Origin of the sequence: Oceanobacillus sp. FSL K6-0251 (assembly GCF_038004725.1) — a bacterium.
GTDB classification, from domain to species: Bacteria; Bacillota; Bacilli; order Bacillales; family Amphibacillaceae; genus Oceanobacillus; species Oceanobacillus oncorhynchi.
In genome coordinates this window covers 1,463,571-1,694,256 of record NZ_JBBORS010000001.1, presented here as the reverse complement: position 1 = coordinate 1,694,256, position 230,686 = coordinate 1,463,571, and the positions used below count along the sequence as shown (strand labels likewise).

At 39.5% G+C, this 230,686-nt stretch carries 221 protein-coding genes, 7 pseudogenes and 2 riboswitches (2 of these 230 only partly in view); of the genes and pseudogenes, 56 read left to right on the top strand and 172 right to left on the bottom strand.

The features are described 5' to 3' along the window. Window positions 1-399: the final stretch of a Ger(x)C family spore germination protein gene (locus MKY45_RS08665; RefSeq protein ID WP_256706009.1), read on the top strand. The gene continues 714 nt to the left of window position 1, outside the view; 399 of the gene's 1,113 nt are visible here — the last part of the coding sequence; the start codon falls outside the window, past its left edge; the stop codon is at window positions 397-399. Window positions 400-844: 445 nt separating this feature from the next. Here MKY45_RS08665 and MKY45_RS08660 read toward each other — a convergent pair. The 60 genes and pseudogenes from MKY45_RS08660 to MKY45_RS08365 all read right to left on the bottom strand — a co-directional run. Further along, window positions 845-2,427: pseudogene (locus MKY45_RS08660) on the bottom strand (FAD-dependent oxidoreductase); the annotation flags it as partial. A gap of 17 nt (window positions 2,428-2,444) precedes the next feature. Beyond that, window positions 2,445-2,756, bottom strand: a complete 312-nt coding sequence (locus tag MKY45_RS08655) for a rhodanese-like domain-containing protein (RefSeq protein ID WP_306432742.1) — start codon at window positions 2,754-2,756, stop codon at window positions 2,445-2,447. A 92-nt stretch (window positions 2,757-2,848) separates the two neighbouring features. Further along, window positions 2,849-3,211: a rhodanese-like domain-containing protein gene (locus tag MKY45_RS08650; RefSeq protein WP_052485023.1), complete on the bottom strand. Its 363-nt coding sequence runs from the start codon at window positions 3,209-3,211 to the stop codon at window positions 2,849-2,851. A 194-nt stretch (window positions 3,212-3,405) separates the two neighbouring features. Further along, complete coding sequence (locus tag MKY45_RS08645) at window positions 3,406-3,666, bottom strand: metal-sensitive transcriptional regulator (RefSeq protein ID WP_042536145.1); 261 nt, start codon at window positions 3,664-3,666, stop codon at window positions 3,406-3,408. 71 nt (window positions 3,667-3,737) lie between these two features. After that, window positions 3,738-4,337 carry a class I SAM-dependent methyltransferase gene (locus MKY45_RS08640; protein WP_212928297.1) on the bottom strand — a complete coding sequence of 200 codons (600 nt, stop codon included), beginning with the start codon at window positions 4,335-4,337 and terminating at the stop codon, window positions 3,738-3,740. A 232-nt stretch (window positions 4,338-4,569) separates the two neighbouring features. Beyond that, complete coding sequence (gene cstB / locus MKY45_RS08635; RefSeq protein WP_256706008.1) at window positions 4,570-5,901, bottom strand: persulfide dioxygenase-sulfurtransferase CstB; 1,332 nt, start codon at window positions 5,899-5,901, stop codon at window positions 4,570-4,572. 21 nt (window positions 5,902-5,922) lie between these two features. After that, window positions 5,923-6,990 (bottom strand): DsrE/DsrF/DrsH-like family protein, encoded by a 1,068-nt coding sequence (locus MKY45_RS08630; protein ID WP_042533224.1) that lies wholly within the window; start codon window positions 6,988-6,990, stop codon window positions 5,923-5,925. A 233-nt stretch (window positions 6,991-7,223) separates the two neighbouring features. Continuing rightward, window positions 7,224-7,481 (bottom strand): glutaredoxin family protein, encoded by a 258-nt coding sequence (locus tag MKY45_RS08625; RefSeq protein ID WP_042533222.1) that lies wholly within the window; start codon window positions 7,479-7,481, stop codon window positions 7,224-7,226. Between the two features lie 52 nt (window positions 7,482-7,533). Next, a complete protein-coding gene (locus tag MKY45_RS08620; RefSeq protein ID WP_042533220.1) occupies window positions 7,534-8,310 on the bottom strand; it encodes a sulfite exporter TauE/SafE family protein in 777 nt (258 codons plus the stop codon). A 99-nt stretch (window positions 8,311-8,409) separates the two neighbouring features. Continuing rightward, a complete protein-coding gene (locus MKY45_RS08615) occupies window positions 8,410-8,598 on the bottom strand; it encodes a rhodanese-like domain-containing protein (RefSeq protein WP_256706007.1) in 189 nt (62 codons plus the stop codon). Window positions 8,599-8,738: 140 nt separating this feature from the next. Continuing rightward, complete coding sequence (locus MKY45_RS08610; protein ID WP_256706006.1) at window positions 8,739-9,299, bottom strand: hypothetical protein; 561 nt, start codon at window positions 9,297-9,299, stop codon at window positions 8,739-8,741. Window positions 9,300-9,354: 55 nt separating this feature from the next. Beyond that, a complete protein-coding gene (locus MKY45_RS08605; protein WP_042533217.1) occupies window positions 9,355-10,554 on the bottom strand; it encodes an FAD/NAD(P)-binding oxidoreductase in 1,200 nt (399 codons plus the stop codon). 834 nt (window positions 10,555-11,388) lie between these two features. Next, window positions 11,389-12,285, bottom strand: coding sequence for a LysR family transcriptional regulator (locus tag MKY45_RS08600; protein WP_341172832.1), 897 nt, complete (start codon window positions 12,283-12,285; stop codon window positions 11,389-11,391). A 384-nt stretch (window positions 12,286-12,669) separates the two neighbouring features. Next, on the bottom strand, window positions 12,670-13,755 hold the full coding sequence (locus MKY45_RS08595) for a sensor histidine kinase (RefSeq protein WP_341172831.1): 1,086 nt from the start codon (window positions 13,753-13,755) through the stop codon (window positions 12,670-12,672). Next, window positions 13,742-14,425: a response regulator transcription factor gene (locus MKY45_RS08590; protein WP_256706003.1), complete on the bottom strand. Its 684-nt coding sequence runs from the start codon at window positions 14,423-14,425 to the stop codon at window positions 13,742-13,744. Before MKY45_RS08590 ends, MKY45_RS08595 begins: the two co-directional genes overlap by 14 nt. 33 nt (window positions 14,426-14,458) lie before the next feature. After that, window positions 14,459-15,079, bottom strand: a complete 621-nt coding sequence (locus tag MKY45_RS08585; RefSeq protein WP_042533206.1) for a peroxiredoxin family protein — start codon at window positions 15,077-15,079, stop codon at window positions 14,459-14,461. A gap of 16 nt (window positions 15,080-15,095) precedes the next feature. Then, window positions 15,096-15,854, bottom strand: a complete 759-nt coding sequence (locus MKY45_RS08580; protein WP_042533204.1) for a cytochrome c biogenesis CcdA family protein — start codon at window positions 15,852-15,854, stop codon at window positions 15,096-15,098. Continuing rightward, window positions 15,851-16,507, bottom strand: a complete 657-nt coding sequence (locus MKY45_RS08575; RefSeq protein WP_042533201.1) for a hypothetical protein — start codon at window positions 16,505-16,507, stop codon at window positions 15,851-15,853. Before MKY45_RS08575 ends, MKY45_RS08580 begins: the two co-directional genes overlap by 4 nt. Window positions 16,508-16,891: 384 nt before the next feature. Continuing rightward, on the bottom strand, window positions 16,892-17,851 hold the full coding sequence (trxB, locus tag MKY45_RS08570) for a thioredoxin-disulfide reductase (RefSeq protein ID WP_256706002.1): 960 nt from the start codon (window positions 17,849-17,851) through the stop codon (window positions 16,892-16,894). A gap of 282 nt (window positions 17,852-18,133) precedes the next feature. Further along, a complete protein-coding gene (locus tag MKY45_RS08565; RefSeq protein ID WP_042533197.1) occupies window positions 18,134-18,805 on the bottom strand; it encodes an ArsR/SmtB family transcription factor in 672 nt (223 codons plus the stop codon). A 378-nt stretch (window positions 18,806-19,183) separates the two neighbouring features. Beyond that, window positions 19,184-20,143: a cation diffusion facilitator family transporter gene (locus MKY45_RS08560; RefSeq protein ID WP_042533195.1), complete on the bottom strand. Its 960-nt coding sequence runs from the start codon at window positions 20,141-20,143 to the stop codon at window positions 19,184-19,186. Between the two features lie 185 nt (window positions 20,144-20,328). Then, a complete protein-coding gene (locus MKY45_RS08555) occupies window positions 20,329-20,652 on the bottom strand; it encodes an ArsR/SmtB family transcription factor (protein WP_042533193.1) in 324 nt (107 codons plus the stop codon). 144 nt (window positions 20,653-20,796) lie between these two features. Next, window positions 20,797-21,699 (bottom strand): ROK family protein, encoded by a 903-nt coding sequence (locus tag MKY45_RS08550; RefSeq protein WP_256706001.1) that lies wholly within the window; start codon window positions 21,697-21,699, stop codon window positions 20,797-20,799. Between the two features lie 181 nt (window positions 21,700-21,880). Next, window positions 21,881-22,207, bottom strand: coding sequence for a hypothetical protein (locus MKY45_RS08545; protein ID WP_042536142.1), 327 nt, complete (start codon window positions 22,205-22,207; stop codon window positions 21,881-21,883). Window positions 22,208-22,588: 381 nt separating this feature from the next. Beyond that, window positions 22,589-23,050, bottom strand: a complete 462-nt coding sequence (locus MKY45_RS08540; RefSeq protein ID WP_256706000.1) for a VanZ family protein — start codon at window positions 23,048-23,050, stop codon at window positions 22,589-22,591. Between the two features lie 161 nt (window positions 23,051-23,211). Beyond that, window positions 23,212-24,249 carry a plasmid pRiA4b ORF-3 family protein gene (locus tag MKY45_RS08535; protein WP_256705999.1) on the bottom strand — a complete coding sequence of 346 codons (1,038 nt, stop codon included), beginning with the start codon at window positions 24,247-24,249 and terminating at the stop codon, window positions 23,212-23,214. 456 nt (window positions 24,250-24,705) lie between these two features. Continuing rightward, entirely contained in the window at window positions 24,706-25,140 is a 435-nt protein-coding gene (locus tag MKY45_RS08530) for a VOC family protein (RefSeq protein WP_212928292.1), read from the bottom strand. 220 nt (window positions 25,141-25,360) lie between these two features. After that, window positions 25,361-25,974: pseudogene (locus tag MKY45_RS08525) on the bottom strand (PH domain-containing protein). Between the two features lie 343 nt (window positions 25,975-26,317). Then, window positions 26,318-27,700, bottom strand: a complete 1,383-nt coding sequence (gene rlmD / locus MKY45_RS08520) for a 23S rRNA (uracil(1939)-C(5))-methyltransferase RlmD (protein WP_256705998.1) — start codon at window positions 27,698-27,700, stop codon at window positions 26,318-26,320. A 146-nt stretch (window positions 27,701-27,846) separates the two neighbouring features. Continuing rightward, complete coding sequence (locus MKY45_RS08515) at window positions 27,847-28,761, bottom strand: diacylglycerol kinase (RefSeq protein ID WP_193063861.1); 915 nt, start codon at window positions 28,759-28,761, stop codon at window positions 27,847-27,849. A 495-nt stretch (window positions 28,762-29,256) separates the two neighbouring features. Beyond that, window positions 29,257-30,687 (bottom strand): Asp-tRNA(Asn)/Glu-tRNA(Gln) amidotransferase subunit GatB, encoded by a 1,431-nt coding sequence (gatB, locus tag MKY45_RS08510; protein ID WP_193063862.1) that lies wholly within the window; start codon window positions 30,685-30,687, stop codon window positions 29,257-29,259. Continuing rightward, window positions 30,687-32,153, bottom strand: a complete 1,467-nt coding sequence (gene gatA / locus MKY45_RS08505) for an Asp-tRNA(Asn)/Glu-tRNA(Gln) amidotransferase subunit GatA (RefSeq protein WP_042533068.1) — start codon at window positions 32,151-32,153, stop codon at window positions 30,687-30,689. Before gatA ends, gatB begins: the two co-directional genes overlap by 1 nt. Window positions 32,154-32,171: 18 nt before the next feature. Continuing rightward, complete coding sequence (gatC, locus tag MKY45_RS08500; RefSeq protein ID WP_042533066.1) at window positions 32,172-32,462, bottom strand: Asp-tRNA(Asn)/Glu-tRNA(Gln) amidotransferase subunit GatC; 291 nt, start codon at window positions 32,460-32,462, stop codon at window positions 32,172-32,174. A gap of 388 nt (window positions 32,463-32,850) precedes the next feature. Then, window positions 32,851-34,119 carry a helix-turn-helix domain-containing protein gene (locus MKY45_RS08495; RefSeq protein WP_256705997.1) on the bottom strand — a complete coding sequence of 423 codons (1,269 nt, stop codon included), beginning with the start codon at window positions 34,117-34,119 and terminating at the stop codon, window positions 32,851-32,853. Between the two features lie 348 nt (window positions 34,120-34,467). Then, on the bottom strand, window positions 34,468-35,586 hold the full coding sequence (locus MKY45_RS08490; RefSeq protein WP_289584846.1) for a CamS family sex pheromone protein: 1,119 nt from the start codon (window positions 35,584-35,586) through the stop codon (window positions 34,468-34,470). Window positions 35,587-35,592: 6 nt separating this feature from the next. Then, complete coding sequence (gene ligA / locus MKY45_RS08485) at window positions 35,593-37,602, bottom strand: NAD-dependent DNA ligase LigA (protein WP_289584847.1); 2,010 nt, start codon at window positions 37,600-37,602, stop codon at window positions 35,593-35,595. A 6-nt stretch (window positions 37,603-37,608) separates the two neighbouring features. Continuing rightward, entirely contained in the window at window positions 37,609-39,855 is a 2,247-nt protein-coding gene (pcrA, locus tag MKY45_RS08480) for a DNA helicase PcrA (protein ID WP_341172830.1), read from the bottom strand. Between the two features lie 32 nt (window positions 39,856-39,887). Further along, a complete protein-coding gene (locus MKY45_RS08475) occupies window positions 39,888-40,580 on the bottom strand; it encodes a heptaprenylglyceryl phosphate synthase (protein WP_289584866.1) in 693 nt (230 codons plus the stop codon). 280 nt (window positions 40,581-40,860) lie between these two features. Then, window positions 40,861-41,184, bottom strand: coding sequence for a YerC/YecD family TrpR-related protein (locus MKY45_RS08470; protein WP_042533048.1), 324 nt, complete (start codon window positions 41,182-41,184; stop codon window positions 40,861-40,863). A 138-nt stretch (window positions 41,185-41,322) separates the two neighbouring features. Beyond that, window positions 41,323-43,050 carry an adenine deaminase C-terminal domain-containing protein gene (locus MKY45_RS08465; protein WP_341172829.1) on the bottom strand — a complete coding sequence of 576 codons (1,728 nt, stop codon included), beginning with the start codon at window positions 43,048-43,050 and terminating at the stop codon, window positions 41,323-41,325. Window positions 43,051-43,939: 889 nt separating this feature from the next. Then, window positions 43,940-45,214 (bottom strand): TRAP transporter large permease, encoded by a 1,275-nt coding sequence (locus MKY45_RS08460; RefSeq protein ID WP_256705993.1) that lies wholly within the window; start codon window positions 45,212-45,214, stop codon window positions 43,940-43,942. Then, window positions 45,211-45,708: a TRAP transporter small permease gene (locus MKY45_RS08455; RefSeq protein WP_042533041.1), complete on the bottom strand. Its 498-nt coding sequence runs from the start codon at window positions 45,706-45,708 to the stop codon at window positions 45,211-45,213. Before MKY45_RS08455 ends, MKY45_RS08460 begins: the two co-directional genes overlap by 4 nt. A gap of 31 nt (window positions 45,709-45,739) precedes the next feature. Further along, a complete protein-coding gene (locus MKY45_RS08450) occupies window positions 45,740-46,771 on the bottom strand; it encodes a TRAP transporter substrate-binding protein (RefSeq protein WP_193063867.1) in 1,032 nt (343 codons plus the stop codon). Continuing rightward, a complete protein-coding gene (locus MKY45_RS08445; RefSeq protein WP_332094162.1) occupies window positions 46,768-47,679 on the bottom strand; it encodes a hydroxymethylglutaryl-CoA lyase in 912 nt (303 codons plus the stop codon). The genes MKY45_RS08450 and MKY45_RS08445 overlap by 4 nt, the downstream gene beginning before the upstream one ends. Next, window positions 47,679-48,881, bottom strand: coding sequence for a CaiB/BaiF CoA transferase family protein (locus tag MKY45_RS08440; protein ID WP_332094163.1), 1,203 nt, complete (start codon window positions 48,879-48,881; stop codon window positions 47,679-47,681). Before MKY45_RS08440 ends, MKY45_RS08445 begins: the two co-directional genes overlap by 1 nt. Beyond that, on the bottom strand, window positions 48,878-49,555 hold the full coding sequence (locus MKY45_RS08435) for a GntR family transcriptional regulator (RefSeq protein WP_256705992.1): 678 nt from the start codon (window positions 49,553-49,555) through the stop codon (window positions 48,878-48,880). The genes MKY45_RS08440 and MKY45_RS08435 overlap by 4 nt, the downstream gene beginning before the upstream one ends. A gap of 175 nt (window positions 49,556-49,730) precedes the next feature. Further along, window positions 49,731-50,822, bottom strand: a complete 1,092-nt coding sequence (locus tag MKY45_RS08430; RefSeq protein WP_193063870.1) for a glycerol dehydrogenase — start codon at window positions 50,820-50,822, stop codon at window positions 49,731-49,733. 172 nt (window positions 50,823-50,994) lie between these two features. Beyond that, complete coding sequence (gene purD / locus MKY45_RS08425) at window positions 50,995-52,239, bottom strand: phosphoribosylamine--glycine ligase (RefSeq protein WP_042533031.1); 1,245 nt, start codon at window positions 52,237-52,239, stop codon at window positions 50,995-50,997. A gap of 515 nt (window positions 52,240-52,754) precedes the next feature. Beyond that, window positions 52,755-54,287 (bottom strand): bifunctional phosphoribosylaminoimidazolecarboxamide formyltransferase/IMP cyclohydrolase, encoded by a 1,533-nt coding sequence (purH, locus tag MKY45_RS08420; RefSeq protein ID WP_193063872.1) that lies wholly within the window; start codon window positions 54,285-54,287, stop codon window positions 52,755-52,757. Continuing rightward, window positions 54,287-54,862: a phosphoribosylglycinamide formyltransferase gene (gene purN, locus MKY45_RS08415; RefSeq protein ID WP_193063873.1), complete on the bottom strand. Its 576-nt coding sequence runs from the start codon at window positions 54,860-54,862 to the stop codon at window positions 54,287-54,289. Before purN ends, purH begins: the two co-directional genes overlap by 1 nt. Further along, window positions 54,859-55,878, bottom strand: a complete 1,020-nt coding sequence (gene purM / locus MKY45_RS08410; protein WP_042533026.1) for a phosphoribosylformylglycinamidine cyclo-ligase — start codon at window positions 55,876-55,878, stop codon at window positions 54,859-54,861. Before purM ends, purN begins: the two co-directional genes overlap by 4 nt. Window positions 55,879-55,937: 59 nt before the next feature. Beyond that, the gene (gene purF, locus MKY45_RS08405; RefSeq protein ID WP_193063875.1) at window positions 55,938-57,344 is read right to left on the bottom strand and encodes an amidophosphoribosyltransferase; all 1,407 of its coding nucleotides are present in this window, start codon (window positions 57,342-57,344) and stop codon (window positions 55,938-55,940) included. Then, a complete protein-coding gene (gene purL / locus MKY45_RS08400; protein WP_341172828.1) occupies window positions 57,320-59,548 on the bottom strand; it encodes a phosphoribosylformylglycinamidine synthase subunit PurL in 2,229 nt (742 codons plus the stop codon). The genes purF and purL overlap by 25 nt, the downstream gene beginning before the upstream one ends. Further along, window positions 59,532-60,218 (bottom strand): phosphoribosylformylglycinamidine synthase subunit PurQ, encoded by a 687-nt coding sequence (gene purQ / locus MKY45_RS08395; RefSeq protein ID WP_341172827.1) that lies wholly within the window; start codon window positions 60,216-60,218, stop codon window positions 59,532-59,534. The genes purL and purQ overlap by 17 nt, the downstream gene beginning before the upstream one ends. 2 nt (window positions 60,219-60,220) lie before the next feature. Beyond that, window positions 60,221-60,466 carry a phosphoribosylformylglycinamidine synthase subunit PurS gene (gene purS / locus MKY45_RS08390; protein WP_042533017.1) on the bottom strand — a complete coding sequence of 82 codons (246 nt, stop codon included), beginning with the start codon at window positions 60,464-60,466 and terminating at the stop codon, window positions 60,221-60,223. Beyond that, window positions 60,463-61,176 carry a phosphoribosylaminoimidazolesuccinocarboxamide synthase gene (gene purC / locus MKY45_RS08385; RefSeq protein WP_193063878.1) on the bottom strand — a complete coding sequence of 238 codons (714 nt, stop codon included), beginning with the start codon at window positions 61,174-61,176 and terminating at the stop codon, window positions 60,463-60,465. The genes purS and purC overlap by 4 nt, the downstream gene beginning before the upstream one ends. 13 nt (window positions 61,177-61,189) lie before the next feature. Continuing rightward, complete coding sequence (gene purB / locus MKY45_RS08380; protein WP_042533014.1) at window positions 61,190-62,485, bottom strand: adenylosuccinate lyase; 1,296 nt, start codon at window positions 62,483-62,485, stop codon at window positions 61,190-61,192. Next, on the bottom strand, window positions 62,482-63,615 hold the full coding sequence (gene purK, locus MKY45_RS08375; RefSeq protein ID WP_193063879.1) for a 5-(carboxyamino)imidazole ribonucleotide synthase: 1,134 nt from the start codon (window positions 63,613-63,615) through the stop codon (window positions 62,482-62,484). The genes purB and purK overlap by 4 nt, the downstream gene beginning before the upstream one ends. Beyond that, on the bottom strand, window positions 63,602-64,093 hold the full coding sequence (purE, locus tag MKY45_RS08370; RefSeq protein WP_212928277.1) for a 5-(carboxyamino)imidazole ribonucleotide mutase: 492 nt from the start codon (window positions 64,091-64,093) through the stop codon (window positions 63,602-63,604). Before purE ends, purK begins: the two co-directional genes overlap by 14 nt. Window positions 64,094-64,481: 388 nt before the next feature. Beyond that, a riboswitch (purine riboswitch) is annotated at window positions 64,482-64,582 on the bottom strand. 65 nt (window positions 64,583-64,647) lie between these two features. Continuing rightward, window positions 64,648-65,268 carry a DUF2179 domain-containing protein gene (locus MKY45_RS08365; RefSeq protein ID WP_042533008.1) on the bottom strand — a complete coding sequence of 207 codons (621 nt, stop codon included), beginning with the start codon at window positions 65,266-65,268 and terminating at the stop codon, window positions 64,648-64,650. 480 nt (window positions 65,269-65,748) lie between these two features. Here MKY45_RS08365 and MKY45_RS08360 point away from each other — a divergent pair, with 480 nt between their 5' ends. Further along, the gene (locus MKY45_RS08360; RefSeq protein WP_193063881.1) at window positions 65,749-66,279 is read left to right on the top strand and encodes a DUF4269 domain-containing protein; all 531 of its coding nucleotides are present in this window, start codon (window positions 65,749-65,751) and stop codon (window positions 66,277-66,279) included. A 62-nt stretch (window positions 66,280-66,341) separates the two neighbouring features. Here MKY45_RS08360 and MKY45_RS08355 read toward each other — a convergent pair whose 3' ends face one another. Further along, entirely contained in the window at window positions 66,342-66,590 is a 249-nt protein-coding gene (locus MKY45_RS08355; protein WP_256705989.1) for a hypothetical protein, read from the bottom strand. Between the two features lie 77 nt (window positions 66,591-66,667). Beyond that, window positions 66,668-67,165 carry an MOSC domain-containing protein gene (locus MKY45_RS08350; protein ID WP_246528968.1) on the bottom strand — a complete coding sequence of 166 codons (498 nt, stop codon included), beginning with the start codon at window positions 67,163-67,165 and terminating at the stop codon, window positions 66,668-66,670. 157 nt (window positions 67,166-67,322) lie between these two features. On the opposite strand from MKY45_RS08350, the gene msrA reads away from it, so the two are divergent. Together msrA and MKY45_RS08340 are read left to right on the top strand one after the other, a co-directional pair. Next, entirely contained in the window at window positions 67,323-67,853 is a 531-nt protein-coding gene (gene msrA, locus MKY45_RS08345; RefSeq protein ID WP_042533002.1) for a peptide-methionine (S)-S-oxide reductase MsrA, read from the top strand. Between the two features lie 24 nt (window positions 67,854-67,877). Beyond that, the gene (locus MKY45_RS08340; RefSeq protein WP_042533000.1) at window positions 67,878-68,321 is read left to right on the top strand and encodes an SRPBCC family protein; all 444 of its coding nucleotides are present in this window, start codon (window positions 67,878-67,880) and stop codon (window positions 68,319-68,321) included. Window positions 68,322-68,385: 64 nt separating this feature from the next. On the opposite strand, the gene MKY45_RS08335 is transcribed toward MKY45_RS08340, so the two are convergent. The 3 genes from MKY45_RS08335 to MKY45_RS08325 all read right to left on the bottom strand — a co-directional run bounded on the left by MKY45_RS08335 (window position 68,386) and on the right by MKY45_RS08325 (window position 71,603). Beyond that, entirely contained in the window at window positions 68,386-69,099 is a 714-nt protein-coding gene (locus MKY45_RS08335) for a gamma-glutamyl-gamma-aminobutyrate hydrolase family protein (protein ID WP_042532998.1), read from the bottom strand. 175 nt (window positions 69,100-69,274) lie between these two features. Further along, window positions 69,275-70,579 (bottom strand): NCS2 family permease, encoded by a 1,305-nt coding sequence (locus MKY45_RS08330; protein WP_042532997.1) that lies wholly within the window; start codon window positions 70,577-70,579, stop codon window positions 69,275-69,277. A gap of 166 nt (window positions 70,580-70,745) precedes the next feature. Then, window positions 70,746-70,846: riboswitch (purine riboswitch) on the bottom strand. Window positions 70,847-71,039: 193 nt separating this feature from the next. Then, window positions 71,040-71,603, bottom strand: a complete 564-nt coding sequence (locus tag MKY45_RS08325) for an LOG family protein (RefSeq protein WP_042532995.1) — start codon at window positions 71,601-71,603, stop codon at window positions 71,040-71,042. Window positions 71,604-71,726: 123 nt separating this feature from the next. Here MKY45_RS08325 and MKY45_RS08320 point away from each other — a divergent pair, with 123 nt between their 5' ends. Continuing rightward, the gene (locus MKY45_RS08320) at window positions 71,727-72,383 is read left to right on the top strand and encodes an alpha/beta fold hydrolase (protein ID WP_042532993.1); all 657 of its coding nucleotides are present in this window, start codon (window positions 71,727-71,729) and stop codon (window positions 72,381-72,383) included. A gap of 68 nt (window positions 72,384-72,451) precedes the next feature. Here MKY45_RS08320 and MKY45_RS08315 read toward each other — a convergent pair whose 3' ends face one another. Both MKY45_RS08315 and MKY45_RS08310 read right to left on the bottom strand, forming a co-directional pair. Next, window positions 72,452-74,347, bottom strand: a complete 1,896-nt coding sequence (locus MKY45_RS08315; RefSeq protein ID WP_042532991.1) for an ABC transporter permease — start codon at window positions 74,345-74,347, stop codon at window positions 72,452-72,454. Further along, window positions 74,322-75,086 (bottom strand): ABC transporter ATP-binding protein, encoded by a 765-nt coding sequence (locus MKY45_RS08310; RefSeq protein WP_042532989.1) that lies wholly within the window; start codon window positions 75,084-75,086, stop codon window positions 74,322-74,324. The genes MKY45_RS08315 and MKY45_RS08310 overlap by 26 nt, the downstream gene beginning before the upstream one ends. 290 nt (window positions 75,087-75,376) lie before the next feature. On the opposite strand from MKY45_RS08310, the gene MKY45_RS08305 reads away from it, so the two are divergent. After that, window positions 75,377-76,786, top strand: a complete 1,410-nt coding sequence (locus MKY45_RS08305; protein WP_341172826.1) for a catalase — start codon at window positions 75,377-75,379, stop codon at window positions 76,784-76,786. 76 nt (window positions 76,787-76,862) lie between these two features. On the opposite strand, the gene MKY45_RS08300 is transcribed toward MKY45_RS08305, so the two are convergent. From MKY45_RS08300 to MKY45_RS08290, 3 genes are all read right to left on the bottom strand, one after another. Then, window positions 76,863-77,855, bottom strand: a complete 993-nt coding sequence (locus MKY45_RS08300; protein WP_042532987.1) for a sensor histidine kinase — start codon at window positions 77,853-77,855, stop codon at window positions 76,863-76,865. 76 nt (window positions 77,856-77,931) lie between these two features. After that, window positions 77,932-78,369 (bottom strand): GNAT family N-acetyltransferase, encoded by a 438-nt coding sequence (locus tag MKY45_RS08295; protein WP_256705986.1) that lies wholly within the window; start codon window positions 78,367-78,369, stop codon window positions 77,932-77,934. A 20-nt stretch (window positions 78,370-78,389) separates the two neighbouring features. Continuing rightward, window positions 78,390-79,088, bottom strand: a complete 699-nt coding sequence (locus MKY45_RS08290; protein WP_042532982.1) for a response regulator transcription factor — start codon at window positions 79,086-79,088, stop codon at window positions 78,390-78,392. Window positions 79,089-79,271: 183 nt separating this feature from the next. Between MKY45_RS08290 and MKY45_RS08285 the strand changes: the two genes are divergently transcribed. Then, complete coding sequence (locus MKY45_RS08285; protein ID WP_212928268.1) at window positions 79,272-79,634, top strand: YxeA family protein; 363 nt, start codon at window positions 79,272-79,274, stop codon at window positions 79,632-79,634. 111 nt (window positions 79,635-79,745) lie between these two features. On the opposite strand, the gene MKY45_RS08280 is transcribed toward MKY45_RS08285, so the two are convergent. From MKY45_RS08280 to MKY45_RS08270, 3 genes are read right to left on the bottom strand one after another with little or no spacing between them, the layout of a single operon-like run. Then, entirely contained in the window at window positions 79,746-81,299 is a 1,554-nt protein-coding gene (locus MKY45_RS08280; RefSeq protein WP_341172825.1) for a PASTA domain-containing protein, read from the bottom strand. Next, a complete protein-coding gene (locus tag MKY45_RS08275; protein ID WP_193063887.1) occupies window positions 81,292-81,963 on the bottom strand; it encodes an ABC transporter ATP-binding protein in 672 nt (223 codons plus the stop codon). Before MKY45_RS08275 ends, MKY45_RS08280 begins: the two co-directional genes overlap by 8 nt. Window positions 81,964-81,978: 15 nt before the next feature. Further along, a complete protein-coding gene (locus MKY45_RS08270; protein WP_193063888.1) occupies window positions 81,979-83,448 on the bottom strand; it encodes an ABC transporter permease in 1,470 nt (489 codons plus the stop codon). 395 nt (window positions 83,449-83,843) lie between these two features. Here MKY45_RS08270 and MKY45_RS08265 point away from each other — a divergent pair, with 395 nt between their 5' ends. Both MKY45_RS08265 and fosM read left to right on the top strand, forming a co-directional pair. Continuing rightward, complete coding sequence (locus MKY45_RS08265; protein WP_341172824.1) at window positions 83,844-84,065, top strand: hypothetical protein; 222 nt, start codon at window positions 83,844-83,846, stop codon at window positions 84,063-84,065. 34 nt (window positions 84,066-84,099) lie between these two features. Then, window positions 84,100-84,522: a FosM family fosfomycin resistance protein gene (fosM, locus tag MKY45_RS08260; protein ID WP_341172823.1), complete on the top strand. Its 423-nt coding sequence runs from the start codon at window positions 84,100-84,102 to the stop codon at window positions 84,520-84,522. Window positions 84,523-84,697: 175 nt separating this feature from the next. Here the strand turns inward: fosM and MKY45_RS08255 are convergent, their stop codons facing one another. The 4 genes from MKY45_RS08255 to MKY45_RS08240 all read right to left on the bottom strand — a co-directional run bounded on the left by MKY45_RS08255 (window position 84,698) and on the right by MKY45_RS08240 (window position 89,793). Continuing rightward, on the bottom strand, window positions 84,698-87,292 hold the full coding sequence (locus MKY45_RS08255) for an ABC transporter permease (RefSeq protein WP_256705984.1): 2,595 nt from the start codon (window positions 87,290-87,292) through the stop codon (window positions 84,698-84,700). After that, complete coding sequence (locus MKY45_RS08250; protein WP_226894902.1) at window positions 87,289-87,963, bottom strand: ABC transporter ATP-binding protein; 675 nt, start codon at window positions 87,961-87,963, stop codon at window positions 87,289-87,291. The genes MKY45_RS08255 and MKY45_RS08250 overlap by 4 nt, the downstream gene beginning before the upstream one ends. 134 nt (window positions 87,964-88,097) lie before the next feature. Beyond that, complete coding sequence (locus tag MKY45_RS08245) at window positions 88,098-89,105, bottom strand: sensor histidine kinase (protein WP_042532968.1); 1,008 nt, start codon at window positions 89,103-89,105, stop codon at window positions 88,098-88,100. Continuing rightward, entirely contained in the window at window positions 89,092-89,793 is a 702-nt protein-coding gene (locus tag MKY45_RS08240) for a response regulator transcription factor (RefSeq protein ID WP_256705983.1), read from the bottom strand. The genes MKY45_RS08245 and MKY45_RS08240 overlap by 14 nt, the downstream gene beginning before the upstream one ends. Before the next feature lie 357 nt (window positions 89,794-90,150). Here MKY45_RS08240 and MKY45_RS08235 point away from each other — a divergent pair, with 357 nt between their 5' ends. The 4 genes from MKY45_RS08235 to MKY45_RS08220 all read left to right on the top strand — a co-directional run bounded on the left by MKY45_RS08235 (window position 90,151) and on the right by MKY45_RS08220 (window position 92,804). Further along, window positions 90,151-90,642 (top strand): RNA polymerase sigma factor, encoded by a 492-nt coding sequence (locus MKY45_RS08235; RefSeq protein WP_193063893.1) that lies wholly within the window; start codon window positions 90,151-90,153, stop codon window positions 90,640-90,642. Then, window positions 90,639-91,322, top strand: a complete 684-nt coding sequence (locus MKY45_RS08230; RefSeq protein ID WP_256705982.1) for a zf-HC2 domain-containing protein — start codon at window positions 90,639-90,641, stop codon at window positions 91,320-91,322. Before MKY45_RS08235 ends, MKY45_RS08230 begins: the two co-directional genes overlap by 4 nt. Window positions 91,323-91,482: 160 nt before the next feature. Further along, a complete protein-coding gene (locus MKY45_RS08225; RefSeq protein ID WP_042532958.1) occupies window positions 91,483-91,956 on the top strand; it encodes an AraC family transcriptional regulator in 474 nt (157 codons plus the stop codon). Window positions 91,957-92,243: 287 nt separating this feature from the next. Then, window positions 92,244-92,804: a biotin transporter BioY gene (locus tag MKY45_RS08220; protein ID WP_193063895.1), complete on the top strand. Its 561-nt coding sequence runs from the start codon at window positions 92,244-92,246 to the stop codon at window positions 92,802-92,804. Window positions 92,805-92,952: 148 nt separating this feature from the next. Here MKY45_RS08220 and MKY45_RS08215 read toward each other — a convergent pair whose 3' ends face one another. Then, window positions 92,953-93,504, bottom strand: a complete 552-nt coding sequence (locus MKY45_RS08215) for a recombinase family protein (RefSeq protein ID WP_042532954.1) — start codon at window positions 93,502-93,504, stop codon at window positions 92,953-92,955. 87 nt (window positions 93,505-93,591) lie between these two features. On the opposite strand from MKY45_RS08215, the gene MKY45_RS08210 reads away from it, so the two are divergent. From MKY45_RS08210 to MKY45_RS08195, 4 genes and pseudogenes are all read left to right on the top strand, one after another. Next, window positions 93,592-95,028, top strand: coding sequence for a SulP family inorganic anion transporter (locus tag MKY45_RS08210; RefSeq protein ID WP_193063919.1), 1,437 nt, complete (start codon window positions 93,592-93,594; stop codon window positions 95,026-95,028). Between the two features lie 15 nt (window positions 95,029-95,043). Beyond that, window positions 95,044-95,463: a universal stress protein gene (locus MKY45_RS08205; protein WP_042532950.1), complete on the top strand. Its 420-nt coding sequence runs from the start codon at window positions 95,044-95,046 to the stop codon at window positions 95,461-95,463. Between the two features lie 133 nt (window positions 95,464-95,596). Further along, entirely contained in the window at window positions 95,597-96,823 is a 1,227-nt protein-coding gene (locus MKY45_RS08200; RefSeq protein ID WP_341172822.1) for a hypothetical protein, read from the top strand. Between the two features lie 133 nt (window positions 96,824-96,956). Continuing rightward, window positions 96,957-97,463, top strand: a pseudogene (locus MKY45_RS08195) (ArsB/NhaD family transporter); the annotation flags it as partial. A gap of 220 nt (window positions 97,464-97,683) precedes the next feature. Here the strand turns inward: MKY45_RS08195 and MKY45_RS08190 are convergent. Together MKY45_RS08190 and MKY45_RS08185 are read right to left on the bottom strand one after the other, a co-directional pair. Continuing rightward, on the bottom strand, window positions 97,684-97,968 hold the full coding sequence (locus MKY45_RS08190) for a hypothetical protein (protein WP_341172821.1): 285 nt from the start codon (window positions 97,966-97,968) through the stop codon (window positions 97,684-97,686). 29 nt (window positions 97,969-97,997) lie between these two features. Then, window positions 97,998-99,164, bottom strand: coding sequence for a transposase (locus MKY45_RS08185; RefSeq protein ID WP_341172820.1), 1,167 nt, complete (start codon window positions 99,162-99,164; stop codon window positions 97,998-98,000). A 195-nt stretch (window positions 99,165-99,359) separates the two neighbouring features. Here MKY45_RS08185 and MKY45_RS08180 point away from each other — a divergent pair. Beyond that, window positions 99,360-99,596 (top strand): annotated as a pseudogene (locus MKY45_RS08180) (ArsB/NhaD family transporter); the annotation flags it as partial. On the opposite strand, the pseudogene MKY45_RS08175 reads toward MKY45_RS08180, so the two are convergent. The 15 genes and pseudogenes from MKY45_RS08175 to MKY45_RS08105 form a co-directional block, all read right to left on the bottom strand. Then, window positions 99,591-99,935 (bottom strand): annotated as a pseudogene (locus tag MKY45_RS08175) (ArsB/NhaD family transporter); the annotation flags it as partial. The pseudogenes MKY45_RS08180 and MKY45_RS08175 overlap by 6 nt on opposite strands. 197 nt (window positions 99,936-100,132) lie before the next feature. After that, window positions 100,133-101,050, bottom strand: coding sequence for a heme o synthase (gene cyoE / locus MKY45_RS08170; RefSeq protein ID WP_042532942.1), 918 nt, complete (start codon window positions 101,048-101,050; stop codon window positions 100,133-100,135). A 301-nt stretch (window positions 101,051-101,351) separates the two neighbouring features. Then, window positions 101,352-101,807: a hypothetical protein gene (locus tag MKY45_RS08165; RefSeq protein WP_193063898.1), complete on the bottom strand. Its 456-nt coding sequence runs from the start codon at window positions 101,805-101,807 to the stop codon at window positions 101,352-101,354. A 226-nt stretch (window positions 101,808-102,033) separates the two neighbouring features. Beyond that, on the bottom strand, window positions 102,034-102,948 hold the full coding sequence (locus MKY45_RS08160) for a glycine betaine ABC transporter substrate-binding protein (protein WP_193063899.1): 915 nt from the start codon (window positions 102,946-102,948) through the stop codon (window positions 102,034-102,036). 419 nt (window positions 102,949-103,367) lie between these two features. Next, window positions 103,368-104,075 carry an ABC transporter permease gene (locus tag MKY45_RS08155; protein ID WP_193063900.1) on the bottom strand — a complete coding sequence of 236 codons (708 nt, stop codon included), beginning with the start codon at window positions 104,073-104,075 and terminating at the stop codon, window positions 103,368-103,370. Continuing rightward, entirely contained in the window at window positions 104,072-105,079 is a 1,008-nt protein-coding gene (locus tag MKY45_RS08150) for a LytTR family transcriptional regulator DNA-binding domain-containing protein (RefSeq protein ID WP_212928263.1), read from the bottom strand. The genes MKY45_RS08155 and MKY45_RS08150 overlap by 4 nt, the downstream gene beginning before the upstream one ends. A 72-nt stretch (window positions 105,080-105,151) precedes the next feature. Beyond that, the gene (locus tag MKY45_RS08145; protein ID WP_341172819.1) at window positions 105,152-105,376 is read right to left on the bottom strand and encodes a hypothetical protein; all 225 of its coding nucleotides are present in this window, start codon (window positions 105,374-105,376) and stop codon (window positions 105,152-105,154) included. A 95-nt stretch (window positions 105,377-105,471) separates the two neighbouring features. After that, entirely contained in the window at window positions 105,472-105,969 is a 498-nt protein-coding gene (locus tag MKY45_RS08140) for a small multi-drug export protein (protein WP_193063903.1), read from the bottom strand. 327 nt (window positions 105,970-106,296) lie between these two features. Further along, entirely contained in the window at window positions 106,297-107,784 is a 1,488-nt protein-coding gene (locus MKY45_RS08135; protein ID WP_193063904.1) for a sodium:solute symporter family protein, read from the bottom strand. Next, complete coding sequence (locus tag MKY45_RS08130; RefSeq protein WP_042532932.1) at window positions 107,781-108,029, bottom strand: hypothetical protein; 249 nt, start codon at window positions 108,027-108,029, stop codon at window positions 107,781-107,783. The genes MKY45_RS08135 and MKY45_RS08130 overlap by 4 nt, the downstream gene beginning before the upstream one ends. A gap of 319 nt (window positions 108,030-108,348) precedes the next feature. Continuing rightward, window positions 108,349-109,104 carry an alpha/beta hydrolase gene (locus MKY45_RS08125; protein WP_256705981.1) on the bottom strand — a complete coding sequence of 252 codons (756 nt, stop codon included), beginning with the start codon at window positions 109,102-109,104 and terminating at the stop codon, window positions 108,349-108,351. 38 nt (window positions 109,105-109,142) lie between these two features. Next, entirely contained in the window at window positions 109,143-110,054 is a 912-nt protein-coding gene (locus tag MKY45_RS08120) for an iron-hydroxamate ABC transporter substrate-binding protein (RefSeq protein WP_212928258.1), read from the bottom strand. 37 nt (window positions 110,055-110,091) lie between these two features. Further along, the gene (locus MKY45_RS08115) at window positions 110,092-111,126 is read right to left on the bottom strand and encodes a FecCD family ABC transporter permease (protein ID WP_193063907.1); all 1,035 of its coding nucleotides are present in this window, start codon (window positions 111,124-111,126) and stop codon (window positions 110,092-110,094) included. Then, window positions 111,123-112,157 carry a FecCD family ABC transporter permease gene (locus MKY45_RS08110; protein WP_341172818.1) on the bottom strand — a complete coding sequence of 345 codons (1,035 nt, stop codon included), beginning with the start codon at window positions 112,155-112,157 and terminating at the stop codon, window positions 111,123-111,125. Before MKY45_RS08110 ends, MKY45_RS08115 begins: the two co-directional genes overlap by 4 nt. A gap of 46 nt (window positions 112,158-112,203) precedes the next feature. Further along, entirely contained in the window at window positions 112,204-113,040 is an 837-nt protein-coding gene (locus tag MKY45_RS08105; RefSeq protein ID WP_341172817.1) for an ABC transporter ATP-binding protein, read from the bottom strand. 748 nt (window positions 113,041-113,788) lie between these two features. On the opposite strand from MKY45_RS08105, the gene MKY45_RS08100 reads away from it, so the two are divergent. The 4 genes from MKY45_RS08100 to MKY45_RS08085 all read left to right on the top strand — a co-directional run bounded on the left by MKY45_RS08100 (window position 113,789) and on the right by MKY45_RS08085 (window position 116,952). After that, complete coding sequence (locus MKY45_RS08100) at window positions 113,789-114,409, top strand: TetR/AcrR family transcriptional regulator (RefSeq protein WP_042532920.1); 621 nt, start codon at window positions 113,789-113,791, stop codon at window positions 114,407-114,409. A gap of 68 nt (window positions 114,410-114,477) precedes the next feature. After that, window positions 114,478-115,209, top strand: a complete 732-nt coding sequence (locus MKY45_RS08095; protein ID WP_042532918.1) for an ABC transporter ATP-binding protein — start codon at window positions 114,478-114,480, stop codon at window positions 115,207-115,209. Continuing rightward, entirely contained in the window at window positions 115,181-116,743 is a 1,563-nt protein-coding gene (locus MKY45_RS08090; protein ID WP_256705980.1) for a hypothetical protein, read from the top strand. Before MKY45_RS08095 ends, MKY45_RS08090 begins: the two co-directional genes overlap by 29 nt. 5 nt (window positions 116,744-116,748) lie before the next feature. Beyond that, window positions 116,749-116,952: a DUF1648 domain-containing protein gene (locus MKY45_RS08085; protein WP_212928255.1), complete on the top strand. Its 204-nt coding sequence runs from the start codon at window positions 116,749-116,751 to the stop codon at window positions 116,950-116,952. A gap of 58 nt (window positions 116,953-117,010) precedes the next feature. Here MKY45_RS08085 and MKY45_RS08080 read toward each other — a convergent pair whose 3' ends face one another. From MKY45_RS08080 to MKY45_RS08055, 6 genes are all read right to left on the bottom strand, one after another. Next, the gene (locus tag MKY45_RS08080) at window positions 117,011-117,946 is read right to left on the bottom strand and encodes a YitT family protein (protein WP_042532911.1); all 936 of its coding nucleotides are present in this window, start codon (window positions 117,944-117,946) and stop codon (window positions 117,011-117,013) included. Between the two features lie 409 nt (window positions 117,947-118,355). Then, a complete protein-coding gene (locus tag MKY45_RS08075) occupies window positions 118,356-119,354 on the bottom strand; it encodes an acrylyl-CoA reductase family protein (protein ID WP_042532909.1) in 999 nt (332 codons plus the stop codon). A gap of 57 nt (window positions 119,355-119,411) precedes the next feature. Beyond that, window positions 119,412-120,209 carry a MerR family transcriptional regulator gene (locus MKY45_RS08070; RefSeq protein WP_256705979.1) on the bottom strand — a complete coding sequence of 266 codons (798 nt, stop codon included), beginning with the start codon at window positions 120,207-120,209 and terminating at the stop codon, window positions 119,412-119,414. After that, the gene (locus MKY45_RS08065) at window positions 120,184-121,113 is read right to left on the bottom strand and encodes a DUF2268 domain-containing protein (RefSeq protein WP_256705978.1); all 930 of its coding nucleotides are present in this window, start codon (window positions 121,111-121,113) and stop codon (window positions 120,184-120,186) included. The genes MKY45_RS08070 and MKY45_RS08065 overlap by 26 nt, the downstream gene beginning before the upstream one ends. 184 nt (window positions 121,114-121,297) lie before the next feature. Beyond that, window positions 121,298-121,723 (bottom strand): DnaA N-terminal domain-containing protein, encoded by a 426-nt coding sequence (locus MKY45_RS08060; RefSeq protein ID WP_212928254.1) that lies wholly within the window; start codon window positions 121,721-121,723, stop codon window positions 121,298-121,300. Window positions 121,724-121,746: 23 nt separating this feature from the next. After that, window positions 121,747-122,202, bottom strand: a complete 456-nt coding sequence (locus MKY45_RS08055) for an 8-oxo-dGTP diphosphatase (RefSeq protein WP_042532902.1) — start codon at window positions 122,200-122,202, stop codon at window positions 121,747-121,749. 141 nt (window positions 122,203-122,343) lie between these two features. Between MKY45_RS08055 and MKY45_RS08050 the strand changes: the two genes are divergently transcribed. After that, window positions 122,344-122,979 carry a pentapeptide repeat-containing protein gene (locus MKY45_RS08050; RefSeq protein WP_042532900.1) on the top strand — a complete coding sequence of 212 codons (636 nt, stop codon included), beginning with the start codon at window positions 122,344-122,346 and terminating at the stop codon, window positions 122,977-122,979. A gap of 519 nt (window positions 122,980-123,498) precedes the next feature. Beyond that, window positions 123,499-124,431 carry an aldo/keto reductase gene (locus MKY45_RS08045; protein WP_256705977.1) on the top strand — a complete coding sequence of 311 codons (933 nt, stop codon included), beginning with the start codon at window positions 123,499-123,501 and terminating at the stop codon, window positions 124,429-124,431. A gap of 60 nt (window positions 124,432-124,491) precedes the next feature. Here MKY45_RS08045 and MKY45_RS08040 read toward each other — a convergent pair whose 3' ends face one another. The 7 genes from MKY45_RS08040 to MKY45_RS08010 form a co-directional block, all read right to left on the bottom strand. Next, the gene (locus MKY45_RS08040) at window positions 124,492-125,673 is read right to left on the bottom strand and encodes an aminotransferase (RefSeq protein ID WP_193064986.1); all 1,182 of its coding nucleotides are present in this window, start codon (window positions 125,671-125,673) and stop codon (window positions 124,492-124,494) included. Further along, on the bottom strand, window positions 125,670-126,164 hold the full coding sequence (locus MKY45_RS08035; protein ID WP_042532894.1) for an Lrp/AsnC family transcriptional regulator: 495 nt from the start codon (window positions 126,162-126,164) through the stop codon (window positions 125,670-125,672). Before MKY45_RS08035 ends, MKY45_RS08040 begins: the two co-directional genes overlap by 4 nt. 223 nt (window positions 126,165-126,387) lie before the next feature. Next, entirely contained in the window at window positions 126,388-127,014 is a 627-nt protein-coding gene (locus tag MKY45_RS08030; protein ID WP_042532892.1) for a LysE family translocator, read from the bottom strand. Between the two features lie 18 nt (window positions 127,015-127,032). Next, window positions 127,033-127,455, bottom strand: coding sequence for a DUF2000 domain-containing protein (locus tag MKY45_RS08025; protein WP_341172816.1), 423 nt, complete (start codon window positions 127,453-127,455; stop codon window positions 127,033-127,035). Continuing rightward, on the bottom strand, window positions 127,455-128,282 hold the full coding sequence (locus MKY45_RS08020; protein ID WP_256705975.1) for a helix-turn-helix domain-containing protein: 828 nt from the start codon (window positions 128,280-128,282) through the stop codon (window positions 127,455-127,457). The genes MKY45_RS08025 and MKY45_RS08020 overlap by 1 nt, the downstream gene beginning before the upstream one ends. A 127-nt stretch (window positions 128,283-128,409) precedes the next feature. Continuing rightward, complete coding sequence (locus tag MKY45_RS08015; protein WP_425313040.1) at window positions 128,410-128,832, bottom strand: disulfide oxidoreductase; 423 nt, start codon at window positions 128,830-128,832, stop codon at window positions 128,410-128,412. A 1-nt stretch (window position 128,833) separates the two neighbouring features. Beyond that, on the bottom strand, window positions 128,834-129,526 hold the full coding sequence (locus MKY45_RS08010; RefSeq protein WP_042532884.1) for a thioredoxin domain-containing protein: 693 nt from the start codon (window positions 129,524-129,526) through the stop codon (window positions 128,834-128,836). A 442-nt stretch (window positions 129,527-129,968) separates the two neighbouring features. On the opposite strand from MKY45_RS08010, the gene MKY45_RS08005 reads away from it, so the two are divergent. Further along, on the top strand, window positions 129,969-130,172 hold the full coding sequence (locus tag MKY45_RS08005; protein ID WP_042532882.1) for a helix-turn-helix transcriptional regulator: 204 nt from the start codon (window positions 129,969-129,971) through the stop codon (window positions 130,170-130,172). Window positions 130,173-130,179: 7 nt separating this feature from the next. Further along, a complete protein-coding gene (locus MKY45_RS08000) occupies window positions 130,180-130,647 on the top strand; it encodes a DUF2178 domain-containing protein (protein ID WP_052485013.1) in 468 nt (155 codons plus the stop codon). Between the two features lie 662 nt (window positions 130,648-131,309). Here MKY45_RS08000 and MKY45_RS07995 read toward each other — a convergent pair. The 6 genes from MKY45_RS07995 to pgsB form a co-directional block, all read right to left on the bottom strand. Then, window positions 131,310-131,942: a LysE family translocator gene (locus MKY45_RS07995; protein WP_193064988.1), complete on the bottom strand. Its 633-nt coding sequence runs from the start codon at window positions 131,940-131,942 to the stop codon at window positions 131,310-131,312. Between the two features lie 303 nt (window positions 131,943-132,245). Continuing rightward, a complete protein-coding gene (locus tag MKY45_RS07990; protein WP_042532880.1) occupies window positions 132,246-132,545 on the bottom strand; it encodes a hypothetical protein in 300 nt (99 codons plus the stop codon). Between the two features lie 20 nt (window positions 132,546-132,565). Beyond that, window positions 132,566-134,209, bottom strand: coding sequence for a gamma-glutamyltransferase family protein (locus MKY45_RS07985; RefSeq protein ID WP_193064989.1), 1,644 nt, complete (start codon window positions 134,207-134,209; stop codon window positions 132,566-132,568). Further along, window positions 134,199-135,362 carry a CapA family protein gene (locus MKY45_RS07980; protein ID WP_042532877.1) on the bottom strand — a complete coding sequence of 388 codons (1,164 nt, stop codon included), beginning with the start codon at window positions 135,360-135,362 and terminating at the stop codon, window positions 134,199-134,201. Before MKY45_RS07980 ends, MKY45_RS07985 begins: the two co-directional genes overlap by 11 nt. Window positions 135,363-135,373: 11 nt before the next feature. Next, window positions 135,374-135,823, bottom strand: a complete 450-nt coding sequence (gene pgsC, locus MKY45_RS07975) for a poly-gamma-glutamate biosynthesis protein PgsC (protein ID WP_042532875.1) — start codon at window positions 135,821-135,823, stop codon at window positions 135,374-135,376. A 12-nt stretch (window positions 135,824-135,835) separates the two neighbouring features. After that, window positions 135,836-137,011: a poly-gamma-glutamate synthase PgsB gene (pgsB, locus tag MKY45_RS07970; RefSeq protein WP_193064991.1), complete on the bottom strand. Its 1,176-nt coding sequence runs from the start codon at window positions 137,009-137,011 to the stop codon at window positions 135,836-135,838. Window positions 137,012-137,833: 822 nt separating this feature from the next. Between pgsB and MKY45_RS07965 the strand changes: the two genes are divergently transcribed. Together MKY45_RS07965 and MKY45_RS07960 are read left to right on the top strand one after the other, a co-directional pair. Next, window positions 137,834-138,268 carry a YndM family protein gene (locus tag MKY45_RS07965; RefSeq protein ID WP_042532871.1) on the top strand — a complete coding sequence of 145 codons (435 nt, stop codon included), beginning with the start codon at window positions 137,834-137,836 and terminating at the stop codon, window positions 138,266-138,268. Window positions 138,269-138,383: 115 nt separating this feature from the next. After that, window positions 138,384-138,950, top strand: a complete 567-nt coding sequence (locus MKY45_RS07960) for a spore coat protein (protein ID WP_193064992.1) — start codon at window positions 138,384-138,386, stop codon at window positions 138,948-138,950. A gap of 60 nt (window positions 138,951-139,010) precedes the next feature. Here MKY45_RS07960 and MKY45_RS07955 read toward each other — a convergent pair whose 3' ends face one another. The 3 genes from MKY45_RS07955 to MKY45_RS07945 all read right to left on the bottom strand — a co-directional run bounded on the left by MKY45_RS07955 (window position 139,011) and on the right by MKY45_RS07945 (window position 141,233). After that, the gene (locus MKY45_RS07955) at window positions 139,011-139,559 is read right to left on the bottom strand and encodes a GNAT family N-acetyltransferase (protein ID WP_042532867.1); all 549 of its coding nucleotides are present in this window, start codon (window positions 139,557-139,559) and stop codon (window positions 139,011-139,013) included. A gap of 4 nt (window positions 139,560-139,563) precedes the next feature. Continuing rightward, the gene (locus MKY45_RS07950; protein ID WP_042532866.1) at window positions 139,564-140,169 is read right to left on the bottom strand and encodes a TetR family transcriptional regulator; all 606 of its coding nucleotides are present in this window, start codon (window positions 140,167-140,169) and stop codon (window positions 139,564-139,566) included. Between the two features lie 209 nt (window positions 140,170-140,378). Further along, window positions 140,379-141,233 (bottom strand): MBL fold metallo-hydrolase, encoded by an 855-nt coding sequence (locus MKY45_RS07945; protein WP_193064993.1) that lies wholly within the window; start codon window positions 141,231-141,233, stop codon window positions 140,379-140,381. 257 nt (window positions 141,234-141,490) lie between these two features. Here MKY45_RS07945 and MKY45_RS07940 point away from each other — a divergent pair, with 257 nt between their 5' ends. Beyond that, on the top strand, window positions 141,491-141,871 hold the full coding sequence (locus tag MKY45_RS07940) for a hypothetical protein (RefSeq protein WP_042532863.1): 381 nt from the start codon (window positions 141,491-141,493) through the stop codon (window positions 141,869-141,871). A 126-nt stretch (window positions 141,872-141,997) separates the two neighbouring features. Here the strand turns inward: MKY45_RS07940 and MKY45_RS07935 are convergent, their stop codons facing one another. The 3 genes from MKY45_RS07935 to MKY45_RS07925 all read right to left on the bottom strand — a co-directional run bounded on the left by MKY45_RS07935 (window position 141,998) and on the right by MKY45_RS07925 (window position 146,299). Further along, window positions 141,998-143,494, bottom strand: a complete 1,497-nt coding sequence (locus tag MKY45_RS07935; RefSeq protein WP_042532862.1) for a DHA2 family efflux MFS transporter permease subunit — start codon at window positions 143,492-143,494, stop codon at window positions 141,998-142,000. A 164-nt stretch (window positions 143,495-143,658) separates the two neighbouring features. After that, window positions 143,659-144,546, bottom strand: coding sequence for a TetR/AcrR family transcriptional regulator (locus tag MKY45_RS07930; RefSeq protein ID WP_193064994.1), 888 nt, complete (start codon window positions 144,544-144,546; stop codon window positions 143,659-143,661). A gap of 859 nt (window positions 144,547-145,405) precedes the next feature. Further along, the gene (locus MKY45_RS07925; protein WP_193064995.1) at window positions 145,406-146,299 is read right to left on the bottom strand and encodes a LysR family transcriptional regulator; all 894 of its coding nucleotides are present in this window, start codon (window positions 146,297-146,299) and stop codon (window positions 145,406-145,408) included. 116 nt (window positions 146,300-146,415) lie between these two features. Between MKY45_RS07925 and MKY45_RS07920 the strand changes: the two genes are divergently transcribed. From MKY45_RS07920 to MKY45_RS07905, 3 genes are all read left to right on the top strand, one after another. Continuing rightward, on the top strand, window positions 146,416-147,444 hold the full coding sequence (locus MKY45_RS07920; RefSeq protein ID WP_193064996.1) for a YeiH family protein: 1,029 nt from the start codon (window positions 146,416-146,418) through the stop codon (window positions 147,442-147,444). 381 nt (window positions 147,445-147,825) lie between these two features. Continuing rightward, on the top strand, window positions 147,826-148,239 hold the full coding sequence (locus MKY45_RS23285) for a ribosomal protein L7/L12 (RefSeq protein WP_413465460.1): 414 nt from the start codon (window positions 147,826-147,828) through the stop codon (window positions 148,237-148,239). Between the two features lie 76 nt (window positions 148,240-148,315). After that, complete coding sequence (locus MKY45_RS07905) at window positions 148,316-148,732, top strand: NUDIX hydrolase (protein ID WP_193064997.1); 417 nt, start codon at window positions 148,316-148,318, stop codon at window positions 148,730-148,732. Between the two features lie 66 nt (window positions 148,733-148,798). Here MKY45_RS07905 and MKY45_RS07900 read toward each other — a convergent pair whose 3' ends face one another. Together MKY45_RS07900 and MKY45_RS07895 are read right to left on the bottom strand one after the other, a co-directional pair. Further along, window positions 148,799-148,996 carry a hypothetical protein gene (locus tag MKY45_RS07900; RefSeq protein WP_042532852.1) on the bottom strand — a complete coding sequence of 66 codons (198 nt, stop codon included), beginning with the start codon at window positions 148,994-148,996 and terminating at the stop codon, window positions 148,799-148,801. Window positions 148,997-149,134: 138 nt separating this feature from the next. Further along, on the bottom strand, window positions 149,135-150,148 hold the full coding sequence (locus MKY45_RS07895; protein ID WP_042532850.1) for an NADP-dependent oxidoreductase: 1,014 nt from the start codon (window positions 150,146-150,148) through the stop codon (window positions 149,135-149,137). A gap of 195 nt (window positions 150,149-150,343) precedes the next feature. Between MKY45_RS07895 and MKY45_RS07890 the strand changes: the two genes are divergently transcribed. Then, a complete protein-coding gene (locus tag MKY45_RS07890; protein ID WP_193064998.1) occupies window positions 150,344-151,048 on the top strand; it encodes a phosphatase PAP2 family protein in 705 nt (234 codons plus the stop codon). 217 nt (window positions 151,049-151,265) lie between these two features. Here the strand turns inward: MKY45_RS07890 and MKY45_RS07885 are convergent, their stop codons facing one another. After that, window positions 151,266-152,588 (bottom strand): replication-associated recombination protein A, encoded by a 1,323-nt coding sequence (locus MKY45_RS07885; RefSeq protein WP_193064999.1) that lies wholly within the window; start codon window positions 152,586-152,588, stop codon window positions 151,266-151,268. A gap of 952 nt (window positions 152,589-153,540) precedes the next feature. Here MKY45_RS07885 and MKY45_RS07880 point away from each other — a divergent pair. Further along, entirely contained in the window at window positions 153,541-153,966 is a 426-nt protein-coding gene (locus MKY45_RS07880) for a hypothetical protein (protein ID WP_341172815.1), read from the top strand. A 220-nt stretch (window positions 153,967-154,186) separates the two neighbouring features. On the opposite strand, the gene MKY45_RS07875 is transcribed toward MKY45_RS07880, so the two are convergent. Both MKY45_RS07875 and MKY45_RS07870 read right to left on the bottom strand, forming a co-directional pair. Further along, window positions 154,187-155,146, bottom strand: a complete 960-nt coding sequence (locus MKY45_RS07875; protein ID WP_193065001.1) for a substrate-binding domain-containing protein — start codon at window positions 155,144-155,146, stop codon at window positions 154,187-154,189. 26 nt (window positions 155,147-155,172) lie between these two features. Beyond that, window positions 155,173-155,904: a metallophosphoesterase family protein gene (locus tag MKY45_RS07870; RefSeq protein WP_193065002.1), complete on the bottom strand. Its 732-nt coding sequence runs from the start codon at window positions 155,902-155,904 to the stop codon at window positions 155,173-155,175. Between the two features lie 489 nt (window positions 155,905-156,393). On the opposite strand from MKY45_RS07870, the gene cax reads away from it, so the two are divergent. Then, the gene (cax, locus tag MKY45_RS07865) at window positions 156,394-157,452 is read left to right on the top strand and encodes a calcium/proton exchanger (protein WP_175297043.1); all 1,059 of its coding nucleotides are present in this window, start codon (window positions 156,394-156,396) and stop codon (window positions 157,450-157,452) included. A 126-nt stretch (window positions 157,453-157,578) separates the two neighbouring features. On the opposite strand, the gene MKY45_RS07860 is transcribed toward cax, so the two are convergent. Beyond that, window positions 157,579-158,412 carry an SDR family NAD(P)-dependent oxidoreductase gene (locus MKY45_RS07860; protein ID WP_193065003.1) on the bottom strand — a complete coding sequence of 278 codons (834 nt, stop codon included), beginning with the start codon at window positions 158,410-158,412 and terminating at the stop codon, window positions 157,579-157,581. Window positions 158,413-158,522: 110 nt separating this feature from the next. On the opposite strand from MKY45_RS07860, the gene MKY45_RS07855 reads away from it, so the two are divergent. Continuing rightward, entirely contained in the window at window positions 158,523-159,485 is a 963-nt protein-coding gene (locus MKY45_RS07855) for a helix-turn-helix transcriptional regulator (protein ID WP_193065004.1), read from the top strand. Between the two features lie 107 nt (window positions 159,486-159,592). Then, a complete protein-coding gene (locus tag MKY45_RS07850) occupies window positions 159,593-161,395 on the top strand; it encodes a cation:proton antiporter (protein ID WP_193065005.1) in 1,803 nt (600 codons plus the stop codon). Window positions 161,396-161,530: 135 nt separating this feature from the next. On the opposite strand, the gene MKY45_RS07845 is transcribed toward MKY45_RS07850, so the two are convergent. From MKY45_RS07845 to MKY45_RS07770, 16 genes are all read right to left on the bottom strand, one after another. Further along, entirely contained in the window at window positions 161,531-162,958 is a 1,428-nt protein-coding gene (locus MKY45_RS07845) for a 6-phospho-beta-glucosidase (RefSeq protein ID WP_193065006.1), read from the bottom strand. Between the two features lie 75 nt (window positions 162,959-163,033). Then, window positions 163,034-164,953 carry a beta-glucoside-specific PTS transporter subunit IIABC gene (locus tag MKY45_RS07840; RefSeq protein WP_341172814.1) on the bottom strand — a complete coding sequence of 640 codons (1,920 nt, stop codon included), beginning with the start codon at window positions 164,951-164,953 and terminating at the stop codon, window positions 163,034-163,036. Window positions 164,954-165,328: 375 nt separating this feature from the next. After that, complete coding sequence (locus MKY45_RS07835) at window positions 165,329-165,571, bottom strand: PRD domain-containing protein (RefSeq protein WP_341173476.1); 243 nt, start codon at window positions 165,569-165,571, stop codon at window positions 165,329-165,331. 6 nt (window positions 165,572-165,577) lie between these two features. Next, the gene (locus tag MKY45_RS07830) at window positions 165,578-166,186 is read right to left on the bottom strand and encodes a PRD domain-containing protein (protein ID WP_341172813.1); all 609 of its coding nucleotides are present in this window, start codon (window positions 166,184-166,186) and stop codon (window positions 165,578-165,580) included. 548 nt (window positions 166,187-166,734) lie between these two features. Further along, complete coding sequence (gene kynA, locus MKY45_RS07825) at window positions 166,735-167,583, bottom strand: tryptophan 2,3-dioxygenase (protein WP_212928243.1); 849 nt, start codon at window positions 167,581-167,583, stop codon at window positions 166,735-166,737. A gap of 2 nt (window positions 167,584-167,585) precedes the next feature. Next, complete coding sequence (gene kynB, locus MKY45_RS07820) at window positions 167,586-168,218, bottom strand: arylformamidase (RefSeq protein ID WP_042532824.1); 633 nt, start codon at window positions 168,216-168,218, stop codon at window positions 167,586-167,588. Beyond that, entirely contained in the window at window positions 168,218-169,492 is a 1,275-nt protein-coding gene (gene kynU / locus MKY45_RS07815) for a kynureninase (protein WP_193065010.1), read from the bottom strand. Before kynU ends, kynB begins: the two co-directional genes overlap by 1 nt. 250 nt (window positions 169,493-169,742) lie before the next feature. Continuing rightward, entirely contained in the window at window positions 169,743-171,200 is a 1,458-nt protein-coding gene (locus tag MKY45_RS07810) for a protein adenylyltransferase SelO (RefSeq protein WP_341172812.1), read from the bottom strand. A 228-nt stretch (window positions 171,201-171,428) separates the two neighbouring features. After that, the gene (locus MKY45_RS07805; protein WP_256705972.1) at window positions 171,429-172,610 is read right to left on the bottom strand and encodes a GTP-binding protein; all 1,182 of its coding nucleotides are present in this window, start codon (window positions 172,608-172,610) and stop codon (window positions 171,429-171,431) included. Between the two features lie 137 nt (window positions 172,611-172,747). After that, on the bottom strand, window positions 172,748-173,290 hold the full coding sequence (gene dcd / locus MKY45_RS07800; RefSeq protein WP_193065013.1) for a dCTP deaminase: 543 nt from the start codon (window positions 173,288-173,290) through the stop codon (window positions 172,748-172,750). Continuing rightward, complete coding sequence (locus tag MKY45_RS07795; protein WP_042532814.1) at window positions 173,287-174,492, bottom strand: GTP-binding protein; 1,206 nt, start codon at window positions 174,490-174,492, stop codon at window positions 173,287-173,289. Before MKY45_RS07795 ends, dcd begins: the two co-directional genes overlap by 4 nt. An 18-nt stretch (window positions 174,493-174,510) precedes the next feature. After that, entirely contained in the window at window positions 174,511-176,184 is a 1,674-nt protein-coding gene (locus MKY45_RS07790) for a nucleoside recognition domain-containing protein (RefSeq protein WP_256705971.1), read from the bottom strand. After that, the gene (locus MKY45_RS07785; protein WP_042532809.1) at window positions 176,178-177,287 is read right to left on the bottom strand and encodes an NAD(P)/FAD-dependent oxidoreductase; all 1,110 of its coding nucleotides are present in this window, start codon (window positions 177,285-177,287) and stop codon (window positions 176,178-176,180) included. The genes MKY45_RS07790 and MKY45_RS07785 overlap by 7 nt, the downstream gene beginning before the upstream one ends. Before the next feature lie 46 nt (window positions 177,288-177,333). After that, complete coding sequence (locus tag MKY45_RS07780; protein WP_193065017.1) at window positions 177,334-178,299, bottom strand: CobW family GTP-binding protein; 966 nt, start codon at window positions 178,297-178,299, stop codon at window positions 177,334-177,336. Window positions 178,300-178,448: 149 nt separating this feature from the next. Continuing rightward, window positions 178,449-178,718: a 30S ribosomal protein S14 gene (gene rpsN, locus MKY45_RS07775; RefSeq protein ID WP_040984215.1), complete on the bottom strand. Its 270-nt coding sequence runs from the start codon at window positions 178,716-178,718 to the stop codon at window positions 178,449-178,451. 1,522 nt (window positions 178,719-180,240) lie between these two features. Continuing rightward, window positions 180,241-182,358, bottom strand: a complete 2,118-nt coding sequence (locus tag MKY45_RS07770; protein WP_319022577.1) for a peptidoglycan D,D-transpeptidase FtsI family protein — start codon at window positions 182,356-182,358, stop codon at window positions 180,241-180,243. Window positions 182,359-182,648: 290 nt separating this feature from the next. On the opposite strand from MKY45_RS07770, the pseudogene MKY45_RS07765 reads away from it, so the two are divergent. Together MKY45_RS07765 and MKY45_RS07760 are read left to right on the top strand one after the other, a co-directional pair. Further along, a pseudogene (locus MKY45_RS07765) lies at window positions 182,649-182,837 on the top strand (CAP domain-containing protein); the annotation flags it as partial. Window positions 182,838-183,181: 344 nt separating this feature from the next. Continuing rightward, on the top strand, window positions 183,182-184,648 hold the full coding sequence (locus MKY45_RS07760; RefSeq protein ID WP_341172811.1) for a UDP-N-acetylmuramoyl-L-alanyl-D-glutamate--2,6-diaminopimelate ligase: 1,467 nt from the start codon (window positions 183,182-183,184) through the stop codon (window positions 184,646-184,648). 82 nt (window positions 184,649-184,730) lie between these two features. Here the strand turns inward: MKY45_RS07760 and MKY45_RS07755 are convergent, their stop codons facing one another. From MKY45_RS07755 to MKY45_RS07745, 3 genes are all read right to left on the bottom strand, one after another. Further along, the gene (locus MKY45_RS07755; protein ID WP_256705969.1) at window positions 184,731-185,627 is read right to left on the bottom strand and encodes an NAD(P)/FAD-dependent oxidoreductase; all 897 of its coding nucleotides are present in this window, start codon (window positions 185,625-185,627) and stop codon (window positions 184,731-184,733) included. 240 nt (window positions 185,628-185,867) lie between these two features. Then, window positions 185,868-186,194 (bottom strand): DUF4870 domain-containing protein, encoded by a 327-nt coding sequence (locus tag MKY45_RS07750; protein ID WP_256705968.1) that lies wholly within the window; start codon window positions 186,192-186,194, stop codon window positions 185,868-185,870. Between the two features lie 112 nt (window positions 186,195-186,306). Next, window positions 186,307-187,203: an NAD(P)/FAD-dependent oxidoreductase gene (locus MKY45_RS07745; protein ID WP_256705967.1), complete on the bottom strand. Its 897-nt coding sequence runs from the start codon at window positions 187,201-187,203 to the stop codon at window positions 186,307-186,309. Window positions 187,204-187,559: 356 nt separating this feature from the next. Between MKY45_RS07745 and MKY45_RS07740 the strand changes: the two genes are divergently transcribed. Next, complete coding sequence (locus MKY45_RS07740; protein WP_341172810.1) at window positions 187,560-188,462, top strand: AAA family ATPase; 903 nt, start codon at window positions 187,560-187,562, stop codon at window positions 188,460-188,462. Window positions 188,463-188,671: 209 nt separating this feature from the next. Next, a complete protein-coding gene (locus tag MKY45_RS07735; protein WP_341172809.1) occupies window positions 188,672-189,601 on the top strand; it encodes a 3'-5' exonuclease in 930 nt (309 codons plus the stop codon). A 129-nt stretch (window positions 189,602-189,730) separates the two neighbouring features. On the opposite strand, the gene MKY45_RS07730 is transcribed toward MKY45_RS07735, so the two are convergent. Beyond that, entirely contained in the window at window positions 189,731-190,504 is a 774-nt protein-coding gene (locus tag MKY45_RS07730) for an Rpn family recombination-promoting nuclease/putative transposase (protein ID WP_341172808.1), read from the bottom strand. 360 nt (window positions 190,505-190,864) lie between these two features. Beyond that, complete coding sequence (locus tag MKY45_RS07725) at window positions 190,865-191,299, bottom strand: small multi-drug export protein (RefSeq protein ID WP_042532794.1); 435 nt, start codon at window positions 191,297-191,299, stop codon at window positions 190,865-190,867. A 102-nt stretch (window positions 191,300-191,401) separates the two neighbouring features. Here MKY45_RS07725 and MKY45_RS07720 point away from each other — a divergent pair, with 102 nt between their 5' ends. Further along, window positions 191,402-192,229, top strand: coding sequence for a MerR family transcriptional regulator (locus tag MKY45_RS07720; protein WP_332094204.1), 828 nt, complete (start codon window positions 191,402-191,404; stop codon window positions 192,227-192,229). 231 nt (window positions 192,230-192,460) lie between these two features. Here MKY45_RS07720 and MKY45_RS07715 read toward each other — a convergent pair whose 3' ends face one another. Continuing rightward, window positions 192,461-192,814 (bottom strand): ArsR/SmtB family transcription factor, encoded by a 354-nt coding sequence (locus MKY45_RS07715; protein ID WP_332094205.1) that lies wholly within the window; start codon window positions 192,812-192,814, stop codon window positions 192,461-192,463. 241 nt (window positions 192,815-193,055) lie between these two features. Between MKY45_RS07715 and MKY45_RS07710 the strand changes: the two genes are divergently transcribed. From MKY45_RS07710 to MKY45_RS07700, 3 genes are all read left to right on the top strand, one after another. Next, window positions 193,056-194,054: an NADP-dependent oxidoreductase gene (locus tag MKY45_RS07710; RefSeq protein WP_341172807.1), complete on the top strand. Its 999-nt coding sequence runs from the start codon at window positions 193,056-193,058 to the stop codon at window positions 194,052-194,054. Window positions 194,055-194,282: 228 nt separating this feature from the next. Then, window positions 194,283-194,822, top strand: coding sequence for a PadR family transcriptional regulator (locus MKY45_RS07705; RefSeq protein ID WP_341172806.1), 540 nt, complete (start codon window positions 194,283-194,285; stop codon window positions 194,820-194,822). A gap of 20 nt (window positions 194,823-194,842) precedes the next feature. Beyond that, window positions 194,843-195,328, top strand: a complete 486-nt coding sequence (locus tag MKY45_RS07700) for a DUF4188 domain-containing protein (RefSeq protein WP_332094207.1) — start codon at window positions 194,843-194,845, stop codon at window positions 195,326-195,328. Between the two features lie 63 nt (window positions 195,329-195,391). Here the strand turns inward: MKY45_RS07700 and MKY45_RS07695 are convergent, their stop codons facing one another. The 3 genes and pseudogenes from MKY45_RS07695 to MKY45_RS23280 form a co-directional block, all read right to left on the bottom strand. Continuing rightward, window positions 195,392-195,580 (bottom strand): twin-arginine translocase TatA/TatE family subunit, encoded by a 189-nt coding sequence (locus MKY45_RS07695; RefSeq protein ID WP_042532785.1) that lies wholly within the window; start codon window positions 195,578-195,580, stop codon window positions 195,392-195,394. A gap of 51 nt (window positions 195,581-195,631) precedes the next feature. Continuing rightward, a pseudogene (locus MKY45_RS07690) lies at window positions 195,632-195,853 on the bottom strand (GMC oxidoreductase); the annotation flags it as partial. Window positions 195,854-195,874: 21 nt separating this feature from the next. Further along, a complete protein-coding gene (locus MKY45_RS23280; RefSeq protein ID WP_084613032.1) occupies window positions 195,875-195,940 on the bottom strand; it encodes a twin-arginine translocation signal domain-containing protein in 66 nt (21 codons plus the stop codon). A 578-nt stretch (window positions 195,941-196,518) separates the two neighbouring features. On the opposite strand from MKY45_RS23280, the gene MKY45_RS07685 reads away from it, so the two are divergent. Continuing rightward, on the top strand, window positions 196,519-196,845 hold the full coding sequence (locus MKY45_RS07685) for a four-helix bundle copper-binding protein (protein WP_042532781.1): 327 nt from the start codon (window positions 196,519-196,521) through the stop codon (window positions 196,843-196,845). 49 nt (window positions 196,846-196,894) lie between these two features. Here the strand turns inward: MKY45_RS07685 and MKY45_RS07680 are convergent, their stop codons facing one another. The 8 genes from MKY45_RS07680 to MKY45_RS07645 all read right to left on the bottom strand — a co-directional run bounded on the left by MKY45_RS07680 (window position 196,895) and on the right by MKY45_RS07645 (window position 207,598). Continuing rightward, window positions 196,895-198,436 (bottom strand): glutathione ABC transporter substrate-binding protein, encoded by a 1,542-nt coding sequence (locus MKY45_RS07680; protein WP_139089200.1) that lies wholly within the window; start codon window positions 198,434-198,436, stop codon window positions 196,895-196,897. 285 nt (window positions 198,437-198,721) lie between these two features. Next, window positions 198,722-199,321, bottom strand: a complete 600-nt coding sequence (locus MKY45_RS07675; RefSeq protein ID WP_193065357.1) for a response regulator transcription factor — start codon at window positions 199,319-199,321, stop codon at window positions 198,722-198,724. Between the two features lie 2 nt (window positions 199,322-199,323). Further along, window positions 199,324-200,448, bottom strand: coding sequence for a sensor histidine kinase (locus tag MKY45_RS07670; protein ID WP_042532775.1), 1,125 nt, complete (start codon window positions 200,446-200,448; stop codon window positions 199,324-199,326). A 102-nt stretch (window positions 200,449-200,550) separates the two neighbouring features. After that, window positions 200,551-201,603 carry a fatty acid desaturase gene (locus tag MKY45_RS07665; RefSeq protein ID WP_042532773.1) on the bottom strand — a complete coding sequence of 351 codons (1,053 nt, stop codon included), beginning with the start codon at window positions 201,601-201,603 and terminating at the stop codon, window positions 200,551-200,553. A gap of 266 nt (window positions 201,604-201,869) precedes the next feature. After that, window positions 201,870-204,620 (bottom strand): phosphoenolpyruvate carboxylase, encoded by a 2,751-nt coding sequence (ppc, locus tag MKY45_RS07660; protein WP_256705965.1) that lies wholly within the window; start codon window positions 204,618-204,620, stop codon window positions 201,870-201,872. A gap of 563 nt (window positions 204,621-205,183) precedes the next feature. Then, on the bottom strand, window positions 205,184-205,393 hold the full coding sequence (locus MKY45_RS07655) for a gamma-type small acid-soluble spore protein (protein ID WP_042532770.1): 210 nt from the start codon (window positions 205,391-205,393) through the stop codon (window positions 205,184-205,186). Window positions 205,394-205,650: 257 nt separating this feature from the next. After that, a complete protein-coding gene (locus MKY45_RS07650; protein WP_042532769.1) occupies window positions 205,651-206,367 on the bottom strand; it encodes an FAD-dependent oxidoreductase in 717 nt (238 codons plus the stop codon). 337 nt (window positions 206,368-206,704) lie between these two features. After that, complete coding sequence (locus MKY45_RS07645; RefSeq protein WP_042532768.1) at window positions 206,705-207,598, bottom strand: sulfurtransferase; 894 nt, start codon at window positions 207,596-207,598, stop codon at window positions 206,705-206,707. Window positions 207,599-207,926: 328 nt separating this feature from the next. Here MKY45_RS07645 and MKY45_RS07640 point away from each other — a divergent pair, with 328 nt between their 5' ends. Beyond that, window positions 207,927-208,481 (top strand): hypothetical protein, encoded by a 555-nt coding sequence (locus MKY45_RS07640; protein WP_338112846.1) that lies wholly within the window; start codon window positions 207,927-207,929, stop codon window positions 208,479-208,481. 242 nt (window positions 208,482-208,723) lie between these two features. Here the strand turns inward: MKY45_RS07640 and MKY45_RS07635 are convergent, their stop codons facing one another. The 5 genes from MKY45_RS07635 to MKY45_RS07615 are packed head-to-tail and all read right to left on the bottom strand — an operon-like array spanning window position 208,724 to window position 213,226. After that, on the bottom strand, window positions 208,724-209,536 hold the full coding sequence (locus MKY45_RS07635) for an energy-coupling factor transporter transmembrane component T family protein (protein ID WP_256705964.1): 813 nt from the start codon (window positions 209,534-209,536) through the stop codon (window positions 208,724-208,726). Further along, complete coding sequence (locus tag MKY45_RS07630) at window positions 209,533-210,390, bottom strand: energy-coupling factor transporter ATPase (RefSeq protein WP_445667637.1); 858 nt, start codon at window positions 210,388-210,390, stop codon at window positions 209,533-209,535. Before MKY45_RS07630 ends, MKY45_RS07635 begins: the two co-directional genes overlap by 4 nt. Continuing rightward, on the bottom strand, window positions 210,381-211,193 hold the full coding sequence (locus tag MKY45_RS07625; protein ID WP_193065354.1) for an energy-coupling factor transporter ATPase: 813 nt from the start codon (window positions 211,191-211,193) through the stop codon (window positions 210,381-210,383). Before MKY45_RS07625 ends, MKY45_RS07630 begins: the two co-directional genes overlap by 10 nt. A 22-nt stretch (window positions 211,194-211,215) precedes the next feature. Next, window positions 211,216-212,154 carry a 1,4-dihydroxy-2-naphthoate polyprenyltransferase gene (gene menA / locus MKY45_RS07620; protein WP_042536098.1) on the bottom strand — a complete coding sequence of 313 codons (939 nt, stop codon included), beginning with the start codon at window positions 212,152-212,154 and terminating at the stop codon, window positions 211,216-211,218. Window positions 212,155-212,173: 19 nt separating this feature from the next. Beyond that, the gene (locus MKY45_RS07615; RefSeq protein WP_193065353.1) at window positions 212,174-213,226 is read right to left on the bottom strand and encodes an FAD:protein FMN transferase; all 1,053 of its coding nucleotides are present in this window, start codon (window positions 213,224-213,226) and stop codon (window positions 212,174-212,176) included. 347 nt (window positions 213,227-213,573) lie between these two features. Between MKY45_RS07615 and MKY45_RS07610 the strand changes: the two genes are divergently transcribed. The 8 genes from MKY45_RS07610 to MKY45_RS07575 all read left to right on the top strand — a co-directional run bounded on the left by MKY45_RS07610 (window position 213,574) and on the right by MKY45_RS07575 (window position 222,336). Next, a complete protein-coding gene (locus MKY45_RS07610; RefSeq protein WP_256705963.1) occupies window positions 213,574-215,448 on the top strand; it encodes an FAD-dependent oxidoreductase in 1,875 nt (624 codons plus the stop codon). 74 nt (window positions 215,449-215,522) lie between these two features. Continuing rightward, window positions 215,523-215,939, top strand: coding sequence for a NusG domain II-containing protein (locus MKY45_RS07605; protein ID WP_042532757.1), 417 nt, complete (start codon window positions 215,523-215,525; stop codon window positions 215,937-215,939). Window positions 215,940-215,994: 55 nt separating this feature from the next. Continuing rightward, entirely contained in the window at window positions 215,995-216,549 is a 555-nt protein-coding gene (locus tag MKY45_RS07600; RefSeq protein WP_193065351.1) for a Gx transporter family protein, read from the top strand. A gap of 63 nt (window positions 216,550-216,612) precedes the next feature. Continuing rightward, window positions 216,613-217,599 (top strand): polyprenyl synthetase family protein, encoded by a 987-nt coding sequence (locus MKY45_RS07595; RefSeq protein ID WP_193065360.1) that lies wholly within the window; start codon window positions 216,613-216,615, stop codon window positions 217,597-217,599. Window positions 217,600-218,225: 626 nt separating this feature from the next. After that, on the top strand, window positions 218,226-219,134 hold the full coding sequence (locus tag MKY45_RS07590) for an Rpn family recombination-promoting nuclease/putative transposase (RefSeq protein WP_341172804.1): 909 nt from the start codon (window positions 218,226-218,228) through the stop codon (window positions 219,132-219,134). Window positions 219,135-219,302: 168 nt separating this feature from the next. Beyond that, the gene (locus MKY45_RS07585; protein WP_193063187.1) at window positions 219,303-220,064 is read left to right on the top strand and encodes an SDR family NAD(P)-dependent oxidoreductase; all 762 of its coding nucleotides are present in this window, start codon (window positions 219,303-219,305) and stop codon (window positions 220,062-220,064) included. Between the two features lie 127 nt (window positions 220,065-220,191). Next, window positions 220,192-220,527: a thioredoxin family protein gene (locus tag MKY45_RS07580; RefSeq protein ID WP_193063185.1), complete on the top strand. Its 336-nt coding sequence runs from the start codon at window positions 220,192-220,194 to the stop codon at window positions 220,525-220,527. A 453-nt stretch (window positions 220,528-220,980) separates the two neighbouring features. Further along, window positions 220,981-222,336, top strand: coding sequence for a sodium/glutamate symporter (locus MKY45_RS07575; RefSeq protein ID WP_193063183.1), 1,356 nt, complete (start codon window positions 220,981-220,983; stop codon window positions 222,334-222,336). Between the two features lie 62 nt (window positions 222,337-222,398). Here the strand turns inward: MKY45_RS07575 and MKY45_RS07570 are convergent, their stop codons facing one another. From MKY45_RS07570 to MKY45_RS07555, 4 genes are all read right to left on the bottom strand, one after another. Then, complete coding sequence (locus MKY45_RS07570) at window positions 222,399-223,595, bottom strand: chromate transporter (RefSeq protein ID WP_042532747.1); 1,197 nt, start codon at window positions 223,593-223,595, stop codon at window positions 222,399-222,401. 18 nt (window positions 223,596-223,613) lie between these two features. Then, on the bottom strand, window positions 223,614-223,922 hold the full coding sequence (locus MKY45_RS07565) for a PadR family transcriptional regulator (protein ID WP_042532745.1): 309 nt from the start codon (window positions 223,920-223,922) through the stop codon (window positions 223,614-223,616). A 194-nt stretch (window positions 223,923-224,116) separates the two neighbouring features. Further along, window positions 224,117-225,730, bottom strand: coding sequence for an ABC transporter permease (locus tag MKY45_RS07560; protein WP_193063181.1), 1,614 nt, complete (start codon window positions 225,728-225,730; stop codon window positions 224,117-224,119). 24 nt (window positions 225,731-225,754) lie between these two features. Then, window positions 225,755-226,636 carry an ABC transporter ATP-binding protein gene (locus MKY45_RS07555; RefSeq protein WP_042532740.1) on the bottom strand — a complete coding sequence of 294 codons (882 nt, stop codon included), beginning with the start codon at window positions 226,634-226,636 and terminating at the stop codon, window positions 225,755-225,757. 302 nt (window positions 226,637-226,938) lie between these two features. Between MKY45_RS07555 and MKY45_RS07550 the strand changes: the two genes are divergently transcribed. Then, window positions 226,939-227,538: a TetR/AcrR family transcriptional regulator gene (locus MKY45_RS07550; protein WP_193063179.1), complete on the top strand. Its 600-nt coding sequence runs from the start codon at window positions 226,939-226,941 to the stop codon at window positions 227,536-227,538. A gap of 72 nt (window positions 227,539-227,610) precedes the next feature. Here MKY45_RS07550 and MKY45_RS07545 read toward each other — a convergent pair whose 3' ends face one another. The 4 genes from MKY45_RS07545 to MKY45_RS07530 form a co-directional block, all read right to left on the bottom strand. Further along, window positions 227,611-227,970, bottom strand: a complete 360-nt coding sequence (locus MKY45_RS07545; RefSeq protein ID WP_042532738.1) for a Lin0512 family protein — start codon at window positions 227,968-227,970, stop codon at window positions 227,611-227,613. Window positions 227,971-228,487: 517 nt separating this feature from the next. Continuing rightward, window positions 228,488-229,102 carry an arginase family protein gene (locus tag MKY45_RS07540; RefSeq protein WP_341173475.1) on the bottom strand — a complete coding sequence of 205 codons (615 nt, stop codon included), beginning with the start codon at window positions 229,100-229,102 and terminating at the stop codon, window positions 228,488-228,490. 668 nt (window positions 229,103-229,770) lie between these two features. Continuing rightward, window positions 229,771-229,950 (bottom strand): sporulation histidine kinase inhibitor Sda, encoded by a 180-nt coding sequence (gene sda / locus MKY45_RS07535; RefSeq protein ID WP_042532737.1) that lies wholly within the window; start codon window positions 229,948-229,950, stop codon window positions 229,771-229,773. 240 nt (window positions 229,951-230,190) lie between these two features. Next, window positions 230,191-230,686, bottom strand: the final stretch of a protein-coding gene (locus MKY45_RS07530) for an efflux RND transporter permease subunit (protein WP_246529042.1). It continues 2,696 nt past the right edge of the window; only the last 496 of its 3,192 coding nucleotides appear in the window; the start codon falls outside the window, past its right edge — the gene reads right to left on this strand; it ends in the stop codon at window positions 230,191-230,193.

Genomic DNA, 230,686 nt, shown 5'->3' with positions numbered 1-230,686 from the left:
CTTTTAACAGAACAGTTAGATAAAAAAGATGATGTATCCGTCAGCTATAATGTAAAAAGCGTATCAAGAAAACTTAAGCTGGAAAAAAAAGAAAAGGTACATGCTGATATTAGGCTGCAATTGGACGTAGAGATTGTTGACTATCCTCCAGACCATTTAGATAAGCAGAAAATGATCAATTTTTTGGAAAATCGATTATCAAAGATTCTCACTGAAAAAGCGGATGCTCTGTTCAAAAAACTTGCAGCGAATCAAAGTGACGTACTTGGATTAGGCAGAGAACTCATTGCCTTTCATCCAGCTATATGGAAAGAAATAAAGGGAGAAAATTATTATGAGCATATCCTAGTTAATCCAAAGGTAAAAGTAAATGTTAGAAGTAGTGGAATCATTTTGTGATCACTGAAGTTGATCACCTTTTTCTTTCTGATATTATTTTTTGACCTATTTCTATTAGACTTCTATTCATAACAGCGATACAACGGAGACACAGTCATAAAGAAAGAGCATATGTATGCCTTTTCTAAGAAACAAATTTATGGAATGATGGTATTCTTAATTATTAGTACTGGTCCAGTTACGAAACCTCACATTACAAGGAATCCCTTGGTTGAAGCGTACAATTTTATCAGTTTCTTTCACTCCGTTATTTTCCAATTCTCTATAAATCCTTTTTCTCCCATGCACAGGTACAAATTCCATTTCCATTAATCCAATTGGTTTTCCGTCTTCCATTGAGTTTAATAAGAAAGAACAGTCTTTCTTAACCAACCCTGTTACTATCACGTCAATATATTTATAATTGATTACCTTTAACCATTAATCGGAGCGTTTATTACATCTCAAAAACGAAGTTATCTAGAGCCATTACCATGTTGTAGCTTCGTTGACCTGACCGGCAATGTATATATACAGGTTCATCTTTCGGAATTTCTGTTAATCTGTTTCTAAATTCACTTAAGGGAATATTTATTGCATGTTTTAGATGACCAGCATTGTACTCTCCTTTTTCACGGGCATCAATGATAAAAGCATGATTCTCCACTAACTCACGTACACAGGAAACCTTTACTTCTTTATATCGGCCTTCTAATTGATTTAATGCTACAAGCGCTGCATGATTAACAACATCTTTTGCCGTTCCCAGCATTGGAGAATACGTTAATTCAAGTTCTTTTAAATCATCTAAAGTCCCATTCATCGTGATTATCGTTGCAATGACATCGATCCGTTTATCGACATTACCTTTTCCAATCGCTTGTGCACCTAAAACCCGCCCTGTCGGGTATTCATATACTAATTTAAAATGCATTGGATTACTATTTGGCATCAAACCTACTTTATCTCCAGGCATCACATAGACAGAATCAGATGATATACCGGCTTGTTCCGCTGTTCTGACATTTAAACCAGTGGAAGCTGCATTTAAATCAAAAAGATGAATAGAGGAAGAGCCAATAACCCCTTGATTCCTGCTTCGAATTCCATACATATGATCTGCAGCTGCTCTGGCCTGCTTCTGGGCAGGTCCCGCCAGTGCTAACCTGGCCGGTTTGTGTAATAATCGATGGTATACTTCTATGGCATCTCCGACTGCATAAATATTTGGATCACTTGTAACGTAATTCGTATCCACTTTGATGGCGCCTGTTTCACCGATTTGAAGACCTGCTTCTTCCGCTAAGCGCGTTTCTGGTCTGACACCAATCGCTAAAACAACTGTCTCTGCTTTTATCCTTCTTCCAGAATTGGTCTCTACAAAACTAGCATCTATTTTTGCTAAGCCGTCATCTAAAATAAGATTGACTCCTTGGTCAACCATTTCTTTATGGAGAATCTGGGCCATATCGTAATCAAATGGAGGCATTACTTGACTGGCAAACTCTACTAAAGATATATGATAGCCTGCCAGCTTTAGATTTTCAGCAACCTCCACACCAATAAATCCCCTCCAATCACTGCAATATTTTTTATATCTTCTTGTTTTATGAAGTCATTCATATTTTCAATATCAACCACATTACGAACTGTGAACACGTTGGGATGATCGATGCCATCCAAATTTGGCCGAATTGGTTTCGCTCCAGGTGAAAGAACTAAAGAATCATACGGTTCTTCGTAAGTTCTATCCGCAATCAGATCTTTAATAGTAATTGTTTTTTTATCACGATTAATTTTCATAACCTCTTGATTTACTCTTGCTTCAATATTATATCGGTTTTTAAATATATCTGGATTCATTAAAACAAGATCTTGACTATCTTCTACAATTCCACTTAAATGATAGGGTAAGGAGCAATTCGAGAAAGATACATGCGGACCTTTTTCAAGCATAATAATTTCGGCATGTTCATCTAATCTTCTTACTCTGGCAGCAACGGATGCTCCGCCAGCAACTCCTCCAACAATTAATATTTTCTTCCCCATTGCTATCACACCTTCCGTTATTCTATTTCACCCTGCCAAGCCATCATGCCGCCAGTGATATTTATTACATCGTAACCCTGTTCAGTTAAAAAATCACATGCGGTGGAACTTCTGCCTCCGGAATGGCAAATCAAGTAATAATGTTCATTCTTGTCCAACTTTTCTAATGAATCTGCTAACTCCCCTAAGGGAATGTGTTTCGCTTCAGGGATTTTCCCCGCTGCTACCTCAATCTCTTCTCTAACATCAATTATGTTTATATGTTGGCACTGTCTTATTTTTTTCGCTAATTCGTTTACTTGTATACTTTTCATAACATCCTTCTCCATTTCTGCTTCCTCCGCGGGGTATACATATAGTGATAAAGACCCGTGAAAAACTTACTCTTGAAATGATAATAATTTATAACCGGAATCCGCAATCACTGTGAATGCTTCCATGAACTCATTCCGCCTTGTACATTCACAACCGCTTGAAAGCCTTTCCGCTTAAGAAATGATGCAGCACGGCTACTGCGCATTCCGCTTTGACAAATTAGAAATACTTCTCTATCTGAAACCAGCTCATTCCACCTGCTGTTTAGTTCGTTTAAAGGAATATTTTTCGCTTCTTTTATTTTATTTGCTTGAAATTCCCCCTTTGTTCGAACATCGATCAGCTGTATATCACTCTTTTTAAGCTTTTGCTTTAATTCCTCCGTAGTTATTTGTTTAATTCCCTTTCGTTTCAATTGATTGAGTATTATAACAAGCAGCACAAAAATCGCTATGATTGTATATATCATTTTTTTATCCTTCCTCCAATACATTTGGGGTAGTTCAGGTGCTTCGCAGTCCTTCACCTTAGCTGCGAATGCTTTATCATAATTGGTAAAAGGTAATTTATTTGTTTACACCACATCCATTTACCCTATACCCGTACGTGTATTATTATTACTTAAAAATTTTTGCTAAGATAGACTGAATTGCTTTGTCTATCCTAGCGGCTCTTCACTAATAGGTTGACTGCCTGGTCAACAAACTCGGTGGTATCTTCTCCTTCTTCTACTGCCTTTTGAACGCACTCAACAAGGTTTGAACTAACTATAACTCCCATTGTACGATCAATGGCAGTACGTGAAGCAGACAGCTGCGAAACAACATCACGACAGTCCTGACCCTCTTCCATCATTTTCAAAACGCCTCTAAGCTGCCCTTCTATACGTTTAATCCGATTTTTCATCTGGTTATTATATTCCACCATACATCGCCTCTTTCTAATTAATTTTATAAATCCCTCATATTTATCCAAGATTTCGCAGGTATTACTTTTTAAACTGGCTTTTGAGCAATGATTTGAATAACATGAGCTGTTCCACTATGAAAATTACCTTCACTGCGCTCCACTTCTCCCATAAAGAAATGAATCATTTTCCAACCTTTAAAGACTTCTAACACTTCTTGAGGGTCATATAGCATATCCTCTATTTTCGGACCGCCGCTCTCATAAGGTATTTGGTAAATAGAAAAAACCTCAGAGACATAATAGCCGCCTGGTTTAATAGACTCCTTCACATTTTCTAATACCTTATGACGCAGCTCTGAATCAAAGTGACCATATATACAAACTATTTCATCCCATTTATTTTTAGTCCAGTCAGCTTGATTTAAATCAACCATTTCAGTATTAACATGCACATTTCGTTCATCGGCGAGGTTTTTCAACTTTTTGATACCTTCTTTAGACGAGTCCCATGCAGTGACATCCAGGCCTTCTTCAGCTAAAAATACTGCATTGCGTCCTTCCCCCTCGGCAATTGCTAAAACTTCGCCTGAAAACGGATGATTTTTATGCATCTCTTTCAAGAATTCATTCGGTTCTTTTCCGTACACATATTCATTTGTATTAAATTTCACATCCCAATGATTCATCTAATTACTCCTTTCTTCATCAAAGATACCATTACTCCTATAGGTACGCCAAATGTTTTAACTTATCGGGTATTAAAACGCTATAATAAGAATTTATTTTTTATTTAACATAAGCAGGAAATACTCCCCAGATGAATATTAGAGAGTATTTCCTTTTTTAATTTTAACGTTTTTCTTTGCCATGAAAATGTTTTTTTAAAAAGGAGATTACACATCTCTCTGTTATTCCTTACTATAAATCCTTCTTAATATCTTTATATCCTTCTTTTACGTTAATGATATTTCTAAAGCCTTTTTTCTCTAACAGCCCAATTGCAATGGAGCTTCTAACCCCTGACTGACAATGAACGAATACTGGTTCATTCGTATCAAAAGGTACTTCTCTTTCTAACAATTTACCATGTGGTATATGCACAGCTTGTTTTAAATGACCTTGATTCCATTCACTATCATTACGGACATCCAGCACATTTTTCTCTTCACCGGTGATATCTTTACTATGCACATGCTGAGAAATAACTTCATCTCCTGGTTTTACATATCCCTTTACAATGTCAAAACCAATTAATTGTAAGACATGCGCAGCATCTTGGACTGTTTGGTTATCACCTGCAAGGTTAATGGGCTGATCATAATCTAAATACCAGCCGATTTGATTGATAAAGTTTTTATCAAACGGAATATTAACAGTACTATGTTGATGTCCGCCGTGATAGGCGCTTCGCGTGCGAATATCAAACGTTTGTAATGCTATGTCCTCCGCAGGATATACAATGTATGGTTTAAAATAGTCACTGCCATACTGATTAATTTTTTTCATTTGAGCAAAATGATGCGGCGGTTCCGGCTGGTCTGTTGTTAATACTGTAATAAATGTTGCTTCATCAGGTGCTTGAAATGCCCAGTTGTTTATTTTTTCATAACCTAATGTCGACATTGGAACTGCACCAAGTGATTTTCCGCAAGGACTTCCGGCACCATGCCCTGGCCAGATTTGAATATAATCAGGTAAAGCTGTTATCTCCTGAATGGATTGATACATCTGTTTTGCACCGATTTCTGTGGAACCGCTGACTTGTACCGCTTTTTCCAGCAAATCTGGGCGTCCAACATCCCCAACAAATAAAAAGTCTCCTGAGAATAATCCCATTGGTACAGAAGAGCCGCCTCCTTTATCTATAAGCAAGAAGCTGACACTCTCCGGGGTATGTCCAGGTGTATGAATAACCTTTAGAGAAACGTTGCCAACATGAATTTCATCATTATCCTTAACGAATATCGTACCATCCGGCATATTTTTATAACCTAAAGTGTCATCTCCTTCACCAGATACATAAATTCTTGTTTTTAATTTTGCTGCAATATCACGAATACCTGAAGCAAAGTCTGCATGAATATGTGTTTCTGCAGCATGCGTAATTGTTAAGCCTTCAGCTTCTGCCACTTCAATATATTCACGAATGTCTCTTTTTGGATCAATAACAATCGCTTCCCCTGTACGCTGGCATCCAACTAAATAAGAACTTTGTGATAAGTGCTGATCATAAAACTGTTTAAAAAACATAATAATTTCACTCCTTGGTTTTTAAATAAATAGATTATGTTTCGCTTTTTCTGTTTCACCGATATACGTACCTACACCGGCAAATTCAATTTCTGAGCGTAATTCTTCTTTCTTGATTCCCATGACATCCATACTCATCGTACATGCAATCAGTTTAATATCCTGCTCAATTGCTTTGTCTATTAATGCTGGCAAACTATCTACATTTTTCTGCTTCATAATAAAACGCATCATCCGGTTACCTAAACCAAGCATGTTCATTTTCGATATAGGCATGTTGACAGGAGTACGAGGTAAAAATAAATCAAATAATTTTTCCATCCCCCGTTTCTTCACTTTTTCTTTATTATTAAGCTTTAGAGCACTTAATCCCCAGAAGGTGAAGAAAATCGTTACCTCTCTGCCAGCTGCTCTTGCTCCATTAGCAATGATAAATGCCGCAAGTGCTTTATCCAATTCACCACTGAATAGTACAATTGTTGTGCCATTCGAAGTTTCTTTTATTGCCATATCCTTATTAATTTGTTCTTCTTTTTGGATAATTGCTCTAATATGCTTATTGCTTTTCTCTAATTCCACAATGGAATGACCCGTTTGAGCAGCCCAGCTTCTTACATCACTATGAAAACCAAAGTCAGTAACTTTAACTTCTATTTGCTTCCCTGCATCCATTTTTTGAACTTCCGCATTTAAACTGACAATTGGTCCCGGGCATTGCATGCCGCTATAATTAACAAGCTTACGATTATCTTGAATTTTTAATTCTCTCTTTTCCTCAGCAAGAGAACTATTTTTCTCAGCAAAAGCTGAATAACCACCATCTAAATTGACAACCTCAAATCCTTTACCTGCTAAAAATTCACTTGCCTTTTGACTCCTGGCGCCAGATTTGCAATGAATATAATATGTTTTATCATTTTCAGGATATTTGTGTTCAATTTCCGATAATGGAAAATTGTACGCATATTGAATGTGACCTGCTTCATACTCCGAGGTTTCACGTACATCTAATAATTGCCCATTCTCACCTAACCTCTCTAACTCTTCTTTTGAAAAGTCATTAATATGTTTTGCTTGATAATTTGCCATAATAATCTCCCCTTTGTATACCTATAGGGGTATAATAACTGATGATTAAAGAAATGTCAAATACCATATAGGGTATTTTACAAGCTATAATTATTTCCTAATATTAAATAAGCAAGGGGAGAGACATACAAAAATATAATAAAAATTGACAAACTGGATTAGCAGCGTGCAGGAAATTCTGAGATTACTCTCCTCAACGAGAAGGTTTCACCTCACTACTTTATTTTTTCACCTTATTTGCATAACGTCTTTTTTTGATAAAACAAGGCTTGCATTATTTTTTCTGGGTTAAATCCAGAAATCCGTTTTCCATTTATAACAGTCTGTGGTACAGATAACCTTTTTGTTTTTGAAATTAATTGATACATTGCAACAGGATTCATATCCACATTCACTTCTTTATAAGGAGCTTCAAAAGAATCCAAAAAACTTTTTACCATGCTGCATACTGGACAAAATGTTGATGTATATATCGTTATAACTTGACTCATCCCTATTCCTCCTTAATTATTAGCTGTCTGCATATTTAAAAGATAAGAACAATCAAATAATATCCGTCCAGATTTTTAAGGCAGTGGCAAAGATTAACAATGCTAATATTGCCTGTAATATTTTGATGTTCATTTTTTTCCCGGTATTTGCACCAATTGGAGCAGCAATTAAGCTGGCAATTATCATGACAGCTGCCGGCCCGTATAATACCTGATCTGTAATAATTTTTCCTATAGCTGAACCGATAGAGGATAAAAAGGTAATTGCTAATGAGGAAGCGATTGTTACCCTTGTAGGTATCTTTAATATTACAAGCATAATCGGAACAAGCAGAAATGCTCCAGCGGCACCTACAATCCCAGCTCCCAGCCCCACAATAAATGCTGATATAACTGCAATCAAATGATTAAATTCCACTTGACTGTTCTCCTTATCCTCTACATGCTGCTTCGGTACAAACATCATTACTGCGGCAATAGTGGCCAGCATGGCATATACCAAATTAATATTACTATCTGATAATAAATCAGAACCAAATCCGCCTATAAAGCTTCCAACTAAAACAGAAATTCCCATCGTTAATATTAAGGATTTATTTAGATATCCATCCTTTCTATATGCCCACATGCCGCCAATTGTTGAAAAGAAAACCTGAATAGCTAAAATACCAGCAACCTCTGATGAAGATAATGAGCCTACTCCAAGCAGTACCGGAATATATAATAAAAGTGGATAATTAATAATTGAACCACCAATACCTAACATCCCTGATACAAACGATGCAATAAGTCCAATAAAAAATAATACAATAATAAAACCTAATTCCATTTGATCACCTGTTTTCCTACCAATACTAGCAGGCTGATTTCTTATAATCTTCTAGTAAAAGCATAATGTTTGTGCGATTACTTAAAACGATAAAGTGTGTCATCCCTTTGTTATTGGAAATTTTTCTTTCGTCCATGCTACATATCTGCCTTTTACGTTCAATACATTTTTAAAATTATTTACCTGTGTCAGGCTGTCAGCAACTGCTGAACGGGCATCAGAACGACATTGCATCAAATAAATTTTTTTAGGTAATTCTTCAATTTGATCAACATGTGTGCCTAACATAATATGGTGCGCACCAGCTATTCTTCCTTCTTCCCAAATTATCGCTTCACCAGTTTGTTGACAGCCAATTAAATAAGATTTTTTGTGCTAAATTTTCATCAAAAAAGGAGCGAAAAATATGCCTTCTCCTTCATCATCTATTATGTTTCTTTGTCTGCAACTTCAAGGAATGATTCTAAATATCGGAATCCTTTTTGAATGGTTGGATCCTTCAATAAACGGTACATTCCATATAAGGAAAAATTAGCAGTATTATCATTCTGTTTGTACTGTTCATTTGTCTCCTTTATAACCTTGACTGCCTTATCCAGTGGAATAATATCATTTATTCCTTTTAATGCATATTCAACAGATGCTGTATCGTTTAAAAAGTCATTAACGAACTGAGAAACTTCATCAGCCTTCTTTAATAACGGGACTAATTTAGGCAATAAATGCATCAGTTCCAGAAGGGAAGTTAAATGTTCCTGGTTAATATGCAGGTTTTCTATTTTTTCTTCTATTTCATTACTAATAGTAGATAATGATTGTTTGTCTTCGATGACATTCTCAATAAAATCCAATTTATCATCCAGCTTCTGTACTCTTGACACAAAATCAGGGAGTTTTTGGACGAGATAATATAGAGCGTCTACCTGTTCCTTTTTCTCCAGTTCTTGTATTACATCATCCATCGTAGACTGCTTTTGAGTAGTGTCCAATTTTGAAACCTCCTTTTCATGAATATACTAATATTCATAAACTTGTATTATTTCACTACATCGTTCCTTTCAACATTCCATTCCAGTACATTATTGGCAGCAGATTTTTCTTCACAATATACATACTGCTTCTTTCTTTTGATTGGTCAATTGGAAAAGTTTCCTGTGGATTTTTATCATAATCAAATTCCGCCATCACTAATTTGTTGACACCTGTCACCAAGGGACAGGATGTATAACCATCATATTTTGCTTTCATCTGTCTGCCATTCATAATAGAAAGAATATTTTCAGCAACTACAGGGGCTTGTTTACGTATAGCTGCTCCTGTTTTAGACGTTGGAAGACCGGATGAATCACCAGCGCTAAATATATTTTGGAACGTTTTATGTTGAAGTGTGTAAGGATCAACATCCACCCAACCGGCTGCATCTGCAAGCGGGCTGGCCGCAATAAAGCTGGGAGCCCCCATTGGCGGCGTAACATGGATCATGTCATAATTAACTTCCATTTTTTTATTTGTTTCTATATTTTCAAAGACCGCTAATTTATTCTCCCCATCTATTTCAATCAAATCTGTCATATAAGTGGTTTCGATACCTTTTCGATCAATAACCTGTTCTAATGTTTTCGCATAGGTCGGAACTGCAAAAATATTACCTGTACCAGAAATAAATTGTATGTTTGTTTTTGCGCGGACACTAGATTTGTTGAAATAATCATCTGCCAGGTACATAATTTTTTGTGGAGCTCCCCCGCACTTAATTGGGGTGCTCGGTTGAGTAAATATGGCGTTTCCACCTGAAAAGTTTCTAATATTTTCCCAAGTGCTTTCCACGAACTCGGGTGAGTAATTACTGCAGACACCATTTTTTCCAATTGCTTCTTTCAGCCCTTTAACTCTGTCCCACTTTATTTCAATACCAGCTGCTACAACTAGAAAATCATAATTAATCTGTGAGTGTGCATCTGTTATAACTGAATTTGTATCTGGGATAAATTCTGTCACATTTTCTTTAATCCATTGAACGCCGTCAGGCATAAGGGTTTCCTGTTTTCGATGAGAATCTTCTAATTTAGATTGACCGCCGCCAACTAACGTCCATAAAGGCTGATAATAATGGTCCTCTGAAGGATCAATAATCATTATATTTTCTTTTAAATAAGGTGCATTTCGAATGATTCGAGATGCAATGGAAATCCCCGCTGAACCCGCACCAACAATAACAATTTTTGAAAATTTACTTTCACTCAATTTTTCTCCCTCCTAATTAGTCGTTTTAAAGATAGGTTGAAAAAATTCTACTTAATTAATCAAAGCTTCTCAGGTTACATTACTTTGATCAGCTTTATCTGAGAAATCAATTAATCATAAATTTGCTGTTATTATTATCCTACTATATAAAAACCTTTATAAATTATAGAAGAATGTTATGGGCCATAATATTTTATTATTCTTTAAAGGAAAAACCGTTTTCACAATAAACCCCGGTTTAAAAATACATTTGGCTCTTCAGGTTACATTGTCAATGCCAGCTCTAAATCAAGCTCTAACAGTATTTTCAAAAGGCATCAGACAGTATAGATTATATTGTGAGTTAAACTTATCTCGACATCGGAAAAGTGCGAAAAGAAAATTTGACAAGCCTTATACAATTAACGATTTATTAATAGAGGATTCCGTATTCTTTTCTCAAACGTATTAAATGGACATGCTCATGTAGATATCTATATTGGAAATAATCAGTTTATCTATGCAGACACAACTACTGGTGTAGCTGCTTTATCCTTACATATCTCTTACTAAAGCTCAGATTCTGATAATTATAAGGGTTCATTAATTTCACTTCATAAAAAAAAATCTGTACCATTGCTATTTTCCTTCATAGCTGGATACAGATTTCCCCTGATATTTTCCTGATTTTGAAAAATACTTATTTTTTGTCTCTCCCCTTAAAAATACTATTTTGAGTATAACTGTACAAACTTTAAACTCATCCCGTATTAACAGGAGTCATTTACATACTGCCTGTCCTCCACAATAGACTTTAGGAACTTCAGACCTTCTCTATATGTAAAAAATAATAGATTAAAAGTTAGATTTCCGATCTTTTAAAAATTGAGTAAATAAATTGATGCTATTTTTGGGAAATCTTGTTGTTCTTTTTACAATCCATAAATCTCTAGAAATAGTTATATTCGAAATAGGCATATGTGTAACAGCCCCTAATTCAAGTTCATGCGCCACAGAAAGTTTAGGGATTATTCCAACACCAAGACCAGATTCAACGCCGCTGATAATTGCCTGGGTACTCCCAAGTTCTAAATATTGTCGTATTTCTTCCAAAACATTATTTTCTGCAAATACCGATTCTATAATTTTTCGCGCACCTGCATCCTTTTCCCTTAAAAGGAGCCTTTCCTCCGTTAAATCTTCTATATTTATCCTCTCTTGATTTTTCCAGCGGTGGTTTTTCGGAATTATCAGTATCAGCTCATCTTTGGCAAATTTCTCAATGTGAAAATCTTTATGCATAACCTTCCCTTCTACTAAAGCGATATCGATTTCCGAACTTTCTAATTTAGAGATGATGGTAGGTGTATTTCCGATAGCTAAACTAAATTCAATATTTCTGTATTTTTTTTGAAACTTACCTAACACTTTTGGCAGAAGATATTCTCCGATTGTTAAGCTGGCTCCAACATGTAATGTTTCCTCTTTATCATTAGATATATTGCCCATTACTTCTTGAGAACGTTTATAGTATTCAACGATTTCCTTAGCGTATGGATATAATTTAGAACCTGCATTTGTAACACGTATTGTACCGCCATCCCGATCAAACAAAGCAACACCATAATGATTTTCCATTTGTCGTATTTTACTCGTTACTGCGGGCTGCGTTACATAGCTTGATCGAGCTACTTGGCTAATACTGCCCTGTTCAATTACCTTACAAAACATTTCCAAGTTATCTATATTCATAGTAATAACCACCTTTTTCATAGAGAGATTCAAAAAAAGACATTTTAAAATCATATTTGCTAAAATTCTTTATGTCTATGCGTATAATTAGTGTTAATACTCTTTAACATAATTATTCATTTATCTCACTATGTAATTTCTATAAAATTTCTTTATCCATTTTTATTATTTTCTTACTGGATAAACATAAGCTACAAAACGGTTTGGAGCATTACTAACCATATGAAATGGTTAACAGGAAGTTAAAACAAGAACTATCGTGTCTTCCAGCAATCGTTTATTTCAGATTTTCTCCAGTTACCATAAATAAAGGGGATGGTTTTTAACATTCAATGCAATTAGTTTATCAATTATCATTCTCTCTATTAAAGGTTAATACATATTTCAGGAGAAAGGAATAATAAACCAAAAAGTATGTATATGCCCTTCCGTATGGACACCTATTTTCCCGTGGTGCCGTTCAATAATTTCCTTTGAAATCGCAAGCCCTAAGCCGGATTCCCCAAATTCACGTGACCTGGAAGTTTCTACACGATAAAATCGTTCAAAAATCCGTTCTTTATCTTTTTCTGGAATCTTTCTTCCAGGACCTGTTATAGAAATTTTATATTCATCAGCGTTTTTTTCTCCTTTTATGGTAATTGGCCCTGCGCCTTCATAATAACGAATGGCGTTATCTATTAAATTGCTGATAACCTGAGAAATACTTGTACGATTTATAACAGCTGTACCTTGATGGGCATCAATCTCTATATCAATATGCTTCTTTTTCAAGGACCACTGAAATATTTTAATTGATCTTTCAATGAATTCTTGCATATTTATTGGTTCTTTTTCGTAAAAAGAATATGCTTGCATATCGTCCCATTCCTTTAACTGTTCCATTTGTTCAACTAACTGTGTTAACTTTGACGATTCTGCATAAAGAGATTGGTATAATTTCTTATCTCCTGCCATGACTCCGTTTTGTAGAGCAAGTAAATAACCATTTAAGTTTGTTAACGGTGTACGAAATTCATGAGATAAATCAGATACAAGATTTGTCCTATGCTGTTCATTGGTTTCTAATTGTTGAACCAAATCATTAAAATGACGGATTAATTCACTTACTTCTCCATCTCCCTTTACATAAATGGAGCTTGGGTACTGCCCTTTTTTCATCTCTTTTGTAGATTGGATTAACTCTTTTAAAGGCTGGATCATTTTTTTTGTTAAATAAAAATGAATCAAACTGCCTACAATAACAGCAGAAACACTAAACAACCATAAGTATTGAAAAAGCGTTGCTTGGAATTGACTCTGCTTTTGAGCAGTCATCGAGGTTAGTCCATCTGCCAGCGTACAAGCTGTATTATAAATTGCCCAGCTGCTAAACATTACAAAAGCTACAATTATGATGATATTGATAAATGTCAATTGAAATAAAAAACATCTTGGAAGAAAATTCCTCCCCCATTTATTCTGTAACAAATTTATACCCCATTCCTCGAACTGTCATAATACGCTTTGGAGATGCAGGATTCTCTTCAATTTTTTTACGCAACTTTTTGATGTGGGCATCAATGGTTCGGTCGGATACTAATTTATCTGCATAAGGATATAATTGCTCCATTAAACTTTCCCTGGAAATCACTATATTAGGATTTTCCATAAAACAGTACAAAAGATGAAATTCATGCTTGGTTAACTCTAATTGCGTATTAAATAACAATACTTCCCCTTTTCGAGGCTTAATACAAAGCCCATTGTAAGCAATTTTTTGGCAAAACTGTCCTGTACGGCGAAGAACTGCTTCTATATGAGCAAGAAGCTCATACGGGTCAAAAGGTTTTACTAAATAATCGTCTGCTCCCATCTTTAACCCATTAATCTTATCTTCTGTACGTGATTTGGCTGAAAGCATAATAATAGAAACCTCATTACGTTCTTGTTCACGAATCCACAAACAGAATTCTTCGCCGCTTAACTTTGGAAGCATAAGATCTAGAATAATAAGACAAGGATGTTCCGTTAAAAAAACCGCTTTTGCCTCTTCTCCGTCTGCAGCTGTAAAAACTTCATAATCCGCTTTTTGTAGATAAATACGGATAAGTTCACGTATCATTTTGTCATCCTCAACAACTAATACTGTCTGCTTCATCCCCATTCCTTCTTTCTAATCTTCTATAAAAAATTACTTCATTTTCTCAAACTCTTGAACCATAAAATCATAGTTCAAAGAACCAAAGGCTTTAAATGCCACTACTCCATTTGAGTTTATCATATATGATGTGGGTATTGGTTGAATCATATATTGTTCGGCGACTTCTATTTTCTCATCCAGTAAAATTGGAAACGTTAATTCGTATTCATTTACAAAATCCTGCACCTGCTGCAGATTATTTTCTGTCTCTGTTAAATTAACTGCTAAAATAACAATATCCTTGTCCTGATAAAAGGCTTCCATATCCGGCATTTCCGCTCTGCATGGCGGACACCACGTCGCCCAGAAATTAATCATTACTTTTTTCCCTCGGTAATCAGATAACTTCACTGTTTCACCTGCCAGCGTCTGGAGTTCAAAATCTGGTGCCATATTTCCAACCTCCAGACCGACTTCCGTGTTTTCTCCTGCCGCCGAGTCCCCCTCTTCATTATCTGCTGCTTCTAATTGCTCTCTCACGTCTTCCTCTACACTGCTATTCTCTTCTACAGGCACAAATTCATCCGTGGATTGTCTGCTGGAATCTATAAAATCATACAGTGCCCACCCAATCATTCCTACAATAATCATAGTGAAAATCCATTTTTTCATTACAACGCTCCTCCTCTTAGCCTAACCTAGACAACCAAGTATCCTCTACCAAATCAAGTAAAAAACCTGAAATAAAAGGCATCCATCCAAAGAACAAAACAATACCCATGATAATCATCATTATTGCTCCAATTTTCATAATGATATTACTATGCCGGACAATCCACCTTGTTTTTCCTATAAACAAGGTCAGAACAAGAAATGGAATTGCAAAACCGATAACATATAAAAAAGTGTAGAATATTCCCTGACCAGGATTGCTTGCAGCTAAAAATAATATAGACCCAAAAATCGGCCCAATACAGGGTGTCCAACCGGCAGCAAAACCTAACCCTACAAAAAATGTGCCGACATATCCCGCTTGTTTTTTTCTTGAATGAAAACGATGCTCTCTCATTAAAAAAGGTATATTTATCCATCCTGCTATAAATAAACCCATAATGATAATAAAAATACCTGCTATTCTTTGTATAAATAATCCCGAATCTCCAAACAGCAAATTCTGTACCCATTGTCCCAGAAGAGAAGCTCCTGCTCCCAAACTAATGAACACCAGCGAAACTCCTAATAAAAAAAGCAAAGAATGAGCAAATAGTTGACGAAGAATTTGAACATTCTTGTTTCCCTGTAACTCTTTTACACTAATTCCAGTTATGTATGACATATAGGCTGGAAAAATCGGTAATACACAGGGGGATAAAAAAGATAATACGCCTGCCCCCATTGCTAAAAACATACCAGTAAGCAGCATTGTATCTGCTTCAATCATACTCATTGTTTAAACCCTCGCTTTGTTTTATAGAATAAATTGGATAATGCTAAAACAATAATAAAAAAGATACTAATAAACCATGGGTCCATCATATAACCAAAAACCGTTACGAAAGGCTGCATGAAAGATAAGGTTATTATACCGAGCGACCAGCTGCCCAGGATAATAAGCAACAATAATTTTATTTGAATCCGTTCCCTGAGGAAAAAGTATAAAATTATTAGAACAGAGAGCAGTAATAAGTATCCGAATGCATATACATTATCTTTTAAAATAATTTCAAGAAATTCGTATAAAAAAGAAGCAACTAAAAATACATGTACAAAGGATTCCATAAAAGGACACAAATCCAATTTCTTTTGTTTATCCTTATAAATCAGCATAATAATACTTGCAAACACTGCAAAATAAAAAGCCATTGAATTAGCAGGATAAGCCAGTATTGTTAATGGATCAGACAGGAAACTGGAAAGATTTAGTATGATTTTCCCTGCCCACATAAAGAGAACAAAATTAATTAGTTGGGATACGATTTCTGCTATATGCTTTTTCTTCATTTTTATAGGCAGGTTACTCATGATATAAAATGAAAGGCACCCTACCAAAAAGCTGGCAGCAATGATTCCTGCCGCAATTAATTTACTTGCTATCACCATTCAGATACTCCTCCATTTCAAACGCTCTCCTTTCCTATCGTACTTGTTTAATGTGAAAATTTGATGAAAGGATTTAAAATAACTTTTCATAATAAAACGGGTCTAATTTTTTTAGTTTCAGCAAAATGTCTGCAATAAAATAAGTAAACTCAAATGCGTGTAGTTACTGTGAAATATTCTGTGAAAAGGTTTCAAACATAAAAAATACCTCTTTAATTTAGGTTAGTTAATTTATCCATACCCACTTTCAAAACAAAACCTAAATTTACAGAGGGAACCGTTCCAACGTATTTATCTTGGGTGATTCTTTTTATAATCAAAATAGGGGTGCTGCATAATCAATTAACTGATTATGCAGCACCCCTATTTTTTATTTTTAATGATTTATAATTGTCTTTCTGGGACACTTAACACTTCAGCAAGGCTTTCCACATATTTTATTGCTGTTTCAGCTGCTATACTTCCATCCCCGGTCGCTGTTACAATTTGCCGAAGATTTTTTGCTCTAATATCACCAGCAGCAAAGATTCCAGGGATTTCTGTCTCCATATTTTCATTGGTAAGAATATACCCTGTATCGTCTGTAATACCCAATTCTGTAAACGGGTCATTTAATGGAAGCATCCCAATATAAATAAATATCCCATTTGTATTAAAGTCATAGACTTCATCAGACTTCATATTTTTTAAAGTAATACTGCTTACTTTTCCATCTGTTTCATTAAATTTTTCTGGAACAGTATCCCAAATGAAATTAATTTTTTCATTATCAAATGCGCGCTGCTGCAGAATTTTTTGGGCGCGAAGCTGATCACGTCGATGGATAATAGTGACTTTATTTGCGAATCGAGTTAAATAAACACCCTCTTCAATTGCAGAGTCTCCTCCACCTATAACAACGATATCCTTCTCCTTAAAGAATGCGCCGTCACATACTGCACAGTAAGATACACCGCGCCCTCCAAGCTCTTCCTCACCAGGAACACCAATTTTTTTGTATTGGGCTCCAGTCGCAATAATTAAAGATTTTGTACGATATTCTTTTTTTCCAGCATGGATAATCTTATAACTTCCATGATTCTCAATGGACTTGATATCCCCGTATGCATATTCTGCTCCGAATTTTTTTGCATGCTCAAACATTTTATTCGATAAATCGGGTCCTAAAATATGCTCATATCCGGGATAGTTTTCCACGTCCTCTGTATTTGCCATTTGACCGCCAGGAATTCCTCGTTCTAACATTAAGGTATCTAAATTTGCACGAGACGCATAAACAGCTGCTGTCATTCCAGCAGGTCCTGCACCGGCAATAATAACATCATACACTTTTTCTTCAGACATTTAATTTCCTCCTTAAATAAAAAATAAGTTCATTCATCCCCTCTTTCTAGAGAGGCACTCCTATGAATGTTTCCTAAATAAAATCTCTCGTTTATTTTATATTCAATTGAATAATTAAATATAAAATAAAAAAATATACTGTCAACATGATTGCTTTATTTAGTAAAATAACACTGTGCTGACAACTAAAACTAATCCTGCAATAAATTGAATTAATGTTATTTTTTAGAAGCTGCCAAGATGGCAGCTTCTATCTTATTAATTAACGTAAAATAATTATTTCTAATGACTTACGTTTAAATATTTATCCCATTCATAAACACTGTCTTCCATACTGAAAGCTGTAAAGCCATTTTCCTTTAGCTTTTGTGCCGCCATAGCAGAAGCTGCACAAAATTTCCCCCGGCAGTATACAATAATTTCATTATCCTTTGGTAATTTTTGAAGATATACATCTAAACGATCCTCTGGTACAGAAATAGCCCCTTCAATATGCCTGTAATTAAATTCTTCTTCAGTTCTTAAATCTAAAAGTGTAATATTATCTTTTTCTAATTTTTCATATAACTCTTCCAACGTAAGTACGTTAACATCATCAATATTCTCTAAAAAATCCCTTTTTATTTGATTAATATCAGAAAGATGATTTTCACTAATCTTCCATAAAGAATTTAAAAAATCAGCAACGGAGTCATCGGAAAGTGAGTAGTATGCATAAGTCCCTTTTTTTGTAAACTTTACTAATTTAGAATCATTTAGAACTTGAAGATGACGGGACACATTTGCAATGGCCATCCCGGAAAGTTCAGCCAGTTTTTCCACTGTTTTTGGTCCATGTGTTAATAAACTTAATAATTCAAGACGTTTATCACTAGAAAGGCTTTTCCCAATTCTTGATAACTGTTTATATAATTGATCTTTATATTCTGTTGCAGATAATAGAGATTCCCTCATACTCATCACCTTTTCATGAAGTGTATTTAAATTGATATTAGATTAAAATAGAATGATACAGCCAAGTATAAATGTAAATTTCACCATATCAACTATTCAATTGTTTAATTGAATTATATAGTGAAAAAGATTTTTAGTCAAGTGTTACCTCAGCTTTACCGCGTTAATAAGAGTTTTTTTAATAAGTACAATTTTTCTAAGAAAATTAAAAAAAGTTTTTCGTTGTATTCTTACAAAGTGAGAATGAATTAAAGTTGATTTAACATATACTCTAAAATTTCATAGTCCATCCATTACTGCAAACAAAAATAGAGACTTCCATTCTTCCTGTGAAGTCTCTATTTTAAAACTCTTAGATTTGCGCCCTGGCCTGCTGAATCAATGACTATGCCCATGATGGTGATGCTCTTCCATCACATACTCTGCCTGACACATAATTGTATCTTCATGAGGATGCTCCCCTGTTTCTACTTGAATCGTGACATGACCGATATTCTCTTGCTCCAATTCATGCTCAATTTTCCGGAGCAGCTGCTGACTTTCTTCCACAGTCATCTGGCCATCGACAATAATATGGCAGGAAAGCACATTCTGTCCGCTGGTTACACTCCATACATGCAGGTCATGAATTCCCTCGACACCATCTATATCACTCATCTTTTGAACGACATTTTCTAAATTCACGTTGGCAGGGGTCCCTTCCATCAATACATGGATAGAGGCTTTCGTTACCCGCCAGCCGCTTACTAAAATAAGCAATGCTACCAGCACACTTGCCACCGTATCTGCCCAAGTCCATTGAAAGAAAATGATAAGAAGTGCTGCAATAATCGCACCTACTGATCCTAATAAATCACCTAAAACATGAAGGAAAGCAGCTCGCATATTCAAATTATTTTCTGTATCTCCGCCGCGCAGCATGATAAATGCTACAATAATATTGACAAGTAAACCAATAACAGCAATGATTAACATTCCCGTGGAAGCTACTTCCGGCGGATCAAACAATCGCTGATAACCTTCATAAAAAATATAGATGGATACAATAAGTAATGTGGCACCATTGATGACCGCTGCCAGTATTTCAAAGCGCTTGTATCCATATGTCTTCCCGTAATTGGCAGCTCTTTCTCCCAATTTAAAAGCAATTAATGCAATTAATAAAGAGATGGAATCACTCAGCATATGTCCCGCATCGGCTAAAAGAGCTAAGCTGTTTGTCAGCAAACCTCCAATAACTTCTATAACCATAAACGCCGTGATAACAAGAAAACTAATCAGCAGCGTCTTTTTGTTTGCACCATGTGTATGATCATGGCTGTGATGATCGTGTCCCATGCTAAAACCTCCTTTATGTTTATATTCATATATACGCATATAGTTCGCTTGCAGAAATCTTCCGCCTGCCTTCTAATTTAAGAAGCACCGCTATTTTTTTGGATATATCTTTTCATCATTAGGTTAGTATGTAATCATATACAAATATTAAAACGATTACTTTTATAACATCAATGGTTTTGATACTAACTATGACAAGCATGGTCTATCATTTGTTTTAATATCAGCATAACGTGCTCATCATCATGAGAATAGTAAAGCGTGGTTCCTGCCCGGCGATATTTCACAAGCCGAAGATTCTTCAAAAATCGCAATTGATGAGATACGGTCGATTGCCTGATATCCAACGTATCTGCAATTTCATTAACGGAACATTCTTTTTGAAAAAGCAGATGAAGAATTCGGACTCTTGTCGGGTCTCCTAATGCTTTAAAGGTCTGTGTAACGATAAATAATGTTTCTTCATCGATTTCCTTAGAAGGACTATTTTCAAACTCCAGCTCTTCCATTGTTTTATTGGCCTCCCTTTTAACTGTTGTTACTTATTAATTTGCTTATATGAACATATTAACATATAACCATTTAACTTTCAATGAGAAGCCTTTTTGTATCCTTCTTTTTAGAAGGCATTAAATACAAAAAGGCAGCTCCCATCACCCATTCAGCAAATTCCCTGTTTTCAGCAGGTGGTGATATGTAGCACCTACCATCCCTGAGTGATTTTTAAAATAACAGGTGTTGATTTCTAACCAATCCTCATTTAATTCATATGCTTTTAACTGTGATTTTAATTCACTAATAAACGAATCACGATTAGAAATTCCTCCTCCTATTAATATTTTTGCTGGATTAATAATATTAAAAATATGATATATTAAATTCGCAATATGATCATAAAACGTGGATATAATTTCTATTGCGTCTGCATCGCCCTCATCAAAGGCTTGAAACACCGCTTCTCCAGTTACTTGGCTTAGCGGAATTTCTTTTACAGATGAAAATTGTTTTCGTATAACTGTCATCGTAGCTTTAAGATTTAAGGAATTACTGAAAAGGTTCGGTGTTTTGTCCGGGCTGGTTTTCATATATCCAAATTCACCTGCGCGGTGCGAGACACCTCTATATAACTGATTATTAAGAAATAAGGCTCCTCCGATGCCGGTGCCAATGGTCATACAAACAAAATCGGTATCCTCCCGAGCATTCCCCAGCCATTTTTCTGCATAAGCCACGCAATTAACATCATTTTCAATCGTAACAGGAATAGACAGCTTTTCATCCAGATAGGATTTCATATTGAAATGATCAAAATCTCTATATGCTCCACCATTTTCAATGTAGCCGCTTTCCGCATCAATAAAGCCTGGAGCGCTGATTGCCAGCCCATTGATTTCGTTGTATTTAGAAGAGGCAATCTCTACAATCTTGTCCAGTACAAAGTTACCGTTTGTATTTTTTGAAGAGAATAATTCTACTTCTAATATATCTCCCTGTTCATTTAATATGCCATATTTTATTTCCGTACCGCCTATATCAAATGCTAAATACTGCTTCATTATAAATCCCCCAATATGAACTTATATCAAACGATGCTATTCTACAATTTTGTAATATAATTACTTCCCCTGCAAGTTCCTTATACATTACGAATAAATTCTTATTGCATTTCTTGCTTCTTTTGCTTGATACAGAGCCAAATCCGCCCTGGCAAACCACTGCGAGATATCTACTCCCTCTTTATATACCGCCATTCTTTCCCTGGTGCGAAATGCGTTTAGAATACATCACTGCCGTACCAATCGCGAGGAATATCACATTCAGAATGCTTGGTACGGCAATAAACCTCCAAATATAGATTGGAACAGACGTGCTAAGCAAATCCGTCCGGACAATAATAAGGCTGAGAAGGCATTCTATAATAAAAGTAAAAATCACCAGCCAAATGGATAATTTATAATGAAACCAGAGCCAGTCCTTATCCAGCCTTGCATATTCCTTTTCAATTTCAGGAATACTGGTGGCATTTTTTTCGTCTGGATCTAACGTTATTGTATTCTGTCCCATAGCTGCCCTCACACTTTAATTATCTTTTTCTGCCATGAAGCAGGTCCAACGTATATGAAAAATTCCATTAGATACTAAGAAGCTATCACGCTTTTCACTAACGTCTAAAAACTGCAGAGATAATGATAATTTAGTTTATTTTAATCAAATTAGTTCTTATTTCATATTAGCATATATGGAAAAAATAGTTGTAATTTTTGTTTTTTATCCAGTGATTCAAATTAAAAACAGCCTTTATACTTTTTGTTGTTGAAGTATAAAGACTTTCTTTGAATTTCTCTAAAGCTTCTAGAATTTTTTATACATATCAAACTGCAGAAGCATTAAAACCATTGGGAAGCTATCATTAAAAAACAATGAACTGCAAAGCAAAACCATTTGTCAGCGGATACGCTTTTTGTTGCGCCGCTTTACCAGCTTGGAAATTAGTAAATAAATGACAATTCCTGTGCTCGCACCACCACTATCAATCAAGACATCTCTCACCTCTCCGGATCTCCCGGGGATAAATAACTGATGCACCTCATCTGTGATGGCATACAGAATACAAATCAACAAGGCAATACCTATACCTCGCTTGCCAAATACACCGCTTCTTCTTAATCCGTTCAAAACGAGAATGCCCAGTATTAAATAAGCAAAAAAGTGCGCATTTTTTCTAATGATATGATGCAGCTCTTCTATATGGAACTGGAATGAAGAAGCAAGATTCTCCAAGGTGTTTATAATTATTTCGGTAATTCCTGAACTGAGTTCATTGGAAATGGCAGCAGGCTGATGGGATAAATAAAAAATAATCGCCATCCAAAATATCACTGCCGCCCAGGAGAAGATTTTGTACATGTAACTAGCTCCTTATATATGTGTTTTATCTGCATGAAACATGCACTTATTCAAGTGGCACCATTCTAAAGCGTATCAGACGGATACTACTCGCTTCCTATGTATGAGAAAAATAATAAATGGTAACCCCTTTAAGAAAGGAATTATTTCCCTTAAACTTTCTATAATAATGTTTTTACAGAAACCTTTTGCGCACTCCAGCCAAGACTTTTTGCCCAAGCCCGCATCTCAGACTTTTCCAGCCTATCTTCGCTTTCATAAATAGTTCCTAAAAAATTGGCAAAGCCGCTTAAGCCGCCAACATCATCACATACGGAGATACCTTGTTTATGAATACAAACTGGTTTATGCTTATCCAAAACCATTGCTTCTGCTTCCGCCAACTCCTCTTGATCTATCAAATTTCGATGTAATAAATCCGCACAATCCTCATATTTGGTGATTTTCACCGTCCAATCATCTCCAAAATCATACTGATAAATGAGTTCATCTGTTACGGGAAACAATTTATTGTCCTGTATTTCTTCCGCTTTCGCAGCGATTACCTTATCCACTTCCAGACGCTCCAGCAAGTTTTCCACATCCCCCTCTAAAGTAAACGCTGAGCGCATTTCAGCAAGAGTTAATTCAACTAATGGCGCTTTCCGGATGGTTCTCATTTCTGTATCAGGATTTTGCTTTTTCCGTTCCAGATAATCCGTAAATGATTCTTTCACTTCAATCATTGTAAAATAATCTAACATTTCCTTCATATCCTGCTTCGCTATTTCCGGCTGCTCCAGTGTCCCCTTATATATGAAAGGCCCTGTATACTTCTTCCTCAACCATGTATGGATACTTCCACTTTTATAATCTTCGTCCCAAAAAAGATCACTTTCTGCTTCAGATGGAGGTTGAAATAGCGTACCTACTAAATCAGACCAGCCCTTTACCGTGCCTCCGGTCAGTTTCTGAAATACAGGATCAGGAAGCTGAAATTTGCGCAGATGCGCATTTTGCCATCCAAATAGTTTTTGAATTGCATAATGAAGGTTGTGCAGCGGCATATCAGATGGAATCAGAATGTCTCGGGATATTGATCCACCAGTTAAAGTCTCCCCATACCGATTCAGCATTCTTTTTTCATAATCCGACAAATAAGCGTCTGTTAATTCCAGATGCAGACGTACGGGAGTAAAGTTTTTATTTGACTTGTCCATATTATTTTCCCTCCTTCTTTTAAATAGATTAAATTAGATAGAGAGCTCTAATATTAACGCTTTTCTATCATCCCCATGATAAAATACGCTATCATTATGATAATAAAAAAGATTATTATTCCTGTAGGAGTTTTCATTAAATTCCCCATAACAACTAGTTTCTTTATCAACATCATGTTATTATTATAGCATTCACAAAAGGAACGTTCCTACGATTGTTATTTATTTCAGGGTCATAAGTATATAGTGAAGAATATTAAAGAGCACCATACCTCGAACAAGGCCTGTTTATAGATTAACTGGTTTGGAATCTCTGTTATTCATATATAGAAAAAACGTTCCTATTTTCCCTAATGGAATTAGTAAACGTTTTGTTTCATTTATATTTGACTGTCATAAAGATTTCAGATGTATGAAACTTTTTAAGTAAGCATCTCTACAAAATAGCACAGATATTTATTCAAAGTCTTTACTTAGAATATCCACGCGTTCTTCAAAGGATACTTCGCGGTGAATCTCATGTAACATCCATACATACCCATAGCTGTCAGCAAACATTGCATTAGAGATGCCCATTTCTTCCATCCTTGTAACAGGCTGTATTTCTGTTGCATTCGCAGCCATCGCTTTTTCATATGTTTCTTGAATGTCCGGAACTGCAATATTGAACCAAAAAGATTGTGTCTCCCCTTCTTTCGGAGCAAATAATTGATATTCAGGATTCTCATCAAGCATGTGAAAACGCGTCCCGTAAATGGTAAATACTGCTTCATTATTTCCTGCTTTAAAATTTGTTTCTTCTACTACTTCTACATCAAAAATAGACTTGTACTGCGCTAAAGCTGCTTTGCTGTCTTTTACAACAAAATCAAATTCCACTCCGTTAATCATTTGGCATTCTCCTAACTTTTAATTAATTCCTATCTTCTACAATACGCTTGTTTTTATTCTACTTTGTCAGTACCTTTTCAGCAATCACCGGAGCACACAGAAAAACCAAATTTCTTCAGCGCTCACGCTTTAAGCAGATATAATGATTATTTTAAAACGTGATTTAATCTGGTCTAATCATGGTGTATCAGGAGCCACTATTCATTATAAAGTTTCCTTATTAATTTTGGTGATATTTTTTAAAAATATCACCAAAATCTTTCAGTGTATTGTCATTGTATGTCGTATTTAGCCAATCAAAAGCAAATTTCGCAGCTTTTTCAAATTCATTCGCTATGGTTCCTTCCTGAAAACGGTTGTCAGTGAATAAGGTTTTGGATAAATCAGGACTATCTTTTGCATAACCTTTTACACGTGCATCACTGTCTTGAATATGTGAAATGGTAACTAATGATTTATATAAATCAGCAATAGCCTCGCTTTCCTTTTTCTCAATATCTACGGAAATAGCTTGTCCTCCAATCGTAAATTTTATTTCAAGGTCCAGGTCAATCGTACCAGCCGTTTCTACTGTGACGTTCTGAATAGGATAGCGGTAGTAATCATAGCGATAAATATTCCGCTTACTGCTTGTTGCCTTTTCCCCATCTAAGTGGATGAGGAACGATTCGTAAAGCAGTATTCATCTGATTTCGATTTAATCAGAAAATGAATTTGTTCCCCTTCTTCATGCAATACGTAATCATCTGATTCCGTTTTATCGAAGTTATCCGGTTGAATAATTTTACCAATATCACTCAATCCTAATGCATCACTGGCAATCTTTTTAAACATGCAGTACACTCTCCTCTGATGGAACTTGCCTCAGCTGGATTTTATCATCCAGCATGAAAGGTTTGTTCTGTAATAAATTGTTCTTATAATGCTATATTAATCTAATCATCAAATAATAGAAATTGATTAGGTGAAAAATATATGAATGGCACAAATGGATAAAAAAAGAACTATTTGTGCCGTTCTTTTACTTATCCTACAGTGTTCTGTTGATAGTTCTGTCTTCATCTAGTTCTCCATTTACTTCCATTAAAATAACCGTTATCAATGTATGGTGGTTCAGTTTTATTTCTCAATCATTCTATTTTGAGACAGCATACCATTCGCTGCCTTTTTCATCCCTTTACTCTTCCATCCTCGACAACACCGTCACAGCCTCTACATGCCCCGTATTCGGAAACATATCCACCGGCTGTACTTCCTTCGTCTCATAACCGCCGTCCTCTAAAATACGCAAATCCCTTGCCAGTGTCGAAGGATTACAGGAAACATAAACAATCCGCTTCGGCTTCATCTCCATCATCGCATCCAAAAATTCCGGATCACAACCCTTTCTCGGAGGATCGACAACAATCACATCTGGATCTAAGCCTTCCTTCTTCCACTTAGGCATCACTTTTTCAGCCTGTCCAACGGTAAACTCCGCGTTATCTATTCCATTATATGCTGCATTTTTCTTTGCATCTTCAATGGCTTCTGGAACAACCTCGATTCCATATACTTTTTTTGCTTTTTGGGCAAGGAAGAGCGAGATTGTTCCTATGCCGCAATATGCATCGATCACTACATCATTTTTATCAATAGCTGCATACTCCAAAGCTTTATCATAAAGCACCTTCGTCTGAACAGGATTCACTTGATAAAAGGACTTTGGCGAAATCGCAAAGGTTAAATCGCCTATTGTATCGTGGATATAAGCTGCTCCCCACAATACGTTTGTCTTCTTCCCTAAAATCACATTCGTGCGCTGGTCATTGATATTCTGCACAATCGAACGGATAAATGGAAACTTCTTTGTCAGTTCTTCGATGATTCGCTCTTTGCCAGGAAGCTTGGCTGTACGCGTTACAAAAACAACCATCATTTCTCCTGTAAAATGGCCTGCCCGTATCATAATATGACGCAGTTCACCTCGATGTGTTTCTTCATTATAAGCTTGAACACCATATTTATTCATTAAGTGTCGAACAAATGGGAGCACCTCATTCATTGCGTGACTATGCACATGGCAGGTGTCCTGATTCTGCAGAATCCGGTGGCTTCTTTTCTGATAGTAGCCTGTAATTAATTCACCGTTTTTTTCATCGACAGGAATTTGTATCTTATTTCGGTAATGAGAAGGATCTTCCATCCCAATGATTGGATGCACGGGGACATGCTCCAGATGGCCTACTTTTTTCATCACATTATGGACCTGATTCTGTTTCATTTGTAATTGAAGGGCATAGCTCATATGCTGGAGCTGACAGCCTCCACAATATACATGGCAGGTTGGATTCACACGTTCCGGGCTTGTTTTCTTCAGCTCTAACAGCTTTCCAAATCCATATTTTTTATTTGCTTTAACCACTTTAATAACGGCTTCTTCTTCCGGTAAGGTCTTTGGAATAAACAAAGGATAGCCGTCCACTTTTCCTACGCCGCTTCCTTCATGGGTAATATCTTCAATTGTAATAGTCAAATGTTCATTTTTTTGAACAGGGGTATTTCCTGTTGTTTTTGCCATTGTCATCTTCCTCTATTTCCGTAATCACTTTTGCTCACTTTATTCTATCACAGGCTTTTAACAAACAACAACTGTTCCTATGCTCAAGGAGACAGGAGCAATCAAAAAAGCCTCTAAAACAACTGTATGTTTAGAGACTTTCATCTTTATTCCAGCTCTTCTTGATGCTCGATGAATTCTGCTGGGACCATAAACTCAATATGTTCCTGAAGATTGATGAATTCTCCCGGCAGCATACCGCCGTATTCCCCATCAATATTCAGCTGCATTTTATCCTCATTCGTCACTTTAATTCGCTTTGCCTGTGTATAGATGATGTTTTTACTTTTTAAATGTTCCCCTCGAAGGGCAAGTGATGCAATTTGAATAAATTCTGCAAGATTTGTTTTCTTTAGAATAAGAACATCAAAGTACCCATCATTTAAACGTGCATCGGGAGCAAGCTTTTCAAAACCGCCGACGGAATTCGTATTAGAGATTAGAAATAGCATGATATCTTCTTCCAGTACATGTTCATCGTACTCAATTCTGACATGCGCCGGCTTTAAAGAAGGAAGCATCTCAATGCCTTTCATATAATATGCTAATTGACCTAACATTGTTTTTAATTTGCTCGGGACATCATATGTTAATTCTGTCAGTTTTCCTCCGCCGGCAATATTAATAAAATAATGCTCGTTGACTTTTCCGATATCTAATTTCAGCGAATTGCCTTCTAAGATAACATCTACAGCTTTATTAATATCTCTGGGAATTTGAAGTGCTCTGGCAAAATCATTTGTTGTTCCAGCAGGCAATATCCCTAACTTTGGCCGATATTCCTGTTCGGCTACGCCATGTACGACCTCATTGATCGTACCATCGCCGCCAGCCGCAACAATTAAGTCATAGCCTCTTTCTACAGCAGTTCTTGCAGCGTCGATAGCATCCCCTTCACATGTTGTCGCATGTGCGGAAGTTTCATAGCCGGCAGTTTCCAGCTTTTCTAAAATATTGGGTAATGCTTTTTTGATTGCTTCACGTCCCGAAGTTGGGTTATAAATGATTCGGGCCTTCTCCATGTTCTTTCCTCCCCATACGGTCCATCTTGCAATTGCTTCTTTACAGACACGTATTATATAAAGTATAACTTCATTCTTTGCTTTTCTTCTCCTTAGATGAAAGGAAACCTAGAGAACCTCACAACATTCCATAGCAAATATTTACTATACGTATTACAGAACGGTGATATTCACTGAAATCTCTCTCAAAATAGATACATAATAAAAAGCAGTATTTATCCATGATCTGACATGAATAACCTATGAAGTTCCTTTATGTTGAAATTATAATCGTATTAAATAAACTCGTCTAATCCATATCATAGACTTTTTTGATGTGTTTGAAAAGCAAAATGAACAAAAAATAACAAGTCTCGATAAAATGTGTTGTTTTTCTACAATGATCTTCCATTTTCTTTTCATCTTTTTTCACATTGGAGAGGCTGCCACATTTCATTTCTGCGACAGCCTTCCCTTGTTGCTTCTTTTATTTTATTACCATTCTACCAAGAAAGCTTATCGTTTCTCCAGCTCCGCAGCAAGAATTTCATTTACCAGCGGCGGGTTCGCCTGTCCTTTTGTTGCTTTCATAATTTGTCCGACAAGGAATCCTTTTGCTTTTTTCTTTCCATCCTTGAAATCAATGATAGATTGTTCGTTTTGATCAAGAATTTCATTCACGATTGGCTTCAATTGCTCTGGGTCTGAGATTTGAACCAGGCCTTGTTCTTCGACAATTTTTTCTGGGTCGCCGCCATTTTCAACCAGCTCTGCAAATACCTTCTTCGCAATTTTAGAAGAGATCGTGCCGTCTTCAATCAATTTAACCATTTTCGCCAGGGCATCTGGTGTAATTGCCAGCTCTTCAATCTCTTTATAATGCTTATTCATATAGGCAGAGACTTCTCCCATTAACCAGTTGGATACTTGTTTGATATCTGCTCCGTGCCCTGCTGCTTCCTCAAAGAAATCAGACATCTGCTTAGATGCCGTTAACACATTCGCATCATATTCTGATAAGCCTAATTCGCTTACGTAACGCTCTCTTCTGGCATCTGGAAGCTCAGGAATTTCACTGCGGATGCGTTCCTTCCAAGCCTCATCAATATATAATGGTACAAGGTCCGGCTCAGGGAAATAACGATAATCATCCGAACCTTCTTTGATACGCATCAGAATCGTTTCTTTTGTTTTTTCATCGTAACGGCGTGTTTCCTGCAGGATTTCTCCGCCGGATAATAATACTTTTTCCTGACGTGTTTCTTCAAATTCTAATCCTTTTTGAACAAAGGAGAAAGAATTTAAGTTTTTCAGTTCTGCTTTGGTACCAAATTCCTCTTGTCCGATTGGACGAAGTGAAATATTGGCATCACAGCGCAGGGAGCCTTCCTGCATCTTCACATCCGATACACCTGTATACTGAATAATATTTTTCAGCTTCTCCAAGTATGCATATGCTTCTTCTGGAGAACGCATATCCGGCTCAGATACAATTTCAACTAATGGTGTTCCTTGACGATTGTAATCGACATAGGAATAACCGTCTTCCCCATGTGTTAATTTTCCTGCATCCTCTTCCAGGTGCAGGCGGGTGATACCGATCTTTTTCTTTTTGCCGTTTACTTCAATTTCAATCCAGCCATTCTCGCCGATTGGCTGATCAAATTGCGAGATTTGATAAGCTTTCGGGTTATCTGGATAGAAATAGTTTTTACGGTCAAATTTCGTATCTGTTGCAATTTCACAATTGAGTGCCATTGCCGCTTTCATCGCAAAGTTGACTGCTTCTTCATTTAAGACTGGCAGTGTGCCCGGATAGCCTAAGTCAATCGGATTGACATTCGTATTTGGCGCGGAACCAAATTCATTTGTACTCGGACTGAATATTTTTGATGCGGTTTTTAATTCTACGTGTACCTCAAGTCCAATAATTGTTTCGAAATTCATTACTTGGCACCTCCTAGTTGAGGTCGTTTTGTATGGTGTTCTGTTGCTTGTTCAAATGCATGTGCAGCACGATAAACAGTGCTCTCATCAAAATAGTTTCCGATAACCTGCAAGCCGATTGGCAATCCATCCTCGGAGAAACCGCAAGGAATAGAAATACCGGGAACGCCTGCTAAGTTGACAGGAATCGTTAAGATATCATTCACATACATCGTTAATGGATCACTTGTTTTTTCACCGACCTTAAATGCCGGTGTCGGTGTTGTCGGTCCAACAATCACATCATATTCTTCTAAAATTTTATCAAAGTCATTTTTAATTAATGTACGTACTTTTTGTGCTTTTTTATAATAGGCATCATAGTAACCAGAGCTGAGGGCAAAGGTTCCAAGCATAATACGGCGTTTTACTTCATCACCGAAGCCTTCACTGCGGGATTTCACAAACATATCCAACATATTTTCTGCATTATCTGAACGGACACCATAGCGTACGCCGTCAAAACGGGCTAAGTTCGCAGAAGCCTCAGAGGATGATAATAAGTAATAAGTTGAAAGTGCATATTTAGAATGTGGCAAGGATACTTCTTCCCAAGTAGCTCCAAGGGATTCATAGACCTTCAATGCCTCTAAAACAGCATTTTTCACTTCTTCGGAAACACCTTCTGCTAAGTATTCTTTAGGAACAGCTATTTTTAAACCTTTTACATCGCCAGTTAATGCTTCTGTATAAGCCGGAACTTCTACATCTGCACTGGTAGAGTCCATTTTGTCATGTCCTGCAATGACTTCCAGTACACGTGCATTATCTTCTACCGTACGGGTCAATGGGCCAATTTGGTCCAGAGAGGATGCAAATGCCACAAGGCCAAAACGGGATACACGTCCATAAGTCGGCTTCATTCCTACAACACCGCAGAATGCTGCCGGCTGACGAATCGATCCGCCTGTATCCGATCCAAGTGAGAATAATACTTCCCCTGCTGCGACTGCTGCTGCAGAACCCCCGCTGGAACCGCCGGGAACGTGATCTGTATTCCATGGGTTACGAGTCGGCTCATAACCGGAGTTTTCATTGGAAGATCCCATCGCAAATTCATCCATATTTAATTTACCAACTGCAACCGGATTTTCAGCATCCAGCTTGTCAACAACGGTTGCATTGTATAACGGGTCCGTGAAATTATCTAAAAATTGACTTGCACAGGTAGTACGAAGTCCTTTCGTTACGATATTGTCTTTAATACCAGCCGGGATACCAAATAATACACCGGATTTATTCTCACGTTTGTCCAGTTCTCTTGCTTTCTCCAGCGCTTTTTCTTCATCAAGTGTCAGGAATGCATGCACATCTCCGTCCACTTCTTTAATTTGCTGATAAGATTCTTTCACTAAGTCTTCTACAGTAATCTCTTGATTATGTAATTTTGCTTCCAATTCTTTTATCGTATAGTCAAATAAAGACATGAATATGTTTGCCTCCTTTTATTCTAGAATCGATGGAACACGGATTTGTCCATCCTTTTGGTCAGGAGCATTCTTCAATGCATCCTCTTGTGTAATCCACTTTTTAGGTTCATCTTTACGCATCACATTTTTCAAATCTAATACGTGTGTGGTTGGCTTCACATTATCTGTATCTAATTCATTCAGCTGCTCAGCATATTCAATGATAGCACTCAGCTCATTCGCCATTTGTTCCACAGCTTCATCATCAAATTCCAAGCGTGCGAGATTAGCTACATGCTTTACTTGCTCTTTTGAAATCTCTGCCATTTGCTTAACCTCCAAAATAATCGTATTTATTTATAATATGCTATAAAAATAGCACTTATATTCGAGCGTGCATTTAGAATAAACATCATTCAGCCTATACACTCATTAAAACAACATTATATCATTTTTATAAGATGTTTTATATTAATTATTGCTATATAAATTGAAATTAATATTAGTAGCATTATTAACATTCGTGGTGGTATTAATAATAGTACTATGAATAACACTCTTATTAATACCGTTATTAACACGGATTCCACTTATGATAATAGCAAAACTTGCTTATACAAGGCAAGTTTATATTGCTGCATAACAAAAAAACCAAGTTATACTATAATTTATAATTAACATTATAGAATAACTTGGTTTTAGACATAAAATTATATCAAATGTGAGCAATATGCTTATACATTTGGTTTACTTCTCTATAATACTGTGCCGCGTCCTTGTAATTATTATTACCTTCATAGCGTTTTGCCAGCAGCTCGGAATAAAGAATAAAATTCACGTAGTCCTTTTGCTTCTTTAATAATGGAAGTAAATCTTTGACCAATAATTGTTCAAACAGATTGAACTGTTCTTCAAGCAGATAATTATAGCTGCGCAAGATGTATTTATACACAAGGTATGGCTGTTTATCCTTTAAATCATAGAATACACTTAATCCGTAATCAATATACTCTTCTGCCTCATCATAATAATTCGAATGATAATATTCACGTACGAGTGAAGCTGTGATCTCCACTTTGGTATTCGCTGACACGTCTGAATCATTTAAAATCCCTTTATAGTATTCAATCGCTTTTGTCGAATCACCCTTTGAAGCATATAGATAACCAAGATTCTGGTGAATCTTTTGAACGACTTTTTTATCATGAATGGTTTCTGCAAGCTGCAGACCAAGTGTGAAATTTTTAATTGCCTTTTCATAAAGCTTAATATGAGTATAACAAATTCCTAAAATATTATGGGCACGTGCACAGTGCAGGAAGCTATATTGCTTCATATACATTTCCAGAGCCTCTTCTGCATATTCGATTGCTTCAAGGGAGTTCCTCAGCTTAGAATGTGCCATCGAAATATAATACTTCAAGTCGGCCTCTGCCTTTTCCTCCAGGCGATGATCCTCTGTAATTTTTTCTGCCCGTTTATATTGATACATGGAATGATAATAATTCTTCACCGCAAAGCTGTAGCGTCCATTAAATAAATACCAGTAATACTGTTCTTCTACACTAAACGTGTTTACAACCTCTTTTAACTGCGTAATTTTATTGGCAGCCAAATCGATTCTTTCAATGAATAAAAAATAATTAATCTTATGAATCTCAAACATAATGAGATGATTAGAATAATTTTTATCCATCAGCATCTGGATTTCCTGATAGGCAGCTTCCATGTCTTTTTCTTTGGTATTCTCATCAAGCATCTCATACCAATTCTTACAGAGTTCGCCGATTTTCTCCTCCTGGCTCTGATCTATTGTAATACAAAGCCGGTGACACAGCCTTCGGATAATATCCTCATTCGGTTCTGTTTTTTGATTCTCAATCTTCGATAAATAGGATAAAGAAACAATTCCCTCCGATAGCTCCCCTAGAGTCATTTTCTGCTTTGTACGCTGGATTTTGATATACGTCCCAATCGCTATCATGTTATCTTTCACCCCACACTTTTATACTTTTATCACGGCATAGCGGTTCGTGAAGCAACCGTCTCTCTAATAGAGAAATTTTGTTTGACTGCTTATCTAATTTTTTCATAAATAAAGAAAATTAGTGCGAAAGTGCTTAAAAACATTTTCCAATGATAAGCTATTTTAATTCCTTTGTCATTATATCTTCTATAAACCCATTGTACCATACTCTGCCGTTCTTCAATTTGGGAAAATCAATAGAAGAATCATTAAATAACTTTTGCCTTCCCGGAAAATTTTCTTAAAAAAAGAAAATCCACTGCTGCTAGCTGATAAACTGCTAGTAACAGTGAATTTCCTGATGCTTTAATCATAAATATGAACTTGAATTTCATCCTCACCCGCATTACGGTAAAGCAGGCTCTCCGTCTTTTGGCTGGAAGTAATATTAACTTCTATATCATAATAGTTTGGAAACATATCCTCAATCAGACCATACACATACTGGGTAAAACCGATAACCTCTCCCTTGCCGTAAAATTCTATCGGGACATCGATGCGTAATTTCTGAAGCTCCTCATCTATATAGAAGCCTTCCCCTACCATTCCGACATAGTTTGGAAAGAAATCACGAATTTCATTTCCAAAGCTTGTTACAAGCTCTTGATCATCATAATATTTTTCCTGACCTTCATCAGAAGGGAAGAGGATATTTTCTTCTTCTACATCCTCCCAGCCGTCAATTGAGCTGCTCCCTCCATCCACATTTGTTTTAGCTACAAAATTTCCCGGCACAGGAGAAGCTTGCTCCTCTTCCCGGTAAATACCGATCATAATTGGAATATCACTGAGTTCTTCATCATTTTCACGAATATCATTGACAATATCCTGTGCAATTTCTGTTGCCTGTTCCATCATTGCACTTTCAGAGATATCTTCATATTGGTAAGGCTCGCCAGTATCGGTCTGGAATTGATAAACAGATTTCATCGCAAGTCCTATAGAGATTCCTTCTAAATTGACATTTCCATCCTCTGTCTGTGTTAAATAATTTTGTTCTAGAACATGGGATAAATAACGCGGATTTTCCCTGAAGGTCTCTTCATCTGCCCCTAGATTTACTTCAGGATTTAAATCATCAATCCAATTATTCACACGATCTTCTGTAAAATATTGCCCTTCTTGAAAATAATAATCTTCCGGACTATATGAATCCGTGGACAGCCGGCGCAATCCTTCTTCCATTTCATCAATATCTACACGGTTCGCCATTTGCCTTGTAATAACGCCTCTTGCCTCACTTGGCTGATATGGTAAAATCATTCGGTAATTTTCCCCTGAAAGTCTATTGCTAGGCACGATAGAAGTCTCTTCCTGGCTGCTGGCATCCTCCTGGACGACTTCCTCCTCGCTGGATGGCTGCTGCTGCACACATCCGCTTAAAAACAGTGCCACTACACTAATGGATAGCATCCATTTTTTCAAAGCGAATCACTCCTCTCCCTCGGTCGCTTCTTTTAACTCTGTTTCACTCCACACTTCTATCCCCAGTTTTTCTGCTTTTTCCAGCTTTGATCCGGCGTCCGCTCCAGCAATAAGGACATCTGTTTTTTTACTTACACTGCCTGTTACTGCCCCGCCTAACGATTCAATCAGCTCTTTCGCTTCTTTTCTCGTATACTGCTCCATTTTACCAGTCAATACAACTGTTTTTCCAGAGAATAAGCTATCTGTTTTTATTTCTGATTTCTTTTGACCGGTGTAAGTCATATTTACACCCAGCTCTTTTAATTCCTTCAATAGCTGCGTCACTTTTTCTTCTTCAAAATATCGGACAATGGAATCTGCCATTTTCTCGCCAATTTCTTCAATGGCTACAATTTCCTCCAAGTTGGCATGCTGAAGCCGCTCCATGGTTTCAAATTCCATCGCCAGAGTCTGTGCTGCTTTTGAACCAATAAAACGAATCCCAAGTCCGAACAATAATCTTTCCAATGAATTGGCTTTAGAAGCCTCAATAGCATTTAAAAGATTAGTAACGGATTTTTCGCCCATCCGTTCTAAATTCAACAAATCCTCTTTTTCCAATCGATATAAATCAGCAATGGTATGGACCAAATCTTCACGGAAAAGCTGAATGATAACTTTTTCTCCTAAACCATCAATATTCATCGCATTCCGGGAGACAAAGTGAATCAATCCCTCCATCAATTGTGCCGGACAGTTCGGATTGATGCAGCGTAATGCTACTTCCCCTTCTAGACGAACCAGTTCATTGCCGCAGTCCGGACATTCCTCAGGCATATGAAATTCTTTTTCTTCCCCGGTCCGCTGTTCGATAATCGAACGGACAACCTTTGGAATAATATCGCCTGCTTTTTTGATAACTACCTGATCCCCAATCCGGATATCCTGTTCACGAATTAAATCCTCGTTATGCAAGGAAGCCCGCTGCACAGTTGATCCTGCTATACGGACAGGTTCAAGAATGGCTGTCGGAGTCACTACGCCTGTTCTGCCGATGCTTAATACAATATCTTTTAAAGTAGTTACAACTTCTTCTGCCGGGAATTTATAAGCAATCGCCCACCGCGGGCTTTTCGCAGTAAAGCCCAGTTCATCCTGATGATCCAGGCTGTCTACTTTCACCACAATCCCGTCAATTTCGTAATTTAAATCCTTGCGGTGTTCGGTCCAATACGTAACGAATTCCAATACCTCTTCAATGCTCTTACATCTTTTCCATTCTTTATTTGTTTTAAATCCCAGACGATGCAAGGCCTCTAAGCTTTTACTATGACTGGTGATATTACTGTTTTCCCATTCACCGACGCCGTATAGAAAAATATCTAAATTACGTTTAGCTGCAATTTTCGGGTCCAGCTGCCTCAATGATCCGGCAGCTGCATTTCTCGGGTTGGCAAACGGTTCTTCACCCTTTTCTTCCCTTTCTTTATTCATCTCTAAAAAGGACTTATGCGGCATAAAAGCTTCGCCACGAACCTCCAAAGTTCCAGCTTCTTTGATACTTAATGGAATACTTCGTATCGTGCGCAGGTTAGATGTAATGTCTTCACCAATTCTTCCATCGCCGCGAGTGGAACCCAGAACAAATTTGCCCTCCTGATATTTTAGAGAAATTGCTAAACCATCTATTTTCAACTCGCACACAAAAGTAACCTCACCAGATACGCCTTCTTGAGCCCGTCTGGCAAAATCTCTTAGATCCTGCTCATTAAAAGCATTGCCAAGGCTCATCATTGGCGTTTCATGCGTTACCTTCCGAAAAGCATCCAGCGGTTCCCCGCCGATACGCTGAGTAGGAGAATCCTCTCTAGCAAGGTCTGGATGCTCTTTTTCTAAATCCTCCAGCTCCCTTAACTTCTGATCATACTCCGAATCGGGTACAGTCGGGTTGTCCAATACATAATAGGAATAACCATATTGATTAAGGACTTCTACTAAGGAATCCATGCGTTCTTTGATTTCTTGTTTGTTCATTCCATTTTACTCCTTTGTTATGGGGGCAAATTTTGCAAGAAGACGTTTGATGCCTACCGGAGCAGGAAATGCTACATCTAATTCCAGCTTTTCTCCTTCTCCCTGTACTCTTACAACCGTACCCGTTCCCCATTTTTTATGAGCAGCTTTATCACCGACAGACCAGCTTTTAGATTCTGCTCCGCTGGACTTAGGTGCCTGCATTTTTTCAGCCCGTCTCTTCGGTGGTGCTTCCTGCTTCTGGCTCGAGCCAAAGCTCTTTCGCATGCTGCCAGCTCCGCCAAATGGTGATTTTTTGGTTGTTTCCATGCCGTCCATCAATTCCACCGGAATCTCATTGATAAATCGGCTGATTGGGTTCATATTGGTACGTCCATATAAAGTACGCATTTGAGCATGCGTCAAATAAAGCTCCTCTTCTGCTCTGGTAATACCGACATAAGCAAGACGGCGTTCCTCCTCCATCTCTTCCTCGTCAAACATCGAGCGGCTGTGTGGAAATACATTCTCTTCCATTCCAATTAAGAAAACGACAGGGAACTCTAGTCCTTTTGCTGCATGCAATGTCATCAGGGTGATTTTTTGAGAGTGATCCGGATTCTCTTCATCGACACGGTCAATATCTGCAATCAATGCTAAATCGGTTAAAAAGGCGATGAGTGTTTTGTCTTCTTCACTTGCTTTTTCAAATTCTTGTGTAACAGTTTTAAACTCTTCTAAGTTCTCCAGTCTAGACTGCGCTTCAATGGAACGCTCATTATTCAGCATTTCTTCATAGCCGGTCCGTTCCAGCACAGTTTCTACCATATCCGTCGCTGTCAGAAACTCCTGCTGCTGTGTAAGCGAGCTGATAAGGCTACCGAATCCTGCTAAAGCATTGGCTGCTTTTTTCGAAACACCCGTGAAATCAACTTCCTTCACTGCTTCAAAGAGAGAAATATCATGCTCTGCTGCATATGCTTGCAAGCGTTCAATCGATGTTTTTCCTATTCCTCTTTTAGGTTCATTTACCACACGCTGGAAGCTGATATCATCATCGGGATTCGTAATTAACCTTAAATAAGCAATCATATCCTTGATTTCTTTACGGTCATAGAAGCGTGTACCGCCAACCATTTGATAGCTGATAGCTGATTTGACAAATGTATCCTCAATTGCACGGGATTGTGCATTGGTACGATACAATATAGCAATGTCACTTGGCTGGTATTTGCCTGACCGAGTTAACTGCTGAATGGTATCTGCAATATATAAAGCCTCTTCCTGCTCAGTTGCTCCTTTATAATAGGATATCTTTTTTCCGTCATCCTTATCCGTCCAAAGATTTTTCGGCTTTCGTCCAGAGTTATTGCCAATTACTTTATTCGCCGCCAGTAAAATCGATTTGGTAGAGCGGTAATTTTGCTCCAGCATGACAGTTTTCGCTGACGGGTAATCTTTTTCAAAGGACAGGATATTCGTAATATCTGCTCCGCGCCAACGGTAGATAGACTGGTCTGAATCGCCGACTACACACAGATTTTGATACCTTTTGGCAAGCTGTTTGACCAGAAAGTATTGTGCATGGTTTGTATCCTGATACTCATCGACATGAATATATTGGAACCGTCTCTGGTAATATTCCAAAACTTCCGGTACACGGTCAAATAAATGAATCGTCTGCATAATCAGGTCATCAAAATCTAAGGACTGATTTTTCCGCAGCATTTTCTGATAGCCTTCATAAATCTGCGCTACTTGGCGGTCATAGAAATTACCGGCATTCTTCGCAAATTCATCTTCTGTAATCAGCTCATTTTTTGCTGTACTAATCTGTCCAAGCATCGCCCGGGGATCAAATTTCTTTGGATCAATATTGAGATTTTTAAGTACTTGCTTTACAACAGATAATTGATCTGCGCTGTCTAAAATGGAAAAGTTCGAGGAATATCCAATCCGGTCAATGTCCCGGCGTAAAATCCGGACACACATCGAGTGAAATGTAGAGACCCACATATATTCACCTTGAGGACCGACTAATTTCGCTACCCGCTCCTTCATTTCTCTTGCCGCTTTATTGGTAAAGGTAATCGCTAAAATATTTCGGGGAGCTACTTCCTTCTCTCCCATTAAGTAAGCAATTCGATGTGTCAATACGCGTGTTTTCCCGCTTCCAGCTCCTGCCATAATTAAGAGCGGACCTTCTGTATACCGTACAGCCCTCTGCTGCTCCGGATTTAATGTATTTATCATCGCTTCCAGCGTTTGCTCCATCTTATCTCTTCCTTCCTTGGTTATTCTCCTTTTTACATATCCTCTTTAACAGCAGCTACTGTCTTGAGTGCTTGTTTTATATCCGTATAAATACTGTTTCCAACAATAATTGCATCAGCATACTCTTTCATCTCTTTGGCCTGCTCCGCTGTCTCAATACCGCCGCCATAGAAAAGCTTGGTGTCATTAAGTTCTGCCTTCACCTCGCGAACGACTTCTGCATCACCATAGGTACCGCTGTATTCCACATAAAAAATGGGCAGATGAAAAACATGCTCTGCCATATATGCATATGCCTTTACATCTTCTATATCGGGCAATTCACAATTCGTATGCCGGAAAGCTTTTGCTTCTGGATTTAAAATGCAATAACCTTCAAAGTATACCTCACTGTACTCCATCATGTCGATATATTCCTTGATTGCTTTTTGCTGTATATCCATCACATATTTTTTCTCTTTTGAATTCAATACCATCGGAACAAAATAAGTATCAAAGCCTGGAGTCAATGCTTCTTCATTCGAGATTTCCAAAACCACCGGTACCATATGTGCTCTGCGAATTCTTGATAATAAATCTAAAACCCCGTCTAATGTGACATCATCAGTGCCGCCGACTATAATCGCATCGGTCCCTGATTCACAAATTTTATCTAAATCTTCATCAGATATTTCCTTTGCTGGATCTAATTTAAACAGATGCTTCCATTCATTTATATTCATAATCAGTACAAATCCTCCATTATTACATTCATCTCTTTATTATAACAAAAATCGGCAAATGAATAGAACGGATAAGGTAAAGATTTTCAATATCTTAAGCAAAAACTTATTTACAAAATAGTGTTTATAAAGTGAAACTTCCTTCAGTGGGGATTTTTCAACGCACAACGCTTTATGATAGGCGAGTAATCACAACGCCAGCCAGTTACACTGCGATAAAATAAAAAAAGAGAAATCGAAACTATTTGCCTTACTTCAATAGTTTCGATTTCTCTTTTAGGCATTATTCTTCTGATTCTTCTTTTTCTTCTTCTCCTTTGATATGCAGCCTTTTCAAAACCAAATTATAGCCGTCACTGCCATAGTTAATGCAGCGTCTCACTCGGGAGATGGTTGCAGTGGAAGCTTTTGTTTCCTGCTCGATGGCACTGTATGTTTTTTCTTCTGTCAGCATTTTCGCAACCCGTAAACGTTGTGCCAGGGATTGGATTTCTGACATAGTAGCAATATCATCAAAAAACTGATAACACTCCTCACGCGTTTTTAATGATAATATAGCATCAAACAATTGATCGAGCTGCTCCCCTCGTAGCTTATCTATTTGCACTTCAATTCCCCCTTATTTTTCCTGTCCTTCTCTGTACCATTCTGAAAAGAAGAATAGGAAATAGTATTTTATTCATCCAACGAAGCTTCCTTCTCTAAACAAGAGCTTATTTTCGTCCATCAGGACAACTTTATTATACTAACGCATCGTAGCCGGAATTACAATTTCCCTTTTTTTCACATCCAGCAATCCCTGCTGTGTAATACGGAAGAAAGGCAGGTGGAAGGCAGAAAGAAATAACAGGCTGTAAATCGGATCTTCATATGCGTATCCGTGTGCTTTCAACACCTTTTTTATTTCCTTGTTCATCGGAATCAATTCTTCCATCGCGTTCTTCGGCATCACTCCTCCAAGGGGAAGCGGCATTTCTGCTAAAATCTCTCCCTGGTCCACCAATACAATTGCTCCGCCCAGCTCTCTCATCCGTTTCGCGGCAATACGGATATCTTTCTTAGAATTACCAATATGAATAACATCTCCCGTAGCTGAAAAACTGCTGACCAGCGCACCGAGCTTCGGAGCAAATCCGCGAATAATTGTATTTACCCGCCACTTGCCATGCTTATCAATTAATGCAATAAATTGCTCGCTTTTACTGGAGGGAATCTGATCAGCACTGACATCTGATACAATCGTATATGGCTGGATAATCACATCATTGACCATATCCATCCCGATTGGACTCGAAAACTGTAAATCCTCGTCCGTCAGCTCCCAGTCAAATTCAACTGATGTAATATCAAATTCTTCCCAATTAATGACGGATGGATAAGGAATTGCTTCGCCGTCCTTTTTGATCCATTTCCCTTTGCTTATCACGCTCTCCGGATGCGGATTTTGTTTATCTAAAAGGATATTTATATTAGCAACTCTTCCCGGCGCAATACTGCCGAATTCTTCCTCCATATTAAAATGTCTGGCAGGATGGTAGCTCGCCATGCGATAAGCCGTTTCTGCAGGCAGTCCATTCTCTATTGCTTTCTCAATACAAACATTGATTATGCCATCTTCCATAAAGGCTGGTGTTGGTCCATCCATTGTAAAACTCATATTATCAAATTGCGATAATCCTTTATCCAGAAGGCCTTTGATTATTTCCGGCAAATCTGGACGGATTGGTGAGTAACGAAGACTGACACGATAACCAAGCTCCAGCCGTTTTAACACATCCTCCGCCGTCATTGATTCATGATCACTCGAAATGCCGAAAAGCTTCATTTTTGTCAGAGTGCGGGATGACGCGCCCGGCAAGTGGCCTTCTATCGGCTTGCCCAGTTTCTTCATCTCCTGAATCCAGTACAGCAGACGATCACCGCCTGTCAGCAAGCTCGGCCAGTCCGTCAGCTCTCCTCCCTGAATAACCAGCGGATGCTCTGCCCAATCTAATACATCTCTCGTATTAAACACATGATCATCCTTTAGTATGGTCTGGCTGTCAAAACGATTCCACCAAAACATATTTACCGGCAATTTAGAAAAAGCATTTATCATAGAGAACGTTTTCTTTTTATTTAACAGCAAATACCAGGTTAAATTATCATTTACAAAGGTCGTCGTTCCCGTTTTCGCAGCATACATCACCGTTTCTTCCGGATTAGCAGCCTGAAAAGGGTGAGCATGCGGCTCAATATAGCCTGGCACTACAAATTTCCCCTGACAATCATAAAAATTTGTCCCTGTTGTCTCTTCAGGCAGATTTTCACCAACATAAACAATCCGGTTCTCATAAATCCAAACGTTTGCTTCCAGCCATTGATTTGTATATACATTTAAATAGGTTGCATTGGTCAAGATAGTGCTGGGTGCAACCGTCCCGTCGATTACATTGACATGCTGTCGTAATTCCCGATTTCTCCATAATGTCATTAAGCAACTCTCCACTATTTGTCATTTATTTTTATTCTATCATAAATGTAGTGCTTTAATATAATAAAGTTGACTTTTTCTCTTATGAATAGGTATAGATCGGTACTGCGTTTTTATATTTTATATACTTGCTCCAGCAATTTTTACAGCATGGACAAAGGAGCTAATGCAATCTAGAAAAAGACAGAGTCCGATTCCAGAAATTTATTGATATCACGATTACCACCTAAATCCAATTAGAAAAACCAAGAATACCGCTTGTTCTTAAAACATTGGTGTTCTTGTCAAAGAGATGTCCGCTCCGGGAAGTCGCTTTCCGCGGGCAACGTTCAGCCTCCTTTAAAGAAGAATTGCTGATTGGCAAGCCGTCAGGTGCAGACAGAAGCATAGTCGCACTTATGCCCTGCGGGTAGAAAGAAAACCACTTCCTGCTCAGGTCTACCTGTTGCTTTTCCCGCAGGAGTCGACAACATCCGCTCCCATCTAAGAAGAATTATGTTTTATTTGCTTTTTTTCAAAGAAATAACGCAAATTCTAGCGACAGATGAGTTTGATGGGGCGAGTAATCGCAGTCCCAGAGGAAAAACACGTAGACTCCTATGGGGAAGCGTAGTGTTTTTCTGGGGGTTGCGATTACTCACCCCACCATAACCCGTCGCAGCGGTCGCATTAACCTGACAACATTGAAAATTACTCCCCCCCCCATGAAATCCGTTGGAACGGCTATACTCAGCACTTTTTTATACTTCCTTACGTGCAAAAAACAGTGCAGTTTCTACAAATTTCGCAAAAACTGCACTGCATCTTATTTAAGATATGATCGGATGTTTCAAAGAAATCCGAGTTACTTGAAAAGTTCCTTTTGATCATAAAGCTGTTTACATTTTATTTACTGTACATCCCCTGTAAAGTAAGTTGCAATTTGCGGGAAGATGCATAACAGAATGATAAACAGAACCATAATCAGGGCATAAGGTATCACGCCTTTTACAATTTCGGCGATGGTATTGTTTTTATCCAGCCCTTTTAAAACAAACAGATTTAAACCTACAGGCGGTGTAATTAGTGCCAATTCCATGTTAATTACCATAATAATAGCAAACCATATCGGATCAAATCCTAACGCAGTAATAATCGGATACAGGATTGGTACGGTAATAACCAAAATAGAGACAGTTTCTAAAAACATTCCCAATACAAGTAATACAATGTTAATCAAAATAAAGATAACCCAAGGTGATAAATCTGTCGCGGTGGCAGCTGCTGTAATCTGCTGCGGAATTTGCAATATAGTTAAGATAAAACCAAGCAGCTTAGCACCAATGATAATAAATAGAATCATCGCACTCGTTTTAACTGTGGACAGGATCATCACTTTCAAATTAGCAAACGTCAGATTCCGATATACCACAATGGCAATGAGAAAGGCTAATACCACGCCGACTGCAGCCGCTTCTGTCGGTGTGAAGATTCCTGAGTAAATTCCGCCGATAATCACAATCGGCAGCAATAGCCCCCAGATGGCTTTTTTAGACGCTTCCCACCGTTCTGCCCATGTAGCAGGCTCTTCTTTTATATGCCGCATTTGAATAGAAGAAAAAATCATAAAGCTTAACGTTAAGATAATCCCTGGCACGACACCGGCAATAAATAATTTTCCGACGGATTCCCCGGTGAGTGAACCGTATAAAATCATCGGCACGCTCGGAGGAATAAGAATGCCCAGCGTACCGCCGGCTGCCAATAATCCAAGCACATATTTCTTTTTATATCCCCGGCGAACCATTTCCGGAAGCGCTACGGCGCCAACTGTTACAGCTGTTGCCACACTGGAGCCCGAAATAGCAGAAAATATCGCACAACAGAAAACGGTCGCTATACCTAACCCCCCGGGAAAATGTCTGAACCATCTGCTCGCCATTTCGTACAAATCCCGTCCTACTCCGCTGACAACAAGGATTTGACTCATCAGTATATACATCGGCAAAGCTGTCAATGTAAAGTCATCCAAAGCTGAGTACGCTATAATCGGAATTTGTGCAAAAGCAAAGCTTCCCCCGTTAAATAGAAACATTCCGAGTACAGCAAGCATCCCTAAAGAAAATGCAACCGGGAGACCGATAAGCAAGAATGTAGCTAATCCTCCAGCAAAAAATAGATTCATAGATGGTCTCCTCCTTTATGTACATTCCCGTCAATCAGCTGCAATATAAATGCGATAATAAGCAGAACGCCGCCTATCGGAATAAATAATTCAGGTAAATACATCGGTATACGCAGCAAGGAGGTGGAAATAACTCCTAATTCAAATGTCATAAAAACATGTTTAAATCCATACCATGTCAATATCGCACTAAAAAGTAATCCAAGCCCGTTACAAATATATGCGAATATCCTGCGAGCAGCGTCATTCACACGATTTACCAATAAATCTACTGTAATATGCGCATATGTCCTCACTGCATATGCCGTTCCCAAAAAACAGCTTCCTATAATCGCATACGTAGATAATTCCGTGGCCCATGCAGTCGGCATACCAAAGAATGATCTGGATATTACTTCATAAAACGTCATCAACGTTGTCGCGAATATTAAAATCCCAGCTAGATAACCCGCGTATTTAATTAATAAATCAGAAAATTTATACAATCTATTCATGCTGTAACTCCTTCCAAGTGATGAACAACTTTTATTCGCCATCTACTATATCTAATAATTCACTGCCTGCTTCTCCAGCCTCTTCTTCAAAGATTTCCCACACCGGCATTGCAGCTTCTTTCCATATATCGAGTTCATCATCAGGTACTTCATATACTTCCATTCCTCTGTCTTTCAGCACTTGGAGTGTTCGTTCATCTTCCAGCTTCGTTTGCTGGCGAATCCATTCTTCGGTCTCATTGGCAGTTTCTTCAATTAATGTTTGTGTATTTTTAGGCAAATCATCCCAAAATTCTTGATTAACGCCCAGAATAAATTCAAAATAAGTATAATTATTTATCGTCAAATAATCTGTTACTTCATCATAACTGCGCTGCACCATTGCTGTTGTTCCAGATGTAGCACCATCTACGGTTTGCCTTTGCAATCCCATGTATACTTCTCCGCCTCCCATAAACACCGGAGATGCGCCATAAGCTTGAATTAATTCAGAAGGGAGTGTTCCTACACTGCGGATTTTCAGACCTCTAAAATCTTCTGGAGATTCCAGCGGACGTTTATTATTCGCAAATTGTCCAAAGCCATAATCACCAAACATCAATACTTTCACACCGACGTCTTCCATTTCGGAACGAAGTATATCTCCGAATTCACCATTCAAGGCTTCCCCTGCTTCCTCATATGCTTCAAATACATAAGGGACATCAAATATTCCCATCGCAGGTACTGTAGAAGACCAGATTGTAGAAGAATTCATTCCCATTTCTACACCGCCTGTTAAAAGCGACTGGTTCATATCTGTATCAGACAGTAGCTGCCCATTCGCAAAAATCTGCATATCTATCTGGCCGTTTGATTTCTCTTCTATTTTTTTAGCAAATTCTTCTATTCCCTCTGAAATATGATGACCTGATGGCAGATTATAAGCTAATCGAATCGTAGCCGGTTCATACTCCTCGCCACTCGCTTCTGTTTCTTTCGGGGTCTCGTCACCATTGCTGCAGGCCGATAAAATGACTCCTGTAAGAAGCAGCAGGAATGAAAAATAACGTAATTTCTTCATTCCATCATCTCCTTCATCGTGCGTGTTCTATCTAAATGGCGGATTCTCCCCAGCGGTGTTTTAGAAGAAAGACTCGCTGCAAAGTCAGCCGCTTCGAACAGCTTATTGATATCTACTCCTGTTTTAACCCCCATCCGTTCAAACAGATATACTAAATCTTCCGTTGCCAGATTCCCTGCTGATCCTGGAGCGAACGGACAGCCGCCGATTCCGCTGACTGCTGTTTCAAATATCCGCACGCCTGCCGTGTACGCAGCATATGCATTCGCTAACCCCAATCCTCTCGTGTCATGGATATGGAAAGAAACATTTGTATCTCCTGTCACATCGAATACTTTTTTGAATAAACGATTCACAGCATCTGGTGTCGCGATGCCAATTGTATCTGCAATTCCAATTCTGTCCGCTCCGGCCTGTACAGCTTTTTCTGCCAATTCAAGCACTTTTTCTTCCTCCACATGCCCTTCATAGGGGCAGCCAAAGCTGACCGCAATCGAGAAGCAAATTTCCATCCCTTTTGATTTTGCTTCTTTTGCTACTTCCGTAAACATTTCGAAATTTTTATCAATCGTCATTCCTAAATTTTTATCGCTGAAGGTTTCTGTTGCAGAGGCTGCCCAATTCAGTTCCAAATGCGGAAACTCACTTGCCCGCATAAACCCCCTTTGATTCGGAATCAATGCAATAGGCTGTATATTCTTATTTGAATGGATCTGCTCTAATAACGCTTCGGCATCCGCCATCTGTGGAACTTTTTTCGGATGAACAAAAGAGGCAGCCTCAATTTTTTTAATTCCTGCTTCTGTGAGCTTATCGATAAGCTTTGCTTTTTCTTCTGTAGAAACTTTTTTCGGTTCTATTTGCAATCCGTCACGCGGGCTTACATCAATAATAGTAACCTGTGTCATCAGATGATTCCTCCCTCTTTTAACCTTTTAAAATCCTCATAGGAGAAGTTTAGAAATTCCTTGTAGATTTCCTCATTATGCTGACCTAGCATCGGCCCGTTTGCTTCAATTTCTCCCGGCGTTTCCGAAAGCTTCGGTACAATGCCCGGGGTCTTTATTTTTTGGCCGTCATCCAGCACAATTTCCTGGATCATATCTCTGGATTGGTAATGTACGTCCTCAATAATATCCTTGATACTATAAATCGGACTGACCGGCACGGAAGCTTCGTCTAAAATCCGCTGCACCTCTTTAATCGGATATTGTTTCGTCCATGATTCAATGACACTATCAATATATTCCACGTTATTCACCCGGTCTTGGTTCGTTGCATATTTGGGATCTTCTGCCATGTCCTTTCTTCCGATGGCTGTCATCAGACGCTGGAAAATACGGTCTCCATTTCCGCCGATAATGACGTAGGAACCATTCGCACACAGGTAGGAATTAGACGGAGCTACACCCGGCAGTGTACTTCCTGTTCTCTCGCGAATCTCCCCTGTTAAATCAAACTCCGGAAGCATTCCTTCCAATAAGCTGAATACGGACTCATAAAGAGCAACATCTACTTCCTGCCCCTTTTTTTCCTCATCCCGATCGCGAACTCGTAACGCCATCAATGTGCCGATAACAGCATATAATCCGGCAACCATATCTCCAATAGCAATTCCGACCCGAACCGGCGGCAAATCCGGGTAACCCGTTAAATACCTCAGTCCTCCGACTGCTTCTGCTACACTTCCAAATCCGGCTTTTTCCCGATATGGGCCTGTCTGGCCATAACCGGATATTCTTGTTAATACGATAGAAGGATTCACTTTCTTCAGCGTTTCATAGCCTAACCCCCACCGTTCCAGCGTTCCTGGTTTAAAATTTTCTAAAACAACATCCGCTGTTTTCGTCAGATTCTTAATAATCTCCTGTCCTTCCGCTTCACGAAGATTGACGGTAATCGATTTTTTATTCCGTGATTGAACATGCCACCAAACGGATGTATCCTTGTACATGACTCTCCAGTTTCTAAGCGGATCACCATTTTTCGGTTCTTCTACCTTAATCACTTCTGCTCCAAATTCAGAGAATAATTTTCCCGCAAAAGGAGCAGCTACAATATTTCCTAATTCTAATACCCTTATTCCTTCAAGTGGCTTTTTCTTGCTCAATCTAATCCCTCCAACTCATCTCTGTTCAAATTCAGAAAGTGTGTAAAATCTCTTTCAATATGCTGTTTCATTAATTCTTTTGCAGCATCTGCATCCTGCCTGGCAATGGCCTCCCATATTTGCTCATGATCCGCAAATGCTGTTTCTCTATGTGTCGGGTCTTTATCCACAATGACTTCCCGATAAAAACTATTCACCCCGCGCAGTGTCCCGAGCATGGATATGAGAAAAGGATTTGCACTGGCTTCAATAATAATATCGTGAAAAGCTACCGTGACATGTTTTTCATTATCATCCTGCTTTTCTTTATGACGGGCGGTATTTTCCACTTCCTGCTTCATCAAGAGCAGCTGTTCATCAGTCCGTCTGATAGCAGCGTAATAAGCGGCAAGTGACTCCATCCCTATCCGGCATTCGTACAAATACCTAAAATCTGTAAGAGAAGGCTCTACAACCGTAACACCGCCGGTTTTTGATAAATTCAGAAATCCCTCTTTTTCCAGCATCCGTATCGATTCACGAATAGGGCTCCGGCTAACATTTAATGCTTCTCCTATCTTTTCTTCTATTAATCTTTCTCCAGGTTTGAATTTTCCGACAATAATTTGCTCTCTCAAGTAATCGTATACTTGGCTTTTTAAGGTTTTCTTTACGATTTCTACTATGACAATCACCTCTTGTATACAGTATGCAAGTTCATTCGTTCATATTATTACAATAAAAGTAAAAAGTCAAACTATTTCAAAGATAAAAATGCAGATTTTTCTTCATTCAGAAAAAATAAAAGCTCTGCACCCATAACTGGACGCAGAGCTTTTATTAATTCATTCGATTTTTAGGATCATACGATTACTTTTTACTTAATTGATCCACCGCTAAAATAGCTTGGGCAACATCATCGGCAGTGATTTCTTTAGAAAGGTTGCCCATGGTTTCTCCTTCTTGCGTTGCTGCAGCTCCAACCTTTTGTAAATCTTCATAGGATACTTCGTCCAAATGCATTTCTTCCAAGGACGTCGGCAGGCCTAGTGACTGATAAAAGTCGATGTATTTTTGGATTTCCTGTTCTGGATGCAATTCCAGTACAAGCTGTGTCAGCGTACCATAAGCAACTTTTTCACCATGCGTTAGATGATGGATATCTCCATCCAGCACGGTAAAGCCATTATGGATGGCATGTGCAGCAGCTAATCCGCCGCTCTCAAATCCAAGTCCGGATAAAAGGGTGTTTGCTTCTACAACTGCTTCCACTTGCTTGGTCACCAGATTTTTTTCTACTGCTTTATATGCTGCTTTTCCGTAAGCGAATAAGGTTTTCTCACACGCTTCTGCAATAGCACGTGCAGCAATGCTCGTCTTTCCTCCTGCCATTGCTTCTCCATTACTTTTAATCGTTGCTCTTGCTTCCACCCATGTTGCCATGGCATCAGCTATTCCAGAAGCAAACAGACGGGCTGGTGCACCAGCTACTACTTTCGTATCTACCAGCACTAATTCTGGATTTTTATTATAAAACTTATAGGATTCAAAAACACCCTCGTCATTATAAATAACAGATAATGCACTTGTCGGTGCGTCTGTTGATGCAGTCGAAGGAACAATAACAACACTTACTTCCAGCTCATCCGCAACGGCTTTTGCTGTATCAAGTGTTTTTCCTCCTCCGACACCAATGATAAAGTCGGCCTCCGCTTTATTACCTTCTTCTGCTATGCGGCTGATTTCTGTTATAGAGGCTTCGCCATTAAATGGAACAAAATGAAAATCGATATTTACATCTTTCAGGCTGCTCTCAACCGTTTCCTCCGTTATCTTCCAAACCACTTCATCAGATATAATTAATGGTTTCTTCCCAACTGCTTCAACATATTTGCCAAGCTCGTTTAAAGCTCCTTTTCCTTGAACATATTTGCTCGGTGAAGTAAAAATAACATTAGACATCAAATCTCTCCAATTCTTATATTTCCCTTTATTATACCCATCATTTGGATTGCCAAAACAGTAACGTACCCTTGCATCACATATTCAGAAAATAGAAATATTTTTTCGCAATAACTTTTAAAATGCAAATAAAAATGCAAAGGAGATTTCCGTCCTTTGCATTTTTCTACCTCTATTTAGCTATATCGCTCCGGTAAAAAAAGTTACCATTCAGTTCTGCTTTATCCAGCTGCTGATACACTTTTTCTGCAGCCTGTGAAAGTGTGTCTGCACGTCCGCCGATCAGGAGCACTCTTCCTCCGTCATTGACAAGCTTTCCATCTGCCTTTTTTGTTCCGGCATGAATAATATAGGTGTCTTCTGTATCTTCAAATTGAGGAAGCTCATTCCCTTTATTATACGCTCCTGGATACCCTTCCGATGCAAGCACGACACCGACACAGGCTTCCTTATGCCATTCTAAATGCGGGTTCTTTTTCGCCAATACATCCTGCAGAACCTGGAGTAGATCATTCTTTAATAAAGGAAGAACGACCTGCGTTTCCGGATCGCCAAAACGTGTATTGAACTCAATTACTTTAGGGCCTTTTTCCGTCATCATTAAGCCCGCATAAAGAATCCCTGTGAATGGTCTGCCTTCTTCCAGCATTCCTGCTGCTGTTTTTTCTAAAATCTGTTCAACAGCGAATTGATAATCTTCTGCCCTCAAATCCGGAATCGGAGCAAAAGCTCCCATGCCGCCTGTATTGGGACCTTCATCATGGTCAAACGCCCTTTTGTGATCTCTTGCTGCCATCATTGGATAGACCTTATCTTCATGGACAAACGCCATTAAGGAAAATTCAGCGCCCTCTAAATACTCTTCAATCACCACAGTAGAGCCGGCCTGATCAAATGCTTTGTCCACAAGCATATCATCGATCGCCTGAACAGCTTCCTCCTCTGTCATCGCCACAATAACACCTTTTCCAGCTGCTAAACCGTCTGCTTTGATTACAATAGGAGCACCAGTTTCCGCAATTCTCTTTTTCGCCTCTTCAGCATCCTGAAAGACACCGTAAGAAGCAGTAGGGATATCATATTTTTTCATGAAATCCTTTGCAAAGCTTTTACTGCCTTCCAGCCATGCTGCTTCTTGTGTAGGGGCAAAAACTGCAAGGTTTTCCTGTTGAAACCGGTTGGTGATTCCGGCATTTAACGGATTCTCAGGGCCAACAACCGTTAAATCAATTGCCGCTTCTTTTGCAAAAGCTGCCAGTTCTTCGATGTTCATTTCATCAATGGGAACACATTCGGCTTCTTCTTCCATGCCGGCATTTCCAGGAGCAACATAAATCTTGTCTAACTGCGGGTTTTCCTTTAACTTTTTGATGATACTATGCTCTCTGCCGCCGCGTCCTACAACTAATATTTTCATAGCTTCCCCTCCGTTTTCAAACTTCTCAAGATGAGTGAATTTTTTTATCAGTTCGTAACTTAATTAGAATATTTGGTTGTCACCAGGCCTTTAAATGAAAACCTTCGTTACACTTATGCAGTAAGAAAGTTTATACTTTCTCAACTGTAAGAAAAACCAAGAATACCACTTGGTCTTTAAAACATCGGTGTTCTTGCCAAAGAGATGTCCGCTACGGAAGTCGCTTTCCGCGGGCAACGTTCAGCCTCCTTTAAAGAAGAATTGCCAATCGCTAAGTCTTCTTTAAAGGAGGGTGAGCGCAAGCCCATGGAAAGCGAAGTGTTTTTCTGGGGTTGCGATTACTCACCCCACCATAACCCGTCGCAGCGGTCGCATTAATCTGACAACATTGAAGGATTACTCTCTTCATGAAACCCGTTGGAGAGACTATTTTCAGCATTTTTTTATATACTTTCCTATTCTTCAAAAAAGCTCCTGGATAAATAAATCGAGCAGAAATACAGGAGCTCTATCTATTAATGTTTAAAATGACGAACAGCTGTAGTCACCATCGCAATCCCATATTGATTACATACATCAATCGAATCTTGATCGCGTTTGGAACCGCCCGGCTGAATAATCGCTGTGACACCGGCTTTAGCTGCTGCTTCTACGGTATCTGGCATCGGGAAGAAGGCATCTGATGCAAGCACAGCTCCTTTCGCTCTATCTCCAGCCTGTTTAATGGCAATCTCTGCTGCTCCAATCCGGTTCATCTGACCGGCGCCCACACCAATGGTCTGTGCATCCTTTGCAAGTACGATTGCATTTGATTTCACATGTTTCACAGCTTTCCAAGCGAATAGTAAATCAGCTATTTCTGCTTCAGTCGGCTGCTTTTCCGTTACCACTTCTAAGTCCTCGTTCGTCACTTCTTTGACATCTAAATCCTGGATAAGAACTCCACCATCAACGGTGGTCATCCGTTTTTGGTCAGCCTGCTGATTCGAAACATCCAATTCTAAGAGACGGATATTTTTCTTCTCTGTTAGTAAAGCAAGTGCATCCGCCTCAAAAGAAGGTGCAACGACGATTTCTAAGAAGATCGAAGAAAGCTGCTCTGCTGTCTGTACATCAACCGGACGATTGCAGGCTACAATCCCTCCAAAAATAGATATAGGATCCGCTTCATACGTACGTCCAAACGCTTCTGCCAATGTTGCCCCAATACCGATGCCGCATGGATTCATATGCTTGACCGCTACTGCAGCAGGTTCACTATAGTCCCGCAAAATTTCTAATGCTGCGTTGGTATCCTGGATATTATTATAGGAAAGCTCCTTGCCATGCAGCTGGTTGGCAGTTGCCAAGGTTGCTTCATGTTGAATAGGCGCTTTGTAAAAAGCTGCCTGCTGATGCGGGTTCTCTCCATAACGTAAATCCTGCACCTTTTCATAAGTTACGGTATATGTTTCTGGAAATACTTCTTCTGTCTGTGTTTGGAAATAAGCTGCAATCATCGCGTCATAATGCGCAGTATGACGGAATACTTTCGCTGCTAATTGCTGACGAAAAGCATAGTTATCCTCTTCCGTTTCCAGAGCTGCTAAAACAGATGGATAGTCAGACGGGTCGGCAACAACGAAGACATCTGCAAAGTTTTTCGCTGCAGAGCGAAGCATGGAGGGTCCGCCAATATCAATGTTTTCAATAATTTCATCATGGCTTACCCCTGATTTTTGAACTGTTTCTTTAAACGGATAAAGGTTCACTGCTACAAGATCGATTGGAGCAATATGATGCTCCTCCATTTGCGCACGGTGATCTTCATTGGTTCGTTTTCCTAAAAGCCCGCCATGAATCATCGGATGCAATGTTTTTACTCTGCCATCAAGCATTTCCGGAAAATTTGTTACTTCCTCTACCGGAATCGCCTGGACGCCAGACTCCTTCAATAAACGGATGGTTCCGCCGGTTGATAAGATTTCAAACCCTTTTGCTTCGAGTCCTTTTGCAAATTCTGCGACCCCTGTTTTATCAGATACACTAATAAGCGCACGTTTTTTCATTATAATTCCTCCGTTACATTCTGCATAAGTTGATTGATTACATTTGGATATAAGCGATGCTCCACGGCTTTGATTCTCGTTTTCAGCTGCTCTTCCGTTTCTCCAGGCAGCCTTTCTATTTCTTCCTGTGCAATGATTGGACCGGTGTCCATGCCCTCATCTACATAGTGAATCGTTACTCCTGTCTTGGAAACGCCGGCTCTATAGGCTTGGCCAATCGCGTCTTTCCCAGGGAAGTCCGGTAAAAGGGAGGGGTGTATATTAACAATCCTGCCTTCATATTGTGAAAGTAAGGTCTCCCCGATAAGCCGCATATAGCCTGCTAAGAAAATCCATTCGACTTCTAAATCCTGCAGTTTTTCAGCAATCACTTTTTCATATTCCTGCTTGGAAGCATACCTTTTTGGCTCTAACACAAGCGTCTCGACGCCATAACCTTGAGCCTTTTTAATAACCGCTGCTCCCGGCTTATCACAAACAAGCAGTACGATCGAGCTTGCAATTTTTTTATCCTGCATCATGGCATCAAAATTACTTCCTGTACCTGATGCAAATACACTGAACCGCTGTTTCATGAAGAAATCTGCACCCCTTCACCTGCAATGACCTCTCCGATAACTGCTGCTTCGACCTTGTTCTCCTGCAATAGATCACAGACTTTCTGCGCTTCTTCATTGGATACAGCTAAGACCATGCCAATGCCCATATTGAAAATACGATACATCTCACGTGCATCGATTTCTCCTCGTTTTTGCAGGAACGGAAAAATCTCCGGAACATTCCAGGCTCCTGCCTGCACTGCTGCTCCAAGACCTTCTGGCAGCATCCGAGGAATATTTTCATCAAACCCGCCGCCGGTAATGTGTGCAATTCCTTTAATATGTACCTCTTCTTTTATAGCTTTAACCGCTTTTGCATAAATCTTCGTCGGTTCCATCACGGCTTCACTTAGAGGTTTTGATAATCCATCAGGAGTTTCTTCAAAATCCAGACCTTCAATCAGCTTACGGACAAGCGAGTAGCCATTGGAATGAATTCCGCTCGAAGCGAAGCCAATCAGCGTATCTCCCTCTGCAATGGTTTTTCCTGTAATAATCTCTGCTTTCTCGACGATACCTACCACAAAACCAGCTAAATCATATTCATCTGCATCATACATCCCCGGCATCTCTGCTGTCTCACCGCCGATTAATGCAGCGCCGGCCTCCTGGCACCCTTCGGCAACACCAGAGACAATCGCTTCAATCCTCGCCGGGTCATTTTCTCCGCATGCAATATAATCTAAAAAGAAAAGCGGATCGCCCCCCTGAGCAACAATATCATTGACACACATCGCTACTAAATCAATCCCTACCGTATCATGCTTATCCAGTTCGATTGCTAGCTTTAATTTGGTGCCGACGCCATCTGTCCCGGAAAGCAGGACAGGCTCTTGATAGGATAAGGAGGATAAATCAAATGCTCCTGCAAAGGAACCTAAAGAGCCCAGCACCTCTTTACGATGTGTTTTTTGAATATGTTTTTTCATTCGCTCTACTGCTTCGTAGCCTTTTTCAACATCTACACCTGCTTGTTTATAAACATCTGACATCTTTTCGCCCTCCAACATGGTTTTGATTCTAGTGTGTGTTTCAAATGGAATATCCTCTTCTAGCAGTTTGATATGTCCATTTCCTTCTCATCTGCCGGAGCAACTGGATACAAGCCTGTCATACAAGCCATGCAGACACCTTGATTGATCGTTTTATCTTTGACGATGGCGTTCTCTAAGCCTTCTTCAGACAGATAAGCGATACTGTCTGCCCCAATGATTTCTCCAATTTCTTCAATGCTGTTGTTTGCTCCAATCAATTCTTCCTTCGTAGACATATCGATTCCATAATAACAAGGGTCTGTTATCGCCGGAGAAGCAATCCGTACATGCACTTCCTTTGCACCAGCATCTTTTAACATTTTTACAATTCGTCTGCTTGTTGTTCCCCGAACAATCGAATCATCAATCATAATGACACGTTTTCCCTCTACGATTCCGCGGACTGGAGAAAGCTTCATCTTTACACCAAGCTCTCTCAGCTCCTGGGAGGGCTGAATAAATGTTCTTCCAACATAACGATTTTTGATAATCCCCATTTCATAAGGCAGCTTGCTTTCCTCTGCGTAGCCAATGGCAGCTGAAATACTGGAATCCGGTACTCCTATCACTAAATCTGCATCAACCGGCGCTTCCTTAGCCAGCTCTTTTCCCATCCGTTTCCGGGATGCATGGACATTGACATAATTTAAATCACTATCCGGTCTGGAAAGATAGACATATTCCATCGCACACATTTGTCTCTTGCCACGCGGAGCAAACCGGAAGGAAGTAAGACCGTCTTGGTTAATTTTTATTAATTCACCCGGCAATACCTCCCGCTCAAAGGTTGCACCGATTTGATCGAAAGCACATGTTTCCGAAGCAACGACATACGCTTCTCCTATTCTTCCAATAGAAAGTGGTCTGATTCCAGCCGGGTCCAGCGCAGCATATAAAGTATCATCCTCTAAAATAAGATAGGCGTAAGCTCCTTTGACACGGTTGAGCGCTTCCGAGATGGTTGCTTCCGTGACCTCTCCGCTTCGTTTCATTAAATGAGCTAACACTTCTGTATCTGAGGTCGTTTGAAAAATGCTTCCCTCTTTTTCAAGCTCCTCACGCAATGCGGTAGCATTCATTAAATTTCCATTATGTGCTAAAGCCATCCCGCTGGTAAGTGACTGGAAAAGAAGGGGCTGTACATTTTCCAGCCCTTTTCCGCCCTGGGTAGCATACCTTACATGCCCTAAAGCAATTTTTCCGTTTAAATCATCAAATTTTACTTGCTTAAAAACATCATTAACCAGTCCAAGCTGTTTATAGCCTGTTAATTCCTTATCTTTGCTGACAACAATTCCGGCACCTTCCTGCCCGCGATGCTGCATCGAATGCAGACCGTAATAGGTTAATTCTGCTGCTTTCTCATGTCCCCAAATTCCGAATACGCCGCATTCCTCGTTTATGCCTTTGATTTCAGCAAGCATGGAATAGCCCCTTTCCAAAGTGCTTTTAACGCTGCTGCATCTTCCTGTAGAATCATCTCGTTATTTGCCGTAACCGTTAGTTGATTATCTGCTGTTACCTGACCAAGTCTGGCTGCATCCGCAAATACATCTTCAAAAGCGGCCTGGTGCTCCGGCTTTACGGTAACAAGAAAACGTGATTGGGTTTCACTGAATAACGCAACCGTTGCATCTCCTGTAAGTGTCACTTCTGCACCCAGCGCTTCACTGGAGAATAATGATTCCGCTAATGCAACTCCTAACCCGCCCTCTGCAAGGTCATGCGCAGATTGGATTTTACCCTGCCTGATTAAAGAGAGCAGTTTTTCCTGACGTTCCGCTTCGATCGTTAAATCCAGATGCGGTGCTTTTCCTTCGTATTTTCCATCCTGGATAAATTGCAATTCACTGCCGCCAAATTCATTTTTCGTTTCCCCGATAAGATAAATATTGTCGCCCGCTTTTTGGAAAAAGCTTGTCGTAATATGCGCCGTAGATTCATGCAAGCCAACCATGCCAACAACCGGTGTCGGATAAATCAATTTCCCTTTGGACTGATTATATAAGGAAACATTTCCACTGATAACCGGCGTTTGTAATGCTTTACAAGCCGCACTCATTCCATCCACGCTTTTTTCCATTTGCCAGAAGATTTCCGGGTTTGTCGGATTACCGAAATTCAATCCATCTGTAAGACCTAATGGCTTCGCTCCGGAGCAGACAATATTGCGGGCTGCTTCTGCAACAGCAATCTTCCCGCCTTCTTCCGGATCTAAATAAATATAGCGGGAATTACAGTCGGTTGTGATGGCCAAGGCTTTATCCGTACCTTTGATACGAACGACTGCTGCGTCAGAACCAGGTGTAACAACCGTATTGGTCTGCACCATGGAATCGTATTGGTCATAGACCCACTCTTTACTTGCAATCGTCGGACGCTGCAGTAATTGTTTCAACGTTTCTCCATGATGATTCACAGCTGGTGTTTGGACATCGATTTGCTGAAAAGCTTGATAATAAGCAGCTTCCTTCGATGGCATATGATAGACTGGTGCATCATCCGCCAAAGAATCCACTGGAATATCGGCTACAACCTCATCGTGATGCTTGATACGGAAGACTTTTTCCTCGATAACCTTTCCGACTGGAACAGATTTCAAACCGTACTTTTCAAAAATAGCTATGATTTCTTGTTCCCGGCCAGCTTTCACACAAAGCAGCATTCTTTCCTGTGACTCAGACAGCATCATTTCATAAGCGGTCATATTTTGCTCGCGCTGCGGCACAAGATCTAAGTTCATTTCCAGCCCGGTACCTGCTTTACTCGCCATTTCACTGGCAGAAGAGGTTAAGCCGGCTGCTCCCATATCCTGCATGCCGACAAGGGCGTCAGAATGAATGACCTCCATACATGCTTCAATCAGCAATTTTTCCATAAATGGATCGCCGACTTGTACAGCAGGCCGGTCCTTGTTGGAATCCTCTGCTAAATCATCTGATGCAAAGGTCGCGCCATGAATGCCGTCTCTTCCTGTTGGCGGTCCTGCATACAAAATCGTATTGCCGATTCCCGCAGCAATTCCCTTTTGTACTTCATCATGATTGATCAGTCCCACACACATGGCATTGACAAGCGGATTATCTTCATAGCTGTCATCAAATTGTACCTCTCCGCCGACGGTTGGAACACCAACACAGTTTCCATATCCAGCAATCCCGGCAACAACTTCAGAAAATAGATACTTGGTACGATTCGTTGTTAACGGACCAAAGCGCAAAGAGTTCATTAACGCAATCGGGCGTGCTCCCATGGAGAATACATCACGGATAATGCCGCCGACGCCTGTTGCTGCTCCCTGATACGGCTCAACAGCGGAGGGATGATTATGACTTTCCACCTTGAAAACAACTGCCTGCTCATCGCCAATATCAATGACTCCTGCACCTTCTCCAGGTCCCTGCAAAACATTCGGGCCCTCTGTCGGGAACTTTCTTAAGAGAGGCTTTGATGTTTTATAGCTGCAATGCTCTGACCACATAACAGAAAAGATGCCTGTCTCCGTAAAATTCGGACGACGGCCAAGGATCGTTTTGATTTTCTCAAACTCTTCATCACTTAAACCCATATCCTGATACAATCTATCTTGTTCAATTTTCTCTGAATCCATATTATGCGTTAACTGCATTGCTGCTCCTCCAATTCGCGATCATAGATTGAAATAGCCTTAAGCCGTCTTCACTTCCTAATAAAGCTTCCACTGCCCGTTCCGGATGCGGCATCATACCCAGCACATTACCTGCTTTATTGCGAATACCGGCAATATCCTCGACAGAGCCATTTGGATTGTTTTTATAGGTGAATACGATTTGGTTATTTTCCTTTAATTCCTGTAACGTTTCCTCATCACAGAAATAGTTGCCTTCTCCATGGGCAATCGGAAAACGGACGACCTCGTTTTTATCATACAACGTTGTAAAAACCGTTTCATTATCCTCCACAACCAATTCCTCCTGATGACACATAAATGAAAGATTTTTATTGCGCATTAATGCTCCCGGCAGGAGGCCTGCTTCCGTCAATATCTGAAATCCATTGCAAATTCCCAGTACAGGCTTGCCTTTTTCCGCATGCTCTCGAATCTTGTTCATAATATCCGATGTAGATGCCATCGAACCAGACCGTAAATAATCTCCATAAGAAAAACCGCCCGGAATCAGAATGCCATCCACATCACCTAACAAATGCGTATCTGTATACCAGACAAGGCTGGCTTCAGCACCTGCAACCTCTCCGGCTGCATGATACATGTCCCTGTCACAGTTGGAACCTGGAAAAACAATCACAGCTACCTTCACAATTATCGTGCCTCCTCTAGCTCAATCCGATAATCTTCAATAACCGGATTCGCCAATAATTGCTCACACATCTGCGTTACTCTTCCCTCTAATCCAGGCCCATCCTCTACTTGAAGTTCAATATATTTTCCGACACGAACATCTTCCACCTCTGGATAATCCAAAGAATGAAGCGATGTTTGAATTGCCTTTCCCTGCGGGTCTAACACACCTTGTTTTAATGTAATATATACCTGTACTTTTCTCATAGCTGCGCCTCCAAACGATTTAATATTTCTTCATATACAGTAATCAAATCTCCTGTTCCTTGACGAAAAACATCTTTATCTAATTTTTCATTGGTTTCGATATCCCATAATCTGCACGTATCCGGGGACACCTCATCAGAGAGCAGAATATTACCTTCCTTGTTTCTGCCGAATTCCAATTTAAAATCGACCAGACGGACACCGATAGCAGCAAAAATTTCTGTTAAAGCCGTGTTCACTTTTCTTGCCTTCTCTTTGATACCAGCTAATTCTTCCGCTTTAATATCTGTTAGATAAAGCGCATGCTCATCATTAATCAACGGGTCTCCTAAACGATCATCCTTATAAAACAGTTCTGCCAGCGCAGGCTCAAAAGGCGTTTTCTCCTCGATGCCGAGACGCTTGGTAATACTTCCTGTCGCAATATTCCGAATTACCACTTCTAGCGGAATAATATCTGTTTTCTGAACTATTTGGGTAGTGGAATCCAGCCGCTCGATAAAATGCGACGGAATTCCTTTGTTATCTAATGCTTGGAACAGGAGGGAAGAGATCTCATTGTTGAGTCTCCCCTTCCCGGTAAACTGAGCTTTCTTCTCTCCATTAAAAGCTGTTGCATCATTCTTATACGAGAGAATCAAGTGATTTTCATCCGTGTCTGATTGATAAACCTTCTTTGCTTTTCCTTCATACAAAAGCTCGAGTTCCATATGGGAATTCCTCCTAGGCAAGTCCAATTTTTGTAAAGATTTGATCGACGTTCTTTAAATGGTAGGTATAGTCAAAGCAGCCATCGATTTCTTCCTGGGTTAATTTACTTGTAATCCGCTCATCCTGCTCTACCAATTCCTTAAAGGAAGTCGCTGTTTCCCAGGCTTCCATTGCTTTTGGCTGTACGATATCATAAGCTTCCTCACGCGCCAATCCTTTATCGATCAGCGTTAACAATACACGTTGTGAGAAAATAACCCCGTGAGTACGGTCAATGTTGCGCTTCATATTTTCAGGGAATACTGTTAAATTCTCTACAATATTTCCGAAGCGGTGCAGCATATAGTCGAGTGCAATCGTCGCATCCGGCAAAATGACACGCTCTGCAGAGGAGTGCGAGATATCACGTTCATGCCACAAAGCCACATTTTCATAAGACGTAACCATATAACCGCGGATAACGCGTGCCATCCCTGTCATATTTTCAGAGCCAATCGGGTTACGTTTATGCGGCATCGCAGAAGACCCTTTTTGGCCTTTTGCAAAGCGTTCCTCTACTTCTCTTGTTTCTGTTTTTTGCAGGCCGCGGATCTCCGTTGCAAACTTTTCAATCGATGTAGCAATTAATGCCAGTGTAGATAAATAAGCTGCATGACGGTCACGCTGTAAGGTTTGTGTGGATACCGGTGCCGGCGATGTTCCCAGCTTTTCGCAGACATATTGCTCTACAAACGGATCAATATTGGCATAGGTCCCAACCGCTCCAGACATCTTTCCAAACTCTACATTACTTGCAGCAAGCTCAAAACGCTCGACATTACGCTTCATTTCTTCATACCATAAGGCCATTTTCAAGCCAAAGGTCGTCGGCTCTGCATGCACACCATGGGTCCGCCCCATCATCACCGTATGTTTATGTTCTTTCGCTTTTTCTTCTAAAATACGGACAAAGCGATTCAATCCATTTCTTAAAATGTCATTTGCCTGTTTCAATATATAAGAAAGAGCTGTATCCACCACATCGGTTGAAGTCAAACCATAATGGACCCATTTTCTTTCCTCGCCTAATGTTTCCGATACAGCGCGGGTGAATGCAACCACATCATGGCGTGTTTCCTGCTCGATTTCGTAGATACGGTTGATATCAAAGGAAGCATTCTTACGTAGTTTGTTAACATCCTCTTTCGGAATAAATCCAAGCTCGCTCCATGCTTCACAAGCCAAAATTTCCACTTCCAGCCATGCTTTGAATTTATTTTCCTCCGTCCAGATATTGCCCATTTCTTCTCTTGTATAACGTTCGATCATTGGTTTGCTGCCTCCTCAAAAATATCTAATTGTTTCCGTAAAGCTTCTGTTGTTTCTGCTGTAAATGTGATGTGTCCCATTTTACGTTTTTCTTTCGGTTCTTCTTTTCCATACAGATGAAGAAAACCAAAATCATGATTCGCAGTAAATTCGATAGCTTCCGGAAGGGATTCTCCTAAGATATTGATCATCGCGGTCGGCTGATGCAAGCTGACTGGAATAAGCGGCAGTCCGCAAATTGCCCGGATATGCTGCGTAAATTGCGATACATTACATCCTTCGATTGTATAATGTCCGGAATTATGCGGTCTTGGTGCCATTTCATTCATATAAATCGTACCCTCGCCGACAAACATCTCAATCGCAAAAGTCCCGACAATCTCCATGCGTTCCGCAATTTTCGCTGTCATCGCATACGCTTTTTCTTCAAGAACCGCCTCTATCTCTGCCGGCACCGTTGTTTTGTACAGAATATGGTCACGGTGTTCGTTCTCAGCGATAGGGAAGAAGGTGATATATCCTTGCTGCGACCTTGTAAAGACAACCGAAATTTCCTTATCAAAAGGAACCCATCGCTCTATTATACAATAGCCATGCTCTTGGAAAAACGCTAATGCTTCCTTTTTATCTTCTTCTGTTGTGAGTTTCAGCTGTCCTTTTCCATCATACCCTCCCCGGCAGGTTTTAATGACTGCCGGAAGCGGAATAATGGATAGCGCTTCTTTACAAGCTTCCTCTGTTTTCACGATGCGAAATGCCGGCACGGAAAGCTCTAACTCATCCATCAGCAGCTTCTCTTTTTCCCGGTTCTGTGTAACCTCTAATGCCAACGCACCCTGCGGAAGCTTTCCTGCGTTCTGGATAAGCTCTGCAGCATCTAAATCGACATTTTCAAATTCATATGTAATCACATCGGTTTTTTCAATCAATTCTTTTACAGCTGTAATTTCTGCATAGTCTGCTACAATCTGCTCATCGGCAACCTGCGCAGTCGGGCAGTTCGGTGTCGGGTCTAAAACAACAATGCGGTACCCCATGTATCTGGCAGCAATCGCCATCATTCTGCCAAGCTGACCGCCGCCAATAATTCCAATTGTCTGAGGTGGCAAGATTTGTTTAATAGGTTGCAAGCTGATCCCTCATTTCCTGAACAGCGTCTTTCATTCCTGTACGGTATGCTTCTAATGCCTTTTCTGCCTCTTTATCAAACGTACTGATAATCTGCGTTGCTAAAATAGCGGCGTTTTTTGCCCCCGCTTTGCCAATGGCAACTGTTGCAGTCGGGACGCCGCCGGGCATTTGAACAATCGATAAGAGTGAATCGACTCCTTGCAGGGCTTTGCTTTCAACAGGGACGCCAATAACCGGCAGCGTTGTCTGTGAAGCAACCATTCCTGGCAGATGTGCTGCCCCGCCTGCACCGGCAATAATAACCTTCAGCCCTTTTTCCCGCGCGCCTTGAGCGTAGGTAAACATATCACCTGGCGTACGGTGGGCGGAAATAACTTCTTTTTCATAGCTGATATTTAGCGTTTCAAGTTCTTTGCAGGTATGCTGCATGGTTTCCCAATCGGATATACTTCCCATAATGACACCAACTTGAGCCATCAAATCCCTCTTTCTTAATTTTTATTGTTTTTACGGATTTTAAAAGATAGTTTTTAAGATAATGTTCGGATTTTGGTTGAAATAATGAAATATTGAGTTATAATTTCCCGCTGCAGAAATACACTACGCTTTCCCGCAGGAGTCTCCGTGAATTTCTTCTGCTAGCTATGCTTTTACATCTCAAACTCCCTAAAACTTCTGAAAAACAAACTAAAATATGCTCTTAAAAACCTTACTGCATCAATAAAATATAAACCATTAAAAAAGTCCATTCACCTTCCATAAGGGAAGATGAATAGACTTAGGTTAAAAGTTGTTCAAAGCGTAGTTAACTGGACTTTTGAACACCCTTATTATAAGCATCATTCAACATCCGCTGTTTTTTAAACAACGGCTCATCCTCCCTCATAGTCCGGTCATTTACGGTGCCGGGTAGAAACTTTTGAGCCATATTCTCAAGTATATATGAGGCATTTTTCAATTGTTGGCTTTAGCATACCAAAAAAAAATGAAAAATGCAAGATAATGTCGAACAATTTTAGCTTTACATGAAATTAATGTTCGGTTTTTGAAGATTGTTCTTTTGACTGGCTTTCATTTTGTGTCTGTTCTTTATTTTTATTATTATTCTCTTTACGCATTAATTTTCCTTTACGAACCTGCTTTACCCAGAATCCGCCGTGAATTCGTTTTGGTTCATAAGAAATAATAAATGCTTTCGGATCAATTTCGTGAATGGTTTCATATAATCTCAATTCATACTTTCTCGGTGTTAAAATTTGAACGGAAAGTCTGTCTCCATCCATTCCATAGGAGGACCAGCTTGTTACGCCATATCCCTTTTCACGAAGACGCTGTGTGAAATTTAAATCTGGATTAGCAGAGACGACATTTACGGTAATGTAGCCGAGGGCAAGCTTTTCTTCAATTTTGGAACCAATGATTAACCCTGTTGCGAAACCTACTGCATAAGCAATCACATTTTGAAATTGGTTGAGATTATCTAATACGAGCATCAGCCCAACAACATACATAACCATTTCAAATATACTCACAAATGCGGCAATATAGGTTCTTCCCTTTAGTGTTAAAATCATACGAACCGTCATAATTGATACGTATAGCACATTCACTATAAATATAATGGCCACCATAATAAGCGCATTCTCTAACATATTGATTCCCCCTCTTTACCTCATATTAAGTGAAAATTTATTCAGTGAAGGTTGAGTATATCCCTCCCTAAATAAGGAACAAAGATTACGATCACAGCTTTCTGGTCGTCATCTCTTTGTGAATTACAGCCAGTTACACTGTGGTAGAATATCCTTACAAACAGAAGAAAATACATTCAAATAAATTACAGACCTTGTGAATATTTCCCTTTATTTCCTCAAATAAAACACATTGATTTTAAGTGAAACAGGGTTACTTTAATTTACCATAATTATAAATCATTACGCTACAGATTTTTGATAAAATAAAACTTTGATCAACGGGAATTTTATGAGCGCTTCTCCGTGATAAAAGTTCTTACTCATATTATGATATTTTATAAATACGTAGACCAAGTTCATCCTTTCTTTCAAAAGTTTCTTTTTGTATATTTGGAAGTAGCTTATCCCACAATCTCCATACAAGGGAAGTGTGTTATTTTGTTAAAAAATATAGCGTATCTGGAATTCGGAAACGAAAAACAGAAAAGAGCGTATAACGTGATTCATCAATTAAATATAATGAAAGATTTAAAATCATACTCTCCAATATTATGCGGAACTATACCGCTGGGAATCGACACAGCAAGCTCTGATTTAGATATGATTATGGAAGTGCACCACCTGCAGGACTTTGCAAAGATTATACATAATTATTATGGCTCTTACTCAGGGTTCCGGTTAAAGAATAAAACAATCCGGGGAAAACCCATCGTAAAAGCAAATTTCACTTATCAGGAATTTGAATTTGAACTATTTGGTCAACCCCAGCCTGTCGCAGAGCAGTATGCTTATCTGCATATGATTATTGAAAAATACCTGCTGGATGAACATCCATTGTGGAAAAGTAAGATTTTTGCGTTAAAAGAAGAAGGGCTTAAAACGGAGCAGGCATTTTGCGCTATGCTTGGGTTAACTGGAGATCCTTATGAAGCCTTAATAGATTACGGGCGTAAAAGACAGATAATCTGAAGTATTTTGATTTCCCCTTCTCAATAAGCATGAAAAAAAGGAGATTTCCCTCCTTTTTTTCATTACATAGCTATTCTTTTACGCACTAATCTTGTAAGACCAAAAGTAACTGCCAATGATGTTACAGCAATAATGAATGGGGAAGCAGCACTTGCTTTTATAAGTGCCGTCTCCGAAGATAAAGCACCTGCCTGCTGCCAGGCCGCACTGATATCAGGAGTATAAAGCAGCGTCCATATCATCCCTGCAGCAACTTGAAGTACTAAAAAAGAAACACAGAAAACCCCTGCAAAAACCAGATATTTTTTCATGAATATTTTCCTCCCTTTATCTGCCTTACGATTTAACAAGGCTTAAAGATTCAAATTTTCATTAGAAATCTATCTTCCTAGAATCCTCTCAATCTCTTTCGCAATGTCTTCCTCCAAATAATTCCTAAATCTGTACAATGAAATAGTTTATCCGCACTCCATAAATTTTCACGGTCTAAATACATGACCTCATTACAAGCTGCAATTGACCACTGGGGATTGGGACGTTCTATCAGTTGTAAATCTTTCTTCGGCTGGATTTTACCTGCTTCCAGCACGCGAAAATACCATCCTGTTTTTAAGCCGTTTTCCATTTCCTTCTGCGATACGATGCCAGGCTGAGATACTTGAATCGTTGCTTCCCCTAACTGATAAATATCGCCAATAAAAACCGTATGCTCATCCATTTCCAGCACAGAGAAATTTTCTTTCTTCTCGCCTGCACGTTCTGTAAATAATTTCTTTATACCCGGTTCATTATAATGCTTCACTGGAAAAGCAAAAATACTTTTATCAAAGATAGCTTTCTTTTTTTCCGGATTCTCTTTGGCAAATCCTAATTTAGATAAATACATAATATTTATTATCTCTTTCTGTTTACTAGTAAGAATCCTATGTACAAATGGTTCTTCCATGATGTCACCTTATTTCTAAAAATACTTAAATTATGTTATATTAATTCCATTCTACAAATTATCGTGACTTTTGAAAAGCCTCAAGGAGGAAGTTAACATGACAATACAAAAAGCAACGTTTGGCGGAGGCTGCTTCTGGTGTATGGTGAAGCCCTTCGACCAATGGGACGGCGTACACCAAGTGATATCCGGTTACACAGGGGGACATATCGATAACCCTTCTTATGAGCAAGTCAAGCAGGGAAATACGGGACATTATGAAGCGGTAGAGATTACGTATGATGATTCCTTCATCGATTATCAAACAATCCTCGATCTATACTGGCCGCAAATCGACCCGACTGATCCGGACGGGCAATTTCAGGATAGAGGCGAGCAATATCGAACAGCTATCTTTTATCATAATGAAGTCCAAAAAGAATTGGCTGAAAAATCAAAGCAGCAGCTTGCTGAGAGCGGCAGGTTTGCCAAGCCGATTGTAACAGAAATCAAAGCAGCAGCACCCTTTTATCCTGCAGAAGATTACCATCAGGATTTTTATAAAAAAAGTAAAAAAGAATATGAAGAAGACCGCGCTAAATCAGGCAGGGATGAATTTATCGCTAAAAATTGGCAAGCATCATCCTGAACAAACTTATTTGGAGGAATTTCAGTGGAAAAACAACTTATTGTCACCGAAGAAATAACCATTCATGCATCCTTAGAGAAGGTTTGGGAAGTATTAACACTTCCAAAATATGTAGCACAATGGGATGAGCTGCCAGAGGACTATCCTTCTGAACCAATGACGGAAGGCAGCAAAGTAGTCTGGGACCTGCCAAATGGAGAACAGTCTATTACTACGATTATAAAAGCAGAAAAAGAAAGAGAGCTTATCATCGATTTACACGGAACTGGCTGGAAATTCAAGCCCGAACCAGGAGAGGTTGCTTACCGTTATTTATTAGAACCTGCGGGCAACCACACAAAATTAGTTATCGAAATTGGTGACTTCTCTCTTTTAGATCAAGGGAAGGATTATTATGACGCTTCCGTTGATTTTGCAAAAGAATCCTCTAACGTGATAAAAGCTTTAGCCGAAAATGAATCGAAATAGCATGGATGAAGAGACTTGATAACGAATAGGTTAGAGGGTCTCTTTTTGCATGTAATCCATCAACCTACCTTTCTTTACACGCTTCAATAAACCCCTTATAAATTGACAGAGACGGGTCATTCTCAAGATGAATCATGCCTTCTGGATGCCACTGCACCCCTAAAACAAAGCGATGTATTTTACTTTCAAAGGCTTCCATCACACCATCTCCTGCCACAGCCGAAATCATAAAATCCTTCCCCAGAGAGCGGTTTGCCTGATGATGATAGCTGTTCACCTTGATTTCCGATGCCTGCACCAGCTTTTCCAATAAAGAAGCTGGAGTTATCTTGACAGCATGCGACCGGTGATGAAAATCTGCTTTTTGAGTATGCTGTATCAACTGTTTTGGATATTGCGAATCTAAATCCTGATACATGCTTCCGCCAGTAACAACATTTAAAATTTGGCATCCTCTGCAAACGCCCAATACCGGCTTATCCTTCTCTAAAAAATAAGGGATAATCTTCCTTTCCACGCGGTCTCTTTCAGGAATGATCGTACCCAGTGCAGGATTCGGCTCCTCTTGAAATAAAGAAGGATCAATATCATAGCCCCCAGGAAGATAGAGTCCGTCTAATTTATCAAGCAATGCTGCAATCTCCTGATAATCGCTGTAATACGGCAGAATAACAGGGATACCGCCGGCTTTTTCGATAGCTCTTACATTTCGCAGGTTCATTTTATATTCCATGCCGTCTATTTCCATCGATGCGGTTAACCCAATGATTGGTTTCATTTGTACATTACCTCCTTGTATATTTTATATGATTTGCATTTGGTGTATTCTATACATGCGAAGTGTATTCTGTGAATCTATTGAATACTATTTTTCTCAATGGATTAATTTCCAGTATACAACAAAGGGAGAGTGCTATCATAACGCACTCTCCCTATATATTTCAGTTTTATTTTTACGTCAAAAAGATAAAATACAATGCAAAAATAACAAACAAGACATACATAATCGGATGAATTTCTTTCGCCCGTCCTTTAACAAGCATGGTGATCGGATAGAATATGAATCCAATCGCAATCCCCGATGCGATGCTGGCCGTCACCGGCATCATCAGTACAGTAAAGAAAGCCGGTACAGCAATCTCAAATTTATCCCAAGGGATATCCTTCAAGCTGCTTGCCATTAACACACCGACAATAATTAATGCCGGAGCAGTCACTTCATTCGTTACCACACTTAATAATGGAGAGAAAAATAAAGCTAACAGGAAGAACAAGCCTGTGACAACCGCTGTAAAACCGGAACGTCCGCCTACGCTTACGCCGGATGTAGACTCTACAAAAGAAGTAGTTGTAGATGTACCGACAGCAGCCCCAACAACACTTGCAGACGCATCTGCAAAAAGTGCTTTCCCTGCTCTTGGCAGCTTATTGTCCTTCATCAATCCTGCTTTTGTTGCAACGGCAACAAGCGTCCCTGCCGTATCAAAGAAATTAACAAACAAAAACGTTAAAATAACAATCAGCATTTGCATGGTAAAAATCTGATCAAAATGAATGAATGCCTGTCCAAATGTCGGCGCTAGGCTTGGCGCACTGCTGACGATTCCGCTGAGACCAGAAGGCACGGGAATCAATCCAAAAATCATCCCAACAATCGAGCTGATAATCATCCCGTAAAAAATACCTGCTTTAACACCAACCGTAATTAAAATAACTGAAACAGCAATCCCAAAGATAGCTAATAATACCGTCGGCGAGGATAAATCACCGAGTGCAATAATGGTTGACGGATCAGCCTGAACAATTTCTGCATTCTTTAAGCCGATAAATGCAATAAACAAGCCAATCCCAGCTCCTACCGCCTGTTTTAAACTTGGCGGGATAGCATTAATAATAATTTCACGAATTCCGGTTAAGGTTAAACCAATAAATATAATTCCTGAAGCTAACACACCTGCAAGTGCTGTTTCCCAAGGGACACCAAAGCCAATTACGACGGTATACGTAAAAAATGCGTTCAGTCCCATCCCAGGCGCAAGTGCTACTGGATATTTAGCGAGAACTCCCATAACAATGGAACCAAATGCAGCCGCGATTGCTGTTGCAGCAAACACTGCTTCATGGTCCATTCCCGCTTCTCCTAAAATACTCGGATTAACAAATAAAATATAAGCCATTGCTAAAAAGGTCGTTAAACCCGCGATAAACTCTGTTCGAAAATTCGTACCCAGTTTTTCAAACTCAAAAAATTTACTCATGAACTTTTTTCCTCCATTTTTTATCGGAATTTATATTCATCCCTTAGATAGAAAAGTTCCAAAAATGCTATGTATTCAGCACGATCATGTTTTGTAAACAGTGCTTATTAAAAAAACTCTTAATCAAATTAAGAGTTTCCATAGGAACAGCAGATAATAATCTAAAATAAAATTATTTCCGCTGCGTAGTCAGACCATTTACGGCAGTCTGGTAGAAACTCTGGGCCATATCCCCGAAATTATACGCATTTCTATTAAGTTCACATCATTATATTACTAATGCACCTCCTATTTGTCAATAAAACACGAACAAAAACATTCTTTTTCATCTTAACATTCGTCGATAGACTTTCCCACGTAACATAAAGCCGCTATTTTATACATTAAAAACATAGAAATGCTGTAATGACAGCTTTTCTATGTTTTTTTCTAACACGTCTAATTAATCGCACGATACATTTTACGTATATTGTCGTATTTCAGGCGGTACGTAACTGGAAATAAACGCTTCAATTTCTTCCAGAGAATCAGAGAATAAAATGCGTTCTCTGTCCTGCATGGATAAAAAGCCGTTTTCCACCATTTCATCGTAAACCCTTGCTAAACTGTCATAATACCCATTCTGGTTAAAGAGAATGCACGGGTTATTATTCTGCCCCACTCTTGACCAGGATATCACTTCAGCTATTTCTTCCAGCGTTCCCGGCCCGCCTGGAAGGGCTATGTAGCAATCACCCAATGATATCATTTTATTCTTTCGTACAGTCATTGAATCAACAATTTCTAATGTCGTTAACTTTGGATGACTTAGCTCTCTTTCCACTAAGAAGTCAGGAATAACTCCAATCGCTTCTCCTTTGTTCGCCAATACCTCATCCGCAACGACACCCATTAAACCAGCTTTTCCGCCGCCGTAAACCAACGTGTGCTTCTTTTCAGCAATCCACTTTCCAACCCGCTTAGCCGCTTTCTGATAGGCTGGATCTGTACCAAGACTTGCCCCGCAATACACAGCAATATGCATATAAATCCCCCTTCTAATCCATCTCTTTTTTCTAGTAAACATAACTTATTTTACAATGTAACCCTGACTTGATTCAATATGCTGTATACTAATAATCAAAATCATTAGAAGGGTGATAAAAACATGAACTGTATATTCGTCCATGGTCTTGGTCAAAATGCTGCCAGCTGGCAAAGAATTATTGATTATATAGAAACAGGCTCTCACCAAATAGCTTCTCCTGACCTATTTCTATCTCTTGAAGAAGGGAAAGTCGATTATCATCATCTATACCAGCGTTTTTACGATTATTGTGAACGTCTTAAGGGCCCGGTTCACCTGTGCGGTCTTTCCTTAGGGGCTATCCTTTCTTTAAATTATGCAATCGATCGCCCGGAGAAGGTCCAATCTCTTATTTTAATAAATGCACAGTATAAAATGCCCCGCTTTCTTCTCTCACTTCAAAATGTCGTTTTTCGGATGCTCCCCAGCCCGGTTTTTCAAAAAATGGGGCTGCCTAAAAAGGATGTGATTCAATTAACTACATCCATGAAGCAATTAGATTTCAGCAGGGAATTAGCAGATATATCATGTCCAACGCTTATTCTGTGCGGGGAAAAAGATAAGCCCAATAAAAAAGCTGCGGAACAGCTAAGCAGCCTGATAAATGGTGCAAGCTTAAAAATAATCAGGAAAGCCGGACATGAAGCTAACACAGATAATCCGAAAGAGCTTGCAGAAATAATAAATGATTTCTGGAATACCTCCGTATCATATCCGTCTAAACATGAAAGTGTGTAAAAAAACTGCATACAGCAGAAACGCCCAAGCTTCCTGTTGTATGCAGTCTTTTATTTTGAAACATGTCATTATCGCAATGCCTGCTTCACCTGCCGGATATAGTAGAAACGAACAATAAAGAAATATACGATTTGAATAGCTAAAAACATCCCGAGTACCATTGCCGATTCCTTTACCAGACTGTAGAAGAACATATTGGAAAGCGCCGTTAATGCGACAGCTCCATGAACCAGCGCAACAGCAATCGGTGCAAAGAAAAGAAGCGCGGTTTGTCTGTTCAATACTTTCTTTAATTCTTTTTCCGTTAATCCCATTTTCGTGATTGCCTGGAATTTCTTTTTATCTTCATCTAAATCCGAGTAGAGTCGGAAATAAAGAAAGCTTCCAGCTGATACGAAAAAGACAATTCCGATAAATAAGCCGACGAACAGGATGGGTCCATACATTTTATTGATAACATATTCTTCATACTCACCAATCCGGATTCCCTCTGTAGATAACGCATCATCTAATTTTTCTGCTACGCCTAAAGGAATTTCTTTATCCTCTGTCTCCTGCCAAGCATAGTAGTTTTCCTCCATAGCAGGCTCAGGCAGGCTCTCGAAATCATGATCGGAAACAACATAATATTTTTGGGTAGCAGGCAGTATACTAGATTCTACCAGCTGTACTGGCTCTAAAACAGTGTTTCCCAGCTCCAGCTCCGCATCCTTTAATATTTCCGCTTCCTCTTTATTCGAATTATCCCCGCCGATATTAAGAAAAATAACTTCAGGTCCCATCAAAGCCGGAGCACCGTCTTCTATCTGAACCGTTTCATTATCACTTAATTCCGCAATTCGGTTATAATCTGACTCCTTTGTAACCATAACCTGCGATTCATCAGGCAGCTCATAATAATGGAGCGTTACCTGCTCTTTATCCACGTCAACATTTGCTTCCCGCAGCGTTTCATCAATATACGAAACATTCGCTTCCTCATTTCCTGTATCATAGTCCTGATAAGAAATCGTAGTTTGGTTCATCTGCTTGATTCCTGCAGTGATATACGATTGAAACCCATACAGCGATCCAATCGCACTAAAAGCGACGGTTGAAATAATCGCTACTAAGAAAAATGATCTTGCATTGTCCTTCATCCTAAACGATAGATCGGATAAAAGAATCATATTTGTTTTATACCAGAATACATTCTCTTTCTTTTTTAACCGCCGGATGATAAATACACTTAATTGGGTGAACAGAAGATAGGTGCCAATAATCACGACAATAACAACTGGAACCAGTGCGGCAATCACCTTTAATCCATCGACTGTTACAGCAACCACATATCCTGTTCCGAGCAAAAGCACTGCCAGAATGGTTAAAAATAAGTTTGCTTTCGGCTCCCCTTTTGACTTTTTATCGCCCTTGATTAAATCAATCAATTTCCGGCTTCGTAAAATATATGATACAAATAAAGAAATCAGGAAAAATAGCACCATAAAGCAGCCAAAGGTAATCAAAATAGGCTGTGTTGGAAAATAAAATGGCAGTTCATTATCAATAATGAGTACATTTTCAGCAATCAATAAGATACCTTTAGAAAAAACCAGTCCTAATCCAATACCGCCAATCGTAGCCAGCAAACCGATAAACATATTTTCCAGGAAAACCATCGAGCGGATTTGTTTCATGCTCATTCCTTGAATCATCAATAAGCCGAATTCTCTTTTCCTTGATTGCAGGAAAGAACTCATCGAGTAAAGCACAAAGAAAAAAGAAAATACATAGATAATCCCTGCGGCAACATTCATTCCAAAGCTGACATAGGAATCCATATTATTTCCTGTCAGCTGCGGATGAGAAGCAAAAATAGAAAAGGTAAAGAAAACCATCACGGTAAAAAGGCTGGTTAGAAAATACGCAGCATAAAGCCGTTTATTCCGGACGACATTATTAAACGCGAACTGACGAAAAGTCATTGGAATCCCCTCCCATTAATGAGAGTGTGTCGATAATCTTTTGGAAAAACGCCTGCCGGTTATCGCCGCGGTGAATTTCGGAATAAAACTTTCCGTCCCGGATAAATACCACACGATTACAATAACTCGCAGCCTGCGGATCATGCGTAACCAAAAGCATTGTTGTCTTTTCCTTTTCATTAATGGATTCCAGCAATTCCATCACATCTTTAGAGGACTTGGAATCCAGGTTTCCCGTCGGTTCATCTGCCAAGAGCAGCTTTGGCGTATGAATCATTGCCCGGGCAACAGCTGCCCTCTGCGCCTGCCCGCCGGAAATTTCATAGGTTCGTTTATTCATGATTTCCGTTATCCCCAGCTTCGCAGCAATTTCCTTTGCCTTTTTCTTCATTTCACTTACCTTTTTGCCATCAAGAGTTAACGGCAGCACCATATTCTCTTCCACGGTCAGTGTGTGGAGCAGGTTAAAATCCTGAAAGACAAACCCTAATTCCCGTCTGCGGAATTGAGCAAGCTTTTCTTTTTTGAGACGATGCGGGTCCTTCCCGTTAATTAAGATTTCCCCTGTCGTCGGTTCGTCAATCGTAGCAATCATATTTAACAACGTTGTCTTACCGCTTCCAGACGGCCCCATAATTCCTACAAATTCATTATCCTCTACGGTCAAATCAATATCTGACAAAGCACGGTAGGAGACTTTGCCTTCATAAACTTTACTGACTTGTCTTACTTTCAACATATAAATCCTTCCTTCCTTATCATTTCATTTAACCATAGTATATCGCTGCTCTTAAGGAAGAAACTATCGAAATTTCTTTCAATTACCTTACAGCATTGTAAGATAAGTATCTATTGTTTTAAAGAGATTTTCCTCCGTGCATCATCTTAATTCGTCTTTTCAATTACCAAAATCTATTTTTTACCTTTTGGTTTCCCAATCTTCTGATTATTTTTACTAATAATGCATATTGAAACAAGCAATATTCATAACATTATTAAGGTAGATTATATTTTCACAAGGAGGAACTAATGAGCGATAACAATCATAATCCGCAACAAGGAAAACGTCATCCTGTTCCAAAAACAGAAGCAACAGATAACAAGCACGCGACACGCCAACATAACTCATCCAACACTTCCGGCCCGATGCACTCCCAAACGGTTGGTAAAGATGGTCCGATATTGGAACAGGATAACATTTTGCATGAAACACTGGAAACCTTCATTCACGAGAAGATTATCGAACGTCCTTTACATGTGAAAGGGTATGGTGCATTTGGGTATTTCGAAACACTGAACAGCATGAGTAAATACACAAAGCTTCCTTTTCTTCAGCATGCTGGCCAAACCGTTCCTGTCGCGGTTCGTTTTTCACTTGGAGCGAGCAATAAAGGCACCCCGGATACCTCGCGAAACATACGTGGATTTTCAACGAAGTTCTATACAGACGACGGGATTTTTGACCTTATTTGTAATGATATCCCCGTCTTTTTATTGCGTGATCCGATGCGTTTCCCAGAAAGTATCAAAGCTCTTTCCCCATCACCTAAGAACAACCTGATGGATCCGAATTCGCTTTGGGAATTTGTCGCCAGGCACCCGGAGTCCACCCATTTTATCGTCCGTCTCTTTTCTAACCAGGGCACAGCTAAAAGTTTTCGGCGAATCCCCGCTAACAGCGTCAGTACGTACGTGTGGCGAAACGCAGAAGGAAAACGGCATTATATTAAATACCAGTGGATTCCATTTGAGGGTGTACAATTCATTACAAGCAGCGAGGCAGATAAAATTGCAGCGGCCAATCCGGATTATTCCGGAGAAGATCTCTACAACACGATTGCAGACGGGAGCTTAGTAGAATACGGACTGTATGTACAAATGATGAATCCTAAAGATGCGGGGCAGCTTCCGTTCGATCCGCTTGATGATACGAAAGTATGGGATCCAAAGATGTTTCCTTTTCACCCTGTCGGAAAGATGGTGCTTAATCGCAATCCAGACGATTATATGGAGCAGGTGGAAAAGCTTGCGTTCTCCCCGTCAAACTTGCTGGACGGAGCAGAATTGTCCGATGATAAAATCGTACAAGGGCGGGCGAATGTATATTGGGATTCGCAGCGCTATCGTATCGGACCGCGGTTCCGAGATGTGCCGGTAAATGATCAGAAGCATTGGAAGCCAAGCAATTTACAGACGAGCGGAGAAGACAGGTATGTGGAAGGCGAGCTCATACGCTCGGATATTGTAAAGCAGGATGATTTTACCCAGGCAGGGGAATACTATCAATCTTTATCGCAAACAGGAAAAACGCAGCTTGTCTCGAATCTGGTTACTGGACTGACAGGAGTACGGCGAGACTTGCAGGCAAAGGCAATAGAGTATTTTTCGCTTGCTTCTCCTCAGCTTGGCGAACGCGTAGAGGATGGATTACGATCCTAACACATAGCATGACATCTGCCACAGCAGCATCATTGCGGCAGATGTCATTTCTTTTATATACTATTTTACTTTATATTCATCGCTTTTGCGTTTCCGAAAAAAGAATCCGGAACGTGGTGCCCTCTCCCACCCTTGACTCAAATTCAATCCGATGATGGAGATACTCCACGGATTCTTTGATTAAATACAATCCCATTCCGGTAGATTCTCTAAATTTCCTGCCGTTCTCACCAGTATAAAAAGCATCAAAAATACGTCTCTTATCCGCTTCCGGAATCCCGACACCAAAATCCTTCACTTCCAACACAGCTTCTTTCTCCCTTTCATAAATAGAGATAAGAATGGAATTGCTTTTGTCTGCGGAGTACTTTACAGCATTTAAAACAAGCTGGGTCAGGATAAAGTAAAGCCACTTTTCATCTGACTGTACTGTCAACCCTTCCGTTCGTTCTTCCACTTTAGGATAAACCTTATTGCGTATGTAGAATCGTTTGTTTTCACCGTTTACCTCATGGACCAATGATTTCAAATGTATCGGCTTGATATGAAAATCCTGCTCAATTGTCCGCAGCCTTGCCATATAAAGAATTGTATTTAATCCCGATTTCATCCGCTCCGTTTCCTCTCGAATACTGGAGGAGTCTGGCTCATCCAGATTCTGTGCGGTAAGCTCAATGACAGAGATAGGTGTTTTCATTTGATGCACCCACTGATCCATCAGCTTAAGATGCTCCTCCCTTTCCTTTTCAATGGTATTGATCTGCTGCTGATACTGTTTATACTGACTTCGCAACAAATCGTTCATTGCTTCGGAAACAGGATGCGGACTGCTTTTCTGCAAGGATTCATCTAAGGTTTCCATCGGATGGCTTAAACGGTGATAAAATGTCCGGCGGCTGAAATACTGATAAAAAAGATAGCAGACAAGAAAAAAGAATCCAATAAAAATCGCGTACAATGCCGGCAGTAAATTCCGGTAGCCATCCAGCCAGTAAATAAGCAGGATAGCCGTAAACTGCACGATATTAAGTAAAATCAATAAAGCATGTTCCTTTAAAAATAACTTCATTTTCAACCTCCTTTAAGAGGATGTTCAAAATGCCCAATGAAAATGACTTTTTGAACACGCATGGTAAACATCTGCTTCAAACTTCACGACTGAGAAAAACAAGCCTTTCTATTTCTTTAAAGCCATTTCTTTTATAAAATGCTTCTGCCGGTATTCCCCGGTCCGTCAAAAGAGAAATAGCAGTAACTGCTTCCGTTTCCATTACTTCTCTCAAATGATGAAGGAGCTCCTTCCCTATTCCTTTATTTTGTCTGTCCGTATCTACACACATTTCATTGATAAAAAACTCATCGCCATTCCACCAAGCCCGGCGTGTCCCAAAAATAAATCCAATAATCTCTTCATTTTCTATCGCTGACACACCAAAAAATCCAGGAGTCCGGTAAAAATCTGCCAGATACTGTTTGGCTTTTTCTAACGTCCATTTATCATTCCATGGTTCCCCATTAAAAACGGTTAAAAATAATTTACTGCATGAAATCAAATCTGCTTCCACAACGGATTTAAATTGCATAGGAATCCTCCCCATTTACATTATTCTTCTTTCAACAGGCTCTTTAAGCGGTAGCCGACTCCTCTAACCGTCTCCACTCCATCTGCAATCCCGACAGACTGCAGCTTTTTCCGCACTCTTGTTATATTGACGTTCAATGTGTTTTCATCCACATAGGTCTGGTCGTCCCAAAGCTTCTCCAGCAAATCTTCCCTGCCGGCAACACGCGGATAACGATTCATTAAGGTTTCCATAATATCCGCTTCTTTTTTTGATAAAAACGTATCCTCTCCGGCGAAGGTTAATTCCAGCCGTTCCGGGGAAAGCTTTAACCCTTCCACCTCTAAGAAACGCTCCTTTGCGTCCTGAGCATACGCTCCATATGCCCGGCGCAGCTGACTGCGTATTTTTGCCATCACGATTTCCGCACTGAACGGTTTTGTGATAAAATCATCGCCTCCGTTTTCCAGCGCCATTACCTGGTCCATCTCTCCTGTGCGGGCAGAAATAAAAATGACCGGACAGGTAGACAGCTGGCGAATTTGCCTGCACCAATAAAAACCATCATAGCTTGGTAAATTAATATCCAGAAGCACTAAGTCAGGCTTTTCCTCTTGAAATACTTCCATGATCCGTTCAAAATCCATGATAAAAGACACCCGATAACCATATTTTTCAATATAATCCTGCAGATGCTTTGCAATCTTCGGGTCATCTTCTACAATCATAATGGTTTGCATCCGTATCCCCCCTCCCCGTTTTTAACTAATTATGGCACAGATTGGATGGAACCACAAAAATAGAAAAAGCATTTTCACCTTACAATTCTGTAAGCTAATTGTAAGAGAAAGCGATTTTTTCAATCTGCCTCCTTCTTTACAATAAAGATTAGAATAAAGCACGTAAAAAAGGAGTGTCATGATATGAAAAAAGCAGTAAAAGTATTGATTGGAATACTCATTCTCTTCACCCTCGCCGCTGTTGCCATCCAAAAGACGACAGCCGGCATCATTCCATTAACAGACTGGTTGTTACAGCATCCGGTAGAAACCTATTATGCAGAAACAGCTGATGATAATTACGAAAAGCTGTGGACCGGCAATTACAAGTATGTCTTTTCAGGGTATAACGCGGATGGCAAAGAACAGCAAATCACAAAAGTAATCGATAGAGAGCTCCGGCCAGGTGCTTTTCTGCGCATTGATGCATCGGGCAGCTATGGAAAAGGCTGGACAGAGGTAAGAGAAGAGGATGTTTCAGAAGAAGCGCTGCTGCAGTTAAATTAAGAACTGGAAGTTTCCAATGCTATATCGGAATATTTTACTTTCAAAAAACAGGAGTAGTTCCATGACAATTGGAAATTACTCCTGTTTCGATATCATATTTATTTGTGTTTATTACTCTTCCGTTTCCTCCAATGAATCCGGAGACTCATCTGCACCAAGCTCTGGTTCAAGTTCTTCCAGTCCATCAGCTCCGCCTGCTCCGGGCTCCGGATAAATATCTTCCGGTCCTTCATCAAATGCCGGCGGATTTGGCGGTGCAGAAGCATTATTGCTAATTCGGACCTCCACCGTATACGTCATGGGCACAAATTCATTAAATACCCCCATATCCACGACGGTTCCCTTTACTTCCGGGGAATCAACATACTTTACAATATAGTTGATGTCCGCACCCTTTGATTGATATTCCTCATAAAACAGTCTTGGCAAATCCCCTTCTGTCTGTCCTCGGAAATCATGCAAATATGGTCTGCCCTGAGAGTACGTTACGGTAACATCCTTGTCATCTTTATTTGTCAGCTTTGTATCTGCTTCAACAGATTGTGAAATCAGCGTTCCATAGGCAACGTCTGCATGAAAAGCATGTTTTACGGTGACATTTAAATCTGGATAATTCATCGCTGCTTCTTCCGCAGTTACCCCTCCAAAATTCGGAACGACCACTGCTTTACCGGCTGATACAACCACTTCCATCTCGTCTCTTTTCGCGATTTTCTCATCCGCCGGTTCACTTTGACTGATAATATTTCCTTCTTCGACGCTGTCCGAATCAGCCTCTTCATAGGTCATCTCAATTTCATTGGTCTCTGCCCATTTTTCCACTTCTTCTTTGGCGGCTCCTGTAAAGTCAGGGATAGTAATATTCTTTTCGAAAACTTCTTCCCCTCTTGAATAATAGACAGCAGCACTATCCTTCCGTTTGTATTCCGATTCATCAATACTGCTATCCTTGATGGAAAACTGAATAAAGCCCCCCGCTTCGATATCATCACTATATTCTGTGACCAGATGCAGGTTTTCTGCTTTATTTTCTTCAATCCAGATTTGTGCTTCTTCTTGGGACATCTCTGAAAAATCAACCAGCGGAATAACTTCTTCTGGATCAGCACCTAAACTGCTGGTTAATTGCAGCGTTTTTCCTTTTTTAATCTTGTCCCCTTCAGAAACACTTTGTGAAATAACATGGTTCGCATCATGCTCCATGCTGTATTCCTGTTCTAATTCGATTTCCACATCGTTCTCCTCAGCCCAGGCCCGCACATCTGCCACAGGCTGACCCACAAAATTTTCTACCTTCACATGAACAAGCAGATAATAAATGAAGAAAATCAGGATACAAGCCAAAACGGCCCCAGAAATAAGCAGCCACATCCGGCGTTTTTTCTTCCTCCGATAATCTAAGTCAATTTCCACTTCTTCTTCTGCATCTTGACGGCGGCTGCTTCTGGAGGAAAGAGAGGAAGAAGCAGGGACGGGCTCATGCTTTTTATGTACGGGCTCTTCCTTTTCCACAGCAGAAGCCTGTTCCTCGTGCTTCTGCTGCGGTACTTTTTCTTCCTGTTTCTGTTCTTTCTTATTGTCACTGCTCTTTATTTCCTTGTCTTCTTTTTCATTTACCAGATCATCATATTTATCTTTATTAAACTTGGATAAAAAATCACTCATAGGAAGACAGAACACCCTTCCTTAATTGGAAAGCCTGATCAGACTGTTCGGCAATTTCATTGGAGTGAGTTACCACAATGACACATTTCCCATGCTCATGTGCCAATTTTTTAAAGATATCAATGATTTCCTGCTCCATCTCTTCATCAAGATTTCCAGTAGGTTCATCGGCAAGAATTAATTCCACGTTCGTTGCCAGCGCACGGGCAATGGCAACACGCTGCTGCTCTCCCCCGGACAGCTGATTAACCAGACGGTCTGCTTTATTTTTTACAATCCCGATATAATCCAGCAAATTATACGCTACGGTTTTGGTATCATCCGGAATTTCATTTTCCGTGATTGACATCGGGACCAGTACGTTTTCAATAGCTGTAAAAGTCGGAATTAAATTATAGCTTTGAAAAATAATCCCTACATTATTGCGGCGGTATTTTTCATATCCAATTTTCTTAATATTCTCCTCGTTAAATAACACTTCTCCGCTATGCGGTGAATCCAACGCACTGAGCAAGGATAACAAGGTTGTCTTTCCTGAGCCGGACTGCCCTAAAATCGTATAAAACTTCCCCTTCTCAAAAGAGATAGATGTATCCTTTAAAATATAACGGCGCTGTTCGCCGTCCTGATAATAATAATTTAAATCCTTTGCTTCTAATATCATCTTCTCACCTCACCATCACATCAGTATTTTCTTTGGATTCAACCGGACAATATAAATCAGCGGGATAATCGTTGAAATCAAAATCGTTAACAGACCGATTCCATAAAAACCGAGCACATAGCTGGAATTAAGACTGACCTCATATGAATCTATCACATCTTCTGCCGTCAAATTGGTTTCTATCCCTTCATAATAAATAACACCTTCATAGCTTTCTTCTTGCGTATCATCTGCTTTCATCATCGTATCTGATACTTGCCCTGCTAAGAGATTTCCAGTAAATAATGATAATGTAATACCAACAAAGGCAACGACGATTACTTCAATTAAAATCTGTCCGACAACCTTACCCCGCTTCTCACCTAAGGATAAGTAAATCCCTAATTCACGCTTGCGGTCCCGCAAAAATAGTAAAACGACTAATCCAGTAATGAGTACGGTCGCAATCACAGCCACTAATAAAACATATTTTGACAGCGTGGACATGGATTCCATCGGTCCTGAAATATCATCATATTGGTCACTTGCGCTAATTACCGTATAAAGCTCCGGCAATAACGGCGCCACCTCTTCTTCAAATGGCTCTATGTCCTCTGGATTATTTAAGTAATAGATTGGCGTATAGTATTCCATCGACTCTTCTTCCAGCATTTCAGCAATTTCCGGATCGTCTTCAGCATATACCTCCCAGTAATACTGTTCTTCGGCAGATATAATGGCATTAGGAACATATACGGTATTCTGATAGTCGATATCCTCCATCAGGAACATATCGCTATCTTCCTCTTTACTCTCTGTCTCTTCCTTTCCAGATTGCGGATCGAATAATCCAATCACTTCTAAAACAATATCTCTGGAATCCAATACGGTCTCTTCACCCGTCTCTTCCGAGTAATCATACACAGCACTTAATAATGTAAATGTATCTCCTACCTCTAAATTATTTTGCTCTGCCAGTTTTTGAGAAATGATTGCCACGGACGTGCCATTCTCAATCTCTTCCTCTGTAAACACCCGTCCGTCTGCTAACTCCCCTTTTCCTTCTTCAAAATCAATAACTGGAGCGTAATTGATCCCTTTCAGGCTAAAAGGGATATTATCTTCATCCCCATACATAACATCCTCTTCCAGTTCTTCTTGATAAGGTTCTATACTCTCTGACCCCATCCAGGTGGTCATGCTGTAATCATAGTATTTCACATAAGGAAGCTCGCCAATCTGCTTAATCAGATCAACGCCCAGCTCTTCCATCTCCAAGGTTTCCAGTTCTTCCTCAGACATGGACTCCCATGCTTTATAATCCATGTCAACCGTTGCTGCAGTACCCAGTCTCTCTTTAATGGTGGTCTCTACATTGCCGGTTGCCTGCTGAATCGCAATAGCTCCAGAAATCAAATTTCCTAAAATAAAAATAACTGCAAGTAAAATTAAAGACTTTCCTTTTTTTCTAGTAATCTCTAAAAAAGCCCGTTTCATAAAATTCATAACTAACCCCCTCAACAACTTCTAACAATAAATTCTTTTTAAGTATAAATATTACAATTATAATAAAGTAACTATCCAAGCTACTACTTGAATATAACCCCTCACCTCGTTCTAATGATGTATTTTTGTCATACTGTATTAATACACTAAGACACATATTTAAATGTATTATATTCTTAATACAGAAGAAAAACAATAATTTTTTTTAAAATATACAAAATTTTCTTTTCCTTAGGATGGAACGGAAATGATTTTTCGTAAATACGCGTACATCGGAAATTAACATGTGCTTTTGCATTAATAGAGTGGGCTCTTTAACGTAAGAAAACTTTTTGGTAGAGTTAAAGAATGAATATAAACGAAGTTGATTAAATCATTTAAAGGAGAGAAAGATTTTGAAGAAGGTTCTAGTATTTATACTTTGTGATTTTTTTCTTTTGGCAGCCTTATCCGCTTGTCAAAAAGAATATACCGGCGAATACACCGAGTGGGGAGAAAAGACAAACAGCAATGCTACGGAATTGTTAGAAAACCATGATATACCTTACGAAATAAGAAATGAAATCATCTATATTCCGGAAGATGCTTTTGATGCAGCTATTTATTGTTGTTCTTAGAAAAAATGAAACTAATCATATTGAGGTGATAAAGTTGTTTATAAAGGGAGTAAATCATTTTTTATTTTCTGTTTCTGATTTAGAAGAATCCATACGTTTTTACCAGAATGTGTTTGATGCTAAATTACTGGTCAAGGGAAGAAGCACAGCTTATTTTGATTTAAATGGCATGTGGCTGGCTCTTAATTTGGAGAAGGACATACCCCGGAATGAAATAAGCCAATCCTATACACATATTGCTTTTTCCATTGAAGAAGCTGATTTTGACAGCATATATAACAAATTAGAGGAATTAGACGTAAATATGTTAACGGGCCGTCCCAGGGATGAAAAAGATAAGAAATCGATCTATTTTACAGACCCTGATGGTCATAAGTTTGAATTTCATACTGGCACGTTACAGGACAGAATGAATTATTATAAGCAGGAAAAGCCTCATATGGAGTTTTATATTTAAACGGATAGCGTTGTTTGTTTCGCTGCTTCTCCTATTCGAAACATGTTCATCTATGGATCTTTTTCACTATTAGCACGAACAGCCACGTTATGATAATTTTAAAGCCCAGCATTCTAAATAACAAAAAAACAAGCTATCTCAGATATTCCCACCCGAGATAGCTTGTTATGTTGCTCTAAATATTTTCCTGTCTTAACGTCTCCAAAATACTATCCTTCTTCAATTTCGACATCGAGTATAGCATGGCTGCTCCAACAATCAGGAATACAGATAGAATCGCAATGCCAATATACATCCATGGAATGTTGAAGCTGTAATCAAAGGCGTATTGTGTCTGCCAGTAAATAATATACATTACCACGAAACTGATTGGCAGCCCATAGAGCAAGGATTTTATTCCATAAAACAGGCTCTCAAAATAAATCATTTTACGAAAAGCTTTTGGCGTCATGCCAATCGATTTCATCGTTGCAAACTCTCTTCTCCGCAGAGCAATACTTGTTGAAATGGTATTAAAGATATTAGCAACGGAAATCAATGTAATCAGGATGATAAAACCGTAAACAAAAATAGACAGCACCCGTGCGAATTGTTCATTATCCTGCCTGACTTCATACTGATTGTAAATAGATACCTCATCCGCAATCCCCAGCGCTTCTATATCCTCTTGCGCCTGGTCCGGATCATCAGAGGTGACATATATCTCGGATAAACTTGTTCTTTCATTTGGAAATGATTCCATTGTATTCTCAAGCACTTGCTCCGGTACAATAAGATAAATAGTGTTCGAATCGGCATAGGAATTTCCAACGGGATATTGATTCGTCAGACCAAGCAGCTCGATGTCTTCTCCCTGTTCGAAGTTCCAATCGTCTCTTTCTTCATTGTAGCTGTTCACTTGAAGCGGCAGCATATCACCCGTATCCACTTTTAACATATCTGTTTCGATGTATTGCGTGCCATCATTATAGGTGACATGGTTTACTAAAACACCGCGAAAATCACTTTCTGTCCTATCTGTTATATCATTATCGGCTAGATATTGTTCCCAATCCTCATCAGATAAGCCCACTAATTCCAGGTAATACGGGAGACCTTCTGCTGTTTCAGGAGTTCCATCCCTATTTTCATAGTTCTCTCCAGCCATTTGCTCTGGAAAATACGCCTGAAGCTGGGCTGTTTTGTAAATGAAACTTTCCTCCACACTATCTAAATCTTGTATGTCTTGATAGATTTCCCACAAAGGATTGGAATCATCTATTTCTCCCGTGCCGCTAATGGAAATATCATATTCCAGTTCCTCCGACAGTACTTCATATGATTTTGTCAGCGAATTGGTATAGAACCCTACAGTTAAGAACAGAATAACGCTGATCATGAGTGAAAAAACAGTCACCTGGTAACGTTTCTTATGTCTCTTTAAATTCTTCAAAGCAATTTCCGCTTCATAGCCAAAGAGTTTACGGACGATACGGTTTGTTTTCACTTTCTTTTTCGTTAATTTGACATCCTTCGCCTGACGGATAGCATCTATTGCCGTTACTTTAGATGCTCTGACTGCAGGTATCCATGCAGAAATCAAAATGGTCATCAAAGAAACACCGACAGCTATCCCGATTAAAGGAAGAGTAACAACCAGCCGGAAATCTGTCTCAAGCCCTACATTTTGTAAAATCTGATTCACATAATGCAACGTGATGCCAATGCCGGCAAAACCAGCTCCAATTCCAATAGGGATACTGATCAATCCGATTAAGAGCCCTTCAAATAATACGGAATTTCTCTTTTGCCGTTTCGTTGCACCAGTACTGGAAAGCATCCCTAAATACCGTGATCTTTCTGATACAGAGATAGCAAATGCATTATAAATTAAAGCCATTGAACCAATCACGATAATCAGCATAATAACCGTTAATAATCCGGACAAAGTAGAAACCGTCCCACTGTTCAAGGAAACAAGGTACGTATTCAATAAAGTCGTGTTAAAATTATACGCATCGGACGCTACATCCAATTCTTGCGCCAGCAAATCTACATCATCGAAAAGGGTTATCCCTAAATCATTCACTTTTACAAAAGCACGGTCCACCACAGATGACGCTTGTGCATCCGTATAAGCTAACACGGTATATCCTGGAGACCACGGCTCGTCCCATATCGGTTCTTCGATTTCACCAACAATGGTAAAGCTGTATTCGGTTTGCTCACGTAATTCTTCATCTAATTGTCCTTCAATAACCAAAAGGGAATCATTTTGATCTAACGCACGATTTTCCATACCTTCCGTTCCTGTATAACGTCTTTCTCCTATGTCTAACTCAATCGTATCTCCAATTTGGTAATCAAAATCCTGTCTCTTTAATTCCTCAGAGATCACTACCTCCTTTTCACTTGCCGGGAGCCGGCCTTTCGTCAGATTCACTTGCATCTGCTCCAGAGCCGTTTCATCCATGCCCCGGACATACAGGTATCTTTTCAATAATTGGTCATTCAACGGTGCATACCCATATTCCTTCATCACACCGACAGAATCAGTATTGGCATCGGTTTGAATTTTTTCCAGCTGCTCTGAATTGAGCTGATCCATGCTGTAATGCCAATTTCCTTCATTAGCAATCGCATCCCGCTGCTGCATATCTATAAAAGAAATTCCCAGGGAAGCTACTCCTGTAATCATCGCAACAGAAATAATGACACCAATGATAGTAATAAGCGTTCTTCGTTTATTTTCTTTTAAATGCCTTAACGTAACTTTATTGACAATATTCATTTGCGAATCACCTCGTCCTTGGCGATCACACCATCCTCAATGGAAATAATCCGATCAGCCTGAAGGGCAATTCGTTCATCATGGGTAATGACGACCAATGTCTGGTGATATGATTTATTAAATAGTTTTAATAAATCAATGATTTCTTTACTATTCTTACTGTCTAAATTCCCCGTCGGCTCATCCGCAAGAATAATAGACGGATTACTGATTAGAGCTCTGCCAATGGATACACGCTGCTGCTGGCCCCCAGATAGCTGATTCGGTAAATAATCTAATCGGTCTTTAAGCCCAAGAATCTCTATCAATTCCTTAAAGTGCTTTTTTTCCACCTGATGAGAATCTAACAGCATTGGCAACGTAATGTTTTCCTCAACAGTTAAAATCGGCAGGAGATTGTAAAACTGATAAATTAAGCCAATCTGTCTCCTGCGAAAAACAGCTAACTGTGTTTCATTTAATTCATAGATATCTGTATTCTCTATAAATACCTTGCCATCCGTCGGCCGGTCCACACCACCCAGCAAATGAAGCAGTGTCGATTTCCCGGAACCAGACGGTCCAATAATTGCTACAAACTCCCCCTGCTCCACGGAAAATGATACATTATCCAATGCTTTTACTGCCGTGTCACCTTTTCCGTACACTTTAGACAAATTTTCAACCCGCATTAATTCCACTACAATTTCCTCCTCATTTTCCTTTGTTCCCTACTTTACCTGTCTAAGGTGACGGGATGGTGACAATAACAGTGACAATATTGTCACTTATGATGACATAACCTGCTGATAAAGTGAAACTTCATTTAGCGAGCTGCTTCTCCCTGATAGAATTTAATTAAAAAAGTGGTTCCTTTTCCAGATTCACTTATTACTTCAATATCTCCCTGCTGATTAGCAACAATCGAATAAGCCATCGCCAAACCAATACCAACACTGCCATCAGCCGCCTGACTTCCTTTATAAAAACGTTTAAAAATATGTGGAAGCTCTGCTTTCTCGATACCTTTGCCATTATCATTAATTCGTATTTCTGTAAAAATAGCATTTTCCTCATAAGAGATGGAGACTTTTCCGCCATGCGGGGTGTGTTCTATTGCATTCTTTAAAATATTAATACAAGCCTCTTTCGTCCAATTTTTATCGCCTATAAAAGTCACCCCCGGCTTTTCTTCTATCTCCAGCTCTATCTCCTTCAGCTCCACAGGAATCTCCATTGGTGCAACAACTTCTTGTATAAGCTGGTCCACTTCAACCTTTTCCTTGCTGAATAAAGTAGTTCCCGCATCGATTTTGGAAAGCTTTAATAACGAGGATACAAGCCATTCCATCCGTTCTAATTGCCTGCGAATATGATATGTAAATTCATGCCGCTTTTCCGTCTCGATATTCGGATTGCTTAATAAATCAGCCATTACGGTCATCGAAGTCAGCGGCGTTTTGATTTGATGAGAAATATCGGAGATTGCATCCGTGAGTTTTTCTTTATCCTTCTGCAGCCCTTCCTGCTGTTCAGATAGCATCCGGGTCATTTTATAGATTTCATTTTTTAATATACTGAGGTCCCCTTCTCTATTATCCCGGACATCGAGCGCGGTATCTCCTGCCATAATTTTTCGTAAATAACCGGATAACTGGATAATCCGCTGATAGCGCCAGGCCATCCATACCATATAGCAACTCGCCAGGCTCCCGCCCACAATCACAATATAGACAGCTGTGACAGGAGAATGCATATATCCTAATAGCATGCCGATTCCTAAAATCAATACCGTGGAAGTGAGAAAAAAACAGATTTCTTTATTTCGTAACATCTTCTGCCGCCATTCTGTATCCCAGCCCTCTGACTGTTTCTATGATTGCCGGCTGCTGCGGATTATCTTCAATTTTCTTTCGAAGCCGTTTAATATACACCGTAAGCGTATTATCGTTGACAAACTCGCCAGCCACATCCCATATCTGTTCCAGCAGCTGTTCCCGAGACAATATCTGCCCGCGGTGGTTGATAAAAATCATCAACAGCCTATATTCCAGTGCGGTTAATGCAAGTTCTATATTTGCTTTATATACTTTTCCTTCTAACGGAAATACCTCCAGCGAATCAAGGTGGACAGAATCCTTCTCCTGCGTGTTATTTTTTTGATAACGCCTGAGCACGGTTTTAATCCGTGCACTTAATTCACGTATACGAAATGGCTTGGTAATATAATCATCTGCCCCTATATCCAGTCCCATTACCACGTTCACTTCATCATCGGCAACGGTTAGAAATATAACCGGGACATCTGCACTTTCTTTGACACGCCGGCATAAATCATAGCCGCTGCCATCAGGCAAAGATAAATCAAATAAGCATAGAGAAGTGCTGTCTATCTCTGTGTCTATCCTTTCCTCTGCTCCTTGCGCATGATGACAGACGATTACTTCATAGCCTTCTTGGCTTAGGGAATACTCCAAGCCGGAAGCAATTGTTTTATCGTCTTCTACAATGAGTAATTTCATAGCTGTCCCTCCATTTATCTGTTTCATTGCTGTTAACTGATATCTATGGTCATTATACAAATGAATTTCAAGAATTTATAGGATTAATATATATTTTCCACTTTTCTTTTAATATGTTCTATGAACGATGAGACTGTTTTTGATTCGTTTGTTTATCATTTAGAGACCTATTATTCTCCCGATACAGCTGTGTTCCCTCTATTTAGACCTGCTGCTCATTGTTTACAGAAGAAGGTAAATAGCAGAAAATAATAGAGTTGGAAAAAAATATTGTAACGAATCAGTAAATTCTTGGATATATAGATGATTAAACATTTAACAATCATTAATTAGATTACCATTGAGAGGAGGTAAAAAGTGAACACAGAGGAGGTTTATCAGGAATATGGAGACTTTATTTTTAAATACTTATTAACACTGACCAATAATAGTCAGACGGCTGAAGAACTGACGCAAGAAACATTCTATCAGGCTATTAAATCCATCGATAACTTTCATAACAATGGAAGAGCTAAATTTTCTACCTGGCTGTGTGCTATAGCAAAAAATGTCTGGTTACAAGAACTGCATAAGGAAAAGAAAAGGAAACAATTAGAAGAATCGCTCCAGAATGAGGATACGCTATCTTATCATTTGGAGGAAGAATATTTTAAGAAGGAAAATAAAATCAATTTTTTCAAGCAAGCCCATCAGCTTGATGAGAAAAAGCGTGAAATTATTTATCTCAGGCTGCTGGGGGATTTATCTTTCAAAGAAATAGGATTGATTTTCGGAGAATCAGAAAACTGGTCCCGGGTAACATTTTATCGAGCTAAACAACAATTACGAAAGGGTGGCCAAAAGGAATGAACCATAGTGTCTTCAAAGATTTAGTACCTAGTTATATTGAAAACCTGACAAGTGATGAAACAAATAAACAGATGGAAGAACATATGGAACAATGTGCGGAGTGCCGGGAATACTTTAAAGAAATGCAAGAGGATTTGATAGTAGAACACACCCATGAGCAAAAAGATGAGAAAAGAAATATTGATTATCTGAAAAAGGTTCGGTCAAAAAACAGAAGAAAGATTTTCATGATAACAGGATCGCTGCTGGCACTATTTCTTCTTCTATCTATTGGTTATTATTTCCTTTTTGTCCATATGTGGATAGCAGATGAAAATAATGTGGAAACAACCATTCAGCAGCAGAATCAAACAACTACGCTGACTTTTCAATCAAAAAATGATAACCGCTACCTTTTAGCCATGCTGCAGCCAGGAGATAAAGAGTATATTGATACAATTATTATCTATGAAAATTGGAATATCCTTGCAGATACGAAATTAAATTATTTTTCAGAAGTGGCAAGTGATCACCAAAATGGAAGTGAGATTACGTATACATTTTTAGATGAAAATACGTTATTGCTACCTGATGGAACAGAAAAGAAATTGACAGAGGAAGATATAATACACATTCAATATAAAGACCGTACGAAAGAAATACAATTAAAGGATTTGTACAACGCAGAAAATAATAATTAATTGGAGAGAATCGTCATCAGATAACCTTTCACCTAAAAATAATAAAATTTCAAAATATCATTTTTAAAATTATTTTAAAACTCTGGTTGTTTTTCATTTTAAAGGGACTTATGATGTTCATAGACGCCGGCGTACTTATATTTTTAGGAGAATGTTTATTATGAAATTAGAACAAATTTCAGATCTGCCAATTGTCTATATGCGGAGAACTGGTGCATACGGAGAGGAAAATAATCAGCTAATGGCTAGATTTAAGCATTGGATGACCTATAACAATGTTTCAAAGGGTAATTTATTGACAGATAATGCAGTTGTATTAGGTATTATTTGGGACAATCCAGCACATGTTCCTCCCGAGGCGTGCAGATACGATACAGCGCTTGTATTGTCTGCCCAACAGGAAATAACTGATGAATGTGTCCAACAGGCTATTTTACAAGGCGGCAGCTATGCTGTTTTCACTATTGAACATACTCAGGAAGCAATGAACAGAGCATGGCAGGTTATTTTTTCTGAATTAGCTGGTGCTGGCTATCAGTTAGATGAGACAAGACCGATTTTGGAGCGGTATATGCCTTTCATGCTTGAAAAACATGTTTGTGAAATTTGCTTGCCTATCCAGAATAGAATCTAAAAGAAGAGGCTTTTTAATGTGTGAATACTGGCTTTACTATAACTAAATTTGATATAGAAGTATAATTATTCTCTAGAATTAAGGATTAAATTAAATTTCATTCCTCAGTAGTTTCCCTCTGTCCTTATACATAGCCTTGTTACTGCTTTTGAATATAAGGAGAGGTTCTCCTGAGGATTTATTATATTTCCGCATTTCATTGTCACCCATTTTAAAATAATGGTTGACAATTAAGTATATATTCCCTTATTCTATTAATATCAAAACTAGAAAGCGTGGGAATAAAATTGAAATTAAGAGATATGATGTTTATGTCGCTATTCGCAGCAATCGTGGGGGTTCTGGCTATTTTCCCTCCTATTCCCGTTCCTTTTATTCCTGTACCGATTGTGGTACAGACGCTTGGCATCATGCTTGCAGGCGGAATATTAGGAGCAAAACGAGGCGGACTCAGTGTCTTGCTTTTTGTTTTTCTCGTTGCGGTAGGAGTCCCCTTATTAACCGGCGGACGCGGCGGTTTAGGCGTGCTTATCGGGCCGACGGGAGGATATATTATATCCTGGCCGATCGCAGCATGGATTATCGGGTACTTAACAGAAAAAAGTTTTCGTCACCTGACCTATTGGAAGCTCGTATTAATTACAACCTTTGGCGGGGTTATCATTGTAAATATTATCGGTGTTACCTATTTATCTATTTTATCTAACCTTCCATGGGGACCGACCGCTATTTCTGCCTTGGTCTTTTTACCAGGAGACATTTTAAAAGCACTGATTGCCAGCGCCGTTATTATAAAAATCACTCAGGTGTATCCTCTGATTGATAGGAAAAAGCGTGTTACATATTAAGGTGAAAAATACTTGGACAATAAACGATTAGAAATAGCATCTTTTAGGCAGAAAACAAAATTAAATTAGAAAACCTGACGCAGGAAGATATTGGACTAGAAGAACCTCATCTGCAAATATCAATAGATAGCTCCAATATCTTCCCAAATCAATTTTCCCCTTCAAATGATTCCAAATAACGATAAAGCGTTGACTTACTTATCCCTGTTTCATTTTTAATATCAAATAATTTAAAGCCATCCTGATACATCGCAATCGCCTTTTTAATATTTTCATCCGATTTCTTAGGACGCCCAATGGTTTTCCCCTGCTGCTTCGCCTCATACATCCCTTGCGTTGTAGATTGTTTAATACTGTCTGATTGGAATTGCAGAATATATGCCATCATGTCCTGTAAATGAATGTTTAGCAGCGTATCACTTTGAATATCCTCATTCAGAAAATGGATTTTCACATTATCTTTTTCACATACTTTTAATACTTCCATCAAGTGGTGAAAGGTATCCGCTAAGGCAATCATTTTTTCTACAAGGATACTGTCTCCTGATTGCATCTCCATCAATAGATTCTCCAGCTGGATTCGTTTTTTCGGCGTTCCATGTGCTTCTTGAAAAATCCGGTCACATTTTCCCTTTAAAGATACTAGTTGATTTTGAGAATGTTTATCGTTATATAACGGTCTTGTATAGCCATATATCATATTATCCGCTCCTATTTATTTCCCTGAAGGGTTCCTTTTTGGGAAAGTTAGTGCTACAATGTGAAAAGAATTTTAGAAAAGGAGTTTATCATGCAAACTTTAAAACAACAATGGTTCGGTAATATCCGGGCTGACATCTTATCCGGCATTGTCGTTGCGCTCGCTCTTATTCCGGAAGCAATAGCTTTCTCCATCATAGCAGGTGTTGATCCAATGGTCGGATTATATACCTCATTTATTATTGCTGTAGTCATTTCTTTTGCCGGCGGCCGGCCGGGAATGATTTCCGCAGCTACCGGAGCAATGGCATTACTTATGGTTCCACTGGTCAGAGATTATGGTCTCGACTATCTTTTGGCAGCCACCATTTTAACAGGTATTATTCAGCTTATCTTTGGTATTTGCAAGGTTGCTAAAGTCATGAAATTTGTTCCAAATGCCGTCATGATTGGCTTTGTCAATGCATTAGCTATTTTGATTTTTATGGCCCAGCTGGAGCATTTTATCGGTATATCGACCATGACTTATCTATTTGTGGGGATTACGTTAATCCTATTATATACTTTACCACGGTTTATCAAAGTAATTCCAGCTCCATTGATTGCTATTGTCGCATTAACATCCATTGCCATATTCAGCGGCGTCAACCTTAATACAGTAGGGGATCTTGGAACAATCACTCAGACACTTCCGTCTTTTTTTATTCCGAATGTACCGTGGACATTTGAAACGCTGCAAATTATATTTCCATATGCGTTATCCATGGCGATTGTCGGGTTGCTGGAAACCCTGCTTACCTCACAGATTGTCGATGATATGACTGGAACGGAAAGCAATAAAAACGGGGAAGCACGCGGGCAAGGAATAGCCAATTTTATTACCGGATTCTTTGGCGGAATGGCCGGCTGTGCGATGATCGGCCAGTCGGTGATTAATGTAAAATCTGGCGGGCGCGGACGTTTATCTACGTTCATTGCCGGTATTTTTTTAATGTTTCTCATTATTGTACTGGGTGATCTGGTTGTTCAAATCCCCATGCCTGTTTTAGTCGGCATTATGATTATGGTAAGTATCGGAACATTTGATTGGAGCTCCTTTAACTATTTAATAAAGGCTCCACGTACAGATGCCATCGTGATGTTAACTACTGTTATCATCGTCGTCTACACCCATGATTTATCCAAAGGAGTTCTTGCCGGAGTGCTGTTAAGTGCTATTTTCTTTGTAATAAAAATTTCAACTGTTAAAATTTCCAAAGACGGTAATCGTTACAGCATTCATGGGCAGCTCTTTTTCGCTTCCATCGATGGATTTGTTGATTACTTTAAAAAAGCGAATATCCAGAGTAAAAAAATCCAGATTGATTTCTCTGACAGCCGCGTTTGGGATGATTCTGGTGTCGGCGCCATTTTAAAAGTATCGGAACTGTTAAAATCCAAAGGAATTCAGGTGGAGCTTGTCGAACTGGATAGTTCAAGTAAAAAAATAATGGATAAATTAAATGGGGTTCTATCCTCACATTAAAAGGAGAGATATTTCATGTATAAACATATCTTACTTGCTTCAGATGGTTCAGAAAACGCGGTGCGTGCTGCTCAAGAAGCGGTTAAAGTGGCTTCATTTGATAAAGAATCCGTTATTGACGTGGTGTATGTCATTGATATTGAAAAATCAAAGTCAGATGTTCTCCATGCAAATTCCAGTGAAGCCGTTGACTTAGAACGCCGTAAAAAGAATTCGAAAGTCATCCAGGTTCTAAACCAGGCAAATGCAGCCTATCAAACAACGATTCTGCGTGGAAAGCCCGGTCCCGAAATTGTTCAGTACGCCAATCAGCAAAAAGTAGATATGGTTATCATCGGCAGCCGCGGTTTAAATACGCTTCAGGAGATGGTTTTAGGAAGTGTCAGCCATAAAGTGATGAAGCGGGTGAACTGCCCGGCGCTGATAGTAAAGTAATCTAATACAGCAGCTGATGTTTTCAACTATGCCACTATGACCAAGGGTTAACAAATAATGAATTGTAGGATATAATTATTTTTCGATATTTAATTAGCAAAAGAATTAATTTTCAAATAAAGGATGGAATTGGATGAAAAAAAGATTTTTTTACGGTCTGATAATTATTTTATTTGTTATCCTTGCCGGGTGCAGCGATTCAGAGGAGCAGTCGGATAAAACTGCTGACAAAGCTTCTGATGACGAAACAAAAGAAACCACAGAAGACAATAGTGAATTAACAGAACAACTGAAGAAAGAACTGGATGAATTAGATGATGGGCTGCCGAGGGACGCAGCGGAATTCTTACTGGAGGAATTCGGAGAAACTGCCAACGTGGATTCCACACTCGTTTCAGATGATTTTTATATACTGGATAAACGAGAAGCTGATGGTAAGTTAATGCGATTTTATGAGGAACCGCGTCATTTAGTGTCTGAGATTGCCCAATATGATGATGACGGAGGAGAGACAAACGGGCTGTTTGTAAACATGCTGGGAGATATCGAAGCAGATTCGGAAACAACTTATATAGAACGTTTAAAGGATACGAAAAAAATACTTGATTTTTTATTTGACTATAGTGATCAGGAATATGATATTCATACAGTGATATGGTCCTATCCGATAAAAGGTCATGCCGCTATGGAGCAATATGGAAGTATCAGCAGCACCATCATAGCCGAGAGAATAACAAGAGAGCAATATGAAAATGAATGGGAATCCGTTGATTTTGATCATATAACGATGGATGAGATACGTGATATGGAAAATACACCGATTGTCGATAATAGTCTGCTCTACCCTTTTACAGACCGGCTTGACCGGCACGATGTTCTCGGGCAGACATATGAAGTTAATGATTTAAGTGTTACGCTGGAAGAAGCAGAAAGATTAGATGAATATGACGGTGTATCTATTGATGAATTTTGTGCTGCAGAAGATGAAGATCGTAGCTGCAATTCTTTTATAAAAGCAAACTTTGTCATTAAAAATGACCGTGATTATGATATGGCTGGTTTTTCAACATTTTTGTTTGGTTTGAGCTGGACAATGGATGATGGTCAGATCCAAGAGACCTCTCCCTTAACTGATACAGCGAATGGATTTGATTTCCCCAATTTGGAGTATGATATTTTTCTACCTTCCGGTGAGGAGAGAGCGTTTGAGGTAGTCTTTGCTGACTATAATGATGTTGAGCACGTAACCATCAACTTTAACAACTATGTATTTGATGAGGTTAATAACACCAGCAATGATTCGATGGGGCCGATGGATCAAGACCTTAATTTGTCCTGGCTGCTGGAAGAAATTTTATAAAACATATAAGGATAGGTTTCACTTTTCTCCTCGTTTAAGTGTAAATCTATCCTTTTTTTGATAAAATGAAAGTCTGTATTTTTAATAATTTGTATAAGTTACATTTCAGTTAATTAAAATAAAGGAGATCACCATGACACCTACGCTTATACTTGCACTTATTATTTTTTTCATCACACTTATTTTCGTCATTTGGCAGCCTAAAGATTTAAATATTGGCTGGTCTGCAACAGGCGGAGCAATTCTTGCCATTGTATTTGGAGTTGTCGAATGGAAGGATGTTCTGGAAGTAGTTGGCATTACCTGGAATGCTACCTTAGCCTTTGTGGCCATTATTTTAATCTCCTTAGTTTTAGATGAGATTGGCTTATTTGAATGGTCTGCACTGCATATGGCGAAAGCAGCCAAAGGAAACGGCCTGAAAATGTTTATTTACGTCGGTACATTAGGCGCAATCGTAGCCGCGTTATTTGCCAACGACGGAGCAGCCCTTATCCTGACACCAATCGTACTGGCTATGGTTCAGCACCTGCATTTTAAAGCACATATGATTTTTCCGTTTATTATCGCCGGAGGATTTATTGCTGATACAACCTCCCTCCCTTTTATCATTAGCAATCTGCTGACAACTCCCACAGCTAAAGCAGTGGGGTTCTAAGGTACTCATACACTTCTTAACAGTGCCCTGATCTTTCTATAAAAAAGAGTTTCCACTGAAATACTGATGTATATTCTCTTAAAACATTTACGGACGTATTGCGAGGTTGCAAGGCACTTCACCAAGTCAGCCTGAAAAGACCTCTTGTGTGCTTGTCGTTCCGCTTCTCTTGGACGTTGTCATGACCAATCAGGTTTGTTTTTTAAGCGATAAACGAAAGTATTGTTTTACTTCCCTTCTGTTTTAACCGTTCTATTTCAGAATGATGCAGTTCTATAAAACGATTCCATTTAGCATGGCATAAATCGATATCAACAGCATCAAGGGTTTCATTTGTATTAGCTATTAAAAAGGCGCTATATAAATCACGTTGTATACGAAATTCTCCAAAATCATTCCAACGTTCTGAAAGTTGTTTCTTCTCGTATTTTCCTGTTACATGATTAAACTGACTAGCTTTGATGGCATAAGTATCTACCTTCTTCATCTCAATTTTCCGATAATTCAATTTTCGTTCTATAATAGTGAGCAGCATTGCGGGGGCGCGCTTAGCAATGGATTTTCCAAACCGTTTTTTTTGATTAATCTTTCCGTTCGTGTTATTTCGTGTCGTAGGGCGCGTTTTTGTAATGATTGAAATCGCATGGTTTCTACTCGAATATCGGAACCAAGAGAAAGTATATCGTTTGCTAGTTTCTCATGAGACATTTTTCGCCTGCCAGCAGCTTTGCGATAGTGTTCTTTCTGTTTTTCACGCAGCCTTTCATATCTTTTGGAGTAATTCCAAGTTAATCTGCCTTTTTTGATGGTTCCATTTTCATGAAAGTTGTTCGGATTGGTGCTTCGTTTAGACCTATCCATTTTGCGTTGGATTCTTCTTAGTTCTTTTTCATCATGGTGACACGCTGGAGCAAGTTCACGAAGTTCGACTTGGTTGTCACTGCTAATCGCAATCGTAGATGTACCAATGTCTAATCCAATACGTTTTGTTTCGTCATTAGCAACTTTTCTATTTCTTTTGGCTGGTGGATAACCTTCTTGAATAAGTTGAACAAAATAGCGTGTTTTTCCACGGATTTCTCTTTTTAGAATACGCACATATTTTGTTCTGTCCTTAAGAGCTAAATGGGCATATTCATCATCATCCTTAGGAGAAACCGGCATGCACAGCCAATTTTTTGGTTTAGGTATTCTCTTGGTTGGTTTATCGCCCCAAAGAATTTCTCCTTCTCTATATCTCAATCCAGTTTGGTTTGATTTGTTTTCTATAGAAATATCATCGTTTGCATGTTTGAAATGTACTTTTTTGGCTTTTCCAAAATGAAGCTTTTCAACAGTTTGAAAAGCCCTTGTTGCTAGTTTCTGAGCCTCCAAACTGCCAATGTGTTCTTTGAATTTATGTTGGGCTTTCTTTATAAAATGATGGATTCCATATGCAGAAAAGCCATATTCTAAACGGATATCCGCTAATTTCTTTTGACGTTCTTTCGATTTAGGTTCATTCAGCAATGCGCGATAACGCTTATCACTTTTCACTGTTTTATGTCGTTTCAGAGCTTCCCCCAGACAAGCATTATAGAGCATTCTTGCGATGTTGAATTTCTTTTCCAACCGATGCTGTTGCCAAAGGGGTATATGCAAAGGAAATTCAATCGTATAACTTGGTGTATGCTTTCTTGTCATAGGTCCCACTCCCCTCTCGTTTCGTTATTTCGGTTTCGTCTTCATACGAACTGTCGTTCCGTTCATTGTATCAAACAAACGTTCTTATTAAAAGCTATTTTCTATAAAAAAGGAATTCATTTTATTTAAATTTTAAGATCATCTCTCTATCATCCCACCTCTAAAGTAAAAAGATATGATTTATCCAAATTAAAGGAACCAGCGGAAGCAATCAAGGATAGGTAGCTCTTTCGTTTATCCTGGTATGTTCTTGGCTTATTAATTATTGGATACTTTACAAGTGAATGGATACATATTCCTGTTTCCATCATTGCCGGCTTGATTGCAATGATTTTTATACTTTTAGCAAGACGCAGTCCGGCTGTCCATGCAAAGAATGTAATTACAAACGCTCCATGGAATATCGTTATCTTTTCTATTGGTATGTATGTCAATCTTAAAGTACTCTCCCCATAGTATTTTTATCCCTTTTTGTGACAGCACATGCAGCCAGACCAAGGTAGCGAGCGAGCCTATCGGCGTAATTTTCGGCCCTAAATCAGATCCGATGACATTTGCATAAATAAGTGCCTCTCTTAGAATCCCCGTTGTATTTGTTTCCGCTATAGCAAGCGCATCAATCATCACCGTAGGCAAATTATTCATTACAGATGACAGGACTGCTGCGAGAAAGCCCATGGCAAACGTGGCAGCGAATAATCCTTGATCAGCAGCAGCCTGAATCAGGACGGCAAGGGCGGAGGTGAGGCCAGCGTTTCCCAATCCATATACATTGGTATTATTTTAACTTTCCCTATTCTCTTTATTACGCTGCTCGGACTGTATCTGACTCTGGTTATTTTTTAAAAAATCCGCTAATAAGAAATCCAAACACCTTCAAAAAAGTGTTTGGATTTCTTATTAGATTCAACAATTTCTTTTCAAAAGAGCAGCTTTTTTGATGAATCAATTTCATATTTTCATTTACACTACAATTTAAAAATAATCCCCATCAACGAATAAATAATCACGGTTGAAAAAACAACCGTCATATGAATCAAGGAATAAATAAACATTGATTTTGCCCATTTTTCTGAGTCCATTCGCTGATAGCCAAAAACACTCAACATAAGCCAGCCGAGACTCATTATAAGAGATACAAGCATCAGCCCGACACTTAATGAGCTCAATAAAAAGCTGATACCAAACATCACGATTAAATAAATATTCGTCTGGATATAAGTCCGTCTGACTCCTTTTACAACAGGAAGCATCGGAATTCCAGCTGCTTGATACTCCTCATGTCTTCGAATTGCGATCGAATAAAAATGCGGCATTTGCCAAATAACTGCAATAACAAAAAGACCTAAAATCGCCGGATGCGTAATATCCGGATACATCGCAGCCCACCCGATTAAAGGAGGCATCGCTCCAGAGATACTGCCGATTTCTGTATTATATACGGTTCTCCGCTTACTCCACATCGTATATGGGAAAACATAAAAAAACAGTCCCAGAAAGCCTAATAGCCCTGCCAGCGGTGTTGTCAAACAAAGCAGGATAATTCCAGCTACAGCCATGATGATACCGAGCCATAGCACTGTTCCAGGCTTGATTTCCCCTGTAACTGTCGGCCGGCCTTGTGTTCTTTTCATAATTGCATCGATTTCCCGATCGTATAAATTATTGAAAGCTCCAGCTGCTCCTATCACGAAAATAGAACCTAAAAACGCAAATAAGATTTCCAAGAGCTTGTCTGTAATACTAATCTGGTACGTGTATAAAGACAATGTTAATCCTGCAAACATCGGAACCAGGTTGGAGCGTATAATACCTGTCTTCACTGTTTGCGAAAGTATCTTTAATAATGGCGTTTTTTGATTTTGTCCATTGATTGTTTCTGCCATTTCGAATCTAATCCCCTTTTAACTATCTATCTGAAATGAATACCTTTGCTTTAAATAAGGATAAAGCAAGAAGTAATAAATTTTAAGCACTATGAAAAATATATACCATACACCATTTTAATTCCAGTGAATTTGTTTGTATAGCAGGTTTTATTAAACAAATTTGTGAACATTAGACGAACGCGTTTTTATAATGTTCTCATTTTTGTTAATGAAATCCTGCCATAGTGGGTTTTATTATTTCCGGAAATACATTAAGAAGAGCAAATACCACTATCTGATATTTGCCCTTCTTTACTCTTCACCCTATAACATTCCCTGCTCTTCGATGCTTTACCACCGTGACTATACCAGCAATAAGATAACCAATACTGCCTAAGATTCCAATAATTCCTAGAACTAACGTCAAAAGAACACTTAATCCTCCTAGCACAATCAGCAGAATCCCTGTAAGCTTGACTCTTATTTTTTTCGTTAAAAAAACGGCAGCGACAATGCCTAACAAGGCATAGATAATAGAAACAATAATCACAAATGTTATGATGCTGCTAAAAATTTCTATCTGTTCTTCCAGTGTTATTCCTCCAAGATCATCTCCAGCCGCTTGCAGATTTTCCTCAATATATTCCCGGAATTCTCCGTCAGATTCTATGTTGCCAAGCATACTGTAGGAATTCATTGCCAAAAGAGCATATGATAGAATAGCAATGATAATAAACACAATACTGACATTATATTTTACTTCTCCAGTTCTCAAAATTTGCACCCCCTGTTTGTACATATTATAAATTATGTAAGTTTCATTTCAGCTCCTTCCTCTATATTAAATCATATACTGGAGGTTTGAAAAGAATGTAGCGATGGTTATGTGTTTTTTCTTCCTTTAGATTATTCGGGTGTGAAAATGAAAAACCTTATACGAATGAATCTGCGAATTAGCCGATTCTTTTCGTATAAGGCTTTCCTCTTTTATTGAATTATTTTTAGTTTGCCTCTAAATCCTCAATCGAATCAATATCCATGTATTCAGGAACGACAAGACCAATTTTAGCGCCTTCTAAATTAGGTCCTAAATCTTCAAAGTTGTCCTGATTCGCTTCATAGAATTCACTATGTGTTAATGGTAACCAGGCAGCTAAAGTAGCATCGACATCGCCAGAAGCAACCGATTCAAAAACAACCGCTACATCTACCTCCGTTACGGTCACTTCAAAACCATGCTGTTCCATTGCCGCTTTTACGACGTTGGAAGAAGCACGCTCTGAATCCCATGGTGTAGACGCAAGCTCTATTTCAGCACCGTTTCCTTCATTGACTCCTTCTGCCCATGCATCTACTCTGTCTTGATTATCCTCTACCCATTGTACCGCTACATCTTCAATATCTTCACCAGTTTCTTCTGCTTCATACATAATTTCTTCCATATCCTCTACTTCCCATTCAAACTGGTCAATAAATTGATAAGCATCTGGATTATCGTCTCCCAATCCCAGTCTTGCTAAAGAATTAAGCGTTTCTTCTCCCCCATAAATCTCTTGAGGATCTTCCAGGTACTTCATATCTGGATAAAGCGCAAACATCCAATGCGGATTCCATCCAGTAATAACGATTGGTTCTTCATTCTCAATAGCTGTTCCTAACTCAGACATCATTGCTCCGGTAGATGACATCTCCACGTCCCAGCCATCTAAATTCTCATATTCTTCTAGAGCATTTTCCGTAGCTACAGAAATCCCGGCTCCGGGTTCAATACCAATAATCGTATAATCTACCGCTTCACTGTAATTTGTTTCGCCGTCCTCTCCAGTAGATTCATCATCAGAACCTCCACAAGCCGCAAGTAAGAATACAGCTAAAATAGAAAGAATAAATCCAAGTCCCTTTACTTTCTTCATCATAACCATTGCTCCCCTTTCTAAAGTATGTAAAATAAGCCTATATCCTCTTTTAAAAGGAATTTTTTCATGACAAATTACATTCTACCTTTCTATCACAACTCCTTCAAATGGCGTAAGCCGGCAAATAATCGGATAAATCAGCAAATAGTTGAATCTTTTATACCTCATCATACAAAAGCATACGTTTAGTACTTATATCTTATATTTGAATCTTTTTATTTAACTCACAAAAAATTCTGTCTTTTTATCATTTCAAGAGTGCAGCGTTTATTTCTTAAAATCTCTTATAAACCTTGGCATACATTATTCCTTTGGACGAAAGCCTTTGTTGTATTTAGGCAGCCGGGAAAATCTAATAACTTTCCTAGCTGCTCAAAAACAGCAGATAACTCATCTGCTGTTTTAATGGATTTACTTTCCTAGTTAAAATGCTGCTTTTTATACCAGGTTATAAACACTACTATTCCCACTGCCATCCAAATCACTGGTACCGTTAAATAAGAAAGAAACGGCTCCTTGTTATAGATCTGATCAATTCCATAATGAATATGATAATTTGGAAAAATAGCTAACCAGGGCATCTCCTCCCGGCTGCTATTCATCAAAAGACCTTCCAAGAAAAAATAGAATATCATGATTGGCGATCCATAAAGACTGACTTCAATTGTGTTCTTTGTTTTTATTCCTAAAAAAGTACCTGCGACTAACATTATCATTATAATAGGCAAAACAAGTATAAATAGTTGCAAATGAAACAGCATATGATTTCCATAAAGTACAAAGAAAAGAATCAATATGAGGACCGTTGTCATAAATGTTATCATCATTTTAGAAAACAGAATTTCTTTTAGCGAGAATCCAGCCTGCTTCAAACGCCGGATGGTTCCTTGCTCCTTTTCTTCTACTACTAAATTCCCCTGCATCAGCAATGTCAGCATCCCAAAAACAAATGCAAACACAAACGAAATCGGAATTTCCCCGTGTGGGAGCAAGGCAAACAACGAAATCAAAATAGCACCTGTAATCAGGTTAAAGAGCACCTGCCCATTCCAGCGCAAATCACAAATGTCCTTATAAAGCAATGCTCTGAAGCGATACAAATATCCCATTTTTTCATTTTTCATCATAAATGGATCAACTCTTTCAGCTTACTATAGTTTCCTTTTGATAATGGAATGGTGCTTTTTGATGGATTATCCAGACTGAGACTATAGCTGTTTTTGCTCCAAATAATAATTTCCCGTACCCGCTGCAGGTTAACCAGATAGGATCTGTGACAGCGAAAAAATCCCAAAGGCTGCAGCCGGTCCTCTAAACTTTTTATCGTATTGGACGAGGCAAATTCCTCATTATTCACAAAAAGATATGTCTGCCCATCACGAGCTTCTATATAATCAATTTCAAGCGGATTAAAGAGAATAATTTTATCCTCAATTTTTGCACTGATTTTATCCAATTGCACCTGCATACTTGTTATTTCATCCTCAGGTTCTTCTTCCGCCGTATTTTCAGCATCTTCTATATCCTGTTCCAGCTGCTGAACGCCCCGTTCGGAATATCGATAAACCGAGCTGCCAAGTCGAATGGCTTCTTCCAAGGTCGGAGTGAACAATAATACTGCTGCACCTTTATCCGCTAAATGAAGCAGCAGATTATGAAGCACATGCTTGGATTGAAGGTCCAATCCAAGAGAAGGATCTTCAAAAATATATACAGCAGCCTCCTGAATCAATGCGGAAGCAAATAACAAACGCTGCTGTTCAGACAATGTCAGCTGTTTTGTTTTCTTCGCTGCACAATGCCGCAATTCACATAGGTTTAAAACGAATTCTAAATCTGCCTGATGCCGATATAATTTGCACCAAAATAGAAGCATCTGCTTCACGTTTAACCGTTTATATAAACCGTCCGTCTGCTGAAACAAATACACATTTTGAAATCCGCCTTCTGGCAAGGCAATCGCTTCTTGTTGGATATGCTCCGGATGATTTAACAGAGTAAACAGGCGTCCAATATACTCATTTTCACACTGAACAGCAATGATGTCCCCTTTTTGAACAGTCAAGCTCAACTCCGGCAGCAGGACTGTATTTTGTTCAATTTTTCTTAGCTTGTTAAAAGACATTACCATCCAAACGACTCCTTTGTTCGATCCGTTATCTAGTTTCAATATTATAGGAAACATCCTCATTTAACCATTATTTTAATACTTGCCCGAATCTCCGTTTGAGCTTAAAAAGGCTAACAAAAACGAAAGAGCAACAATCAGAGCAATGCTGATAAAGCCGGCAGGAATGAACCACCCGGGAGCTTCATACTTTGGCAAGGCGGGAATAGATTGTGACAATGGCTCATAGATAACCAGAAATGGAATAACCGCAAACAAAATCATCAGGACAGCTACACCTGTCTGTTTTATTTTTTTCATGATGTATCTTCTCCTTTTTAAAATTTGAAATAGATGAAGGAATATCTAAATATTTCTGTTTCTACTCACATCCAACGGTCTCTTCCACTTTAACTTCAAGAAAATGGATTTAGATTGGGAAGGTATTCCAAAAGATTGACACCATAATGAAAAGCTGCCCCCAATGCAACAGACCATGCGCCTATACCGATTGTCTGCCAAATACTCACATATGATTTTTTTGCTCCTGACGCAATAGATATTGCTGCACATACGTGATAACAAATAAGCGGACCAGCAAAGGATAAACCTGCAACTCCATATTTATTGAATATATTTTGTGCACGATTTTTCCGTTTACTTCCTTTATTTTTCTTTCCAGCTATTTTCTTCCGCAAACCAGAAATAAGCCAAATAAACACCATGACAGACAACCAATTGCCAAATGCACCAATCAGGACAACCTGCATACTTGGAAAACCAAATACAATCCCAATTGGAATGGCTACATAGGATTCAAAAAAAGGCACAATAGAGATAAGAAACACACTTACATACTGCACCCATGTTTCTGCTTCCATCAGCTTAACTAGCAGGTCTTGAAAAAACTCCATAAACTAATTCACTCCTCATTTGTTTGCTGTTTCAAGCATATGGGAGAAGTAATGTTGCAGCATTAAATTCCGGATGAAGAGAGGGAAAACAGGACGGAGCGGAAGCTGGATTATGATGAATGGTACTCGTTTTTTTATGAAAGTCGGTTGGGTGTAAGATGGCAGTACAAAAAATAAAATACTAATAAAGCTAAATCAAATAGGATTAGCAATCCCTTTATGAAATATGTAATAAGTGCCGTTCTGGTAAATTTCAAATTCATCCAATAAATTCACAAAAATAAAAGAGAGACTGATATCCATCATCAATCCCCCTTTATATAATAATTAAGATATTTCTTTTTGCAGCAATTCTACTTCACTTTTAGGAACTTTTAAGAAGAAGCTTAAACCAACACATAACATAAAGTTAACAGCTAATCCCCATAAACCGCTGGCAATACCTAAAGGCTGCTGGCCAGTAAATGCCATGACCGATGCGATAATCGTTCCAGCAAGCATACCTATGAACAATGCATGACGGTGAAGCTGTTTCCAGTAAAGCCCTAAAAGGAAGGCTGGAGCAATTTGAATCAATAATTCAAATTTCAGAATAAATATTCGATACAAGGTTGCCGGCGGATACCAGGCAATCAAAAGTAAAATAATAACAAGGGCAACCCCTGTTAATTTACCGACTAAAATTTGTTTCTTATCACTGGCACTTTTATTGATATAGCGTGCATAAATATCTTTAGAAATAACCGATGACAAGGTAAGTAATACCGAATCCGCAGTAGAAATAATCGCAGCTACAATTCCGCCAAATAACAGAACCATCGCCCAGTAAAAGAAAGGATTTTGCATCGCGATATGGTTAGCCATCATTCCCACTAATTGTTCGGAATCTCCTTCACTCAAGCCCGGAAAAGCTTGAATACCGATAATTCCAATGATAAAAACAAAACCGGAAGTAACAAAAGGCATCCATGCCATCCAGGATAATGATTTCTTTAATGATTTTTCACTTTTGGCAGCAAAAATTCTCTGGATTGCATGGGGATAAATGGCCGCTCCGATCATAACGAGAATCAGCATACTGAACCAGCTTACAAGCCCATTGCTATCCGGCACACCAAGTTTCTCCGGTGAAATCGTTGCAGCATATTCCGTTGCAGAAGGCAACCCCCCAAAGTAAATCATGGAGCCAATCAGCAGCACGGCGACCCCAAATAGCAAGGCAATCCCCTGCATCGTATCCGTATAAGCTACAGAGCGCATTCCCCCAAGCCAGCCATAGATAATCATTACAGTAACGAAAAATACCACAGCAGCCTGATAGGGAATGGTTCCTCCGGTCAATCCGCTGACGCCATGTCCAATAGCAATAATCTGCTCTAATAAATAATTGCATAATCCATATAGCATTAATAAGGAGGCGAGCAGTGTAACTGCTTTCGATTTAAATCGCTTATCAATATAATCTGACGGAGTAATAAATTGATGTTTTTTACTCAGTGCATAAAGCCTCGGAGCAAACATTAAATACCCCACTACGATTAAAATAAAAAAAGTAATGGACTGCATCCACATAAAACCCATCCGATAGGCAGTCGGCGCATAGCCAACCACTGTATTTCCGCTATACTGCGTTGCAAAAAATGTAAAAAATAACACAAAGACGCTAAGGTTCCCGCCGCCTAAATAAAACTCTTTATTCGATTGATGAAGTCCTCTGTTTCTCCAATATGTAATAAAACCGATAAAAAGCATGAGAAAACCATAGAAAAGCATAATAATAATACCAGAAGTTCCTGAAAATGCGAGATTGCTCATTGTTTCTCTTCCTCCTCCTGCATTTCTTCCTCATCGGTCATGTACCAGCAATGCTTTAAAATAAGCGTTAAAACAATGGATATGATAAGAGAAACTCCCAATATAATCCAAGCCCAATAAGGCAACCCTAAAATAAACGGTTCATAAGACCCTGTTGGCAAATACCATGGCACACTAAAAATAAGCAAAACAATTAAAATAACCCAAATTTTCCAATTTTTAATCGGTTCCTTTTTTTGCGTCATTCTTTTCCCTCCTATTCTTCTAATTTAGCAAAATAAATTTTTTCACAATTAGAACATTTCAAAGATAGTTAAATTTAACTTTATAAAAATCCATTCATTATGTCAATCTGAATCGAGTATTTTTTTATGAATTATGAAAATTTATTCTCCAGTTAATTCCTCGGACATTCTTTTTACTAGAATTAACTTCTAGTACACTACCTAAATAATCTTTGGCTAAATGATTTACATCGGCTCTTTCGGAACTATACATTGTATTATGTATAAATTCGGCTATTCACTAAAAAAGGAACCCCCTCACAGAGATTCCTTTTGTATTTTATCCATGCAAAAACCGCATCCCCCTGCTAAACACAGCAGGCACAATAGACATATGGTTCTCCCCTTCTGGTGCAAAAAAAGCTGTTTTTAAATCTTTATTGCACTCAGAAAGATTTTCATACATGGCAAGACCGTTTGCATACATTTGTTTGTTTTCCACAGGCTCTGCAGCAATAAACAATCCCTTAACATGTTTATCATTGATATTTGTTTCATAGGATAGAATCGCCTGCTTATTCCACCATATGGAAGGACTGCAAGCGAAATAATGGCTGAAAAGGCGGGAACGCTGAAATAATGTATATAAAACAAATAAACCGCCAAGTGAATGGCCAAAGATTGTTTGTTTCTTCTGATTTGTTTTATATTTTTTATCGATAAATGGGATTAATTCCGCTTCTAGAAAATCCATGAATTTCTCTGCTCCGCCATGCTCCGGCCAAGAAGACCCGTCTGACCTTGCCGGCAGTTCTACCTTTACAGCAGGTGGAGTAAAATCATATACCCGATTAGAATGAAACGGCTCCCCGCCCTCATATTCGATACCAACTAACAGCATCGGCTCAATCCCTGTCTTCTCTGAGCGCCTGCTTTGCAGCTTTATCATTTCACTGAAAAGTGTGCCATAAGCATTTCCATCCAAAATATACAACACAGAAAATCCGTTGTCTGAAACCGGCTGCTCCGGGATGAAAACATTTATAATATAAGGGTGATGCTTTCCAGAAAACTGAAATCTTTCGTTGCGATACATGGAATGACTACCTCCTGTGATGAACTAGAAAAGCTTTCTTATTGAAGAAATCCTTCTTCAAAAATGTCCAGTAAATATTCCAGTGTTGCCGGGTCGCTGTAGCTTGCCTCTTGTGTATCAATTTCGATTACCTGATTATTTTCCACTGCCGGAATTGACTGCCATGTTTCACTTTTTGTAAATTCATTCTCTCCGCCCATACTGCTTAAAACGATAAAATCTCCAGCATATTCTGGCAGTGTCTCCTGCGATAAGTTGTAATAGCCGTCAGCAAGTGCATCCTCCTGCACTTTTTCTGGCATCTCCAGCTCCATTGTCTGGTATAATATTTCTGTCCCGCGGGCCCAATTATCTCCAAAGACAGCGAAATTTTTAGAATCTGTTTCAAATACAGATACGGAAACATCTTCCCCATGCTTTTCCTTTATCTTGTCACCGACTGCTTTCGCACGTTTAGTGAAGTCATCCACCCATTCCTGTGCTTCCTCCTCTTTATTCAGAAGTCTGCCAATCTCTATTTGCTGCTCCAGATAATCCAGCTTTCCCCATGTATAAATAACAGTCGGAGCAATCTTTTCTAACTCATCCAGATTCTCCATATGTGATCCGGCGATAATTAAATCCGGTTCCAGTGCCAAAATACCTTCTGGATCATTTTCCGAAACTATTTCTATATCTGCCATCTTTTCTTCAAAAAGCGGACTCGCTTTTGTCCATTCATCGACCCCTACTAAATTTCCGTCTAAAGCGAAAACATTCGGTCCATTTGACAGTGCCACAATTCGCTGCGGTTCAGCAGGTATTTCCACCGGACCTGTCTCTGATTCATACGTAACGGTTTCATTTGATGCTTCTTCTTTCCCGTCATTTTGTTTGCCGTCTGACTGATTGCTGCAGCCTGTAATAACTAGACAAAGTAAGCATCCAAAAAGAAATAGTAACTTTTTCATTTGTTTTCCCTCATTCTATTTTTATTGTTTTAAATTATTAATCTTTCAGCCTCGCTAATAAATATAAAAAGTATGGCGCTCCAATCACAGCGACGATAATCCCTGCCGGCACTTCCGGCTGTTTAATGAATCCGCCGATCATATCTGCTAAGAGCAGTAACAGCGCCCCCATCAAGCCTGAAACTGGAATCACATACTCATGCTTGTCTCCAACCAGCTGTCTGCTGAGATGCGGAGCAATGAGTCCGATAAATCCAATTCCGCCGCTGACAGAAACACTCGCTGCTGCAAGACCGACAGCGGAAGACAGTAACACACGCCGCTCTTTTTCTAAATTTGCTCCTAGCCCAATGGACGTTTCTTCCCCTAAGTGGAGAATATTCAGAACCGTTGCTTTGGAATAAACAAACGGTACCAGAATAACAAGCCACGGAAGTAATGCTAGAACAAACTGCCAATTAGAGCCCCATATGCTTCCTGCAAGCCAGGTTGCCAGAAATTGATAGGTTTCCGGATTTAATCGCAGTGTTAATACAATCATTAACGCATTGATACCGGCTGCAACTGCAATCCCTGTCAATACCAGCCGCATCGGCGAAATTCCCTCAGACCGCTTGTAAGAAAGCAAGTAGATGATAAGGGCAGCACCTGCTGCTCCAAAGAAAGCTAAAAACGGCATCAGAAAGACAGATATTGTTGTTGTTACTGCAAAGAAGGATAAAAAAAGCATAATGGATAAACCTGCTCCAGCATTAATCCCAATAATTCCGGGATCTGCCAATGGGTTCCGAACAATCCCCTGCAGCACGGTTCCTGAGATTGCAAGTCCCATTCCTACCAGCAAAGCAATAATCATACGCGGCAAGCGAAAATCAAATAAAATAAGCGCCTGCTGCTCTGTACCTTGTCCAAATAAAGTAAAAATAACCTCTTTCGGTGTTAAGTAAATGCTCCCTGTATTTAAGCTGATAAAAAATATGATAATAATCAGAAAGACTAAGATAACACTGACCAGCCCTGCTCTTCTCGCTTTTCTGACTTGGCTATGCTGTTTGTTTTTCTGTGATGTCATACCAATCCCCCGCCCTTTCTTGCTAAGTATAAAAAGAAAGGTACGCCCAATAAGGCAATTAAGGCACCAACCGGCATTTCATGAGGAGGGCTGATGATACGTGCTGCTAAATCCGCTAACACAACCAGTAACGCACCATAAATGACCGTTCCGGGAATAATCCAGCGGTAATCGTACCCAAACAGCCAGCGGACCATATGCGGTACAATCAATCCCACAAAACTCACCGCGCCGACGACAGAAACAGCCAGACCAGCTAATACAACAATAATCAAGGCAGCAGTTAATTTAATGCGTCCAGTTTTCGTACCCAGCCCAACCGCAACTTCTTCTCCCAGGCTCAATAATGTAATTGAGCGGGATATTATCACTGCAGCGATAACTGCCAGCAGCAGCCAAGGTGTAATGATTTGCAAATGGCCCCAGCTTGTACCGGAAATACCGCCTGCATACCAGAATGCTAAATCCTGCCCAATTTCATAATAAAGCGCGATTCCTTCACTTAATGCTCCCAAAAGGGCACTGACTGCTGCACCAGCCAACACTAAACGGATTGGTGTCAGACCATTTTTTGATAAAGAACCGATGCCATATACAATTCCAGCACCAAGTGCAGCACCGAGGAATGAAAATAAAATTATATATACATACGAAAGATGCGGAAAAAATGCAATACAGCATGCGAGCATAAATACGGCTCCGGCATTTAGTCCGAGCAATCCGGAATCAGCAAGCGGGTTACGAGTCATCCCTTGCATTAATGCTCCAGAAACGGCAAAACAGCTGCCGACAATAGCTGCTCCAAGAATACGCGGAAAGCGTATTTCCCTGATAATTTGATGCTGCTGCAAGTCCGGATCAAATTGAAATATGGCCTGCCAGACTGTTTTCAATGGCATATCCGCAGCGCCAAGGGATACAGCCAGCAGCAAAGATAATAGTAAAAGGAAGCTCCCCGCCGCTAAAACAAGCACATTCCGGACAGGCCGCACGGTTTCTTTGACTTTTTTTAAATCTTCTAGTTCATTCATTGTTTAGTACCTTTCATTGTTTACTTTTACTATTTATCATAAATGCTTAACCTGACACCTTTTGATGGCATGGTTTAGATGAAGCGCATGCCGATTCCGCCTGACATAACTGATACGATAAGCAAATCGGATTCGCACTATGCGGACACCTTGCTATATGTGCATCAATTTGAAAAACCTGCTGCAGATTACTACAGGTCATCACATTCTCTGGCGTACCGTCTGTCACAACCTCTCCATCACGCATCGCAATCATATAATGCGAGAAGCGGGAAGCATGGTTTAAATCGTGCAGAACCATAATAATGGTACGTCCTTCTTCTTTATTAAGGCGCTCCAATAATAGTAAAATATCTAATTGATGTGCCAAATCTAAATAAGTAGTCGGTTCATCCAGCACAAGGATATCAGTTCCCTGCGCCAAAGCCATTGCAATCCACACCCGCTGTCTCTGACCGCCGGATAAAGCACTGATTGCCCGCTCCTGAACTTCCGCTAACCCTGTCACCTCAATTGCCCAGTCAATATATTCGTAATCTTCCTTTCTTAGAGAACCCATCCCTTTTTTATAAGGAAAGCGCCCATAAGAAATTAATTCATATACGGTCAATCCGCCAGGAGCTTCAGCAGTTTGAGGCAGGATAGCCATGCGTTTTGCAATCTCTCTTGTATCGACCTTATGAATCGCCTCGCCCTCTAAAAATACCGCACCGCTTTTCACACTTAAAATGCGGGCAATTGTTTTGATGAGCGTTGACTTCCCACACCCATTCGGGCCGATAATCGTTGTGATTTTATTGGCCGGGATCGAAATGCTGAGGTCTTTGATAATTAACTCATTCGCATAACCGACATCAATTTCATTTATTTCAATTGCTTTCATTGATTCGCCTCCTTTTTTATGACATTTTATTTTCTGATAATGATAATCATTATCATTGATAACGATTATCATTATTGATTAAAAAGATGAACTTGTCAAGATAAATTTTTAATACTCTAACAGCCTTGAATTATCTCTAAACCATCTAAAGCTATTATTATCAATAATTTATACCTAGATTTTATAGAATGTCCTGAATAAATATGGTAAAATTGTTATAGATTATATGAAAATTGTATTTAAATTAACGGGTAAAAACAATTAGGAATGGATGAGATGGTGATGCAATATGAAAAAACATACGAAGCTTGGGAAGTCAATTTTTTGGTTAGGTTTTCTATTTTTTATGACAGGAATGATGTTTAATGAAAGGATAGGTACGATAACGGACGGTCCAGAGGTCTTCTCTACTTTTTTCTTACCATTACTTATAACAGGAATAATTATAGTCCTCTTTTCTAATTTCTTTACAAACAAGAAGGTGTAGCTTCTTATTATTGGTTTCATTCCAAACAATCTATTATAAATTTAAGAAAACGAATTGTTCGCACCTTCAGCGAATAATTCGTTTTCTATGTATTAAATGCTCATCGTCTATACACAGGATATCTCGTCAACTGTCAGGCATCATTCATATCTTGACTATTTTTAATAGACAGGTTTCCTTTCCAATATAAAATTATGTCTACCTATCCATTGACACTTTGTCAGTCATCTGTATATACTATCTTCAAAGGAGGTATATAACATGAGAGATGTGAAATTGCCTGAAGTTCGAAAAGCAGAAATCCTGGATGCTTCGATGAAGCTGTTTACAGAAAAAGGCTACCTGCAGACAACTACACAGGATATTATCAACCAAGTAGGAATTTCACGCGGACTGCTTTACTATCACTTTAAAAATAAAGAAGAAATTCTTTATATCCTGGTTGAAAAATCTGTTAAGCCGCTTATCCTGCAGATGGAAAAAATCGTTAACGAGACTTCATTGAGCCCGGCAGAGAAATTAAAACAATTTTTACAAACAACGATTATTCAAGAAGATTCGGTTACAGAGGAAAAAGTCACCCTGCAGGAAACCGTTCAGCTGGAGGAAAACAGATATATGATGGACCGTTTTTATCATAAATTTATTGAAAAGCTGCTCCCTTTATTTACAAAAGTGATAGAGGAAGGAAAAGAACAGAATGTTTTTCAAGTAGCTTACCCTTATGAGACTGCCCATTTTTTAGTAACAGGATATGTTTTTGTTTCGAATGATATCAAGCTAAAAAAACTGGGAATAGAAGAAATGGAAATTTATTTAGAAGCTTTTAAAGGGGTTTTAGCAAAAACGCTGGGGATTGAAGAATCGATTTTAAATTGGTAACCAATGTACCTTACTTCATTGGTTTCTTTTATCACTACGACTGACACTTTGTCAATAGGAGGGAATTTATGTTAAAAGCGAATCACGTCTCAAAAATATACGAAGATGGCACGAAGGCGATTACGGATATCAACCTTCACGTTCAAAGCGGCGATATTTACGGATTTATTGGAGCGAATGGAGCCGGCAAATCCACGTTGATCAAATCAATTGTTGGCATTCACCCATTTAACGAGGGAGAAATCTCGATTGATGGCTATTCTATGAAAAATGACCCTGTTCTTTGTAAGAAAAGAATGGCTTATATCCCAGATACTCCAGACCTTTATGAGCATTTAACCGGCATGCAGTATATCAACTTTATAGCCGACATTTTTGAGGTTAATCTTACGGAAAGAGAATCATCTATCGAAAAATACAGCAGTCTGTTCGAAATGACTGGCAAGCTCCATCACAGCATCGCTTCCTACTCTCATGGAATGAAGCAGCGGATTGCAATCATTGCTGCTCTGGTACATCAGCCATCCCTGTTTATCTTGGATGAACCATTTGTCGGCCTGGATCCAACTGCTTCCTTTCAGTTAAAAAGTCTGATGCAGAAGCATGCAGATAATGGCGGTGCCGTGTTCTTTTCTACGCACGTCTTAGAAGTTGCCCAGAAGCTTTGTAATAAGGTAGCCATTATTCACAATGGAAAGCTTGTCAAAAACGGCTTAATGGAAGAGGTAGCCGGCTCAAAAACCTTAGAAGACATTTTCATGGAGGTTCGCAATGAATCAAAAAATATGGATATTATTTAAAAATAACCTTGCCAACAGCATTCATTTCCATGATTTATTTCGTTCCGGCAAGCAAGGAAATGGAGGAAAAATAACAGCTGTTATTCTGCTGCTTATGGGAATACTGCTGCTTACGTATAATATACTGACAGCCAAAACATTGGTCAGTATTGGCCAGACAGCTATGATTCCGGGATACATGCTTTCCGTTTCCAGCATGATGATGGTTTTCTTATCATTGTTACGAGCGAATGGAACAATCTTTGGCAGCAGCGACTTTAAACAGCTGGCTGCTTATCCCGTCAGTGAAAAAGAAATTTTTATCAGCAAGCTGCTTCACCTCTATTTTTTCAATTTACTGATTGGTCTGTTATTCAACCTGCCAGCTTTACTCGTCTGGGCAGCAAATACTCTTGTCTCACCGGTTTTAATTATGCTGTTTTGCATCACAGCGCTGGCCTCCCCTGTGATTCCAATTTGTATCGGTGTCATTTTTGGAAGTCTCGTTTATCGGATGGCGGCTTATTTTCGGCAAATAAATCTGATTGCTGTCTGTTTATCTCTTTTTCTACTCGGTGCTTTCGGCTATTTTATCATGACGCAATCTAACCAAACAGATAGCATGCAAGATATCGGAACTGCTGTATATAGTCAGATGACAACTATGTATCTGCCTTCCGTCTTATTTCAATTTAACAGTTTGGCAGACAGCTTTTTTATTCTAATTTTTCTCTTTATCAGCGGTTTATTATTTTTAGTGCTTACCTTTTTCGGCAGCAGATACTATCGCAGATTGAACCTGCGCCTTCTTGCTTTAAAAAGCACAAATCATATGAAACCGCGAACCATCAAACAGCGACGTATCTTCGTTGCTTTATGGAAAAAAGAAATAACTGCTTTATTCAGCTCTTACAACTACTTGCTGAACTCGATATTAGGCACCGTGCTGTTAGTTTTTATTAGTATGGCATTACTTCTGTTTGGATTTGAAAAATTAACAACGTTTATTCCGCTTCCTGTTTCTATAGAAACCGTTACCAATCTATTTCCCATGGTTGTTGCAGCAATGCTGTTAATCAGTAATCCGGCAGCTGCTGCACTCTCCATGGAAGGGAATAAAGTTTGGATTTTAAAAACACTGCCCATTGAGCAAAAAAGGGTGGTTCATGCTAAATTAGCCTGTACCTTTTCCCTGCATTTTATTGGTTTTGCTATTAGCATCCTAGCTTATATTATCCGTTTATCTCCAACGATAGAGCAGCTGATCTGGGCCATCCTTATTCCAGTAAGCTATTCCGCTTTTATCACGACATTTGGATTGATGCTGAATTATTTCTACCCACATTTCAGCTGGAAAAACGATATGTATATTGTTAAACAAAGCCCGCCTGTTTTGATAGCAGCATTTACCGGGATGGCATTGATGATCGTGCCGCTAGTGCTTATTTTATTTCAGATACTTCCTTTATTTGTGATTTATCTGGCTCTTGCAGTTTTATTGATTGGTCTTGCTATGCTTTTTTATCAGCGGACCTGCAGGATAAAATTTATCTAAGGAGAATGATGATGAAAAAGGATATCACTGTATTTTTAATCATGTTCGTTATTTTGTTTGGCATTATTCTATTTTTGCCTGATTCCATTCCAATTCATTTTAATTGGCGGGGAGAAGCAGATATTGTAGTTCATAAATTTTTTCTTTTGATCGGGGTGATTATTCCTTACTCTGTTTACTGGCAATTTTTTAGAGAAAAGAGAGATTAATATCTCTATACGAAAAAAGTCTTTCCCTAAAAAATCGGAAAAGACTTTTTTCGTATAGCTATGCTTTCTCATTAGCAGTATTGTTATCTGGCGATGTAAAACTCTCTTCATCCGCCTGCTTCTTATAATAGCGGCGTTCCAGTTTCTTGCTTCGGAAGGTCTTCTGCCCAGGGTGATGAGCTTCTGCAAAGCTGCCGCCGGTCACGTCCTTCACCGTATGCACAACCGTGAATGCATTTTCGTCAATGCTGCTGACCAGCTTTTTCAGGTAGAATAACCGCTGCTTCGGGATGGCGACGTAAATCAGATTTTCCTCGACGCCATCTGCATTTTTCTCTGCTTTTAATACGGTCGTATGCGTACCCAGACTTGTTTGCAATGCATTTTCCACTTCTTTTGTTTTATTGGAAAAAATATGCACCACTCTTTTTGCTTCAAAACCTTCTAATACATAGTCCGTTACCCTTTTTCCAATAAATAGTGCAAGCACCGTATACATGGTGTACACGGGTCCAATCACAAAAATCCCGGCAACGACAACAGACGCATCCAAAACAAAATTGGTTCCTGTCAATTCCCAGCCGAATTTATAGTTTAACATGCGGGCGATGGTCGATGTCCCTCCGGTCGTGCTCCCTGAACGGAAAATAAGTCCAAAGCCGACACCGGTAAATACGCCTGCAAAGATTGCTGCCAGAAGGGGGTCTGGTATACCTGTAGCCAGGTCTTCGAGGATATAAATAAATAATGAAAATAGCGGGATGGTCACAAGCGATTTGATAATCATGTCCTTTGGCAAGTAACGAAAGCCGATCAGAAGAATAACTGCATTCAGAATAAATGTCGTCATGGCAGGCGATATATCTGTTTCATGGTAGATCAGCAGAGCCAGCCCCGGCACGCCTCCCTCTGCTAAAGAATTCGGCATCGCAAAGACTGCTACGGAAGCAGCAAAGAAAAATGTACCGGCAATTAAAAATACATAGTTCTTCATCGTATATTCCTCCTCTTATTTAGTTGTGTGAAGTTCATTTTGAACGGTTATCCTATTTTTATCCTTTAAAAACAGTATCATACCTCAAAAAGATATACCTCTATCGTATCGATAAATGAATTATCTCAGTTAAACAAAATAACCACCCGAAAAAAACCTTTCCCTAAATGCATTAGGAAAAGATTTAAAAAAATGGGCAGAACCCACTCATCAATTAAAACAGACGGCACGTAATTCTGCACTTTAACTGAGATAATCTTCTTATACTGGTTACTTTAACGTACTAAACACTTCTTTTCAACAGCTAAATGGAATTATTTCATTACTTCAGCATGTCTTAAAAAATAGTACTAAACAAAAAAGGAAGGAGAACGCCATTTCTACGCCCTCCTTCTGCATGGTACATATATTAATCGCCTAAATTCACGAGCACTCTTCCCAAATGATTACTTTCTAATACAGACGGCAGCAGCTCTGTTAATTCCTCTAATCCAGCTTCCTTATATACCATATCTTCAAGGTTATCTAATTTTAAATCAGAGGCTAAACGCTCCCAGATATGCTTCCGTTCTGCCATCGGGCAATATACCGAATCAATCCCAAGAAGGGAAACACCCCGTAAAATAAATGGAAAAACAGATGACGGTACATTGACACCAGCTGCCATTCCGCTGACGGCAACACTGCCCCGGTACTGAATTTGCGCCAATAATGCTGCTAACGGCTTCCCGCCTGCTGCATCGATTGCTCCTGCCCATTTCTGCTTATCCATCTTTTTCAGTTCTCCATTATAAACTTCTTTTCTGTTAATAACTTCATCTGCACCTAATTGTTTCAGATAAGCAGCCTCCTCGGTTTTTCCTGTACTGGCTGCTACCTGATACCCTTTCTTTTTCAAGAGGGAAATAGCAATACTTCCGACGCCGCCTGTTGCTCCAGTGACAAGAACAGGGCCATTTTCCGGCTTCAGTCCATTCTCTTCTAATCGCTGGACAGATAAAGCAGCTGTAAAACCGGCTGTTCCTAATATCATGCTTTCTTTTAAGCTCAACCCTTTTGGAAGAGGCACAACCCATTCTGCGGGAACACGTGCATATTCACTATAGCCGCCAAAATGGGAGACACCTAATTCGTAGCTGGTAACAATAACTTTATCGCCTGCTTTATAGCGTTCATCCTTGGAATCAATTACTTCACCGGCTAAATCAATTCCCGGAATAAACGGATATTCCTTTACAATATTTCCATTTGGATGAGCAGCAAGCCCGTCTTTATAGTTGATCCCGCTGTACTTTACATCGACTAGAACATCGCCCTCAGGCAAATCAGAAGGTTCGATTTCTTTTACATTCAAATTTAACTTTTCATTTTCTTTTTCTACGACGAGTGCTTTAAATGTGTTTGCCATGATATAACCTCCATCTAACTATATATTCTAATTGATTTTTCCCTGAATTTAGGTGCTTCAATCCTGTATTGATTTGCTATTTTTATGTGACAGCTTTTCATCTTCACAATGGTATAAAATAGCTTGATGAATAAATTCATTCAATGTATCGTTTCCGAATTGATTGATATATGCTTTAAAGCTTTTATCTTCCTTATACGTATAAGCAATACATTGCAGGATTTCTGTATCACCTATCATAAACTGTTCGAGATAACTTTTCCATTCTAGAACGATTTGCTGTACTTTTTCAGAAGCAGGTGATTCCTCTGAGAGCTTGGCAAACTGCATGAATACATCCTGCATATTCTGATCAAAAGCTTCAAATACAGCAGCTCTTTCTTCTTCGGGAATTTGTTTGATATTTTTTTCATATTCTTGATACTTATCTGTATCCCCATATACATATTTAGCTTCCATTTGATACTGTTCTTTTAATGGCAGCACGCTGCCTTCCTGAAAAATATCCAAGTTAGAGATATCTTTTCCAGAAATAAAATTATTTAAATTGGCTAATGTCCGCTCGAGGTTTTGCTTTTTTATTTGCATCGCTTCATAATGTCCGGCTAAAATCGTCCTTTGCTCTTGTTTTGGCAACTGTATAATCGCCGCTATTTCTTTCAAGGGCAAATCTAGTTCCTTTAACAGCAAAATGGTCCGCAATTTTTTGAGATCCTCCTGGTTATACAGCCGGTAGCCTTTATCTGAATAGCTATAAGGCTTTAATAAATGGATTTCATCATAATAATGCAGTGTTCTTTTCGTTACACCTGTAATAGTAATCATATCTTTAACGGTGTAGTATGGTTTCTTCATCCCAATATGCTTCCACCTCGCTTAATATCTCCTGAGCCGGGAGTGTCGTTGCTTCCACAATGGATTTCCCTGTTTTTTGCAGATAATACTTCACTAAATAATAACCGCATGCATACCCGGCACTATGTGGCACTCCTCCAGCAACCGGTAACCCCTGTAATTTAGCAACTTCATCTCCATAAAGATACGCCATGATTTGCTGTAATCCTGTGATTTCTAAATGCTCTCTCAATACCGGTTTGATAATATGATTCAATGTATCAGCATCTGTTTTGCTGACCCAAGGTCCGATTAAATCTTCCCCATATAAAGAAGTCGCAAAGTTTTCTGCCAGTCCTTCACTGACAATCAATTCCCCAAGATTAATTTTATCATCCCATTTAATAAATTGATAACGGACATTATGATTACATTCATGTGCTAAAGCAGGTTTTAATCTTTTTAACGTATACTCATTTGGAAGCAAGCTTAGAATAATATAGCCGGGAATCCCTCCTTCCCCACTATATCCTTCACTTAGCTGCAAGATTTTGCTGTCCGGACTGCCTAACAAAATCGTAAATAAATATTCAGACACAGGTAAATGGATCCCATGCTGTGTAAATTGGTTTAAGCAGTGTTCCAATGTTTGCTTTAATTCACCCCATAACGCATCAGAGGAAATCTGTTTCATGTCTGATTCAACTTCAGTTGTTATCATCTCCGGTGACAGATGTGCCATATTATTTATTGTCATCACATCAAATCCATTTTCCTCCTCCGCATGGAATGGAATCTGCTGTATTTCCCACTTTTTCTTGTAAGGACCAAGCATCTCCCGTCGATACAACTCTGTTTTTTCTTCTGGTGGACTAGCTATGACCTTCTTATAAATCTTATCCGAACGTAATATGTTGATATTCATTTTATCACACCTTTTCAAAGTTTATTTTTAACTTACAGTATGACGTAACGTGAAGGTCAATATGAAAAGATGAAATAATCTGCTGCATACACATGAAAAATCTCAGCAATAGAAATTACTGAGATTTTTCTTAATTTATAAGACCAAAGTTATTACTTTTGCTATAGGAGCATTTTTTTAAACATCACTTCATCTGCTGCTCCAGCTTACTTATTTTTTCTTCCAGCAATGCAGCTCTTTCATCCAAGCGTTTCACATCGATCAGCCGCTGCACTTTCTCCTCCAGACGGTCTATCTTTGCCTCTAACCTGCTGATGCTGTCCGTTTCATATGAAAATGATTCTAAACGGGTAGTAGAAAAAATAGAGTCAGCATCCTTCTCCTCTACTGCAAAGCAGATAATATAATCTTCTCCCGTTACTTCTTTTACAGCCTCCCCAATCCGTTCACTATATTGAGTCTCCAGCCAATCAATCGTAAATTCATTCGCTGCAAATACTGTTAATTCATCTTCGTCCCATTCCACTGTTGTGTTTTTCAGCCATGTATCAAAACTTGGTTTAGATAAGTCACTGCTTAATTTTTCTAAAACTTTTCCCCATATATCCATATTGTCTTCCTCCCTCTATATAATTAAAATAAGACAACTTCTTTCTTTTCATTGCGCTGGTTATAATAGAACTCTGAAATCCTCTCATCTACAAATACCTTATACATCTCCATAAAATCAGGCGCTAATGGATAATCCGGCAATGCAGCTTTATCAATCCAAAAAACCTCTCCTTCATCCGAACTCTTTAATTCACCGGAAAAAGAATTTGTTTTATAAAGTAAAACGACATACCTTTCATCCTGGTTCGTCTGGAATTGCTTCGTTCCGCACAGCACTGGTTGTTTTATATGTAGGCCTGTCTCTTCCTCTACCTCCCGGACTACTGCATCATGGAATGACTCCTTTTTTTCAATATGCCCTCCGGGGAAAGTGATTCCCGGCCAGTTTTTATTTTGTCTGTCTTGAACCAGAATCTGTCCCTTTCCATTTTCAATCATGCACATATTGGTGAAAATTGCTGCTTCCGATCGCCCCATGCTGACTCCCCTTTTTCGTCTATATTTCCTTACTGTCTAGTATACCATTCTACAAATATCGTGAAAGAAAAATATGTTATGATGGAAAAAATGCAACAATAGAACGATAATGTAAAAGAGGCTAAGGAAAGAAGGTATAAAATGAAAATAGACATTCCAAAAATTTCTCCTGTATTAACTGAAAAAAGATTTACCGATATTTTTTTCGAAGAGGATCCGTTACTGGAAATGTGCGAAATCACTGGAGCAGAGTTTACCAATGAAGTGGTGGAGCGTGTACGGATTTATGATGCGGTCATCAAAAATTGCCAATTCAATCAGACAGACTTTGAAAATATAGAGCTGACAGATGTCCGATTTGAAAATTGTGATCTATCCAATGTAAATTTGACGAAATCTTCTATCCACCGCGTGGAGTTTATTCATTGCAAATTAGTCGGCTGTGAATTCCCGGAGTCATCCATCGGCAATGTCCGCTTTGATGATTCCACCTTAAATCTGGCTGCTTTTGGAAATGCCAAGCTCGAAAAGGTTATATTTAACGAATCCGTATTAACCAATGTCGATTTCTACAATTGTAAATTCAAAAAAATTGAATTTAACCGCTGCGATTTAAATGAAGCGAATTTTGAACAGACTACGCTGAAAGGAATCGATATCAGCTCTTCCAGCTTTGAAACATTGACCGTTTCATTAGAAAGTTTAAAAGGCTGTAAAGTTTCCTCTTATCAAGCGATTCAATTTGCTTCTCTGATTGGATTAGTTGTTAAAGAGTAAAAGAAAAAAGATACATTTGTTAGGATCAACACCGAAATCTATGGTTGGAAAATATAATTAAATATGATAAAAGCAACTAGCTAGCGGAGGAAATACACGGAGACTCCTGGTCGGCTAAGAACGGTCACGTCCTGTGACCAACGACCGACACTAGGACGTCCTGTCCGTCGTGGGAAAGCGCCATGGTCTTCGGCGGGGCGAGTAATCGCAGTCCCAGTCCCAGGGTGAAGACCCCGCAGAAAAAAAGCGTACTTCTTTTTTTCTACCCGCAGGGCATAAGTGCGACTTTGCTTCTGTCTGCGCCTGTCGGCTTGCCAATCAGCAAGTCTTCTTTAAAGGAGATGAGCTCGGGGCCCATGGAAAGCGTAGTGTATTTCCGTAGTGGTCGCTTACAGCAACTTTATATCTACTATGTCACCCATAGATTTTGGTGAAGAGCCATTTGTTAATCTATGTTTAACTATCCTATTTTGTGGTATATTCATAATAGAGTAAATCAATCGGAAAAGGAGTTTTATAGTGGTTAAACATGTAAATTTAGGTAAATCAGATGTTTCTGTACATCCTATCGGCTTAGGAACCAATGCAGTAGGAGGCCATAACATTTATCCGGATATGCTGGATGAAGAACAAGGAAAAGACGTTGTCCGCACAGCACTGGATAATGGGATTAATATGCTGGATACAGCATTTATTTATGGACCGAAGCGCTCGGAAGAATTAGTTGGAGAGGTTATTCAAGAATATAAGCGTGAGAATATCGTGCTGGCAACGAAGGCAGCGCATAAATTTGTCGGCAACGATACGGTAATGGACAATTCACCGGCATTTTTAAAGCAATCTGTTGACGACGCGTTGAAGCGTACACAGACAGATTATATTGATTTGTTTTATATCCATTTCCCTGATGAAGACACGCCGAAAGCAGAAGCTGTCGGTGCTTTAAAAGAGTTAAAAGATCAAGGAAAAATCCGCTCCATCGGTGTTTCCAATTTTACGCCAGAGCAATTGAAGGACGCAAACCAGGACGGTTATGTAGACGTGTTGCAGGCAGAATATAACCTGTTAAATCGTGATGCTGAAAAAGACTTTTTCCCTTATACTGCGGAAAATAACATCACATTTATTCCTTACTTCCCATTGGAATCTGGTTTATTAGCTGGAAAATATGATAAGAACACCACTTTTTCTGATTTACGGGCAGAAAAACCAAATTTCCAAGGGCAGCAGTTCTTAGATAACCTGGAAAAAGTAAATCAGGTAAGAAAAATTGCGGATAAATACGGAGAAGAGGTTGCTCATATTGTTCTGGCCTGGTATTTCTCTCAAGACTCAGTTGATGTGATTATTCCTGGCGCAAAACGCCCAGAACAGGTGTTAAGCAACAAAAGAGCTGCTGAGATTTCATTATCTGAAGATGATATTCAAAAAATCAGCAATATCTTTGCTTAATCCTTTAAAGATAAAAACCCGCGTATTGTTTTAAATGAAAAACAATACGCGGGTTTTTGATTACAAATATTTACTAACAAAACGATTCATTCGCTTCGTAGCTTCCTGCAGGTTTTCCATCGAAGTCGCATAGGAGCAACGGATGTGCCCCTCTCCGCCAGCACCAAAGATATCCCCCGGCACCACAGCAACATGCTCTTCATATAATAATTTCTCCGCAAATTCTTCAGAGGATAATCCCGTCGCTTTAATAGACGGAAATGCATAAAACGCGCCTCCAGGCATATGGCAGGCTAAGCCCATCTCTGCGAAAGACTCTACAAAAAATCCGCGTCTCTGTTTATAGGACTGCGTCATTCTTTCCACATCGTCCATCCCGCTCTTCAAAGCCTCTAACGCTCCATACTGTGCCATTGTCGGTGCGCACATTAAGCTGTATTGATGCAGCTTCAGCATTGCCGCCAATAAATCAGGTGGTGCCATCACAAAGCCTAAGCGCCAGCCTGTCATTGCAAAAGCTTTAGAAAATCCGGAAATTAAAATCGTTCTCTCCTTCATCCCATCCAGCGCCGCAAAGCTGACATGCTTGTGATCATAGCTTAATTCTGCATAAATCTCATCAGAAAAGACAATCAAATCATGCTCTTCTGCTAACGTTGCTATTTCCTGTAAATCTTCTTTTAACATCACTGCACCAGTAGGGTTATTCGGGAAACTGATCATTAACGCCTTTGTTTTTTCTGTGAGCACCGCCCGAATCTGTTCCGCGGAGACTTTAAAATCATCTTCTATTTTTGTTCCTACCGAAACCGGCACACCTCCTGCCATGGATACAAGCGGCGCATAGGATACAAATCCAGGCTCGACAATAATGACTTCATCCCCCGGATCTAGAATAGCACGGCAGCCAATATCGATTGCTTCACTTGCCCCGACAGTTACAAGCACCTCTGTTTCCGGATCATAATCCACTTCAAAGCGCTGGTCCATATATTTTGTTATTTCCTGTCTTAATTCAAGTACACCGGCATTCGCTGAATAAGCAGTAAATCCCCTTTCCATCGATGAAATACTTGCCTCACGAATATTCCATGGTGTTGTAAAATCAGGCTCTCCGACACCTAAAGAAATAATATTATCCATCGAAGAAGCTAAGTCAAAAAATCTTCGGATGCCGGATGGCTTAATATCCTGGATACGTGATGATAAACGATTTTTCGTTTTTACACTTACTTGACTCATGGTGTCACCACAATTCTGCGATCTTCTTCGCCTTCTTCAAAAATAATTCCGTCGTGCTTATACTTCTTCAACTGAAAATGGGTTGTCGTTGAAATCACAGAATCGATGGATGAGAGTTTTTCTGAAACAAAGCGGGCAATCTCCTGCATCGTCTTTCCTTCAATCACTACCTGAAGATCGTATGCACCGGACATAAGGTATAAGGCCTGCACCTCAGAAAAGCGATAAATACGCTCTGCAACCTCATCAAATCCCACGCCGCGTTTTGGAGTTACCTTCACATCGATCATCGCTGTTACCTGTTCAGCCTGTGGCACCTTGCTCCAATCCACCACTGCAGAATAGTTTAAGATAACCTTCATTTTCTCTAATTTTTTTAAAATCGTTTGAATTTCTTCTTCACTTATATTTGTCATTTTCGCTAATGTATTGTAATCAATTCGCGCATCTTCTTCTATAATTCTCAAAATTTCTAATTCTTTTTCTGTCATTCTCCTTTGACTCCTTTACCATTTCTGTCCAATATCCAATCTCGTGTCTGGATTATATTCCATCATAACATATTCGACAGGATAAATTCATTTCTGTCCCCAAATATTTTAAATCTTTTGTTTTGTATATATCAAGCATTTCTATTTTTTGGAGATGAAATCGCAAACACATTAAAATCTGGAAGTCTATCAAAGGAAAATCTCTCTTTCTGCAGAAAAAGTTCTAAATAACCAGCTTTACGCCAAAACCCATTAATAGCAGCCCGGCACATTTTTGAAAAACCTTTTGAAATCCAGGCTTTTTCAGCCAACGCTTCATCGTATCTAAAAAATAAACCAGCATAAAAAACCAGCCTGACGCTATCAGCGTTAAGATACATCCAAGAAAAATCAGCTGCTGATTGACGTTCCCGCTTATATCTATAAATTGCGGCATAAAAGTGATGTATACTACAACCGTTTTCGGATTCAATATATTACTGATGGCCCCCTGAAAAAAAGAATCTTTATAATAAGGTTTTGCTGTTTTCCTATTATCATTTTTCTCTGATACAGCTTCCATAGAGAAAGTATCTCTTGAAAAGAAAGCACGGATACCCAAGTAAATGAGATAAGCAGCTCCAAGATATTTAATGATATTGAAAAGAAAAACTGACTGGGCAATCACAACAGACAGTCCAAAGACAGCAATCATGGTCCAGAAGGTGAGTCCAAATGCTATCCCGAGTATGGTAGCACAGCCAGCCTTTGCACCATAACGGAAGGTATTTTTCATCACCAATACCGTATCAGTCCCCGGCAGCATGGACATTATCAACGCCATCAGGATATATGCCAGTAAATTATCCATCCCGCATGTTCCTTTCAGCTATCTTAGTAACGCAAGACTGCCTGTTAATTGATTCACTTTTTTCTTTTCTCCATAGGTCCCCAGTCCATAGTACAGATAATCTGATTTCGATTTCTCCTGAAGCTTTGCTATGTATTCCACATACGTTTTACAGCTTTGCGCTGCATTGGAAAAATCAACAACAGTCAGGTCAGCAAACGTCTCTGTCATTGTTTTATCTCTTAATTCATGAAGCAGTCCGGCATTTCCCTTTAAAATAGGAATAGGTGTTTTTACAATTCCTGCATGCTCCACACCAGATAAATCCGTTACATTCTCCCCTGCCATTTCAGGGGCTTCCTTTCCAAGTGTGACTCCGAGAATAGCTGCCGTATTGGCAATTAATCCTAAAGGCAGATTTTCATCGATAACAAGTACACATTTCGTTTCCATCGAATGCATTATATCTCTCCGTTCCGTTCAAAAATCTTCATATATTGCTTCGGTGTTAATCCAATCATGCTCTTAAAAAACCTGGTCAAATGGCTTTGATCACTGAACCCCGTCAGGAAAGCTACTTCAATCGGCTTCACTCCTTGTTCTAACAGCCTTTTTGCATGATTCACCCGAATTGTTTCCAAATAGCTGTAAGGAGAAATTCCCTTTTGTCTGGTAAAGGATCGCAATAAATAATATTTACTCCATCCTGTTAAACCGCTTAACGCTTGTAATGAAATTTTTTCAGCATAATGCTTTTCTAAATAATTGCTGATTTCCTGCACCTTTTGGGAGGATTCCACTTCTTTTTGCGGGATTGCCAGATCTGAATTTATCTCAATAAGCTCTTCCACTAAATAGAGAAACAGCTCTTCTTTTTGGAATGCATCCTCTCCCTCCGTCATTTTTAGATGAAGGTCTTTTAAAGCAGATGCTACTTCATTCTTATACATAACATTTTCTTTAAAACGTGGAAGAACCTCCTCTCCCTTCATTTCAAACACAGCTTTCTTCATCACTTCCGCTTTTACATTAATACAGCGGTAATCCAATGTTCCTCCATCTACCTGCTCACAGCTGTGGGTATCGTACGGGTTGAAAATAAGTACATCGCCCGGCTGAATAACATATTCTTCTCCCTGGCAGATTAACTCCCGCTCTCCCTCCTCGATAAAGCCAATTACATAGTAATCATGAAAATGCGCCGGAAACTTTTGTGTGATTCCTTTAAAACGATATGCTTCCGCTTCTAAATCCGGATCTAAATAAATCGTTCGCGTTTCATCTGCCATGCTCACTGCTCCCTCCTTGCACCTCTTTACCTTCTTCTAAACTAACAAATCATCTCGGTATTTTCTTGTATGATATTGCGCTTTTTCACATAAAACAGCCGCCGAAAAATTTTCCGGCGGCTGTTTCTTACTTTTTATTCGATTTCATAAGCAGCATAAAAATAATAATTAGAGTGAAAGCAGTGAAAGCTAAAAATGGTATCGTCATAAAACCGAACCAATTAATATATTCTGCATTACAAGGCACACCGCCAACACATGGCTTTAACGGGGCAAACCCCGGTACTTTTTGCTGAAGATAATGATACAGCGAAATACACCAGCCGATAATGGCAATGGGCAGTACATACTTTTTGATTGTAAATTCCTGCTTGAACGTAGCTAATCCAAGGATAAATGCCAAAGGATACATTGCAATCCGCTGATACCAGCATAATTCACACGGTATAAACCCTTTTATTTCACTAAAATAAAGACTTCCTAAGGTGGCTACTAAAGAAACGACCCAGGCAAAATACATATAAAGCTGTCTCATATCCAGTTTATTCATCTTATTCACCTAACGCTTCGTCAATAGCTGCTTGGATAACCTCGTAATCAAACGTATCGTCATCCTCTATCTTAACATTATTAACCATAATCGTCGGCGTTGATTCCACTTCATACTGATTTCTTAAATTATCATCTATTACAAGTTCATCCATAAGTGGATTATTTTCTACATCCTCCGCCAACGCCTCTTCAATATCTTCCATTAATGCTTCCGTATCAATTCCCTCAACCCCATCAGCAATTTCCTCTATTTTATCGTTGGTTACCCATGTAGCTTGCTGATTTTCTGGCTGGTCATCAAACAGAGCATGATGGAAATCCCAATACGCATCAGGGTTCTGCACATAGACAGCTTCTGCAGCTAATGAAGCTAATCGTGACTCTTCTCCATGGAACAATATATTGACATATGAAAATTGCACGTCTCCATTATCTATATAGTCCGCTTCCAATTGTGGAAAAATAGTTTCGTCCCATGCTTTACACCCAGGGCATTTATAATCTCCAAATTCGACGACAGTTACTGGAGCGTCTGAGTCTCCATAGATTGGCTGTCCTTCTGTGGAAGGTGCTTCATCAAATTCCCTTCCAAAAGATTCTGAGTCCCGGTTTACGAGCACAACCAGTAACACCAACAGCGCAACAACAATTAATGTTATCGTTACGATTACTTTTAATGGCGATTTTTTCATATAAACATCTCTCCTATCTAGGTAAATATAACATAAAAATGTCATTTTGCTCAGCCTGAAATTACAAAAAGTAACTTTGTAACAAAAATTTAAATACAGTACCAATATACATTATTTTTTGCAGTCGTACACCTATTTGATTGTCACTTTTATGACAATATCAAATCATCTTCGTTTTGTCTAACCTTGCAATTAAAATGTTTATAAAAAAAGTACTCTATACGAGGCAAGAAGATCAAGCATCCTGTCATTTGCTAGAATTTTGAACTCCCTCTTAAAAGATAGAAAATCGATACATAAAGTAAAACTATATCAGCACGAACAAATAAGCTGTTTTATTGCAATAAAGACACATTAAAAATGTGAAGTTGACTTCTCATTTTTCTTTTGATAACATAAAATGAGAAGTCAACTTCACATCACTAAAGAGAAGAGAGATGTCATGATCGTTATCAATAAGGTGCAGACATTTAGAAAGCAAAAAAAGATGACACAGGAAGCGTTGGCAAATAAGGTCAATGTATCCAGAAAAACGATTGTTTCTTTGGAAAAGGGCAATTATACGCCTTCTTTATTGTTGGCATTACAGATAGCAAAAGTACTGGAAACAGATATTAACGTTATTTTTTATTTAGATGAGGAGTGATCCTGCTATGAAGAAAATTATATTTGAACAAACGGGGAATATCATTATGATATTGCTCCTGACCTTGGGAATGATACAAACGGTTCTAACTGCTACTGTAAATAAAGGCCCTTTTTCTTTTTCCTTTGAATTCGGCATTTTTTGGTTTTTATTTTTAGGCTGGCTAGTTATTTTTGGCATTGCCCGATTTTGGTACGGGAAGAAAAAGCATAATGAAGGCTATAGCACTCGAAAAGGAGAATTCAGCACGCAAGATGAACGGGAGGAGTTAATCTCCAAAAAAGCCAGTCTGATTACCTTTAAAATGCTGATCTCCTTATGGATTGTTCTTCTTTTTCTGTGCTTCGGAGTCGGTTTGTTCGTTACAGATATCAAAACCTTTCAAACCATGGTTATCGGCATGCTGGGAGGCAGTCTTATTATAGGGTTTCTCTCGTATCTGACTGTCTGGATAATACTTGATTCAAAGGATTAATCTGCAAGCCACATGCAATGTCATAAGATAACTATTGTTATAAGCGTTTTTATACAATTGGCAGACCTGTAATTTTGAAATCCTAAGAAAAACCGAGAATACTGCTTGGTCTTTAAAACATCTGTGTTCTCGCCGAAGAGATGTCCGCTCCGGGAAGTGGCTTTCCGTGGGCAACGGCTTAGCCTCCTCGAAAGAAAAGCCCTTTCTGCGGGGTCTTCACCTGTTGCTTTTCCCGCAGGAGTCGACTTCCCTCCGCTTCCATCTAAGAAGAAATATGTATCATTTGATTTCTTACAAAAAATTGAAGCTAATTCTAGAGACGGTTTTGATGGGCGAGTAATCGCTATCCCAGGGGGAAGACCCCGCAGAAAAAAGCGTACTTCTTTTTATACCCTCGGGGCATAAGTGCGACTATGCTTCTGTCTGCGCCTGTCGGCAAGTCTTCTTTAAAGGAGATGATCTCGGGGTCCATGGAAAGTGGAATATATTTTTACTCACCCCCATGAACCCCGTTGGAGCGGCTATATTCAGCATTTTTATATACTTTCCTATTCTTAAAAAAAGAAAGCCTGTGAATCAAAAATGACTTTCTTTACGATGCAATTCAGCTTTAAGTACAATAATTCCGCTATCTATATAGTTTAATTAGGTCAGCCGCTGACTTAAATCCTATCGGTTATAACCTTAAAAAATTCATAAACAAAATACCCGGAAAAACCAATTAGTACGATACCGGCAATAATAGAAAATCCTTTGATCATTGCCCGGTTCATTACTTTCCGCGTTGTAGCTACAATCGCCAGCAAACCGATATCATGCAGTAAAATTCCTGTTAAAATCCCAGCAGCAATAAGTAAGAAATTGGATGGCTGCTCTGGATTATATGTGTTACTTAAAACAGCTCCAAAAACACTCAGCCAAAATACAACGTTTCCTGGCGAAATAGCCACAAGGAATCCATTTCGGTAGGAGGAGCGTATGGATTTAGCCGGTTTTTCCCCTGCCAATGTAATATCATTATCAGCATTTTTAATCGATTCATAACCAATCAGAAATAAAAAGACTGCGCCAATCAGCCACATAGGGATTTGTATAAAAGGTAATTGCAGAATAGATGCTAAACCTAAATAAAGCGCAGCAATCAAAACAAAATCGATTGTCATTCCGCCTAACCCCACAGCCCAGCCATGCATAAACCCATTTTTAAGCCCCTGCTTTATCATTTCAACGGTAATCGCTCCCACTGGCATTGCAATAGCAAGTCCTGCTATCACATATGTAAAAAATAATGCCATATCATTCGTTCCTCCCAAAAAGAAAATATTTTCTATCATACTATAAAACACAATAAATGTATATCTATACATTTCCTTTTATATTTATTCTTTCCGAAAAGGCGAAAAACTGCTTTCTGATGGTAAATATAAGTTAACACTCTCTGAATATCCTTTTAAAGAAAAAAAGATATAATTTATTAACACCCACCTTCTGATTGCCCGAATAAACCTCACTTTTAAAATACATAAAACGAATATGATGAATTACTCATTGCGCATATAAAAAAGAGGTTCAATATATGAACCTCTTTTTCTATCATTTTATTCCTCAGCTTCAGAAGTGTCCGTATTGTTATCTTCATTTTGCTCATCATCTTGTTCTTCTTCATTTTGCTCTTCATCATTTTCGTCATTATTTGCGTTGGCAACGTTATTTTCAGCCTGTTCTTCTTCCGGAGCATCAGCAGACTCGGAATCTGCCGCTTCAGCATCCGCAACATAATTTCGAATTTGATATCGTTCTGTGTCAGACAGGTCGTCCCATTGTTTGTAATTGGTCATGAATGTTAAAGCAAGAACAAGCAGCAAAATTGGCGTAATGCCAGTTATTATTTTCTTCACTTTACCTTCCTCCTGTTAGATTAATCATTGACTTGCACTATACCGTTTCTCCGGTTATCTGCCACACCATAAATAGAATTAGATTCATCATCGATAACAAGTGCCTGAATTCCTCCATAAAAATCGTGTTCCGTTTGATTGTAGATTTCATAGCCTCGGGCCCTCAGACCTGATTGAATATCGGTATCTAACTCGCCTTCTGTGAAAATATCATTATCTTCAATATAGAATCTATCATCCTCGACGGCATCTTCAAGTGTTTCATCAAACATCAAATATTTTACGAGCACTTGTGTCATTACCATCGGTATCCTTTTACCGCCTGGCGAGCCAATACCAATCATCCGGTCACCATTTGTCAAAATGGTTGGACTCGTGAAGCTTCTTGGTGTTTTTCCTGGCTCAATACTATTTAATGATTCATCCCTTTGACTGAAGTTTTCCATTTGATTATTCATGAAAAACCCGCCTACATCGTCACCGGAGCCAAAGAAATTCCCTAAGGTATGCGTTGCTGATACCATTGTACCATCTCGATCGACAATGACAAAATGTGTCGTATTATCGTGGTCTTCTTCATCGGATACCGAATCATTCACTTCATAGTCCTCGGATAATTCATCGAGTGAAATCGTGTCGGCCATCTGCTGTGTATGCTCAGGTGATGTCAGTTCATCAGCAGACATGGCGTCCGTAAAGAATCTGTCCCCCACATTTTCAACACGGTCATCATAGGACCGTTTGGAAATTTCTCCAATCAGATGCATATAATCTCTTTGATTATTCTCCGTCGACCCGATATTTAACTGCTCTGCCATTTGCAGAGACTGAATCAATGTAACCCCTGCTAACGGAGGCGGCGCAGAATATACATCATATCCGGCAAAGGTGCCATGCGCAGCTTCGGTTGTTTCTGCAGTATAACTGCTTAAATCTTCTGCTGTTAATGTTTCCTCATGTTCTAAGATTTGATCTGCAATTGGTCCATTATAAAAAGCATCTGCTCCGCCTTCCTGAATTTGCTGTAATGTTTCCGCTAATTCAGGCTGTACCAATGTATCGCCTGCTTCTAATATGTCATTATCCGGGAAAAATTGTTCCAGCTCTGGAACATTCATCCGGTAAGAGCCTTTACTAAGCCTGTCTACCAAATGGCCGTCAACTTGAAATCCTTCCTCCGCATAGTCAATTGCCGGCTGGATCAAGTCCTGCATGTCCATCGTACCTAAATCCTTATTGAGATCCTCCATCCCCCTTACTAAACCTGGAATAGCAAAGGTTTCCGGTTCTACACCTGATTCTGGTGCCGTTTCACGGTACTCATAAACGGTAGGCTCCTCTGCATCATGCGGGTAGACCAGCATCTCTCCGCCGCCGCCGATGCCTGAACCATAGGGCTCTACAACGCCAAGCACGTAGGAAACGACTACTGCCGCATCTGCTGCGTTCCCGCCTTCTTCCAATACTTTATTCCCTGCTTCTACTGCTAATGGATGCGAAGCGCTCACACCATATCCTTCTGACGAATTGATTGTCTCCGATTGTTCGACACCATAATCAGTCGTTGTCGTATCCGATTCAAACATTCCTTGCTGAGCATAAACAAATACCAACCCTGCTACGACAATAACTCCCAGTATAATCATAAGTTTTTTATTGCCCATTATCAGAACTCCTTCCTTCTAAAACATCAGAATGATCCACTTCCAGAATCAGCTTCCCATCTTCTTTTTCAAAATTCTCTTCCGGCTGATTATTCATTAATTGCATATGAATTTTCATTTGATTGTATTTGTTTTCTGTTACATAAGGCTGTGCTCCATCTATACGCAGCGGCGTAATCTCAAACCTGCCTGTCCCGTCGCTTAATAGATCATACTGTACAATCGCACTATCCTTTGTCCTGGACCAGCCCTGGTCAAAAACAAAGTTGCCCAGCCCGTAAAAAATAACACCATCTTTATATTTTTCCACTTCTGATAACACGTGCGAGTGATGTCCAATAATAGCATCTGCGCCGGCATCAATCATTGCCCTTGCTAACTCGGTCTGTCTCGGGTGCGGCTGATTATCATATTCAACCCCCCAATGCATGTTCACAAAAACAAGGTCTGCTTCCTGCTTCGCTTCTTCAATCATTGGGAAAATATTATCCGGCAACGAACGGGCTACGCCTGCCCGGTAACCGAGCGCTGAGAAGCCCTCTACAAGCGCATCTGTATAACCAAGTGTTGCAATTCTTATTCCATTCACGTCCTGATAATCAACAGCAGTTGCTTCTTCTACATTTTCCCCGGCACCAACATGGGCTAAACCTGCACTATCAAGTGCCGAAATCGTATCAGTCAGTCCTTCTGCGCCATAATCCATCATATGGTTATTAGCCAGATTGAGCATGGTAAAATTCATTTCTGCTAAAGCTTGAGCTGCCTCTTCACCCGTATGTAGATGAATTCGTTTATCTATTTGCTCATAATTATCTTCATCTTGCAATAAAATCGGATTCTCAAAATTACCAGACACATAATCCGCATTGTCAAAGAAAGGCTTCACTTTTTCAAATGGATAGGTTACTCCGTATCTCTCTGTCACATCTTCCACGTGACGGCCAAACATGATGTCACCGACAAAAGTAGCTGTCAGCTCTGAATCATCTCTGCTGTCAACCTGTGCTACATCTGGTGAAAAGAAGATTTTATGTCCGATAATGAAGACAACAACAATAGCTAAACCGATGGCTACATGTTTACCGGCAGATTTTTTATGACGTTTCCCCATCCGTAATATTTTTTCTTGATATGTTAATTTTTTAGACATATTAACCCTTCCTATATGATGTAATAAACGCTTAAAATAACAAAAGTAAGTCCACCTAATAGAAGCGAACTTCCGATAGTAATAATGGCTCCTTGTTTTTGAATGGTATTGGCGATAAGACCGGGTACAATAACCCCAATCCCTCTAAACTCCAATATTTCAAACGGGAGCACCGGATAGGTATAATCGAGGAGCAGCTTCAACACAATCCCTACGGATAACATAGCAGCAAATTTTCTGCGTCCATAGAGCAGGACAATGCGTGAAAGTCCGTATGTCACAATAACATATGTTAAAAGACTGATACCAAAAATAACGGCAATAAAGATAGGCTGGTCAAAAACCAGTGCTAAATATCCAGGCACAACCAGTCCAGCCGGGACAATGCCGGTTTTCTCTGAAAAAAGTAAGCTTAGAATAACTCCAAGCACGAGTGCAATATATAAATCTGAGCCAAACATTCTATGATCCTCCTATTTCTCTGTTTCTGTGCCGGCATGGAATTTTTCAACTAATGGTTCGGCAGCACCGTGGATATTCCCTATTCCATAAATCATATTATCTGAAGATATCTCGATTAATGTTTCATAGATTTCATCCGTTGATTTCCCTTGAAGATCCATTACTTGATTAACTTCCAGTTTGCCAGATTTCACAGCATTCTTAATCGGGTCGGCCTTCTCCCCAATCAATACAAGCACATGCATCGGCAGGTGCGGCAATACATCATCCACAAATTGAATGGTCCGGTCCACACGGTCTGCCCGGCAGTTCATTACGATAATCGGGTTCTTCGCCGGATACCCTAATGACGCTACATTCTTCCAAATGTTAATGGTAGAAACAGAGTCATTGGCCGCAAAACCGTTAACGAAATAAGTTTCGGAACCTTCATGGCTCACCTGCTTAATCCACATCGCGCCCGGATCCGGCTGCGCCTTAAGCATTCCGCGAAATGCTGTTTCTTCATCAATATCCAATGCTTCCGCAACTGCTAAAGCGAGCGAAGCATTTTCCGGGAAAATCATATAATCGAATTTGCGTAAATATGCATCCGGAATTTTGCTGTTATCGGCCACAATCACTTTCGTGTTTCTTTTCGCTGCTTCTTGTTTAAAATACTCTACATAAGGACCTTCAGAGATAATTAAATGCCCATTATGCGGAATCGTCGCTGTAAAGGCTTCGGCAATCTCATCTAATGTCGGTCCCATCACGTCCATATGGTCTTCCAGCACATTAACAATTACACCAATATTCGCTTGGAGCAGCTTCTCCTGAAAAACAATTTGATAATCCGGGTTAACCGCCATACACTCACTTACCAACGCCTCGGCGCCCAAATCGGCTGCTTTTTTCACAACGATTTTCTGTTCACGGATATTCGGACCCTCAGGACGTCGGACAATAGGCTCTTCCTCCGGCGTATTCCAGTAAATCATCCTTGCTGAAGTACCAGTCGTTTTCCCGATGGTCTTATACCCCGCTTCTTTAATAATACCTGTAATCAGCCGCGTTACTGTTGATTTCCCACGGATTCCATTCACATTCACCCGAATCGGCAAAGCATTCACATGCTTTTTATGCGAATTCCACTCCATGATACCGATAACCAGTACAATAACGAGCACAATTGGAATCAATAACATAACTATACCCTTCCTTTATCATTCATCAAATCATGAAAATCGCAGAATTTCATTTCGCAATCATCAGCTGTCATGTTTAGACACACTTTGACAACACGTTAGACATTTTAACAAAAAAAATAAGTGTTACTAGGAAAAATCCTTTTTTTTATTCTATTTGTAATCTGCGTGACTAAACTGACTTTCAAATGTAATGTATTGTAATTTTATAAAATTTATGTCGATTACTCCTGCTATTTTTCAAGACTTTCTAATCTATTATATCAATTTTTATAGCATTGTCGTTTTTCAAATCCCTTCTTACACTTTATTCGCAGAAAAAAGTAATACAGGAGAATTTATCCAGTTGATGCACTGACCATAAGATGACCTTGATGAAAGCACACGCACGAAAACCGATATCGAATCATTCACATAATCAAAACCGTTATATAGCAGGAGTCTGCCGGTCTATAGTTTTCAATTCCAACAAAATTAATATTCCGATAATCAGCAAGTCGATAATTGTAAAAGAAGGGGTACTAAAAAATCAAAAAATGACGCATCAAAGTTAAGAAAATTCCGCCAAAAATGACAGCGTACAAAATGAATTGGTTTAATATACCACGTTCGAGCGAATTCTAAACCAACTGAATCACAATAAAAGAAACACTTTGACTGAGACAAATAAGCTGTACTTGTTATGAAATATACCGAGTTACTGCATAAACACTAGGATTAGAGAGCAAAATACAGTTATTAATAAAGGCGAACTTCATTGAGCAGGAGATTTTTTCTGATGAATGAGACTCTGATAATAAAAATGGAAAGGAAGGTGATTAGATGAAATACGTTTTAGCATTCTTCATTAAATTAGTTCTGACAACAGGAATATTATGGGTCACTTTAGGTTTGCTTTTTCAAATTTCTTTCAGCAGCTTGATGATAACCAGTTTGATTTTAACTGCCGTTGCATTTGCAGGTGATATGCTGATTCTTCCCAGAATAGGGAGCATAGCAGCTGCAGTAGGTGATTTTGCACTTGCTTATATCGGCATCTGGGGAATTGGCGCTTTACTGTATGACAATGCACTTTCTGTGGATGGAGCGGCATTAATAGCTGCTTTTCTAATTACAATAAGTGAACTTTTTTATCATCGATATTTGCGTAATTTTGTGTTTGATCATGTAGATGGAGAGGAGAACCACATTAATTCGGATAGCTTGCAAACAGAAGTAAGTGAAGAATTTTATGCTAAAAAAGACAAAAACAAATAAAAAACTATGTCGGCCTTATCATTTTTGCAAGTTTTTCCCGTCAACGCCTGAAAGTATAAATTAAGTCTAACGGCAAAGCATAAGAGAAATAGGAAAATAATAAGGAGTGATTCCCATGAAGTTAGCCTCTCATGAATTACATGAGCTAAGCGAGCTGATTGCAGGGTGTTATAATACAATATCTTGCATGGCAGGCTTTATTAATCAAGCCCAAGACCCTGAATTGAAGGAATTATTACAAAGGCACTTCCCGTTACATGTACAAGACTATAATCTAAAAGTAGAATTTGTTCAAAGCGAAACAACACCGGATATTACAAAATTTCAGCCTGCTCAAATAAATCCGATGTTAGCATCCTACACGCAGGCTCCCATTTCAGAATTTCCTGCTGCAACGCCGCGAACAGAAGTACAGCAGCATACCGACCGTGAAATTGCTACAGCTTATCTGCTTAATCAGAAGAGTTCTGCAAAAAATTATGGTAATGCTTCTGTAGAATGCGCTAACCCGGATTTAAGAACGTTTTTGGAACATGCCTTTTTGAACAGCAATCACCATGCTTACGAGGTTTGGCAGTATATGACAAAAAAAGGCTATTACCCATTAATGGCCGCACCGGATTATGCTATTCAGACGATAGCTTCTATCTACCAGCCAGTTGAGCAGCCGCCTCAATTATAAAAACAATTAAAAACCAGGAGCAGACTTCCAGTTTCTCGCTCCTGATTTTTTAACGAACGGCTACACTATCTTTTTTCTCTCAAAATACTCTCTTTGCAAAATTCCCATATGAATCATATCGTACCACTTCCCGTCCCGAAATAGAGCCTCTCTGCTTTTCCCTTCCAATTCAAAACCAAGCTTCTTATATAGATGAATTGCCCGCTGATTAAAGGAAAACACCCGTAAGGATATCCGGTGCAGATTCAGTTCAAGAAAAGCATAATCAAGCAGCAATTCCATCCCTTCTGCCCCGTAGCCCTTTCCCCAATATGCTTTCTCACCAATATCAATAATACATTCTGCGTTCCGGTTTTTATGATCCATGTGAATGAGAGAGACAATCCCAATAGCCGTATCCTTTTGCTTATCAACCATCATATACCCTTTTGACGTGTCCGATTTTAAAATAGCATACTCTACAAAATCCTCGGTAGCTTTTATTGGATATACATCTAAAGCAGGACTGGTTGAATGCATGACCTCTACATCATTTCTCCATTTATGATAAAGCTCTGTATCCTCTTTGGTCATCTTTCTCAATCTAAGCCTTGCAGATTCAAATAACATGCAATCACTCCTTATATAGTAATTTTTCCAAAGTAAAGCACAGAATGGATAATTGTTCCTGTACTTTTGTTTGTTTCATCCCCAGCTGAAAAGTATCGAGCATCAGTCCATTCAAAAAAGAAATCATATATCTGGAAATTCGCTCTGGTGACTGCTGCAGCTGAAATTCTTTCTTTTGTTCGCCAAGCATCAGTACTTCTTCTATCGCTTCTGTTATTTCATCGTAACGCTGGGATACATAAGAAAAATCATCTTTATGCTGTTGCGAGGTTAAAAAGAATTCGGCTTTTGCCTGAAGCAAAGACTGATTGATATTTTCAATAACCTGCTGCTGCATTTCCAGCCATCGCTGAATCTGCGGCCAAATCTGTTCGTCATTTGAGACTTCAAAAAACGCCACATCTTTTTGGTCGTCTTCTCTCAACACTTCCAAAAAAACATGCTCCAGATTATTAAAATAACGGTACATTGCTCCCCTTGATATACCTGCTTCATCCATGATATCCTGCATCGATGTTTGCACATAACCTTTCTTGATAAAGACCTTTTTCGCAGCTTGAACCAAGTTCCTTATCTTTTCTTCCTTATAAGCCTCACTTACTTTAGGCATCGAATCACCTCGGTTACAATCATTAAAATATACAACAGTGTCGTTTATTTTATTATAACGACACTGTTGTATATTTTCAAATTCGAGCTATACTGCTTTTTGTTCAGCCAGAAAGATGGCGTGATCATATAAAAAGATTGCTGAATTATATAATCCAGCAACCTTTTTTTAATAACCGTATTTCATTCTCTAATTAGCCCTCTGCGCTATTACTGTTCATCGTCCACATATCTCCCGAAATCAGGAACAGCTGTCTGATCAAATGTTTTTACTAATTTCTTCAGTCCTTCAGACAGTTCCTCCTCGTACATCGGTTCTCCGTGCCCCGTTATTGCTATTGCTGGTTTTAAGGCTTCCAGCGTTTGAACCGATTTCTTTGCTGCTTCCCAATCTGTTGTAAAATATCTCGGCGGTCCGTGTATTTCTCTGTCCTGTACCATTACTTTATATAAGGAATCCTGTTTCACAGTAATAAAAGCATCTCCAGCAATCAGTATTCGATCGGATTCTCTATATAAGGAAATATGTCCCGGAGAGTGTCCTGGGGTGTGTATCCATTTCCAGCCAGGCATCTCCGGCACACTTCCATCAGCCGGAAGCTCCGCTATACTGCTTCCAATGTCAATGGGCTCATTAGGAAACATGGAAGAAGCTTTAGCAACCAGCCCGCCCTCCACACTCGGATCCGGCTCGGGATAACTCTTTTTTCCAGTCAGGAATGGAAGCTCCAGCTTATGGGCGTAGACAGGGACATTCCAATGCTTCACTAAATTAACCAGTCCCCCTACATGATCAAAATGACCATGTGTTAAAATAATTGCTTTTGGCCTGCTGTTCTTGCCGAAGCGTTCCTCTGTCACAGCCATAATTTTATCCGCTGATTTCGGCATACCCGCGTCAATCAACACAAAGCTTTTTGTTTCTGGATCTTGCACGAAACAAATATTAACAATTTGGATAGTATGACAATAGATGTCTGACAAAACTTCTGTACCTGCACCGCTGTTCACAGACGTGGCCGGAATATATTTATAATCCGCTCCGTAAGAAAGGTTCTGATCCATTTTTTATCTCCTCCTAATATGTCATCATTTGAATGAATATATAGATACCTTTCCTTTGCATTACATTTTTATCCCTTTTGGTGAAAGATTTTTACATTTTTTCTGGATAAAGGTTTATAGCAGTCCTGCTGGGCAATGCGTTTTAATAATTATTTTCTCTGCTAAGATTTTCCATTATTTAACAAAAATCAACCGAGGCTGAACCATCGAATTTTTTAAAAAATATGTTATATTAAAACAGAGAAAGGAGTTTTACCATGTCTAAAAAGATTTTGATGATTGCTCTGACATTATTGAGTGCAATCGTCTGTATTTTATTAGCTGCGCGGCAGCCGACAGGTCCCAATACCATTTCCTATGATGATCTTGGCGGTTTATTTATTTCCATAGGGATGGTCGTCGTGTTATTTTTACCGCCCCTTCTTTTATCATTCTTCCATCATGTGGTGGTAAGAACTATTTCAGCAATTTATCAAGCCTTGATTGCCATTTCTTTTACCGGGCTTATTTTGGGAAGCTTTTTTGCATCGACGGGTGCGGCCGTTACGATTACAGCAATCATCGGAACGATTTTAAGTATTACAAGTATTTTTGTAACCCTTTATGCAGGAAAAACAAAAAATACATATAGCTTCTAAAATGGATTGGATAATTATCTTATCCATTTTTTTATGACGAAAATTCTTTTATATTAAGAAACATTTTTTCCTAAATAAAACCAGGGTGCTGTTCATTTTTCGAACAGCACCCTGGTTTTATTTAGATTATGCTTTTTCCTGTACAAGATTATCCTGTTGCAACTCTGGATTTTCCTCCTGCGTTGTTCTGCCGCGTTTAATAAAGAATGATAAAATCAACCCGATAACTGCAAATACCGTAGATACCATAAAGGCATCATTGATTCCCTGAACTTGCGCAAGGTTAGCTGCATGCAGCATATCCTGCTGGTTTGCAGGATTAAAATGGTTATCTGCAATAATACCTTCTATACTGTTTTTAGCCTGGTTCGTCATAACTGTTACTAAAAATGCCGTACCTATGGCTCCTGCTACAGAACGGACTGTGTTAACCATAGCCGTGCCATGCGGATGAAGCCTTTGCGGCAGCTGATTTAATCCAGCCGTCATAATAGGCATCATAATCATAGACATGCCGAACATACGAATGGTGTAAATGACAATCAGGTACGAATAGCTTGTTGTATCGGTAAGCTGTGTAAATAAATAGGTTGTTACGACAGTTATCGCTAAACCGAAAACAGCAAGCGGACGTGCACCAATTCGATCAAACACCTTACCAGTGATCGGCGACATAATCCCCATTACTACCGCTCCCGGCATCAACATCAAACCGGAGTTCATCGGGCTGACACCTAAGACATTTTGTAAATATAGCGGAATCAGCAGCATTGGAGCAAACATAGCTACCGTAATTGCTATATTAATCACCGTGGTCAGAGAAAAAATACGGTCCTTGAACACTCGGAAATCCAACATAGGGACATCTGCCTTTAATTCACGTAACACAAATAAAATTAATCCAACAAAGCCGACAACTAATCCTGTGATTACTGTTGCATCTGTCCATCCGTTTGTACCCGCTGTACTGAAGCCGTATAAAATACCGCCAAACCCAAGGGTAGATAGAATAACTGCTATCACATCAATATCCGGGAAGGTCTGTTTTGTAACATTTTTCAAGAAAATAGCTCCAAGAATAATTGTTAAAACAGCAATTGGGAAAATGATATAGAATAGTAATCTCCATGAGTAATGTTCTACTACAAAACCGGATAACGTCGGACCGACCGCTGGCGCGAAGATAATCGCAATACCAATAATCCCCATCGCTCCTCCGCGTTTTTCAACCGGAAACAGTGCCAGAACCACGGTTGTTAATAGCGGCATTATAATCCCTGCGCCGACTGCCTGAATAATACGTCCCGCCATCAATATAGGGAAATCTGGTGCAATCCCGCAAATTAATGTTCCCAGCGCAAATAAGCTAATTGCTGTTAAAAACAGCTGTCTTGTTGAAAATTTCTCCATTAAAAATGCCGTAATCGGAATAAGCACCCCATTAACCAGCATAAACCCTGTCGTAATCCATTGTGCTGTACTTTCTACAATATCTAAATCCTCCATTATTGAAGGCAATGCTACATTCATCAATGTCTGATTCAAGAGCGATACAAATGCGCCCAAAATGATAACAGCAAGAATGGGCCCCTTTTTTATATTGTTCATTGTTGATTCAGCCATAATACTTTCTCATCTCCTATTTCTTTTACAATTCTTTTTTCAACTAATTCCAGTCATTGATCTGGAAGATACAGCTTCACTTATTCCGCATCACAAAAGAAAAAGAATGTTAAAAAAATCACATTCCAATCCTTTCTTCTTATCTACTTCGTTTTTAAAAACGGCTACACGGTCTGCAATGTTTTTAAAAATACTTCTATCCGGTGCACAAGCGGCTGACATTCTTCTATCTCAGCTAAAAACAAAAGTAATGATTTAACCAAAAACGTTCTGGGTTTCTTTTCATGGATTTCTGCTTGTAAAGATTGTACGGCTGCAGCATACTCTTCTTTTTCCTCATCATACAGCGCCGATTTCTTTATTTTCTTCTCCAGTTCTTCCAAAAGCTGATTGATTTGCTGTTCTGGAGATTTCGGTTCCAGGTCTGCTTGAAAAGCCTCGTATTCTTTCATTTCCAAAGGTGTCAACACAGGTTCTGCCTCTGTTGTATGCTGCACAATCGTATCAAACCGCTCCACAACAAAACGGGCAACATCTTCAAAATCAAGCTCCTTGTGATCTCGAAAAATCAAGGAAGTATACTCTTTTAATGTCCCCTGAAACATCAGTGCCAGGTCCCAGATGTACGGCTCTACTTGGCTTCCATAAGCCTCCATAAAGCAATCCTTATACCAATTCATCATCGTGATTCGGATTCGTTTCATAAGCAAAGAAATTTTCGGATTGTCATGTGGAGGCAATGCAGTCAGTAACATACTCAAGTAATCTTTATTTTCACGAATCCCGTCAAACTGTACAACCACCTTTTGAATCAGCTTTTCTTTTGGAGGCAGGGAGGCATCCAGATTGAGATTTTCAGCCTGCTCCAGCATTTTCCGGTGATTGTGACGGATTACCTGTATCAATAAATCTTCTTTTGAATCAAAAAAATTATATAATGTCCCTTTGGAAATTCTGCAGTCATTAGCAATTTCCTGAACCGATGTAGCAGCATATCCTTTTTTAGAAAAAAGATGAATTGCGGATTGCATAATTTCTTCTTTTTTATCCATTATTTATCCCCTTTTTAAAATACATCTCTTCCACTTTTTGCTTTCTGATATCCCTGTTTCCTAAAATCAACTAGATTATATTACCGTTAGCTTTCTTCCATACATATGACCACTAAGTCAAATTAGTACTATTAAGTCACTGACATATTATAATTGACCAATTGGTTTTTTGTCAACTACTCAGTTCTATCATAATTAGGCGAGAGGATTCCCAACCTCAAGGCAGGCTAACGTCGCAACGTCCTGGGGTTGCGATTACTCACCCCATCGAAAAGAGTTGTTGCAACGCCTGCACTAGTACATCCTGGGACTGCGATTACTCGTCCCATCGAAAACATTTGTACGTTGGAATATGCAGGGTGAACCCCAATGAGTAGATGGGAGGTGAATTGCTTTTTTGTATTTACGAACATAAGTTTGCATGGTATAATGTTCTTGAAAGACGCTCTTTGAAAACTGAACATAGCAGGTTGTGGCGAGAATCGTTGCTTTGCCACGTAAAATGTTCAAGCCAAACATGGCAGCCAGGACACACAAACGTGTGAACCTCATATAGGCTGAAACGTAATCTCAGGAGGCAGGACCAATAGGCTAGCGGGGTTGGGTGTTTTTAGCACACCGATGTGTCAACTCCACTGGCGGTTAATCGTCATCTTGAAAGTCGACACCCCAGAAACCCACACTTCAAATTTCTTTAGAAATGAAGTCGCGGGAGTATTCATAAGTGAATAATTTATTTAAAAAGAGCCATACTTTTGTCAGTATGACTCCTTAATATGCAGCGTTAATCAACGGGAGGTTTTGTATCTCTCATTGAATATTTAGTTGAATGAATCGATTTAAATATATCCGCAAGAAACTAAAATATCCGCAGCAGTTTACTGCTTCGCAACCGCTCTATAAAAATCTCCAAGGTTTTTGTTTGGAATGGCGATTTCGTAATAATGGAAAACGCACGTGTAAAAGGAAAACCTTCCATAGGCAATATCTTCAAATCACCATATTTTATTTCTTTTTGAATCGCCCATTTCGAAAGCAGTGTAATACCTAATCCAGACGCAACGGATTCTTTGATTGATTGGGTACTGCTAAATTGCATCAATCGGACAGGCTGAATATCCGCCTTTTGAAAAAAATTTTCCGTCGCCGCTCTCGTACCTGAACCATGTTCGCGCACAACCCATGTTTCATTTGCTAAGTCACTTAGCTCTATTTTCGCTTTTTGATGGAACAGCTTATTTTCTGTCGAAGCAACGATAACCATTTCATCTTCTGCTAATTCCTCAATCATCATGTCCTTCCTGTTAAATTCTCCTTCTATTATTCCTACATCCAGCTGATGCATTGCAACCAAATCCGCTATTTCAGCTGTATTCCCAATCGTCACAGCTGGTTCGATATCCGGATGTATTTCCAGCAGGTCAGCAATAATCCTTGGTAAAACATATTCCCCAAAAGTGTAGCTTGCTCCAATGGCCAAGGGTCCATTCGCTCTATTCATCAAATCATCCACTAAATGCTGCATGGTTGTATATAAGCCCAGTATTTCCTTCCCGTAATGATAAACAATTTCTCCAGCTTTATTTAAACGAACATATTTGTTGCTGCGTTCCAATAACCGTATGCCTGCACTCTCCTCCAATGTACGAATATATTGACTGACCGCCGGCTGGGTCATGTAATGCTCCTCCGCCGCTTTGGAAAAACTCTGCTTTTCTGCAACGGTTATAAATATTTGCAAATGCTTATCCATCCCTTCACCCTCTTTCCTCTCATTTCTATTATAACAATTTACTTATCCTATTTATTATAATAAATTATTTTCCTTATTCATTTATGTTGGCTATGCTATAAGAAGGAGGTGCTTTTATGACTTCACAAGCATCACATCGAATAAAACGACAGCGCTTAAATTCTGCAAAAAACTGGATTGGCGGTATTGTATTTACCTTTTTTATTGCCTTGCTCGGGTTCTTCTTAGCAAAAGTTCCTGGCTTTAACCATGCTGGGCAGCTCGCTTGTGCTATCATTATCGCCATCATTTACAGACAATTTTTTGGTTATCCGGAAGCGCTGCGTTCTGGAATTACGTTTTCATCTAAAAATCTGCTCCGCTTCGCTATCATTTTATATGGATTAAAACTAAACATCGATACCATATTGCATGATGGGCTCGGACTCCTTGTACGTGATGCGTTTATTATTCTGTTTGCAATCAGTGTGATGATCTGGCTTGGCAAGGTATGCAAAGCAGATAAAAATATTTCGCTTCTGCTCGGAATCGGGACAGGAGTTTGCGGTGCTGCCGCCATTGCAGCTGCAGCACCAATTATGAAGACAAAGGATGAAGATATTGCTATCAGCGTCGGGATTATTGCAATGATGGGCACTGTCTTCGCACTTGGATATTCATTATTGCGTCCTGTCTTACCATTAACCGCTTTGGATTATGGAATTTGGTCGGGAATCAGCCTGCATGAGCTTGCCCATGTTGCTATTGCAGCAGAGCCGGCCGGAGAAGATGCATTAGCCATTGCATTACTTGCTAAATTAGGACGTGTATTTTTACTTATTCCTCTTTGTTTTATTCTTATTTATATAATGAAAATCAAAACAAGCGGTTCTCAAACACAAAATAAGGTTGATTTTCCATGGTTTCTGCTTGGTTTTATCCTGATGAGCCTTATTGGCAGCTATGTGCTTGGACACACCATCCCTATATCTGAAAATATGATGGAAGGAATCTCCGCAGCAACCACATGGATATTGACAGCAGCTATGGTCGGGCTTGGATTGAATGTCAGCCTGAAAGACTTGCGGTCAAAGGCTTTAAAACCGTTGCTGGCAGTGACTGTTACATCTGTTTTTCTTTCTATTATTGCTTATTTTATTATTTGAATACGTGTAATAAAAACGACTCTATCATAGATTATATGAGCCGTTTTTATTGCAATCAGGAGATCACCTTTTTCCCAACATATTCCAGCTCATTTTCTTCACACCAATTAATGGCAATTTGCCTGTATTCATTATCCCCATAGAATAAAGCTTTCCATGATATCGTAATCACTCACTTCAAACTGATTAGGGAATCTAACGTATTTTCCCGGATTTATTTCTAATTCGTCTTTAAATGTTCTTTGCTCTTCTCCCATATAATTATTGCCTATTTTATAATGATTTCTATAGAACGTTAACTAAATGCTTACTATGAATTATGGATTATAATGATTCATGTTATGATAAATGAATAAACAAAGCCATAGGAGGTAAAGACACATGTCCACGGAATTTATTCTAATTGTTGTTATTGGTCTTGCACTTATTTACCTGTCAACGTTGCGAAACAGAAATAAACCCGCTGACAGACAAGGAAGAGAGCTGAAGTCTCCAGAAGCGATACTCCCAGAAGTTCAGCAGAGGTTGGAATCAGGAGAAAATAAAATTAAATTGATTAAGCATGTACGTATCGAAACCGGGCTTGGACTGGAGGATGCGAAAAATTTAGTTGAGGGGAACTATAAAATGAAGAGCCCCATTGCAGATTCCGACCTTAAGGAAAAAGTCCAAGAAATGCTTCAATCTGGCACCGGGGAAATCAAAACAATAAAATACGTTCGCGAACAGACTGGATTGGGCTTAAAAGAAGCAAAGGATTTTGTAGACAATGTCAAAAAGAATGAAGAGATGTAAATCCGCAGAGAGACTCTGTTTTCTGCTGTCAAAATAGAAACGCAGCCAGTTATACGGAGGTAAGGGAGCTGTGATTGTGATTCCAATCCAAAAAGTATACGGTTATATAACAAGACGGAAAGAAGACAAAATACAAGTCCTTGTTTTCCGGCATTCTAATCCAGCAGCCGGCGTACAAATTCCTAAAGGAACCGTGAAAGACGGAGAAGAAACAGAAGAAGCGGTCATTCGGGAAATCAAAGAAGAGACAGGATTAAAAAATTTCAAAGTCGAAACATTGATTGCAGAAGATTTTTGGAAAAATGATGATGGGGCTGTTCATCAGAGATTTTTTTATGAGATATATGTAACAGAGTCTCTTGATGAATGGGAGTATCAGCCAACAGGTGGCGGGGAAGAAAAAGGACTGACCTTCCGCTACTTTTGGATTTCTTCTCCAAACGAAACAGAGCTCGTCCGAGGGCATGGGGATTACTTAGATTATATCTTTTAGCAGAAGACTTTTTTAAAGATACATGTTGATATGATTTCTTAGGGACTGTGATTTATAATAATGACCTTATAGACTATCTGACTTGTTCCTGCTGTTTTTCTTTGCATAATACGTCCATGTATAATACACAATCCAAAATAAAGCGATGACTACAAACGCATAGAGCATTCCTTTATTTTCTGGTATAAAGATGATTAAAGAAATAGAAATGAGTAAAGACGGCGGCATAAGTATCCAATAACGTTTATTTTTAAAAGTATTCATAGCAGTCCACCTCCATTAAATCAGAAATCCATCCCGGAAAATATGATAGCCTTTCCATCATTACCTCTTTCTTAACAAATCTAGTTTTTTAAAAGAAGCCGCTTAGAACATATGAATCAAGCGGCTTTCTCTGTAAACTTATTCTGCATCAGCAACTTTTACCAGCTGCTTCCCTATATTATCTCCGGAAAATAGTCCTAAAAACGCATCTGGAATCGAATGGAATCCTTCTTGAATGGTCTCTTCAAACTTCAATTCACCATTAGAAACTGCTTCTTCCAGTGCCTGATAGGCTTCATCATAGTGGTCGGCAAAGTCTCCTACCAGCAAGCCCTGCATTTTCACACGTGATTTAATAAGGAATTGCTGCACGCGCAGGCCAATATCTTTTTCTCCTTCTTCTAAATTATAGGCAGAAATCGCGCCGCATACAGGTACACGGGCGAACACATTTAATAACGGCCAGACAGCATCTGAAATTTCACCGCCGACATTTTCATAATAGACGTCAATTCCATCTGGACATGTTTCTTTCAGCTGCTCACTGACATTTCCTTTTTTGTATTCAACAGCTGCATCAAGCCCGAGTGTTTCTGTAATATAAGCAGCTTTTTTCTCTGATCCGACAATGCCTACCACTCGTGCTCCTTCTTTCTTAGCTAGCTGTCCCGCGATTTGTCCGACAGCTCCTGCTGCCCCCGATACAACAACGGTCTCTCCCTTTTTTGGCTCGCCAATATGCATCATGCCGAAATAGGCGGTGAGTGCAGGCATTCCCAACACGCTTAGAGCGCTTGATGGACTCATTCCTTTTGTAGTTACCTTTCTCACCTTATCATTTTTGACCACATTGTATTCCTGAAAATCGAGCGTACCAGTTACCAGGTCGCCCTTTTCAAAATTACTGCTGTTGGATTCGACCACCTGGCTTACTGCTGCGCCCTTTAATGGTTCCCCTACTTCAAAAGGAGCTGCGTAGGATGGACCATCAGACATTCTCCCGCGCATATAGGGGTCTACCGATACATACAACGTTTTAAGCAACAGCTCTTCTTCTGAAGGTTTACCGATTTCTGCCTTTTTAAATTGAAATGTATTTTCATCCGGCAGCCCATTTGGACGCTCTTGTAGTATTAATTGTTCTTGTGTCATCCTTATTTCCTCCTTCATCTTTACTGTTAACAAAATAAAAATTAACCTTTATGTATCTTTTCCTTTCTCTCTAAAAGATTAAACATAACTTTTTGTTTATTTCCATGCAAAAAAGCTTGTTATTATGTACAATGAAAATTTGACAATTAATTTAAATAGGGAATTGTAAATAGAGAGAGAAAGAAGGGTAGCGTTTTGAAGTCTCAAAGATTAACTCCTGCTTCTTTTTTATTGGCAGGGATTATATTTCTATTATTATTCGGCGTCATCGCCTGGGGTGTATATTTTGAAAGCAATTGGATCCGTTCCTTTGATTTATCATGGATTGAGCGGATTCAGGGAACAATTTCTGAAGGAAAAACAGCTTTTATTATGTTTATGACAGAGCTGGGAAGCATGAAAGCTGTTATCGCCATGACAATTATTATTTGTATTGTCCTCTTTTTCAAGCGTAAATTTGCAGAAGGATTATGGTTCGGCGGTACGATTCTTTTCTGCGCAGCAATCGGCGGAAAAGTATTAAAGAAAATCGTTGAACGTGATCGCCCTAACTTCTTACAACTTATTGAAAAAACAAACGAAAGCTTCCCGAGCGGACATGCCACAGCTACAACGATTTTTTATGGTTTTATCGGGATGGTACTTATTCTTTCAGTTTATCAAATATGGAAAAAAGTAATTATCAGCTTTATCACACTTGTTTGGATTGGTTTTATATTATTTACGAGAATTTATTTAGGAGTACATTTCCCTACAGATGTGCTTGCCGGATTTTTATATGGTTTAGCTGCTGTATTTATTTCCATAGGCGTCTATTTACTTATTCGGGAGCCGCTTCGTCAGCTTCTCCAAAAACTTCATTTAGCTGATCAAAGTCAGGCTTTTAAAAGAGCGAGATAGTACGAAGAAAGGCATCCGTATGAGATACGGATGCCTTTCTTTTCGAAATTTGCGGCGAAAGAACATGCAGTTCACATCTGCATATCGTACGTTGTCTCTCGGCTTACGCAAATCAGCTCATCGCAAAATAAAGTATAGCATGGTTTTAGTTAAAATACCACGCTTATTTTTTTTCCTTCCGGCTAGAAAAGCTTTCATCCCTTCATCAGCTGAGCTGTTAATTATTCCTTTTCTGCCATTCCTTCACATAATTCAATCTTTCTTTAAATTTTTTCTCATTTCCTTGCTCTGTCGGGTAATAGTACTGCTGTCCCTCCAACGAAGGCGGCATCGTTCGCATCGCAGTTAATTTATCTTTTTCATCATGCGCATACTGATAACCCTTTCCATAATCCAGTTCTTTCATTAATTTTGTCGGTGCATTTCTGATTTGCAGAGGTACGGGTTCATTAATCGATTCCTTTACATCCTTTTTCGCTTTTTGCCGCGCTAGGTACACGGCATTTGATTTGGGCGCCAGTGACAAATAGATAACCGCCTCTGTAAGATGGACATCACATTCCGGCATTCCGATATAACGGCAGGCTTGAAATACATCCGTGGTAATTGTCAGTGCACGTGTATCAGCTAAGCCGATATCTTCACTCGCAAAGCGAATCAGCCTTCTGGCAATATAGATTGGATCCTCTCCTGATTCAAGCATTCTGGACATCCAATAAATCGCGGCATCCACATCACTGTTCCGCATCGATTTATGAAGGGCAGAAATGATATTATAATGCTCTTCGCCACTTTTATCATACAGAAAGGAAGTCCGGTTAATCAGCTGTTCCAGATTCGACTCATTGATATAGAAGTCTCCAGCATTTGTGCCGCTATTTAACACCGCCATCTCTAACGTATTTAAGGCACTCCTTGCATCTCCATTTGCAAACTTTGCAATCGCCTCTAAGCTTTGTTCGGTTATATGAATATCCTTATCTCCAAATCCATACGGATGGATTATTGCATTCCTTAAAAGATTTACAACATCAGCTATTTCCAATTGGTTTAAAACAAACACCTTACTTCTCGACAGCAATGCCGCATTTACTTCAAAGGAAGGGTTCTCCGTTGTTGCCCCGATTAAAATAATACTGCCATTTTCGACATAAGGCAGAAAAGCATCCTGCTGCGCCTTGTTGAACCGGTGTATTTCATCAATAAAAATAATGGTTTTTTCACCGAAATCGCGTCTTGTTTCCGCTTCCTTCATTATATTTTTGATATCCTTGATGCTGCTGTTTACTGCAGACAGGTTAATAAATTTTGATTCTGTCTTATGAGCAATAATTTCAGCCAGCGTTGTTTTGCCAACGCCAGGCGGTCCCCAAAAAATAATCGAAGTCACCTGGTCATTTTCGATAAATTCACGCAACACCTTCCCCCGCGCCAATAAGTGCTGCTGACCGACAAATTCATCCAGTGTTCTGGGACGGACACGGCTGGCAAGCGGGGAATTTCTTTTATTATCCTCACCAAAAAGCGATTCCTGTTTCATTGGACTCACCTCTCATTTCAGCAAATTGATTGTTACGGAGTAATTATATTTATTTCAAACGTCTAAACTCAACTTTCGCACATTAAAAAGTAACTTTATCTCTATAGAAACAGGAGTTGATTGTTCCTTGGATAACTTCCTTGACAAAGAATAGAAGGTGAAGTGTAAAACACCGCTGCGGAAAAACACTACGCTAGTAGGATATTCTATACATGGATAACACCTCACCAAATAGATGTTTAATCAGATAGAACATATTTTTCATGCTACATGGTAAAATGTTCCGCCAAGATTACTTTCTGTGCATCGAAGCGATTCCCTGTATTTGATATCCATACTGCCATGATTGGGTTGTTCAGGCGAAAGCTGCTATTTCGTCCAACTTATCAAAATGTTAGTTCCTTCATTCGCTGTAGAATCCTATCAAAGCGCAGGCCAACCACGCAGACTCCTATGGGAACAGGGCGAGCTGAAGATCCACTTGAAAAGCGGGTTTCTTTTCAAGTTAGCTGAAGCCGTCCCCATGGAAAGCGGAGTGGTTGGCCGGAGCGGAGCTACGCACAATCATCAATTCCAAAAAGGCAGGATATTTCACCAAAATGCAAGCATGGTAATCGAGAACATGTTCATCCTAGAATAACAAGATATATATGCTTATTCTTAGGTGCGAAAGTTGAGGTCTAAACTTTAAAGCTTTCGTCTTCGTTATTTGAAGTGATCAAAACCACCAAAGGAACGTTTGTTCTATTATAACAAACGTTCTTCGATTTGCAAAGCTTTTAAAACAAGGAAAAAGTATTCGTTACAGCCGCGAACAGCCCGATTAACCTAACTGCCAGAGGTTTTAACAAAATGCGTAAGCGCCTCCTGCAGTTCTAACTTTATCTCCGATTAGAAGCTAATTGCCTTTATGCTATAATAAAACAAAGTATTTGCTGAAGGAGGATGACATATGCTTTTTATACAAATCTTTTTGATTATTGTGATTGTTGCTGGAATAATCTATTTATTATTTTTACGTAAAAGAAATAAATTCAATCCATCCCAATCACAAAGAGATCCTTTCGAGGTTATTCTAGAAGCTACAGAGATGATTGAAGATAATAAAAATAACGCATCGCCTTTAAAATATCTGCGAATTATGAAATATGTACGGCAAGAAACCGGTATGGGCTTCTTCGAATTAAAAAGATATGTAAATAATTCGGCCTCCCCCTATCTGAAATTAGAAGACCCGGAGGTTATAAGCCATTTAAAAGATATGCTTGAAAATCATGAGGATGAGAATCAGGCTGTAAAGTACGTGCAGGATTGCAGCGGGTCAAATTTCGAAAAAGCAAAGGATTATGTTGATAAATTTAAAAAGGCGGATATATAAAATAAAAAAACACTTGACCTGAAAACGATATCAGAAAGTAAACTCAAGTTAGAGAACAATCCGGCGGCATGCGGCATAGATTTTGGATATTGATATGAGTGTAACTGAAAAGGCATGATCGTATCATGTACCACGATTTTTGCCGGGCCCGGATTGTTTTTTTATATTCATGAAAAGCAGCAAATATCCTCAAGACCTTGCTGCTTTTCATACATTTTCGTCAAACTGTTGACCTTTCCATTAACTCCGTTGAAACTTCTTTATGGGAAATCTCTACAGCTATGGCCTGTTCAAACAAAATCTGCCCGATAGAATATAGCGGGATATTAACGGAAGTAATTTGCATAGCACGTGCTATCGGCTGATCATCAAAGCCAATAACCGCTAAATCACGCGGAACCTTGAGTGCATAGTTTGAACTGGAAGTAATTATACCCGCTGCTACTTGATCACTTGTCGCTAGAATAGCTGTAGGACTTTCCTGAAATGCAGCGATTTCTCGTAAAATACGTTCCCCATCTTCTATATTGAGACATTTTTTAAAGATATAATCTTTGTGAAAAGGGAGTCCTTTTAGCTTTAAAAAATCACGGTAGGCACGTTCACGCTGACTGCTGTTTGCCCCCTCCAGCCGATTGACAGAAAAACCAATTTTCCGGTGTCCATGCTCATACAGGTACTCCAGTGCCCTCATAAAACATGCATAATGATCGATAAACGTATAGCTCAACGGCGTATCTTCCCCATTTTCAAATAGAACAATGCTGCCATATTGCTGATAATGTTCCACTGTTTCTAAAGATATTTTTCTGGAACAAATGATCAAACTGTCTATTTGCTTTAGCTTTAACATTTCTAAAGCTTCTTTCTCCTGATGCTCGTCATACCCAGTCTGATACAGCACCAGCTTATATTGATGAACAGAAGCTGCCTGTGATATCCCTTGAACCAGCTGTGAAAAATACGGCACGTCTAAAAATGGCAAAACGATGCCTATAAGATGCGTCTTTCCTTTCTTTAAATTAACCGCATTAATATTCGGAATATAACCTGTTTCTATAATTGCTTTTTTCACAGCCTCCACTTTTTCCTTTTTGACATAAGGGTGATTATTCAGCACGCGCGAAACCGTACTGACAGATACACCTGCAGCTTTCGAAACATCATGAATATTTGCCATCTCCCTGCCCCCTGCCTGCTACAGATTTACGCTTCGATATGATTGATATACGTTGTTTCGTATGAATCTCCCGTTATTATTAAACAATTTAACCTTCCACCATAAGCACATGCTCCGTCGATATCAATTTTTTTATTCCCAAAAAATATGCTATTATCATTTTTTCCGCGAAGATACTGTGTCGGTGTATGACCATGCACAACGGTAAAATCGTGGGGATGATCAAAGCCTAAAAATTTTTGACGAATCCAGATTTTATCAAAATCGGGCGTCTCCTTCCAATCATCCAATGCAGGATCAATACCTGCATGAATAAAGAGATGGTTTTCCGTTTCATAATAATACGGTAGGTTAGATAAAAATTCTAAATGCTCGCTATCATCTTCTTTGATTTTTTCCTTGGCAGCCTGCAAATGCTCCCCTGCAGCATTACCTGGAAAAAAGTCTTCTCCCACATATGATTCTATCGTATCCATCCCGCCATTGATTAAATAACGCCGTTCCTTATCTGGATTGTTGCTGAATATACACTCCAAAAACATCTGATCATGATTTCCCCGCAAAGCAATAGCTCCCTCTTCTACCAGTTTCATAATATAAGCAACCGTCCGCTTTGGCTCAGGTCCTCTGTCGATATAGTCTCCCAGAAGGATAAGCTGGTCTTCTTTTGGGTTATAATGATTTAATTGCAATAGCTGCTCAAGCTCATGATAACAGCCATGAATGTCGCTGATGGCAAGGATTCTTTTGTTTGACATAATAAATCACTCCTCTTTTCGTTTGACATTTTTTCCATGGTGTTTGAATAGCTGTTATTACAAATCTGCCTCCTGGTAAACATTATATTATGCAGAAGGCTCGTTTACATGGCCTTATAATAAATGATCCAATTCACCTTTTTAAATATGGCTTGAGCGTTATATTCATCCGTGAAATTCTATTCCTCCCAGCTCATACCTATTCTTTCTGACTATTTTATACTTTTTTTGAGGCAGCTTCTAGAATAAATCCTCCATTCTCTACAAATACAAAATATCTCATTCTATTATACCCTTATTTAACTCCAGATAAATCTGTAATAACAAAGCAAAGTGAATTGCACCTTTTTTACTGCGCAAGTGTAAATAATGTGATCTCTCTTTATTTTAATACCGTTTACGTTAAGCGGAATTATCTTCCTCCAAATAATATCGAATCAATCGGGGTAATCTATAGCTATCCAGATATAGAAAAACGGAGGGACTTTGATGAATAAGTTATTTATGATACTCGTGTTGATTGGACTGCCGCTTTCCATCATCGGCTCCATCTTTCATTGGTCTGCTATCATCATGTTTATCATCTATTGCTTGACGATTATTGCTTTAGCGGGCTTTATCGGCAGAGCTACGGAAAGTTTAGCAATCGTTTTAGGACCAAGAGCTGGAGGATTGCTAAATGCAACCTTCGGAAATGCGGTTGAACTTATTATTTCTATCTTTGCATTAAAAGCCGGACTCATCGGAATCGTACTGGCTTCATTAACGGGCTCTGTATTAGGGAACTTACTGCTTGTCGGCGGCTTATCCTTTTTTGTCGGGGGACTAAAATATAAAAGACAATCCTTTAGCGTACACGATGCGCGCCATAATGCCGGTATGCTGATTTTTGCTGTGATTGTTGCCTTTGTGATTCCAGAAGTATTCACCCAGTCGCTGAACGAACGTGATACGATGATTGTCAGTGTCGGAATAGCTGTTATTTTAATTGTGTTATATTTGGCAGCATTACTATTTAAATTCGTTACCCACCGTGGCGTGTATCATTCAGATAACGAACAAAATGAATCGAAACAGGAGGAGGAACCTGAATGGGGGAAAGGCAAAGCAATTGTTATCCTGGCACTTGCAACAGCTGCTGTTGCTTATGTTTCCGAGCATCTGGTATCGACATTTGATACTGTCGGCGCTGCCTTTGGGTGGTCTGAATTATTTATCGGGATTATTATTGTTGCAATTGTCGGAAATGCAGCAGAGCATGCATCAGCGATTGTCATGGCTTATAAAAATAAAATGGACGTCGCTGTTGAAATTGCCGTTGGTTCCACCCTGCAGATTACGATGTTTGTTCTGCCGATTCTTGTTTTGTTATCCCTCTTCTTTTCCACATCCATGCCGCTAGTCTTTACATGGCCGGAGCTGATCAGCATGGTGACAGCTGTATTTTTAATGATTACCATTTCGAATGACGGGGATTCCAATTGGTTTGAAGGGCTTACTTTATTAGCTGCATATGTGATTATGGGCATCGGATTTTACTTCATCTAAAATTTATAATAGGAAATACGCATTTTACAGCCAGTGCCCTTATGATATAAGAACACTGGCTATTTTATATAGAGAATACCTGTTTTCCAAGTAATCCATTATTTTAACAATAATATACGTCCAAGTTTATATGGTAAATGGCGGAATATAACGTCCATCGATATCTGTAAACTCATACTCCTTCGCTAATTCTCCCGCTCTAAACACCAGTCCGCTTTTCTCCATCACATTTGAATCAGCTGCTAATGACGCTATTCCACGTCCGACATAACAGGGTGTTTCTGTTTGCTGTAAATCATCTGACTCCCTCCAGCTTTCTTCATCGGCGCCGTGATATTTCAATACGAGCTCGGTCCGCATAAACCCTGGCGAAACAGCAAGAACAGCAATATTATCCGCTTTTAATTCGATAGATAGCCCATATGCCATTCGCACCAACGCATTTTTTGCTAAATCATAATAAAATTGGCCAGTGTACTTGCCATGATCCCAGAATGTTGTATGAATTATCAAAGCCTGTTTATTTTCTCGAAGCAGGGGAACAGCAAAGTGATTGACAGCCAGCTGCGCTCTTACACCTGCTGTAAACATTGTATCCCAATTTTGCAAGGTCAGCTCCCAAAAAGGTTTTCCTTCCACACCCAAGTCATGTGCGCCCCAAACATTATTTATCAAAATATCCAGCTTTCCCTGCTCTTTGCGAATTTGAGAAATCACAGCCTCTGTTTCTGCGTCCTTGGTATGGTCGCACTGTATTGCAATGGCTTTTCCACCGGCAGCTTCTATTTCTGAAACCGTGTCGTCCACAGTTCCCGGCCAATGATTCGTAGATGCTCCCCGAACACTGCGGCCTGTGACATATACAATTGCACCTGCTTTCCCCAGCTCTGCCGCAATGCCGCGTCCAGCACCTCTGCTCCCGCCTGTGACAAGAGCGACTTTTCCATTCAATGGTTTCATTCTCTTCCATCCTTTCTTCCTCAGATATTTTTATTATACAAACTAATTCTTGACATCTATTGTCATATTTCATTTAATTAATATAATTCATTAGAAAAAAGGTGATGTTCATGCGAGGGGACCGTTTCATATCCATTCTTTTATTGCTGCAGTCTCAAGGTCGAATGACTGCTAAAGAATTATCTGAAAAACTGGAAGTCTCCGAACGGACGATTTACAGAGATATGGAGGTTTTAAGCGGATCTGGTATTCCCGTTTTTGCTGATCGCGGCCAAAATGGCGGCTGGTCTTTAGTTGATGGCTATCAGACTGATTTGACCGGCTTAAAGGAATCGGAAATACGCGCTTTATTCGTGCCTGCAGCTCCTCAATTACTGGATGATTTAGGATTAACCCGCACTTCTGAAGACGCCAGAAACAAAGTTATCGCATCCCTGCCTGCAGCTTATCGTGAAAGTGCAAAGGATGTATGGAGCCGCATTCATATTGATACCAGCTCCTGGCGGGGAACAAAAGAAAAAATCGCATCCTTTGAAGTTCTGAAAAATGCAATATGGAAAAATAATAAATTGAATATCCTCTATCAGCGTGCAGACGGACAAACCAATCATTATATCGTACAGCCGCTGGGACTAGTTGCGAAAGGAAGCAGCTGGTACGTGATAGCCGCAAAGGAAAATGGAGATATCCGGAATTATCGCGCTTCACGAATCCAGTCTGCTGTGCCAAGCAAAGAAACCTTTGAAAGACCGGTTGATTTTGATATTGCAGCATACTGGAAAAACTCAAAACAAGCATTTATCAAGGCCTTGCCGACTTATGAGGTATGGGTAAATACTTCCAGAGAAATGCTGCCGAGACTTTCCTTTTCAACTTATTTTGCACGGATAATAGAGACTGCATCTACTGACGAAAAAGGATGGACACGTGTTAAATTAGCTTTTGATACAAAAGAAGAAGCAAAAAGATTTCTTCTTGGATTTACAGATCAAATGACCGTTACCGAACCAGTAGAACTCCATGCAGAAATTCTTCGGATGGCAGAAGCCGCTGTTGCACATTATAAGAAATAAACGATATTCAGTAATATGATCTATTCACCTTCTGACAAAATATAAGACAAACTCTCCCAGAATTGATAAACTACTTTACATAAATCTAAAAGAACGGAGAAAATGCTATGGAAAATATTGCTCTAGTCAGTATCGTTGTTATTATTGTCGTTGGTATCTTCTCGCAATGGCTGGCTTGGCGAATTCAATGGCCTTCTATTGTCATCATGTCTATTGCCGGACTATTATTGGGACCTGTGCTTGGTTTGTTCAACCCGCAAGAAGCATTGGGCAGCCTGTACAGTCCATTGATTTCGCTTGCTGTCGCCATTATTTTATTTGAAGGCAGCTCCAGCCTCGATGTCCGGGAAATCAGAGGTGTATCTAAATCCGTATTCCGGATCGTTACGTTCGGTGCTTTCATTGCCTGGATTGGCGGAGCACTCGCTGCTCATTTTATCGCAGGCTTGAGCCTGGAGATATCTTTCATTATTGGCGGTTTATTTATTGTAACCGGACCGACTGTTATTCTGCCTTTGCTGCGAAATGCAAAATTAAAACCGCGTACGGCAGCTGTCCTTAAATGGGAAGGAATTATTGTTGATCCATTCGGTCCGCTGCTTGCATTATTTGCTTACGAAATTATTAAGGTACTTACAACAGAAAGTCTGCATGCAAATTACTTAATTCATTTCTTTCTCAGTGCCATTATTGCCGTTATTCTCGGCTATGTAATCGGCATGGTGGTCAGCTTAATGATTAGCAAAGGTGTATTTCCCGAATACCTAAAAACACCGATTATTATATCCTTTCTCCTGCTTTGTTTTACCGTAGCCGAGGTTATTATGCATGAAACTGGCATGCTGGCTGTTACCGTTATGGGATTAACAATTGGCCGTACCAAACATTATGTATCCTCTATCGGCCATGAAGTCAGTCACTTTGTTGAAAATATTTCTGTCCTGCTGACATCCACTATTTTCATTTTACTGACGGCTTCTTTAACACGGGAGACAATAGCGGAGATGTTCACTTGGCCGATTATCGGCTTTGTTCTTGTCATGTTATTTATTGTACGGCCTTTATCGATTTGGCTCTCTACTATTGGCACAGAGCTTTCTAATTCTGAAAAGATGCTGATTGGCTGGATTGCACCGCGGGGAATTGTGGCTCTGTCTGTTTCCGGTTATTTTGCAACCATTCTGCTGAATGACGGACATGAAGGGGCTGCTATGCTGACAGCTTTAACCTTTGCGCTTGTATTTATTACCGTATGCGCGCATGGATTTTCACTGCGGCCAATTGCTAAGGCGCTCCATCTTGCCAATGATACCGCACCCGGTGTCCTATTAGTGGGAGCAAACAGCTTTTCCATTGCATTGGCTGCTTATTTACAAAAGATGGATTTACCTGTATTAATCAGTGATTCTTCCGCCACACAGCTGCAGCCTGCTGTAAACAAGGAAATCCCTGTTTATCACGGACAAATTCTGGCAGAGCACAGCGAATATGAAGTAGATCTGACACCATATGAGACCATTCTTTCTCTAACTGGAGATGCTGCATTTAACATACTAGTCAGCCAATCCTATGCACCTAAATTTGGTCATAATCATACATTTACCCTTACCAGCAACAACTATAAGCAAGAGGGCTCGAACAAAATTCCGTTTGCAGGAAAAGGACATCTCCTGTTTCATGAAGATGCTGTATTTACCGAATTAAATAAGAAAATCAATACAGGCTACACGATACAAGAGTTCCCATTAAAACAAAAAGGAAAGCTTGAGAAGGAGCAATTGCCGGAAGATACGGTTCCACTGTTTATCAAAAAGAAGAACCATACCATTCAGCTGATTACGTTAAGAAGTAAAATAATGTTAGATGAAGAGGATCAGCTTGTTGTTTTACAGAAAAATAAGCATACTTAAATGGGACAAAGCCTCGCTGAAATGATGATACTTCATCTATCAGCGAGGCTTTTGAAATACATTTTTCGTTTATATCGATTTATTTATGATTGGAAATATTCATCTTAACAACTCTCGGTTACCCTCTAAATCAAATTATAGCTTCTCCCCATTCGAAGCAATCACCTGCTTATACCAATCAAAGCTTTTCTTTTTCGAGCGTTTTAAGGTCCCTTTTCCTTCGTTATCACGGTCTACATAAATATAACCGTATCGTTTTTTCATTTCGCCGGTAGAGGCACTGACAATGTCAATCGGGCCCCAGCTGGTATAGCCGATGATATCCACACCATCCTCTATTGCTTCACCCATTTCAGCGATATGCTCCTTTAAATACTCTATACGATAGTCGTCGTCAACGGTACCATCAGCATTTAATTTGTCAATCGCGCCAAGTCCGTTTTCCACAACAAATAATGGCTTTTCATAGCGGTCATACAGCTGATTAGCCGTAATGCGGAAGCCTTTTGGATCAATCGTCCAGCCCCATTCGGATGCTTTCAGATATGGATTGGCAACAGAAGCAAATACATTTCCATCTGTGATATCCTTTAATATTTCCGGATCAGTGCTTGTTGTTCTGCTGGAATAATAGCTGAATCCGATATAGTCCACTGTATGCTTCTTCAATAGTTCTTCGTCATTTTCTTCCATATCGATTTTCAAACCATTGTCCCGGAAAAAGCGTTTTGCATAACCAGGATAGTGCCCGCGGGATTGCACATCAATAAAGAAGAAGGATTCCCGGTCTCTTTCCATTGCTTTGGCAACATCATCCGGATTAGAAGTGTACGGATAGGTCGTACCTGCTGCCAGCATACAGCCGATTTTTGCATCCGGGATAATTTCATGTCCTGCTTTTACAGCTAAGGCACTTGCAACGAGCTGATGATGCGCTGCCTGATATTTGATTTGCAACTCATTTTCACCTTCGTCAAACACTAATCCGGCACCGACAAATGGAAGATGCAGAAGCATGTTGATTTCATTGAATGTCATCCAATATTTCACTTTATCCTGGTAACGTGTGAAAATCGTTTTTGCATAGGTTTCAAAGAAATTCACAAGCTTGCGGTTTCTCCAGCTTCCATAGGCTTCAATTAAATGTACCGGCACATCAAAATGGGCGATGGTTACCACCGGTTCTATGTCATATTTCCGCATTTCATCAAATAAATCATCATAAAATTGAAGTCCTGCTTCATTTGGCTCTGCATCATCTCCATTCGGAAAAATACGCGCCCATGAAATCGAAACTCGTAATGCTTTAAATCCCATTTCCGCAAACAAAGCAATATCTTCTTTATAGCGATGGTAAAAATCAATGGCTTCATGCGATGGATAAAATTCGCCTTCAACGGGTTTTAATGAATCAACTTTTCCTGTCATGACCTGCCAGCGCTTTTCTCCCGTCGGCAATAAATCAACCGATGTTAATCCTTTTCCATCCTCTAAATAAGCACCTTCAACCTGGTTCGCAGCTACTGCTCCGCCCCATAAAAATCCTTCTGGAAATTGTGTCATCGTAAAAACTCCTTTGTTTAGTATGGAGAAGGAAAGACTGAATACCACCCTTTCCTTCTATCTATTTGGTATCCGTTACTTTTCTAATGAAAGCAGCGGGTCGCCAATCTTAATTTGTTTTGTTTCTGTAAACGCAATATCTTTATAATCACCTGAATTCGTGATAATAATCGGTGTGGTCAGAGGGAAGCCGGCTTTTTTAATTTCTGGTATATCAAATTCAATAAGCAGCTGTCCTTTGTCGACTTTTGCACCTTGTTCCACATGGCCTGTGAAGTGCTTGCCATCCAATTGTACTGTGTCCATTCCAATATGCATTAAAATCTCAGCGCCATTTTCCGTTGTAATTCCAATGGCGTGATTTGTAGGGAACATCGCCGAAACAGTTCCAGAAACAGGTGAAATCAATTTTCCTTCTGTCGGTTCCACTGCAATTCCTTTCCCAAGCGTTCCGGAAGCAAACGCCGTATCTTCTATTTTTTCGAGTGCAATGGTTTCTCCAGTTAACGGGCTGACAATATCTTCATTTTGTATCGTAATAACTGTTTCCTCTTTTGCGGAAGCTGCTTCGGCTGCTGGTGCAGCTGTCGCTTTTTGATTAATCCCTCCGAAGAAATAAGTCAGAACAAAGGATAGAACCATCCCGACCGCTGCTGCTATGATAGTACCGATAAATGCTGTGTTTAATCCTTCCTCTGGATGGATCATGGCAGGGAATTGGAAGATACCAAGTCCGCCGAGCAAGTGAATTTTCGTCCCGAATAATCCAATGATTGCTCCACCGACAGCTGATGATATAAGCGAGATAACAAATGGTCGCTTCAATGGTAAAGCAATCCCGTATAAAGCAGGTTCCGTTACGCCGAATATGGAAGAAATAAACGCCGGCGGGCTGAGTGTTTTCGTAGTTTCATTTTTTGTTTTTATCCAAATAGCCAGTACTGCTGCTAAAGCAAATGAATGCACGAAAATTAATGCTAGAATTGGATCTTCTCCGGAAACCGCAACGTTGTTAAACGCAATTGGAATAAGCCCCCAATGCAATCCAAACATAACAAATACCATCCAGAAACCGCCCAGAAAAGCACCTGCAATAATAGGGCTTAAATCATACACCCAGACAGTTACCTGTCCCAATAATTGACTTGCCCAGGTTGCAATTGGGCCAATCACAATAAAGGTTAATGGAACAATAATCAGTAACGTGAACATAGGTACAAAAAACATTTTGACAACATTAGGAGTAATTTTCGCTAAAGCCTTTTCAATTTTTGCTGCAAAAAATGTTGCTACAATAATTGGTATAACAGACATTGAATACGTCATTAAAATGACTGGGATACCAAAGAACTCTATATAGACAGGTGACTCGAACACCGTTCCTGCAAACAAGGTATACAGCGGTTCTGCCGCTCCAGGTATTCCTTCAAGCGCAGGATATACCAATGCCATGGCAATAACCATACCTATGAAAGGCGTCCCGCCGAACTTTTTCATTGCACTGTACCCTAATATAATCGGCAAGAAATAAAACAGGGCATCTCCGGTTGCATTTAAAATTTGATATGTTCCGCCTTCTTCATTAAGCCATCCAATCGCAACGAATAAAGCATTGAACCCTTTGATCATACCGGACGCTGCCAATACTCCAAGAATCGGCGTGAAGATACCGGAAATCATATCAATAAACCGGTTGAGCAAGCTGCCTTTATCTCCGCCATCCGCTTCATCAGCAGATCCTTTTGACTCCAAACCGCCGACTTCTACAACTGCCTTATACACATCTGGTACATGGTTGCCGATAACCACTTGGTATTGTCCGGCACTTTTCATGACGGTCACAACGCCATCCATTTCTTTTAAAACCTCTGTATTTGCCTTTTCCTCGTCTTTTAATTTAAAACGAAGACGCGTAATACAATGAACAACACTGTTAACGTTTTCTTTTCCGCCAACATTTTCAATGATATCTTTGGCTAATTGTTCATATTTCATTGTTTTCCCCTCTTTCTATTATAATAAAACAAATTAAATCTATTTTCTGATTTTATTCAGGATTATTGCCTGCATGGATTCTTTTACATATAGCGTTTGCTTAAAATATTTCCTGCGGTGTGATACTCTTCGGGATAGAGGTTACGCTTCTAAAAAAATAATAAATAATTTCGACATACAGCCTGACAACATCTCATCCATTCGTTTTATGATAATTTATAATTTGATTCAACCACCTCCTCAAAGTAATAAAAAAAACCTAAATTACACACAGCATACAGAGCTCTCCTCTGTAAACTGCGGGTAACTTAGGTTTTGCCTGCTTCATCAGTAACAATCCTAAACATAATTATTCAATTACAGGTTTCATTTATATCACGATGAAGAATCTATTTGGTGCCGATTGGTAATTCGGTGGATATGCAATGTTAAGTAAACTTTTTCATCATTGGAAATGTCCCAATCATAGTTTTTAGCAATATAGGCTGCAATTCTCTCTGTGCATTCAAATGCAGCTGTATATTTCTTTTTCACCTGTTCATACAGGAAATCATCATGCGTATTTTCTGCTTTTTCTTTCCGGATAAAACGGGTAGCAAAAAATCGCAGATGCGTCAGAAACCGTTAATAGTTGATGGAATCCTCATCCAATTCAATTTTGAAATAGTATCTGACAATATTCAGGATATTATTAACCAGTTCCGTTACTTTAATTGCGGTATCCATGTTTTCACCGGATAGTTGACTATTGACCAAATGCAGGGCAATAGAAGCCGCTTCATCTTCTACAAGCCTTACTCCAGTATCCTCCTCCACCATATCCAACGCTTTTAATGCAATCTGAAACTCCTGTTTATAATACCTGCGAATTTCCCACAACAGCGGATTTTTCAAGTCGATGCCATTTTTATGCCTTGTAATTGCAAAGCTTAAATGATCCGTTAAGGCAACATATAAATAATTATCCAATTTATATGTCAATTGAGATTTAGCCAGTTCAAGGATTTTGTAAGAAAGATCCAAGTAGATCTCAGAAGTTTCTTTCATTAATTCCGCAAGCTTCTTAGCTACATTAGAATTCTCCAGCACAAAGGTTTTCTCCACTTTCGATGATTCAATCGCATCTCCAGTCTTTTTTTGAAAAGCCAAACCCTTGCCCATGACAACGATTTCCTGATTGGATTCATCTTTTGACATAACTACATTATTATTTAATACTTTTGTAATTTTCAATTGCATTCACACCTGAAATGAGTATTTTTTAAATTCTTCTGATACCTGTTTGTCCAGAAAAAAACCTGGATTAATCCAAAATTGTAGACAAAAAGCCATACAATCCACTGTGATTAACCCAGGTTTTGCCTGCCGAACAGTAACAATCCTTTAGTTAACTTCATTATAGATGATTACGGTTTCAAATGCAACAGGAAAGTAGATTTTTTACCTAACTGTTTAAGCACTTCCTGATATAGATAGTAAAATATATTTATTTTTATATTCTCCATTCGTTCTTATCCATTCTATCTTAGGCTACTCTTCTATTATCTCCGTTAGCTGAACCTGGGTTTTGAATATAATATACTCAACTTGCGCACCTAAGAATAAGCATATATATCTTGCTATTCCAGGGTGAACATGTTCTCCATTACCATACTTGCTTTTTGATTAAATATCCGGCTCTTTTGGAATTGGTGATGGTGCATAGCTCCGATGCACAGGAAGTAATCTTGGTGGAACATTTAGGATAAATCATACTGGTCAACATTCGAAATATGTGTCATCTAAAGTTCTGTTCGCAGATCCCACAATTCCGGGAAAAAATATTGATCGAGTACTTTTTTCAAGTAGCTCACGCCGCCAGAACCGCCTGTTCCTTTTTTAAAGCCAATAATTCTTTCTACCGTTTTCATATGCCTGAAGCGCCATTGCTGAAATAAGCCTTCTATGTCCACCAATTTTTCAGCAAGCTCATATAACTCCCAATACTGCGCTACGTTTTTATAGACTATCATCCAGGCTCTTTTCACGCTCTCATTCGTCTGATGCGTGATACGGGCATCCCTGTTTAATACTTCTTTATCAATGGAAAACCCTGCTCTGGAGAGAGCTTGAATCGACACATCATAAAGACTTGGCGCATCGTATGCTTCTTGTAAAATTGGATGAAGCTCCGTATCATTTTCATATATTTTGAGAACATATTCTGTTTTATATCCCAGAGCAAATTCTACTAATCTATTTTGATAGGATTGAAATCCAGAAGCACTTCCCAATTTATCTCTAAACTCGATATACTCGCTTGGCGTCAGCGTAGAAAGGACGTCCCATACACTTTTTAGCTGCTCTTGTATTTGAGATACGCGTGCGAGCTTTTTAAAGGAAGACCTTAGATTATCTGCCTGTATATCATCAATGGCAGAATGAATTTCATGCAGAATCTGCTTCATCCACAGCTCGCTTACATGATGAACAATGATAAATAACATTTCGTCATGATGGCCGCTCAAACGATGCTGGCTCGATAATAACGTATCCAGGCTTAAATAATCACTGTATGTCATCTTCTCTTTAAAATCAGTTTGGATACTCTTTTCATTTTCAAAAGCTTGGTGTTGATTGACCGATTTCATTTTTAACGCTCCTCTATTGGTTTTATGACGGCACGAACAGGACACCCATCCCCTTCTTCCAACGCTAATGGCAAGGCAATCAGTTCATAATCACCTTCTTCAACCTGGTCCAGCATCACATTCTCCAAAATATAAATATCTTGCTTATACAATGCATGATGCCCGGCCAGGTCTTTACTTGAAATCGAATCCACAGATGGAGTGTCTACACCTACAAGCTTTACACCGAGCTCTTTCATATAAGCTGCTCCGTCTGCTGTTATCGGAGACACTTCTTCTGGAAAACGATCCGGTTTATTTGGAAGCGCTGTTTTAATCAGCAAACGCTCCGCATGCGAAATTCCTTTTGTCTTTAAAGCTTTTTCGCTAATTTCATTAAAATCACTTAAATCAATCACTTTACAGAGACCAATATAGCGCTCAATATCTAAATCCAGTATCCGTTTGCCCTCATTTGAAAAATGAAACGGTGCATCAACATGTGTTCCGATATGTACACTTGTTGTGATTTTGCCGATATTAACAACTCCCGACACCTCTTTTGTTACGGGCGTATCATAGTGAAATGGTTCATCCCCCGGCCAGTGTGCCAGATGGTTATTTAACGGCTGGGAAATATCGATCCATTTAGACATTAGGAAACAACCTCTCTTTCATTGGAAAATTGCTCGTAAGCTTTTTCTTCCATAATATTCTTTAGTGTTTGTATACATTCATAAACATCCGTAAACGAATTATATAAAGCCACCGGCGCAAGCCGAATGCCAGATGGTTTTCTAAAATCAGGAATGACCTTCTTCCTCTTTAATGCTTTGCAAATTCTCGCAGCCTCCGGATGTTCAAGGTAAATATGCCCTCCACGCTGTTTTTCATTTACTGGATTACAAATCTCAAAATCAAATTCCTTTAATTCGTGTTCAATTAATTCCACCATATATGCGGTCAGCTGCAAGGACTTTTCGCGTATTTTTTCTATTCCGGCTTCATGAAACAGCTCTAATGCTCCAATTAGCGGAGCAGCACTTAACACATGTGGTGTCCCGATTTGAAAAGCTCCGGCATTCCCGGCGGCCGTCAACGTATGCTCCATATCAAACTGCTTTTCTTTATTGGAGCTAAACCAGCCCGCAAGTCCAGGCACAGCCCCGAAATGCTTTTCATTCACATAAAGCGCCGCCGCACTGCCCGGCCCGCCATTCAAATGTTTATAGGTACACCAAAACGCAAAATCAACGTCCCAATCATGCAGTTGATGCGGGACAGCCCCAATCGAATGACATAAATCAAAACCAATTTTTATACCGCGCTCATGCGCTGCTGTTGTCAGCTTTTCCATATCTAAGATTTGTCCGCTCCGGTACAGGACGCTCGGCAATACAATTAATGCAATCTCTTCTGTCATTGCATCTATAATGGTCTCTTCATCCAGTATGTGCCCATCCTCACTCTGTACTTGAATAAGGTGGGATTCATCATACCCTTTTAACTTCAGCTGTGCTTTTAAAGCATAAATATCACTGGGAAAGTTTAATGCATCTGCTAAAATTTTTGTTTTGCTTCCTTTTGGTTTATAAAATGTGGACACAAGCTGATGCAGATTTACGGTTGTTGAACCAGTTACGACAACCTCCTCTTTTTGGGCACCAACAAGCACGGCCATTTTTTCACCAAGCGATTCCGATAAGTAGTACCAGGCGTTCTCTCCTTGCGTCCATCCATCAATCGCATGCTTTTTCCAGGAAGCAAGCAAATCATAGACGGACTGCTCTGCTCTTTTGCTCATCAAACCTAAGGAATTCCCATCCATGTAAACGTATTCATTTTCGAGATAAAATTCATTTCGGAAGGACCTTAATGTATCCTCCGCATCTAGCTTTTCAGCATAGGTTCTTGTATATCTTTCTTCCATTTTGTCACTTCCTTTGCCATTATGCTATGGTTGAAACGTATTAAGGGATTTTTAGACTGTTTTGCTAATTATCTTCTGTTAACAGCTTACCAATAACTCGACATGAATGGAACCAATAACATAACTATTGTTAAAAATAGAAAATACTTCCCCTATCAGATGGAGCAGCCCTAAAAATAAGCCCAAGAGATTATGTTGATAATTTCTTGGGCTTCTTTCTGTTCCATTCTTACAATTCCAAAGTATATCATCACGTACCACAAAACGTCTGAAAATCCTGTTCCGGCGGATCAACAGCATATTTCTCCTGCTCCTCTGTATACGCATAAGGATCTTCCAATGCTGTTAATAAAGCATGAAAAGGTTCGTAATCGCCTTCTGTCACAGCCGCAACCAACACCTCTTCCACCAAATAATTTCGGGGAATAATCGATGGATTATGCCGTTTCATTAATTGATAAGCTTCTTCTAAAGATGCCGTCTGACTTTCAAGCTTATCCTGCCATGCCTGATGCCACTCTTTAAAAGCAGTGGATTGGAAAAGAACGGAATCAGCATCAAGCTGCTGCAGCGTTAAAGCACGGAAGGTATTGGTAAAGTCTGCATGATATTTCTCCATCAAATCCAACAAGCTTCGAATCAATGTTTTATGATCAACACTTTGACCGATAATCCCCAGCTTCTTCCTCATACCGTCTAACCAATAGGCTTCTACTGACTGCACATAGGTTTCCACAGCCTCTTTTGCCTTTGGAATCGCTTCTTCTTCATCCTCATCCATCAGAACTAACAAGGATTCTGCAAAGCGCGCCATATTCCAAGCACCAATTCCCGGCTGATTGCCGTAAGCATAACGCCCTTGCTGATCAATCGAACTAAAAACTGTTTTCCGATCATATTGATCCATAAAAGCACATGGACCATAATCAATCGTCTCTCCGCTGATAGCAACATTATCTGTATTCATCACACCATGGATAAAGCCTTTTAACTGCCAATCCGCAATCAGCTCGGCCTGCTTGTCTGCCACCTTATACAAGAATGTCAAATAACGATTTTCATCCTCTGCAATCTCTGGATAATGCCGCTTCATGCTATAGTCTGCCAACGCTTGTAAATCCTTTTTATTCCCCCACTGCCTTGCATATTGAAACGTTCCAACCCGAATATGGCTTTCTGCCACTCTTGTCAAAACAGCGCCGGGCAGCGGAGCTTCACGAAATACCGTTCCCCCGGTGGTTGCTACCGCTAAACTGCGGCTTGTCGGAATGCCCAATCCATGCATTGCTTCGCTGATTAGATATTCTCTCAGCATCGGTCCAAGGACCGCCCGTCCATCCCCGCCGCGGGAATAAGGCGTTCTGCCAGAGCCTTTCAGCTGAATATCATAGCGCTCACCCTTCGGAGTCACTTGCTCTCCAAATAATACAGCACGACCGTCTCCAAGCATCGTAAAAGAACCAAATTGATGTCCTGCATAAGCTTGAGCGATTGGATTACTTCCCTCTGGAAGCTTATTGCCTGCGAAGATTTCCGCTTCGTGCTTCAAGGCGGAACTATCCAACCCTAATTCTGCTGCGAGCTTTTCATTGTACACGGCTAGCACAGGGGCATCTGCTTTTGCTGGTTTTACATTCGTAAAGAAAAGCTTGGGCAATTGCTGGTAGGTATTTTCTAAGCTCCAGCCTTGATTCTGTTTATCTGTCATCGGATCGCCTCCTTTATTTAAACTGTTCGTTTTCTTTAGGATAACATATAAGTATATTTTACTTGAATGAATCACCTTTTTTTACTTTGCACTTTTATTTGTAAAAATATTTATTATCATTAATTTCTCCACTTAAACTTCTTGTTTTCCTATAGTATAAGAGGGGAAGAATACATAATTTATGCATTCTTCCCCTCTTATACTTGAATTTTAATATAATAAATTTCTTTAAACCACAGGAAAAGCAGGTAAATCATCCACAAAAGCAGAAATATCCTGTTCCGCTTCCTCCTCCGTCACTAAACAAGCATCCAATGACGCCGCAATCCCTTCCTTATCCATCTCACTGCCAATCAAAACAAGCTCTGTCATCCGATCCCCGGCCTGCTCATCCCAGTCCTCAAACAAAGCGGGGTCCTGCACTTTTAATGCTTCCTGTTCTGCTTCCGAATAGCTTGCCAGCCATCTGCCGGCTCCTTCCAGTGTCATCATTGAACCTGCCTGAGACAAAAACCCTGCTACATTATTTCTGGTGACTAACCAAAAGAAGCCTTTCGCCCGGAGGATTTCCTTCGGCCAATTTTCCAGCCAACCTTGAAAACGCTCGGGATGAAACGGTTTTCTGCTTCGATAGACAAAGGAGCTGATTCCATATTCTTCTGTTTCCGGAATATGCTCCTCATTCAATTCCTTTATCCAGCCGGCGCCATGCTTTGCTTCTTCAAAATCAAACTGACCGGTTTGAAGCACCTGTAACGGGTCTACTTTCCCGAAGGCCGCTGTGATAAATTTCGCATCCGGGTTTAATTTATAAAGTAAGCTCTTTAATGAAGTAATCTCTTCCTCCATCATCTGATCTGTTTTATTTAAAATAATCACATTGGCAAATTCAATCTGGTCTACCAGTAAATCGACAATGCCTCTTTCATCGTCCTCAGCGACTTCCATCCCGCGGTCCATCAATAAATCCTCTGATTGATAATCCTTCCAAAACTGATGTCCATCGATGACCGTTACCATCGTATCAAGCTGAAAAAAGGCATTTAAGTCGATTCCCAATTCATCATCCGCATAGACAAAGCTTTGCGCAACTGGAATAGGTTCCGACACACCGCTTGATTCAATCAACACATAATCGATATCAAGTTTTGCTAATTTTTCCAGCTCTACAATTAAGTCTTCTCTTAATGTGCAGCAAATACAGCCATTAGTCATTTCTACCATATTTTCTTCCGTACGGATAAAGCCGCCTTCTTTTACCAATTTGGCATCCACATTTATTTCACTCATATCATTCACGATAACGGCTATTTTCAATCCTTGCTGATTTTGAAGCAGATGATTCAGCAGGGTTGTTTTCCCTGCACCTAGAAATCCGCTTAACACCGTTACTGGTATTTTCTTGCTCACTTTATTTCACACCTTTCTTACAGATGAACTGGCTGTAACCGTCATTCTGGAAATGACAGCATTACAGCCAACTAAACGTCTTTATTCCTATATTTTTTTCTATATATAAAGAAGCTTCCTCTCCGCCAATGAAAGATTCACGTTCTTTCCTTGTCCAAATAAACACGGCTCGGTGTCGTCCCTTGCTGATACAAGTACTTTCCACTATACCCTTCCGTTTTTTGATCCACTTTGGCAATAACCAGCTGGCAAACTCGCATTCCGGCCTGCAGCTGAACAGGCACGCGATTTGCATTAAACAATTCCAGTGTAATTTGTCCAGAAAATCCCGGATCGATCCAGCCTGCATTTTGAATAAAAACACCGAGCCGACCGATCGAGCTTCTTCCTTCCACAAAGGCAGTTAACTGTTCTGGGAGACCAATTTGTTCCAATGTTGTTCCCAATAGAAAACTTTGCGGCGGAATCGTGATGATTTCTTGCTCTGCTATCTTGATTTTCCGATAATCTGCTGGTTGATCAACCGATAAATAAGGCGTAGACAAGTCATCAACAACTAAAAAATCTTTCCCCAGCCGCAAATCAATCGAAGCTGGCTGAACACTTAATTCCTGAAAAGGGGTAATTGTTAACTGCTTATCATCAACATACTGTTTTATCGTTTGTCCGGATAAAATCATGCCTTCGCACTTCCCGATAGCTGCCATGGAAATGGATTTCTAAACGCGGTCCAGTCCTCATCCATTTCTGTTTCACTCAACAAGCAGCGTTCTAAATCCTCCGTTATCTGCTCCTTATCCAAGTCCATGCCAATGAATACCAGCTTGGTATGGCGGTCTCCGAATTGCGGATCCCACAGCTCTCTGACCTCCGGATTATTCTCGAATATTTCCCTTTGCTGGGCTTTTGGCAGCGAATCGACCCAATAAGCTAACGGCTCCACCTCGACAGAAGGGCCTGCCTGCGATAGCAATAAGGCTAGATTATTATGTGTCGCACACCAGACAACGCCTTTCATGCGGACAATTTCTCTTGGCAAATCCTGATACCAGCTTACCAGCCGTTCCGTATGAAATGGCAATCTGGACCGGTATACAAAGGAACTGATCCCGTATTCTTCGGTTTCCGGCGTATGATTTTCCACGCCTGCATTTAATTCCTGTAACCAGCCGGCTGACTCACTTGCCTTCTCAAAATCAAACAAATTCGTATTGACAATTTCCTGTAAATCGACCTTACAATGCTGCGTGCGGATGATTTTTGCTTCCGGCTGTAAGGTACGAATCACCTTCTCCAGCTTTTCTAAATCCTCTGCTTTGACTAAATCCGTTTTATTGAGAATAAGCACATTACAGAATTCAATTTGGTCAATTAATAAATCAGCAATATTTCGTTCATCTACATCACTGACCGCCTGTTTCCGGTCAAGAAGCGAATCGCCTGAACCGAAATCGTGCCAGAAGCGGTTCGCGTCAACAACGGTAACCATGGTATCCAATCGGCAATATTGGGTTAAATCAATATCCATCGTTTCATCAATATAAGAGAAGGTTTGGGCTACCGGAATCGGTTCACTAATCCCGGAAGATTCAATTAGGATATGATCGAATTCTCCCTGTTTCACCAGTTTTTCCACTTCCACTAATAAATCCTCCCGCAGTGTGCAGCAGATGCAGCCATTAGACATTTCAACCAGCTTTTCCTCTGTCCGTGAAAATCCTCCTTGGGATTGGACCAGCTCACTATCAATATTGACTTCACTCATGTCATTGACGATGACCGCCACCTTTAACCCTTCCCGGTTATGTAAGACATGATTTAATAACGTTGTTTTTCCAGAACCTAAATACCCGCTTAATACCGTAACAGGAATCTTCTTCATGTATTCATCCTCCTCTTTTTAAAATATGAAATGTAATCCTCCAGCAAGAATTGCTGCACTGACAACACTGGTCAGCATTTGCTTTCCGCCAATAGACAGGGAAGTCCTCCAGCCGAGTTCCTTCCCAATTGTAAATAATGTCACCAGACAGGCGGAGAGTGTCGATGCCAGATAGACAAGAATAAAAATCTGGCTGAGCGGCATCTCCATCAATAAGCTGCCCTGCCCTTCATTTAAGATAAGCAGACCGTCTTTTCGAATGAAAGAAAATATCAGCCCCGGCGCCGCATCTACAGGTAAGGAAAATAAATAAAGTATCGGCATCGCAAGCCAATGGAGAAGAGATAATATATTCATAGCCTGGAGCACAGATGCCGCCAGACATATTATTAAAAATATCGGCATTGCCTGCAGTAAAAATTGTTTAACCGAACTGGCTACCTTCCATGCAAATGCCTGCCAGTTTATTTTTTGAATATAAGGAAGCGGAGCAATACGCGTTAAATTATCTGCCTCATTCCGATTCCAAATTCTTGTATGGATCGCTCCAACGATAAATAAGATAAATAGATATGGAATAAATAACAGCGGGACATGTGCCGCACTAAAGATAGACAGCGTTGCTCCGATTTGATAACTGCATGCCGAGCCGAATGCAATCAGTGAAACACAGCTCGTGCGGGTGCAGCTGCTGCAGCCCCGGCTTTGGAAAACCGCCACAACATTACACCCGAACCCCGTGATAACCGGAAGCAGGTCCCTTCCCGTCAAACCAATTTTACGAAGCCATGGATCCAGTGCACGTGTGACATGCTCCTGTATACCTGTCTCCTCGGTAAGACTTGTCATCACACTGATCAGCAGTACAACAGGAAAAGCCCACAGAAAGGAATAAGAGCCTAGCGTAATCAAGCCGTAATCACCTGTTAATACCTCCGCCAAAAAAGAAGGAGCCTGATTGATCCAGCCTGTAATCGGGTCAAGAACATATTGATCAGCTATCGGCTCAAGCCAGCTGACAAATAAATAAGCACCCATGACAGGGACAGCAAACATTCCTAAAATAAAGAAGCAAGCCAGGATTGGTCCGGCAATCGGCATACGGAATGCCGGAATTAATTGATTAGCTGTATCGCCCGAATCAGGAAGGAAGCTTAGAATACTTTTAGAAGCTCCCCAGACTTCAGCCTGTTTAACACCCGCAATCACTGCTTCCTGATCCTGCTCATCCATTTTTCTTGTATTTACCCAGATAACGGGAACCTGTACTAATTCCTTTATTCGATTTTGTTCAGACTCGGGTGGTAAATACTTATCTCGATGTGTTGCAACAACTGCAATCCTTTTGCCTTTCAAATTTAGTTCGTCCTGCAGCTCGGTCAATTCTTCCTTTAAATTAGTGGCTTTCACAACTAATAAAATCGTTTTATCATCCTGAAAATGGTCCAGGGTAAGCTGTGTATTCTGGCTGTCCATATCAAATTGCAGCCCGGGAAGATCTGTTAGACGGACATCGGGATGTAATTGACAGGAAGCTTTCAAAGCAGCAATCGTGGACCCTTTTACATTCCTGGCAACAGCACTTTTTTCACCTGTCAGCGCACGGAACAAACCCGACTTCCCAACCGATTCACTGCCAATCAGCACCACCTCCTCCTGCGTAAGGGAAAAGGCTTGAGCCTGCTCTAGCATTGGCACATCTCCCCGCACATGGAAAGGTCATCCAGATAGAAGTTTTCTTGTCTATACTCTTCCAAAATGGATAAATCCAAATCCAGCTGTCTTCCAATCGTTTCTGCGATTACCGCAAACCGCTGGCGGAATTTATAAATATAACAGAAGATATGACTGCCATGCCGCAATTCTGGACCTGCCAAAAACAGTCCGCTCACTGCTGTTGATTCATCCTGCTCATTCACAAGTACTTCGTTATGCTTCCCGCGTGACACTAAATTCTCTATTTGCTTCGTGCTGCCAGTAAAGCCTGTTGCCAGAATAGGTCTCGCCTTTGTAAAATATACTTTTCCATCCTTCGTATAGACATCGTAGCCTGAAGAATTTTCTTCTATCTTTGCGACAGTTGTATTACCTGTTACAGTTAATAAACCCGCATCGAATAAGGGGCGAACCCGATTGTAAGTATAGGTGGACAGCGCAATACTTGGATCACTGCTCTCCACTTCCCATGTATTCGTTCTGGCAATCACTCTCGTCTTTTTACCAAGCTGCCCTAATTGATAGGCAGCATCCATGCCGCTTTCATAACCGCCAATGATAAGAAAATCATCTCCATCGAGCTCCTGCCAGGATGAAATCATACTGTTGTGGATTCCCAAATCCGCACCGGGGAACGGCGTTACATCAGGAAATTGGTATTCTCCCCCAGCCCAGACAACATAGCGGCTTTGATAAATTCCGTCTGACGTATTTATAGAAAAAACGGTGTCTTTTTTATCTATGTGATTCACCTGAACCCCTTTTTTGATTGAAATGGCAAAATGATTTGCCACTACCTCCAAATATTTCGCATAAGCTGGTCCTGTGGGATGCTCCATATCAAGGGTATAAGCCGGTGACGTTTTCGGAACGATGGCGTTTAAATCGGTTTGACCAAATCCTTGCGCCGGGAATGATGGCGTAATAAAGCGCATTTCCTCCGGCCAGCTTTGAAAAGAAGCACCAACATCATCTTTTTCTAAAATCAGACAGGATGCATTCATTTGCTTGAGTATTGCCGCAACACCAATACCTGAAGGGCCTGCCCCTACAATAACGACATCATATATTCCTTTCATGGTTACCCTCCTCAAATCGTAATGATTACGGTTTTATATTCAAAAATTAAGCAAGGCAATATTGAAAGCCTTTTTCCAACTCTTGATGGTCAAGATGCTTTCCAATAATAACAACCTCGCTTTTGCGCTTTTCATCCTTTGTCCATACATCACCTTCTGTACCTGCAAACAGCATATGCACTCCTTGAAACACCACTTTTTGCTCCATTTGTTTAATGGAAAGCACTCCTTTATAACGGTAGAGGCTTTCTCCTTTGATACGAACTAAGTAAGCAAACCATTTATTCACTTTGTCCAAATCAAGCGGGCGTTCATCTTGAAATACAAAGGATGTCACGTGATGATTATGATGATGGTGATGCGGTTCTGTCAGCAGTTCGGGATCAATGTTTAAGGCATAATCTAAATCAAACGATTTTTTTCCGATTAATTCTTTGGTATCTACGTTTCCATATGTCGTATAAAACTGATGGGCATTTGGATTCATATGCGTTAACTGTGCTTCCAGCTGCTTTCTTTCGTCTTCTGTAATCAAATCGGTCTTGTTCACAAGCAAAATATCGGCAAATGCAATCTGCTGCTCCGGCTCCTCTTCCTGCAAATGCTGCTCGATATGCTTCGCATCGACCATCGTGATTACGCTGTCGATTTCAAAGGTATCAGCCATCTGCTCATCCATCAAAAACGTTTGAATAACTGGAGCCGGATTCGCCATGCCCGTTGTTTCTATGACAACCCGGTCCACCTTTTCTTTCTGCTTCATTAAATCAGTTAGCAAGCTGATCAAATCACCGCGTACATTACAACAGATACAGCCGCTGTTAATTTCAACGATTTCTTCCTTTGTTCGTATCACTAATTGGCTATCAATCGATGTATCACCAAACTCATTAATGATCACAGCAGCCTTCTCATTGGGCATATCGTGCAGCAGTTTATTTAACAATGTTGTTTTCCCGGCTCCTAAAAACCCAGTTAGAATCGTTACAGGGATGGGGCTTTCTTGTGACAATGCGTTTCCTCCTTATCCATGAAAGAAAAAACAGCTTTCCGCCAAGTATCCGTTAAAAGCTGTTTTCTTTCCTATCTTATATCGTGTGGTACATGAAAATACAGCGTCAGCTTAGATGATACTGCTGCTTAGATAACTGCATGATTTGATTACCAGCTGGCTTTCTTCACGCCAGGAACTTGTCCTTTATGCGCATATTCTCTAAAAGCAATACGGGACATGTTGAATTTACGCATATATCCGCGTGGTCTGCCTGTAACCTCACAACGGCTTTTCAAACGGGTTGGTGAAGAATCCCGAGGCAGTTTACGAAGCGCTTCATAATCTCCTTTTGCTTTTAGCTCTCTTCTTAGCTCTGCATATTGTGCAACCATTTGCTGGCGTTTTTTCTCTTTTGCAACTTTTGACTTTTTAGCCATTTTACACTTTCTCCTTTCAATAGTACTCTTTATTTTGTATTTCTTAATAAATTTAAATCGTAACGATTACGAATGGAATTTATTATAAACTATTTTATTAAATATGTAAACAGTAATTATTACGTTTTAGTTTTTTTATCTGATAGCCTCAAAGGTTAACCCTACCTGTAATAAAAAATTTGTGCAATAATTAATAGAAGGTTCCTGTTCCAGCTGCGAACATTAGAATCGTCAAAGTAAAAAACCATGGACACCTGCCCCCAAGTAGAGTCAGATATCCATGATTGATAAGCTGCTTTATTTCATTGTAACGCCGCCGTTCGCAGCAATAGACTGCACGATAACAAAGCTTGAGGATTAACTGCTTAGCCGTAATACCGCATCAGCAATTTCATCATCCTAACCTGCTGTTCGGATTCTCCTTCGCTCAACCTTGGAAATGCTTGAATTCCGACGAAGGATAGGATACGGCCACTCCTATTTCTATATAAATTTTTGATTCCCATGTCTTTTTTAAACAACCATCTATTTTAACAGCAATCTCTCCCAATTAGGAATAAGTGCAGAAAAAAAGAATCGGATTAACCTTTTCATAGTAATCCGATTCTCTCTCTATGCATGTTTCTCGCTATGAATTACTTCCACTAAATGTGACTCTGACTTTGTATGGCCATGGATATCACAATAATACACGACGGTTTTTATTTTATGAAAAACATCACAGGTGCGTGTTTCCCTGAGGAAATTTTTCCAATAAGTATATTCATGTGTGTCAACGTGGATTATTTCATAATTAGTGCTTGATATTTCCCAATTGTGTTCTATTTCATCCGTCGTCGTGTCTCCCTCAATAATTTCTGCTCCTGCTTTAGGCAACCCTATTGAGAAGTATAGAATAAGCGTAAGCCCTATTGTAAAAAAAACATTTCTCAATTTTATCAGCCCTTTTATCATTTTATTTAATTTAATAATTCTTCTATGTAATTTAACCAAGCAAATGAGAAATATACCCCTTATACGACAAAAATGGAGAGATGCCCGACACTGTAAAAACAGTATCATGATTATTTATGAATCTGTTTTTTTATAGAAAAGAATACCTCCGGCGGCTTGTTGCTGTTATCTCGTTAATGTCGGCTGTATAATTTTTAATTTTTGGCAGCTTTCGTGATACTTGTTTCTAAAGCAACCGTTAAAAAGTATTTAATAATTCTTATCTTCAAATCCCTCTCACAAATCACATAATATTCGTACTAATTCACTCAAAGCAGCAGTACCAAAAATCATTCGATAACGTTTTTCCAACCTAGAAAAAGATTTTACACAATACAGATGCAAAAATATTGTAATCATGCGGTACTCTTCTGGAGATGATTTTGCATTTGCTTTAGCTCAAGGGTTAGAAAGCTAATCCTAATCATTTATAAACCGTGATGTGGTTAGTTCACATCACGGTTTACTATAATTTCTAATATAGTTTTTTTATCTTCATCCATACAATATAGGAGATAGTAAACGTTGATTATTCTTCCTCTTCATTATCACTATCACCATCAGAATCCTCAGCTTCTTCGTCGTGATCTTCTTTGACTTCAAAATAGGAATCTAAAACACGTTCCCCAACTTTTAAGTTAATCTGATCTCCTTCACCAATTCCAACATGCGGTACAACTACTGCAAAAGCAATTTCCGGATCATCAAATGGTGCATAGCCGACTAAGGTTAAATTATTGAGGTCAAACCGCTCTCCATCAACAAATTCCGCTGACTCTGCTGTCCCTGTTTTTCCTGCCGGGTTATATGATTTATCATCGAAATAATCATTACCTGTTCCTTGTGACCCTTGATAGGAAAGACGAAACCCGTCCTGCACACGACTAATTTCATCATCTGTCATCTCAATTCGGTTCATCGTCGTTGTATTGGACGAATAATACAATGGGCCAAGCTCATCCATGGAAGCAACTGGATCACGGGCTTCCTTTAAGAAATGAGGCTGAACACGATAGCCATCATTCGCAATCGTGGATACATACTGAGCAAGCTGCATGGTCGTATACGTATCATACTGCCCGATGACAAAATCAAGCAGATTCCCTGGATTATCAGGAACCTGTCCTCTTAATCCAGTACTCTCATATGGAAAGTCCACTCCTGTAGTCGAACCGAGTCCGAATTGATTAAAATAATTTTGCAGGGTTTGCAACGTTTCACCCATGTTTATATCTAAATTGGCATTTCGCGGCATCGGATGACGATAGTCTCCCCCTAACCGCAAGGCAACATAGAACATATAAACGTTAGAGGACCTTTCCAGTGCAGTTAAATCATTTACCGTTCCCATATCTTGAACCGACCTTTTCACTTCCGATCCTGCCAGCCGCATCGGTGCATCGTTAAACGTTTCCCCGGGAGAAATAACTTCGGAATCATAACCTGCCAGAATTGTTGCCCCTTTAATACTGGAACCAGGCTCATGCGCGTTAGCCAACGCTGTAAACCCGGCATTATTATTATATTCATCATTCTCGGTATCATATTCTACACCAGAAGTGGCTAACAGTTCTCCCGTTTTCGGATTCATAACAACAGCATAGGCATTGGTTGCAAACCGATTTTCATATGGGCTGCTTGCTTTCATGGATTGAAATTCATCTAATAAAATATCATCCACTTCCTGCTGAAATTCTAAATCTGTCGTTAATACTAAATCTTTTCCCCGTTCGCCGTCCACAATCGTTTCTGAACCGATAATCGATCCATTTTGGCTTGTCGTATATTGGATTTGTTCCTTACGACCGCGAAGGAAATCTTCATATTGCTCCTCAAGTCCACTTGTACCAACACGATCGTTTCTGCTGTATCCCATTGTTAAGTAAGCATTCAAATCCTCTTCAGGAATACCTTCTTCCTGACTGGAGACGTTGCCTAGAATACTAGTTAACGTGTCTCCATTTGGATAAACGCGGTCCCAATCTGTACTGGCATTGATTCCAGGCAGTTCATCTAAATTTTCCGCTACAGCTGCATATTCCTCGGCTGTGACATCTTCATTTTTGACAACCTGCGGGGTTAAAGCATAGGCACTATCCAATTCTTTTTTTATCGCAATAATCTCTAATTCATCATCTGTAAAATCGGAAATTTCTTCATCTGTGATTAATTCCAGCGTGGCATCATATACCTCGGAATTCTCCATTTCTTCTGTATTGACCGTCTCTAGCCGCTCTTCTATCTCTTCCTCATGATGCAATAGATAATATTCTCTTCTATCTCTGTCTGTTATTCGATCGATGGTTTGTTCATCACCCATATCGATATATTGCGCCAGCTTTTCAGCTACTTCCAGACGCTCCTCTGCTTGCACATCATTCGAAGGTGTGTACGTAATAGAATACATTGCTTCATTATCTACAATAAGTTCTCCATTGGTATCATAGATTTTCCCCCGGGGTACGGGTACATTCGTTGTATCTAAATTCGTCCTCTGAATTTCATCTTGATACGATTCTCCATTTAAAATCTGAACAACACCTAACTGAAGTACGAGCGCAGAAAATAATAGGAAGATGGCAAAAAAGAGGATATTCATACGTATAGAGAGCGGGGCTCGTTTTTTCTTATTTTTTTTGTCTGCCACTTTTCCCCTCCTTGTTCTATTTCAAGTATATTATCAATATGATATCTTTCTTGAAATACTTTGTCAGCTGATTGAGCAACAAATTTAAAATAATTCATTCTGCTGATTATTCCCATTTCAGATTGTAAAGCTCAAGTAAGTACATATCAAGTTAACCAATCCGTTTTAATGTTTTCAGAAATTTCTTTTTAATATTGGTACGCTTTTTCATCTATTTAATACCTCTTTCCTTGTATAAATAAACCCTGTTTTATAAAAAATCCCTTTATAAGATATGAGGCAGTTATTTTTCTAACGAGAACCTGGCCTATGGGCAATTCAGCAGCGTTTTTGCTCATCAGGGTTTAATGAATTCCGAAGGGCACCGTGAGAATATATTGCAGGATAACTTTACTGAATTAGGAGTTGGTGTCGATTTTAATGATGACAATCAGCCATTTTTCACAGAGAATTTTTTAAATGATCAGTGGTTATACTAACGCCCAAACAGCTATTTAAAAGGGTGACATCCATTGGTTCTGGAAGAGAAGAAATATATTTACTTTGAATTTGCCTTTGCTCTTCTCTTCCTACATATAATGATAATAAATTATTAACGCATCTGCGTTATAAGCTTTCCTTACTAGAAGAATCGCCATATTTTAAAGCAAATACTTTGAAATTTTTACAGCCTCTCTTCTATCGGGATTTCCCATGACGAATTTATTTCTTCTCGATGGCAAATTACCTGCCCATCATTATAATAAATTATCTTCAAATGGCAAAACCTAAGGTAATATTACATTCTCCCGTATCATTCCCTATGTTTAAGAGGTGACAACACATGAATTTACAACAACTATTGAAAAATATTAGTAAACCGATGAGTATACCAAATATGATAATCAATAAAATAACAACAAATTCCAAATCTGCAGATAAAAATGACTTATTCATCGCTATAAAGGGATACAGTTTTAATGGTCATGATTTTATTAATCAGGCAATCAAGGCCGGTGCGGTTTGTATTATAGGAGAAGAAGACCTCCAAGAGTTATCCGTACCATATATTCGAGTTCCTGACAGCCGTCTGGCTTTAGCTGAAATAGCTTCTGAATTTTACGGAAACCCCGCAAAAGACAAAAAAATAATTGGTATCACCGGTACAAACGGGAAAACCACGACAGCTTATATGATAAAACATATTTTAGAGGATTCTGGTCATACATGTGCCATGTTTGGATCCGTAAACACGATAATCAATGGGGAAACGTATCCTTCGCTGAATACAACACCCGATGCGCTGAGCCTGCAAAAGCACCTGGCAATAAGTAAGGACGAATTTGTTATTATGGAGGTTTCTTCACATGGAATAGCGCAGGGCAGGATACATGGAATTGAATTTGATTTTGGTCTGTTTACCAATTTAGATCACGACCACCTTGATTATCATCACACGATGGAAGATTATTTCTTAACCAAAGCCAAAATGTTTGAAGCATTAAAAGACCATGGGTATGCGATTATCAACAACTATAATGAACGGGGAGCAAAGCTTAGCAGCATACTTCCATCCCGTAATTTCTCCTTAATTACTTTAGGGAATAAAGAAAGCGATGCGCTAAAGATAAATAAAATAACCCCTGGTTTTTCTGAAATCTCCTATAAAGGATGTAACCTTCCCCTTCAATTAACTATCCTGGGACAGCATAATACGTATAATGCGGCGATGGCATTCTTGACAGCCTCGCAAATAGGCGTCCCCATTCAGCAAATCATGAAATCATTACGTACATTCTCTGGTATTCCCGGAAGATTTGAACTATTCAAGCGTTCAAATGGGACAACAATTGTTGTAGATTATGCCCATACTGCAGAAGCTTTTTCTAATTGTCTTACCACTGCTAAAATCGAGGGCGCCGAAAAAGTTTTTCATGTTTTTGGTTTTAGAGGAGACAGAGATTCCAGTAAAAGAAATAAAATGATAACTGTTTCTAAAAAACTGGCGGATGAAATCATTCTTACATTTGATGACTTAAATGGCGTCCCCTCTGCTGCTATGCTCCAAGAGCTCAATGAACTAAACGAAGGACAGGTTATTTCAGATCGCACCTTAGCTATACAGTATGCTATTGAAAAGGCAGCGGAAAAAGACTGGGTAATCATCACGGGGAAAGGAAATGAACGTTATCGCTTGGATTTCAGTTTGCCAGTGAGCTCCGATAGAGAAACTGTGGAGTATGTTTTGCAAAAAGAAGGGAAAAGGGTGTTAGAAAAGGAACATTTAAAACTGCGTAATTTATTAAAATAGCTGCGAATAAAGTGAAACCTCATTCCGCGAGGGTTAAAAAGAAAATCCCTGCTGAATAAGGTTTCACTTATCAATTTATGATTTAAAATGTTTCCTCCACAAAATCACTAATCACCCCTATCGCCGCTTTACTCCCTTCACTTGCAGCAATAATCAGCTGCGACGGACCAGATGCATTATCTCCGCCGGCATAAATCCCTTTGATACTTGTCTGGCCTTGCGAATCTGTTTTAATTCCACCCATCTCGTTCAGCTCTAAACCCAGGCGCTCAGCAAAAGGGGCAGCCTGCTCCATTTTATAAGATATAAAACCTGCTTCTTTATACAATTCGTTTCCATTCTTAAATAAAATTGCTTTTAATTGCTCATTTTCTCCTTGCAATCGTAAAATTTCATCATCAATAACCTCGAATTGCTTTTGCTTCAAAATATCTCTTTCTTCAGCGGAGAAGCTTTCTTTGCCATTTGTGCAAATGACTATATCTTTATTCCAATTGGAAATCATTTTTATACCATGAAAAGAAAATTCTCCATCAGCAATATAAACCAGCGGAATGTCTTTTAGCTCCCACCCATCACAGAAAGGGCAGGCAAACAGGCTCTTTCCATAAAAATCATGGATTCCTTGGATATCAGGCAATACATCCTTCAGTCCTGTTGCCAGAATAATGGTTTTTGCTTCGTAATCCTTCCCTGCTTCTGTGTGAATGCGAAAAGGAGAAGCAGCCGAATCTATATCGGTCACCCGGTCTTTTTGAATCACTATATTCGGATACTTTTTTAAATCTGCATGGGCCGCTTCCCGAAACTCAGCTGGTTTTACACCATCTCTGGTAATAAAATTATGAGATTCCTGTGTGACAGCATTGCGCGGGGCATCATCATCCAATAAAATCACTTCTTTTTTTCCTCTGCCTAAAACAAGAGATGCATTTAACCCGGCAGGGCCTCCCCCGATAACAGCACAATCATATACCAATATAATCTCCTCCTTCGTTACGCAGGTTCTGTTTTGCGTAATTTTTATTAACTATATCGTAATGATTACGATTTATCAAGTAAGGAGATTCTTTCTTATCCATTCTTTGATTCAAGCAGAAGCTGATGAGATTCTTTTTTACTTCAATCTGTACTATATGTAAAATAAAAGAACCTATAGAAAAATATCCCATCATCTATAGATTCTACTTATTTTTATATTTCATTTCTAAATTCGTTATTAAGAGCTTAGTACCTTAATCCCTTTAACAATATTCCAGATAAAATAATAAATATCAATGATAAAGCAAATAGCTATCGCAATTATCATTGCAATAAATAATCTGCCGCTTACTTCATCTGTCCAAACTTGTCCGATGCCAATTGAAAAGATAATGATTCCTGCAATAATGGTTGCGATAATTGGAATAAGATGTGTCCATAAGGCTTTCTTCGCGTGCCCTTTTGTTTCCTCATCTCCAAGAATCCATACCAAAATCGGAAATAAAAATGGCGCAAAAAAGATACTAAAATAACATAATGGTGATAATAATTTATTCCCTTCCATCCAATAAACTCCTTCAATATTCTCTAATAATAAGGAAGTTATTTTATCATTTCCTTCCTCAAAAATACACCCTCTTTTAATGATAAAAGGGTGTATGTAAACAATAAATTATTTAAAAGTTTTCTGCCACGTAATCACTGAGTACACTTATCGCCGCTTTGCTTCCTTCAGCCGCAGCTACAATCTGTTGAGGCAGACCGCCAGCATTATCTCCTGCAGCATATACACCTTTCCTGCTTGTGCGTCCATAGGGATCTATTCTAATTCCCCCCGCGCCATTGGATTCTAAACCCAGACGCCCGGCAAATGGTGCAGCCTGCTGTAATTTATACGAAATAAACCCGGCTTCGCGACCGAGTTCCTTCCCATTCTTAAATTGAATGCTTTTTAATTGCCCGCCTTCTCCTTGCAGCCGCAAAATTTCGTCTTCTAAAACCGGAATATTCTTTTGTGCTAGGATAGCTTTTTCCTCTGGAGATATACTATCCTTCCCATTTGTGCAAACAACAATATCCTTGCTCCAATTCGAAACCATTTTCACACTGTTAAAAGCATGTGGATATGCAGCAATATAAACCAATGGAAGATCTTTCAGCTCCCACCCATCACAGTACGGGCATCCGAAAAGACTTGTTCCGTAAAATTGTTGGATACCTTCTATCTCAGGAAGAATATCTTTTAATCCCGTTGCCAAAATAATTCTTTGCGCATCAAAGACCTGCCCTCTCCCTGTTTGAATCTGAAAATAAGAGGCAGCAGGAACAATATCAACCACTTGATTTCTTTCAACGGAAACCGTTGGATATTTATTTAAATCTTCATAAGCCGCTTTTTTAAATGCTGCTGGATGAATCCCATCTCTGGTAATAAAATTATGAGATTCCTGTGTTATGGCATTACGAGGTGTATCGTCATCAAATAAAATAATTTCTTTTCTACCCCTGCCTAAAACAAGTGATGCATTTAATCCGGCAGGTCCTCCTCCAATAACTGCGCAATCATACAACATGATGATTTCCTCCTTTTTACTGCAGGATGAAATTTCGTAATGATGAATTTACTATAAAGGAATCCATGTGCTTTATCAAGATGGAAGTCGATATAATTCACATCATAGGAAAATGAAACCACTTCGAATAATTCACTGTTATCCACAAAGCTTCTCTGCTTGAATTAGATTTACATTTTTATTCCAAAAAAAACACTTGAAAAAGGATTCGCTTCTTCAAGTGTTTTTCCATTATATGTAATTTTATTTTTGGCATGACTGTATTTAATAGTATACATCAACGAAATATATAAGTCTATTTTTTTCTTAATTTCATTGCTAAAATGAACAAGACATTCAGTTAAGGGGGATTCGCAATGGCATTTGAGGAAGAAAAAAAGGAATTACATGAAACCTTATCAATTATCAACAAGCAATATGAACGTTTAGCCGAAATACCGGAATATATCGGCGATGATTTCACAGAAAACGTATTGGAAGGCAGCCGGCAGCGTGTAAGAGAATCTCTGACGATTGCTAAAAAGGAACCCTATTTTGCCCGTCTTGATTTTAAAGAAGAAGAAAAGGAGGAAGTGAAAGCCACCTATATCGGGAAAGCCGGTGTTTTTGATGAGCACACCGGAGATGTTCTGATTACGGATTGGCGTGCCCCGATAGCCAGCCTGTTCTATGGCTTTAGCGGGAGTGAGGATGACGTCTATTATCTTTCACCAGACGGCATCGTAGAAGGTGAAATTTATTTAAAAAGAAATATCGTCACTTACAATCAGGAGCTTCAAAGAGTGGTAGACCGCTATATTCGTGGAGAGCAGGAGGCTTCCGGAGGAGATGAATTCTTATTATATAAGCTGGAAGACCAAAAGGATAACAGACTTCGTGATATTGTTGCGACCATCCAAGGAGAGCAGAATGAAATCATCCGTTATCCTTTAAACAAGGCTGTTATCATCCAAGGTGTTGCCGGAAGCGGAAAAACCACTGTGGCACTGCACCGATTAGCTTATTTATTATATGAATACCGGGAGCAATTAACGGCGCACCGGATGATTATTTTTGCACCGAATACCATCTTTCTTGATTATATTTCACAAGTATTGCCGGAATTAGGGGTCGGAGATATTGTCCAGACCACCTTTCCAAAGTGGGTCATGACCTCCATTATCGATGATCCGAAATGTAAGCTAGAATCTCTCAGTGAAAGAAGGAAGGCTTTTTTGAATCCGGCACAGCAGAACAGAATAATTGGAAAGGCTCTTTAGAATTCCAGCAGCAAATCAGGGAGCAGTTATCGCAACTAGAAAAGGATTGGATCCCGGAAGAAGATTTTATTCCCTGGGAAAATAAAAAAGGTGTTCCCTTAGAACAAATTAACACTTGGATTGAAGCTGATTTTAAAGGCAATCCAGCCACTAAAAAATATGATAGGCTTAAAGCAAAATTAACACGGTGGATAGAAATAGAAGCTAAGATGTATGAAGAGAAAAAAGAACAGGAGCAAGCCCGTAAAGACGGCAAAAAGGAATTAAGAAGATATTTAAGGAAATGGAAAAAAAGAAAACCTTATGAACTGTACGCACAAATCTTAAAAAAGATGGAAAGAACAGACCTTTTGCCGCCTAAGGATAAAATAACTTTAGATGACCTGGCTCCCCTGCTCGATATTCATGATTATTGGTATGGAATTGAAAGAGACGAGCGATTTGATCATGTGGTGATTGATGAAGCACAGGATTTTTCACCCTATCAGGTTTCTGTATTGCATGCACGGACTAAAACAGCGTCATTTACGATATTAGGAGATTTAGCACAAGGTATTCACAGCAACGAAGGAATTGACGAGTGGGAAAACTTTATTGACCTTTTCGGCACATCTCGCTCGAAATTCTTCCAAATGACAAAAAGCTACCGCTCCACTTATGAGATTATTGCGTTTTCCAACACCATTCTCCGTCATCTTGCCAATCGTCCGGCCTATGCAGAACCGGTATTTCGAAGCGGTGAGGAGGTACAGATCCAACAAGTAGATACAGAGGAAAAATTAGAGAAAATCACAAGCTGGATACATGATATGAAAAATAAAGAGATGAAGACCATTGCAGGTATTTTAAGATCGGAAGCTGATTGTAATGCGATTTATCCAAAGCTAAAAGAAAAGATTCCAGAGTTAACCATGATTACTACCGAGGATAAGTCGTACGAAGGAGGCATTTCCTTATTGCCTGTATATGTATCTAAAGGACTGGAATTTGATACGGTATTAATGGTCGATGTTGATGAAACGCGTTATCCAGTGACAGAGCAAACCGCAAAATTATTATATGTTGGCTGTACCAGAGCGCTGCATCATTTATCCGTTATTCACAGCGGAAATGCATCGAAGCTGATTTCTAATGTATAAATATTGAATTAGACAGAGATGAAAAGCAATTCATTTGGCTGGTGGAAGTTGCTTTTTATTTCAGTATAAAAAGTGAGCAGTTTGAAATATAACCTGCTCACTTTTTTTATACTATAGCATGCGGATTACTTATTCTTCTTTTCCTTGCTTGCCTGCAAGCTTTTTAATCTCTGCTTCGCTGTACTCTGTAATTTCTGCTACTTCGCTGATAGACATGCCCTTTTTTATCAATTTTAAAACGATTTCTTGCTTTCCTTTCTCTATGCCTTCTTCTATCCCTTCCTCTTTTCCTCTCTCAAAATAAGAATTCGGCAGCTGCAAAACCATGTCTTTTTCCTCCTCCGGCAAGTTCTCCATTTGCTCCATCATTTGTGCCGGGTTGATTTGCATCCGGGTGATCATGCGCAGAAACTCCAGCTTCACCTGAACCCGCTCATGCTCTTCATATCCCATTTGACTGAGCAAGACTGCGGCGGCCGGGTTGTCTGATTGAATATATGCTTTCCAGTTTTTCTTGATTAAGTGTAATTGTAAAAAGTTAAATTGAAGGACGTCTTGGGTGGGGGGATCGATTCTGAATTGTGTCGGTTCTTCTTTTTTCCTATTATAACTCAAAACAGCAATGGGTTGAATCGGTTTGCGGTCTTTGGCGTAAAGGTAAGAAAAATAGAGAAACATTCTTTCGGGAAAATTTGCTTCATGAGTTGATTGCGCTTCGGTATGAATATGGAGTATTTTGTCTTCGTGATTCAGCTTTACTGCTGCGAGAACGTCAATTTCTTTCTTGCGGCCATTGATGTAGTCCAGATACACTTCTTGTTCGTAAAGTGAAACTTCATTCAGCGGTATTCTGAATGGGACTGCGACTACTCGCCCCATCAAAACCGCTGTTAGTTGAACCAATCGGGCCGTTACTGGCTGTTAGACCTTCCACTTTGAAATAACAGATTTTCTTATTTTTGATGTGGAAGTCTTACAAAAGCACTTCGGTGGGACGAGTAACCGCAGTCCCAGCCAGTTACACTGCGGGGAAGGTGACCTTGGAGAAATCAATGTGAGGGTGAAGATTGGGGAAAAAAGCTTCGATAAATTCTTCAAAAAACTCTTGTATCAGCTTTTTTTTCAGCCGATCATGCTTCATGTAGTCTGCTTTTTTTTTCTAGAATTAATGGTACTGTGAACAATAGACTTGAAATAAGCAGCAGAAATATAAATCCACCTACTCCGGCTGCATAGGTGGATTTATATTTCTGCTGCATTTTATCAGCCTACAAAAGCGACACCATAATATGTCAAAACTGCAATAACAATCCCATATACCAAAATACTTGCACCAGCGGATATGAATAACTTCACTTTATTCATCCCTATTCCATTGGCAATCACTGCAACAGCCCATGAACCAATGATCGGTGTCAGCAACACAACAACTAATGGTCCTTGCTTTTCGATACGATATTTATATTTGCTGTTTGCTAATTTATCCAGCCATTTCTTAATACGTTCTGATTTTGCAAGAAGCTGATAGAAAAAAGCAATGAACGGGACCGGAAGAAAATTCCCAAAACTGGACCAGATAATGGAAGAAACCGCATCTAATCCCATCACCATCGTAGCTGGAATTGCAATATATATTTCAAACATTGGAAAGAACCCAATAAACCATGCAGTAGCCGCTAAGCTCAAATAATTAAACATAAATTATACTCTCCTCTTTCTTTACACTACATTTTCTTTATTCCTATAGTATAATATAAAGTATATGGTTACCGTATACTCAAGCGTAAAGTTGGTGATGAAATGGATTCTTCCAAAAAAATGATGACAACTGGAGAATTTGCAGATTTATGTGAGGTCAAAAAGCAAACGCTATTCCATTATGATGAAATTGGTCTGTTAGAACCGGAATACAAAAATGAAAATGGATACCGTTATTACACGATTCAACAAGCTGAGGCTTATAGCGTGATTGATATGTTAAAAGAAATCGGAATGTCTTTGGCGGAAATCAAAGACTTTTTACATTCCAAAAACACAAAGAAGATTACTGATTTATTAACGGAAAAAGAAAAACTGGTGGATATAAAAATACGGAAAATGCAGCGTATCCAGCACCTCATTAAAAATCAGAAAAGGCAAATGGAAGAAGCATCACAATTAGACCTTGATCAATTTACTATCGAGGATATGAAGGTAGAACAGATTGTATTAAGTGAAAATATTTTAAATTATTCTCATAAAGACATCACCAAAATGGTTATATCGTTTATGAAATATGTAAAACAAGGCGAAATCAATGTGGAAAATTGGGGTGCTCTTATTCGCCACGAACAAATAGAAACAGGAGATTATTTAAATTATTCCTATTTCTATTTACGTGAGAACCAGCTTCATTTAACAAAGACATTTGAGAAAAAAGCTGGAAAATATGTCATTGGCTATCATAAAGGAAGCTATATGCATACGTATCAAACATATGAACAAATAAAAGATTATTTGAAGGAGACAGGATATCGTATTTGTGGTGACAGCTTTGAAGAGTATCTCTACCTAATGGATGGAAGCAGCTTGAATGTAAGTGCAAATTACGTAATTAAAATAATGATTGAGGTAGAAGAAAATAACTGAGCGACTTTGCTTGCTGTATATATGTTTAATATGAGTTATATTGATAAACCAATACACTCATCGTCTTTATACTAATAGAAAACACGGCCCCATCAGTCCCTCTAGACTGCGAGGGTCAATTAGAATAGACCCTTTAAATTCACATAATCCAGCTTCTACAATTGCTCAACATATTGCCGTCCTAATATCCTCGCTATATTCAAGCTAATCGGTCAGCACAAAAAATTCGTTTCACACTTCCTCTTTCCCTTCTGCCATGACCGACATAACATTATCCAGCAAATCCCTCAGCTTTTTCATTTCCGGCACTGCATTGCAAAGATAGTAATAATTCTTTGTTCCCTCCCGGCGGATATCAACGATTCCAATTTGTTTCAAAATCTTTAAATGATGTGATACAGCTGGTCGTGACAGCTTCGTTGCTTCTGTTAAATCAATTACACGAAGCCCTTGGCATCCATTGCAAGCATGGTCATTCAATAAAGCAACAATGATAATTTGTCTTTTTTCATCCCCTAAAGCGATAAGAAAATCCTTTACTTCATCAAATTCATTTTTTAAATTCTCTATTTTATTTGTTTTCATATACATCCTCGTTTCATTTGAATAATCAATCGTTCAAATTATTAAACCATTAAATTTTTATTACGTCAATAGCATGGATTCGTTGTGCATAATTAGAAAATGATCTTTGAAGTTACTTTTCATTTGATTAGTTGACATTTTTTAAAAATCAAGCTATCATACATTATTAGTTCAAAAGTTCAAAAGTTTAAATGTTTAAACCATTATTCTGATAAGGAGATTTATCAAATGAAAAAAACAAATGAAAGCAATGCTTATTCATAAATATGGACAAAAAAATATGCAATTGGAGAATGTTCCTATTCCTGAAATATCTTATGATGATGTATTAGTAGAAATTCACGCTGCGAGTATTAATCCGGTTGATTTCAAAATTAGAGACGGAAAATTAAAGCCGCTCATCAACTATAAAATGCCATTGATTCTTGGAAATGATTTTTCCGGAACAGTCCTCAAAACCGGGAAAAATGTAACGAAATTTAAAGCTGGGGATTCTGTTTATGGACGTCCAAGAAAATCAAGGATCGGTACTTTTGCTGAATATATTGCTATTCATGAAGATGATATTGCACTCAAACCAGAAAACGTAACATTTGAAGAAGCAGCGTCCGTACCATTAGTCGGGTTAACTACCTATCAGGCATTTCATGAGATATTAAATCTTAAGCCGAAAGACAAAATTTGGATTCAGGCAGGCTCTGGCGGAATTGGAACCTTTGCGATTCAATTAGCTAAAGAGATGGGAGCTTACGTCGCTACAACCGCAAGTAGTGCCGGGAAAGATTTAGTAGAGAGCCTGGGTGCAGATAAGGTCATAAATTATCGGGAAGAAAATTTTGAAGAAGTATTAGCTGATTATGATTACGTATATGATACCTTAGGCGGCGATGCTCTAGTTAATTCGTTTCAAATCCTGAAAGCCGGCGGAAAAATTGTATCAATCTCCGACCTCCCAAATGGCCGCTTTGGAAAAGAGAATAATTATCCTTTTTGGAAAACAATCGCTTTTAGATTGATTTCAAGGAAATTAACAAAATTAGAAAAGCAATATCAAGTGCAATATAACTTTTTATTCATGAAGCCCAGCGGCGAGCAATTAAATAAAATCAAAGAACTTATCGAGGCTGAAAAAATCAAACCATTCATTGATCGGGTTATTCCTTTTGAAGATGTACAAAAAGCAATGGAATATTCCGAATCAGGCAGGGCAAAAGGTAAAATTGTTATTAAAATCAAGTGACTTGTTCTTGATGTATGTTTTAATTATATCTTTCTCTCTTTAACCAGCACGGCAGAAGCTTTTTCAATAAGGTGATGCCCTGCTGGTTAGCTTTTTCATATTAGAAGGTATATACGAACCGAACTAATTGAAAAAACATAAAACTATTATTCCACTCTTTACTTCCAGCCCAAATTCATTTATTATATATCTAAATGATATATATCAAAAAGATATAAGGTGAGACAAATGCAAAAATATAATGACAGCACATACGCCATACTTGGCATTTTAACCACAAACTGTCGTTCAGGCTACGAAATAAAACAGTTTATTGATAATAGCCTGAATCATTTTTGGAAAATTAGCTATGGACAAATCTATCCGACATTAAAGCGGCTGGAAGAAGAAGGTTTAGCTACCGTTCAAACATTAGTACAAGAAGGAAAACCAGAGCGCAAGGAATATTTTCTGACAGAGAAAGGCAAAGATGTTTTAAAAAATTGGCTGGAGCAGCCGTTAACGCAATTGCCAGTCGAGCGGAATGAAGTATTGCTGAAGCTGTTTTTTGGCAGGCATCAGACAAAGGAACAAAGTCTCTATCTGTTAGCGGATTATAAGCAAAAGCTAGAGAAGCTGTATCAAACATATGAAGGAATTGAAGAAGGTATTTCCCGCCATAACACGAATCATCAGGATGCAAAATATTGGCTGTTTACTTTAGATTATGGAAAACGTGTGACGGAAGCTGCTATCGCATGGTGTGACGCCACAATTAAGGAACTCTAATTTTTAAGGAGGAATCATCCATGGGTAAAAAAATCTACTCTGGCAGGTATACTACGGAAAATGATCAGGATGTTGTTGTTTTTATTATTGGGATGCGTATCAATAAACGGCTCGCGGTCCGGAAGTGGGGACCTGTGTTTACAGCCATGCCCGGTATGATTAGAGAATTGTATGAAAACCAGGAGGAATTAGGGTTTCTTTCCATGGAAAGCTATTTTGGTCTGCGCACTACCATCATGGTTCAATACTGGCGTTCTACAGAGGATTTGCTCGCTTATGCCAAAGGAAAAAAACATTTGAAAGCATGGCAGAATTTCAACAAGAAAGTTGGGGAAAATGATGCTGTCGGCTTCTATCATGAAACCTATCAGATAAAAGCCGGGAGTTATGAATCTGTCTATCGAAATATGCCCTTATTCGGCATGGGAAATGCGAAAAAGCATATTCCTATCACAGCACAGCATAATTCGGCACGTAAACGGCTGCAAGGCGTAAAATTAAACTAATTCCGTTTCTTTTCCCTTCACAAAAATAAACTCCAAAGACATTTTGGAGTTTATTTTTTGTAATCACGATTTATCTTTTTGCTCTACATTCTCGGACTTATCCTCCATAATATCATTCGCCGTGCTCTTAAATTCTCTTAATGTTTCTCCAGCCGCTTTACCAATCTCCGGTAATTTTTTCGGTCCAAAAATGATTAATGCCAGAACAACAATAAGGATTAATCCAGGAATTCCTATGTTTGCTAACCCCATTAAAAATCGCCTCCAGCTCTTAATGGATTTTTTACATTAAACCTTTTTCTTTTAATTTTTCGCTTCCACAAGCTGCCCGCCATTTTTTAGAAAATCAATCGTTCCTTCTGTTGCACGATAGGTTAAAGCTGCAGCTGTGGTGGTAGGATTGGTTACTCCAAAGTGTGGAAAAGCGCTCGATCCACATACAAATAAATTATCCATATTCCACATTTGTAAATAGCTATTCACAACGGATGTTTCCGGGTCATCTCCCATAATTGCTCCGCCACTATTATGCTGAAAAAGGAGTACTTAGCCAACAATCCCACCCGTTGTCATTCCTGCTGTTTTAATAAATTGACGTCGAGATACATCCACTTATTGCTGGTTTTCACTTACCTTCCCCTGTTTGTCATCCTTATTCTCTGAAATGTGACTCCCCCTTTATTTACAATCACACATGTAAAATATATTTTCGAAGCTCCTCCTTTCAAGCTTATGTAAAAAGACTGCTATTATATATAATATGTGGTCATCATAACTAGAAAACAAACATCTGTGAAGAACCTAAAAATTCTAGGTTACCTATGGAAAACAGAAGAACATGCCTGTTGTCTATCTACTAAAAATGAAAAAACTGCTAAATTAATAAGGTTAGTACGAAGGTTCATCCCGAGTTAATTATATACCCTTACATTAATTTCGAAGTACTTTGTTTAAGCACTTCTTAGGTATACCATTTATTTTTATAGACTATACTTCCCTTAAGTCATGTTACCAGTATGTATATGAATAAATTGTCTTATATATAACTGATGTTTTTATGAACACCTTAGCATTCTATTCTTACAGGCAATTGTTTGCGATAAACTCCAACAGAAAAAGAATGAATCACTGCCTTCTCGGGAATGTTATAACTTGCAAGCTAAAAACATACACTTTGGAGGAGTTTATTCATGTCCCATCAACAACATCAGCAGCTCATTGACGCACTGCAAAACTGTATTGTTGCATGTAATCATTGCTACGATGCATGTCTAAAAGAAGAAGATATTAAAATGATGGCCGAATGCATCCGTTTGGATAGAGAGTGCGCCGAAATTTGTTCCTATCTGGCACAAGCTCTATGCAGAGATACGCCTTTTGCCAAGGAACTTGCTTCGGTTTGTGCTAACATTTGTGAAGCATGCGGAGATGAATGTAAAAAACATAGCCATGCGCATTGTCAGAAATGTGCGGATGCCTGCTTCCAATGTGCAGAGGCATGTAAAAAGAGTGCTTAAACGCATAAATAAAGAAGCAGCTCCTTTTATAGAACTGCTTCTTTATTAATTATTCTGCTTCAATTGTGACATCTCTAAAGAATGGGAAGCTGCTTGGAAATTGATAGTATCCATTTACTTCATCACGCAAGCCGGATAAAAGAACAGAATGATAAATCGGCACGATCGGCGCCTCATCTACAATCATTTGCTGTGCATCTGCATAGAGAGATAGCCTTTCTGCTTCATCGCCCTCTTGTCTGGCATCTTCCAGCAACCCGTCCACTTCTTCATTTGCATAGAAGGAACGATTCCCCGGCGCACCAGCATTATCAGAATGAAACATGGGGTATAAACCGTAATCCGCATCCAGCGTTACCGTTCCCCAGCTTCCTAAAAACATGTCAACGCTTCCGTTTGCAGTATCTTCTAAATAAGTAGCTGTTTCTGTCATTTGAATGTCCACGTCTATTCCGATTTCATTCAGCTGCGATTGGATGACTTGTGCGATATCGCCTGTATTTGTATCATAAGCCATCAGGGTTACCTCTAAGCCATCTGCATAGCCGGCATCCTCCATCAGAGACTGAGCTTCTTCCACATCTCTGTCAATAGGCTCTATATTTTCATCATATCCAAATACAGTCGGTGCAAGAGGCCCTTTTGCCGGTAAAGCAACTCCGTTCAAAACGCCATTAATAATTTCATCCTTATCTAAGGTCATCGCAATCGCTTGACGGACTCTTTCATCATCAAACGGCTCACGCTCTACGTTAAAGCCTAGATACGTCATACTGGCACTATCAGACTGCATCACATGTGTGCCATCATTATTGTCGACTTCCTCCACATTATTGGCATTTACCGGATAAATAAAATCAGAGTCCTCAGTCTGAAGCTCCGCAATGCGAGTTAAATCCTCCGGAACAAAATGGAATGCAATAGAGTCCATTCCAGCTTGCTCTCCCCAATAGTCTTCGTTCTTTACTACGGTTATTTCCCCGCTGACAGCACGTTCCTCAAATTTAAAATAACCTGTTCCTATCGGATTTTCATTTACAACAGAAAAAGGTTCTTCTCCATTTGCAATTGCTTCATTATCTGCTTCAATCGCCTCCAGGCTGATCATATGCCCGCCTGGATGTGCTAAATGGGCAGGTAATGCGGAAAACGGATATGCTGTTTCAATTTGAACCGTGTATTCGTCGATCACTTTAACGTTTTCAATCATGTCAAAGAGAAAGCCAAGCGGGGAACCTATTTCCGTATCACGTACACGGTCTAAATTTGCTTTTACCACTTCCGCATTAAAAGGAGAACCATCGTGGAAAGTAACGTCTTCCCGCAGCTTCGCCTCCCAGACCGTATCCTCGATTTGTTCCAGGCTTTCCGCCAGTGCAGGCTGTATTTCCAAGTCTGTATTCTGTTCTACCAATGTATCATACAAGGTATTCATTACATATAACGAATTACCATCATTTGCTGCATGCGGATCAAGCGATACAGGTTCTGACGCTAAGCCTGCCTTCAGCTGTGTTTCTTCCGCCGTTTCTTCGGCAGGTGCTTCTGTTTCATCTTCTGGACCGCTGTCATCTGCACATGCTGCCATCATAACTAACAAGGAAAACAGTATCGTCCATCCAATTATCTTCTTCAAATTTACTCCCCCTCATTTTCTATGTAGAATCTCCTTCATTCTGATAAGAATACAATTCTTTCAGTTGAGAATAAGTATATACTATTTTTAAAAAAGTGAGAAGAAGTAAATCTGCTGCTCCAAAGTGATAATAAGAAACTGTTGAATTAGATTGCGGTAAAAGTAGTCGTGTTTTAACAAAAATCTTGGCAATTCAAAAATCCCAACGTTCTTCAAACCGAAAGTAATGTCCTTACAGCACTAACTTAACCAGCCTTTTTCTTTCACTCTCGCTATGGCTTCTATCCGGTTATCCACCTCTAGTTTATCCAAGATAATTGAAATATAGTTTCGAACGGTTCCATTGGATAAATGTAATTCTTTTGCAATCGCCTTGGTTGTTCCCCCCTGTGTTAACAGCTGCAGGACCTCTATTTCCCGTTTGGTTAAGGGATTTTCTTCTGCAAAGGCAAGATCGATCAATTCGGAGGAATACAAACGCTTCCCCTTCATAATCTGACGAATGGAGTCGGCCAAATCCTCGCTGGGGCTATCTTTTAATAAGTAACCATCGACTTCTGCCTTTCTAGCCCGTTCAAAGTAGCCGGGTCTTGCAAAGGTGGTCAGAATAATAATTTTGCAGGAATCCTCCCTTAGATACTCTGCAGCATCCAGACCTGTCATAACTGGCATCTCAATATCCATTAAGCAGATATCAGGGCGCTCTTGCTTGACTAATGCCAACAGTTCTTCCCCATTACCTGCTTTTCCTACCACGGTCATATCTTCTTCTAAATCCAGGAGCGCGCCTAAAGCTCCTAACAATAACTGTTGATCTTCTGCAATTACAATCCGAATCAAATTCAAACCTCCTCCATTTGCCTTAATATCTTTGGCACCGTCATATCTACTTTAAACCCTTTCGAATGTGCAGTGATAGCTAATGTTCCGTTGATAAAGGATAAACGCTCTCTCATCCCTTGAAGGCCATTTCCAAATTCAGGAACACTATTCTTCCCTATCCCATCGTCCTCTACCTGCAGTCTTATTTCCTTTTCTGTTTCTGAAAATTCCACGGAACAGTGATCTGCCTGACTATGCTTTACGACATTCGTTACTGCTTCTTTCAAGCACATACTTAATACTGTTTCCATTAACATTGGCAACGATGATTGATCTACTTTAATTATAATTTCATGCTTGATTTGTGCGACTTCCATTAATTGTTCGACATGCGCAAGCTCTTCTTCCAAGCGAACATTTTTCATATCCGACACCATTTCCCGCACTTCTTTTAATGCATGTCTGGCTGTATTCTGCACATCCTGCAGCTCTTTTTTCGCTTTTGCAGGGTCTTTCTCCAGCAGCTTCCCTACAAGTTCACTTTTCAGACCGATCATCGATAATTTCTGACCTAAGGTATCATGTAAATCACGGGCTATTCGATGCCGCTCTTCTACAATTGCAAGTTCAGCAATTTTGCGGTTAGCATCTTCCAATTGTTCCTCCAGCTCCTCCTGTTTCAAACGATTATAACGATTAATAGGTATCAGAATAACTCCTAATATGGTCATAATCAAGAATGGCAGCTGATTTAGAAACAGGGAATAATTAAAGAAAAATCCTGCCGTGATGGAACCTATAATCACGACCATGTGTATCACATACATCGTGATAAACCCTGCTTTGCCACGAACATTCCCAACAAAAAATGCAGTAAATAAAGCAAAATAAACGTATCCATATAGAATTGTCATCACCGTATTAATAATAAATTCCATCGTTAATCCGATATACATAAACGGTTCAAGGGAGTTAAAGGTAAACCAGTAAATCGCAAAGAAAAGTAATGTTAACAATACGCCAACACCGATCTCCCAAATCGAAGTAGAGCGAAAAATAAAGTAAAACGGCAACACACAAAAAATAACCCAAATATATATGCTTAATCCTGTGTTTCTTGGAAAAATATAATACCATTGACGCACGATTTGTCCCCCTATTTTCTCGCTTGACGTTATTATACCAAATATATCTCGTGAACGATAAAGAACCCCCTAAAACGTGCAGGGGGTGTGCAGCCAAGCCAGTTATGAGCGAATCGTAGAAGTTGACTTTGCTGTCGTTATCCTTTGATTTTTTGATTGATTTAAACGATGCTTCATTTCGCGGAAGCTGATAAATGTTTTCTGTTCTTCATCATAGAGACGGAATTTGATTGATTTCAAACTCGTTTTTAACGTAATGATAGTCGCATTGTGTAATGGCGGCGTTTCGCGGTGTGCTTGCTCCAAATGGTAATTAGGGACTTTGGGTGCTAAATGGTGCACATGGTGATAACCAATACTTCCCGTCATCCATTCTAACCATTTCGGCAGCTTATAGTAGGAGCTGCCATCTACCGCTGCTTTCACATAATCCCATTCTGACTCATTCTCAAAATAAGAATCCTCGAACTGATGCTGAACATAGAATAACCAGATTCCTAAGAAACCTGCAATATAAGCAATCGGCAGCTGCACGAATACAAGCGCCTGCCAGCCAAGCAGAAAGCCTATAAGACAGTAAATCACAATTAATGAGATATTAATAATATAGGTATTCTTTCGTTCCTTTTTTTTCGCATCTTTACGATTAATCCGATTACTATAGAGAAATAGCGAAAATGGTCCTAAACCAAACAAAATAATTGGATTGCGATATAAGCGATATTGCAGTCTCTCCCATTTTGTTGCCTTTTCATATTCCTCTACAGTCATAATCCAGATATCACCGGTGCCTCGCTGATCTAAGTTGCCGCTTGTCGCATGATGAATCGCATGTTCTCTTTTCCACTTTTCAAAGGGAAAATGAGTAATTACGCCGGTAATGGTGCCAAGCAGTCGATTTAATTTCGGTTTTTTGAAAAAAGATTGATGCGCGCAATCATGAAAGATAATAAACGTTCGGACCATGAAGCCCGCGGCAGCAATGCTGCATAACAAACTTAACCAAATGGAAACAGCTAAACTTTGATAAGCTAAAATCCACAGGATAAAAAATGGAGGTATCGTATTCAATAGTTGAACAATACTCGTTTTCGTTTTAGATGTTGCGAATGGCATAACGTCTTTTCTAAGCTGTGCTTGCTTTTGTTTGCTCATTGGTATCCCCGCCCTTATAAACTTACTATGATTTCAGTATAAGGAATCGAGCAATGAAATGTTAGATACAGTTGTCAGTAATTTGATATGACACTTGTCATATTTTCTGGATGATGTTCCCCTGTTATGGATTATACTTCACTTAACAGAAGGTTGAATAACGATTCTCCATGATTTAAACCACACATCCCACAGGAAAAAGCCAATTGGTTATAAAACGGGTAACCAATTGGCTTTTTCATTTTAAAATTATTTCCGTTCTTTCATCAGCCTGTATTCACTAATCCTGCAGCTACCCCATTGATTGTCAGTAACACCTCGGTCACCAGATCTTCAGGAGGATTATCTGTTTCTCTTAATTTATGGATTAAATCCACCTGCAGGAAATTAAGCGGATCGACATATGGATTACGAAGATGAACAGAACCTTGAATATTTGGCGTGTGGCTTAGCAGTTCCTCATTGCCGGAAATGTCCAGCAGCGCCTTTTTTGTACGTTCATATTCATCTGCAATATCTTCATATATCCGTTTTGCAGTCTCCGAATCCTCAACTAATTCCAGATATTCTTCAGCAGTTTTCATATCTGCTTTCATCAATGCCATTTGTAAATTATTAATCGTCACTTTGAAGAAAGGCCATTCTTTATACATTGCTCGTAAAGCTTCTAAATGACTCGCATCTTCCTCAATGAAAGATTGCAGACCTGTGCCCGCTGCATACCATGCAGGCAGCATGTACCTGGATTGTGTCCACGCAAATACCCATGGAATAGCCCGTAAGTCTTCAAAACGCTGGCTGTTCTTCCTGCTCATCGGCCGCGATCCAATATTTAAAGCACCCAATTCCGTCAAAGGAGTTGCCTGATTAAAAAACGCTAGAAAATCCGGGTCGCCAAACACCAGCGATTGATATTTTTTCAATGATTTTTGGGAAATAGATTCCATTGTGATTTCCCATTCTTTTTGACGCAGTTCTTCTTGATCCGGTGTATTTGAAACCTTGGCGGACCTTGTAAATAAAGCAGAGGCTGCCTGCTCTAAATTTCGGTAAGCAATATCTTCAAGAAGATATCTGGAAGAAAGCACTTCTCCCTGCTCCGTAATTTTCACACCATCTTCTAGAGTCTCCGCAGGCTGGGAAAGGATGCTGGTACTCAATGAACCGCCTCCACGGCCAAGCGAACCACCGCGGCCATGGAAGAATTTCAGACGGATTTGGTATTGTCTTGCTATATTATGGATTTCCTCCTGTGCTTTAAACAGGTTCCAGTTAGCGCTTAACGTACCGCCGTCTTTGCTTCCATCTGAATAGCCAAGCATAATTTCCTGATGTTGCCCGCGTGCTTTTAATTGTTTCTGATATACCTCTGTTTCAAACAATGTCTTCATAATATCCGGACCTGCAATCAAATCATCGATTGTTTCCAGTAATGGAGCGACATCAAGATCACTTTCCGCCGTTCCATCTGGATAAAGACGATAAATCCCGGTTTCTTTAGCAAGTACCAACACTTCCAAGAGATCGCTCGGCGATTCTGACATGCTGATTAAATAGACTTCAATTGCTCGTTTTCCAAATTCCTCATGTGCATTTTTTATCGTTTTGAAGACTTTCAAAATATCCTGTGTTTCTTTAGAATAACCGCCATCGAAAAGCAGCAGAGGTCTCGGATCATTCAAAACCTCACACAATACTTTTTGTTTCTCTTCTTCACCAAGCGCAGCATAGTCATCTGTAACATGAACAGCCGTTAAAATCTCATGAACAGCCGTTTCATGCTCTCCACTATGATTTCGTACATCCAATGTGGCTAAGTGAAAACCAAACATCTCTACTTGCCGGATGACCTTTCGAATCGTTTTCAGCTTTTTCGTCTTTGGCAAATGTGCTTCGGCACTTTCTTTGATTTCTTTAAGGTCATGAACCAGTTCTTCTGGAGAATCATAACCCTGTGACGTTTTCCCTGTTTCACGCAAACGTTTTAGAATAATGGCAAATTTACGTCGATATACTTCTGACTTGATTGGCCATTTATCGTTCTCATTTAAATAGCTGGTCTCTTCTTTTTCCATTCTATCAATAAATTGCTGATTAATAGATATTCGTTGACTTGATTGGCTAAATCGTCTCATCAGCTCAACGATAGAAGCTTCGTATTTTTTCAAAATCAATTCCCTCTGCATCTCCAATGTCTGCCAAGTGATTTCTGGAGTTACATTCGGATTGCCATCCCTGTCTCCTCCAATCCAGGAACCAAAATGAATGAAATTTGGTACTTCCCAATTTCCCTCTGGAATTTGTTTCTGCAGCTGTGTTTCCATTTCTTGAAAGACATCGGGTAAGGTTTCAAATAATGTCTGGTCAAAATAATAAAGACCATTTTTTACTTCATCCAATACTCCCGGCTTCCTTTGCCTCAGCTCATTGGTGTGCCATAAAGCAGTGATTTCATTAAACAGACTTTCTTCCACATCCGCCTTCTCTCTTTGTGAAGTCTGCGGATTGTCCAATGTCCGTAAATGCGCCGATATGCGCTTCTGTATTTCCAGCACCGTCCGCTTCGTTGCCTCTGTCGGGTGTGCTGTCATAACCAGTTCAATGGATAATTCATTAAGTATCTCTTGAATTCCTTTATTGGTAAGGTTGCTTTCTTTCACTTTGGATACGGCTTTTTCAATAGAAAAAGACTGGCTGCTTTCCTCATCCAGCAGATACTGGCGTTTGCGCCTGATCCGGTGATTTTGCTCCGCAATATTAATCAAATGAAAATAGATAGAAAAAGCACGGATGACCTGCTGACGTAAAGGCGGTTTTAAATTGCTGATTTCTCTTTTTAACGTTTGATATGTATCTTCATCATACTCATTTCGGATACTTTTCGTCATTTCCCGAATCGATTCTACCTTATCAAATAATGCTGTACCTCCATGTAACTTCAAAACTTCTCCTAATATGTTTCCAAGCATATTGACATCATTTCGCAATGAGGCATTTTTATCGATTGTTTCTCTCATGTTGTTTCCTCCTGTTCCAATTACCGTAGAATTATCATATCATTTTTTTGAAAAAAATGATAAAACGAAACTTCATTCAGTGGGAGAATGAAGTCTGTTTCCTACATTCTCCCACTGAATTAGCCTGAGCGATTCAGGGAATTAGCTCACCTGGACTCCCGCCTAAATAAATTTATTCTCTTTTTATTTTGAGGAGGGAGTTATACGGACGGTTCTCCGTGATAAATTCATGATGCAAAAGTGTTTATTTTCCATTTTAAACAGTTAAACCTTTTCACCGCTCTCATCGAGAAAAAGACAAATGAATATATCCTTAAACGATTATTTTCACATACATTATTTCTGATTTTTCTTTATATTTGTGGTGAAGCAGCGAGATGAATTAATACCTCTTTTCCCTTTTTATGAAAATATCAAACATTTGAGAGATAAACCTTGAAGATACCCTCCTTTATCTTTTTAAAACAAAGAATAAGATGTTGCTATTTTACTTGATTTTCATTGATTTATTATTATAGCAGAAGAAACTGAAAAGCACCTGCTAAAAAGCAGATGCTTCCTTGTTATTTACTGTTTTTAGGAGATTGCTGATTCTGCACGCTTACTTCTTCCAAATTGGTATCACTGTATATTTCTGTCCCGTGACCTCCCGTTGTTTTAGCTAGGAATTCTTTGACTTCATTATAAGACATACCTGAGTTTTGGTTTGCCTTTTTTACGGCTTCAATATTTGTCCCAGCCGCTGTAAATTTCTTATCCTGATTTTTCTGCATTTATACCCCTCCTGCTTTGTTTCATTTTATTTTGTCCATTAGAGGGGTTTTTAGCCGAAATTTTCTCCTGTCGTTTATAAAAACTGGCGAGTATGGGTTTAACTTTTCTATCTTCTGTATTCTTCGAAGGATGTGTAAAAACAGTGGGCGATACATCAGGATACACTTTCCTTCGTAATAAACCAATTCATTTATTAGATCAACGAAACGGCTGAAAACGGCCGCTCTTTTTTATTTACCAACTAGAAGTGACTTGCTTACATGGATACATTCAGTGTTAAAAACGCTGGCAGCTGTTGTTTATGTTTATCAAGCATAATCTGCTCCGGCTTGATTCCCTGCTCTAAAAGCACGTCAATATTCTGCTGAAGAAATTCGTCACTGCCGACAACATAGAAGAGGCCCTCTTTATCAGCTGCAAGGTTTTTCACTTCTTCATAGTAGTCTTTCCGATTATCAACAAACTGCGATGTGAATTTTTTATCAGGTGCGGATTCAAAAATAGGCGTGAATAAGAAATCCTTTGTTGAATCGATGTTCAGAGAATGAATTTGATTAACGTTATCAGCACGTTCGAGATAATCCAGTACAAGCGGCCTGAAGGTTGCCAAACCGACACCTGCCGACAGCAAGTAAACATTTTTATCTTCTCTTTTAAGCGGTACATTCGAATGCGTTTTAAATATAGCAACCTCTTGACCGACTTCCATATTTCTTAAAATCGTTTTAAACTCAGAACATTGCTCTTTAATACGTGTTGTGATGCCGATGGAATTTTCATGCGGTAATGTAGTAATCGACATGTGGCGAATCAGACTGCGGTTCGGTTTCTCTCCGGCATTAAACCCTTCCAGTGCGAAGTGGGTGTGGGAACCTTCTTCCCACGTAAAACCTTCCGGGCAGTCAAGCATATATGTTTTAACCTCAGGTGTTTCATCAATAATTTTATTTATTTTCGTCCAGTATATTTGCATAATATATTCTCCTCCATTATATTTGCCTTTAGTATCTAATATACTACAAATGATAATAATTCTCAATTAAACGGGTTGATTATTTTGGAAAGCACTTGGGATTTTATTATAGGAGGGGTATCAATATGACACTTATAATGGCTACAGCTTCTTTTATTACATCTTTAGCCGTGTTGATCATTGTCACTAGCCAAAACAAGAAGAACGAATGATAATATATAGATCAACCAAGCATATCAATTTTTTTAAATAGGAAATGATAACTTTATTAAATCACCTTAAAAAAGCGCCTCTGCTGCAGCTTCTATGCAGGGGCGCTTCGATCTTTCTCCATTATTTACTTATCTGTTTCCAGCGGAAGGTCAGGATCACTTGCCCATTCCGTCAGAGAGCCATCATACACGGCAACATTATGCTGACCAAGCTTGTTTAACAGCGTTGAATTCCAAGTTGCTGCAATCCCGCTGCCGCAATAGGTAATCACCTTCTTATCCGGATCAAGGGCTCCTGCTTTCTCAAACGTTTCCCGGATTATCTCATCATCGTAAAGCTCCAATGTTTCGGAGTCAGAATGATCTCCGAAAAAGACGTTTACACTTCCTGGAATATGTCCTGGACGGCCATACGTATTCACTTCGCCTTTATGAGCAGCTTCATTTAAGCTGTTGATAATAATAACATTGTCATCATCTATCGCTTGTTTTACCTCTTCCTTGTTAACAAACAGCTCGGGTTTTCGCCCGCCGCTAAAGCTTGCTTTTGGATATGAGCCTGACTCTGTGGTTACCGGTCTGCCTTCTTTTTTCCACTTTGGAAAGCCGCCATCAAGCACCGCGACATTTTCCAAGCCCTCATAGCGCAGCTGCCAAGCCAAGCGGGATGCCCAATCTGAAGCCACAACAGGACTATCTACTTGCGCACCTTGGTCATAAACGACCACATACGTGTCTTCATCGCCGACTCCTAATTCAGTGATTTTTTTAATAAACTCCTTTCTTGGCGGAAGGGTAAAAGCATACTCCGCATCCGTATCGGATAAATCTTCTAATAAATCAGCAAAAACAGCACCTGGAATATGCCCTTTTTCATACGCCTCTTTCCCTGACCAAATATCATAATAACCGCTTGCCGGCAATTTTAAAAAAGTCGTTGCATCTACTAATCTCAGTTTTGAATCATCCAATCTTTCCGCAAGCCAGTCTGTTGTTACAATGAATGGAACATGACTCATTATATGCACTCCTTCACTTTAATTATATAATTCTTATAAACTTACTTATATTTAAACGTATAATAACATGGGAGGATGGTTTTTGCAAAATAACAGATTCAAAATTTATGATGCCATTCCTTTTCCAATTCATCTCCTTTTAGTCGTTTGGACGAAGCATTATACGAAGGCAGCTTATACATACAACCCCTTTTTACTTTATTGATTTAAATTTGTCACACTTTCTATTCATCATGTTCATTATTTCACAAATACTTCACGAAATACCTCTATATTCTATGATATACTTATTGTGAAGATAATCACAAGACAACACTTAGGAGGTTTTATGATGAGATTCAAGCTTATATTTATGTCCTTTTTGTCCCTATTGTTAGTGGGATTTTTGGCCGCATGCGGTGCTGACGAAGAGGGGCAGACAGACGAAAATGCAACAAACGATACGAAGGAAACAGAAGAAGATGTCGTCACAACCGCATCCCTTGTTGATCAGCCCGACGCCTTTGTCAACGCAGTCAGCGAGGATGGAACTTGGATTATCGCTACACTGGATGATATCGCCATAGATGAGGATGTCGTGGTTGCCGGCGAATTCTATGATAAAGACGACGAATCCAGTGATATTTATCGTAAAATTGCTCCATATACACAAGATGAAGACCATAACATTACAGACTCATTTACGATTACTGTTCCCAGCATGACCGTACAGAGTGAAAACTTGAATTTTCAAGGCGGTACTCTGGAAGGTGACGTAATTGTCGAAGCAAACGGCTTTATGCTGGATGAAACAGCAACCATTGACGGAAATTTACAATTTGCAAATGAAGAAGCAGAAAGCTCCGCAACCATTGATGGAGAAGTAACAGGCGAAATCGAATAAAAATAGCAAGGCTCTAACAGGATGCGTCCTGTTCCCCCTCCCCGATTCAAATTAAATAAACAGATACCTCGCTAAAAAAGCGGCCAAGTCAAAGCTTGTCCGCTTTTTTAAATAGTAGAAAAATCGGCCGTTCTTATTGCGTTTTTTCTTTATTCCATCATACTGTCTCCTCCCTGTTCAAAAATCAGAGAAGAGACGTTTTCGTGTAACCTTCTTTTCTAAAAATGACACCAATCCATCTATCAATGAAAGTGATGCCCCTCTGTCCGTAATACGATCAGGATAACCGACAGCAGCACCATGGCAAAAAGAGTGAACGTATCTCCCTTCCGCCAATGCAAGCGTCGAAAGGAGGATCTTGGTTGATTGGACTGGTAGCCTCTTACCTCCATCGCATTCGCCATATCCTCTGCCCTGACCAGGGAGCTGACGAACAATGGAACAAACATCGGAACGATTTTCTTCATCTGCTGAAGCAGTGACCCTTCGCCAAATACAATCCCTCTGGCACGCTGTGCATCCAGCACTTTCTGCGTTTCGTCCAGTATAATGGGAATAAAACGAAGCGCTATCGACAGCATGAGTGATATTTCGTCGACCGGCAGTTTGAGCCGTTTCAAAGGTTGAAGCAGATAATTAATCGCATCTGTCAAATCAATTGGCTTCGTGGTTAAAGTAATGACTGTCGATACAAAAATAATCATGGCAAAGCGGCTAAAAATGTATACCCCATTGATTAAACCAAAGGATGAAATGGTAATTGGTCCCCAATCGATATATATTTCGCCCCCTGCCGTAAACATTACCTGTAACAGCACGGTAAATAAAATCAGCCATATCAGCGGCCGGACACCGCGAATATAGATGCGGAGGGAGACTCTGGAAATCTTCATCATCGTAAAGGTAAAAAGCCACAGCACCAGATAGGTGAGCCAATTGTTGGCAATAAATAAGATAAAAATAAAAGAAATCCCTGCGATTAGTTTAGCTCTGGGATCAATACGATGAAGCAGTGAATCGCCAGGGAAATAACGTCCTAAGATTAATTTGTTCATGCTAATCCCGCCTCTATTAAAGCATCTGCCAGCTGATCCAGCGTCAGACAAACCTGTGGCAAGGTAACGCCCGCTTCCTGCTCCAGCTTTACCTGCAGCTTTCTGGCCTGCGGCAATTCCAGTCCCCATTGATGAACCGCAGATACATCGGCAAATAAATGCTCATGCTCCCCCTGAAAAACTATTCTGCCTTCCTCCATCACGATAACTTCGTCTGCATAATAAGCTGCATCATCCATATCATGGGTAACCAGCAACGTTGTTAACCCGCGCTCTTTATGCCAGGCATGGATCAGGTCCATCACTTCTTTCTTCCCTTTTGGATCCAGCCCGGCACCAGGTTCATCTAAAACAAGAATATCTGGACGCATGGCCAATATTCCCGCCATCGCCACATACCGTTTTTGACCGCCGGACAAAGAGAATGGTGACTTCGACAAAATAGATGCATCTAAACCGACACGCCCAATAACCTCTAGAGCAATATGCTTCGCCTCTGCTTCAGGCACTCCAAAATTCATCGGTCCGAACATAATATCTTTTTCCACCGTTTCTGCAAACAGCTGGGATTCTGGGAATTGAAAAACCATCCCCACTTTTCGCCGTGCTTCTTTTACGGATTGCTTCGCATTTTCCAGCGTAATTGTTAGTTCGCCGACAGCTACCTCCCCTTTTTTCGGAAGGAGCAATCCATTCATCAGCTTCAATAAGCTTGATTTTCCGGAACCGGTCTGGCCGACTACAGCTGTAAAGGAGCCTGACTTTATCGTTGTACTAATTGACTTTAATATCTCCGGGCTGCGAATCGGACCTGCTTGATAATCTGCGGTTACTTCCTGTAAATTTATCTGCATAGCCATCGCATCATTTCCTGCTCTGTCATATATTGGTCAGGTACGGCACTGCCCCGTTCTTTTAATTTTCTTCTCAATGCTTCTATAAAAGGAACATCCAGCCAATCCTCTCTTTGAAAAATCTGGGCAGGTCTGTCTATTTCCTTCACTCTGCCTTTCTTTAAAACCAGCATTCTATCCGCGGCTTCCGCTTCATTCATATCATGGGTTATCGAAATAATGGTCAGCTGCTGCTGTTTTCGCAAATCATGTAAAAAACGCATGAATTCCTGTCTGCTTTTAGGGTCAAGCATCACCATGGCCTCGTCTAATACAATAATGGCAGGCTGTAACGCTAAAAGTCCGGCAATAGCGACGCGCTGCTTCTGTCCTCCAGATAAACGGGAAGGGTCATGATCTGCATAGCGGCTCATTCCAACCATTTCCAACGCACGATTTACCCGCTGCTTCATTTCATGATAAGGCATGTTCTGATTTTCCAAGGCGAATGCCACGTCGTCTTTTACGGTTGTTCCAATAAATTGGTTTTCCGGGTTTTGAAATACTAATCCGATATGACTGCGAAGCTCCCACTTGGATTCCTCTGTCAGCTCGATTCCATTAATATAAATGCTTCCTGAGGAGGGCGCGCGCAGACCAACCAGCAAACTGGCTAAGGTTGATTTTCCCGAACCATTATGCCCGACAACAGCCAGCCACTCTCCTTGTTCTGCGGTAAAGGAAAGGTCTGCTATCGTTTCCTCCTGCTTTTGCAGATTATAATGAAAAAAGACATTTTCTACGTTGACACAAGGCGTTGACATTTCTCCACCCCTCTCTCTAAGATTACAAAATGACGGATACAAGCAAGGTAATCGCCATCGTTCCATTTACGAGCATCATATTTTTCAAAGATAACGGAAAAGTTTCCAGCTTACTCTGCTTTTGTCTAAACCGTCTGATGCTTTTCGTGATTGGAATCAGCACCAGGCATACAAGCAAGGCATAGACAGGCAGCACCTGAAGCAGCACAGCAGTTACAATCGCTGCAAATGTGAGTACATAAAGCAGATGGAATAATAACAAAGCATGCTTTCTGCCGATATAATAAGGCAGGGTAAAACGCTTATTGGCAATATCCTCTTCCAGATCACAGATATTATTTGCCAGCATGATATTCGCAATGGTCAGTATACAGGGGAGCGAGACCAGGAAAATCTCCAGCAGCAGCAGGACATCCATTTCAAAGGTAATCATGCGTCCGGTCCAGCCTAAATGGGCTATTCCCTGATTAGCGGCATTGACATAGATAGCTAGAAACGTAATGCCAAATCCCATCGTCACACCGGAAAACACCTCTCCAAGCGGCATACGGGACAGCGGAATCGGTCCAAATGTATAAAAGATACCAATCGCAAAACAAAGCATGCCAATAACCAGCACAAATAAATCCGTACGAAATACCAGCCAAATCCCTAATAGTGAAGCTATCGCCAGCATGGTAATAATCGTGGCCACCACTCTCTTTTCAGGGATATTTTCCTGTCCGATAATATTGGATTGTCTGCGATAGTCATCACTTAATGCCTTCTTATAATCCATGTAATTATTGATAGCCGTTGTAGTTAAATCAAACAGCAGCATGGCACTAAAGAAAATAGCTGTGTTTAGCGGTTCAAACATATCATAACGATAGATAACAAATAATAGTCCAATTAAAAACGGAAATAAACTAGCTAACTTTGTGCGAATTTCTACCAGCTTTAAAAACGTAGGCAGTGTCATCATAGCCCGCTCCCCTCACCTATTCTATTAACGTAAATTCCTCATCTGTCAGTTCAAAATTGCCGGCTAATCCATCGGTGATATAAACATTTTTGTCCTTTGTCACAAAGATGGCTTCTGCATCCTGCATCTGTTGAATAAAGTCCAATCCTTCCTCTAACCCTTTTGAATATAGCAGTGTCGAAAGTGCATCCCCGTCAATTGAATGCTCACTGATAACCGAAACACTGGCAAGCTCTCCTTCAAACGGATAGCCAGTCTGCGGATTTAATAAATGATGATAGATTTCACCCCCCACTTCTAAAAAACGTTCATAAATACCAGAAGTAACGATAGACTGATTCGAAGCAGTCAATCTGCCAACAGTTTCTCCCATTGGCAAGAATGGATTTTGAACACCAACAACCCAGGGATCACCTGATGTCTGGTTCCCCATAACATATATATTGCCTCCTAAATCAACCACAGCAGTGGTGACCCCTTCCTCCTCTAACAGTTCTATGACTTCATCAGCAATATAACCCTTCGCAATTGCTCCCAGGTCTAACCGCATACTGGATTCTGTCAGCATCACGCTTTGCTCTGCTTCATCGAGTTCTATTTTTTCATAATCAATCAACGGCAGTATGTCATCAATTTCCTCCTGCAACGGTTTTCTTGCATCATCCATCCCGATATTCCAAAGGCTGGTTAATGGACCGACAGCAATATCAAAGGAGCCCTCTGCCAATTCACTGTAATCCTTTCCTTGCTTAATCACCTGCCATACATCCTCTGACACCTCGACAGGGTCTTTTCCGGCCTGTTCATTGATTTCAGCCACTTCCGACCCAGCTTCATTGGCAGTCATTTGCTGTTCCAATACTTCAATTCGGTCAAACACCTTATCTAACGCCGACTCTTTATCCTTGTCATACACCTTTATCGTGATAACTGTTCCCAGTAAAAATTCTGTCTCACTATATGGATTGCTAATTAATGATGATGCATCGCTTGATGAATCGGCATTTTTAGAACAGCCTGCAATAATCAGCATCAGCAGCATCAGTGAGATACCAATTTGTTTCTTCATTTTCATACCTCCCTCGCCCTTGTGAATGTTAATAAACACCATAATAATTACTTTCATGTGATTTAATTCACAAATATTTACATAATTTTAATTGTGAATAATTTCACAAATATTACATGTTTATTGTATAATTTATTTCGTATTATGTCTATAAAAAACACAAACAAATCTATTATTACCAGGGATTTTGTCATGAAAATGACACACCTGATTATTTGATATTTTATTTTTAATTTGTGAACTATTTATCAAATCTATAGACTTTTTTTATGAATATGTTAGAATGGAATTGTTCAACAGTTCACAAAGTTAACATTATCTATTTTGATTACAAAGGAGTGAATACAATGGCGGAGAAAAATATTGTTATTATTGGCGCCGGCTACGCAGGGGTGCATGCAGCTAAGAAGCTGGCCAAAAAATACAAACGTGATGATTCTGTTTCTATTACTCTGATAGATCGACATTCCTATCACACCATGATGACAGAATTACATGAAGTAGCTGCACACCGGGTAGAACCATCTGCTATTCTATTTGATTTACGAAAATTATTTAACCGCACCAAAGTGAAACTCGTCACAGACAATGTTACCAACGTCGATCATGATACGAAGACCGTCACCACGGAACACGGTGAATTCGCTTATGACTACCTTATTCTCGGGATGGGCGGCGAAGCAAACGACTTTGGTACACCAGGTGTAAAAGAGAACGGCTTTACCCTCTGGTCCTGGGAAGATGCGATTCGCATCCGGCATCATTTAGAGGATGTCGTCAAACGGGCAGCATTAGAACATGACCCGGAAAAACGCCGTGCCATGCTCACCTTTACAGTTTGCGGTTCCGGCTTTACCGGTATTGAAATGATTGGAGAGCTTATCGAGTGGAAATACCGTTTAGCAAAGGAAAATAAACTGGACGAAGAAGAAATTCAGCTGTATGTAGTCGAAGCGGCCTCCTCTATTTTAAATATGCTGGACCGAAAAAGTGCAGATAAAGCAGAAAAGTATTTAAATAAAAAAGGCGTGACATTGCTTAAAAATTCACCAATCGTGGAGGTGAAAGAAGACGCCGTCGTATTTAAATCAGGTGAAACCCTTTCCACACACACATTGATTTGGACAGCCGGGGTCAAGGCAAATTCGGATACAGAAGATTACGGTATGCCGACTGCCAGAGCAGGACGTCTGAAAGTAAATGAATATATGGAAGCAGAAAACTTGGAGAACGTCTATGTTATCGGCGACTTAGCCTATTTTGAAGAAGAGGAAGGCAAGCCGACGCCGCAAATTGTCGAAGCGGCCGAACAGACAGGTGTGACAGCAGCTAAATCCATTATTGCGGAAATCGATAATGGCCAAAAAGAAGCATTTGAAGGGAAATACCATGGCACGATGGTTTCCATCGGAGCCAGATATGGTGTGGCGAATTTAATGGGGCTGCGTTTAAGCGGCTGGCTGGCTAATCTGATGAAGCACTTGGTTAACCTGTATTATTTCTTCGGGATACGAAGCGGCTATTATATGTTTCATTATATTATGCATGAATTTTTCCAAACCAAGGATAAGCGCAACATTTTCAGAGATACAATTACCAGATATGGAAATGTTTTGTGGAGCTTGCCATTGCGATTATTTGTCGGCGGTTTTTGGCTCGATGAAGCAGCCTCTAAAATTTGGGGAGAATCTGTTTGGGGTGAAGTCACCTCAGGCTCTGCAGGTATTTCTCGATTATTTCAGGGACTCGGAGAAGATTCCTGGCTGACCGGGAACAGCGTGAACATGCCATTTGAATGGCTGCAAACAACCACCAGCAGTGCAAGTGAAGCGGTAGATGGCGGTGCAGAATGGGCCACTCCTATTTTAAGTGATATGCCAGGTATTTTTGAATGGTTTATGCAGATTATGCTGCCGACACCGGAAGTAGCTATCTTTATGCAGAAGGTTATGGCTTTCATTGAGTTATTCATCGGCCTTGCTATTGTATTCGGCCTTTTCACTTGGCTTGCCAGTGCTGCAAGTGCCGGATTCCTGATGATGTTTACTTTATCCGCAATGCTCGGCTGGGATCAAATCTGGGCACTCCCTGCTTCTATCGCCTTAATGAATGGTTCCGGACGTTCCATTGGTTTAGATTACTGGGCTGTTCCATGGCTGCAAAGAACACTGAGAAGATTCTGGTATGGAAAAGAGCAGGCTATCTATAAAGATCGTGAATAAAAACATCGGGCAGCCCGGCTTTTGCCGGGGAGATGAGTCAATATTTACTGAATGAGCTATAAGGGGGGATGGGCATGAAGGATTTCTATCATATGCTGAAACCTTGGGATGTTATTCTTGTTATCCTGTTGGTTCTTCTATCTTTTCTCCCTATTGGCATCTTTGTTTTACAGCAGTCACAATATGCTGAAGAAGATTCAGTAAACGTTGCGGTGATTACAGTAGATAATGAAATTGTAGAAGAAATCCAGCTGACAGGGAATACCGAAACCAGAGAAATTGAGATTGAGGTATCCGATCATGACAATAACATTATTGAAGTAGACAATGAACGCATTCATATCAAAAGTGCTACCTGCTCTGACCAAATCTGTGTGCGAACTGGCTATATTTCCAGGCCGGGACAGACGATTGTCTGCCTGCCTCATAAGCTTGTAGTCGAGATTCAATCAGACAGCGGGGAAACAGAAGATATGATTATCAGCTCTTAAATCAATTTTGAGCAGCTTATATACACGTTCGGAAATAGATTGGGAGGGTCTGGCGATGACAAATAACCAGCGTCTTGTATACATTGCATTATTAGCTGCGCAGGCAGTCATTATCAGTTTAGTAGAAAGAGCCGTCCCCTCCCCTTTTGCCATCGCTCCAGGTGCAAAAATCGGTTTAGCGAATATTATTACGTGCATGGCGTTATACACGCTCTCTACAAAAGATGCGTCTAAGGTTGTGATGATACGGATTATCCTTGCTACCCTCTTGGGAGGTACACTCTCCTCTTTTATGTATAGTGCGGCCGGCGCCATATTAAGCTTTATCGGCATGTGTGGAGTAAAAAAGCTCGGACCATCCCGAATCAGCTTGATTGGAGTCAGCGTAGCCGGCGCTATTCTGCATAATATTGGACAATTAACGATTGCCAGCTGGATTGCCCAAACATGGACGGTACTTCTCTACCTCCCAGTTTTATCTTTATTCGGGATTTTATCAGGCATTGCCATGGGTCTGGCAGCTAATTATTTATTAAATCACGTAGAAAAACTGGACTATTACCGGGACCTGCAAGAAATGAAATATACGCAACCCAATCAAGTATCATAGCTTTGGCTACAGAAAAATCCTTATGCTCGTTAAATGGAGGTTATCATGATGGCGATTCCAGCTATTCCTGTTCATCCAATGTGGGAACCTTATCCCCGTTTACAATCTGATTTACAATCCGTTTTACAGGTGATTGAATCTCACCTGCAAATCCACGATAAACAAATCGAAGCTACAATTAAGGATTTGGTCTATTCAGGAGGAAAATTATTGCGTCCTGCCTATACGCTTCTATGTTCCCAGATTGGGGACGTAACACATCAGGAAAAAGAAAGGTCGATAGCCGTTGCCGCAGCACTGGAAACCTTGCATATGGCCACTCTGATCCATGATGATGTCATTGATGAAGCAGACTTCCGTCACGGAAATCCAACCATCCATACCCAGCAGGGCAATCAATTTGCCATCTATTCCGGTGATTATTTATTTTGTGTCTGTTTTACTATTTTATCTAAGTACGCGCGCACATTAGCACATCTTGAGTTTAATGCGCGCAGTATGGAAAAGATTCTCACAGGGGAACTGGATCAGCTCCATGCGCGCTACCAAAAGGGAACCAGCATCAAAGATTATTTAACGCGTATTTCCGGAAAAACCGCGCAGCTCTTTGCTGTCAGCTGCTATTCAGGAGCAGTGACCAGTCAAGCAACACGAAGGCAGACCATGCTCGCCTGGAATATGGGGCACTATATTGGCATGGCCTTTCAGATTATCGATGACATACTAGACTTTAAAGGTGATTTCAACACCATGCGAAAACCTACGCTTGCAGATATTCGTCAAGGCGTGTATACCCTGCCGCTGATTTACGCATTACGTGAACAGCCAGAGCAATTACATCCTTATTTAGATAAGAAAGCTGATTTAACAGATGAAGAATTAATGGAGATATTAGCTATTGTCGAAAAAACAAAAGGCATAGAAAAATCCAGGTGGCTTGCTCTGAAGTATACAGACAAGGCATTAAAATCCTTAAACAAACTGCCGGTCGGGGATTATAAAGAGACCTTGTATGAATTGACTGCGATGCTGTTGGAGCGGAAAATATAATGGCCTGCAATGAAACTTGCATAGTAATTTTCCAAACCGTTATCTATAATAAAATAAAAACTATAGGTGTCGGGACTTGCGAGAGTACTGATAAAATGAAGGTTTATTACAGTTTAGCTGAAAATCATCTAAAATAAGACTATATAAATTGAAGTAAGAAATTCACTTTATTTTTCTTATAAAAATCACGAAATAATGATTGAAAACAGTAACCAGCGACGGTTTTTGATGGGGCGAGTAATCGCAATGGTTTTCGGTGGGGCGAGTAACCGCAGTCCCAGTCCCGGAAGAAAAACACGGAGACTCCTGGTCGGCTAAGAACGGTCACGTCCTGTGACCAACGACCGACACTAGGACGTCCTGTCCGTCGTGGGAAAGCGCGGAGGGAAGACCCCGCAGAAAAAAAGCGAACTTCTTTTTTTCTACCCGCGGGGCATAAGTGCGACTTTGCTTCTGTCTGCGCCTGATGGCTTGCCAATCAGCAAGTCTTCTTTAAAGGAGATGAGCTCGGGGCCCACGGAAAGCGTAGTGTTTTTCTGTAGCGGTAGCTATTAATTTCAATTTATATAGCTTTATTTGTAAATGATTGGTAAAATAAAGACAATTCAAAGAAAGGAAGTGTCCTATTGTTTACATTCCCGGTTATTTACGAAGAAGAAGCAGACTACATGAAGCATGAGCGGCTGACGAAAAAGCTGATACAAGAGTTTTTTGAAGAGTTTATCGAAGCTTTTTTCCCCAATCTCCACCCTCACATTGACTTCTCCAACGTGTCCTTCCTTGAGCAAGAAGTATATCTAGACTATATCAATGGCCGCAAGAAGGAAATAGATGTCCTCGCCGAAGTAAAGCTGAATCACGAAGACAAAATCCTGCATATTCATACCGAAGCACAATCAACGCATGAAGCGGACTTCCCTGAAAGAATGTTTCTCTATTTTTCTTACCTTTACGCCAAACACCGCAAACCCATTCAACCCATCGCTGTTTTGAGTTATAATAGGGAAAAAGAAGAACCGACGCAATTCAGAATCGATACCCCCACCCAAGACGTACTTCAATTTAACTTTTTACAATTACACTTAATCAAGAAAGACTGGAGAGCATATATTCAATCAGACAACCCGGCCGCCGCAGCATTGCTCAGTCAAATGGGGTATGAAGCGCATGAGCGGGTTCAGGTAAAGCTGGAGTTTCTGCGCATGATCACCCGGATGAAAATCAACCCGGCACAAATGGAATTCCTGTATGGTTATTTCGAGACTTATTTAAAACTAAACAAAGAGGAGGAAGCACAAATGATGGAGCAAATGGAGAACTTACCGGAGGAGGAAAAAGACATGGTTTTGCAGCTGCCGAATTCTTATTTTGAGAGAGGATTGGAGAAAGGAAAGCAGGAAGGAATAGAGGAAGGGATAAAAAAGCGAAATCAAGAAATAGCTTTAGAATTGATAGCAATAGGAATGCCGATCAACCAAATCGCAGAGATCACAAAATTAAGCAAAGAAGAGATTAAAAAACTTACTAAAAAATAAAGAATTAATTCTTTGCGAAAAATCCTATATCAGCATTACAAAACGCTTCCTCCGTCTTTACAGGGGAAGCGTTTTGCATGTCATGTACAGTCTTTCATTTAACGATGCATAACTTTAAAGAAATACGGGAATTTATAAAGGATTAACGAATTTTTGAGGAGGATACGTATGGCTCAGGAAAAAGATTTTGAAGGCAAGGTTGTATTAATTACCGGAGCAGCTTCCGGGATTGGAGAAGCGACGGCGTTAAAATTTGCTGAACGCGGAGCAAAAATAGCGATTGGCGATATAAACGAAGATAGCGATAAAGTCGTTCAACAAATTAAAGCCAATGGCGGAGATGCGGTTTTCTTTAAAACAGATGTGAGCAATGCTGATCAGGTAAAATCACTTGTAGAAAAAACAGCCGGTCACTTTGGGAAAATAGATTGTGCCTTTAACAATGCAGGGATTCTGCCTAAAATTGCTTCTTTTATTGATACTACAGAAGAAGATTTTGACCAAACGATTGCCGTTGACTTAAAAGGCGTTTTCCTTTGCTTGAAGTATGAGCTCGAATATATGGTTAAAGCAGGCGGCGGAAGTATTGTCAATACGGCTTCTGTTGCCGGATTGATTGCTGATCCCGATATGTCCCCTTACGTTGCTGCTAAACACGGTGTTGTCGGGTTAACAAAGGCGGCCGGAATTGAATATGCGGATAAAGGCATACGCGTTAATGCTGTAGCACCCGGAGTAACTGCAACACCACTAGCTAAGGAAAAATTAGAAGATCCCGAAATACGTGAGGAAATGATAGGAAACGTTCCTGCAGACCGGGCAGCAACACCAGATGAAATTGCAGAAACCGTGCTCTACTTGTCATCCGATAAAGCGAGCTTTGTGATGGCTCAAACCTATGTGATTGATGGCGGCCAAATCGCCCATTAATATTGAAATATAGAAACGTAAAAATTGAAATTTATTATATACTGAATAAAGCATTTGTTTTATCAACCTGATTGAATTATATTAGAAAACGTATAAGTCCTAAAAAGCGTTACAAAGGAGGCGCAGAATGAAAAAGGTATACGAACTGACTACCATAGAAATGGCTGAAGAATTTTTGAATAATCATGCGTTAAGCTTCCTTTTCGTTTCCAGACCGGATTGCAGTGTATGCCATGCCATTTTGCCAAAGCTAACCGAAATGCTGGATGACTACCCTCTTATCCACCTGGGACATATTGATGCTTCCAAGGTGGAAGAAGTAGCAGAAAAGTTCTTGATTTTTACTGTCCCAATCATGCTTTTGATTATAGACGGCAAAGAATATATCCGGGAGGACCGTTTTGTCCGTTTTGAACAATTAGAAGAAAAACTGGATCAGTTGTATGAAATGTATACCCAATAAGCGGTTCAAGGTTATGTTCCAAAAAAAAAATCAATAGTTTTCGTTGGAACGAGGGATTTCAGTCCTGACGAAAACTATTGGTATTCCTCGTCCCATCGTAAAGACCTGTCAGTTGAGTGATTCAAGTCGTTAACCCGCCTAATTGTATTTATTTCACCCGCTACTTTGAAGCAAGCGTTGTTACGGTTGTTTAACTGTACTCACTAATTAAATAATACCCTCTTCTTTTTACTTCATAGACAAAACCACATCCTATCCAAACCATTTATTACCTTTTAATCAAGATTATTTCTTTTCTGTTAGCTATGGAAAAAATCTGCTTATATGGTACAATAATAAATCTGTACATTATTTCTCTGCCCCCAAAAAATTAGCCATCTTTTTGCGAACATTTCGCACAAAACCCTAACTATTTTTTCAATATACATCAATGAAGGAGGAATTTTATTAGAAATGGAAAACTTTACAATTTGGTCATTAATGATAGATATTAGTATTATTTCAGGATTACTATTAGCAGGAACAATCCTACGGGCAAAAGTGAAATGGATTCAATCGCTATTCTTGCCGGCCAGCATGATTGCCGGATTTCTCGGACTTGCATTTGGTCCCAGCGGGGTTGGTATTCTGCCCTTTTCAGAGCAATTCAGCAGCTACCCTACATTGCTGATTGCAGTTATTTTTGGAGCGATTCCAATCGGCGCTGCGAAAGTGCGATTATCAGAGGTATTTCACCGCGTTCGTGATATGTTCTCCTACTCCATTATCTTAACATTATCCATGTGGGGCGCAGGCGTTCTATTCGCTTTACTTCTATTAAACCCTATCTTCAGTGACTTGCCTAATGGGTTTGGACTTATTTTAGGAGCAGGTTTTCTAGGCGGACATGGTACGGCTGCTGCTATAGGAGAAGGGTTAGCACATGCCGGCTGGGAAGAAGCAATGGATCTTGGCATGACCTCTGCTACTGTAGGAATTCTGGTTGCTGTTTTAGGAGGTCTTTTTCTTATTAAACGCAGTACGGAAAACGGACATACCACATTTATTTCAAGCTTTAGGGATCTCCCTTCTGAACTAAAATCTGGTTTAATGCCGGCTTCCAAACGTTCTGCAATGGGACAAGAAACGGTATCATCCAATTCGATTGACCCGCTTGTTCTCCATCTGGCAATTATCGCTTTTTTAATTGGCATATCTTACTGGTTAACCAATTTATTGACAGAATGGATACCAGCTGTGTCCATACCGCTATTCAGCGTCGCCTTCATTTTGGGCTTAGTCTTTCAGGGCATCAGCCGGCAGTTAAAGGCTGATAAATATATTGACGGGCGAGTAATGGAGCGTATCGGCGGAACAGCTACTGATTTCCTGGTTGCTTTTGGTATTGCTTCAATCAATATTACGGTCGTGATGGATTATGCATTGCCGCTGATTTTATTGTTTGCCTTTGGAATACTGTGGGCATATATTCTCTTCCGTTTTGTCGGTCCAAATATATTTAGAGATTTTTGGCTGGAGAAATCTATTTTCGGCTGGGGATGGAGTACAGGTACTGTGGCGATGGGACTTGCCCTTTTACGAATTGTTGATCCGGAACTGAAAAGCCGGACACCGGAAGACTATGCACTGGGGTATGTTGGAGTTGCACCTGTTGATATTATTATTGTTACCTTTGCTCCGATTCTTTTCGCACTTGGGTTTACCTGGGTAATTCCAATTGTTCTCTTGCTTGGCGCTGCTATTGTAATTATGATTTACAAGAAAGCAGGCTGGTGGGGTCAAGGTAAACAGCAAAACACATCAAGCTGACATGCTTGATGTGTTTTTTCTTTTTCACTTTTAATTATACGGATTAAAAATTCCTGCGGACATTATAGATGCGATAGGAGTGCGCCTCCAACCGCCCCGGACACAACAATCACCCAAGGGGGCAGCTTCCAATAGACCAGCATACTAAATAGGATAGCCGCAAAAGCAAAATCAATCGGACCCAGGATAGCACTTGTCCAAATAGGATGATAAAAAGCCGAAATTAAAATCCCTACGACAGCTGCATTTACTCCCATCAAAGCTCCCTTCATTTTTTGATTTTGACGGATTTGATTCCAAAATGGCAGCGCACCTAAAATCAATAAGAATGCCGGCAAAAAGATAGCTGCAGTTGCCAACACTCCGCCTGTCCATCCGTTAATAACAGCGCCAATATATGCAGCAAATGTAAATAATGGTCCAGGCACAGCCTGTGCCGCCCCATAGCCGGCCAAAAAGGAGGTCTCGTCCATCCAGCCTGTCAGTACAAATTCACGCTCCAGCAACGGCAAAACAACATGTCCGCCGCCGAAAACAAGTGAACCAGAGCGGTAAAAACTATCAAACATAGCAATCCAATTCAGAGATGTCACTTCTTTTAAAATCGGAAGCAAAATAAGCAATCCGAAAAAAAGCGATAAACAAATGCCCCCCAGCTTTCGGGAAATCGGAAAAACGAATTTCGATTCTTCGTTCTCAGCATGATTTTTATATACCAAATAACCAATGAGGCCTGCTAATAAAATAACGCCAACTTGAGTAAAGGCTGTTTGCCATAATAAAGTGATAACTAACGCGAACAGCGCAATGGATTTGCGCTTTAAATCCGGTGTCAATTTTTGAGCCATTCCTAAAATCGCATGCGCTACAACAACAACTGCTACGATTTTTAACCCTTGAATCCACCCAGTCTCTTCCATAGCTGAACCTTGTAAGATCAAAGCAAAAATAATCAACGCTATGACAGAAGGCAGCGTAAAGCCAATAAAAGATATTATCCCCCCGAGGATGCCTCCGCGCATGACACCAATACCAATACCAACTTGGCTGCTTGCTGGCCCAGGTAAAAACTGACACAGTGCAACTAAGTCGCTGTAACTTTTTTCATCCATCCATTTTCTTTTCCGGACATATGCCTCATGAAAATATCCAAGATGCGCAATCGGTCCGCCAAAAGATGTCAATCCCAGCCGTGTAGAAATAAGCAGAATTTCGAATAGTAGTTTGAATTTCTCTTTTGATGTTGTAATATGATTCACCCAGTACACCCTTCCCTGTCAGTCTTTAATTTCTTTAAACAGTTCATATGCTTTCTCTCGAGCTTCCTCCAGCACGGTCCGCCCTTTATCGGTAGCCGTATAATATTTTCTTATTTTCCCGCCTGCATTACGTTCTTCCATACTCAATAGTCCATCCTTTTCCATCGAGTGAAGAATCGGATATAAGGTTCCTGGACTTATCTTGTATCCATGCTCCCTTAATTCATCCAGCATCCATACACCAAAAATCGGGTGTTCCATTGCATGATGCAGTATATGGATTTGAATAAATCCCAAAAATAACTTTCTTAATATTTTTTCTTCCAATTTGATTCATCCCCTGAAGTATTGATATCGAACCCTGATATCGAATTTCGTTATTAATTTACCATTAAAGCGCAACCAGTTCAATCTATCATCTAAAAAATTTACAGAAACTTTACAAAACAGGAAAAAGCCAATCTATCCCATCCGCATATGGAACAAATTGACTTTCAAAGATTAAATGAATTTTTTAGAGGTTAAGCTCCTTCTATCATATCCCGCCTATTATAGCCGAGGTAACCAATTATCATTAAAGCAATACTAATGCCCGTTATAACCATAAAAACTGGAGCATCAAAACGGTCCATCGGCATTTGCGGAATCCAGCTTTGGATGGCTGTTTTCGAGAACCAGCCCGGTAAATCCAAAATACCTCCAAAATAATTCAGGATAAAGGAATAACCAAGATACGCATAAATTATTTTCCCTAACTTCGGTGCCCATCCAAGTGCTAAAGCTGCAAGTCCGATAAAGAATAAGACGGATGGAAAGAAGTTATAGCCCGCAGCCAGAAAATCGCCGATGCTGAGCGCACCATGGTCGCCCATAACGGAGATAGCCGTACCTCCAAGACCTCCGGCAGCAAGCAAGGTTCCAATTAACCCGGACAAAATTGCTAACCCGATTGTCGTCCAGTAAAATTGACCGCGCGTGACTTTTGTAGCGTGAAGCTGGCTTAAATGCAAACGGCTCTCTTCCGCAAAAAGCTTATTCACAATAACGATTGGCAGAATAGATACCAAAACAATCATGACCATCATAATTGTTCCTGTAAAAGATTCTTCAATAGAAACGCCTGACTGTGCAAACATTTGCGCCATCATTTCATTACTTTCCAGAAATGTCTGCATATCCCCATAAATGGAGCCGTACGCTGCGCCCATCACTGCAAAGCCAATCAGCCAGCCAATAATAACTCCCTTATTCAGTTTGGCAAACAATCCCTGCACCGATAATAGAGACCGTCTTGCATGCTCTCTGCCTTCTCTTTCAGGCAAGTAACCCGCACCCATATCACGCCCGCCTTCCAGTGCAAAAGCAAGGCTTACCATCACTGCACTAAAAATCAGGGCAAAAATAATCGGGAGCCAGCTGTTCTCTGTAAATGGATAAGTCAAATACGTCCAGCCGAGCGGATTGAACATGGATAAATCCACATTCGATACATCCGTTCCAGCACGAATAATATAGAGCAGCCCGACCAAACCTAAGCTTGAGCCTGTGGCACTGGATGAAGCCGGCATGATTTGCGCCATCACCAGTCCAATGACTGCTCCAATCACGCCGGCTACCCCAATCGACGTTCCAAATAGAATGGAGCCGTGGACAGAAACCGTATCAACATTAAAAATCATTAACAGACCGCTAATAAAAAGCGCCAATAATACATTAATAACAATCACTTCTGCCATTGCTGCAAGCGAATTTGCCTGTCTACCAATTTGAAAAGAGCGTACAAGCTCCGTCAGCCTGAGATCTTCCTCTTTACGTGTGTGACCTACAATATGCAGAACAGACATAATCATCGCAAATAATCCGCAGAATAATAACATCTCATGTGCATACATCGCTCCTAATGTATATTCCGCTGCCGTTTCAATTGGTGTGGGACCGACCATGGAGATCATCGCAGGGTTTTGCAGTGTTTCATACATTCCTATTAACCCTTGCCCCTTTGCTATTTCTTCAAACGCAGGAACAAAGCCTCCTGAAAATAAACCTACTCCCAAAATCCAAAAAATAATCTTTTTCCAATCACGCTTTAGATACTGTAAAAACAAGGTATCCCAACGTGCAAATTTTTCCTTCATTGCCTTTCACCTCCCTGTCAGCTTTTATCCCTCATAATGCCGCATAAATAAATCCTCAAGTGTCGGCGGTACCGCTTCAAACTTTTTCACACCAAGCTTCGTTGCCTCCGTTAAAATAGCATTGATGTATTTATTATCAGCAGAAAATGTCGCTTCGTTATCTTTCTGTGTAAAATCATGGATACCCTCTACAAATTCCATTTGCGAAACATCTCCTTCGGTTGATAAGGTGACAGCAGAGCGAGTCAAATGCCTTAATTCATCTAATGTCCCGGACTCTACAATCTCCCCCTGACGAATAATAACGACCCTGTCAGCTAAACGCTCTACCTCACTCAAAATATGAGAAGACAGTAAAATGGACTTTCCTGCTTCCTTGATTTTTTCTACTTCTTCCTGAAAGACCGCTTCCATCAAGGGATCAAGACCAGAAGTCGGCTCATCAAAAATATATAAATCGGATTCCACAGATAAAGCAGCGATTAAGCCAACTTTTTGCCGGTTTCCTTTGGAGTACCCCTTGGCCTTTTTCTTCGGATCCAGTTCAAAACGTTTGATTAAATAATCACGTTTTTGCTTATCTCCGCCCCCATGCAGCTTCATAAACAAATCAATAATTTCTCCCCCGGTCAGACTTCCCCAGAGCGCGACATCTCCCGGCACATAAGAAATACGTTTATGGATTTCCAGGCTTTCCTTCCAAACGTCCTTTCCAAAAATTTCTGCCTGCCCGGCATCCCGCTTAATAATTCCTAATAAAGCACGAATTGTCGTTGACTTACCAGCACCGTTGGGACCGATAAAACCAACAACTTCTCCCGCTTCTACAGTGAAAGTCACATCACTTAACGCTTGAAACTTACCAAACTTCTTTTGCAGGCCTTGTAATTTCACAATTTTTGTCATAAGGCTGACACTCCTTCTCTCCTTCATTTCATACGCTGTTTTACCCAGTTCTGCCTTAATCGTTCAAAAAACTAAACAAAACTATTCACCACACCACAGTTCAAAATAATACTTCAAATAAAAAGTTTTAAACCACAAAACTATTTTACAGTTCAATATTATTCCTTTTTATAAATGAAGTCAATATAATATATACTATTTTTTATTTGCCAGTTCATAATTAGACAGATATAATAAATAGGAAGAGATGCATTCATTTTTAGAAATTTTATTGAATGTTCAACGGAAAGCAGGTTATATATGTGAATGGTTTTGAAAAAAGAACAGAGGAAAAGAAACGAAAGATTTTAGAAGCAGCTTTTGAGCTGATAAACGGAGATACAGATGCCGGCAATGTAACCATGGAGGAAATCGCAAAGCATGCAAATGTCGGAAAAGCTACCCTTTTTAAGTATTTTGGCAGCAAGGATAATCTGATTCGTGAAGTTTTTCAGGACTTTATTAATCAATTGATTACCGATGCCAAAGAAATTATAGCTGAAAATCACTCTTTTGAAGAAACACTGATTGCATTAAGCCAAAATAAAATCAGCTATTTAGATAAAATCAATCACCAATTTTATATGCGAATGATGGATTTTTTCACGAAAAAGGATGAGGAAGGTCTATCTTTAATGATGCAGAAATTTAATGAAGTAAATTACGGCATGCTATTGGATTTATTCCATTGCGGCCGTAAAGAGGGAAAAGTGGACTTGAAATATTCCGATGAATTTCTGATTCTTTATTTCCAGGCAATTGTAGAAGGCATTTCCAAGCCGCAGATTTATGAGAAAATCGCTCCCTATACCGAAGAATGGACAGAGATGCTTATTAAAGGGATTGCCCCGAGGAAGGATTGATAATGGCTTTTAGACAGTTATCCGGTTGAAAAAGGGAAGGAACCGGCGCCGGTTCCTTCCCTTCTGTCTTAATTAATACCCTACTTCCACAACGGCATTGACAATATACATCAGGTCATTTTTATCCTTTTGCTCACTTAGATAGATACCATTTGTCGAGGCCAAGCCTCCCTCCAGTTTTTCCACCGACACATCGCCATATGGTATTAACTTTTTGATTCTTTCCTCATCCAAGTCCTCCAGATCTCTGGGGATGCCTAATTTCACATTTACCTTCATATTATTTAAATCCTGATTAGGAAGAGCGTCCTGAATACCTGGCATTGAATTAGATTGTATCGCATTGTTAATGGCACGCTCTGAAGCTTGGTTCACGTCCTGTCCATGGAGATCTACTCCTGTACCTGTCTGAATGAATATCTTTTTTTCCATGTTGTTCTCTCCTTCTTGATTTTTTTCAAATTCGGTATAACACATGAATACCCTTTTGCTATGCATACCTGATTTTGAATGATAATTACTTTCATTTTTCCAACTGCTTATGCTCAACCACCGTTTTTAATCCAGATAATAGAATATGTCCAACCGTTCTGGAATAAACGAACCAGATCTCTATGCTGTTTTTATTACCAATTCCGCTGTAATTCCATAAGCAGCAAAGTTCGCTGCGACTTCATTAATTACATTTTAGATAAGTGGCTCTTATTCCTACATTTTCCCGATAAAATTTGTGATAAAACACTCCTTTTATAGTTATTCCAAATATAAAATCTTTTAAGAATTGCTTTTATCGCAGTATAACTGGCTGCAAGACTTCCGCTTCTAAATAGAGAAAACAGGAAAATCAATCGCGGATGGCTGGAATTTAGATTTCAATCAAGCAAATTTGAACGTAGATAGCTCAAAACAAATCAATGATTTATAGCGGTATAATATTAGTGTAATGAAATTAATCATCAAAAATCGAGATTTCAGAAAGTGCTTTTCTAAGATTAATAGCATCCCAAGGCAGATGTTCAGCAATCCCAAGTCCTACAATTTCAGCTTTTCCTGAAACATCGTTCAGTACACGGACCACTTCAGCAAGCTTCATTTTTCCCACTGCAGCAGGAAAATCTTCTGCATCCGTATATGGTTCTGCCGGATAAACGGAACGGAAATCTTTTGGAGACAAGACATCCAGATCAAAGTGAACAGCTAAATATTCGATTTTGTTTTCCTTTATCCAATCTATGATTAGCTGGCTATTCTCTTTTAGCTCATCCGGACCGGCAAAGCGTACATTTAATTCCTTTACTAGTTTATCTCTATCACGTAAATTCTTTTCTATTAATCCTGCATACATCATATGACTTGTAGAAATTGGATTTTTCACTTTGGTAACAGATTGATCCGCACCTTTTCCAAGCAAATTCGCTGCAATCATCTCATGCCCATTTGACGAACCATTTGTTGTTGCAATATCAGGATGTGCATCCAACCATAAAATCCCTAGCTTATCTCCATATTTTCCACTCAAATAATCAAATGGTACTTGGTCCATGGAGCAGCCCCCGCCAAAAATAATGACTTTATCCGGCTATTGTTCTTTCAGGATATCAGCTGTCTTTTCCATTTGTTGAGATATTGCTTTGCCACCTGCTATTCCTTTTTCCTAAATTCCTACACTGTTAAACATGACGTCAAATATAACATTCCTTTCTTTAAATATGATTCCATCTATTACGTTATTTCTATAACAGATCTATGTTGCTCTACAACAGAGCGGAGAATTTAATTTGAATTTATTATAGTATACGTATTACTAAAAAAGATTCTAAAGGAAGTCAGTTAAAAATAAATAAGTAATAATTTGCCTCCTTCTATTATTCCATTCAAAATAATGAACTATATATTCCATAAAAGTAATTTATTACTAGTTATTGATGTACTTCTCTATTAATAACAAAAAATTCCCTTGCAAAATTCATTTCATAACCCTCCCAAACTATTTCCCGGGAAATTTCCAACAATTTTCATTACGTTATTCTTTTGTCTCAATGAATATTTCATCTCTAAAAATATTAAAATTCGACAACGATTACTAAGTATATCTATTAACAAAAAAAGAAGGCAGCGCTGCGTACCATTCAGTACCAACGCTGCTCTTTCCAGCCTGAAATTCAGACTGGGGGATTCTACTTCCGGTTTCAGCAATTACCGATTAAAGGACAATAGAACCTCTTGCCGTTATTACCATTCAAAAGTGTTCGTCATGTCCATCGCTTTTCTGGTGCCTTTTTTGCTCCTTTCTGCCCGTTGGCTGATTTCATCTCTTAATGTTGCACAAAAATTCTGTTCCAGCTTTAATTTTACTGCATTTCTCAAGGACTCCTGCAAGAGCTCGTCTGACAAATGCCTAAGACTGTTCATGAATATCCCTCCCACATTAGCATTTTTGAACCTTTCGATTTTCAACAGCCGGAAGTAGAATCTATCTAAAATATTACAAAGTAAGACAGAAAGGGCAAAATAATTCGACAATAACCGCCAGGTAGGATAATATTTTTAGGTCTCTTTTGAACATCCTAAAAAAGAAAATCCAAACCTATTCTTAGCTTGAATAAGTTTGGATTACTCTTTAAACATTATTTTATTCTATTACATTGGTTACTATTTTTGTTCTGAACCTGTGTTTTCCTCTGGAGAATCATCTGCTTCTTGTTCACTCTGCTCATAAGAAGCAGCAGCTTCCTGTTCCTTTCTCTCATCAACTTGACGCTGCGTGATGATTTCTCCATCCGGCGTCATATATTTCTTGTTCATCTTCCTTGTTTCCGGATCAATAAAGCTGTAGATAATCGGAATGATAAACAAGGTTAAGAACGTACTTGCAGTCAGGCCGCCGATAACAACAATCCCCATTGGTGCAATTCCTTCCATGCCTTCACCGATTTCCAGCGTTAGCGGAAGCATACCCAGAATCGTTGTAACAGCTGTAATGAGAATCGGTCTGAATCTGTCTTGAACGCTGATTTCAATCGCTTCATAAGCAGACATTCCTTTTTCCTTCTGCTGCTGGATATAATCGACAATCAAGATTGCATTGTTCACAACAATTCCGATAAGCAGAATAATACCTACCATTGCTATGACACTCAGCGGATTA

Coding starts and splice junctions, on each gene's coding strand:
- MKY45_RS08655 (WP_306432742.1), bottom strand. CDS start 2,756: ATGGAGAAGGATGTTATGAAAAGTATACAAGTAAACGAATTAGCGAAA.
- MKY45_RS08650 (WP_052485023.1), bottom strand. CDS start 3,211: ATGATATATACAATCATAGCGATTTTTGTGCTGCTTGTTATAATACTC.
- MKY45_RS08640 (WP_212928297.1), bottom strand. CDS start 4,337: ATGAATCATTGGGATGTGAAATTTAATACAAATGAATATGTGTACGGA.
- cstB (WP_256706008.1), bottom strand. CDS start 5,901: ATGTTTTTTAAACAGTTTTATGATCAGCACTTATCACAAAGTTCTTAT.
- MKY45_RS08630 (WP_042533224.1), bottom strand. CDS start 6,990: ATGGCAAATTATCAAGCAAAACATATTAATGACTTTTCAAAAGAAGAG.
- MKY45_RS08625 (WP_042533222.1), bottom strand. CDS start 7,481: ATGAGTCAAGTTATAACGATATATACATCAACATTTTGTCCAGTATGC.
- MKY45_RS08620 (WP_042533220.1), bottom strand. CDS start 8,310: ATGGAATTAGGTTTTATTATTGTATTATTTTTTATTGGACTTATTGCA.
- MKY45_RS08615 (WP_256706007.1), bottom strand. CDS start 8,598: ATGTTAGGCACACATGTTGATCAAATTGAAGAATTACCTAAAAAAATT.
- MKY45_RS08600 (WP_341172832.1), bottom strand. CDS start 12,285: ATGAATATAGATAACTTGGAAATGTTTTGTAAGGTAATTGAACAGGGC.
- MKY45_RS08590 (WP_256706003.1), bottom strand. CDS start 14,425: ATGAAGCAGACAGTATTAGTTGTTGAGGATGACAAAATGATACGTGAA.
- MKY45_RS08585 (WP_042533206.1), bottom strand. CDS start 15,079: ATGAAAAAATGGATTTTCACTATGATTATTGTAGGAATGATTGGGTGG.
- MKY45_RS08580 (WP_042533204.1), bottom strand. CDS start 15,854: ATGAGTATGATTGAAGCAGATACAATGCTGCTTACTGGTATGTTTTTA.
- MKY45_RS08575 (WP_042533201.1), bottom strand. CDS start 16,507: ATGGTGATAGCAAGTAAATTAATTGCGGCAGGAATCATTGCTGCCAGC.
- trxB (WP_256706002.1), bottom strand. CDS start 17,851: ATGTCTGAAGAAAAAGTGTATGATGTTATTATTGCCGGTGCAGGACCT.
- MKY45_RS08565 (WP_042533197.1), bottom strand. CDS start 18,805: ATGAGGGAATCTCTATTATCTGCAACAGAATATAAAGATCAATTATAT.
- MKY45_RS08560 (WP_042533195.1), bottom strand. CDS start 20,143: ATGGGACACGATCATCACAGCCATGATCATACACATGGTGCAAACAAA.
- MKY45_RS08555 (WP_042533193.1), bottom strand. CDS start 20,652: ATGGAAGAGCTGGAGTTTGAAAATAGTCCTTCTAAGGAAATCGATGAA.
- MKY45_RS08550 (WP_256706001.1), bottom strand. CDS start 21,699: ATGAAGCAGTATTTAGCATTTGATATAGGCGGTACGGAAATAAAATAT.
- MKY45_RS08545 (WP_042536142.1), bottom strand. CDS start 22,207: ATGGGACAGAATACAATAACGTTAGATCCAGACGAAAAAAATGCCACC.
- MKY45_RS08540 (WP_256706000.1), bottom strand. CDS start 23,050: ATGTACAAAATCTTCTCCTGGGCGGCAGTGATATTTTGGATGGCGATT.
- MKY45_RS08535 (WP_256705999.1), bottom strand. CDS start 24,249: ATGGACAAGTCAAATAAAAACTTTACTCCCGTACGTCTGCATCTGGAA.
- MKY45_RS08530 (WP_212928292.1), bottom strand. CDS start 25,140: ATGATTAACGGAGTGGAATTTGATTTTGTTGTAAAAGACAGCAAAGCA.
- rlmD (WP_256705998.1), bottom strand. CDS start 27,700: ATGGCAAAAACAACAGGAAATACCCCTGTTCAAAAAAATGAACATTTG.
- MKY45_RS08515 (WP_193063861.1), bottom strand. CDS start 28,761: ATGGAGAAGGCCCGAATCATTTATAACCCAACTTCGGGACGTGAAGCA.
- gatB (WP_193063862.1), bottom strand. CDS start 30,687: ATGAATTTCGAAACAATTATTGGACTTGAGGTACACGTAGAATTAAAA.
- gatA (WP_042533068.1), bottom strand. CDS start 32,153: ATGTCTTTATTTGACTATACGATAAAAGAATTGGAAGCAAAATTACAT.
- gatC (WP_042533066.1), bottom strand. CDS start 32,462: ATGGCAGAGATTTCAAAAGAGCAAGTAAAGCATGTAGCTAATCTCGCA.
- MKY45_RS08495 (WP_256705997.1), bottom strand. CDS start 34,119: ATGATAGCGATTGGGACGTATATCAAAATCCAGCGTACAAAGCAGAAA.
- ligA (WP_289584847.1), bottom strand. CDS start 37,602: ATGAACAAACAAGAAATCAAAGAACGCATGGATTCCTTAGTAGAAGTC.
- pcrA (WP_341172830.1), bottom strand. CDS start 39,855: ATGGAGCAAACGCTGGAAGCGATGATAAATACATTAAATCCGGAGCAG.
- MKY45_RS08465 (WP_341172829.1), bottom strand. CDS start 43,050: ATGACATTATGGAGAAATCGGGAATTACGACAGCATGTCAATGTAATC.
- MKY45_RS08460 (WP_256705993.1), bottom strand. CDS start 45,214: ATGAATCTATTTTTTGCTGGAGGATTAGCTACATTCTTGCTTATCGGT.
- MKY45_RS08455 (WP_042533041.1), bottom strand. CDS start 45,708: ATGAATAGATTGTATAAATTTTCTGATTTATTAATTAAATACGCGGGT.
- MKY45_RS08450 (WP_193063867.1), bottom strand. CDS start 46,771: ATGAAGAAATTACGTTATTTTTCATTCCTGCTGCTTCTTACAGGAGTC.
- MKY45_RS08445 (WP_332094162.1), bottom strand. CDS start 47,679: ATGACACAGGTTACTATTATTGATGTAAGCCCGCGTGACGGATTGCAA.
- MKY45_RS08430 (WP_193063870.1), bottom strand. CDS start 50,822: ATGTCTAATGTTATTTTTACTTCACCGAGCAAATATGTTCAAGGAAAA.
- purD (WP_042533031.1), bottom strand. CDS start 52,239: ATGAAAATATTAGTTGTAGGACGCGGCGGCAGAGAGCATAGTATCATC.
- purH (WP_193063872.1), bottom strand. CDS start 54,287: ATGAAAAAACGTGCGCTTATTAGTGTATCTGATAAAACAGGGGTCGCA.
- purN (WP_193063873.1), bottom strand. CDS start 54,862: ATGAAACAGCGGTTCAGTGTATTTGCATCAGGTACAGGAAGTAATTTT.
- purM (WP_042533026.1), bottom strand. CDS start 55,878: ATGTCAGATGTTTATAAACAAGCAGGTGTAGATGTTGAAAAAGGCTAC.
- purF (WP_193063875.1), bottom strand. CDS start 57,344: ATGCTTGCTGAAATCAAAGGCATAAACGAGGAATGCGGCGTATTCGGA.
- purL (WP_341172828.1), bottom strand. CDS start 59,548: ATGCAGTTAACGCATAATATGGATTCAGAGAAAATTGAACAAGATAGA.
- purS (WP_042533017.1), bottom strand. CDS start 60,466: ATGAGAAAAGTACAGGTATATATTACATTAAAACAAGGTGTGTTAGAC.
- purC (WP_193063878.1), bottom strand. CDS start 61,176: ATGGAACTCGAGCTTTTGTATGAAGGAAAAGCAAAGAAGGTTTATCAA.
- purB (WP_042533014.1), bottom strand. CDS start 62,485: ATGATCGAACGTTATACAAGAGAAGAAATGGGCAATATCTGGACGGAG.
- purE (WP_212928277.1), bottom strand. CDS start 64,093: ATGGCTCAAGTTGGTGTCATTATGGGAAGTATATCCGATTGGGAAACC.
- MKY45_RS08365 (WP_042533008.1), bottom strand. CDS start 65,268: ATGTTAGAGAATGCGCTTATTATGGTGGCCATTATATTTATAGTGAAT.
- MKY45_RS08355 (WP_256705989.1), bottom strand. CDS start 66,590: ATGAAAAAATATCTGGTTTTTGCAGGGGTTTTCTGTGTTTCTTTTTTA.
- MKY45_RS08350 (WP_246528968.1), bottom strand. CDS start 67,165: ATGTATTTATCTAAATTAGGATTTGCCAAAGAGAATCCGGAAAAAAAG.
- msrA (WP_042533002.1), top strand. CDS start 67,323: ATGACAATACAAAAAGCAACGTTTGGCGGAGGCTGCTTCTGGTGTATG.
- MKY45_RS08335 (WP_042532998.1), bottom strand. CDS start 69,099: ATGAAACCAATCATTGGGTTAACCGCATCGATGGAAATAGACGGCATG.
- MKY45_RS08330 (WP_042532997.1), bottom strand. CDS start 70,579: ATGAGTAAATTTTTTGAGTTTGAAAAACTGGGTACGAATTTTCGAACA.
- MKY45_RS08325 (WP_042532995.1), bottom strand. CDS start 71,603: ATGCATATTGCTGTGTATTGCGGGGCAAGTCTTGGTACAGATCCAGCC.
- MKY45_RS08320 (WP_042532993.1), top strand. CDS start 71,727: ATGAACTGTATATTCGTCCATGGTCTTGGTCAAAATGCTGCCAGCTGG.
- MKY45_RS08315 (WP_042532991.1), bottom strand. CDS start 74,347: ATGACTTTTCGTCAGTTCGCGTTTAATAATGTCGTCCGGAATAAACGG.
- MKY45_RS08310 (WP_042532989.1), bottom strand. CDS start 75,086: ATGTTGAAAGTAAGACAAGTCAGTAAAGTTTATGAAGGCAAAGTCTCC.
- MKY45_RS08305 (WP_341172826.1), top strand. CDS start 75,377: ATGAGCGATAACAATCATAATCCGCAACAAGGAAAACGTCATCCTGTT.
- MKY45_RS08300 (WP_042532987.1), bottom strand. CDS start 77,855: ATGAAGTTATTTTTAAAGGAACATGCTTTATTGATTTTACTTAATATC.
- MKY45_RS08295 (WP_256705986.1), bottom strand. CDS start 78,369: ATGCAATTTAAATCCGTTGTGGAAGCAGATTTGATTTCATGCAGTAAA.
- MKY45_RS08290 (WP_042532982.1), bottom strand. CDS start 79,088: ATGCAAACCATTATGATTGTAGAAGATGACCCGAAGATTGCAAAGCAT.
- MKY45_RS08285 (WP_212928268.1), top strand. CDS start 79,272: ATGAAAAAAGCAGTAAAAGTATTGATTGGAATACTCATTCTCTTCACC.
- MKY45_RS08280 (WP_341172825.1), bottom strand. CDS start 81,299: ATGAGTGATTTTTTATCCAAGTTTAATAAAGATAAATATGATGATCTG.
- MKY45_RS08275 (WP_193063887.1), bottom strand. CDS start 81,963: ATGATATTAGAAGCAAAGGATTTAAATTATTATTATCAGGACGGCGAA.
- MKY45_RS08270 (WP_193063888.1), bottom strand. CDS start 83,448: ATGAATTTTATGAAACGGGCTTTTTTAGAGATTACTAGAAAAAAAGGA.
- MKY45_RS08255 (WP_256705984.1), bottom strand. CDS start 87,292: ATGAATATTGTCAATAAAGTTACGTTAAGGCATTTAAAAGAAAATAAA.
- MKY45_RS08250 (WP_226894902.1), bottom strand. CDS start 87,963: ATGCGGGTTGAAAATTTGTCTAAAGTGTACGGAAAAGGTGACACGGCA.
- MKY45_RS08245 (WP_042532968.1), bottom strand. CDS start 89,105: ATGTTACGAAATAAAGAAATCTGTTTTTTTCTCACTTCCACGGTATTG.
- MKY45_RS08240 (WP_256705983.1), bottom strand. CDS start 89,793: ATGAAATTACTCATTGTAGAAGACGATAAAACAATTGCTTCCGGCTTG.
- MKY45_RS08230 (WP_256705982.1), top strand. CDS start 90,639: ATGAACCATAGTGTCTTCAAAGATTTAGTACCTAGTTATATTGAAAAC.
- MKY45_RS08225 (WP_042532958.1), top strand. CDS start 91,483: ATGAAATTAGAACAAATTTCAGATCTGCCAATTGTCTATATGCGGAGA.
- MKY45_RS08215 (WP_042532954.1), bottom strand. CDS start 93,504: ATGATATATGGCTATACAAGACCGTTATATAACGATAAACATTCTCAA.
- MKY45_RS08205 (WP_042532950.1), top strand. CDS start 95,044: ATGTATAAACATATCTTACTTGCTTCAGATGGTTCAGAAAACGCGGTG.
- MKY45_RS08200 (WP_341172822.1), top strand. CDS start 95,597: ATGAAAAAAAGATTTTTTTACGGTCTGATAATTATTTTATTTGTTATC.
- MKY45_RS08190 (WP_341172821.1), bottom strand. CDS start 97,968: ATGAAGAAGGTAGATACTTATGCCATCAAAGCTAGTCAGTTTAATCAT.
- MKY45_RS08185 (WP_341172820.1), bottom strand. CDS start 99,164: ATGACAAGAAAGCATACACCAAGTTATACGATTGAATTTCCTTTGCAT.
- cyoE (WP_042532942.1), bottom strand. CDS start 101,050: ATGGCAGAAACAATCAATGGACAAAATCAAAAAACGCCATTATTAAAG.
- MKY45_RS08160 (WP_193063899.1), bottom strand. CDS start 102,948: ATGATGAAGAAAGTAAAGGGACTTGGATTTATTCTTTCTATTTTAGCT.
- MKY45_RS08155 (WP_193063900.1), bottom strand. CDS start 104,075: ATGATGAAAAATGAAAAAATGGGATATTTGTATCGCTTCAGAGCATTG.
- MKY45_RS08150 (WP_212928263.1), bottom strand. CDS start 105,079: ATGGTAATGTCTTTTAACAAGCTAAGAAAAATTGAACAAAATACAGTC.
- MKY45_RS08145 (WP_341172819.1), bottom strand. CDS start 105,376: ATGAAAAAAATAAAACAGACAGGTGTAGCTGTCCTGATGATTTTGTTT.
- MKY45_RS08140 (WP_193063903.1), bottom strand. CDS start 105,969: ATGGAGTTTTTTCAAGACCTGCTAGTTAAGCTGATGGAAGCAGAAACA.
- MKY45_RS08135 (WP_193063904.1), bottom strand. CDS start 107,784: ATGAGCAATCTCGCATTTTCAGGAACTTCTGGTATTATTATTATGCTT.
- MKY45_RS08130 (WP_042532932.1), bottom strand. CDS start 108,029: ATGACGCAAAAAAAGGAACCGATTAAAAATTGGAAAATTTGGGTTATT.
- MKY45_RS08125 (WP_256705981.1), bottom strand. CDS start 109,104: ATGTATCGCAACGAAAGATTTCAGTTTTCTGGAAAGCATCACCCTTAT.
- MKY45_RS08120 (WP_212928258.1), bottom strand. CDS start 110,054: ATGAAAAAGTTACTATTTCTTTTTGGATGCTTACTTTGTCTAGTTATT.
- MKY45_RS08115 (WP_193063907.1), bottom strand. CDS start 111,126: ATGACATCACAGAAAAACAAACAGCATAGCCAAGTCAGAAAAGCGAGA.
- MKY45_RS08110 (WP_341172818.1), bottom strand. CDS start 112,157: ATGAATGAACTAGAAGATTTAAAAAAAGTCAAAGAAACCGTGCGGCCT.
- MKY45_RS08105 (WP_341172817.1), bottom strand. CDS start 113,040: ATGAAAGCAATTGAAATAAATGAAATTGATGTCGGTTATGCGAATGAG.
- MKY45_RS08100 (WP_042532920.1), top strand. CDS start 113,789: ATGAGAGATGTGAAATTGCCTGAAGTTCGAAAAGCAGAAATCCTGGAT.
- MKY45_RS08095 (WP_042532918.1), top strand. CDS start 114,478: ATGTTAAAAGCGAATCACGTCTCAAAAATATACGAAGATGGCACGAAG.
- MKY45_RS08090 (WP_256705980.1), top strand. CDS start 115,181: ATGAATCAAAAAATATGGATATTATTTAAAAATAACCTTGCCAACAGC.
- MKY45_RS08085 (WP_212928255.1), top strand. CDS start 116,749: ATGATGATGAAAAAGGATATCACTGTATTTTTAATCATGTTCGTTATT.
- MKY45_RS08080 (WP_042532911.1), bottom strand. CDS start 117,946: ATGAAGAACTATGTATTTTTAATTGCCGGTACATTTTTCTTTGCTGCT.
- MKY45_RS08075 (WP_042532909.1), bottom strand. CDS start 119,354: ATGGCAAACACATTTAAAGCACTCGTCGTAGAAAAAGAAAATGAAAAG.
- MKY45_RS08070 (WP_256705979.1), bottom strand. CDS start 120,209: ATGAAGAAACCATACTACACCGTTAAAGATATGATTACTATTACAGGT.
- MKY45_RS08065 (WP_256705978.1), bottom strand. CDS start 121,113: ATGAATATCAACATATTACGTTCGGATAAGATTTATAAGAAGGTCATA.
- MKY45_RS08060 (WP_212928254.1), bottom strand. CDS start 121,723: ATGGATATATGGGGAAAAGTTTTAGAAAAATTAAGCAGTGACTTATCT.
- MKY45_RS08055 (WP_042532902.1), bottom strand. CDS start 122,202: ATGGGGCGATCGGAAGCAGCAATTTTCACCAATATGTGCATGATTGAA.
- MKY45_RS08050 (WP_042532900.1), top strand. CDS start 122,344: ATGAAAATAGACATTCCAAAAATTTCTCCTGTATTAACTGAAAAAAGA.
- MKY45_RS08040 (WP_193064986.1), bottom strand. CDS start 125,673: ATGAGTCAAGTAAGTGTAAAAACGAAAAATCGTTTATCATCACGTATC.
- MKY45_RS08035 (WP_042532894.1), bottom strand. CDS start 126,164: ATGACAGAAAAAGAATTAGAAATTTTGAGAATTATAGAAGAAGATGCG.
- MKY45_RS08030 (WP_042532892.1), bottom strand. CDS start 127,014: ATGGATAATTTACTGGCATATATCCTGATGGCGTTGATAATGTCCATG.
- MKY45_RS08025 (WP_341172816.1), bottom strand. CDS start 127,455: ATGCATTCGATGGAAACGAAATGTGTACTTGTTATCGATGAAAATCTG.
- MKY45_RS08020 (WP_256705975.1), bottom strand. CDS start 128,282: ATGGCAGATGAAACGCGAACGATTTATTTAGATCCGGATTTAGAAGCG.
- MKY45_RS08015 (WP_425313040.1), bottom strand. CDS start 128,832: ATGAATAAACTGGATATGAGACAGCTTTATATGTATTTTGCCTGGGTC.
- MKY45_RS08010 (WP_042532884.1), bottom strand. CDS start 129,526: ATGAAAAAATCGCCATTAAAAGTAATCGTAACGATAACATTAATTGTT.
- MKY45_RS08005 (WP_042532882.1), top strand. CDS start 129,969: ATGATCGTTATCAATAAGGTGCAGACATTTAGAAAGCAAAAAAAGATG.
- MKY45_RS08000 (WP_052485013.1), top strand. CDS start 130,180: ATGAAGAAAATTATATTTGAACAAACGGGGAATATCATTATGATATTG.
- MKY45_RS07995 (WP_193064988.1), bottom strand. CDS start 131,942: ATGGCATTATTTTTTACATATGTGATAGCAGGACTTGCTATTGCAATG.
- MKY45_RS07985 (WP_193064989.1), bottom strand. CDS start 134,209: ATGGGCAATAAAAAACTTATGATTATACTGGGAGTTATTGTCGTAGCA.
- MKY45_RS07980 (WP_042532877.1), bottom strand. CDS start 135,362: ATGTCTAAAAAATTAACATATCAAGAAAAAATATTACGGATGGGGAAA.
- pgsC (WP_042532875.1), bottom strand. CDS start 135,823: ATGTTTGGCTCAGATTTATATATTGCACTCGTGCTTGGAGTTATTCTA.
- pgsB (WP_193064991.1), bottom strand. CDS start 137,011: ATGTTATTGATTCCAATTGTGCTCGTTATTGTACTGGTTATCGGTATC.
- MKY45_RS07965 (WP_042532871.1), top strand. CDS start 137,834: ATGAAATACGTTTTAGCATTCTTCATTAAATTAGTTCTGACAACAGGA.
- MKY45_RS07960 (WP_193064992.1), top strand. CDS start 138,384: ATGAAGTTAGCCTCTCATGAATTACATGAGCTAAGCGAGCTGATTGCA.
- MKY45_RS07955 (WP_042532867.1), bottom strand. CDS start 139,559: ATGTTATTTGAATCTGCAAGGCTTAGATTGAGAAAGATGACCAAAGAG.
- MKY45_RS07950 (WP_042532866.1), bottom strand. CDS start 140,169: ATGCCTAAAGTAAGTGAGGCTTATAAGGAAGAAAAGATAAGGAACTTG.
- MKY45_RS07945 (WP_193064993.1), bottom strand. CDS start 141,233: ATGGATCAGAACCTTTCTTACGGAGCGGATTATAAATATATTCCGGCC.
- MKY45_RS07940 (WP_042532863.1), top strand. CDS start 141,491: ATGTCTAAAAAGATTTTGATGATTGCTCTGACATTATTGAGTGCAATC.
- MKY45_RS07935 (WP_042532862.1), bottom strand. CDS start 143,494: ATGGCTGAATCAACAATGAACAATATAAAAAAGGGGCCCATTCTTGCT.
- MKY45_RS07930 (WP_193064994.1), bottom strand. CDS start 144,546: ATGGATAAAAAAGAAGAAATTATGCAATCCGCAATTCATCTTTTTTCT.
- MKY45_RS07925 (WP_193064995.1), bottom strand. CDS start 146,299: ATGGATAAGCATTTGCAAATATTTATAACCGTTGCAGAAAAGCAGAGT.
- MKY45_RS07920 (WP_193064996.1), top strand. CDS start 146,416: ATGACTTCACAAGCATCACATCGAATAAAACGACAGCGCTTAAATTCT.
- MKY45_RS23285 (WP_413465460.1), top strand. CDS start 147,826: ATGTCCACGGAATTTATTCTAATTGTTGTTATTGGTCTTGCACTTATT.
- MKY45_RS07900 (WP_042532852.1), bottom strand. CDS start 148,996: ATGAATACTTTTAAAAATAAACGTTATTGGATACTTATGCCGCCGTCT.
- MKY45_RS07895 (WP_042532850.1), bottom strand. CDS start 150,148: ATGACACAAGAACAATTAATACTACAAGAGCGTCCAAATGGGCTGCCG.
- MKY45_RS07885 (WP_193064999.1), bottom strand. CDS start 152,588: ATGAAACAGGAATCGCTTTTTGGTGAGGATAATAAAAGAAATTCCCCG.
- MKY45_RS07880 (WP_341172815.1), top strand. CDS start 153,541: ATGCTTTTTATACAAATCTTTTTGATTATTGTGATTGTTGCTGGAATA.
- MKY45_RS07875 (WP_193065001.1), bottom strand. CDS start 155,146: ATGGCAAATATTCATGATGTTTCGAAAGCTGCAGGTGTATCTGTCAGT.
- MKY45_RS07870 (WP_193065002.1), bottom strand. CDS start 155,904: ATGTCAAACAAAAGAATCCTTGCCATCAGCGACATTCATGGCTGTTAT.
- cax (WP_175297043.1), top strand. CDS start 156,394: ATGAATAAGTTATTTATGATACTCGTGTTGATTGGACTGCCGCTTTCC.
- MKY45_RS07860 (WP_193065003.1), bottom strand. CDS start 158,412: ATGAAACCATTGAATGGAAAAGTCGCTCTTGTCACAGGCGGGAGCAGA.
- MKY45_RS07855 (WP_193065004.1), top strand. CDS start 158,523: ATGCGAGGGGACCGTTTCATATCCATTCTTTTATTGCTGCAGTCTCAA.
- MKY45_RS07850 (WP_193065005.1), top strand. CDS start 159,593: ATGGAAAATATTGCTCTAGTCAGTATCGTTGTTATTATTGTCGTTGGT.
- MKY45_RS07845 (WP_193065006.1), bottom strand. CDS start 162,958: ATGACACAATTTCCAGAAGGATTTTTATGGGGCGGAGCAGTAGCTGCG.
- MKY45_RS07840 (WP_341172814.1), bottom strand. CDS start 164,953: ATGAAATATGAACAATTAGCCAAAGATATCATTGAAAATGTTGGCGGA.
- kynA (WP_212928243.1), bottom strand. CDS start 167,583: ATGAAATCGGTCAATCAACACCAAGCTTTTGAAAATGAAAAGAGTATC.
- kynB (WP_042532824.1), bottom strand. CDS start 168,218: ATGTCTAAATGGATCGATATTTCCCAGCCGTTAAATAACCATCTGGCA.
- kynU (WP_193065010.1), bottom strand. CDS start 169,492: ATGGAAGAAAGATATACAAGAACCTATGCTGAAAAGCTAGATGCGGAG.
- MKY45_RS07810 (WP_341172812.1), bottom strand. CDS start 171,200: ATGACAGATAAACAGAATCAAGGCTGGAGCTTAGAAAATACCTACCAG.
- dcd (WP_193065013.1), bottom strand. CDS start 173,290: ATGATTTTATCCGGACAAACGATAAAACAGTATGTTGATGATAAGCAG.
- MKY45_RS07795 (WP_042532814.1), bottom strand. CDS start 174,492: ATGAAGAAGATTCCTGTTACGGTATTAAGCGGGTATTTAGGTTCTGGA.
- MKY45_RS07790 (WP_256705971.1), bottom strand. CDS start 176,184: ATGCTAGAGCAGGCTCAAGCCTTTTCCCTTACGCAGGAGGAGGTGGTG.
- MKY45_RS07785 (WP_042532809.1), bottom strand. CDS start 177,287: ATGAAAGGAATATATGATGTCGTTATTGTAGGGGCAGGCCCTTCAGGT.
- rpsN (WP_040984215.1), bottom strand. CDS start 178,718: ATGGCTAAAAAGTCAAAAGTTGCAAAAGAGAAAAAACGCCAGCAAATG.
- MKY45_RS07760 (WP_341172811.1), top strand. CDS start 183,182: ATGAATTTACAACAACTATTGAAAAATATTAGTAAACCGATGAGTATA.
- MKY45_RS07750 (WP_256705968.1), bottom strand. CDS start 186,194: ATGGAAGGGAATAAATTATTATCACCATTATGTTATTTTAGTATCTTT.
- MKY45_RS07745 (WP_256705967.1), bottom strand. CDS start 187,203: ATGTTGTATGATTGCGCAGTTATTGGAGGAGGACCTGCCGGATTAAAT.
- MKY45_RS07740 (WP_341172810.1), top strand. CDS start 187,560: ATGGCATTTGAGGAAGAAAAAAAGGAATTACATGAAACCTTATCAATT.
- MKY45_RS07735 (WP_341172809.1), top strand. CDS start 188,672: ATGTATGAAGAGAAAAAAGAACAGGAGCAAGCCCGTAAAGACGGCAAA.
- MKY45_RS07725 (WP_042532794.1), bottom strand. CDS start 191,299: ATGTTTAATTATTTGAGCTTAGCGGCTACTGCATGGTTTATTGGGTTC.
- MKY45_RS07720 (WP_332094204.1), top strand. CDS start 191,402: ATGGATTCTTCCAAAAAAATGATGACAACTGGAGAATTTGCAGATTTA.
- MKY45_RS07715 (WP_332094205.1), bottom strand. CDS start 192,814: ATGAAAACAAATAAAATAGAGAATTTAAAAAATGAATTTGATGAAGTA.
- MKY45_RS07710 (WP_341172807.1), top strand. CDS start 193,056: ATGAAAGCAATGCTTATTCATAAATATGGACAAAAAAATATGCAATTG.
- MKY45_RS07705 (WP_341172806.1), top strand. CDS start 194,283: ATGCAAAAATATAATGACAGCACATACGCCATACTTGGCATTTTAACC.
- MKY45_RS07700 (WP_332094207.1), top strand. CDS start 194,843: ATGGGTAAAAAAATCTACTCTGGCAGGTATACTACGGAAAATGATCAG.
- MKY45_RS07695 (WP_042532785.1), bottom strand. CDS start 195,580: ATGGGGTTAGCAAACATAGGAATTCCTGGATTAATCCTTATTGTTGTT.
- MKY45_RS07685 (WP_042532781.1), top strand. CDS start 196,519: ATGTCCCATCAACAACATCAGCAGCTCATTGACGCACTGCAAAACTGT.
- MKY45_RS07680 (WP_139089200.1), bottom strand. CDS start 198,436: ATGATGGCAGCATGTGCAGATGACAGCGGTCCAGAAGATGAAACAGAA.
- MKY45_RS07665 (WP_042532773.1), bottom strand. CDS start 201,603: ATGAGCAAACAAAAGCAAGCACAGCTTAGAAAAGACGTTATGCCATTC.
- ppc (WP_256705965.1), bottom strand. CDS start 204,620: ATGAGAGAAACAATCGATAAAAATGCCTCATTGCGAAATGATGTCAAT.
- MKY45_RS07655 (WP_042532770.1), bottom strand. CDS start 205,393: ATGCAGAAAAATCAGGATAAGAAATTTACAGCGGCTGGGACAAATATT.
- MKY45_RS07650 (WP_042532769.1), bottom strand. CDS start 206,367: ATGCAAATATACTGGACGAAAATAAATAAAATTATTGATGAAACACCT.
- MKY45_RS07645 (WP_042532768.1), bottom strand. CDS start 207,598: ATGAGTCATGTTCCATTCATTGTAACAACAGACTGGCTTGCGGAAAGA.
- MKY45_RS07640 (WP_338112846.1), top strand. CDS start 207,927: ATGATGAGATTCAAGCTTATATTTATGTCCTTTTTGTCCCTATTGTTA.
- MKY45_RS07635 (WP_256705964.1), bottom strand. CDS start 209,536: ATGAACAAATTAATCTTAGGACGTTATTTCCCTGGCGATTCACTGCTT.
- MKY45_RS07630 (WP_445667637.1), bottom strand. CDS start 210,390: ATGCAGATAAATTTACAGGAAGTAACCGCAGATTATCAAGCAGGTCCG.
- MKY45_RS07625 (WP_193065354.1), bottom strand. CDS start 211,193: ATGTCAACGCCTTGTGTCAACGTAGAAAATGTCTTTTTTCATTATAAT.
- menA (WP_042536098.1), bottom strand. CDS start 212,154: ATGACACTGCCTACGTTTTTAAAGCTGGTAGAAATTCGCACAAAGTTA.
- MKY45_RS07615 (WP_193065353.1), bottom strand. CDS start 213,226: ATGAAGAAACAAATTGGTATCTCACTGATGCTGCTGATGCTGATTATT.
- MKY45_RS07610 (WP_256705963.1), top strand. CDS start 213,574: ATGGCGGAGAAAAATATTGTTATTATTGGCGCCGGCTACGCAGGGGTG.
- MKY45_RS07605 (WP_042532757.1), top strand. CDS start 215,523: ATGAAGGATTTCTATCATATGCTGAAACCTTGGGATGTTATTCTTGTT.
- MKY45_RS07600 (WP_193065351.1), top strand. CDS start 215,995: ATGACAAATAACCAGCGTCTTGTATACATTGCATTATTAGCTGCGCAG.
- MKY45_RS07585 (WP_193063187.1), top strand. CDS start 219,303: ATGGCTCAGGAAAAAGATTTTGAAGGCAAGGTTGTATTAATTACCGGA.
- MKY45_RS07580 (WP_193063185.1), top strand. CDS start 220,192: ATGAAAAAGGTATACGAACTGACTACCATAGAAATGGCTGAAGAATTT.
- MKY45_RS07575 (WP_193063183.1), top strand. CDS start 220,981: ATGGAAAACTTTACAATTTGGTCATTAATGATAGATATTAGTATTATT.
- MKY45_RS07560 (WP_193063181.1), bottom strand. CDS start 225,730: ATGAAGGAAAAATTTGCACGTTGGGATACCTTGTTTTTACAGTATCTA.
- MKY45_RS07555 (WP_042532740.1), bottom strand. CDS start 226,636: ATGACAAAAATTGTGAAATTACAAGGCCTGCAAAAGAAGTTTGGTAAG.
- MKY45_RS07545 (WP_042532738.1), bottom strand. CDS start 227,970: ATGGAAAAAAAGATATTCATTCAGACAGGTACAGGAGTAGATCTCCAT.
- sda (WP_042532737.1), bottom strand. CDS start 229,950: ATGAACAGTCTTAGGCATTTGTCAGACGAGCTCTTGCAGGAGTCCTTG.